222 protein-coding genes and 13 tRNA genes (2 of these 235 only partly in view) are annotated in these 230686 nt (G+C 32.3%); 170 read left to right on the forward strand and 65 right to left on the reverse strand.

Features of this window, described 5'->3' with window-relative positions:
- Both xseA and serC read left to right on the forward strand, forming a co-directional pair.
- Positions 1–756: the 3' portion of an exodeoxyribonuclease VII large subunit gene (gene xseA / locus CCORG_RS01000; protein WP_025802567.1), read on the forward strand. Its footprint begins 411 nt before the window's first position; the window shows 756 of its 1167 coding nt (coding positions 412–1167); its start codon lies off the left edge, out of view; its stop codon occupies positions 754–756.
- Position 757: 1 nt separating this feature from the next.
- The gene (serC, locus tag CCORG_RS01005) at positions 758–1840 is read left to right on the forward strand and encodes a 3-phosphoserine/phosphohydroxythreonine transaminase (RefSeq protein WP_025802569.1); all 1083 of its coding nucleotides are present in this window, start codon (positions 758–760) and stop codon (positions 1838–1840) included.
- A gap of 120 nt (positions 1841–1960) precedes the next feature.
- Here the strand turns inward: serC and CCORG_RS01010 are convergent, their stop codons facing one another.
- From CCORG_RS01010 to CCORG_RS01040, 7 genes are all read right to left on the reverse strand, one after another.
- Entirely contained in the window at positions 1961–2443 is a 483-nt protein-coding gene (locus CCORG_RS01010; RefSeq protein ID WP_025802571.1) for a YbaK/prolyl-tRNA synthetase associated domain-containing protein, read from the reverse strand.
- Positions 2424–3440 (reverse strand): beta-ketoacyl-ACP synthase III, encoded by a 1017-nt coding sequence (locus tag CCORG_RS01015; protein ID WP_025802573.1) that lies wholly within the window; start codon positions 3438–3440, stop codon positions 2424–2426. The genes CCORG_RS01010 and CCORG_RS01015 overlap by 20 nt, the downstream gene beginning before the upstream one ends.
- On the reverse strand, positions 3437–4432 hold the full coding sequence (plsX, locus tag CCORG_RS01020) for a phosphate acyltransferase PlsX (RefSeq protein WP_025802575.1): 996 nt from the start codon (positions 4430–4432) through the stop codon (positions 3437–3439). Before plsX ends, CCORG_RS01015 begins: the two co-directional genes overlap by 4 nt.
- Positions 4432–4578: a 50S ribosomal protein L32 gene (gene rpmF, locus CCORG_RS01025; RefSeq protein ID WP_025802577.1), complete on the reverse strand. Its 147-nt coding sequence runs from the start codon at positions 4576–4578 to the stop codon at positions 4432–4434. The genes plsX and rpmF overlap by 1 nt, the downstream gene beginning before the upstream one ends.
- Before the next feature lie 11 nt (positions 4579–4589).
- Entirely contained in the window at positions 4590–4937 is a 348-nt protein-coding gene (locus CCORG_RS01030) for a DUF177 domain-containing protein (RefSeq protein ID WP_025802579.1), read from the reverse strand.
- Entirely contained in the window at positions 4931–5344 is a 414-nt protein-coding gene (gene ndk / locus CCORG_RS01035) for a nucleoside-diphosphate kinase (protein WP_025802581.1), read from the reverse strand. The genes CCORG_RS01030 and ndk overlap by 7 nt, the downstream gene beginning before the upstream one ends.
- Positions 5345–5454: 110 nt before the next feature.
- Entirely contained in the window at positions 5455–5739 is a 285-nt protein-coding gene (locus CCORG_RS01040; protein WP_025802583.1) for a DUF362 domain-containing protein, read from the reverse strand.
- A gap of 182 nt (positions 5740–5921) precedes the next feature.
- Between CCORG_RS01040 and CCORG_RS01045 the strand changes: the two genes are divergently transcribed.
- The 9 genes from CCORG_RS01045 to luxS all read left to right on the forward strand — a co-directional run bounded on the left by CCORG_RS01045 (position 5922) and on the right by luxS (position 14566).
- The gene (locus tag CCORG_RS01045) at positions 5922–6518 is read left to right on the forward strand and encodes a peroxiredoxin (protein WP_025802585.1); all 597 of its coding nucleotides are present in this window, start codon (positions 5922–5924) and stop codon (positions 6516–6518) included.
- A gap of 129 nt (positions 6519–6647) precedes the next feature.
- Positions 6648–7262 carry a J domain-containing protein gene (locus CCORG_RS01050; RefSeq protein WP_172658537.1) on the forward strand — a complete coding sequence of 205 codons (615 nt, stop codon included), beginning with the start codon at positions 6648–6650 and terminating at the stop codon, positions 7260–7262.
- 25 nt (positions 7263–7287) lie between these two features.
- Complete coding sequence (locus CCORG_RS01055; protein WP_025802588.1) at positions 7288–9564, forward strand: ATP-binding protein; 2277 nt, start codon at positions 7288–7290, stop codon at positions 9562–9564.
- A 40-nt stretch (positions 9565–9604) separates the two neighbouring features.
- Positions 9605–10219: a glycerol-3-phosphate 1-O-acyltransferase PlsY gene (gene plsY, locus CCORG_RS01060; RefSeq protein ID WP_025802590.1), complete on the forward strand. Its 615-nt coding sequence runs from the start codon at positions 9605–9607 to the stop codon at positions 10217–10219.
- Positions 10220–10537 (forward strand): dihydroneopterin aldolase, encoded by a 318-nt coding sequence (locus CCORG_RS01065; RefSeq protein ID WP_025802592.1) that lies wholly within the window; start codon positions 10220–10222, stop codon positions 10535–10537.
- Positions 10538–10615: 78 nt separating this feature from the next.
- Positions 10616–11287: a homeostatic response regulator transcription factor HsrA gene (gene hsrA, locus CCORG_RS01070; RefSeq protein WP_025802594.1), complete on the forward strand. Its 672-nt coding sequence runs from the start codon at positions 10616–10618 to the stop codon at positions 11285–11287.
- Between the two features lie 72 nt (positions 11288–11359).
- Positions 11360–12625, forward strand: a complete 1266-nt coding sequence (locus tag CCORG_RS01075; RefSeq protein ID WP_025802596.1) for a sensor histidine kinase — start codon at positions 11360–11362, stop codon at positions 12623–12625.
- A complete protein-coding gene (locus CCORG_RS01080) occupies positions 12610–14055 on the forward strand; it encodes a Ppx/GppA phosphatase family protein (RefSeq protein WP_025802598.1) in 1446 nt (481 codons plus the stop codon). Before CCORG_RS01075 ends, CCORG_RS01080 begins: the two co-directional genes overlap by 16 nt.
- A 16-nt stretch (positions 14056–14071) precedes the next feature.
- The gene (gene luxS, locus CCORG_RS01085; RefSeq protein ID WP_025802600.1) at positions 14072–14566 is read left to right on the forward strand and encodes an S-ribosylhomocysteine lyase; all 495 of its coding nucleotides are present in this window, start codon (positions 14072–14074) and stop codon (positions 14564–14566) included.
- A gap of 52 nt (positions 14567–14618) precedes the next feature.
- On the opposite strand, the gene CCORG_RS01090 is transcribed toward luxS, so the two are convergent.
- Positions 14619–15020: a hypothetical protein gene (locus tag CCORG_RS01090; protein ID WP_025802602.1), complete on the reverse strand. Its 402-nt coding sequence runs from the start codon at positions 15018–15020 to the stop codon at positions 14619–14621.
- A 55-nt stretch (positions 15021–15075) separates the two neighbouring features.
- Between CCORG_RS01090 and dut the strand changes: the two genes are divergently transcribed.
- The 3 genes from dut to CCORG_RS01105 all read left to right on the forward strand — a co-directional run bounded on the left by dut (position 15076) and on the right by CCORG_RS01105 (position 17296).
- Positions 15076–15765: a dUTPase gene (dut, locus tag CCORG_RS01095; RefSeq protein ID WP_025802604.1), complete on the forward strand. Its 690-nt coding sequence runs from the start codon at positions 15076–15078 to the stop codon at positions 15763–15765.
- Positions 15762–16514, forward strand: a complete 753-nt coding sequence (locus CCORG_RS01100) for an EI24 domain-containing protein (RefSeq protein WP_025802606.1) — start codon at positions 15762–15764, stop codon at positions 16512–16514. The genes dut and CCORG_RS01100 overlap by 4 nt, the downstream gene beginning before the upstream one ends.
- 134 nt (positions 16515–16648) lie before the next feature.
- A complete protein-coding gene (locus tag CCORG_RS01105) occupies positions 16649–17296 on the forward strand; it encodes a ferritin family protein (protein ID WP_025802608.1) in 648 nt (215 codons plus the stop codon).
- A gap of 106 nt (positions 17297–17402) precedes the next feature.
- Here CCORG_RS01105 and CCORG_RS01110 read toward each other — a convergent pair whose 3' ends face one another.
- Complete coding sequence (locus tag CCORG_RS01110) at positions 17403–17807, reverse strand: acyl-CoA thioesterase (RefSeq protein WP_025802610.1); 405 nt, start codon at positions 17805–17807, stop codon at positions 17403–17405.
- A 103-nt stretch (positions 17808–17910) separates the two neighbouring features.
- On the opposite strand from CCORG_RS01110, the gene ciaB reads away from it, so the two are divergent.
- Entirely contained in the window at positions 17911–19707 is a 1797-nt protein-coding gene (gene ciaB / locus CCORG_RS01115; RefSeq protein WP_025802612.1) for an invasion protein CiaB, read from the forward strand.
- Here the strand turns inward: ciaB and CCORG_RS01120 are convergent.
- On the reverse strand, positions 19691–20218 hold the full coding sequence (locus CCORG_RS01120) for a hypothetical protein (protein ID WP_025802614.1): 528 nt from the start codon (positions 20216–20218) through the stop codon (positions 19691–19693). The genes ciaB and CCORG_RS01120 overlap by 17 nt on opposite strands.
- 192 nt (positions 20219–20410) lie before the next feature.
- Here CCORG_RS01120 and CCORG_RS01125 point away from each other — a divergent pair, with 192 nt between their 5' ends.
- The 4 genes from CCORG_RS01125 to CCORG_RS01140 all read left to right on the forward strand — a co-directional run bounded on the left by CCORG_RS01125 (position 20411) and on the right by CCORG_RS01140 (position 25510).
- Entirely contained in the window at positions 20411–23869 is a 3459-nt protein-coding gene (locus CCORG_RS01125) for an acyl-[ACP]--phospholipid O-acyltransferase (protein WP_025802616.1), read from the forward strand.
- A gap of 186 nt (positions 23870–24055) precedes the next feature.
- Positions 24056–24493: a Panacea domain-containing protein gene (locus CCORG_RS01130; RefSeq protein WP_025802618.1), complete on the forward strand. Its 438-nt coding sequence runs from the start codon at positions 24056–24058 to the stop codon at positions 24491–24493.
- 4 nt (positions 24494–24497) lie between these two features.
- Complete coding sequence (locus CCORG_RS01135; RefSeq protein WP_152534253.1) at positions 24498–24854, forward strand: hypothetical protein; 357 nt, start codon at positions 24498–24500, stop codon at positions 24852–24854.
- A gap of 65 nt (positions 24855–24919) precedes the next feature.
- A complete protein-coding gene (locus CCORG_RS01140; RefSeq protein ID WP_025802624.1) occupies positions 24920–25510 on the forward strand; it encodes a hypothetical protein in 591 nt (196 codons plus the stop codon).
- Here CCORG_RS01140 and brnQ read toward each other — a convergent pair.
- Together brnQ and htpX are read right to left on the reverse strand one after the other, a co-directional pair.
- Complete coding sequence (brnQ, locus tag CCORG_RS01145; RefSeq protein ID WP_025802626.1) at positions 25500–26819, reverse strand: branched-chain amino acid transport system II carrier protein; 1320 nt, start codon at positions 26817–26819, stop codon at positions 25500–25502. The genes CCORG_RS01140 and brnQ overlap by 11 nt on opposite strands.
- Before the next feature lie 133 nt (positions 26820–26952).
- Positions 26953–27795: a zinc metalloprotease HtpX gene (gene htpX, locus CCORG_RS01150; protein ID WP_025802628.1), complete on the reverse strand. Its 843-nt coding sequence runs from the start codon at positions 27793–27795 to the stop codon at positions 26953–26955.
- Between the two features lie 105 nt (positions 27796–27900).
- On the opposite strand from htpX, the gene CCORG_RS01155 reads away from it, so the two are divergent.
- Complete coding sequence (locus CCORG_RS01155) at positions 27901–28377, forward strand: pyridoxamine 5'-phosphate oxidase family protein (RefSeq protein WP_034971388.1); 477 nt, start codon at positions 27901–27903, stop codon at positions 28375–28377.
- Positions 28378–28385: 8 nt separating this feature from the next.
- Here the strand turns inward: CCORG_RS01155 and CCORG_RS01160 are convergent.
- The 3 genes from CCORG_RS01160 to mraY all read right to left on the reverse strand — a co-directional run bounded on the left by CCORG_RS01160 (position 28386) and on the right by mraY (position 30803).
- Positions 28386–28461 (reverse strand) — tRNA-Phe (locus CCORG_RS01160).
- A gap of 75 nt (positions 28462–28536) precedes the next feature.
- A complete protein-coding gene (murD, locus tag CCORG_RS01165) occupies positions 28537–29730 on the reverse strand; it encodes a UDP-N-acetylmuramoyl-L-alanine--D-glutamate ligase (protein WP_025802630.1) in 1194 nt (397 codons plus the stop codon).
- A gap of 8 nt (positions 29731–29738) precedes the next feature.
- Positions 29739–30803 (reverse strand): phospho-N-acetylmuramoyl-pentapeptide-transferase, encoded by a 1065-nt coding sequence (gene mraY, locus CCORG_RS01170; RefSeq protein WP_025802632.1) that lies wholly within the window; start codon positions 30801–30803, stop codon positions 29739–29741.
- 77 nt (positions 30804–30880) lie between these two features.
- On the opposite strand from mraY, the gene gpmI reads away from it, so the two are divergent.
- From gpmI to CCORG_RS01220, 10 genes are all read left to right on the forward strand, one after another.
- Positions 30881–32359: a 2,3-bisphosphoglycerate-independent phosphoglycerate mutase gene (gene gpmI / locus CCORG_RS01175; protein WP_025802634.1), complete on the forward strand. Its 1479-nt coding sequence runs from the start codon at positions 30881–30883 to the stop codon at positions 32357–32359.
- 44 nt (positions 32360–32403) lie between these two features.
- On the forward strand, positions 32404–34023 hold the full coding sequence (gene dndC, locus CCORG_RS01180; protein ID WP_025802636.1) for a DNA phosphorothioation system sulfurtransferase DndC: 1620 nt from the start codon (positions 32404–32406) through the stop codon (positions 34021–34023).
- Positions 34007–34681 carry an AAA family ATPase gene (locus CCORG_RS01185; RefSeq protein ID WP_025802638.1) on the forward strand — a complete coding sequence of 225 codons (675 nt, stop codon included), beginning with the start codon at positions 34007–34009 and terminating at the stop codon, positions 34679–34681. The genes dndC and CCORG_RS01185 overlap by 17 nt, the downstream gene beginning before the upstream one ends.
- A 44-nt stretch (positions 34682–34725) precedes the next feature.
- Complete coding sequence (locus CCORG_RS01190; protein WP_025802640.1) at positions 34726–36030, forward strand: hypothetical protein; 1305 nt, start codon at positions 34726–34728, stop codon at positions 36028–36030.
- The gene (locus CCORG_RS01195) at positions 36020–37513 is read left to right on the forward strand and encodes an FtsK/SpoIIIE domain-containing protein (RefSeq protein WP_025802642.1); all 1494 of its coding nucleotides are present in this window, start codon (positions 36020–36022) and stop codon (positions 37511–37513) included. Before CCORG_RS01190 ends, CCORG_RS01195 begins: the two co-directional genes overlap by 11 nt.
- Positions 37514–37575: 62 nt before the next feature.
- The gene (gene fabG / locus CCORG_RS01200) at positions 37576–38319 is read left to right on the forward strand and encodes a 3-oxoacyl-ACP reductase FabG (protein ID WP_025802645.1); all 744 of its coding nucleotides are present in this window, start codon (positions 37576–37578) and stop codon (positions 38317–38319) included.
- 112 nt (positions 38320–38431) lie between these two features.
- On the forward strand, positions 38432–38665 hold the full coding sequence (gene acpP, locus CCORG_RS01205) for an acyl carrier protein (RefSeq protein WP_025802646.1): 234 nt from the start codon (positions 38432–38434) through the stop codon (positions 38663–38665).
- A gap of 19 nt (positions 38666–38684) precedes the next feature.
- Positions 38685–39899 (forward strand): beta-ketoacyl-ACP synthase II, encoded by a 1215-nt coding sequence (locus tag CCORG_RS01210; protein WP_025802648.1) that lies wholly within the window; start codon positions 38685–38687, stop codon positions 39897–39899.
- A gap of 3 nt (positions 39900–39902) precedes the next feature.
- Complete coding sequence (gene accA / locus CCORG_RS01215; protein WP_025802649.1) at positions 39903–40841, forward strand: acetyl-CoA carboxylase carboxyl transferase subunit alpha; 939 nt, start codon at positions 39903–39905, stop codon at positions 40839–40841.
- A 116-nt stretch (positions 40842–40957) separates the two neighbouring features.
- Positions 40958–41329, forward strand: a complete 372-nt coding sequence (locus CCORG_RS01220; RefSeq protein ID WP_025802650.1) for a c-type cytochrome — start codon at positions 40958–40960, stop codon at positions 41327–41329.
- A 198-nt stretch (positions 41330–41527) separates the two neighbouring features.
- On the opposite strand, the gene ccoS is transcribed toward CCORG_RS01220, so the two are convergent.
- A complete protein-coding gene (ccoS, locus tag CCORG_RS01225) occupies positions 41528–41755 on the reverse strand; it encodes a cbb3-type cytochrome oxidase assembly protein CcoS (protein ID WP_025802651.1) in 228 nt (75 codons plus the stop codon).
- Positions 41752–44094 (reverse strand): heavy metal translocating P-type ATPase, encoded by a 2343-nt coding sequence (locus CCORG_RS01230; protein ID WP_025802652.1) that lies wholly within the window; start codon positions 44092–44094, stop codon positions 41752–41754. The genes ccoS and CCORG_RS01230 overlap by 4 nt, the downstream gene beginning before the upstream one ends.
- A 98-nt stretch (positions 44095–44192) precedes the next feature.
- Between CCORG_RS01230 and CCORG_RS01235 the strand changes: the two genes are divergently transcribed.
- From CCORG_RS01235 to CCORG_RS01250, 4 genes are all read left to right on the forward strand, one after another.
- A complete protein-coding gene (locus CCORG_RS01235; protein WP_025802653.1) occupies positions 44193–44564 on the forward strand; it encodes a hypothetical protein in 372 nt (123 codons plus the stop codon).
- Between the two features lie 84 nt (positions 44565–44648).
- Positions 44649–45944, forward strand: a complete 1296-nt coding sequence (gene rho, locus CCORG_RS01240; RefSeq protein ID WP_025802654.1) for a transcription termination factor Rho — start codon at positions 44649–44651, stop codon at positions 45942–45944.
- Positions 45945–45946: 2 nt separating this feature from the next.
- Positions 45947–46579: an SIMPL domain-containing protein gene (locus CCORG_RS01245; RefSeq protein WP_025802656.1), complete on the forward strand. Its 633-nt coding sequence runs from the start codon at positions 45947–45949 to the stop codon at positions 46577–46579.
- Positions 46572–48206, forward strand: coding sequence for a DNA polymerase III subunit gamma/tau (locus tag CCORG_RS01250; protein WP_025802658.1), 1635 nt, complete (start codon positions 46572–46574; stop codon positions 48204–48206). Before CCORG_RS01245 ends, CCORG_RS01250 begins: the two co-directional genes overlap by 8 nt.
- A 49-nt stretch (positions 48207–48255) precedes the next feature.
- Here the strand turns inward: CCORG_RS01250 and putP are convergent, their stop codons facing one another.
- A complete protein-coding gene (putP, locus tag CCORG_RS01255) occupies positions 48256–49743 on the reverse strand; it encodes a sodium/proline symporter PutP (protein WP_025802659.1) in 1488 nt (495 codons plus the stop codon).
- A gap of 1 nt (position 49744) precedes the next feature.
- Complete coding sequence (nusA, locus tag CCORG_RS01260) at positions 49745–50845, reverse strand: transcription termination factor NusA (protein WP_025802660.1); 1101 nt, start codon at positions 50843–50845, stop codon at positions 49745–49747.
- A 153-nt stretch (positions 50846–50998) separates the two neighbouring features.
- Between nusA and CCORG_RS01265 the strand changes: the two genes are divergently transcribed.
- The 4 genes from CCORG_RS01265 (at position 50999) to CCORG_RS01280 (ending at position 56171) form a co-directional block, all read left to right on the forward strand.
- Entirely contained in the window at positions 50999–51241 is a 243-nt protein-coding gene (locus tag CCORG_RS01265) for an HP0268 family nuclease (protein ID WP_025802662.1), read from the forward strand.
- A complete protein-coding gene (gene miaB / locus CCORG_RS01270) occupies positions 51238–52545 on the forward strand; it encodes a tRNA (N6-isopentenyl adenosine(37)-C2)-methylthiotransferase MiaB (protein ID WP_034971389.1) in 1308 nt (435 codons plus the stop codon). Before CCORG_RS01265 ends, miaB begins: the two co-directional genes overlap by 4 nt.
- 42 nt (positions 52546–52587) lie before the next feature.
- Entirely contained in the window at positions 52588–53190 is a 603-nt protein-coding gene (locus tag CCORG_RS01275; protein ID WP_342355562.1) for a lysophospholipid acyltransferase family protein, read from the forward strand.
- 272 nt (positions 53191–53462) lie between these two features.
- Positions 53463–56171 (forward strand): TonB-dependent receptor domain-containing protein, encoded by a 2709-nt coding sequence (locus CCORG_RS01280; RefSeq protein WP_025802666.1) that lies wholly within the window; start codon positions 53463–53465, stop codon positions 56169–56171.
- 52 nt (positions 56172–56223) lie between these two features.
- Here CCORG_RS01280 and CCORG_RS01285 read toward each other — a convergent pair whose 3' ends face one another.
- Positions 56224–56904 (reverse strand): nitrous oxide reductase accessory protein NosL, encoded by a 681-nt coding sequence (locus CCORG_RS01285; RefSeq protein ID WP_025802667.1) that lies wholly within the window; start codon positions 56902–56904, stop codon positions 56224–56226.
- Positions 56905–57061: 157 nt separating this feature from the next.
- Between CCORG_RS01285 and CCORG_RS01290 the strand changes: the two genes are divergently transcribed.
- Positions 57062–57829, forward strand: a complete 768-nt coding sequence (locus tag CCORG_RS01290) for a hypothetical protein (RefSeq protein ID WP_025802668.1) — start codon at positions 57062–57064, stop codon at positions 57827–57829.
- Here CCORG_RS01290 and tilS read toward each other — a convergent pair.
- The 3 genes from tilS to panC are packed head-to-tail and all read right to left on the reverse strand — an operon-like array spanning position 57826 to position 60907.
- Positions 57826–58788 (reverse strand): tRNA lysidine(34) synthetase TilS, encoded by a 963-nt coding sequence (tilS, locus tag CCORG_RS01295; RefSeq protein WP_025802670.1) that lies wholly within the window; start codon positions 58786–58788, stop codon positions 57826–57828. The genes CCORG_RS01290 and tilS overlap by 4 nt on opposite strands.
- Complete coding sequence (gene rimO / locus CCORG_RS01300; protein WP_025802671.1) at positions 58781–60082, reverse strand: 30S ribosomal protein S12 methylthiotransferase RimO; 1302 nt, start codon at positions 60080–60082, stop codon at positions 58781–58783. Before rimO ends, tilS begins: the two co-directional genes overlap by 8 nt.
- 3 nt (positions 60083–60085) lie before the next feature.
- Complete coding sequence (gene panC / locus CCORG_RS01305) at positions 60086–60907, reverse strand: pantoate--beta-alanine ligase (protein ID WP_025802673.1); 822 nt, start codon at positions 60905–60907, stop codon at positions 60086–60088.
- 122 nt (positions 60908–61029) lie between these two features.
- Here panC and nhaA (CCORG_RS01310) point away from each other — a divergent pair, with 122 nt between their 5' ends.
- From nhaA (CCORG_RS01310) to CCORG_RS01325, 4 genes are read left to right on the forward strand one after another with little or no spacing between them, the layout of a single operon-like run.
- Positions 61030–62292 (forward strand): Na+/H+ antiporter NhaA, encoded by a 1263-nt coding sequence (nhaA, locus tag CCORG_RS01310; protein ID WP_025802676.1) that lies wholly within the window; start codon positions 61030–61032, stop codon positions 62290–62292.
- Positions 62285–63379, forward strand: coding sequence for a peptide chain release factor 2 (gene prfB / locus CCORG_RS01315; RefSeq protein ID WP_025802677.1), 1095 nt, complete (start codon positions 62285–62287; stop codon positions 63377–63379). The genes nhaA (CCORG_RS01310) and prfB overlap by 8 nt, the downstream gene beginning before the upstream one ends.
- Before the next feature lie 18 nt (positions 63380–63397).
- Positions 63398–63721 carry a hypothetical protein gene (locus tag CCORG_RS01320; protein ID WP_025802679.1) on the forward strand — a complete coding sequence of 108 codons (324 nt, stop codon included), beginning with the start codon at positions 63398–63400 and terminating at the stop codon, positions 63719–63721.
- A gap of 9 nt (positions 63722–63730) precedes the next feature.
- Positions 63731–64144: an SEL1-like repeat protein gene (locus CCORG_RS01325; RefSeq protein ID WP_025802681.1), complete on the forward strand. Its 414-nt coding sequence runs from the start codon at positions 63731–63733 to the stop codon at positions 64142–64144.
- Positions 64145–64153: 9 nt separating this feature from the next.
- On the opposite strand, the gene CCORG_RS01330 is transcribed toward CCORG_RS01325, so the two are convergent.
- The 8 genes from CCORG_RS01330 to gatC are packed head-to-tail and all read right to left on the reverse strand — an operon-like array spanning position 64154 to position 71077.
- A complete protein-coding gene (locus CCORG_RS01330; RefSeq protein WP_025802683.1) occupies positions 64154–64948 on the reverse strand; it encodes a shikimate dehydrogenase in 795 nt (264 codons plus the stop codon).
- Positions 64948–65823 carry a hypothetical protein gene (locus CCORG_RS01335; RefSeq protein ID WP_025802685.1) on the reverse strand — a complete coding sequence of 292 codons (876 nt, stop codon included), beginning with the start codon at positions 65821–65823 and terminating at the stop codon, positions 64948–64950. Before CCORG_RS01335 ends, CCORG_RS01330 begins: the two co-directional genes overlap by 1 nt.
- Before the next feature lie 22 nt (positions 65824–65845).
- A complete protein-coding gene (locus CCORG_RS01340; protein ID WP_025802686.1) occupies positions 65846–67090 on the reverse strand; it encodes a serine hydroxymethyltransferase in 1245 nt (414 codons plus the stop codon).
- A gap of 2 nt (positions 67091–67092) precedes the next feature.
- The gene (gene lysS / locus CCORG_RS01345; protein ID WP_025802687.1) at positions 67093–68598 is read right to left on the reverse strand and encodes a lysine--tRNA ligase; all 1506 of its coding nucleotides are present in this window, start codon (positions 68596–68598) and stop codon (positions 67093–67095) included.
- Entirely contained in the window at positions 68599–69060 is a 462-nt protein-coding gene (locus tag CCORG_RS01350; RefSeq protein ID WP_025802690.1) for a Fur family transcriptional regulator, read from the reverse strand.
- Positions 69050–69700: a CvpA family protein gene (locus CCORG_RS01355; RefSeq protein ID WP_025802691.1), complete on the reverse strand. Its 651-nt coding sequence runs from the start codon at positions 69698–69700 to the stop codon at positions 69050–69052. The genes CCORG_RS01350 and CCORG_RS01355 overlap by 11 nt, the downstream gene beginning before the upstream one ends.
- Before the next feature lie 3 nt (positions 69701–69703).
- Positions 69704–70780, reverse strand: coding sequence for a type IV pilus twitching motility protein PilT (locus CCORG_RS01360; protein ID WP_025802693.1), 1077 nt, complete (start codon positions 70778–70780; stop codon positions 69704–69706).
- A 9-nt stretch (positions 70781–70789) separates the two neighbouring features.
- Positions 70790–71077 (reverse strand): Asp-tRNA(Asn)/Glu-tRNA(Gln) amidotransferase subunit GatC, encoded by a 288-nt coding sequence (gene gatC, locus CCORG_RS01365; protein WP_025802694.1) that lies wholly within the window; start codon positions 71075–71077, stop codon positions 70790–70792.
- A 118-nt stretch (positions 71078–71195) separates the two neighbouring features.
- Here gatC and CCORG_RS01370 point away from each other — a divergent pair, with 118 nt between their 5' ends.
- The 5 genes from CCORG_RS01370 to hisG are packed head-to-tail and all read left to right on the forward strand — an operon-like array spanning position 71196 to position 74305.
- Positions 71196–71765, forward strand: a complete 570-nt coding sequence (locus CCORG_RS01370; RefSeq protein WP_025802696.1) for a hypothetical protein — start codon at positions 71196–71198, stop codon at positions 71763–71765.
- Complete coding sequence (locus tag CCORG_RS01375; protein ID WP_025802698.1) at positions 71762–72775, forward strand: hypothetical protein; 1014 nt, start codon at positions 71762–71764, stop codon at positions 72773–72775. The genes CCORG_RS01370 and CCORG_RS01375 overlap by 4 nt, the downstream gene beginning before the upstream one ends.
- Before the next feature lie 2 nt (positions 72776–72777).
- Positions 72778–73092 carry a hypothetical protein gene (locus CCORG_RS01380; RefSeq protein WP_025802700.1) on the forward strand — a complete coding sequence of 105 codons (315 nt, stop codon included), beginning with the start codon at positions 72778–72780 and terminating at the stop codon, positions 73090–73092.
- Positions 73080–73697 (forward strand): type III pantothenate kinase, encoded by a 618-nt coding sequence (locus tag CCORG_RS01385; protein ID WP_025802702.1) that lies wholly within the window; start codon positions 73080–73082, stop codon positions 73695–73697. Before CCORG_RS01380 ends, CCORG_RS01385 begins: the two co-directional genes overlap by 13 nt.
- Complete coding sequence (hisG, locus tag CCORG_RS01390) at positions 73691–74305, forward strand: ATP phosphoribosyltransferase (RefSeq protein ID WP_025802704.1); 615 nt, start codon at positions 73691–73693, stop codon at positions 74303–74305. The genes CCORG_RS01385 and hisG overlap by 7 nt, the downstream gene beginning before the upstream one ends.
- Here the strand turns inward: hisG and CCORG_RS01395 are convergent.
- Together CCORG_RS01395 and nadD are read right to left on the reverse strand one after the other, a co-directional pair.
- Positions 74302–75192 (reverse strand): LysR family transcriptional regulator, encoded by an 891-nt coding sequence (locus tag CCORG_RS01395; protein ID WP_025802705.1) that lies wholly within the window; start codon positions 75190–75192, stop codon positions 74302–74304. The two genes, hisG and CCORG_RS01395, sit on opposite strands and share 4 nt — an antisense overlap.
- An 18-nt stretch (positions 75193–75210) precedes the next feature.
- Positions 75211–76068 (reverse strand): nicotinate (nicotinamide) nucleotide adenylyltransferase, encoded by an 858-nt coding sequence (nadD, locus tag CCORG_RS01400; RefSeq protein WP_025802706.1) that lies wholly within the window; start codon positions 76066–76068, stop codon positions 75211–75213.
- Positions 76069–76130: 62 nt separating this feature from the next.
- On the opposite strand from nadD, the gene gap reads away from it, so the two are divergent.
- The 10 genes from gap to CCORG_RS01450 all read left to right on the forward strand — a co-directional run bounded on the left by gap (position 76131) and on the right by CCORG_RS01450 (position 85365).
- Positions 76131–77126 carry a type I glyceraldehyde-3-phosphate dehydrogenase gene (gap, locus tag CCORG_RS01405; protein WP_025802708.1) on the forward strand — a complete coding sequence of 332 codons (996 nt, stop codon included), beginning with the start codon at positions 76131–76133 and terminating at the stop codon, positions 77124–77126.
- Positions 77123–78334 (forward strand): phosphoglycerate kinase, encoded by a 1212-nt coding sequence (locus tag CCORG_RS01410; protein WP_025802710.1) that lies wholly within the window; start codon positions 77123–77125, stop codon positions 78332–78334. The genes gap and CCORG_RS01410 overlap by 4 nt, the downstream gene beginning before the upstream one ends.
- Positions 78331–79017, forward strand: coding sequence for a triose-phosphate isomerase (locus CCORG_RS01415; RefSeq protein ID WP_025802712.1), 687 nt, complete (start codon positions 78331–78333; stop codon positions 79015–79017). Before CCORG_RS01410 ends, CCORG_RS01415 begins: the two co-directional genes overlap by 4 nt.
- Positions 79014–79832 carry an enoyl-ACP reductase FabI gene (fabI, locus tag CCORG_RS01420; protein WP_025802715.1) on the forward strand — a complete coding sequence of 273 codons (819 nt, stop codon included), beginning with the start codon at positions 79014–79016 and terminating at the stop codon, positions 79830–79832. Before CCORG_RS01415 ends, fabI begins: the two co-directional genes overlap by 4 nt.
- Before the next feature lie 2 nt (positions 79833–79834).
- On the forward strand, positions 79835–80854 hold the full coding sequence (locus tag CCORG_RS01425; RefSeq protein ID WP_025802717.1) for an NADH:flavin oxidoreductase/NADH oxidase: 1020 nt from the start codon (positions 79835–79837) through the stop codon (positions 80852–80854).
- A 103-nt stretch (positions 80855–80957) separates the two neighbouring features.
- Positions 80958–82205, forward strand: coding sequence for an OmpP1/FadL family transporter (locus tag CCORG_RS01430; RefSeq protein WP_025802719.1), 1248 nt, complete (start codon positions 80958–80960; stop codon positions 82203–82205).
- Between the two features lie 43 nt (positions 82206–82248).
- Entirely contained in the window at positions 82249–83061 is an 813-nt protein-coding gene (locus CCORG_RS01435) for a 3'-5' exonuclease (protein ID WP_025802721.1), read from the forward strand.
- On the forward strand, positions 83051–83860 hold the full coding sequence (locus CCORG_RS01440) for a DNA ligase (protein WP_025802723.1): 810 nt from the start codon (positions 83051–83053) through the stop codon (positions 83858–83860). The genes CCORG_RS01435 and CCORG_RS01440 overlap by 11 nt, the downstream gene beginning before the upstream one ends.
- 66 nt (positions 83861–83926) lie before the next feature.
- Positions 83927–84919: a UDP-glucose 4-epimerase GalE gene (gene galE / locus CCORG_RS01445; RefSeq protein ID WP_025802725.1), complete on the forward strand. Its 993-nt coding sequence runs from the start codon at positions 83927–83929 to the stop codon at positions 84917–84919.
- Between the two features lie 2 nt (positions 84920–84921).
- A complete protein-coding gene (locus CCORG_RS01450) occupies positions 84922–85365 on the forward strand; it encodes an ecotin family protein (RefSeq protein WP_025802727.1) in 444 nt (147 codons plus the stop codon).
- On the opposite strand, the gene CCORG_RS01455 is transcribed toward CCORG_RS01450, so the two are convergent.
- The gene (locus tag CCORG_RS01455) at positions 85328–86845 is read right to left on the reverse strand and encodes an MATE family efflux transporter (protein WP_025802729.1); all 1518 of its coding nucleotides are present in this window, start codon (positions 86843–86845) and stop codon (positions 85328–85330) included. The two genes, CCORG_RS01450 and CCORG_RS01455, sit on opposite strands and share 38 nt — an antisense overlap.
- A gap of 62 nt (positions 86846–86907) precedes the next feature.
- Between CCORG_RS01455 and CCORG_RS01460 the strand changes: the two genes are divergently transcribed.
- The 23 genes from CCORG_RS01460 (at position 86908) to CCORG_RS01570 (ending at position 116514) form a co-directional block, all read left to right on the forward strand.
- Complete coding sequence (locus CCORG_RS01460) at positions 86908–87663, forward strand: glycosyltransferase family 25 protein (protein WP_025802731.1); 756 nt, start codon at positions 86908–86910, stop codon at positions 87661–87663.
- Positions 87660–88553 (forward strand): glycosyltransferase family 2 protein, encoded by an 894-nt coding sequence (locus CCORG_RS01465; RefSeq protein WP_025802733.1) that lies wholly within the window; start codon positions 87660–87662, stop codon positions 88551–88553. Before CCORG_RS01460 ends, CCORG_RS01465 begins: the two co-directional genes overlap by 4 nt.
- Positions 88550–89614 carry a glycosyltransferase family 4 protein gene (locus CCORG_RS01470; RefSeq protein WP_025802735.1) on the forward strand — a complete coding sequence of 355 codons (1065 nt, stop codon included), beginning with the start codon at positions 88550–88552 and terminating at the stop codon, positions 89612–89614. The genes CCORG_RS01465 and CCORG_RS01470 overlap by 4 nt, the downstream gene beginning before the upstream one ends.
- 3 nt (positions 89615–89617) lie before the next feature.
- Positions 89618–90586, forward strand: coding sequence for a glycosyltransferase family 2 protein (locus tag CCORG_RS01475; RefSeq protein WP_025802737.1), 969 nt, complete (start codon positions 89618–89620; stop codon positions 90584–90586).
- Entirely contained in the window at positions 90583–91695 is a 1113-nt protein-coding gene (locus CCORG_RS01480; RefSeq protein ID WP_025802739.1) for a glycosyltransferase, read from the forward strand. Before CCORG_RS01475 ends, CCORG_RS01480 begins: the two co-directional genes overlap by 4 nt.
- Before the next feature lie 75 nt (positions 91696–91770).
- Complete coding sequence (locus CCORG_RS01485; protein ID WP_025802741.1) at positions 91771–93864, forward strand: STT3 domain-containing protein; 2094 nt, start codon at positions 91771–91773, stop codon at positions 93862–93864.
- 9 nt (positions 93865–93873) lie between these two features.
- The gene (gene pglA / locus CCORG_RS01490; protein ID WP_025802743.1) at positions 93874–94992 is read left to right on the forward strand and encodes a N,N'-diacetylbacillosaminyl-diphospho-undecaprenol alpha-1,3-N-acetylgalactosaminyltransferase; all 1119 of its coding nucleotides are present in this window, start codon (positions 93874–93876) and stop codon (positions 94990–94992) included.
- On the forward strand, positions 94985–95590 hold the full coding sequence (gene pglC / locus CCORG_RS01495) for an undecaprenyl phosphate N,N'-diacetylbacillosamine 1-phosphate transferase (protein ID WP_025802745.1): 606 nt from the start codon (positions 94985–94987) through the stop codon (positions 95588–95590). Before pglA ends, pglC begins: the two co-directional genes overlap by 8 nt.
- A complete protein-coding gene (gene pglD, locus CCORG_RS01500; protein WP_025802747.1) occupies positions 95577–96170 on the forward strand; it encodes a UDP-N-acetylbacillosamine N-acetyltransferase in 594 nt (197 codons plus the stop codon). The genes pglC and pglD overlap by 14 nt, the downstream gene beginning before the upstream one ends.
- A gap of 23 nt (positions 96171–96193) precedes the next feature.
- Positions 96194–96400, forward strand: coding sequence for an alkylphosphonate utilization protein (locus CCORG_RS01505; RefSeq protein ID WP_025802748.1), 207 nt, complete (start codon positions 96194–96196; stop codon positions 96398–96400).
- 41 nt (positions 96401–96441) lie between these two features.
- Positions 96442–97542, forward strand: coding sequence for a UDP-N-acetylbacillosamine transaminase (gene pglE / locus CCORG_RS01510; RefSeq protein WP_025802749.1), 1101 nt, complete (start codon positions 96442–96444; stop codon positions 97540–97542).
- The gene (locus CCORG_RS01515; RefSeq protein ID WP_025802751.1) at positions 97539–99311 is read left to right on the forward strand and encodes a UDP-N-acetylglucosamine 4,6-dehydratase family protein; all 1773 of its coding nucleotides are present in this window, start codon (positions 97539–97541) and stop codon (positions 99309–99311) included. Before pglE ends, CCORG_RS01515 begins: the two co-directional genes overlap by 4 nt.
- Position 99312: 1 nt before the next feature.
- Positions 99313–100197: a PDC sensor domain-containing protein gene (locus tag CCORG_RS01520; protein WP_034971391.1), complete on the forward strand. Its 885-nt coding sequence runs from the start codon at positions 99313–99315 to the stop codon at positions 100195–100197.
- Between the two features lie 8 nt (positions 100198–100205).
- Positions 100206–100910 (forward strand): 1-(5-phosphoribosyl)-5-[(5-phosphoribosylamino)methylideneamino]imidazole-4-carboxamide isomerase, encoded by a 705-nt coding sequence (hisA, locus tag CCORG_RS01525; protein WP_025802753.1) that lies wholly within the window; start codon positions 100206–100208, stop codon positions 100908–100910.
- Positions 100911–100959: 49 nt separating this feature from the next.
- On the forward strand, positions 100960–101886 hold the full coding sequence (locus CCORG_RS01530) for a tetratricopeptide repeat protein (protein ID WP_025802755.1): 927 nt from the start codon (positions 100960–100962) through the stop codon (positions 101884–101886).
- Between the two features lie 175 nt (positions 101887–102061).
- Positions 102062–108325, forward strand: coding sequence for an autotransporter domain-containing protein (locus CCORG_RS01535; RefSeq protein WP_172658538.1), 6264 nt, complete (start codon positions 102062–102064; stop codon positions 108323–108325).
- Positions 108326–108494: 169 nt separating this feature from the next.
- Positions 108495–109325 carry a 50S ribosomal protein L11 methyltransferase gene (locus CCORG_RS01540; RefSeq protein WP_025803182.1) on the forward strand — a complete coding sequence of 277 codons (831 nt, stop codon included), beginning with the start codon at positions 108495–108497 and terminating at the stop codon, positions 109323–109325.
- 4 nt (positions 109326–109329) lie between these two features.
- Positions 109330–111273 (forward strand): ATP-dependent zinc metalloprotease FtsH, encoded by a 1944-nt coding sequence (gene ftsH, locus CCORG_RS01545; RefSeq protein ID WP_025803181.1) that lies wholly within the window; start codon positions 109330–109332, stop codon positions 111271–111273.
- Positions 111270–111980 carry a CDP-diacylglycerol--serine O-phosphatidyltransferase gene (pssA, locus tag CCORG_RS01550; RefSeq protein WP_025803180.1) on the forward strand — a complete coding sequence of 237 codons (711 nt, stop codon included), beginning with the start codon at positions 111270–111272 and terminating at the stop codon, positions 111978–111980. Before ftsH ends, pssA begins: the two co-directional genes overlap by 4 nt.
- A gap of 30 nt (positions 111981–112010) precedes the next feature.
- Entirely contained in the window at positions 112011–113525 is a 1515-nt protein-coding gene (locus tag CCORG_RS01555) for a 2-isopropylmalate synthase (protein WP_025803179.1), read from the forward strand.
- A gap of 94 nt (positions 113526–113619) precedes the next feature.
- Positions 113620–114852, forward strand: a complete 1233-nt coding sequence (locus CCORG_RS01560; RefSeq protein WP_025803178.1) for a glycerophosphodiester phosphodiesterase family protein — start codon at positions 113620–113622, stop codon at positions 114850–114852.
- A gap of 44 nt (positions 114853–114896) precedes the next feature.
- The gene (locus tag CCORG_RS01565) at positions 114897–115490 is read left to right on the forward strand and encodes an HAD family hydrolase (RefSeq protein ID WP_025803177.1); all 594 of its coding nucleotides are present in this window, start codon (positions 114897–114899) and stop codon (positions 115488–115490) included.
- A gap of 94 nt (positions 115491–115584) precedes the next feature.
- Complete coding sequence (locus tag CCORG_RS01570; RefSeq protein ID WP_081755081.1) at positions 115585–116514, forward strand: bile acid:sodium symporter family protein; 930 nt, start codon at positions 115585–115587, stop codon at positions 116512–116514.
- A gap of 35 nt (positions 116515–116549) precedes the next feature.
- On the opposite strand, the gene nhaA (CCORG_RS01575) is transcribed toward CCORG_RS01570, so the two are convergent.
- From nhaA (CCORG_RS01575) to trpS, 5 genes are all read right to left on the reverse strand, one after another.
- Positions 116550–117707 (reverse strand): Na+/H+ antiporter NhaA, encoded by a 1158-nt coding sequence (gene nhaA, locus CCORG_RS01575; protein ID WP_025803175.1) that lies wholly within the window; start codon positions 117705–117707, stop codon positions 116550–116552.
- A gap of 158 nt (positions 117708–117865) precedes the next feature.
- On the reverse strand, positions 117866–119104 hold the full coding sequence (serS, locus tag CCORG_RS01580) for a serine--tRNA ligase (RefSeq protein WP_025803174.1): 1239 nt from the start codon (positions 119102–119104) through the stop codon (positions 117866–117868).
- Position 119105: 1 nt separating this feature from the next.
- The gene (locus tag CCORG_RS01585) at positions 119106–119540 is read right to left on the reverse strand and encodes a copper resistance protein CopD (protein WP_025803173.1); all 435 of its coding nucleotides are present in this window, start codon (positions 119538–119540) and stop codon (positions 119106–119108) included.
- Between the two features lie 211 nt (positions 119541–119751).
- On the reverse strand, positions 119752–120684 hold the full coding sequence (locus CCORG_RS01590) for a hypothetical protein (RefSeq protein WP_161632381.1): 933 nt from the start codon (positions 120682–120684) through the stop codon (positions 119752–119754).
- A 42-nt stretch (positions 120685–120726) separates the two neighbouring features.
- Entirely contained in the window at positions 120727–121695 is a 969-nt protein-coding gene (gene trpS, locus CCORG_RS01595) for a tryptophan--tRNA ligase (RefSeq protein ID WP_025803171.1), read from the reverse strand.
- A gap of 179 nt (positions 121696–121874) precedes the next feature.
- Between trpS and CCORG_RS01600 the strand changes: the two genes are divergently transcribed.
- The 6 genes from CCORG_RS01600 to CCORG_RS01625 are packed head-to-tail and all read left to right on the forward strand — an operon-like array spanning position 121875 to position 126197.
- On the forward strand, positions 121875–122582 hold the full coding sequence (locus CCORG_RS01600; RefSeq protein ID WP_371827744.1) for an amino acid ABC transporter permease: 708 nt from the start codon (positions 121875–121877) through the stop codon (positions 122580–122582).
- Positions 122575–123303: an amino acid ABC transporter ATP-binding protein gene (locus CCORG_RS01605; RefSeq protein WP_025803169.1), complete on the forward strand. Its 729-nt coding sequence runs from the start codon at positions 122575–122577 to the stop codon at positions 123301–123303. The genes CCORG_RS01600 and CCORG_RS01605 overlap by 8 nt, the downstream gene beginning before the upstream one ends.
- Positions 123304–123348: 45 nt before the next feature.
- On the forward strand, positions 123349–124083 hold the full coding sequence (locus tag CCORG_RS01610) for a substrate-binding periplasmic protein (protein WP_025803168.1): 735 nt from the start codon (positions 123349–123351) through the stop codon (positions 124081–124083).
- Positions 124080–124811, forward strand: coding sequence for a basic amino acid ABC transporter substrate-binding protein (locus CCORG_RS01615; protein WP_025803167.1), 732 nt, complete (start codon positions 124080–124082; stop codon positions 124809–124811). Before CCORG_RS01610 ends, CCORG_RS01615 begins: the two co-directional genes overlap by 4 nt.
- Complete coding sequence (gene thiE / locus CCORG_RS01620; RefSeq protein ID WP_025803166.1) at positions 124808–125425, forward strand: thiamine phosphate synthase; 618 nt, start codon at positions 124808–124810, stop codon at positions 125423–125425. The genes CCORG_RS01615 and thiE overlap by 4 nt, the downstream gene beginning before the upstream one ends.
- Positions 125412–126197, forward strand: a complete 786-nt coding sequence (locus CCORG_RS01625; RefSeq protein ID WP_025803165.1) for an undecaprenyl-diphosphate phosphatase — start codon at positions 125412–125414, stop codon at positions 126195–126197. The genes thiE and CCORG_RS01625 overlap by 14 nt, the downstream gene beginning before the upstream one ends.
- A 122-nt stretch (positions 126198–126319) precedes the next feature.
- Here CCORG_RS01625 and CCORG_RS01630 read toward each other — a convergent pair whose 3' ends face one another.
- On the reverse strand, positions 126320–126640 hold the full coding sequence (locus CCORG_RS01630; RefSeq protein WP_025803164.1) for a hypothetical protein: 321 nt from the start codon (positions 126638–126640) through the stop codon (positions 126320–126322).
- Positions 126641–126678: 38 nt separating this feature from the next.
- Positions 126679–127935 (reverse strand): DUF2130 domain-containing protein, encoded by a 1257-nt coding sequence (locus CCORG_RS01635; RefSeq protein ID WP_025803163.1) that lies wholly within the window; start codon positions 127933–127935, stop codon positions 126679–126681.
- 108 nt (positions 127936–128043) lie between these two features.
- On the opposite strand from CCORG_RS01635, the gene CCORG_RS01640 reads away from it, so the two are divergent.
- Entirely contained in the window at positions 128044–128475 is a 432-nt protein-coding gene (locus CCORG_RS01640; protein ID WP_025803162.1) for a trehalose-6-phosphate synthase, read from the forward strand.
- Here the strand turns inward: CCORG_RS01640 and CCORG_RS01645 are convergent.
- Both CCORG_RS01645 and der read right to left on the reverse strand, forming a co-directional pair.
- The gene (locus CCORG_RS01645; protein ID WP_025803161.1) at positions 128453–128983 is read right to left on the reverse strand and encodes a shikimate kinase; all 531 of its coding nucleotides are present in this window, start codon (positions 128981–128983) and stop codon (positions 128453–128455) included. The genes CCORG_RS01640 and CCORG_RS01645 overlap by 23 nt on opposite strands.
- Positions 128967–130358: a ribosome biogenesis GTPase Der gene (gene der / locus CCORG_RS01650; protein ID WP_025803160.1), complete on the reverse strand. Its 1392-nt coding sequence runs from the start codon at positions 130356–130358 to the stop codon at positions 128967–128969. The genes CCORG_RS01645 and der overlap by 17 nt, the downstream gene beginning before the upstream one ends.
- A gap of 100 nt (positions 130359–130458) precedes the next feature.
- On the opposite strand from der, the gene CCORG_RS01655 reads away from it, so the two are divergent.
- From CCORG_RS01655 to CCORG_RS01685, 7 genes are all read left to right on the forward strand, one after another.
- The gene (locus CCORG_RS01655; RefSeq protein WP_025803159.1) at positions 130459–131364 is read left to right on the forward strand and encodes a DMT family transporter; all 906 of its coding nucleotides are present in this window, start codon (positions 130459–130461) and stop codon (positions 131362–131364) included.
- A 9-nt stretch (positions 131365–131373) separates the two neighbouring features.
- Positions 131374–132198, forward strand: a complete 825-nt coding sequence (kdsA, locus tag CCORG_RS01660) for a 3-deoxy-8-phosphooctulonate synthase (RefSeq protein ID WP_025803158.1) — start codon at positions 131374–131376, stop codon at positions 132196–132198.
- 152 nt (positions 132199–132350) lie between these two features.
- The gene (ribH, locus tag CCORG_RS01665) at positions 132351–132821 is read left to right on the forward strand and encodes a 6,7-dimethyl-8-ribityllumazine synthase (RefSeq protein WP_025803157.1); all 471 of its coding nucleotides are present in this window, start codon (positions 132351–132353) and stop codon (positions 132819–132821) included.
- Positions 132822–133220: a transcription antitermination factor NusB gene (gene nusB, locus CCORG_RS01670; protein ID WP_025803156.1), complete on the forward strand. Its 399-nt coding sequence runs from the start codon at positions 132822–132824 to the stop codon at positions 133218–133220.
- On the forward strand, positions 133217–133897 hold the full coding sequence (pyrF, locus tag CCORG_RS01675) for an orotidine-5'-phosphate decarboxylase (RefSeq protein ID WP_025803155.1): 681 nt from the start codon (positions 133217–133219) through the stop codon (positions 133895–133897). Before nusB ends, pyrF begins: the two co-directional genes overlap by 4 nt.
- Positions 133894–134652 (forward strand): hypothetical protein, encoded by a 759-nt coding sequence (locus CCORG_RS01680; protein ID WP_025803154.1) that lies wholly within the window; start codon positions 133894–133896, stop codon positions 134650–134652. The genes pyrF and CCORG_RS01680 overlap by 4 nt, the downstream gene beginning before the upstream one ends.
- A 62-nt stretch (positions 134653–134714) precedes the next feature.
- Positions 134715–134805, forward strand: a tRNA-Ser gene (locus tag CCORG_RS01685).
- Positions 134806–134873: 68 nt separating this feature from the next.
- On the opposite strand, the gene CCORG_RS01690 is transcribed toward CCORG_RS01685, so the two are convergent.
- From CCORG_RS01690 to CCORG_RS01730, 9 genes are all read right to left on the reverse strand, one after another.
- Complete coding sequence (locus tag CCORG_RS01690; RefSeq protein WP_025803153.1) at positions 134874–135752, reverse strand: tyrosine-type recombinase/integrase; 879 nt, start codon at positions 135750–135752, stop codon at positions 134874–134876.
- Position 135753: 1 nt separating this feature from the next.
- Positions 135754–137145 carry a replication endonuclease gene (locus CCORG_RS01695; protein WP_025803152.1) on the reverse strand — a complete coding sequence of 464 codons (1392 nt, stop codon included), beginning with the start codon at positions 137143–137145 and terminating at the stop codon, positions 135754–135756.
- 1 nt (position 137146) lies between these two features.
- Positions 137147–138373: a type II secretion system protein GspD gene (locus CCORG_RS01700; RefSeq protein ID WP_025803151.1), complete on the reverse strand. Its 1227-nt coding sequence runs from the start codon at positions 138371–138373 to the stop codon at positions 137147–137149.
- Positions 138333–139445, reverse strand: coding sequence for a zonular occludens toxin domain-containing protein (locus tag CCORG_RS01705; RefSeq protein WP_025803150.1), 1113 nt, complete (start codon positions 139443–139445; stop codon positions 138333–138335). Before CCORG_RS01705 ends, CCORG_RS01700 begins: the two co-directional genes overlap by 41 nt.
- 1 nt (position 139446) lies before the next feature.
- Positions 139447–139893: a hypothetical protein gene (locus CCORG_RS01710; protein WP_025803149.1), complete on the reverse strand. Its 447-nt coding sequence runs from the start codon at positions 139891–139893 to the stop codon at positions 139447–139449.
- Positions 139894–139904: 11 nt separating this feature from the next.
- Positions 139905–141545: a hypothetical protein gene (locus CCORG_RS01715; protein ID WP_025803148.1), complete on the reverse strand. Its 1641-nt coding sequence runs from the start codon at positions 141543–141545 to the stop codon at positions 139905–139907.
- Between the two features lie 447 nt (positions 141546–141992).
- Positions 141993–142226 carry a hypothetical protein gene (locus CCORG_RS01720; protein ID WP_025803147.1) on the reverse strand — a complete coding sequence of 78 codons (234 nt, stop codon included), beginning with the start codon at positions 142224–142226 and terminating at the stop codon, positions 141993–141995.
- Positions 142227–142301: 75 nt separating this feature from the next.
- A complete protein-coding gene (locus CCORG_RS01725) occupies positions 142302–142493 on the reverse strand; it encodes a hypothetical protein (protein ID WP_025803146.1) in 192 nt (63 codons plus the stop codon).
- A complete protein-coding gene (locus CCORG_RS01730) occupies positions 142490–142981 on the reverse strand; it encodes a hypothetical protein (protein ID WP_025803145.1) in 492 nt (163 codons plus the stop codon). Before CCORG_RS01730 ends, CCORG_RS01725 begins: the two co-directional genes overlap by 4 nt.
- A 343-nt stretch (positions 142982–143324) precedes the next feature.
- Between CCORG_RS01730 and CCORG_RS01735 the strand changes: the two genes are divergently transcribed.
- Together CCORG_RS01735 and CCORG_RS01740 are read left to right on the forward strand one after the other, a co-directional pair.
- Entirely contained in the window at positions 143325–143540 is a 216-nt protein-coding gene (locus CCORG_RS01735) for a helix-turn-helix domain-containing protein (RefSeq protein WP_081755080.1), read from the forward strand.
- A gap of 10 nt (positions 143541–143550) precedes the next feature.
- Positions 143551–144093, forward strand: coding sequence for a hypothetical protein (locus CCORG_RS01740; protein WP_025803143.1), 543 nt, complete (start codon positions 143551–143553; stop codon positions 144091–144093).
- Positions 144094–145441: 1348 nt separating this feature from the next.
- Here the strand turns inward: CCORG_RS01740 and CCORG_RS01745 are convergent.
- Both CCORG_RS01745 and CCORG_RS01750 read right to left on the reverse strand, forming a co-directional pair.
- Entirely contained in the window at positions 145442–146767 is a 1326-nt protein-coding gene (locus tag CCORG_RS01745; protein ID WP_025803142.1) for an OprD family outer membrane porin, read from the reverse strand.
- Positions 146768–146846: 79 nt separating this feature from the next.
- Positions 146847–147428: a transglycosylase SLT domain-containing protein gene (locus CCORG_RS01750; RefSeq protein WP_025803141.1), complete on the reverse strand. Its 582-nt coding sequence runs from the start codon at positions 147426–147428 to the stop codon at positions 146847–146849.
- A gap of 127 nt (positions 147429–147555) precedes the next feature.
- Here CCORG_RS01750 and CCORG_RS01755 point away from each other — a divergent pair.
- From CCORG_RS01755 to CCORG_RS01770, 4 genes are all read left to right on the forward strand, one after another.
- Positions 147556–147631, forward strand: a tRNA-Val gene (locus tag CCORG_RS01755).
- A 30-nt stretch (positions 147632–147661) separates the two neighbouring features.
- Positions 147662–147738, forward strand: a tRNA-Asp gene (locus tag CCORG_RS01760).
- A gap of 13 nt (positions 147739–147751) precedes the next feature.
- A tRNA-Lys gene (locus CCORG_RS01765) sits at positions 147752–147827 on the forward strand.
- 293 nt (positions 147828–148120) lie between these two features.
- Positions 148121–148197: transfer RNA gene (locus CCORG_RS01770), tRNA-Glu, on the forward strand.
- A gap of 57 nt (positions 148198–148254) precedes the next feature.
- Here the strand turns inward: CCORG_RS01770 and CCORG_RS01775 are convergent.
- A complete protein-coding gene (locus tag CCORG_RS01775; RefSeq protein WP_025803140.1) occupies positions 148255–149013 on the reverse strand; it encodes a thioredoxin domain-containing protein in 759 nt (252 codons plus the stop codon).
- Between the two features lie 110 nt (positions 149014–149123).
- Between CCORG_RS01775 and efp the strand changes: the two genes are divergently transcribed.
- A complete protein-coding gene (gene efp, locus CCORG_RS01780; RefSeq protein WP_025803139.1) occupies positions 149124–149690 on the forward strand; it encodes an elongation factor P in 567 nt (188 codons plus the stop codon).
- A gap of 62 nt (positions 149691–149752) precedes the next feature.
- Here the strand turns inward: efp and CCORG_RS01785 are convergent, their stop codons facing one another.
- Positions 149753–149980, reverse strand: a complete 228-nt coding sequence (locus CCORG_RS01785) for a SelT/SelW/SelH family (seleno)protein (RefSeq protein ID WP_265092846.1) — start codon at positions 149978–149980, stop codon at positions 149753–149755.
- Positions 149981–150063: 83 nt separating this feature from the next.
- Here CCORG_RS01785 and CCORG_RS01790 point away from each other — a divergent pair, with 83 nt between their 5' ends.
- The 4 genes from CCORG_RS01790 to CCORG_RS01805 all read left to right on the forward strand — a co-directional run bounded on the left by CCORG_RS01790 (position 150064) and on the right by CCORG_RS01805 (position 156013).
- A complete protein-coding gene (locus CCORG_RS01790) occupies positions 150064–150606 on the forward strand; it encodes a DJ-1 family glyoxalase III (RefSeq protein WP_025803138.1) in 543 nt (180 codons plus the stop codon).
- Positions 150607–151524, forward strand: a complete 918-nt coding sequence (locus CCORG_RS01795) for a DUF3137 domain-containing protein (RefSeq protein ID WP_025803137.1) — start codon at positions 150607–150609, stop codon at positions 151522–151524.
- 88 nt (positions 151525–151612) lie between these two features.
- Entirely contained in the window at positions 151613–155218 is a 3606-nt protein-coding gene (gene dnaE / locus CCORG_RS01800; RefSeq protein WP_025803136.1) for a DNA polymerase III subunit alpha, read from the forward strand.
- Between the two features lie 15 nt (positions 155219–155233).
- Positions 155234–156013 carry an inositol monophosphatase family protein gene (locus tag CCORG_RS01805; protein ID WP_025803135.1) on the forward strand — a complete coding sequence of 260 codons (780 nt, stop codon included), beginning with the start codon at positions 155234–155236 and terminating at the stop codon, positions 156011–156013.
- Here CCORG_RS01805 and CCORG_RS01810 read toward each other — a convergent pair.
- Positions 156008–156583: a DUF234 domain-containing protein gene (locus CCORG_RS01810; RefSeq protein WP_232088135.1), complete on the reverse strand. Its 576-nt coding sequence runs from the start codon at positions 156581–156583 to the stop codon at positions 156008–156010. The genes CCORG_RS01805 and CCORG_RS01810 overlap by 6 nt on opposite strands.
- A gap of 351 nt (positions 156584–156934) precedes the next feature.
- On the opposite strand from CCORG_RS01810, the gene CCORG_RS01815 reads away from it, so the two are divergent.
- From CCORG_RS01815 to CCORG_RS01840, 6 genes are all read left to right on the forward strand, one after another.
- Positions 156935–158254: an aminotransferase class V-fold PLP-dependent enzyme gene (locus CCORG_RS01815; protein WP_025803133.1), complete on the forward strand. Its 1320-nt coding sequence runs from the start codon at positions 156935–156937 to the stop codon at positions 158252–158254.
- Positions 158255–158422: 168 nt separating this feature from the next.
- Positions 158423–159706: a major outer membrane protein gene (locus CCORG_RS01820; RefSeq protein WP_025803132.1), complete on the forward strand. Its 1284-nt coding sequence runs from the start codon at positions 158423–158425 to the stop codon at positions 159704–159706.
- A 145-nt stretch (positions 159707–159851) separates the two neighbouring features.
- Positions 159852–160391: a c-type cytochrome gene (locus CCORG_RS01825; protein ID WP_025803131.1), complete on the forward strand. Its 540-nt coding sequence runs from the start codon at positions 159852–159854 to the stop codon at positions 160389–160391.
- Positions 160392–160600: 209 nt separating this feature from the next.
- On the forward strand, positions 160601–161107 hold the full coding sequence (gene petA, locus CCORG_RS01830) for a ubiquinol-cytochrome c reductase iron-sulfur subunit (RefSeq protein ID WP_025803130.1): 507 nt from the start codon (positions 160601–160603) through the stop codon (positions 161105–161107).
- Between the two features lie 11 nt (positions 161108–161118).
- A complete protein-coding gene (locus tag CCORG_RS01835) occupies positions 161119–162378 on the forward strand; it encodes a cytochrome b (RefSeq protein WP_025803129.1) in 1260 nt (419 codons plus the stop codon).
- A gap of 3 nt (positions 162379–162381) precedes the next feature.
- A complete protein-coding gene (locus tag CCORG_RS01840; RefSeq protein WP_025803128.1) occupies positions 162382–163425 on the forward strand; it encodes a c-type cytochrome in 1044 nt (347 codons plus the stop codon).
- A gap of 67 nt (positions 163426–163492) precedes the next feature.
- Here CCORG_RS01840 and mnmG read toward each other — a convergent pair whose 3' ends face one another.
- A complete protein-coding gene (gene mnmG / locus CCORG_RS01845; RefSeq protein ID WP_025803127.1) occupies positions 163493–165352 on the reverse strand; it encodes a tRNA uridine-5-carboxymethylaminomethyl(34) synthesis enzyme MnmG in 1860 nt (619 codons plus the stop codon).
- A 69-nt stretch (positions 165353–165421) separates the two neighbouring features.
- Here mnmG and bioB point away from each other — a divergent pair, with 69 nt between their 5' ends.
- From bioB to CCORG_RS01900, 11 genes are all read left to right on the forward strand, one after another.
- Positions 165422–166402 carry a biotin synthase BioB gene (gene bioB, locus CCORG_RS01850; RefSeq protein WP_232088134.1) on the forward strand — a complete coding sequence of 327 codons (981 nt, stop codon included), beginning with the start codon at positions 165422–165424 and terminating at the stop codon, positions 166400–166402.
- Positions 166395–167003, forward strand: a complete 609-nt coding sequence (locus CCORG_RS01855) for a riboflavin synthase (protein ID WP_025803125.1) — start codon at positions 166395–166397, stop codon at positions 167001–167003. Before bioB ends, CCORG_RS01855 begins: the two co-directional genes overlap by 8 nt.
- 8 nt (positions 167004–167011) lie before the next feature.
- Positions 167012–167668, forward strand: coding sequence for a peptidoglycan editing factor PgeF (pgeF, locus tag CCORG_RS01860; protein WP_025803124.1), 657 nt, complete (start codon positions 167012–167014; stop codon positions 167666–167668).
- Positions 167669–167820: 152 nt separating this feature from the next.
- Entirely contained in the window at positions 167821–168609 is a 789-nt protein-coding gene (gene rpsB / locus CCORG_RS01865; RefSeq protein ID WP_034971462.1) for a 30S ribosomal protein S2, read from the forward strand.
- Complete coding sequence (tsf, locus tag CCORG_RS01870; protein WP_025803122.1) at positions 168609–169655, forward strand: translation elongation factor Ts; 1047 nt, start codon at positions 168609–168611, stop codon at positions 169653–169655. The genes rpsB and tsf overlap by 1 nt, the downstream gene beginning before the upstream one ends.
- 2 nt (positions 169656–169657) lie before the next feature.
- Positions 169658–170299 (forward strand): ABC transporter ATP-binding protein, encoded by a 642-nt coding sequence (locus tag CCORG_RS01875; RefSeq protein WP_025803121.1) that lies wholly within the window; start codon positions 169658–169660, stop codon positions 170297–170299.
- A gap of 81 nt (positions 170300–170380) precedes the next feature.
- Positions 170381–171601, forward strand: coding sequence for a hypothetical protein (locus CCORG_RS01880; protein ID WP_025803120.1), 1221 nt, complete (start codon positions 170381–170383; stop codon positions 171599–171601).
- Position 171602: 1 nt separating this feature from the next.
- Positions 171603–172214 carry a guanylate kinase gene (gene gmk / locus CCORG_RS01885; RefSeq protein WP_025803119.1) on the forward strand — a complete coding sequence of 204 codons (612 nt, stop codon included), beginning with the start codon at positions 171603–171605 and terminating at the stop codon, positions 172212–172214.
- Between the two features lie 15 nt (positions 172215–172229).
- A complete protein-coding gene (locus CCORG_RS01890) occupies positions 172230–172448 on the forward strand; it encodes a Sec-independent protein translocase subunit TatA/TatB (RefSeq protein WP_025803118.1) in 219 nt (72 codons plus the stop codon).
- Between the two features lies 1 nt (position 172449).
- The gene (gene argS, locus CCORG_RS01895; RefSeq protein ID WP_025803117.1) at positions 172450–174039 is read left to right on the forward strand and encodes an arginine--tRNA ligase; all 1590 of its coding nucleotides are present in this window, start codon (positions 172450–172452) and stop codon (positions 174037–174039) included.
- A 2-nt stretch (positions 174040–174041) separates the two neighbouring features.
- Positions 174042–175358: a DUF4139 domain-containing protein gene (locus CCORG_RS01900; RefSeq protein ID WP_025803116.1), complete on the forward strand. Its 1317-nt coding sequence runs from the start codon at positions 174042–174044 to the stop codon at positions 175356–175358.
- 56 nt (positions 175359–175414) lie between these two features.
- On the opposite strand, the gene CCORG_RS01905 is transcribed toward CCORG_RS01900, so the two are convergent.
- From CCORG_RS01905 to ribA, 4 genes are read right to left on the reverse strand one after another with little or no spacing between them, the layout of a single operon-like run.
- Positions 175415–175792: a hypothetical protein gene (locus CCORG_RS01905; RefSeq protein WP_025803115.1), complete on the reverse strand. Its 378-nt coding sequence runs from the start codon at positions 175790–175792 to the stop codon at positions 175415–175417.
- Position 175793: 1 nt separating this feature from the next.
- Entirely contained in the window at positions 175794–176003 is a 210-nt protein-coding gene (locus CCORG_RS01910) for a hypothetical protein (RefSeq protein WP_025803114.1), read from the reverse strand.
- Positions 175996–176541 (reverse strand): 16S rRNA (guanine(527)-N(7))-methyltransferase RsmG, encoded by a 546-nt coding sequence (rsmG, locus tag CCORG_RS01915; RefSeq protein ID WP_025803113.1) that lies wholly within the window; start codon positions 176539–176541, stop codon positions 175996–175998. Before rsmG ends, CCORG_RS01910 begins: the two co-directional genes overlap by 8 nt.
- A complete protein-coding gene (ribA, locus tag CCORG_RS01920) occupies positions 176531–177103 on the reverse strand; it encodes a GTP cyclohydrolase II (RefSeq protein ID WP_025803112.1) in 573 nt (190 codons plus the stop codon). The genes rsmG and ribA overlap by 11 nt, the downstream gene beginning before the upstream one ends.
- Before the next feature lie 129 nt (positions 177104–177232).
- Between ribA and hemB the strand changes: the two genes are divergently transcribed.
- The 27 genes from hemB (at position 177233) to CCORG_RS02055 (ending at position 202118) form a co-directional block, all read left to right on the forward strand.
- Positions 177233–178204, forward strand: a complete 972-nt coding sequence (gene hemB / locus CCORG_RS01925) for a porphobilinogen synthase (RefSeq protein ID WP_025803111.1) — start codon at positions 177233–177235, stop codon at positions 178202–178204.
- Positions 178201–179130, forward strand: a complete 930-nt coding sequence (gene argF / locus CCORG_RS01930) for an ornithine carbamoyltransferase (protein WP_025803110.1) — start codon at positions 178201–178203, stop codon at positions 179128–179130. Before hemB ends, argF begins: the two co-directional genes overlap by 4 nt.
- On the forward strand, positions 179123–179593 hold the full coding sequence (locus CCORG_RS01935) for a DUF2603 domain-containing protein (protein WP_025803109.1): 471 nt from the start codon (positions 179123–179125) through the stop codon (positions 179591–179593). The genes argF and CCORG_RS01935 overlap by 8 nt, the downstream gene beginning before the upstream one ends.
- Positions 179590–180948 carry an oxygen-independent coproporphyrinogen III oxidase gene (gene hemN / locus CCORG_RS01940; protein ID WP_025803108.1) on the forward strand — a complete coding sequence of 453 codons (1359 nt, stop codon included), beginning with the start codon at positions 179590–179592 and terminating at the stop codon, positions 180946–180948. Before CCORG_RS01935 ends, hemN begins: the two co-directional genes overlap by 4 nt.
- Positions 180945–182213: a (Fe-S)-binding protein gene (locus CCORG_RS01945; RefSeq protein ID WP_025803107.1), complete on the forward strand. Its 1269-nt coding sequence runs from the start codon at positions 180945–180947 to the stop codon at positions 182211–182213. Before hemN ends, CCORG_RS01945 begins: the two co-directional genes overlap by 4 nt.
- Positions 182214–182296: 83 nt before the next feature.
- Complete coding sequence (locus CCORG_RS01950; protein ID WP_025803106.1) at positions 182297–183757, forward strand: aldehyde dehydrogenase family protein; 1461 nt, start codon at positions 182297–182299, stop codon at positions 183755–183757.
- A 131-nt stretch (positions 183758–183888) separates the two neighbouring features.
- A tRNA-Thr gene (locus CCORG_RS01955) sits at positions 183889–183964 on the forward strand.
- A 36-nt stretch (positions 183965–184000) separates the two neighbouring features.
- A tRNA-Tyr gene (locus CCORG_RS01960) sits at positions 184001–184085 on the forward strand.
- Positions 184086–184094: 9 nt separating this feature from the next.
- Positions 184095–184171: transfer RNA gene (locus CCORG_RS01965), tRNA-Gly, on the forward strand.
- Between the two features lie 133 nt (positions 184172–184304).
- A tRNA-Thr gene (locus CCORG_RS01970) sits at positions 184305–184379 on the forward strand.
- 65 nt (positions 184380–184444) lie between these two features.
- Positions 184445–185644 carry an elongation factor Tu gene (gene tuf / locus CCORG_RS01975; RefSeq protein WP_025803105.1) on the forward strand — a complete coding sequence of 400 codons (1200 nt, stop codon included), beginning with the start codon at positions 184445–184447 and terminating at the stop codon, positions 185642–185644.
- A 43-nt stretch (positions 185645–185687) separates the two neighbouring features.
- A complete protein-coding gene (rpmG, locus tag CCORG_RS01980) occupies positions 185688–185846 on the forward strand; it encodes a 50S ribosomal protein L33 (RefSeq protein WP_025803104.1) in 159 nt (52 codons plus the stop codon).
- Between the two features lie 5 nt (positions 185847–185851).
- A tRNA-Trp gene (locus CCORG_RS01985) sits at positions 185852–185927 on the forward strand.
- A 14-nt stretch (positions 185928–185941) separates the two neighbouring features.
- The gene (gene secE / locus CCORG_RS01990; RefSeq protein WP_025803103.1) at positions 185942–186121 is read left to right on the forward strand and encodes a preprotein translocase subunit SecE; all 180 of its coding nucleotides are present in this window, start codon (positions 185942–185944) and stop codon (positions 186119–186121) included.
- Between the two features lie 8 nt (positions 186122–186129).
- Positions 186130–186660: a transcription termination/antitermination protein NusG gene (gene nusG / locus CCORG_RS01995; protein WP_025803102.1), complete on the forward strand. Its 531-nt coding sequence runs from the start codon at positions 186130–186132 to the stop codon at positions 186658–186660.
- Positions 186661–186671: 11 nt separating this feature from the next.
- Positions 186672–187097 carry a 50S ribosomal protein L11 gene (gene rplK / locus CCORG_RS02000; protein ID WP_025803101.1) on the forward strand — a complete coding sequence of 142 codons (426 nt, stop codon included), beginning with the start codon at positions 186672–186674 and terminating at the stop codon, positions 187095–187097.
- A 52-nt stretch (positions 187098–187149) separates the two neighbouring features.
- Positions 187150–187848 carry a 50S ribosomal protein L1 gene (gene rplA / locus CCORG_RS02005; protein ID WP_025803100.1) on the forward strand — a complete coding sequence of 233 codons (699 nt, stop codon included), beginning with the start codon at positions 187150–187152 and terminating at the stop codon, positions 187846–187848.
- Between the two features lie 96 nt (positions 187849–187944).
- Entirely contained in the window at positions 187945–188424 is a 480-nt protein-coding gene (rplJ, locus tag CCORG_RS02010) for a 50S ribosomal protein L10 (RefSeq protein ID WP_025803099.1), read from the forward strand.
- 21 nt (positions 188425–188445) lie between these two features.
- Positions 188446–188820, forward strand: coding sequence for a 50S ribosomal protein L7/L12 (rplL, locus tag CCORG_RS02015; RefSeq protein WP_025803098.1), 375 nt, complete (start codon positions 188446–188448; stop codon positions 188818–188820).
- A gap of 101 nt (positions 188821–188921) precedes the next feature.
- A complete protein-coding gene (gene rpoB / locus CCORG_RS02020) occupies positions 188922–193058 on the forward strand; it encodes a DNA-directed RNA polymerase subunit beta (RefSeq protein ID WP_025803097.1) in 4137 nt (1378 codons plus the stop codon).
- Positions 193051–197565 carry a DNA-directed RNA polymerase subunit beta' gene (gene rpoC / locus CCORG_RS02025; RefSeq protein ID WP_025803096.1) on the forward strand — a complete coding sequence of 1505 codons (4515 nt, stop codon included), beginning with the start codon at positions 193051–193053 and terminating at the stop codon, positions 197563–197565. Before rpoB ends, rpoC begins: the two co-directional genes overlap by 8 nt.
- 72 nt (positions 197566–197637) lie before the next feature.
- Entirely contained in the window at positions 197638–198036 is a 399-nt protein-coding gene (locus CCORG_RS02030; protein ID WP_034971460.1) for a DoxX family protein, read from the forward strand.
- A 227-nt stretch (positions 198037–198263) separates the two neighbouring features.
- Positions 198264–198638 carry a 30S ribosomal protein S12 gene (gene rpsL / locus CCORG_RS02035; protein WP_025803094.1) on the forward strand — a complete coding sequence of 125 codons (375 nt, stop codon included), beginning with the start codon at positions 198264–198266 and terminating at the stop codon, positions 198636–198638.
- Between the two features lie 72 nt (positions 198639–198710).
- Positions 198711–199181 carry a 30S ribosomal protein S7 gene (rpsG, locus tag CCORG_RS02040; RefSeq protein WP_025803093.1) on the forward strand — a complete coding sequence of 157 codons (471 nt, stop codon included), beginning with the start codon at positions 198711–198713 and terminating at the stop codon, positions 199179–199181.
- 13 nt (positions 199182–199194) lie between these two features.
- Positions 199195–201270: an elongation factor G gene (gene fusA, locus CCORG_RS02045; RefSeq protein ID WP_025803092.1), complete on the forward strand. Its 2076-nt coding sequence runs from the start codon at positions 199195–199197 to the stop codon at positions 201268–201270.
- Between the two features lie 570 nt (positions 201271–201840).
- Positions 201841–201917 (forward strand) — tRNA-Arg (locus CCORG_RS02050).
- 124 nt (positions 201918–202041) lie between these two features.
- Positions 202042–202118, forward strand: a tRNA-Ile gene (locus CCORG_RS02055).
- Positions 202119–202703: 585 nt separating this feature from the next.
- Here the strand turns inward: CCORG_RS02055 and bamA are convergent.
- Entirely contained in the window at positions 202704–204947 is a 2244-nt protein-coding gene (bamA, locus tag CCORG_RS02060) for an outer membrane protein assembly factor BamA (RefSeq protein WP_025803091.1), read from the reverse strand.
- Positions 204948–205026: 79 nt separating this feature from the next.
- Between bamA and CCORG_RS02065 the strand changes: the two genes are divergently transcribed.
- The 20 genes from CCORG_RS02065 to CCORG_RS02160 all read left to right on the forward strand — a co-directional run bounded on the left by CCORG_RS02065 (position 205027) and on the right by CCORG_RS02160 (position 229125).
- Positions 205027–205857 (forward strand): prephenate dehydrogenase, encoded by an 831-nt coding sequence (locus CCORG_RS02065; protein ID WP_025803090.1) that lies wholly within the window; start codon positions 205027–205029, stop codon positions 205855–205857.
- A gap of 60 nt (positions 205858–205917) precedes the next feature.
- The gene (pgp6, locus tag CCORG_RS02070; RefSeq protein WP_025803089.1) at positions 205918–207294 is read left to right on the forward strand and encodes a peptidoglycan metallopeptidase Pgp6; all 1377 of its coding nucleotides are present in this window, start codon (positions 205918–205920) and stop codon (positions 207292–207294) included.
- A gap of 61 nt (positions 207295–207355) precedes the next feature.
- Positions 207356–208243, forward strand: coding sequence for a UDP-3-O-acyl-N-acetylglucosamine deacetylase (gene lpxC / locus CCORG_RS02075; RefSeq protein WP_025803088.1), 888 nt, complete (start codon positions 207356–207358; stop codon positions 208241–208243).
- Between the two features lie 108 nt (positions 208244–208351).
- Positions 208352–208699 carry a glycoprotease gene (locus tag CCORG_RS02080; RefSeq protein ID WP_051487264.1) on the forward strand — a complete coding sequence of 116 codons (348 nt, stop codon included), beginning with the start codon at positions 208352–208354 and terminating at the stop codon, positions 208697–208699.
- Positions 208699–209592: a homoserine kinase gene (gene thrB, locus CCORG_RS02085; RefSeq protein WP_025803086.1), complete on the forward strand. Its 894-nt coding sequence runs from the start codon at positions 208699–208701 to the stop codon at positions 209590–209592. The genes CCORG_RS02080 and thrB overlap by 1 nt, the downstream gene beginning before the upstream one ends.
- A 33-nt stretch (positions 209593–209625) precedes the next feature.
- On the forward strand, positions 209626–209853 hold the full coding sequence (locus tag CCORG_RS02090; RefSeq protein ID WP_051487261.1) for a DUF448 domain-containing protein: 228 nt from the start codon (positions 209626–209628) through the stop codon (positions 209851–209853).
- A complete protein-coding gene (gene infB, locus CCORG_RS02095) occupies positions 209834–212527 on the forward strand; it encodes a translation initiation factor IF-2 (protein ID WP_025803084.1) in 2694 nt (897 codons plus the stop codon). Before CCORG_RS02090 ends, infB begins: the two co-directional genes overlap by 20 nt.
- Positions 212528–212890 carry a 30S ribosome-binding factor RbfA gene (gene rbfA / locus CCORG_RS02100; protein ID WP_025803083.1) on the forward strand — a complete coding sequence of 121 codons (363 nt, stop codon included), beginning with the start codon at positions 212528–212530 and terminating at the stop codon, positions 212888–212890.
- On the forward strand, positions 212886–213302 hold the full coding sequence (gene rimP, locus CCORG_RS02105) for a ribosome maturation factor RimP (protein WP_025803082.1): 417 nt from the start codon (positions 212886–212888) through the stop codon (positions 213300–213302). Before rbfA ends, rimP begins: the two co-directional genes overlap by 5 nt.
- Entirely contained in the window at positions 213302–214081 is a 780-nt protein-coding gene (gene zupT / locus CCORG_RS02110; protein ID WP_025803081.1) for a zinc transporter ZupT, read from the forward strand. Before rimP ends, zupT begins: the two co-directional genes overlap by 1 nt.
- A gap of 211 nt (positions 214082–214292) precedes the next feature.
- The gene (nrfH, locus tag CCORG_RS02115; RefSeq protein WP_051487260.1) at positions 214293–214793 is read left to right on the forward strand and encodes a cytochrome c nitrite reductase small subunit; all 501 of its coding nucleotides are present in this window, start codon (positions 214293–214295) and stop codon (positions 214791–214793) included.
- A 21-nt stretch (positions 214794–214814) separates the two neighbouring features.
- The gene (locus CCORG_RS02120; protein WP_025803079.1) at positions 214815–216497 is read left to right on the forward strand and encodes an ammonia-forming cytochrome c nitrite reductase subunit c552; all 1683 of its coding nucleotides are present in this window, start codon (positions 214815–214817) and stop codon (positions 216495–216497) included.
- A 131-nt stretch (positions 216498–216628) separates the two neighbouring features.
- Entirely contained in the window at positions 216629–218476 is a 1848-nt protein-coding gene (locus CCORG_RS02125; protein WP_025803078.1) for an aryl-sulfate sulfotransferase, read from the forward strand.
- A 110-nt stretch (positions 218477–218586) separates the two neighbouring features.
- Positions 218587–220446, forward strand: a complete 1860-nt coding sequence (locus CCORG_RS02130) for an aryl-sulfate sulfotransferase (RefSeq protein ID WP_025803077.1) — start codon at positions 218587–218589, stop codon at positions 220444–220446.
- Between the two features lie 104 nt (positions 220447–220550).
- Entirely contained in the window at positions 220551–222371 is a 1821-nt protein-coding gene (locus tag CCORG_RS02135) for an aryl-sulfate sulfotransferase (RefSeq protein WP_025803076.1), read from the forward strand.
- Between the two features lie 104 nt (positions 222372–222475).
- A complete protein-coding gene (locus CCORG_RS02140; RefSeq protein WP_025803075.1) occupies positions 222476–224326 on the forward strand; it encodes an aryl-sulfate sulfotransferase in 1851 nt (616 codons plus the stop codon).
- 77 nt (positions 224327–224403) lie between these two features.
- Entirely contained in the window at positions 224404–225915 is a 1512-nt protein-coding gene (locus CCORG_RS02145) for a sensor histidine kinase (RefSeq protein WP_025803074.1), read from the forward strand.
- Positions 225912–226595, forward strand: a complete 684-nt coding sequence (locus CCORG_RS02150) for a response regulator transcription factor (protein WP_025803073.1) — start codon at positions 225912–225914, stop codon at positions 226593–226595. Before CCORG_RS02145 ends, CCORG_RS02150 begins: the two co-directional genes overlap by 4 nt.
- On the forward strand, positions 226588–227628 hold the full coding sequence (ribD, locus tag CCORG_RS02155) for a bifunctional diaminohydroxyphosphoribosylaminopyrimidine deaminase/5-amino-6-(5-phosphoribosylamino)uracil reductase RibD (RefSeq protein WP_025803072.1): 1041 nt from the start codon (positions 226588–226590) through the stop codon (positions 227626–227628). The genes CCORG_RS02150 and ribD overlap by 8 nt, the downstream gene beginning before the upstream one ends.
- A gap of 87 nt (positions 227629–227715) precedes the next feature.
- A complete protein-coding gene (locus tag CCORG_RS02160; protein WP_025803071.1) occupies positions 227716–229125 on the forward strand; it encodes an SLC13 family permease in 1410 nt (469 codons plus the stop codon).
- Positions 229126–229161: 36 nt separating this feature from the next.
- Here the strand turns inward: CCORG_RS02160 and CCORG_RS02165 are convergent, their stop codons facing one another.
- Together CCORG_RS02165 and CCORG_RS02170 are read right to left on the reverse strand one after the other, a co-directional pair.
- Positions 229162–230523: an L-serine ammonia-lyase gene (locus CCORG_RS02165; protein ID WP_034971458.1), complete on the reverse strand. Its 1362-nt coding sequence runs from the start codon at positions 230521–230523 to the stop codon at positions 229162–229164.
- A gap of 56 nt (positions 230524–230579) precedes the next feature.
- Positions 230580–230686, reverse strand: partial view of an NAD(P)/FAD-dependent oxidoreductase gene (locus CCORG_RS02170; protein ID WP_025803069.1) — the end only. The gene runs 1249 nt beyond the window's last position; only the last 107 of its 1356 coding nucleotides appear in the window; its start codon lies beyond the right edge, outside the window — the gene reads right to left on this strand; it ends in the stop codon at positions 230580–230582.

Raw genomic sequence — 230686 nt, forward strand, 5'->3', positions numbered from 1 at the left:
ACAAGTGCTACTTCAGCAGCTTTTGCTGATATTGTAAGGACGGCTCAAAGTAGAGGGTTTGGTTGTAAATTTTACTTGTATAACTCACTTATGCAAGGCGATAGTGCAGCTTACAGCGTGATTAATGCCTTAAAAAAAGCTGATACAAAAGGCTATGATGCTATTATTATAGCAAGGGGTGGTGGAAGCAGAGAAGATCTTTGGTGCTTTAATGATGAGGATTTAGCAAGGGCTATTTTTGCAGCAAAAACGCCAATTATTTCAGCCATAGGTCATGAGATAGATTTTAGTATATCAGACTTTGTTGCTGATCATAGAAGCCTTACGCCAACAGCGGCGATTGTTGATTTGCTACCTGATTCTATGCAGCTTATGCAATACCTTGACATGAAAGAAGCTGAGATTAGAAAAGTACTTGATTTAAAAATTTTAGAACGCAACAGTTTACTTAAAAATCTAAATTTAACGCTAAAAAGCAGAGCAGTAAATAGTAAAATAGAGATAAATTTAGCGAATTTAAGAAATTTTGAGTCTAAATTTAAGAATTTATTAGAGCATAAATTTAGTAAATTTGATCAAATTTTAAGGCTAAAAGGGGCGATTTTAGAAGAGAAAAAGAGCTATTATGAACTAACTAAAAATTTCGTCCAAATTCAAAAAGATAGTGTAAGTGTAAATTTAGCTAGTTTAAAAATAGGTGATAACATAACTATCTACTCACAAGATAGTAAAAAACAAGCAATTATAAAGGGGTAAAATGAGAGTTATAAATTTTAACGCAGGACCAAGTGGAATGCCACTAAGTGTATTAGAAAAGGCAAAAGATGAGTTTTTAAGCTATAAAGGTTTAGGATTATCAATAATTGAAATGTCACATAGAAGTGCTGAATTTGAAGCTATTGTAGAAAGTGCTACAAGTAAAGTTAGAAAGCTTTATGGTTTTGGAGATGAGTATGCTGTGCTATATCTTCAAGGTGGAGCGAGCTTGCAGTTTGCTCAAATTCCTATGAATCTAAGCACTGGCAAAGTTTGTGAGTATATAGATACTGATACATGGACAAATAAAGCCATAAAAGAGGCAAAAATTTTAGGGGCAAATGTCAAAGTAGTAGCAAGTAGTGAGTCTGAAAATTTTAACCATATTCCAGCTACGACACAAGATGATTTTAGCAAGGATGCTGATTATACTTATATATGTTCAAACAACACAATAAGAGGAACACAGTATAAAGAATTTCCTAAGAGTAAAAGCACTCTTGTTATAGATAGTTCAAGTGATCTTTTCTCAAGACCGATTGATATATCAAATGTTGGGGTTTTTTATGGTGGTGTGCAAAAAAATGCAGGTCCAGCTGGCGTTACTTTAGTGGTTATCAAAAAAGAGTTGGCTAACAGGGTTAATGAGAGTAAAGTTCCAAGTATTTTAAGATATACAACGCAAATCAAAGCAAACTCTATGAGCAACACACCAAATACATTTGGCATCTATATGTTTGATTTGATGCTTGATTGGGTTATTGAAAATGGCGGTCTTTTAGGCATGCAAAATAAAAATATCCAAAAAGCTAAGCTTTTATACTCTGCTATTGATGAGATGAGTGAGTTTTATAAAGGACACGCTAAAGTTGATAGTAGATCTTTGATGAATGTGACTTTTAACCTTGCTAGTGCTGATCTTGAAAGTAAATTTGCCAATGAAGCTAAAGAAGCAGGCATGATAGGGCTAAAAGGTCATAGAAGTGTAGGCGGAATAAGAGCGTCTATTTACAATGCTGTAAGCTTAGATGATGTTAAGACTTTAGTAGAGTATATGAGAGAATTTGCTAGGAAAAATGGTTAAATTTAGATAGCTTAACATTAAAATAACTTGAATAAATTTTAATTTTTATAAATTTATTCAAGTTGTTAAAAATACCTATTGCTAAAAAATTTATAGAATTTACTCCATTTTACAGTAAGTTTAGCAAGAAAAATCTACTAAATTTGGCTTAACAATTCTGAGATAATCTTTTGAATTTAGTACTATAGAGTGGTCAAGTAGTCCAGCATTAAAAGCTATTTCATCAAATTTATCAAAGATTTTAGGATCTGCTATTAGCTCAAGAGAGCTATTAAAACTAAATGGAGGAACTGAACCAATCTCGCAATCTGTTAGCTTTAAAACCTCACTAGGGCTTACAAGGCTAACTTTTTTAGCACCATAATGCACGGCGATTTTAGATAGATCTGCTTTTAAATCAGCAGACAAGATAGCTAAAACATATCTTTTTTCTATGCCGCCTTTTGCTATACAAACCAAAGCCTTTGCACCTTGACCAATGATAGTGCCACGCATTTTAGCAACTTCCTCGCTAGTTTTAGCTGGGGCGTGTTTTAGGACTTTAAATTTGGCATTTTCTTTTGTTAAAAGCTCGCAAATTTGGTTAAAAATTCTCTCTGACATTATAAATTTCACCACCAAATTTAAGCAAAGCAGACCCCCAAGTAAATCCACCACCAAACGCATCAAGCAAAACCAAATCACCTTTTTTAAGTTTAGAATTTTCATAAGCAAAATTTAGAGCCATAGGTATAGAAGCACTTGATGTGTTGCCGTATCTGTCTACTGTAACTACGCATTTATCATCATTTAGCTCAAGTCTTTGCTGAACAGCTTTGATGATGCGTAAATTCGCTTGATGAGGTGCAAAAAGATCTATATTTGAAGCTTGAATTTGGTTTTTTTCTAAGATATTTAAAACATCATTAGTTAGCGTTTGCACAGCTACTCTAAAGACTTCATTTCCTTTCATATGGATAAATTGAAGCTCATTTTCTAGCATCTCTTTACTAGCTGGATTTATGGATCCACATCCTGGAGTTATGAGCAAGTCGCCTTTGCTACCATCGCTTGCTGTGTGGGTGTCGATGATGAAATTTTCATCCTTGCTTTGTGATATTACAGCTGCTCCAGCACCATCGCCAAATAAAACACAAGTCGTTCTATCTTTCCAATTTGTGATGGCACTTAGTTTTTCAGCACCTATGATTAGGACATTTTTTTTAATACCGCTTTCTACAAGAGCTTTTGCCATTTCTAAAGCATAAACAAAGCCCGTACAAGCTGCACTTATATCAAAAGCTGTAATGTTTAAAAGTCCTAGTTTACGAGCAATCTGAGTTGCAGTTGATGGCATACAAAGATAATCAGGAGAGATTGTTGCGCAAATTATAGCATCTATTTGACAAGGGCTTAAATTTGCTCTTTTAATGGCAACTTTTGCAGCTTCGTAGCCTAAATCACTAGTGCTTTCATCCTTTTGGGCAATGTGACGCTGTTTGATGCCAGTTCGTTTTACTATCCACTCATCGCTAGTTTCCACCATTTTTTCTAAATCATAGTTTGTTAGGATACTTTTTGGAGCGTAGGCTGCGATTGAAATAAGAGATGCTTTTATCACTTTAGATTTCCACTTTGTTCTTTTAGTCTGTTTTCAATAATATTTTCAATATTTGAGTTTGCAAATTTTAAAGCTTGAAAAATAGCGTTTTTTATAGCTTTTGGTGAGCTTTTGCCATGGCTTATGATAACGCAGTCCTTTACGCCAAGAAGCGGTGCTCCGCCGTACTCATCATAATCAACATATTTTTTTACATTATCAAATGCACCCTTCATTAGCAAAGCTCCAAATTTTGCTAGTAAAGAGTTTTTAACTTCATTTTTTATAAATTTACTCATAGCACTTGTTGCACCTTCTGCTGTTTTTAAGATGATATTTCCTATAAAGCCATCACAAACTACAACATCAAATTCACCACTAAAAATATCACTTCCTTCGGCATTTCCTTTAAAAGCATCTAAATTTCTAAGTAATTCTCTAGCTTCTTTTGTAACTTCATCGCCTTTTGAGTCCTCTTCACCATTTGAGACAATGCCCAATCTAGGGTTTTTTAACCCCATTATCTCTTTAGCGTAAGCTACACCCATTATGCCAAATTCATATAAATTTCTAGCTTTACAGTCCACATTTGCTCCAACATCAAGGACTAAAACTCTGCTTTTATTTACAGTTGGCATTAAGGTTGCTATAGCTGGGCGATTTACTCCTGGAATTCTACCTACTCTAAGTGTGGCAAGGCTCATAGTAGCTCCACTATGCCCAGCTGAAACTACCGCGTGGCACTCTTTATCTCTTACAAGTTCTACAGCTTTGTAGATACTAGTTTCTTTTCTTTTTAGAGCATCTGTTGCATGATCACTCATTTCTAAGATTTCACTAGACTCTACAAAACTAACTCTATTTAGTAAATTTGTAGGTATTAAAGGCTTTATTTGACTACCGATAAGCGTAACGACAAAATCATCTCTTGCTTCAAGAGCTTTTATAACTCCTTCTACTATGGGTGCTGGACCAAAATCCCCACCCATAGCATCTACAGCGACTTTAATCATTAGTATTCGCCAGTTGTTTGATTTGCACGGTGCGGCATTTTCCAACTACCATCTTTATCTTTAACAGGTGTTGGAAGGGTAACTTTATAGTGAGTTCTTCTCTTTGCTGCACGAGTTTTACTAACTCTTCTTTTTGGAACTGCCATTTTATACTCCTTTATAAATTTTCACAATTTTTACAGTAAAAGTATCCAGCTTTAAGGCTTTCAACTTCGCTGTGTAGAATTTCATCAATTATAATTGATCCAAAAAATTCCATAACATCTAAATTTTCTGTTTTACAAGCACCATCGCTTAGTAAAAGATCAACGCTCTCATTGACCAAAATCTCCATATCATCACCACATCTATCACAAATATGTGGCAAAACTCCTGAAATTTGACCTTTGCATTTAACTAAATTCAGCGATTTTCTAGATAAATTTCCACTAAATTTAAGTGAGTCCTTTGTTATTTCAAAGGGAAAAACATCTCCTTTTACTCTATCAAATGGTATGCTTAGCAAATTTCTCTACTTGCAAAGAAAAACGCTATTTCATTAGCTGCATTTTCTAAACTGTCACTTCCGTGAACTGCATTTGCATCAATACTCTCAGCAAAATCAGCTCTAATAGTACCTTTTGCAGCCTCTTTTGGGTTTGTTGCACCCATTAACTCACGGTTTTTAGCTACAGCATCTTCACCTTCTAAAACCATAACAACAACTGGACCACTTGTCATAAAATCAACTAGTTCGCCATAAAATGGTCTATCTTTGTGAACAGCATAAAATGCACCAGCATCGCATTTACTAAGTTTTAGTTTTTTAGCCGCTGCAACTCTTAGTCCGTTTGTCTCAAATCTATCTATGATCTTTCCAATCACACCTTTTTTTACAGCATCAGGCTTTATAATAGAAAGCGTTCTTTGCATAAAATCTCCTTTGATAATGATAAAATTCTGAAATTTGTAAGCTATAACTATATCGTAATAAATGTTAAGATAAGTTTAAAAGCTCAAATTTTTTTGAGCTTTTAAAAAAATTAGTCAGCAACAGCTACTGTGCCATCTCTCTCATCTGTACCAATCTCTTCTCTAAATGGTTGTCCATCAACCACATCACTCCACACTATACACTCATCTGTTGGACAGGCGTCCGCACAGGCTGGAGAGTCATTATGACCAACACACTCTACACATTTATCAGGATATACATAGTATATATCTTCGCCATTTGGGTTGTCACTATCATCAACAATCGCTTCAACTGGACATTCATCTATACATGACCCACATGAAATACAGGTATCAGTTATTAATACTGCCATTATAAACTCCTTAAAATTTTAAATTATTTGAAATGATATCATACCAGTAATTAATAAAAACTAAATTTATAAGTTACAAAATTTCCTAAAATTTATAGTTGATAATAGCAATCAAATTAAAAAATTATTAACTAAGCGGAGCTATAATCTCGCAAACAATAAAAATTATTAAGGAGAATTACATGTTAGTAACAAAAAAAGCACCTGATTTCACAGCTACGGCGGTTTTGGGTAATAACCAAATAGTAGAGGATTTTAATCTTTATAAAAACCTAGGACCAAAAGGAGCGGTGGTATTTTTCTATCCAAAAGATTTTACATTTGTATGTCCAACTGAGATTATCGCTTTTGATCATAGATATCAAGACTTTAAAGATAGAGGCATTGAAGTTATTGGAATTAGTACAGATAATGAGTTTTCTCACCTTGCTTGGAAAAACACTCCAGTTAATAAAGGTGGTATCGGTCAAGTTAAATACCCACTAGTTGCAGATCTTACAAAAGAGATATCAAGAAATTTTGATGTATTATACGCTAATGCGGTAGCTTTAAGAGGATCATTCTTGCTAGATGCTGATGGAACTATAAGACATATGGTACTAAATGATGATGCGCTTGGTAGAAACATTGATGAGATGATAAGAATGGTTGATACAATGATTTTCACAAATGAAAACGGTGTTGTTTGTCCAGCAGGCTGGAATAAAAACGATGAAGGTATGAAAGCTAATCCAGAAGGCGTTGCTGATTATCTAGGTAAAAATTCAGACAAACTTTAATATTTTAGGGGCTAAATTTAGCCCCCTTTATTTCTTATAAAAATAAATTTCAAAACTAAAATCCCTAATTTAAAAATTTCATATCTATAGTAAAATACAGCTAAATTTTTGTATAATACACAAATTCTAATGGAGCAGCAAAGAAAGTTTATGAAAGAATTTATAAAAGATAGTGCTTTTAAAATTTACAACACCCCATCTTACATGGTGAGTTTATATATGTTTATAGGGGTTGTTTTTTTGATAAAAGTTACAGATGGGTTTTTTTGTAAATTTCTATATTTATTAGCCGCGATATTTCTTATGCTATTTTTTATCTCTTTTGCTGGCTTTGTTTATAGAGAATTTAACAGACTTTATGAGAGAATTTCAATGTATTTTGTAGTAAGATATCAAAGAAATTTGTATAAAAAGTACCAAATTTCCCTACAAGATGCACAAATTCAAAAAGAGCAAAAAGAGTTTTGGCAAGATAGATATATGCGTGAAGAGTATGAGAAAAAGTATTGGCAAAAGCTTTTTTTTAGTAAGAAAAACAAAGAGGGCTTTGATAGTTTGACAAAAAAAGAGCTAAAAACCATATATAAAAAAGCTGTAAATTTATGCCATCCTGATAAAGCTAAAAAGAAAGATGAAGCAAATGAGGTTTTTATAGAACTTCAAAGCGCATACGAATCAAGAGATAGTTCAAGGGTTATTTCTATATATATAAATTTGCTTGTGGATAGATATAAATTAGATTAAATTTACTAAAATAAAAGGATGAAAGGTGAGTATACAAGAGAGTTTGAAGTATTTTTTCTTAGGTATTAAGCAAAGTGATGAGCCATATCTTTATAAAAATAAAGATCTAACAACTCATGGAGTCATCATCGGTATGACAGGAAGTGGTAAAACTGGACTTGGAATCACTCTTATTGAGGAAGCAAGTCTTGATAATATACCATCAATTATTATCGATCCAAAGGGCGATATGACAAACCTTGCTCTTGCTTTTCCTGATATGAAAGCAGATGATTTTTTACCTTATATGGATGAGAGTGAAGCACAAAATAAAGGATTTAGCACTAAAGAATTAGCCATTAAAACTAGTAGTAGTTGGAAAAACGGCATTGAAAATTCATTTCAAAGCCTAGAAAGGGTTAAAGCCTATAAAGATAGCGCTGATGTTAGAATTTATACCCCAAAAAGTAGTGCTGGACTAGGCGTTAGCTTGCTAAGCGATTTTATAGCTCCTGTAGGGCTAAATAGTGAGGATTTAAACAGCTACATTTCAGCCATTACAAGTTCGATTTTATCTTTACTAAATGTCGATAGCGAGAATTTAGCCGCTCCTGAAGTTGTGCTTTTACAGCAAATTTTCTTAGAGAATTTCTTAGCTAATAAAACAGTAACAATAGCTGATCTTATCCACCAAATAGCCACTCCGCCATTTGAAAAAATAGGAGTTTTTGATGTTGAGACATTTTATCCACAAACTAAAAGAATGGCACTAGCTATGAAACTAAACTCGCTTTTTGCAAGTCCAAATTTTAAGATGTGGTGTCAAGGAGAAAGACTTGATATTTCAAATATGCTTTTTGATGAAAATGGCAAAGCAAGGTGCAATGTTTTTACGATTTCACATTTAAATGATGATGAAAGAATGTTTTTTGTAACGCTTTTGTTAAATGAGATTATACGCTGGATGAGAACTACTCAAGGAACTAGCAGTCTTAGAGCTATAGTTTATATGGATGAGATATTTGGATATTTTCCTCCAACTTCAAATCCACCTAGCAAAACCCCGATGCTTACACTTTTAAAACAGGCTAGAGCTTATGGTGTTGGGCTTGTTTTAAGCACGCAAAATCCAGTAGATTTAGATTATAAAGGGCTTTCAAATATCGGTACTTGGTTTATCGGTAGACTCCAAACCGCTCAAGATAAAGAAAGAGTCATAAGCGGACTAACTGGAATTAGTGGCAGTGCTATGCAAAAAGATGAAATTTTAAAGCTTTTATCAAATTTAGAAAAGCGTAAATTTCTAGTTAAAAACATAAATGAAGATGGCTTAGAAGTTATTGGCACAAGATTTGCACTTAGTTATTTAAAAGGTCCTTTAAGTAGTGAGCAAATTTCAGATCTTATGGTGGATAAAAAAAAGAGCATAAAAACAAATGTTACGACTGATATTTCTGGGTTAAAACCAGTAATATCTTCAGATATTAGTGAAGTTTATAGCTACACAGGGGATTTAAATTTATCACCATATCTTCTTGGAACTGCAAAGGTTAAATTTAGCCATAATGATTTAGTCGTAGAAAAAGATATAAATTTACTATATCCACTTGCTGGAGTAAATGAAGTAAACTGGAGCGATGCAGAAAAAACAGATGTCGCTTTTAGCAGTATAAAAAAAGATGACTCAAAATACATAAACCCGCCAAGCTTTATCACAAGTAGCAGGAATTTTAACGAATTTGAAAAGAGTTTAAAAGAGTATATTTTTAGAAATGTTAAACTTAAGCTTTTTACTGCTTTAGGCATTACTTCAAATTTTGGCGAAGAAAAAAGTGAGTTTTTGTTAAGACTTCATGATAAATGCAATGAAATTTTAGAAGCTAAAACTGATAAAGTAGAAGAGAAATTTAAAAAAGAAAAGCTAAAACTAGAAGATAAACTTAAAAAAGCACAAGTTAGAGTTGATAGAGAAACTGCTGATGTTAAATCAAGAGGGCTTGATGCGGTTATTAATATAGGAAGTGCGATTTTAGGGGCTTTTCTTGGAAGTAAAACAGTAAGCAAAACAAATATGGGCAAGGTTGCAACTAGTGCAAAAAGCGCTGGAAGAGTGCTTGATGCTAGAAAAGATGTAGAATTTGCCAAAGAGGCACTTTATAGCGTAGAAGCTGAGATTGAAGATTTGGTTGCTAAAAATCAAAAAGAGCTTGAAGAGCTAAAAGAAATTTATAACATTAAAAATTTAGAGATAAAAACAAAGGAAATTTCAGCCAAAAAAAGCGATATATTTAATGAAAAAGTCTATCTTTTATGGAAAAGTTAGGCTAAATTTGGTATCATCACGGCTTTAATAAAGGATAAAAATGAGTATAAATTTGATAATGTATATTTTAGCTTATATTATAGGAAGCATTCCTTGTGGGTTAATGATTGCTAAATTTGTAGGCGGGGTTGATATTAGAAAAGAAGGTAGTGGAAGTATCGGTGCTACAAATGTATTTAGAGTTTTGAATTCTCACGGCGTTAAAAATGCTAAAAAAATTGGTACTTTAACTATCTTGCTTGATGCTTTCAAGGGCTTTATACCGATAATGATCGCTAAATTCGCAGGATTTGATATAAATGTGCTTTGGACAATGGGCGTTTTAGCTGTTATTGGGCACTGTTTTTCAGTTTTTCTTAAATTTGAAGGCGGAAAGGGAGTTGCTACAAGTTTTGGAGTATTTGCTGCTTTTCTTCCACTTGAGACGATCATTTCAGTTGCTATTTGGTTTGGAGTTGGAAAATTTATAAAAATTTCAAGTATAGCCTCACTTAGTGGAATAGTAGCTTTTGTGATAATAAGCTTTATATTTCACTATAATATTCCAGGTATAAATACCCACGCTCCGATTTTTGTAGTAGCATTTATTGTTTTTTACAAGCACATTCCAAACATCAAACGACTTATCTTTAAAGAAGAGACAAAAGTTATATAAATGATAAATGTCTTAATAGAAAAGCTTGAGTTTGAGTGTATTATTGGGCTTTTGGATTTTGAAAGAACAAAAGAGCAAAAAATTCAAATTTCAGCTAAATTTAGAGCAGATGAATTCATAGATTATGCAGAGGTTTGTAGCTTTATAAAAGATAAATTTAAACAAGAGAAATTTATGAAAATAGAGGATGCTTTAGCATTTTTTGAGATGGAATTCAAGGCTAGATTTAGCACACTAAAGTTTTTTTATATGAAAGTCTTAAAGCCACAAATCCTTGCTCCAGCGATAGTTGGAGCTGAAATTTCAAAGAATTATTAAAAATATTTTAAAAAAACTTGAATTTATCCTTAAAGTTTGATATAATCTTAAGTAAATTTTTAGCTTAAAGGAATAATAATGCGCATTTTGATAGTTGAAGACGAAGTTACACTAAATAGGACTATTAAAGAAGGGCTTGAAGAATTTGGATATCAAGCTGACCCAGCTGAGAGCTTTAGTGATGCTGAGTATTATATCGGTATAAGAAATTATGATCTTGTTTTAGCTGACTGGATGCTGCCTGATGGAGATGGAATAGATCTTATAAATATCGTTAAACAAAAAAGCCCAAGAACTTCTGTTGTCATAATATCTGCAAAAGATGATAAAGATAGCGAGATTAAGGCTTTAAGAGCTGGAGCGTGTGATTACATTAAAAAGCCTTTTGATTTTGATGTTTTAGTTGCTAGGATAGAAGCAAGGCTTAGATTTGGTGGAACAAATGTTATACAAGTTGAAGATCTTATTATAGATCCAGATGAAGAAAAAATCATCTATAGAGAAAAAGAAGTAGAACTAAAAGGAAAACCTTTTGAAGTTTTAACTCACCTTGCAAGACATAGAGATCAAATAGTTAGTAAAGAACAGCTTTTAGATGCTATTTGGGAAGAACCAGAACTTGTAACTCCAAATGTTATTGAGGTTGCTATAAATCAAATTCGCCAAAAAATGGATAAACCACTAAACATCTCTACAATCGAGACTGTAAGAAGACGCGGATATAGATTTTGCTTTCCAAAAGATAAATAATAAAGAGCAAATCTAGTGCCAAATAGGAGTCTTAGGGCTAAATTTATACTCCAGCTGATTTGCAGTAGTGCGATGCTAATACTGATATTTTCTGGGATGCTTTATCAATATATAAAGATAAATATCTTTGAAAATGTAGTTCAGGTTTTAAATTCCGAAGCCAAAAGACTCACTAAAGAGTCAAAACTGCCATCAAATTATTCAATTAGCACGCTTGGTCACAACCAGATATTTATAGATACTTATCCAAATACTAGGAGTATTAAAGCTCCAAAATATACTAAAAAAGTGAGTAAAAACAGCAGTACATTAACCCTTGAGTATCCATTTGATAGTAAGGTTATAGCACTTACAACTGACACTACATTTTATAGCAATATCATAAAGCAGATTCTAACTGATATTATCATTATAAATACTACGATGATATTTTTGATACTATTTTTTGCTATGTTTTTATCTCGTTCGCTTCTAATACCTGTAAAAACCATCACAAAAAATCTTTCAAATCTTAATGAAACAGTCCTAAAGCCACTTGATGAGAGTGAGATTCCGCTTGAATTTCGCCCACTTTCAAAAGGTATAAATCGTCTAATAAATAGAATAGAAACATTTGTTAGTTATCAAAAAGAGCTTTTTATTGGCATCGCACATGAGCTTAAAACCCCACTTGCTGTTATGAAAACCAAAAACGAAGTCACTCTTTTAAAGCCACGCGATAATGAAAAATACATAAATACCCTTAAAAGCAACAACGCTTCAATTGATAGTATGAATAAAATGATAGGTTCTATTTTAGAGGTTGGAAGGCAAGAAGGTGCTCATTTTGAAAATGCTGAAAATAAAGAGATGATATCTTTTGTAGAAGAGCTTTTTAAGGGCTTTAGAGTTCTAGCAAAAGCTGAGAAAAAAGATATCATTTTAAAGCAAAACAAAGAAATACTATACCTTCAAATTCGTCCAAATTTACTCATCCATATACTTCAAAATTTTGTTCAAAATGCTGTTAAATTTTCACCTGAAAATTCTACTATACTTATACAAACTAGAGTTACAGCAGATGAGTATTTTAGGATAGATGTCGTTGATGAAGGGTGTGGGATAGATGAATCAAGAGATCTTTTTGCCCCTTTTAGAAGATATGGAGATAAAAGCGGGGCTGGTCTTGGACTATTTTTAGCTAAAGGAGCAGCAGAAGCTATGAATGCTGAAATTTATATAAGAAATAGAAATGATAAAAAAGGTGCTATTGCCACGCTTAGAATTCCTATTTCAGAAGCAAGTAGAAGATTAAATAAAGAAAAATCAGAAAGAGAAGAAGAGTGTCAAAACGAGTAGCAGTTATAGATCTTGGGTCAAATTCCGCTAGAATGGTTATTTTTGAGCGAACAAGTAGGCTAGGATTTTACATTTTAGGCGAACATAAAATGAGAGTTAGGCTTGGTGAAGGGGCTTACGAAAAAGGTGGAGTTATCCAAGAAGAGGCGATGGAAAAGTGCTTTTTAGCTTTTGCTGAGTTTAAAAAACTAATATCAAGATATAAAGTTAGCAAAGTTTTAGCAGTTGGAACTTCAGCTTTAAGAGATGCTAAAAATAGAAGTGAGTTTATCAAAAAAGTAAGAACATTAGGGATAAATTTACGCGTCATTTCAGGCGATGAAGAGGCATATTTAGGCGGTTTTGCAGCTTCAAATTTGTTGCCAAAATTTAGTAAAGCAGTAGCTATAGATATCGGTGGTGGATCTACTGAGTTGGCTTTGATTGAAGATGGAAGAGTTATTGATACAAGATCGCTAAATTTAGGAACCGTTAGGCTAAAAGAGCTATTTTATGATAAGAGAAATTTAAAAGGACTTGATGAGTTTATCAAGGCTAGTTTAGATGAAATTCCTTCAAATTTTAGTTGCGAAAATATCATTGCCATTGGTGGTTCACTTAGAGCCATAAGTAATGCTATTATGGAGATTGAAAGCTATCCTTTAAATTTAGTTCATGGTTTTAAATATGAGTGGGATGAACAAAAAGAGCTATTAAGTGAAATTTCAACTTCAGACGCTCTTGATCTTAATAAATTCGCTATCAAAAAAGATCGTTATGATACCATAAGAGGTGGGGCTTATATCTTTAAAAGTGTGGTAAATTTAATCGGTGCAAAGCATATCACAACAAGTGGAGTTGGAGTTAGAGAGGGCGTTTTTTTAACAAATTTAATCGGTAGAAATGCTAAATTTCCAGCTGGTTTTAATCCAAGTCTAAGAAGCTTAAGAGATAGATTTGAGATGGATTTTAGGCCAAATATAGCTAAATTTGCAAAAGATATATTTGAAGTTTTAAAGCCACTACACGAACTTAGTGATGAGTTTATAAAACCTTTAGTAACAGCAGCAAAAATTTACGATATAGGCTTAAGAGTTAGCTTTTACTCAAAACATAGCCACTCAAGTTATCTTGTATTAAACAGCCTAAATTACGGCTTTACTCATGAAGAAAAGGCTTTGATGGCTATCATAATAAAACAAAATGGTAAAAAAAGCGTTGTATCTGAGTTTTATGATTATAAAATGCTTCTTCCTAGTGAAGATAAGATTGTTTGGCTTGGTTTTATTTTAAAGCTTGCAAAGAGTCTTGATTGCGGTGATAGAAAAGATGTTAGTTTTAATTTTGCAAATTTAACACTTGAAATTTTTGGTCTAAAAGATGCTATTTTTGTAAAAGATAGTGTTAAAAAAATAAGCAAACCTGCTGTTTTTGCTATAACATTTAACTAAATTTGAAAGGAATAAAATGCCACTACTTGATAGTTTTAGAGTTGATCATACAAAGATGAAAGCCCCAGGAGTTAGGCTTGCTAAGACGATGAAAACCCCAAAAGGTGACACTATAACTGTTTTTGATCTTAGATTTTGTACGCCAAATAAAGATATAATGAGCGAAAAAGGCACTCACACTTTAGAGCATCTTTTTGCTGGTTTTATGAGAGATCATTTAAACTCAAATAGCTGTGAGATTATAGATATATCGCCGATGGGCTGTAGGACTGGCTTTTATATGAGCGTGATTGGAAGTCCTGAAATCTCACTAGTTATAGATGCATGGCAAAGATCTATGAGAGATGTTTTAGAAGTAAAAAGTGAAGGTGATATACCAGAGCTTAATGTTTATCAATGCGGAACTTATAAAATGCATAGCCTTGATGAAGCTAAACAAATCGCTCAAAATGTGCTTGATAATGGCATAAATGCGATAGATAATGAATCTATAAAGCTATCTTTTAAGTAAAATTTCAGTTTGAACAAAATTAGCTTTTTATCTAAAAGTTAATTTTGTTTTACTATCTTTGCCAAATTTCTTTATGGCCAAATTTCAGGCTATTGTCTGTAAATTTTGCCCATGAGATTAAAACTGTAAAAATTTCTCCTTTATGAAGCAGAGCAAAAGGAAATTTCTTATAATAAAGCTTTTTTTCCTTTAAATTTGCTCTTTTTAACACCCCTAAAAATTGAAGTCCTTTTATGGCTTTTATTTTTTTAGTATCAACAAAGATTGTTCCGCTAACGCTCTTTTCTAGTCCAAATTTTATATGTTTTGAAGAGCTACTTCCTGCTATTATAAGGGCTGAATTTAAAGAGTCATAAGCATAAAATGAATTTGCACAATATGGCAAATTTTCAGCTATTACGCAAATGGTTAAGATTTCGTTTTCCATGATGAATTTATCAAAATTTTCTCTCATTTTTTAAAACCTTACAAAAATTTGTTATAATCATACCTAAAATTTAAGGAAAACTATGACAGATTTAGAAAAATTAGAAGATATGTTTATGCTCCAACAACGCCTAAATGATGAGACAAATGGTAAAAAATGGGAAGATGGCATCGCACAAAATGGTAAATTAATAAGCTGGAAAAGGTGCATTTATATGGAGTGTGCTGAGCTTTTAGATAGCTTTGCTTGGAAGCATTGGAAAAATGTAAACTCACCTACAAATGCCCAAAATGTTGCAGTTGAGATAGTTGACATTTGGCATTTTATCTTAAGCCTTGTACTAGAAAAAGCCTATCCAAACTACACTATTAGCGATGTTGTAAAAGATGTTGCTTCTGTTAGTGGTTTTGGGGATTTTTGTTCTGATGCTTACGATATGAGCGAGTATAATATCTATGAAATAATGAATGATATTGAGATCATAATCCATGAAACAAGTGGCTTTAACTACCAAATTCACGAGCTTTTGACTCATTATTTTAGACTTGCTCTTAAGTGTGGTGTAAATTTGCATAAGCTTTATGAAATTTATATCGCTAAAAATGTACTTAATAAATTTCGTCAAGACAACGGCTATCAAGATGGCTCATATCAAAAAATCTGGGGCAAAAAAGAGGATAACGAAGTTATGAGTGAGATCTTAAAAGATAGCTCACTAAATGCTAATGAAATTTATAAAGCCTTAGAAAAAGAGTATTTAAAATTTAGATGAGTATAAAACTCTCTTTTAAGGATTTTTTAACACCAAAATTTCTTGGGCTTTCATTTTTGCCTTTTATTATATCAGCAGTTTTGCTTGCTGTTTTTATGATATATGGCGGTTTAGAGCTTTTTGATGCGTTAAAAATAGGGGCAAAAAGTGGGGATTTTAGCTTTTTAGATGAAGAAAAATTTCCACTTATTGCTAAATTTTTAACTTTTAGCATTACAAAGTGGATAATATCAGCTCTTTTTTACTTTGCTGGAACTTTTTTGGTTATAATCTTATCTTTAGTAATCGCTGCTATTGTGATTGGGTTTTTAACTCCAGTTGTGACAAAAGATATAAACTTAAAGTACTATAAACTAAACAAAAAAGATGAGCCAAATTTTATAAGAGTAAGTATTCTTATGCTAAAAGAGCTTGGAATTTTTATACTTTTGCTTTTGATCGCTCTTCCTTTTTTATTTGTGCCACTTGTTAATATTTTTGTTATTCACATTCCATTTTTTTATATGTATTATAAATTTATGCTTATCGATGTTAGTTCAAATGCCCTAAATAAAGAGCGTTTTGAGAGATTTTATGCTAAAGGTGGCGGATATGATTTTATCTTTTTGTGCTTTTTGTTTTATCTTGTTTCGCTCATACCACTTCTTGGAATTTTCTTACAAATTCTTTTTGTTATAAATCTCTCACACAATGTCTATCAAAAAGAGCAAAATTTTAGAGCTAAATATCAACTCTTAGATGAAATTTAGCTAAAAATCTATAAAAATTAGAAGTTAAATTTAAAAAACCTACAATTTTGATAGTCGTTATTAATAATTTTTATTATTGACAAAAATATTTTAATATGCTAAAATTACGTGATTTTGATAATGAAAGGTTGAAAATGAGACAATATGAAACTTATAAATGCCCAAAATGCGGTAATGAAGTAGAAGTTCAAAAAGTTGGCGGTGGCGAGCTTGTTTGCTGTGGCGAAAAGATGGAGTGTATAACAAAAGATCTAACTGAAGTAAACCTTATGAAGGCTTTTGCTGGTGAGTCAATGGCTAGAAATAAGTATGAATTTTATGGAGATTACGCAGAAAAAGCTGGCTATAGAGTTATAGCTGATCACTTCAGAGAAGCTGCTAAAAATGAGAGAAAACACGCTAAAATGGAATTTGAAGCATATAAAGAAAAGATTGGTGTTGATCTAAAAGATATCGGTGCAAACCTGCTTGATGCAGCAGCTGGAGAGAGATATGAACATGAGATAATGTATCCAGACTTTTCTCAAGTTGCAAAAGAAGAGGGGCATAAAGAGATAGCTTCTATGTTTAAAAGAATCGGTGGAGTTGAGGTTGAACACGAAAGAGAGTATCTTGAGTTAAAACAGTTTCTTGATGATGAGAAATTCTTTAAAGATGAGGGTGAGGAAGTCTGGGTCTGTGGAGTTTGTGGCCATGTTCACAGAGGTAAAACCGCACCAAAAGTATGTCCAGTTTGTGATCATCCACAAGAGCATTTCAGAAGAGAATTTTTACTAGCGTAAATTTAAGGGGTTAAATTTAGCCCCTTTTTAGCTTGAATTTTAGAAATTTATTAATTACATAATTTATCGTAAAATATACAAATTTATAATTTTATACTAGGGGTGATTAAAGTCCTTTTATTCTTTTAAGCTCTGGGTCTATAGCTTTTTTATTGCCCGCTCTATCAACACTTACATAAACAACAGTTGCACTTGTTACATGCAGGCAAACTACTGTATTATCGCTAGTAAAACGCTCCACTACTACATTTACTTTAGTTGTTATTGATGTATTTCCAACTGCTACTATTTTTGCATAGCAACTTACTGTATCGCCTATAAAAACAGGCTCTTTAAAGATAACTTCTTTCATCGATATCGTTACAACTCTTTCAGGGGCAACTTCTCTAGCGGCCATAGCTCCAGCTTGGTCTATTCTAGATAAAATCCAACCACCAAAGATATTTCCAGCTGGATTTGTATCAGCTGGCATTGCTACAACTTTTATTCTTAAATCACTCTGTTGTATCATATTTTTCCTTTATTTTATATCTTATAAATTCTATCAAACAAATTTTAACACTATTAAAATTATTACGCTAAAATAATCTATTAGTAAGTTTAAAAGGTTGTAGATGAATAATGATTACAGTAAATTTTTAGAATTTGTAGAAGAAAATAGACAAAAGCTTAATGCTTTATATAAAGATTTAGATAATGATTATGTTAAAAAAGGGCTTCAAATTTGTGACTTTAAAGGCTCAAAAAGTGAGAAAATGGCGGTTTTAAGACGCATAGTTGACTTAAAAACAGACCCACTTTTAATAGAGCTTAAAAAGAAAAATCTAAGTAAGGAAAAAAGCATAGAAATTCGTGATAAGATGTTTAAATATACGGCTTTAATTCATGAAAATATGCATAGAAATTTAGTAAATAAAGCTATGGATTTTAAAGTGTTAAGTAGCTTTAATCTAGCACTCATAAATGGCATACATAAAATAGGGCTTATTTTTAACAAACTTCAACCCCTTTGGCAGCAAAGAGTTATTGATGAAAACTCATTTAAATTTAAAGCTATGAAAAATCCATATAAATTTATAAAAGATAATGCCTTATATCAAAAAACAAGCCGTGGTGAGATTTCTGATAGATGCTATGGGGTGGTAAAATTTATAAATGACAAAGAGGCTGTTTTAGAGCCTTACGCAGTAGCTTTTCCTGAGTTTGCAAAAGAGCTTGAAAGAGCTTTTGATGAGCTTTTAGATGAGCTTAAAATTTATGGTGTAAGTCAAGAAGAGCTTTCTTATATTAGGTATTTGGAGAATTTAAAATACGCTATTTTAGAAACAAATCCTGATAGAGTAATAGATGCTTGGAGAGATGCTGAAATGGCTTGGATGGATACAAAAGGTGATATCCAAATAGGTCATCTGCTTGAGTATTATGAAGACGCTTACACTCATGTAGTTGCCTTAGAATGGGATGTTAGGCTTAAAGAAAATGGCGATTTTGATGATTTAGACTTTAAAAAAGATGTTAAAAAAAGCTTTGGAAAAGTTTATGAAAATATCGGGGCAAATAACTCGTTTATGCGTTCTATGGTTAATTCTAATATTGATAAAACTCAGCTTTATATTTCAACTCCAGCACTTTATTATGGAGCTGATTTAGAAGGTCTTTTTAGTGCTCAAGTTGTTCCAAATGATGAGTTTGTAAGTGCAAATAGTGGGAAAAAAATATTTGCTTTTGTAAAGCATGTTTATGAAGCGGCCAAATCAAGACCATATATGAAAATAGCAAGTGAGATTTTTGAAAAAAACTACTTGGACTATGGACGAGATATCTTAAACAATAAGCCTGAAATCTGGAGAAAAGTTTATGAGATAAGCACAATTGGTCATGAATTTGGTCATCTTTGGTTTATAGATGATAGCACAGAAAATTCTATGAACAAAAGCGGTGTTTTTAAATTTATAGAGGAGTATAAAGCAACAACTGGCGGGTTAATAAATTTCTTTTATAACGAAAAAGCTGAACTTAAAAAGCCAGTATTTGATGAGCTTATCCGTAGAAGTGTAGGGCTTATTGCTTGGCAAGAAGTAGAACATGTTAGGGCGTATTATTGCGAAGGACTTATACATTTAACTTTGCTTTTTGAAAGTGGGGCGTTAAATTTTAATGGTAAAAAACTAATAGTAAATTTAGACGCTTATCCTAAATTTAAAGATTTAACGATAAAAAACTATGAGAATTTAGCAACTCATTATACAAAAAAGCTAGATGCGGCTATATTTTTGGATAAATTTGCTGTTTTTGAAGGTGATGTTTACTTGCCAAAGGATAAAAAAGTGCGAGAATTTGTTGAGTATTATCACGCACTTTATAAGGAAATTGGCAATGAGATTGATGAAGATGCTACGAATTTAGCTTGATTTTTTCTATATCACCGTATCTGAAGTGCTCTTTGATTTTGCCCATAAGTGCGGTGGTTTCTTCATTTATTGGCAAAACTATATGATGACCTTCTTTAAAGGCGATGAAGTAGTTATCTTCGCTTTTAATTACTCTATTAACCGAGTCAAGCTGGAAAATCTCACTTGGCTTTGGCTTTTCTTTGTTATAAAATTTAATCACTCCATCATCTATCTCAAAATTCATCAAAACACTAGAATTTTCTATATTTTTTGCGATTTTAAGATGCTTTAAAAGCAAACGATTATAAAATTTAGGATAAAAAATAAGCCATAAAATAGAAGCAACTATGGCTGTAATAGTAAGAATTGGCACTGTTTTAGCAATACCATCGATGATAATACCAACAAGTAGAAATTCAAAAGGTATAGCATAAGTGCTAATTAGTTTTTGTTTTTTTGCCTTTTTACTGTGAAGTAGCATAAAGGTGTTTAGGTTAATGACATCTTTATCTGTGATGGTAACTCTCATTTTTTTCCTTTTTAAAATTTGGGTATTGTAGCGAAATTTATAAATTTTAGCAAAGTAGCATTTTTTAAGTAAAAATTAGATAAAATGCTAGATTTAAGTAAAATTAAAAGGTTGATTGTGGATTATGATTTTAAATTTGATATGTTGAATTTAACCTTTATTATGGACTTTTCAGCCTTAAAAAGGGAATAAATGAAAGAGCTTTTTAAACTGAGGGGTTTTTTAGTTTTTACTACGATAGTTTTGTTAAATGCCAGCATAGATTTAGGTCATAAGATTACCATACAAAACACACTTGTTAAAAGCTTTACGGGGGATACTTTAGTAACTCTTACAGCTTTAGTAAATTTGCTGATTTTGCTGCCATATGTAGCCTGTTTTTCACTAAGTGGCTTTATAAATGATAAATTCTCACGAACTTTAGTCTCAAGATATGCTGCAGCAAGTGAGATAATCTTTACTGCTTTTATAACAATAGCTTATTTTAACGGCTGGTTTTATTTTGCTTTTGCTATGACAATACTTCTAGCTATACAAAGTGCTATTTACTCTCCTGCTAAATACTCACTCATAAAACAGATCGTAGGTGAGAAAAACCTAGGTCCAGCAAATGGCGTCATAGAAGCGGTTACGATTATTGCCATACTTGCATCATCACTAGTTTTTTCTATCGTGTTTGAAAATTTTGCCGTTGTTTCAGATAATCCTGGTGAAATAATGAAATCAGTTTGGTTTATAGGTCTTATTCTTTTTATAACTTCTTCAACTGAGACATTTTTAGCTTACAGACTTCCTTATTTTAAACCAACTAACAAAGAGGCTAAATTTAAGCCTGTAAAATACATAACCTTTGGCTATTTGCGTGAAAATTTAAGCCTTATTTTTAAAGATAAAAACATCTGGCTTGCTGTTTTGGGACTTTCTATTTTCTGGGCTCTTTCTCAGCTTATAATCGCAGTTTTTCCAGCTCATTATAAATTTATGAGCACAGATGATAATGTTATAATCATACAGCTAATTCTAGCTATAAGTGCCTTAGGGCTTGTGTTTGGGTCTGTATTTGCAGGGCATTGTTCTAAAAACCACATAGAACTTGGTCTTGTGCCACTTGGAGCAGCTTTGCTCTTTGCGTCTTTATTTATGTTTGCAAACGCTCATAGCTTATTAATGCTTGTAGTTTGTTCTATATCTTTTGGGTTTGCTGGGGGAATTTTTATAGTTCCACTTAATGCAAATATTCAGCTTTTTTCAAAAGATGATCACATGGGTAGGACAATTGCAGCAAGCAACTTTATCCAAAACATCTTCATGGTTGGATTTTTAGTTATTGCTATATTTTTCTCAACTATAAAAATGAGCACAACGAATATCTTTCTTTTGGCTAGTTTTACTGCACTATTAGTGGCAGTTATAGCGTTTTATGTTCTAAAAAACATCTCAGTTAGGATAATAGTTTTACCATTCTTTAAGCTTTTTTACACAATTCGTTCACATGGATTAGAAAACATACCAAAAAGTGGTTCGGCTTTGCTTTTAGGAAATCACATAACATGGATTGATTGGCTTTTTATACAGATGGTGGTTAAAAGACCGATTAAATTTGTGATGCATGTTAGGTTTTATGAAGGGCTAGGTGTTAAGTGGCTTTTGAAATTTTTTGGTGCTATTCCAATAGGTGGAAGTTCAAGTAGAAGTGCTTTTGAGACGATAAGTGAAGAGCTAAAAAACGGTAGTTTAGTATGTCTTTTTCCAGAAGGGCATATGACAAGAAATTCTAGAATGTATGATTTTCAAAAAGGTTTTGAAGTAGCAATAAACGGCACAAATGCGCCGATTATTCCTTTTCATATGAAAGGTTTTTGGGGTTCATTTTGGTCTTTGGCAAACAAAGACTTTAAAAAAAGGACAAAAAAACAGAGATTTAGAAGAATTTTAGCTATATCATTTGGTGAAATGATGCCATCAGGATCTAATGCTTTAGAGGTAAAAGAGGCTGTTAAAAAGCAAAGTTTTTACTCCTGGGATCTTTATTTAAAAGAGCAAAAGCCACCACATTTGCAGTTTTTAGATAGTGTAAGAAGAAATTTATTTAAAGTAAATATTGTAAATTTTGATGGTAAAGAAGTTAGAGGATTTGCATTTTTAACTGCTGTGCTTATGTTTATAAAAAAGCTTGATATGAAAGGTGAAAATATAGGAATTTTGCTTCCTCCAAGTGTTGCTTGTAGTGCTTTGAATTTAGCCATTTTTTCTCAGAAAAAAAGAGCAGTAAATCTTAACTATACAATGGGCGATGCTATGCTTGAAAAGTGCGTAAATAAAGCTAAGATTAAAGTTATATTTTCATCAAGGAAATTTATAGAAAAGCTAGAAAACAGAGGTCTTATTATAAATGAAAATGTTAAGTCTAGGATTTATTACCTTGAAGATTTAGCAGATATAGTCTCTAAATTTGATAAAATTTCAACTGCCTTAACTGCTATTTTTATGCCAAAATTTCTTATAAATGCACTATATTTTGATAGTGTTAAACTAAATGATGATGCACTTATTTTATTTAGTAGTGGAAGTGAGGGTGAGCCAAAAGGTATAGTTTTAACTCATAAAAATTTAGTTGCAAACACAAAGCAAATTGCTGATCTTTTAGCATCACCAAAAAATGAGGTAATGTTCGCAAGTCTTCCTGTTTTTCATACTTTTGGACTAACTGTAACTATGCTTTATCCTTTAGTAGAAGGTATTAAAAGCGTTTGTGTGGCAGATCCAACTGATGCTTATACGGTTGGAAAGATGGCGTGTAAATATAAAGCTACGATAATGTTTGGAACCTCAACTTTTTATAGGTTATATATAAAACAAAGAAAACTTGCTCCAGCTATGTTTGATACGTTAAGGTACGCTGTGGCTGGTGGCGAGAAGCTAAATTCGGATGTAAAAAAGGAATTTAGGCTTAAATTTGGTATAAGTTTACTTGAAGGATATGGTACGACTGAGACCGGACCTGTGATAAGTGTGAATTTACCAAATGAGATTGATGAAGGAACATTTAAAGAGAGAATTTTCGAGCGTCCAAATAGTGTTGGAATAGCTTTAGCTGGGACTATTGTAAAAATAGTAGATAAAGAATTTAACGAACTTGATTTGGGTGAAAGTGGACTTATCTTAGTAGCTGGTCATCAGGTTATGAAGGGGTATTATGAGAGTGATAAGGAGTGGAGAGTTAAAATAGATGGATTTACTTACTATAATACCGGCGATATCGGCTATGTTGATGAAAGAGGCTTTATTTTTATAACTGATAGGCTCTCACGCTTTGCTAAAGTAGGTGGTGAGATGATAAGTTTAGCAGCAGTTGAAGAGAGTTTAAGAGATAGTTTTAGCGAAGATGAGATGATAGCGGCAACTAACCTTGATGATGATAAAAAGGGTGAAAAAATCATACTTTTATATGTTGGAAAGAAGAAAAAAGAAGAGCTTTATGAGATAGTAAATGGTTCATCTTTAGCTCCGATTGCTAGACCAAGTGAGGTTATTAAAGTTCGTTCAATTCCGGTTTTAGGTACAGGAAAGGTTGACCTAAAAGGGCTTAAGAATTTAGCTAAGAAAAAACTCGAAGGCGGAATTGACTGGAAATTTTGGGAGAAAGATTAGGGTAGTATTGGGATTAAGTTTGCTGAAAAGTTTTTGTTAATACATTTAATATGATTATTTTATATGTAAACTTAAATTCCGCATTATCATAAAAGTCAATAAAAATTTTTAATTTTTATTGACTTTTATACTTAATTGTATTAGAATGAAAATCACAATAAAAATTATGTGTAAAGGGGGTATAGAATGAAAGCATTGTATGTGGCTAAATATATTTTAGCTAAATGTACTAATGATGGTCACCCTATTAGTAATTTGCAGCTTCAAAAAATACTCTATTATATACAGTATGAATTTTTAACTAAATATGATGAACCGCTTTTTGAAGATGATTTTGAAGCTTGGAAATTTGGTCCAGTAATACCATCTATTTATTATAAATATTGTGCTGGTGGTTCTTTAAAAATTATAAGTAATGATAATGCTGATGAAGATTTTAATGATTTATATTTAAATCAAAAATATGTAATTGACGAAATTGTAGAGAAACAAAGAATAAAATATCCTTGGAATTTGGTAAATGAAGTTCATAAAAAAAATAAGGCTTGGGATAAGGTGTTTTCTCAAGGTGCTGGATCGGGAAAAATAATACAGCAAAAAGACATAAAAGAGAATGGATTTTAAAGATTTGCAAGATAAACATAAAATTATAGATGAAGTTTTATGCTCTCTTTCTAGCTTAAAGCAGATTGATGATAAAAAGATGTTTTATAAGATAAAAGGAAATATAAAAAAGCTTGAAAAAATATATCATTCTGGTTTTAGACATCAATATTCTGAAATTTTTAAAATTTTATCAAGAATAAATGATGATAGCAAGAAAGAGCTCAGCGTAGATCAGTTAAGTGAAACTATATGCGTTTTATTTGAGTTTGCAAAAAAAGGTGTAATGTTCATGATATTAGTTGGAAGTTGTGTAGCCAAACACCTGCAATCCTCTACAATAATAGAGAATATTATAAAGAGTATTGTGATTATTATATAAATTTCATACCAAAGCTGGCAAAGCTATATGATCATATTAATTTGGATATAGCCAGAATTAACTATATGAAAGCTATCAGGGAAGAAATAAAAGAAGAGTTAAAAGATACTAGTCGTAAAATAGATAAAAACATAAATAAAGCTAAAGATGAGGTTAATAACTCAGCTAACAATGCTCTTAAAAAGGCAGAAGATGCGTTTTATAAAGCACAAGAGTCTACGAAAGATTATGTAACAATCCTTGGTATATTTGCAGCCATAGTTGTTACTTTTACCGGTGCTTTTTCAATCAATAAAGATTTATTTGCAAATATTAGTAATATTTCGTCTATAAAGATCCTATTGTTTGTCTTAACAAATGGTTGTCTAACTTTCAATATTCTAGTTTGTCTTTATAATTTTATATTAAAAATAAATATTAAAAAAGATCAAGAATTATTAAAGACAAATAAGATAAATTTTTATTTAGTGATTGCCATAATGGCAAATTTAATGGTGCTTCTAGTTGATGAAGATTATATAAATACAGACTCTTTAAATTTTATTGTATATACGATAGTGCTCGTAGTTATACTTTTTTTAATATATAGTCTGTATTCATTGTTTAAAAACATAAAACAAATTTTGGTAAAACTATACCTAAAATTTATCTCTTAGTCGAAGCTCTTATTGAGCCAATAACTGCACAAACTACAGCTGGTATAACCCACTCAAACCCGCCATCATAAAATGGTAAGTATGTTTTGAAAAGCTCAGTAACTATAGGAAAATTAATATCAAACTGAGTATCAAAAGTTCTTACAAGACTTATTACAAAAACCACTCCAACAGTTAAAACATATGTAAATCTATCACCATTTACAATATCATCAAGTAGTGATAAAACTATCAAGCAAAGTGCTATTGGGTAGATTATGAAAAGAAATGGTACAGCGTAGCTAATAATCGCACTAAGACCTAAATTTGCTACTATAGAAGCAAAAACAGATACTATAATAATCCATGTTTTATATGGAATTTTTGTTATAGATACAAAATACTCACTTATTGCACAAGTTAGTCCAACTGTTGTTGTAAGGCAGGCTAAAAATACACTTACTCCTAGTATAACAATGCCAAACCTACCAAAAAGAGCATTTGTAGCTGCTGAAAGAATTGTAGCTCCATTTGGATTTACCTCTGATATAAGTCCAGAAGCACCTATACTTGCACCCACATAAGATAGTGCGATATATATTGTCATTAGGATAAACCCAGCTACAAATCCTGATAAAATAGTATACTTTACGATACTTTTTTCATCATTTACGCCTAGTTTTCTAAATGTAATAAGCACAACCAGCCCAAAGTTAAGAGCAGCTAACGCATCCATTGTTTGATATCCTTCAACTACACCTTTTGACACTGCGTGATTTGCCCATTCACCACTTGCAGCTGCAAACTCACCTGTATGCATAGGATTTATTATGGCAGCCAAAACCAAAACCACAATAAGAAGCAAAAGCAAAGGCGTTAAAAACTTACCTAGCATATCAACCATTTTTGTTGAGTTTATAGATAGTGCCCAGTTTATGATAAAATACACTACTGAGTATATAAAAAGTGGTAAAAAACTAGTAAATTCTCCAAGAAAAGGCTTAATGGCAAGCTCATAAGGCATATTTGCAGCTCTTGGCATAGCAAAAAGTGGACCAATTATCAAAAGCATGGCAATTATAAAAACAAGAGCAAATTTGTATGAAACCCTGCTTGCTAGGTTTTGAAGACCATTTGATTTAGCAACAGCTGCTATACCAAGTATAGGAAAAAGCACAGCCGTAAGGCAAAAGGCAATAATAGCAACGCTGGTATTAACACCAGCTTGAAATCCAAGAGATGGTGGGAATATAAAGTTTCCTGCGCCAAAAAACATTGAAAAAAGTGTTAAGCTTACGATTATGAAGCTTTTAAAACTTATATTTTGCATAAGACCTCTTTGAAATAAATTTATGTATATTATTAGATATAAGCTAAATGCTGTATTAAAATTAGACAAATTCAGTAAAATTCAGTAAATTTGTTACTTTTTTACTAAATTTGTCTTAAATTTAGGCTCTTTTCTATCTAAGTTCAATATCAATTTGTTTAAGTGCTGCTATTCTGTCTTCAGTTTTTGGGTGAGTTCTAAAAAGATTAGCTAAATTTGACTTTACGCCACTAAAAGGATTTACAATAAACATATGTGAAGTTTCAGGCTGTGCGCCAGAAAGCACTCTGCCACTCCTTGCGTAGTTTTCTAGTTTGGTAAGTGCTGAAGCTAGAGCTAGTGGGTTTTTTGTTATCATTGCTGCTCCTTTATCAGCTCCGTATTCGCGGCTTCTTGAAATGCTCATTTGTATAATCGTTGCAACTATTGGCATTATTATTGCTAGGGCTATTATTAGTATAGGATTTCTGTTTTGGTTATTATTTGAAACTGCACCAAATTGAGCGAAATTTCCAAGTATTGATATCGCTCCTGCAAATGCTGAAGCAATAGAGCCTGTAAGGATGTCATAGTGTTTTACATGGCTAAGTTCGTGAGCCAAAACGCCTTCAATCTCTTCATCATTTAAGATGTCTAAAAGTCCAGTAGTTGCAGCAACAACGGCATTGTTTGGGTTTCTACCTGTTGCAAAAGCGTTTGGAACATTTTCATTTATTATGCACACTTTTGGCATAGGAAGACCAGCTTTATTTGCTAGTTTTTCTACTACTTGATAAATTCTAGTATCGCTTCCTACTGGCTTTGCTCCGTAGTGCTTAAGGACGATTTTATCACTAAAAAAATAACTAAAAAAGTTTATACCACAGGCTAGTAAAAAAGCTATTATCATTCCAGTCTTGCCACCTAAAACGCCGCCAACAAAGACAAAAAGAAGCATTAAGCCAACCATTAAAGCTGTCGTTTTAAAAATTTCCATTTTAAATCCTTTATGGTTAAAATTTTTACTATTATATAATAAATTTAGTTAAAAATTTATTTTAAGACTTTTTATATATAATTTTATATTTTTATAGGAGAGATTATGTTAAAAGAATCTAAAAATTTACAAAATGAGCTAATAGAATTCATAGACTCACAAAAAAGTGTGATAATATCAAGTTTTGATGATTTTTGCTTGTCTTCATATGCTCCATTTATTAGGCTTAAAGATAGTATATTTGTGATCATATCAAGCATTGCAAGGCACTATCAGGCTATAAATAAAAACAAAGAACTAGTAAGTGTGATGTTTATTGAAGATGAGAGCATGGTTAAAAGCATTTTTGCTAGATTTAGGGCGAGTTTTAGTGTGGAAGTTGGTTTAAAAGATGAACTTAGAGATGAGATTTTTTCTAAATTTGAAGAAAAATTCAAAGATGAAGTAGCACTAAAGATGATAAAAGATCTTAAAGATTTTCATATTATAGAATTTAAACTTAAAAATGGTCGTTTTGTTAAAGGATTTGGTAGGGCTTATGATTTAGATGGGTTAAATGTAACAAATTCTGTAAAAGGGTAAAATTTAAATGGTGGTTAGAGGCAGAATCGAACTGCCGACACGCAGATTTTCAGTCTGCTGCTCTACCGACTGAGCTATCCAACCACCGTAAAAGCGAAATGAAATTATATAGCTTTTTTACTTAAAGTTTGATTAAAATTTATTTTTTCATCTTTATAATTAAATTTTAAGCACACACTCCTTAAATTTATCACCCCTTTGTGCATATGAGCTAAACTGATCTAAACTCGCACACGCAGGACTCAAAAGAGCAACTTCCCCCAGTTTTAAGCTCTTTGAAATTTCATTAACTGCATTTTCTAAAATATCACTTTTATAAGCTTTATAGCCAAATTTATTGCTTAAAGTCATAATCTTATCAACACTAGAGCCAATAGCATAAATTTCAAGATTAAGATTTTTAAAGTTTTCAAATAGTGGCGTTAAATCCACGCCTTTATCATCACCGCCAAGTATTAGATAAATTTTTTTATCTTTATATCTATCGACGGCTTTTAAACAAGCATCTAAATTTGTAGCTTTTGTATCATTTACCCAAAGTCTACTGAATTTATCATGAAATTCTTCAACACGGTTTTTATCTATTTCAAAGCTATTTAAAAGCTCAAAATTTGCCACTCCAGTAGCAAATTTAGAAACGCATAGAGCCATTAAAGCATCTTCTAAAAACGGCACTTTAAATTTCACATCTTTTATATCTACGTCACAAATTTCAGCTAAATCGCTATCATTTTCATAACCGAAAATTTTAGCTTTTGTTGGAGTATTAGCATAAATTTTAGGTATTATTGCTACGCTACTTTGATCCATCATGCTAAGTGGTTTAAGCTTTGTTTTAACATACTCATCCATGCTTCCATGCCAACTTAGATGATCAGGAGTTATAGGAAGTAAGGCATAAATTTTAGGAGCGCTAAATTTAGTGTAGTGGATAGTAAAAGAGCTTGTCTCAAGTATCCAAAATTTTGCCGTTTTATCTAGCTTTGCCAAAGGCGTTCCTACATTTCCACCCATAGCGCCACCAAATTTACGAAGTAAAAGCTCTGTCATTTGTGTGGTTGTAGTCTTGCCGTTTGTTCCGCTTATCCAAATTTTAACTGGCGAAGTATCTTTAAAATAGTCATACTCACTTATTAAATTTCTAGCTTTTTTAACCAAAGTATGATCTTTAGGAAATCCAGGACTTGGAATTTCTAAGTTGCTTTTTAAAGGATCAAATTCACTAACTGGCTTTAATAAATTTCCAAATTCATCTTTTGAAATTTCACTAAATTTATCATCAAAAATTTCCCACTCGCCACTACTTGCCAAAGCTTTTGTAGTTACACCATATCCAAATAAAGATTTTGCCATTTTAACTCCTATCTTAGTTTTAGTGATGCTAAAGCTATCACATTTGCAATGAGAGCTATCATCCAAAAGCGTATGATGATTTTATTTTCTACCCAGCCTTTTAACTCAAAGTGATGATGAAGTGGTGCCATTAAAAAAACACGCTTTTTAAAGACCTTAAAGCTTCCTACTTGAAGTATCACGCTTAAAGTTTCTGCTACGAAAATAAAGCCTATTAATATAAGTAAAAATTCATTTTTACTTATCACACCACAATACCCCATAAAAGCCCCAAGAGTTAAGCTTCCGCTATCTCCCATAAAAACCTCTGCTGGATGACAGTTATACCATAAAAACCCTAAAAGCGCACCTATTAATGCCGCACATATAACAACAACTTCTCCAGCACCACTAACTTTTGGTAAGAATAGATATTCGCTAAATACCGCATGTCCGCTTAAATATATAAAAATTCCAAGCGTTACAAAAGCAAATACTGATGGTATGGTAGCCAGCCCATCAAGCCCGTCTGTTAAATTCACAGCATTTGAACTAGCTATGATAACTATCGCCCAGAAAAACAGAATAAAAAATTTCATATCAAAAAGCGGGTATTTATAAAAAGGTATATAGAGTTTTGTATCTAAATTTGTAAGAGTTAAAAGATATATTGATATGACAAAAGATAGCACTACCTGAAGTCTTAGTTTTGCTTTTGGACTAAGACCAGAGTGATTTTTTTTACCAGCAACTTTAGAATAATCATCAATGTATCCAATCAAACAAAAGCCTATCAAGGTTATCAAAGCTCCAATTACATAAGGGTTTGTAAGCTTTGCAAACAAAAGTGTGGATATGACAGTGCTAGCAGTAAAGACAATACCACCCATAGTTGGAGTGTGAATTTTGGCTAGATGGCTTTTAGGGGCTAGTTCGTATATCGGCTGACTTGCGTTTTTAAGTTTTGCCCAAGTTATAAATTTTGGCATCAAATATACAGATAAAACAAAGCCTATAAAAAACGCTCCACCACTTCTAGCTGTGATATAGCTAAAAATATTAACACTAAAAATCTCATAAAACAAATAAAACATTAAATTTAACCTTTAACAAATAAAAAGGGAAATTCTACTATAATGTTGCTTATATTTATATTTCAAAGGGTAAATTTGTGAAAAAAAAGATAGTTTTAGTAATAACAGATGGTATCGGATACAATCCAAATAACGAGTTTAACGCCTTTGCAGTGGCCAAAAAACCAACTTATGAGTGGCTTTTTAAAAATACTCCAAATTCACTTCTTAAAACTTCAGGTTTAGCTGTTGGTCTACCTAAAGGGCAAATGGGAAATTCAGAAGTAGGACATATGACGATAGGTTCTGGGCGGGTTTTATATCAAAGTTTAGTTAAGATTGATAAAGCAGTTCAAAATGGAGAACTTGCTAAAAATAGTGCTTTAGTTAATCTTTTAAATAGCGTAAAAAGGGTTCATGTCATAGGGCTTTATAGCGATGGTGGTGTCCACTCACATAAAACTCACTTTGATGAAATTTGTAAAATTTCGCTTGATTTTGGAAAAGAGGTCTTTGCTCATTTAATAACTGATGGGCGAGATGTAAGCCCTACAAGTGGTCTTGAGTTCGTTAAAGAATTTGAAAATTTTGCCACTAAAAATAGCATAAATTTAGCCACGATATCTGGAAGATTTTACGCGATGGATAGAGATAAAAGGTGGGATAGAGTTAAAACTGCTTATGACGCTATGGCAAAAAATGAGAATTTATTAAATTTAACTCCAAGTAAGTATATTGAAAATTCTTACGATGATGGCGTTACAGATGAGTTTATAAAACCGGCTAGTTTTTTAAAATTTGATGGTATAAAAGCCCAGGACGGCGTAGTTTTTATAAATTTTAGAAATGATAGAGCTAGAGAAATTTGTGATGCTTTAGGCACTCTAAATTTTAGCGAATTTCAAAGGGATGAAATTTGTGAAAAATTAATCACAATGACAAAATATGATGATAAATTTGATTTTCCTGTGATGTTTGAAAATGACGATATTAAGGACACTTTAGCTGAGGTTATCTCAAAAGCAGGTCTTACACAGCTTCACACAGCTGAGACTGAAAAATACGCACATGTGACATTTTTCTTAAATGGCGGAAAAGAAGAGCCTTATTTAAATGAAACAAGAGTGCTAATTCCTAGCCCAAAAGTTAAAACTTACGATGAAAAGCCTGAAATGAGTGCTTATGAGGTTTGTGATGCGGTTATAAAAGGCATGGAATTTGGGCATGATTTTATCGTTGTAAATTTTGCAAATGGCGATATGGTCGGTCATACTGGAAATTTTGAAGCTAGCATTAAGGCTGTTGAAGCAGTTGATGAGTGTTTGGGGCGGATTTTAAAGGTCGCAAAAGATAAAAACTACTCCTATATGCAAATCTCAGATCATGGAAATTGCGAAGCTATGAAAGCACCAAATGGCGATATTTTAACAAATCACTCAACTTTTGATGTTTTTTGCTTTGTTATGTCTGATGGCGTAACTAAGATAAAAGATGGCGGACTTAGCAATGTTGCACCAACTCTACTAAAAATAATGAATTTAGAAATTCCTAAACAAATGGATGAAGCGTTGTTTTAACTTAAATTTAGATTAATCTAAAACCAAATAAAAGAGTAGAGAAAATGAGTAGACCAATAGAGATAGATGAGTTAAAATTAGGTAAATTTTCTTTAATAGACATAAGACCTAAACAGTCATATTTTACTAGCCATATTGCAAATTCTATAAATTTAAGTCAAGCAAATTCAATAGTAGAATTTATAAAAAATAATCCAAACAAAGAATACGTGCTATGTTGTTTTACATCAACAAATGCTAAAAAAATGGCCATAAATATTGAAAAATATTTGCCAGATAATAATATTTATTATTTAAATGCAAATTTATTAGAAGCAAAAGAGTATGGTTTAGAAATTATTGAGTCAAAAACGTCGTTTTTGAATAAACTCATAGCTACAAAAAATAATATCTATGAAAAATATATCTCTAACAAAAAGGCTTGGATAGTTGCATTTAGTGGTGGAAAGGATAGCACATGTGTTCTTCAGCTACTTTATGAGATTATGATTAGTATGCCAAAAGAAAAGTTAAACCCAACTTATGCGATAATTTCTAATACTCTAGTTGAAGCACCTGTTGTAGATAAATACATAAAAATGTTAGTAAAAGCTATTAATGACGATGCAAAAAGAAGAGATATTTTATTTGAAGTAAAAATAGTTGAGCCAGCTCAAAAAGATCAGTTTTGGGTAAATTTAATAGGCAAAGGGTATCCAAGCCCTACAATAACTTTTAGATGGTGTACTGAAAGACTTAAAATAAATCCTACAAAAAAGGTTGTTGATGAAATAGTTAAAAAACATGGCAGTGCTATTTTAATGTTGGGTGTTAGAAAAAGTGAAAGTCAAAATAGAAAGCAAAGTATAGAAAAAAGAATTCTAAGTGAAGATGGGTTTAGTAAACACGATTACTATCAAAATACACTAATTTATAATCCAATAGTTGACTGGACATTAGATGATGTTTGGAGTTACTTGACTACCTTTAACCCTCCTTCATGGAAGATACCACATAATATCTTGTTTGATTTATACACAAAAGCAAGTGGAGATGAGTGTCAATTTATAATCGATAAGAATCAAAGTAGTTGTGGGGGGAGTCGTTTTGGGTGTTGGGTTTGCACATTAGTAAATGAGGATAAGTCCATGCAAGGTTTTATATCAAGTGGCAAAGAAAATTTAAAGCCCTTGAACGAATTTAGGAATTTTATAAAAAAAGCAAGAGAAAATCCTAAATTTAGAAGTGATTTTAATAGACATGGAGAATTTAGACCAGGACCATTTACAAGCTTTGCAAGAAAGCTTATACTAAAAAAGCTTTTAGAGTGTGAAAAAGAATTTAAAGATAAAGGCGGAATAAATTTAATAAGTGACGAACAACTTAGTTTGATAGCAGATGAGTGGAATAAAGACTTTGACTCATTAAATTCATGTATAAAATTAGCAAAGGAGTATGGGCGTATGCAAGAGTATGAAGATATACAAGATGTTAAAATCATTAATGAAGATATTTTGGATGAGTTGGAAAATGAAAACAAGGATATAATAAAATCTATTGTAAAAGAAGGAATATACATATCAAATCGCGGTCTTGTTACAAAAAAAGAACTTTTTGATGTTATTAAAAAAAATATTGATAACGCAACTATGAAGATAGGGGATGAAGATGGTTTTTTACAATAAAATTACAATTTCTAATCTTTTTGCATATAAAGAAAAACAGAGTATAAATTTCGATAAATACAATAATAAAAATTTATATCTTATTTATGGAAATAATGGCTATGGAAAAACTAGTTTTATTAGAGCTCTAAAAATTTTATTTTTAGGAACTGGCTTAAATGATGATAGTAAAATAGTTCCTGATAGTATTAAAAATTTCACTGGAACTATAACCTCAAGGCAACTTGTTTTAGGTGATAATAAAAATTGGCTTGGAATTTTAAATAAAAATGCCGTTGATGAAAATTTGAAAGATTATTTTGTAGAAATTAATCTTACTCAAAATGAAAAAAGTATACTTATCAGAAGAAGCTGGCAAGTTGAGCCATTAAAAGAAAATTTAGTTTATAAAGTAGATAATTTAGAATTTTATGATGATGAAGCACAGGAGAGAATAGACCAGATTTTACCATCAATGTTTGTTGAGTTTTTTATGTTTGATGGTGAAGAAATAGAGAAAATGGCTGAAAAAATTAGTTCTAGCTTAAAAGAAAAAATTCAAAATATATTAAACATAACGCCTATAAATCATCTAATCAGAGAAGCAAAAAAAGTAAGAAATGAGTATTTTGATAGAAGCATTAGCAACGAGGAAGAAAAAATAAATTCCACGCTTTAAAAAATGATTTAGAAATTCTATTAAAAAACCAAGAAATAAATGATTTGAGATTATCACAAGCAAAACTAAAGCTAAATGAATTAGATTCTGAAATTTTGCAAAAAAATGCTATTAGAGATAGTCATATAAAAACTAGTGGGAAAGAAGAAGCTAATCTTTTAAATGAAAAAGAAAATACACTTGACAATATAGAAAAGTCGAAAGAAAATTTAATTAAAATTTTGCCAGAGGTTTTATTTCTAGGGTTAGATGAGTTTTTTACAGATTTAAAGCTTTTCTTTGGAGAAATCTTAAGCAGTCAAAATATTACAGATATGAATAACCTTAATTTAATTAAAAACCCATTAAGTGAGAATTTAGCAGATAAACTATCTTTAAAATATAAAAATATCAACAAATATGAATTAAGAGATGAAATTTTAAAAATAATAAATGAAATAGCCGGTGAGAATTTGGATTTTGGTCCATTTAATGGGCTTTTAGATTCTCAAATTTTAAAAATTATAGATTATGGTAAACAGGATGCATTAAATTTATCAGATTTAATAGTTAATATAAAAAATGGTCTTTTAACTTTAGAAGAAGTAGATTTTAATCTTCAAGATATATTAACAGATAGTGATATTAAGGCAGAAATTCAAAAACTTGATGATGATATAGCTGTTCTTAATGCAAAGTATAGAGAGGCCGATATGGAGTATGATAAATTTAAAAATTTAGAGATAAAATATAAAGAAGATTTAGAAATAACTCAAATTGAAATCAAAAATTTAGAAAATTCAGTAGCCAAAAATTTACGTCTTGAAAAACAGGTTCAAATATCAGAAAATATTATAAAAGGACTAGAGGAATATAAAAATAGATCTATTTCAAAGCTTCTTATGGACTTAAAAGATAGAGTTTTAAGAAATTATAAAAAATTAATAGATGATGATAATGTTGAAAGTATTGATATAACTATTGATTTTGAATTAAGTTTAAAAGATAGAAATGGCAATAACATAGCTATTAAAAATCAGAGCGCAGGACAAAAACAAGTTACTGCTATTAGTATATTTTGGGCATTATCTGAATTAAGTGGTAGAGTTTTGCCTTTAGTTATTGATACTCCATTGAGTAGAATGGATAATATAAATACTAAAAATATTATTACAAACTACTACTTAAAAGCTTCAAATCAAGTTATTATACTTCCTCACTCAACTAAGGAATTTGGTTTAAATGAGTATAAAATTTCTAAAGAAAAAATAGCACAAAGCTTTAGAATAGATAATGACAACACTAGGAGACATGCTCAATTTGGCATAAAAAATATTGGTGAGATTTTAGGAGAAGAATATGGCGAGTAGAGTTTTTACAACAGGGCTGGAAGAAAATTTTATAAATACGATTATTAAAGGGCTTAAATTTAGCAAGGGGGAAATTCCTAAATATATAGTTCTTAGACTTGCTATATCAAAGTCTTTTAGATTAGATTACAAGCCACTAAATGATCCAATCTGGGCAGATAAAGTTTTAAAAGATACTGTTTTTGAAAAAGGGGGAGAGTATAATCTTATTCAAGTAACCGGCATTGGTAAAGATATAAAGGATTATGATATGCTTTTAAGGGTAATGTTTTCATATAGACACAAAAGTGAACACATTGATTTTACTGATGAGAGTATGTTTGTAAATGCATTAACTAAATATATTCATAGAGGACTTTTTGAAATACACAATACTTACAAAGCGTCTGATAACTTTTATCAATGGTTGGTAGATGATTTTGGGCTTTCAAATAGTAAATTCTTAAAAACAGAAAGCAAAAAAGACCTTTTAGAAAACTACCTTTTAAACAATAATATAGAGTATAAACTGCTCGATGTTATAAATTCAATAAGACATACCATTTACCATTTAAAACTTAATAGTGAAAAAGATTATCAAATATTAAACAAAAAAATTCAATACATGAAAGATTTATTTGGGTTATACGGAGAAGCTTCTATGCAAAGTATAACTGGAAAAAGTTTAGAATATTATATTCATTTACCAAAACAGGAGTGGGATAAATTTGACGAAAAGGATTTTACTAACGATATATACAAATATAATTTTGATTTTTATATGCCTGCCTATTTGGGTAGAAATTTAAATAATGAGCCATTTTATTTTGATTTATCAAAAGCTCCTCATCTTTTTATAGGTGGAACAACAGGAAGTGGAAAAACAAGCTTAATGGATGTTGTAATAAATTCTATTAATATGTTAAATAAAAATACAGAATTTATATTTATTGATCCAAAAGGAACAGAGTTTATAAAATATGAAAAACTATATAATTTAAGTGAAATTTCAAATCAAAAAATCATAACAGATATGAGTAGTGTAGATGAGATTTTAAGTGAGATTATTTTAGAAATGGAAAATAGAAATACACTTATGAAAAAAGAAGGTGTTAATAATAATAAAAAGCTAAAAACTCCTTTTAAAAGACTTGTTGTAGTTGTTGATGAGATGGCAGATTTGTTTGCAAATTTTAAAGATGTCCAAAAGAAATTTGAGATTTTAGCACAAAAATCAAGAAGTTCGGATATATTCTTAATCCTAGCTACACAAACGCCAAATTCAGATATATTCTCACAAACCTTAAGGGCAAACATACCATCACGCATAGGGCTTAAAACAACAACTTCTGGACAATCAAAAGTCATATTGGATGAAACTGGGGCTGAGAATTTATTAGGAAGTGGAGATTTATATGTAAAATTGCCACATTTAGGAGAGAAAGTAAGGATTATATCGCCATATTTAAATGACGAAGCAATATCAAAATTAATAATAACTTAAAAAAATAAATTTACACTTTTGTAATAAAATATTAAAATAAATTTTAATTTAAGGAAAAAGATATGAAATTTAGTGGTAAAAATGTTTTAGTTACAGGCGGTAGCCGTGGAATTGGTGCTGAAATTTGTAAAGTTTTAGCTAGTAAAGGATTAAAAGTTTGGATAAATTATAGATCAAAACCAGAAATTGCGGATGCACTTTGTGAAGAGATTAAGTCTAACGGCGGTAGCGGTGCGGTTGTGAAATTTGATGCAACAAATGAAGAAGATTTTATAAATGCTATAAAAACCATAATTGATTGTGATGGTGAGTTAAGTTACTTGGTAAATAACGCAGGAATTACAAATGATAAATTAGCAATTCGTATGAAACTTGATGATTTTACAAATGTTATAAATGCAAATTTAACTTCTGCTTTTATAGGAAGTAGGGAAGCTTTAAAAGTAATGAGTAAAAAACGCTTTGGCTCAGTTGTAAATATCGCTTCAATTGTTGGCGAAATGGGAAATGCTGGACAAGTTAATTACTCAGCTAGTAAAGGTGGAATGATAGCGATGAGCAAAAGCTTTGCAAAAGAAGGTGCTAGTAGAGGTGTTAGATTTAACTGCGTAACGCCTGGATTTATCGCTACTGATATGACAGAAGTTTTAAGCGATGAAGTTAAAGAGAGCTATATAAACGCTATTCCACTTAAAAAACTAGGTGAGCCAAGTGATATCGCAAATGCAGTTGCTTTTTTACTAAGTGATGGTGCTGGATATATCACAGGAGAAGTTTTAAAAGTAAATGGCGGATTATATATGTAAATTTGCTTTTTGGTAAAATTTCTAAATTTATGATATAATTTTGCTTTGTTTTAACTTAAACAAAAGCATAAATATTGTAAAATATTACACAATTTATTTAAGGAGTGCTGAAATGGCAGTATTTGAAAAAGTTAGAGATGTAGTTGTTGAGCAGTTAAGTGTTAGTCCAGATGCAGTTAAGCTAGACTCGAAGATTATTGAGGATTTAGGAGCTGATTCACTTGATGTCGTTGAGCTTATTATGGCTTTAGAAGAGGAATTTGATGTTGAAATTCCAGATAGCGATGCAGAAAAACTTATCAGTATAAATGATGTTGTAACATATATTGAGAATTTAGAAAAATAAGCCCAACTAAGGAGAAATTTTGAAAAGAGTTGTGGTAACAGGTTTAGGTATGATAAACGCCCTTGGGCTTTGTAAAGATAGCTCTTTTGAGGCCATTTGTGCGGGTAAAACAGGTGTTAAAAACATAGAGTCTTTTGACGCTAGTGAACTCTCTGTTAAGATAGCTGCTGAGATAGTTGGTTTTGACCCAGCAGAAGTTATCGAAGATGCTAAAGAGATAAAAAAGATGGATAGATTTATCCAGCTAGGGTTAAAGGCTGCTGATGAGGCGATGAAAGACGCAAATTTTAAGGAATTTGATCCTGATGATTTTGGTGTGAGTTCAGCTTCAGGTATCGGTGGACTTCCAAATATTGAAAAGAACTCCATAACTTGTTACACAAAAGGACCTAGAAGAATCTCTCCTTTTTTTATACCGTCATCATTAGTTAATATGCTAGGTGGTATAGTCTCTATCTATCACTCTTTAAAAGGCCCAAATTTATCAAGCGTTACAGCTTGTGCGGCTTCTACTCATGCAATTTGTGAAGCAGCTAAGACGATAATGATATCAGAAGCTAGCAAGATGCTAGTTGTTGGAGCTGAGAGTGCGATTTGTGAAATTGGTATAGGTGGTTTTGCTGCTATGAAGGCTCTTTCTGATAGAAATGATGACCCATCAACAGCTTCACGCCCTTTTGATAAGGGTAGGAATGGCTTCGTTATGGGCGAAGGTGCTGCTGCACTTGTTTTAGAAGAGTATGAAAGTGCAAAAGCAAGAGGAGCTAAGATATATGCTGAACTTGTAGGATTTGGAGAGAGTGGTGATGCTTATCATATAACTTCACCAACTCAAGATGGTCCTATTAGAGCGATGAAAAACGCACTTAAGATGGCAGGAAATCCAAAGATTGATTATATAAACGCTCATGGAACATCTACTCCTGTAAATGACAGGAATGAAACAGCTGCTTTAAAAGAGGTCTTTGGTAAAGATGTCCCTGCTGTTAGTTCAACAAAAGGTCAGATTGGTCACTGCTTAGGTGCTGCAGGAGCAAGCGAAGCTGTAATATCACTTATGGCAATGGATCGTGGTATTATACCACCAACTATAAATCAAATAGAGTCTGATGAGGAATGCGACTTAGACTATGTACCAAATATCGCCAGAAAAGCAGACTTGAATGTGGTGATGAGTAACTCATTTGGATTTGGCGGGACAAACGGTTCTGTTATATTTAAAAAGGTGGATTAAAAAATGGCAAGTTATTTGGATTTTGAAAAGGGAATTAAACAGATAGATGAAGAGATCACAAGTGCTAAGATAAAAGGTGATGATGATGCTGTTGAGACTTTGGAAAAAAACCTAGAAAAAGAGGTTGCTAGAACATATAAAAACCTTTCAGAGTACCAAAGACTTCAGCTTGCTAGACATCCAGATAGACCTTACTCGCTTGATTATATTAAAACTCTTTTAAGGGATTCTTACGAAATTCATGGTGATAGAGCTTTTAGCGACGATCAAGCAATAGTGTGCTATATAGGTTATATGGCTGATAAAAAAGTCGTTGTTATTGGTCAAGAAAAGGGTCGAGGAACTAAAAACAAGATAAAAAGAAATTTTGGTATGCCAAACCCAGAGGGGTATAGAAAAGCTTTAAGGGTTGCAAAATTAGCTGAAAAATTTGAACTTCCTATTCTGTTTTTAATAGATACTCCAGGTGCTTATCCTGGCATAGAAGCTGAAGAGCGTGGTCAAAGTGAAGCAATAGCTAGAAATTTATATGAGCTTTCAAAGATAAAAACGCCTATAGTATCTGTAGTTATTGGTGAAGGTGGAAGCGGTGGAGCTTTGGCTATTGGCGTTGGTGATAAGTTAGCAATGATGCAAAATTCTATCTTTTCTGTAATATCGCCTGAAGGTTGTGCTGCAATTTTGTGGAACGACCCAGCAAAAAGCGAACTTGCTACAAAAGCACTTAAAATAACAGCAAATGAGTTAAAAGAACATAAGTTGATTGATGATGTGATTGAAGAGCCTAAAATGGGAGCTCACAGAGATAAAGAAGGTGCTATAAAAAGGGTTGGTGAGTATTTTTTAGCTGAGCTAGATAAATTAGAAAAACTTAGTACCGAGGAGCTTTTGGATAAAAGACTTGACAAGATACTAAGTGTGGGGGCTTTTAAGGAAAAATAGCTACTTTTAGTAGATAAAGTATTTATATAAAATTTAAAATGTAAGCATATAATTTTACTTGATTGTAAGTTTTACTCTTTATAGGAGTGCTTACTTAAATATGAAAGGATTTAAAAATGAAAAAAAGTTTATTAGTATCATTAGCACTTGCAGCTTGTGTAACACTTGGTTTTGCTGAGGATAATGCTACAGAAGCAAACGCAACAGCTGAAGTTGCATCAGCTGATTTTTCAGGAGATGTAGAAAAAGGTGCAGTTGTATTTAAAAAATGTGTTGCCTGTCATGGTGCAAAAGCTGAGAAATCATATCTAAATAAGATTCCAGTACTTACAACTCTTGATCCAAATGGAATGGTTGAGAATATGAAAAAATATAAGGCTGGTGAGCTTAATCTATTTAAAATGGGTGCAGTTATGAAAGGTCAAATGGCTAGTCTATCTGAAGAAGATATGCAAAATGTTGTTGCTTATATAATGACTTTAAAATAACTCTTATAGCAGTGGCTCTTTGTGAGCCACTTTAAAATTAAATTTTTTATATATTTATTTTATTACTATCTTAAATTTTAAAAATTAAACTGTTTTGTAAATTTCTAATCTTAAGCTTGTGTAAATTTAATAATTATCATCTGTATGTTGTATTAATTATTTAAAATTTTAGCAACACGGCTAGTTTTTATATGTAAATTAGTCTGGCAACTCATATCTATCACTCTTTTTGCTTTTAGCTTGTTTTCGTTTCTCTTCCATTTTGATAGCATCATTTAGTGCTTCTTCGCTGTCAAATTTAGTTCCATCTAAAAATTTAGAGTAGTCTTCAAACTGACCGCTTTTTATCCCCCAAAGAAGTGCTACTAAAAGTAGCACCCCAACCGTAAGAGATACTAAAATCATCAAAGCCAAAATTCCACTCATTTAAATTTCCTCCTTATTTTTAGGCTATTTAGGACTACAATTATTGAACTTAAACTCATAGAAATAGCCGCTATCATCGGTAGCATTAGCCCAGCCATGGCTATTGGAATTGTAATAGCATTATAAAAAAACGATATTAAAAGATTTTCTTTAACCACTCTCATTGATTTTTTAGATATTAAAATACTCTCTTTTAGGCTTTGTAAATCATCCTTTAAAAGCACAACATCGCTTTTTTCGATGCTTATATTTGCGCCACTTCCCATCGCTATACCAACATTTGCAAGTGATAAGGCACTTGCATCATTTATCCCATCTCCTACCATTATCACCCCTTTTAAATCTTCTATAAATTCAGCCTTTTGTAGCGGGCTAAAATTTGATCTAAAGTTTTTTATACCTAAATTTATAGCCACTTTTTTTACAACATTTTCACTATCACCACTTAAAAGATAGATATTAAATCCTAGCTTTTTAAGCTCTTTTATTACACTATTTGCTTCATCTTTTATCTCATCTTCTAGATAAAAACTTGCTAAAATTTCACCATCAAAGCTAAAATGATAGCTAGTCGTTTCGCTTTGATTATTAGGCTTACCAACAAATTTAGCACTTCCAGCTTTTATGTTTTTACCTTGAAATTTAGCACTCACACCTTTTCCTAAAATTTCATTAAATTCATCAAAACTGATATCATTTGCTTTAAAATTTAAGCTTTTTAAAACAGCTACACTTACAGGATGGTTGGATTTTTTAAGTAAATTTACTAATAAATTTAGATCGCATTTTGGCGAAATTTCACTTTTTTTAACCTTTAAATTTCCTTTTGTTAAGGTTCCAGTTTTATCAAATACAACATTTTTGCAACTGTTTATCTCTTCTAAAAACCTAGCTTCTTTAAAAACAATGCCTTTTTTAAGCCCCACTCCAAGCCCAACAAGAGTTGCCACAGGCGTTGCAAGTCCTAAAGCACAAGGACACGCAACTATCAAAACACTAACTGCTATAACCATTGAGCGTTCAAAATTTCCAGTTATTAAAAACCACAAAGTAAAACTAATAGCGCCAAGAACTAAGATAACACTTGAAAAAATAGCTGAAATTTTAGTTGTTAAATTCTCAAGTTTTGGCTTTTTAAGTGGTGCATTTTCTAGTAAATTTATGATTTTGTTTAAAAATGAGCTTTTAAAATTTGTACTAGCAACGCACTCTATGCTGCCATTTATACACACAGCACCACTTGTTATTTCATCTCCTGCTTGTTTAAAAACAGGCATACTCTCCCCAGTTAAGCTTGAGTAATCAAAACTAGCTTGACCGCTTTTTACAACTGCATCAACTAAAATTTTATCGCCACTATTTATTAAGACAGTATCACCTTTTTTTACTAAATTTGCACTGATACTTTCAAAATTTTCCCCGTTTTTTACTTTAACATCACTAATTATAAAATTTGAAAGCCTATCAAGTGAGTCATTAGCTCTTTTTTTACTGATAAACTCAGCGTATCTTCCAGCAAATACAAATGTTATAAGCATAACAACAGATTCAAAGTAAACTTCACCACTTCTACTAAGCATCGCATACACTGAGTAAAGATAAGTTGTAAGTGTTCCAACTACGATTAAAAGATCCATATTTGGCACTTTTGTTTTAAGCGAAGTTTTTGCGCCTTTAAAAAAACTAGCACCGGTATAAAAAAGCACAGGAGTGGCTAATAAAAACTCAGTAAAATGAAGTATATCTTTGATATCTCTTGACATTCCACTAAAATATCCGCCATATAAAGCAACAGCTATCCACATAATGTTCATTGTGACAAAAACACCAACTAAAAGTCTTGAGTAATACTCTCTTCTTTTTGCGTTATAGCGTTCATTGGCACGATTTGCATCATATGGTATAGCTTTATATCCTATAGCCATAATGGTATTGAAAATTTCAGGTAGTTTTATTTGTGAATCATCCCAGATAATACTTGCTTTATTAGTTGAAGCGTTAATGTTTACATCTAAAATTCCATCTTTATTAATCAAAACCTTCTCATTTAGCCACACACAAGCTGTGCAGTGAATGCCATCAATAATGATATGAATTTCACTAAAACCATCTTTTGTAGTTTGAACATAGTTTTCATATATTGTTTTTGCTTCTTTTAAAGCCTTAGTCTCTCCAACAGGCGTTAATGATATATCCCCACGCCTATCATAAAACTCACTAAATCCAGCACTATTTAAGAGATAAAATACCTGCTTACAGCCATTACAACAAAATTTATTGCCATTTGCATCGCTTTGTAAATTTTCAAATTCTAAGTTACAGTGTGAGCACTTTTCCATTACATTTTACTTTCAAATTTAACTTTTGTAAATTTTACTACAACACTACTAAAAACAAGATGAAATTTATGCTAAAATAGCAAGAAAAAGGATAAAATTTGCTTTTAATAGCTGGTTTTTTAGTGTGTGAAATTTTAGGAATTTATCTAAATAGAGGTGATAATTTTGGTGAAATTTTAAACTCTTATACAAAAAGATGGCAAAAAAGTAAAGTGCTATTTTTTGCCACGGAGTTTAGTTTTATTTATCTAAATTTTATAGTTTTTGGGCTAAATTTAACTAACTTTTTAACTATAAGCTTATATCTTTTATACGCAACAGATCTCTTTTATAGAGTCTATCTTTGTGATAAATTTAGTAAAAATGAGTTAAATTATGAGATGAAATTTATGCTAAATATAAGTATTTCAGTTAAATCTCGCCTTTTAATCTCAATATCAATGGCTATAGCTTTATCTATGGCACTTTAAGATAAAAATAAGCCAAATTTGATTAAAATGTCAGATAAACTTTCAGAAATATTTCAGAAATTTCCAAAATTTTAAAGAGGTTAGATGGAAAATAAAAAACAACATAGCAGAACTCACATTCCTGTAGATGGACATAAGATTGAAGAATTAAGAGCATTAGAAACTGATGATTTAGTAGCTATAGCCGATGAAATGGGTATAGAAAATCCAAGCAGTTTTCGCCGTCAAGAGCTAGTTTTTGAGATTTTAAAGACTCAAACAAAAAACGGTGGATTTATACTTTTTACAGGAATTTTAGAGATAACAAACGAGGGATATGGCTTTTTAAGGGGGCTTGACTCAAGTATAACCGACTCTATAAATGATGCTTATGTGAGCCTTTCTCAAATTCGTAAATTTGCTTTAAGAGTTGGCGATATAGTCACAGGCCAGGTTAGAGAACCAAAAGATCAAGAAAAGTACTACGCACTTTTAAAAATAGAAGCTATTAACTATAAAACCATAGAAGAAGCAAGAGCAAGACCTCTTTTTGATAACTTAACACCGCTTTTTCCAGTTGAACAGCTTAAACTTGAGTATGATCCTATGAAATTAACAGGAAGGGTTCTTGATCTTTTTACTCCGATAGGAAAAGGTCAAAGAGGACTTATCGTAGCTCCACCAAAAAGTGGTAAAACCGAACTCATGAAGGAGTTGGCTCACGGAATTGCGAGAAATCATCCAGAAGTTGAGCTTATGGTGTTACTTGTTGATGAGAGACCAGAAGAGGTTACTGATATGCAGCGCTGTGTAAAAGGTGAGGTTTTTAGTTCTACTTTTGATGAGCCGGCGATTAATCATGTAAGAGTTGCAGAACTTGTTATAGAAAAGGCTAAACGTTCTGTTGAGATGAAAAAAGATGTTGTGATTTTACTTGATAGTATAACTCGTCTTGCAAGAGCTTATAATACAGTAACACCAAGTAGTGGCAAGGTTTTAAGTGGTGGTGTTGATGCAAACGCTCTTCATAAACCAAAAAGATTTTTTGGTGCAGCAAGAAATATCGAAGAAGGTGGAAGCTTGACAATCGTAGCAACTGCTTTAATTGATACTGGATCAAGAATGGATGAGGTTATATTTGAAGAGTTTAAAGGTACTGGAAATAGTGAAATTTTACTTGATCGCGATATTAGTGAAAAAAGAATTTACCCAGCTATAAATATCATAAGAAGTAGCACTAGAAAAGAAGAGCTTTTACAATCTCCTGATATCTTACAAAAAGTTTGGGCACTTCGTTCAGCAATAGGAACTATGGATGGGGTTGAAGCACTTAAATTTTTATACTCTAAAATGCTTAAAACAAAAAATAATGAAGAGTTTTTATCTATAATGAATGAGTAGATATGAAAAAATTTATAGTTTTTTTTATCTTTTTTAGCTCTCTTCTTGGAACTGAAGTTACTGTTTACGCAGAAGATGAGATAACTCTTGCTCCTGATAGTATGGTAGTAAATTTACAAATTTCCTCAACTGCTAATACTTTAAGTGATGCAAAAGCTAAAAACGATGAGATGTCATCTAAGCTATATAACTACTTAGCTGATAATAATATCTCAAAAGATAGCACAAGAGTTGTTAGTACAAATTTATACACAGATGATAATTATGACAGTAATGGAACAATAGTTGCTAAAAGTTATAGAGCAACTAAATTTATAGCCATAAATTTAGCAAAAAATAGCGATGAAATTTTAAATAACATTATAGATATGGGTGTAAGTTACGCAGATATTGGATATAAAAATAGTGAAATTTCAGCCTATAAACAAAAAAGCTTAGAAAATGCTCTAAATTTAGCCATTATAAAAGCTAAAAAATTAGCAAAAAGTATAAATAAAGATGTTTCTAGCATTGTTAAAATAGAAGAAATTCCAGCTGAAAATCTCTTTTATGGTGCAAAATCAAGTGGCATAGATAACCCAGTTATCTTAGTTAAATCAAAAGTAAAATTAAAGGTTTTGCTAAAAGATGAGTGAAGTTTTAGCCCTTAAATATCGCCCTAAAAATTTTAGCGAACTAATCGGTCAAGAAAGCGTATCTAAAAGTCTTAGCTACGCTCTTGATAGTGGAAGAATAGGTCATGCTTATCTTTTTAGCGGGTTAAGGGGAAGTGGAAAAACATCAAGTGCTAGGATTTTAGCTAAGGCTTTGCTTTGTGAAAAAGGCGTAAGTAGCAAACCTTGCGAAGTTTGTGATAGCTGTAAGATGGCAAATGCTGGAACTCACTTTGATATCATTGAGATGGACGCTGCTAGCAGGCGTAAGATTGACGACATAAGAGAGTTAATCGAGCGAACTCACTCGGCACCAGCTCTTGGTAAATTTAAAGTGTTTATAATTGATGAGGTTCATATGCTCACAAAAGAGGCGGCAAATGCCTTTTTAAAGACCCTAGAAGAGCCTTTAGAACATGTCAAATTTATACTTGCTACAACTGATCCTTTAAAGCTTCCAGCGACAATCTTATCAAGAACGCAACACTTTAGATTTAAAGCAATATCTCCAAATTTAGTGGTATCTCACCTTAAAAATATCCTAAATTTAGAAGGTATAAATTTTGAAGATGAAGCTTTAAATTTAATAGCAAGAAGCGGTTCAGGCTCTCTTAGAGATAGTATAACACTGCTTGATCAAGCCATAAATTTCACAGGTGGAGAAGTAAGAGCTGATAGAGTAGCTGATATGCTAGGACTTCTTGATCCAGCAAGGATAGATGAAATTTTAAGCATTGTTGTAAATCAAGATAGAGACGCTTTGATTGATATCTTAAAAGAGCTTGAAGCTTACGATGCACAAACGATAATTGAACAACTCATAACAAATCTAAGAGATAAATTTTTAGCTAAAAATCCAAAATTTAGCACTCTTATGTATGAGAGGTTTTTTAGGATACTAAGCGAGGCTAAATCGATGCTTGGAAGCGATGATAGCTTTACTTTGGCTATGACTTTATTTATGATGATGGAAGCTCTTAATTTAAAAGAGATAGATGCTGAGATTTTAGAGATACAAAAAGCCAGTGTAAAAACTCATGAAATTTCGCCTAAGCCACAATCAATTAAAAATAGTTTAAACTCACCAGATCAAAGAGATTTTGAGCAAACTTTAAAGCCTGAAAAACCAGCCCCAAATGAAGATTATGAAAGATATATAAGAGCTTTGTATGATAGAAACTACGATCTTGGGGAGTGTTTTAAAGAAGCAATAGAATTTGTTAAATTTGAAAACAACACTCTTTTTGTAATCTCTCACGCCAAAGGCAAAAACCGTGAAATTTTAAGAAAATCATCAAGAGCAATTATGGCGGTTTTAAGAGCTACTTTTGGAGATGATGCTAATATAAATATCTCTCAGCCAAAAGATGATGCAACTAAGAATTTAGAAAAAACAGAGCCAAAACAAAATTTTGATATCTCTAGTGACTTAAAAAATTTAAAAGATATCAAAAACTCTCTTGTTAAAGATGATAAAAGTGACATAAAAGCTAAAAATAGTGAAATTTTAAATGAGTTAAAAAGCACAAACACATACACTATAAATGAAGATGAAAAAAAGCTAAAAGAGCTTAATAGATTATTTGGTGAGCCAAAAATTGAGAGCTAAAAGCCACTTATAGTTGTGAGTTTTTAAACCCACAACTATAAATTTAGCCTTAAATTCTTTTTTTCATATACTCAAACTCTTTTAAGACCCGTCTTGAGCGAGCAAGACTTTGTTTATCGTGCATTGAGTTTACTAAATTTACTAGCCAAATAGCAAGACTTGATAGCAAAAATCCAGGAAGTAGCTCATAAATATAACTACTTAGCCCAAAAACTATCCATAATATAACCGTAAGACCGCCAACTATCATACCAACTATAGCTGACATTGCTGTAGTTTTGCTTGAATAAAGCGAAAACAGAAGCACAGGACCAAAACTAGCACCAAACCCAGCCCACGCATATCCAACAACTTTTAAAACTGTATCATCAAGAATAAAAGCAACTAAAGTTGAAACCATAGCTATAACTATTACAAAAATTCTACTAAACATGGTTTTTTCCTTTTCGCTTAGATCTTTTTTGAAAAACTCAAATAAAAAGTCTTTTGTTGCAGAACTTGCCGATACTAAAAGCTGACTTGAGATAGTACTCATTATGGCTGCTAAAACAGCTGAGATGATAACGCCTATGATAAAAGGATGAAAGAGTGTATCGCCTAGCTTTAAAAATACAGTCTCAGGGTCATTTAAAGGCGATCCTTGTTGATTAAAATACACAAAGCCAATTAGCCCACTAAAGCAAGCGCACATTAGCCCTAAAACCATCCACAAAATTCCTATCCTTCTAGCTTCTTTTAGTTCATTAGCATCTCTTATAGCCATAAATCTTACGATGATATGAGGCTGTCCAAAATACCCAAGCCCCCAAGCTAAAAGCCCTAAAGTTCCAAAAAAAGTTTGCCCTTCAAAAAGGCTTAAGTGGTTAGTTTTAAGCTCATTATCGTATCTGTTAATCTCACTAAATATTGATCCATCAATTTGAAAATATGCAACAAGAGGTATTAAAATGAGTATACAAAGCATCAAAAGCCCTTGAAAAACATCAGTTTGACACACTGCTTTAAACCCGCCAAAAAATGTATAAAAAACCACAACCAATAGCGTAAATATCGCCCCATAAGCAAAATTTAGTCCAAAAAAGCTCTCAAAAGTTTTACCACCTGCTATTATTCCGCTGCTTACATAAAGAGTGAAGAAAAAGACTATGATAGTTGCTGATATAAGGCGTAAAATTTTTGTCCTATCTCGAAAGCGATTTTCTAAAAAATCAGGAATTGTAGAGCTATTTTTAGAAACTTCTGTATAAATTCTTAGGCGTTTTGCTAAAAATTTATAATTTGCCCACGCTCCGATACTTAAACCTATAGCTATCCAAGCTTCTGAAATTCCACTTAGATAAATAGCCCCTGGAAGTCCAAGCAGCATCCATCCGCTCATATCTGAAGCACCTGCTGAAAGAGCAGTCATGAAAGGACCTAGCCTTCTGTTATCAAGCAAATACTCATCAACACTTGCTTCTTTTTTGAAATTTCGTTTACCTATATAGATAAGAATAGCAAAATAAAGTGCAATTGCTAAATATGTATAAAAGCTCATCTTACTCACCAAACAGGGCTTTTAAGCTCTCAAGTCCACCGCTGTTTTTAGTTTCGTTTGTTAAACCAGTTTCAATAAGTTCAATCTCAAAGCCTGTTAACATCGAAGCTAGGCGGATATTGATTCCATCTTTACCAATGGCTTTGCTTTTTTGTTCAGGATTTATGTGAATGATAGCTTTATTGTCTTCTATTTTGACTGAATTTATGATCGCTGGGGCTATCGCTCTTGAAACCATAAGAGTTGGTTCTGCTGAAAATTCTATAGCGTCTATATTTTCACCACAAAGCTCTTTACTAACTGCATTTATCCTAACTCCTTTTACTCCAACGGTTGAGCCGATGGGATCAATATTTGGCGAGATTGAACTAAGAGCGACTTTAGCTCTTCTTCCTGGAATTCTTGCACATGCTCTAATTATCACGCTTTTATCAGCAATCTCAGGAACACTTGCCTCAAGAAGTGCTTCTAAAAATTTAGGTGTTGTTCTAGAAATTTCTATTTTTATATTGTTTCTATTATCAATATATACTCTTTTTATAACAGCTTTTACCATTTGACCAACTTTAAATTTCTCATTTTTTATACGGTTTTTTCGTGGCATATAAGCTCTTAAATCATCAAATTCTATAAAAGTAGTCTCATCATTATCTATATGAACAACGCTTCCAAATACTATATTTCCAACTTGACTTGTGTATTTTTCAAAAATTTTCTCTTCTAATAGACGCTGTATATGGTAGTTAAGCTCCTTAGCAAGGGCTAAAGATGCAGTCCTTCCAAAGCTTTCTATATCTAAAGCATAACTTAAAGCATCTCCTACTTCAGCACCACTGTCTAGTTTTTTTGCATCTTTTATAGATATAAATTTAGCACTATCTTCTCCATCAAGCCTTTCATCATCATTTTTAACGATTAAAGTTTTTTGAAAAAGCAAAATTTTCTTACTCTCTTCATCGTATATGGCTTCATAATCATGCTCATCGCCATAAATTCTCTTAGCAGTTTGTACAAATGCTGTTTTAACACGCTCTTTTACATCTTCTATTGGCAAGCCTTTTTCATTTGCCATAGACTCAATAATATCACTAATTCTTTCCACTATTTTCCTTTTTTGCTAACATTAATAAAACCTTTGGAGATTAAATTTGAAGTTTTTGATTATACAATAAATTCCCTTTTGTTAACTTTAATCCAAATTTTAACTCATTTTAGATATAATCACAAATTTAAAAAAGAGCACAAGGGGTAAAATATGGAGTTAAAGATAGCAAGAAAAGAACTAAACAGCGCTCCTAAGGGCATAAGTTTAGAAAATATTGAGAGTGAAGTTAAAAAAAGCGGACAAAAAATTTATTACTTTGATAGAGAGAATTCCCACAAAGATTTAATCGCTTTGATTGAGCACTTTGAAACAAAAGGAATGAGTGCTTATTTAAGAACTGTAAAATACGGTCTTGATGAGAGTGAGTATATGTATGAGGTTCATATACTTTGAAAGAAAATTTAAAAGAGAAACTTCTTTATATACAAACTCTTGGCTGTGCGATGAATGTTCGTGACTCAGAACATATCATCGCCGAGCTTAAAGATGAAAACTATAAATTAACTGATGATATTACCCAAGCTGATCTTATACTTATAAATACTTGCTCGGTTAGAGAAAAACCAGTTCATAAACTTTTTAGTGAGATAGGAGGCTTTGAGAAAAATAAAAAAGTCGGTGCTAAGATAGGCGTTTTGGGATGTACTGCAAGCCACCTTGGAAAAGATATAATAAAAAGAGCACCATATGTTGATTTTGTGCTTGGTGCAAGAAATACTTCAAAGATAAAACAGGCTTTAAAAACTACAAAATTTGTAAGTACAGATATAAATTACGATGATAGCGAGTATGCTTTTAAAGAGTTTAGAAGTTCGCCATATAAGGCATTTGTAAATATCACAATAGGGTGCGATAAGAAGTGTACTTACTGTATAGTTCCACAAACTAGAGGCGATGAGATTTCAATTCCTCTAAATTTAATCCTTGCTGAGGTTGAAAAAGCAGCAAAAAACGGCGCAAAAGAGATATTTTTACTAGGTCAAAATGTAAACAACTATGGTAGAAGATTTTCAAATTCTCATGAAAAAGTCGATTTTAGTGATTTGTTAAATAGAGTAAGTGGAATTTCAGGCGTTGAAAGGATCCGCTTTACAAGCCCACATCCACTCCATATGGATGATAAATTTCTTGATACATTTGTAAATAACCCTAAAATTTGCAAATCAATGCATATGCCTTTACAAAGTGGATCTAGTGAAATTTTAAAAGCGATGAAGAGAGGCTATACAAAAGAGTGGTTTTTAGATAGGGCTTTAAAACTTAGAAAACTTTGCCCCGAAGTTAGCATAAGTACTGATATAATTGTCGCTTATCCAGGCGAGAGCGATGAGGATTTTGCCGATACGATGGATGTGATAGAACAGGTTAAATTTGAACAAATTTTCTCTTTTAAATTTAGTCCACGCCCACTTACTTTTGCTGCGAATTTAGAGATGATTGATGATGAAATAGCAAGCAAACGCCTAACAACTTTACAAAACCGTCATAATGAAATCCTAGATGAGATAATGAGTGCTCAAATGGGCAAAACTCACAGCGTTTATTTTGAAGAGCTAAGAGCTGATGGAATGGTAGGTGGCAGAAGTTTTTCAAATTTTAGTGTGATGGTAAAAGGAAGTGAAGAGCTTTTAGGAACTACAAGAGATGTCATCATAACTCAACCAAAAAGAATGGCTTTAATTGGAGAGCTTGTTTAAATGAGCTTTTCAAAAAAAGCTAAATTTTTTATAGCCGAGTGGGTGATATTTTTTCTTATTTGGCTTATTTATCTAACTTGTAAGAAAACTTTTACATCTACAAAACTTCCACAAAAACCATGCGTTGTTGTTTTTTGGCATGGACGCTTAGCGATGATGAGTTTTGCGTATAGGCGTTACTGGGGCAAGGACTATGAGTATAAAAAGCAAGGAAAAGTTATCATCTCTGATCACAAAGATGGCGAAATCATAACTAGAGTAATAAGTCATTTTGGTATCGGTGCCATTCGTGGTTCAAGCCGTAAAAATGCCGCAAGAGCGCTTATATCAGCTTTTAGAGAGGTGGACGGGGGAACTGATGTTATCATTACTCCAGATGGTCCAAAAGGTCCACTTCATAGCGTAGCAGACGGAGCTGTCATAATAGCACAAAAAAAAGATCTTGAAATTTATGCACTAAACTATGAAGCTAGTAAATTTTGGAAATTTAAAAGTTGGGATGAGATGATACTTCCAAAACCTTTTTCAACTATAAATTTTAGCCTTTCAAAGCCTTTTAGCGTTGCAAATTTAACTCTTGAAGAAGGAAAAACTAAAATTCAACAAGAGCTATTTAAAGCAAGAGAACAAGATAGTAAATTTTAAAAATAGATTATTGGAAAATAAAACTAAAATAATTTGACAAGATTTAGATGATATTTTTATAAATTCATACTTGATTATAATTACAAGCTTATATTGCTAAGCAAAAACAAATAAATTCTTAAAATTAAAATATTCATATAGTAATAATTATCTAGATATTTTGTAGGCATTTTATTTTATAATGCCAAAGTTTTTAATATTATTTTTATCTAGAAAGTGATACAATTTCAGTTTTTATTTTAATAATTATACTCAATATTAAAAGGAGAGCAATGAAACCCATTATAAAGCTTAGTTTAGTGGCTGTTTGTTTTGGTTGTTTGAGTGCTGAAACTATTGTTTTAGACACCATAGATGTAGAAGACAAAGAATTGAAAGCTGAAAAGAAGGTATATCAAGAACCAAAAGCAGTAAGTGCAAGAGATGATATAGCAACTTCAACTCAAAATTTAGATACTATTTTAAGGACTATTCCAGGAACATTCACAAATCAAGATAAATCTACTGGAACAATAGCTCCAAATATCCGTGGTTCACAAGGGTTGGGCCGAGTTAATACAATGATAGATGGAGTAACTCAGACATTTTATTCATCAGGTGTTGATGATGGTAAAAGTGGTTCAACTTCGCAATTTGGTGCAACAATAGATCCAAATTTTATAGCAGGAGTTGATGTAGAAAGAGGAACTTTTGGTGGTAAAAGTGGTATAAACTCACTTATGGGCTCAGCAAATTTTAGAACTCTTGGCATCAATGATGTTATAAAGGGTGATAAAAATTTTGGCTTTTTAGGCAAATATCAAACAGGAGATAATGCTTATAAAAACAATTATATGGGAACATTTGCTGGTAGGACATATTTTGATGATGGCTCATATATGGGAGTTTTAATAGGTCATAGTAATAGAAAAATTTCGCAAAATTATAAAATTGGTGGTGGGATTAGGATAGACCAAATCAACGATATGGAATTTGAAAATTTACATAAGCAACACATGAAATCCTACATGGATGTTTATAAACCAAGTGCTAAAAAAGGCGATATTGTTGGTTATAAGGAGGGGCTAGTTCCAGATCCTAATTGTCCATTTGGAGAAGTGTGTTCTCCTATTAAAGTTAAAGTTCCAGTTAGAGGAGATGGTCCAAAGGATGAGTATCTAAAAGAAGCAGAAAAAATATGGAAAGAGACTTCAGATCAGTATATACGCACTCCATTTGATCCAAATAAGTTAAAGCAAGATATTAAAAGCTATATGGCTAAATTTGAATACGCAGATGAGCATAATTTTTTAACACTATCTTTTAGAAATTTAGAAAATAAAATTTGGTCTAGAAAAATTGAAGCAAATAACTATCAGATAAATTATAATCTAAACAATGATGAAAATATAGATTTAAATGTGCTTTTAAACTATAATGAAACAAAACAAAAATATAGTGATATTGCCTCAATTTCAGGTAAAGAGCTAATAAGTGGCTTAGAGACTAAAAATAAGTCATTAACTTTCGATATAAGCAATACCTTTAAAAGCGATTTTAGTGATATTTCATCAATATCAACAATAATTGGTTTAAACAATCTTAAAAATTCATACTCTAAAAGTCGTCATCCTTACGAACTTGTATGGTTTAATGAATATAAAACTTTACTAAAAGAAGAAAAAGATCCAGTTAAAAGAAAAAAGCTACTTGACGATATGCTAAGTGGAAATTTCTGGGGCTATCCACCAGATCATATGTCAACAGGTGGGATATATAGAAAATTTGATGATTGGCCTTCAAATGATGGTTATAGGGCAAACACTTTTCAACCTGATGGAAAACAGAGATTTTTTACAATTTATGGGGATAATTATTTAAGATACAGCATTTTTGATCTAAATTTAAACGCAAATTTGGTGAAATATGATTATAAGGGTCAGTATTTTGATAGAGTTAAAAAAAGTCTTTATGACGATTATGAAGAAAATGAATTTTTAATGGATGATTATGGTGATAAAAAAGCATTTAACTATTCAGCTACGCTAACGGCAAATTTACATGAGCTTTTTACTCCATTTGTTTCTTATTCTAAAAGTGAAAGATTTCCAAATTTACAAGAGCTTTATTTTTCACAAAGGACAATTGCAGGAGTTAGTAATAATCTAGATAATGAGATTGCCAAAACTCTACAAGTTGGTTTTAATAGTTTTAAAGAAAATTTACTTTTTGATAGTGATATTTTTGGATTTAAAGCTGTGTATTATAATACAAAAATAGATAATTATATACATAATGTTTTAAAACCACCATATACAGATCATAGTGGATATGGCAAGGAAACAACTACCATAAATTTTCAAAATTACGATAAAGAAGTAAGAAAAGAAGGGGTTGAGCTAGAGTTAAGCTATGATATGGGAGCATTTTTCATAAATTTAGCTTATGCTAGACAAAGAACAACTCAGCCAACTTCAGCTTCTGATGCTAGTGCTGGGCTTTTTCCAGCTCCTAGCAAACCTGACTACTACTCAATGGGTCATGGAATTAGTAAAGTTACGCAACTTCCAAAAGATTATGGATATTTAGATACAGGCATAAGACTTCTTAATGAAAAATTAGTTATAGGAAGTAGGATGAAATATTTTGGAGAAAGCAAAAGGGCTTTATATAGTGTAGGAGATAACAAACCTTTGCATGATCCAAGATACGATGGCGAACAGCCAGAAAATAAAAAGCATCAAAAATATGTTCGCTGGACTGAAGTTATAGAAAAACAACCACTAATTTTTGATTTTTATGTAAGTTATGAACCAATTGAAAATTTAATTATAAAAGCAGAACTTCAAAATGCTTTTGATAAACAATACATTGATCCACTTGATTCAAATAACGACGCAGCTTCTCAAAGAAGTTACTCTATCTTAAATGGCGAAAATAACGCTTTAAGCAATTACGCAAAAGGAAGAACTGCTGTTTTAAGCTTTGAATATCGCTATTAAAATGTAAAATCTCTCCAAATTGGAGAGATTTATCAAACAAAAAGATATTAAATCATCTCATCTTTAAATAGTGAGAAAGCTGTGAAAGTTCGTGCATATTAAGTTCACCACAAGGTTTGTTTTCAAGCAAATAAGCCTTAGCTTCTCCTGAAGTTTTAAATTTTTTGTCTATCTTTGCACATCTTTCAATATATATTTTTTCACCTTTTTTAGCTGCCATTGACTGTCTTTTTTCAATAAGCTTTAAATCATCGGCTATATCTGCTTTTGTCTTTTCTAAAAGCGTCTCATAAGTTAAAACTTCTCCGCCAAAATCCTTAGCAAAATTTTCAGCTGCATCTTTGGAATTAAAACCATACGAGCTTACAGTTGACATCGTTGCTGGTTTGTTTGAGCCATAAACATAATAAGCTAATGAAGCATCTATAAATTTCAAAGTATTAGTATCTACAACTTTAGGATTTTCCGGCTTAAGATTTTCACTTTCTTCAACCATACAGTGAAATGAGCAGTACTGATGAGTCTTATTATTAATTTCTGCTGCGTGGTTTGTTTTGTAAAACTGTCCTAAATGCATACCACAAACAGAACAAAACATCTTAGCAGGACCATTTGTTAAAAGCGTAGGATTTTCTACAGCTCTAAAGTCTATATCACTTGCAAAAAGTGATGAGTTACTACTAACAACTGCTAAAAAAATTCCACTTGTTTTAATGAATTTTCTTCTGTTCATAATTCTCCTTTATTTTAAAGATATTTAAATCTTATACATTTACTAAATTTCAAATATATTATCAAAAATATATTAAATTTATGTGAATTTTTATAATGTTTTGTATTTTAAGTATAAATTTGTTAAAATGGCGAGAAATTCTTGCTTAGGGTAAAAGATGGGCTTTTTAAAACGAAATAATAGACTTTTTTATACGATTTTATTAGATAGTGACATATGTAAGATATATTTTAGGCTAGTAAGTCCTAAAAGAACTGTGATTAAAGAAGGTTTGGAAACTATTGAGATAGAAAATGCTAAGGTCGGTATCCAAAACTACATGGCAAACAACGGTATTTGTAAGAATAAAGACTATATATGTGTACTTCAAACATCTTATAAACAAGGTCTTACTAATGTAATGGTTGATGGTTTTTATACCCAATACATTGATGAAAATATCTACTCTTATGCCAATTTAGATGATATAAAAAATTTAAAAGATAATTTGGGTTTTAAAATAGATGAGTTTATAAGTCCATTTAAAGTGCTATATTTTTTAATGAAAAATCAAGAATTTAAAGGTGCATCGCTTTTTGTGCTTAAATTTAGTAGCACTGCTGTTTTTATGGTGGCAGATGAAAGCACAATCTATTTTGCAAAGATGATAAATTTAACTGATAGATTTATTGAGATAATACAAAATGATTCAGCTGTAGCAATAGATGATAGTGATGAGCTGTTTTATAGAGTAATAAGTGAGTTTGTTAAGGAGTATTATAGTGAGCATGAAACATTTATAAACTCTATTTTTATCTATGATATCGGAAGTTTAGGACCTGAGACTGGGTATTATATATTTACAAGAATTTTTATAAAAACCCATATTGTGCCTATAAATTTAATGGACTTTATAAATAAAATTAATATTAAAGAGAACTATTAGCAGATTTCTAATAGATCTTTTCTTGTGTAGATGTAGCCTCTAATAAGTGGTGGGATTTTTTTAATCCTACATTTTTCTTTAAATTTCTTATCCATTACGGGAGTTTTATATGGAGCGATAAATACCCTATCATCTGTGTAGCCAATTGCCACTTTTCCGCTTATAACAGAGTCTTTCATTGCTTGTAAACGCTGCTTTTGACTCATCACAACACCTAAAGTTTTTAAAGCTTTATCTACTAAATTTATAGCGTTTGGGTTATTTTTGATGATAAAAAACTCACTATCACTATAAATTTCACCATTTAGTAAAATTTCTCTATCTTTAGCTAAAAATTCAAAGCTCTTTTTAAGACCTGAGCTAAATTTAGCTACAAATTCATCACTAAAATTTACTCTTATAAAATTTCTTTCAAAGTTTGTATCTAAATTTGAACTATCAATAAAGTACTTTATATTGTTTGAATTTAAAAAATCCAAAAGCTCATTTCGGCTAGTGTTTATAAGTGGGCGAACTATAGTGTAGCTGTTTTTTTGCTCAACTGCGTCCATGCTTATGAGATTTGCTAAGCCTGAGCCTTTGCTAAGACGCATCAAAAACCACTCAAATTTATCATTTAGTTGATGAGCTGTAATGAGATTTGTATAGCCAAATTTAGAACAAATTTCATAAAAAAACTCATATCTTATCTCTCTTGCGATTTTTTCAAAATTTGAAGAATCAAGGCTAAATTTGACCTGTTTTACATAAATTTGTTTGTTAAATTTAAAAGCTAAATTTCTAGCTGAAGTCTCTTCGATACTGCTTTCTTTTCTAGTGTTGTAATTTACAAATGCTAGGTCAAATTTAAGAGCGTTTTTTTCAAGTAGATAAAAAAGAGCTGTGCTATCAACCCCGTGTGAAAACGCTAATAAATTCTTAGCGTTTTTTAGTTTTTTAACGGCAATCTCATCAAGCAAGAATTTCGCCTATTAGTTTATTTTCAGCCAAATCAGTAATCTTACAGCGATAAATTTTGCCAACTTCAAGATCCTTTATATCGCTATCATTTATCAAAATTTCGCCATCAATGTCTCTATCCCAAATGAGTGCTTTTGCTGAGTAAAACATCTCACCTTCGCTACTTAACCCATCTAAATTTACTAAAATTTCTTTTCCAATCATAGAATTTAGGTTTTCTTTTAGATTTTGATTTGTGATTTTTTCAACTAAATTTAGCCTTTTTGCGATAGTTTTTGGTAGAATTTGTTCCATTTCATAAGATGGTGTATCTTCTTCTTTTGAGTAGGCAAAGACTGAAACCCTATCAAATTTAAACTCTTTTAAAAATTCACAAAGTTCTAAAAATTCATCTTCGCCCTCTCCAGGATGACCTACGATAAATCCGCTCCTTAAAAAGGAATTTTTTGCATTTCTCATAAGTTCCAAAAGAGCCATTATTCTGCTTTTATCTGCCCCACGACGCATTATTTTAAGCATATTATCATTTATGTGCTGTATTGGCATGTCAAAGTAGTTTAAAAAAACCTTTGAAGAGATGATTTTTTCAATCAAAGCATCACTTGTGGTTGTTGGATAAAGATATAAAATTCTAGCAAATTTAACGCCGTCAATTTTTTCAATCTCATTAATTAAATTTATAAGCCCGTCCTTGATACCAAAATCCCTTAAATAACTTGAGCTATCTTGAGAGATAAAACTAAAATCATAAAATCCTTGTTTTACAAGGTTTTCTACTTCAAAGACTATGCTTTTTAAATCTCTACTTTTTAACCTTCCTTTAAAGGTTGGAATAGCGCAAAATGAACACCTTTGGTTACAGCCTTCAGAGAGCTTGATATAAGCGTGATAGTTTGAGCCAGTTATAACTCTTTTTTCATCTTTTTGAAGGTAGGTTTGTGGGCTAAAGAGATTTTGTTTTTTTAATATCATCTCATCGATTTTATCATAATCTCCAACACCGCTAAATATATCAACTTCAGGAAGTTCTTTTATCATCTCATCTTTATATCTTTGTGTAAGACATCCAGTTACTACAAGCAAGGCGTTGTCTTTTTTTTGCTGGGCAAGTTCAAGTATAGCGTTGATACTCTCAGTTTTTGCAGCATCTATAAACCCACAAGTATTTACTATCATTACATCAGCCTTGCTTGGATCATCGGTTAAATCATAAGCTTTAAGCCTACCAAGCATTATCTCGCTATCAACTAAGTTTTTATTACATCCAAGGCTTCTAAGGTATAAATTTGGCATATTTTAAACCCAAAGATTATCTATTAGTCTAGTTTGGCCAACATTTGCTGCTACAAGGATAAAAGTGTTATCTAGTTCTATCTTATCAAGTGGCTCAAAGCGGCGATTTGTAATTGCTACATAGTCTATTTCTAATGGCTCAAGGATTGAAAGCATCTGCGTTTTTATTGAGTTTGTACTAAGTTCGCCTTTTTTTATCATAGCTCCAGCTTTAGCTAAAGATTGTGAAATTTTAAGAGCGTATAGTTTATCTTCTTCGCTTAAATAAGCATTTCTTGAACTTATTGCTAGACCGTCACTTTCTCTAATGATATCACAAGGTACAATCTCAATATCCATGAAAAAAGTTCTTACCATATTTTCTACAATAGCAAGTTGTTGGGTATCTTTTTTGCCAAAATATGCTTTTGTAGGTTTTACTATATTAAAAAGCTTATTTAAAACCCTTAAAACACCATCAAAATGCCCTGGGCGAGTTTTACCTTCTAGTATGGTAGCTAGTTTTTCAGGTGCTTTTATTAAAGGTTCGTTTTTATCATAAATTTCTTCAGGCTTTGGCATAAAAAGAGCATCAACTTCACAAATTCTTGCTATTCTTATATCTCTTTCGTCATTTCTTGGGTATTTATCTAAATCCTCATTTTCGCCAAACTGAGTTGGATTTAGAAAAACAGAAGCCACAACTATCTCATTTTCGCTTCTAGCTTTTTTAAATAAGCTTATATGACCATCGTGTAAAGCCCCCATTGTAGGGACAAAGCCTATAGTTTTGTTTTTATCTTTTAAAAAATCTTTTAATTCTTTTGGAGAGTGAAAAATTTCCATAATTATCCTACTTTTGTTAAATTTTGGCGATTATAACTTAAATTTGTTAAATTTATCTTTATATGAAATTTTAGATTAAACTTATTTTGATAAAATATATGATTAAAATTTTAAGGGAATTTATGGAGAAAATAAGAAAACTATTTAAAAGTGATGCAATTGGCGGAATTTTAATTATTATGGCGTGTTTTTTAGCGTTAATATTTAAAAATAGTCCATTGATAGACTTCTATGATAGTTTTGTTAATTTCAAAATGGGCATGATGTTTGGTGAGTATAGCTTAAGCTTAACTATACATCACTGGGCAAATGACGGACTTATGGCTCTGTTTTTTTTCTATATTGGTTTAGAAGTTAAAAGAGAGATTTTAGTTGGAGAGTTAAGTTCGCCTTCAAGAGTTGCTCTTCCTATTATTGGTGGTCTTGGTGGTATAATTTTTCCAGCATTAGCTTTTATTTTGATAACTTGGGGAGATAGCTTTTCTATGCTTGGATGGGCTATTCCTACAGTGAGCGACACTGCCTTAGCAGTTGGTGTGCTTTTGCTTTTAGGTTCTAAAATTCCACCATCAATTAGAATCTTTCTTCTTCTTTTAGCGATAATTGATGATATTGCTGTAGTTATTATAATTGCTGTTTTTTATTCAGGAGATGTGAATTTTCATCTTTTGGGTATAGCAGGAGGTTTGGCTTTTATAATGCTTATTTTAAATTTACTTAAAGTAAATAAAAAGATTTTTTATATAATACCTGCTGTTTTAATGTGGTTTTGCTTTTTAAAGTCAGGAGTTCATGCAACTTTGGCTGGAATTTTAGCTGCAGTTTTTATACCTCTTCACCCTATTAAAGGCTACTCAATGGCAAGAGATTTAGAGTATAAACTTCATGATATAATAACCTTTTTTGTAATGCCTATATTTGCGTTTTCAAATGCTGGAATTTTAATAACTCCTGAAGCGATATCTCATCTAAGCCATCCTGTTTCGGTAGCAATTATGGTTGGGCTTTTACTTTCAAAACCACTTGGAATTTTTATTGCTTCATTTGCGACTATAAAATTTGGAATTTCAAAGCTTCCAGTTGGGGCTAACTACATACAGTTTTTTGGGCTTTGCGTTTTAACTGGAATTGGTATGAGTATGAGTTTGTTTATCTGTGAAATTGCATATAAAGGGACAAATATCTTCTACTCAGCAGAAAAACTTGCTATATTAATAGCATCGTTTGTGGCTGCTGTTGTAGGGTTTGTGATTATGAAAGTTGGAATAAAATATCAAGCTGAGAGACTTGTTTCGGTTGATAATAGTGCAGATGACAAAGAGAAGATGGAAGAAGCAAAAATGGCTATTGAACAAGAAAAACTAAAGGAAATAGATATTGGATAGTTATGAATATACTGAACTTTTAAAAGAGCTTGATAAAAAGGTGGAAAATATCGCTCTAATCATAAAACCTGCCCAAATAAAGTCTCGTCTTGAAGAGATAGAAAAGATAGGTCTTGATCCTGATTTTTGGAGAGATATTGATAAAGCTAGTCAGATAAATAAAGAAAAGACAAAGCTTAGTGGAATTTATTCTAAATTTATAAAAGCAAGATCAGCTGTTGATGATGCTAAGGATATGTACGAGCTAGCTTTAAGTGAAGATGATAGGGAAGTGATAGAGTCTTTGTTTAATGATGCTCCAAATTTAGAAAAGAGCATTAAAAATTTAGAAGTTGCCATGCTTTTAAGTGGTGAAAATGACTCTAAAAACGCAATTATCACAATCCATCCTGGAGCTGGTGGAACAGAAAGCAATGACTGGGCTAGTATGCTTTATAGGATGTATTTGAGATTTTGCGAAAGAGAAAACTATAAAGTTGAAGTTTTAGACTTTCAAGAAGGCGATGAGGCTGGGCTTAAAGATGTAAGCTTTATCGTAAAAGGCGAAAATGCTTATGGGTATTTAAAGGCTGAAAATGGCATTCATAGGCTTGTTAGAGTAAGTCCGTTTGATAGTGCTGGCAGGCGTCATACTAGTTTTACTTCTGTTATGGTAAGTCCTGAAATAGATGATGATATCGTAATAGATCTTGATGAAAAAGATCTTCGTTTTGACTACTATAGAGCAAGTGGAGCAGGTGGGCAGCATGTTAATAAAACAGAGAGTGCTGTTAGAATCACCCACTTACCTACAAATATTGTCGTGCAGTGCCAAAATGATAGAAGTCAGCATAAAAATAAAGCTACAGCGATAAAAATGCTAAAATCAAGGCTTTATGAACTAGAGATGATGAAGCAAAATGAAGCCATTAATAGTCTAGAAAAAAGCGATATTGGTTGGGGACATCAGGTAAGAAGCTATGTTCTTTTTCCTTATCAGCAAGTAAAAGATACAAGATCTGGCATAGGGTATTCTCAGGTTGATGATATATTGGATGGGGATTTAAAAAGAATAATAGAAGATGTATTGGTTGCGAAAGCTAATTAAATTTTTAAAGGAGAAAAAATGAATAAAGATGGGATTTTGGTTTCACTAGGATATGGTGTAAATGAGAGCACAACTGCTCAACTTGAGGGAATTTTAAATGAGTGCGATTTAACTGATACTGAGCTTGAAAAAATTGTTTTGTTAAATGATAATGTTAAAAAATTTGAGGGCTTTGTGGCGATGTCAAATTCAAATCACTACTTTAAGGTTAAAACTGAAAGCACTAATCCTGAGATGATAAAAGCCGTAAGAGAGACAATTTATGAGTGGGCGGATAGATATAAATTTAGTATAGAAAAAGTTGATGGAAAAGAGACTTACTATATAGTTGGTAAAAATTAAGGAGAGACTATGAAAAAAGCGATTTGTTTTACTTTTATTGCTGCTTTGATAGCAGGATGTGCAACTACAAAAAGCAGTAGTAGACCCGGCGTATCAAATGATAGAATTCAAGAGCAAGTTATACTTGTAGAGAGTGTAAATTCTACTTTAGATCTAAATGCTTTAAATAGAATGGATACAGCTGATGCTTATAAAACAGCAAATTCATACTATAAAAATGGCGATTATGTAAATGCAATTACTGCTTATGATTTTACTTGTGCTAAATTTCAGTACATTCCTGCTTGCGTAAGACTTGCAAGTATGTTTGAAAAAGGCCAAGGAATAACTGCAAATAGATTAATAGCACTTGATATATATGAAAGATCTTGCTATGGTGGGCATGATGAAAGTTGTAATGATGCTAAAAGGCTTAGAAAGTAAATTTAGGGGTTATTGTGCCCCTAAATTTACTGCTTTATTCATAAAAGTATAAATTTTATCTTTATTAAGAGTTCCGCCATAAAATATATCAAGTGCAAAAACTGCTTGCCAAACTAGCATATCTTTACCATTTTTTGTCTGCAAATTCATATTCTTTGCTAAATTTAGAAAATTTGTAGATTTGTTGTATATAGCGTCAAATGCATACTGGCTGTTTTTTAAAGTAGGCTCTAAAAGCTCAACAGGCATAGGAAATTCATTTTTTACTAGCCCAGCAGATGTTGTATTAACTACCAGATCATAGCCTTTTGGAACAAATTCATTCCAAGTCTTGAAGTTGTAATCTAAGAAATTTTGCCTTCTTTTTTCGCTTCTGTTGACAATTGAAGTAGAGATATTTTTGGTATTTAATGCATATGCTATAGCCCTAGCAGTGCCACCAGCTCCTAAGATAAGGGCTGATTTTATCTTACCAAACTCATCTATGGCTTGTAAAAATCCTATAGCATCGGTGTTATAGCCAATTAGTTTGTTACTATCTTTTACTATAGTGTTTACAGAGCCAATCTTGCTGGCGTGAGTCTCTAATTCATCGCAAATTTTAAAAGCTTCTTCTTTAAATGGCACAGTGATATTTGCTCCACTTAAATTTAGTTTTAAAAATTTAGACTTCAAATTTTTCTCATCTTCAAGTAAAACCCTGCCATAAAACGCCTCCAAATCAAGTCCGGCTATGGCTAAGTTATGAAGTCGTGGGGAGATAGAGTGCGCTATAGGATTACCAAAAACAGCAAACTTCTTCACTATTTTACCCTGTATAAAAAGGCATCTTTATTTACGGTTGCTCTAATATTTGACATCTCATTTTGAAGCTCACTGCCCTTATATGGACCAACCAAAACTTTAGTAAATTCTCTGCCATTAACTGTCTCTTTATAGAGTCTGTAGCTGTATCCTGCGTTAATTAACTTAAGTAAAGCTGGATCGTCATTTTTAAATTCAGTAGTTGCGATAACTTGAATATAGCTACCGTTTGGAACATTACCACTTATATGAGTACCTTTTTTAATAGGTTTTGAGCTCTCTTGTTTTGGAGTTTCTTTTTTTGCTGGTTGCTCTTTAGTGGTTTTTTTAATCTCTGTTTGACTAACTTCTTGCTTTTTAGTGTCTGTTTTTGTTACTTCTTTTGCTTTAGCTGGTTCTTGTTTTGGAGTTTCTACTTTTTTAGCTGGTTGAGCTTTTGTTTTATCAGCAGTTACTACAACAACCTCTTTTTTAGGTTCTAGTTGCTTAACTTGAGTATTTTCTACAGCTTCTTGTTTGGTCTCAACAACTACAGGTTTTACATCTTCTTTTTTAGGCTCTTGAGCCACTTTTATCTCAACGACTTTAGGTTCAACCTTGGTTGGAGTAGATTTTATCTCCACGACAGTTTTTTCTTCAGTGGTTTTTGTTTGATCAGTGGACTTTTCTGGTGTAAATATTGCATCTTCGCTTGGCATTACAAGTGGCTCATTTGTTGCTGTATCGCCACTATTTATAAATTTCATAGTTAAAAGTATAATCAGAAAAAGTACCACCAAGATAGCAATACCGGTTAAAATCTTTTTGATATTATTTGATCTTGCTGTATCTGGATCTAATAAGATGCTATCGTCTATATTAAATTTATCACTCATAAAATCTCCTTAAATTTTTGCCTTAATACATAGCCTTATTGTAGATTACAAATTTACTTGCAAGCTCTTTTAGCTCTTCTTTGATTTTTGCGTGAAGGTCTTTATTATTTATATCATCTAGTACGTCAGCTATTTTATTTGCGATAAACTCAAACTCAGCTTCTTTCATCCCTCTTGCTGTTAGTGCAGGGCTTCCTAGTCTTACACCACTTGTTACAAAAGGACTTCTTTTTTCATTTGGAACTGTGTTTTTATTAGCTGTGATTCCTGCTTCTTCAAGTGCGGCTGATGCGTCTTTTCCGCTATAGTCTTTATTTGATAGATCCATTAAAACAAGGTGATTATCAGTTCCACCACTTACTAAATCATAGCCTCTACTTATCAAAACTTCTCCTAGTTTTTTAGCATTTGCTTTTACTTGCTTTGCATAAACTTTCCACTCATCGCTTAAATTATGCTTAAATCCAACTGCCTTTGCGGCGATTACATGCATTAAAGGACCACCTTGAATTCCTGGAAAAATTGATGAGTTGATTTTTTTAGCTATTTCTTCATCATTTGTCATGATGATTCCACCTCTTGGACCACGAAGTGTTTTATGAGTGGTTGAGCTAACTACATGGCAGTGTGGAAACGGACTAGGATGCTCTCCTGCTACAACAAGACCAGCTATATGAGCAACATCTGCAAACAAATACGCACCAACTGAATCAGCAATCTCTCTAAATTTGGCAAAATCAATCTCTCTTGCATATGCACTTGCACCACAAACTATGAGTTTTGGCTGGACTGTTTTAGCTATTTCTAAAACTTTATCATAGTTTATTCTTCCATCTGATTCAACGCCGTAAAAAAAGCTATCGTAGTTTTTTCCACTACTTGAAACTTTTGCACCATGAGTTAAGTGTCCGCCATGGCTTAAATCCATACCTAAAATTCTATCGCCTGGATTTATTAAAGCTCCATAAACGCCTTGATTTGCTTGACTTCCTGAGTTTGGTTGAACATTTGCAAAGTTGCAATTAAAAAGCTTTTTACATCTTTCAATTGCTATTTCTTCGATGCCATCTACAAATTCACATCCGCCGTAATATCTTTTATGAGGATAACCTTCTGCGTATTTATTTGTTAAAATTGATCCCATAACTTCCATAACTTCTGGGTATGTGAAGTTTTCACTTGCGATCATTTCTAAATAATCGCACTGCCTTTTTAACTCTTTGTTTGTTAAATCAAAAATTTCTTTATCAAAATTTTCTAAACTCATTTTTACTCCTTGTTTTCATCATTTTGTTTAAGTGGTCTCATCGCTGGAAATAAAATAACATCGCGAATTGATTTTTTATTTGTTAAAAGCATGACTAATCTATCAATGCCAAGTCCCCAGCCAACAGTTGGAGGCATCGCATATCCAAGTGCTTTTACATAGTCTTCATCCATCTCGTGTGCTTCATCATCTCCTGCGTTTTTAGCGTCAATTTGACCTTTAAATCTCTCATATTGATCAAGTGGATCATTTAGCTCATTAAAGGCATTTGCAAGTTCGTTTCCTGCGATAAATAGCTCAAATCTCTCAGCGATATTTGGATTTTCATCGCTTCTTCTTGAAAGCGGGCTAATTGAAAGTGGAAAATCAACTATAAAAGTTGGATTAATTAGCTTTTTTTCAACATAATTATCAAAAAGTTCAGCTTGTAAATGTCCTATATCTAAATTTGCATTTGCCTCAAAGCCATCATTTTTTAATTTTTCTAAAATTTTATCTTTATCATTTATAATATCTTTTGAAATTTCACCAATTTCAACTAAAGCATCTAAATATTTTACTCTTGCAAATGGCTTTGAAAAGTCTATTTTTAGCTCATCATACTCTAAAATTTCAGGTAAATTTAGCTCTTTTAGTAAAACCTTAAAAAGTTCTTCTGTTAAATCCATCGCTTCATTATACTCATGCCACGCCCAGTAAAACTCAATGGCTGTAAATTCAGGATTATGAGTTAAATCCATTCCTTCATTTCTAAAATTTCTATTTATCTCAAAAACAGCTTCCATTCCGCCAACAATTAGTCTTTTTAGATAAAGTTCAGGTGCGATTCTTAAAAAGCGATTTACATCAAGAGCGTTATGATAAGTTATAAAAGGCTTTGCATTTGCCCCGCCTGCAATTGGGTGCATCATCGGAGTTTCAACTTCCATAAAGCCTTTATTTTCAAAAAAATGCCTAATTATAGAGATGATTTTTGATCTTTTTTTGAAGTCATTTCTAACTTCTGGATTCATTATCATATCAAGATATCTTTGGCGGTAACGCATCTCAATATCTACAAGTCCATGAAATTTCTCAGGTAGTTGAGAAATAGCTTTTGAAGCAAGAGTTAAATTTGTAACATGCATGGAAAACTCCCCAGTTTTTGTTACAAAAGGATAGCCTTTTACTAAAACTATATCTCCAACTTCAAGATTTTTTTTAAAATTTGCGTATAAATCTTCGCCGATGCTATCACGAGAATAATAAATTTGGACATTTCCACTTTCATCTTCGATGTTTGCAAAGGTTGATTTTCCAGCAACTCTTTTAAGCTTTAATCTTCCTGAAATCGTTACTTCATCGCTAACTCTTTTTTCTTCTAAATCCTTAACATACTCAAATTTATCTCTAAATTCTTTAATGCTCATATCTCTTTTTAGAAAATGTGGATATGGATTTATGCCTAAATTTCTAAGTTCGTTAGCTTTTTCTATCCTTTGGAGTTCTAATTGATTATCAAATACCACTTATTTTTCTCCTTTTTTACAATCATTACAAGTTCCATATAGTTGCATAAGATGTCCTGTTAGCGTAAAACCATAATGTTTTGCTATGTCAATTTGTCTTTGTTCAACACACTCATCTTCAAATTCTACTATTTTGCCACAATGTTTACATATGATATGATCGTGATGAGGTTTGTTGGCAAGTTCAAATTTTTTACCCTGAATTCCAAATGATATAGAAGTAACCATTCCTGATTCTTCTAATAAATTTAGAGTTCTGTAAACAGTAGCGATACCTATGTTTAACTCAGGATAAGTCTCTTTTATCTCCATATAAAGCTCTTCAGGAGTGAAGTGATGATCGTTGTTATAAAGTGTTTTTAAAACACACTCTCTTTGGACTGTAAATTTAAGAGCATTGTCTTTTAAAATCTTCTTAAATTTATCTAGCAATGCATCAAATTCTAAATTTTCAATTTTCATTTTTAAATCCATCAGTTGATATGTTTAAATCAAGAGTTTGATTATTATCTTGAGTTACTTCGCTTTTTTCATATACTACATTTACGCTATTTTTCTCTTCATTAGATCTTTTTTGCGTAGTAGGAATGATATCTTCTTTTCTCATCCCCATAAGTTTCGTTCCAACATTTACAAGATATGGATATGTGATGCTGTTTTCAAAGTATGGTCTTGCTTGATCGTTTAAAAAAGCAGATGATCTAATAAATACAGCTAAAACTGCAAATATTAAGAAAATCTTTGCCCCACCAAACACAAATCCACCAATCCTATCTATAAGACTTAGTCCGCTAAGTCCAAGAAGTTTTGTTAAAAGCTCACCAAGTATCAATGCCGCAAACCAAATTCCAAAAAGAGCTACAATAAAACCAACCACGCTTTGGGTTCCAGTTTCGCTCATTACGCCAATTTTTCCAAGGTCGTATATATTTGTACTTATCCAAGCACCAACTTCAGCTTTATATCTAATGGCTAAAACAAAACCACCTATTATCCCTATAATACCAAAAATTTCTCTTATAAGACCGCTTGATAAACCCTTAAGCCCGAATACAAAAACAAGCCCTATAATTATGAGATCTAACCAGTTTAAAGCTTCCATATCTTAATCTCCTATAATTTTAATAAGCTCTTGTAAGCTTGTAGAGTACCTTCTAGCATCATCTTTTGTGATGAGATTAGCCTGAATAGCTTTAACTAGAGCCTGAGTTTGAGTTACCATTCCGGTTTGCTGTTGGTTTAGTTGCATTTGAGAGTAGATTTGGTGGTTTTTATCCTCTCTAATAAGGTTTGAAATAGCGCTATTGTTTATCAAAATTTCATGAATTGCTAAACGCCCGCCACCAATTCTAGGAAGTAGTGATTGAGATATGATGGCTGATAAAGAAACAGAGAGCATATTTCTAATCATAGCTTGCTCACCACCTTCAAAACTATCTATAATACGGCTAATTGTCTGCATTGCTGAGTTTGTATGAAGTGTTCCAAAAACTAAGTGTCCAGTTTCAGCTGCTGTTATAGCAATTGAGATAGTTTCCTTATCTCTCATCTCACCTATTAGTATGATATCTGGATCTTCACGAAGTGCGTATTTTAAGGCATTTGCATATGAGTGAGTATCAGTTCCTATATTTCTATGTGAAAAAAGGGCTTTTTTATTTGTGTGGACAAATTCCACAGGATCTTCAACTGTTATAATGTGCTTTCTTTCGTTCTCATTTATCTCGTTTAAAAGTGATGCAAGTGTGGTTGATTTACCAGATCCAGTTGGTCCAGTAACTAAGATAAGACCTTTTTCTCTTTTTACTAAATCTTTAAAAATTTGAGGACCTTTTAAATCGTCAATTGATGGAATATTTATCGGAATTGTTCTAAAAGCAGCAGCTAAATCACCATTCATCGTGTAGTAGTAGTTACCTCTGTAACGCCCGATATTTGGAATCTCTAAAGCAAAGTCAAGCTCTTTGTTCTCTTCAAGTTCGCTCTTTTGAGCATCACTTATGACTGCGTAGCACATTGTTTCTATATCTTCACCAGTAAGTGGCTCCATATCTATTGGGCGAAGTTTCCCATCTATTCTGATTTGTGGAGCACTTCTGCTTACGATATGTAAGTCACTTGCTTTGTGCTGAACCATAACCTTAAGTAGCGTATGAATATCTGGTAGTTTTTTATTTTCCATTTTTCAACCTTAATCTAAAATTTTAGGCACCACAAAAAAACCATCTTTAGCATCTGGTGCATTTTTAAATACTATATCTATAATCTCTTGATTGCCACTATTTGGAACATCATCTCTTAGCGGTGTAAAATTTGAGCTACTACCTATTTTTTCATCTTTTAAGTTAAGCTCATCTAAGATATTTACAAACTCAAGTATGCTTTGTAGCTCCTTTTTAGTACTATCTCTTCTGTCATCGTCTATTTTTATGGCACTTAACTTTTCAAGTTTTTTTAGTAAATTATCATCTATCAGCACTACTTTATCCTCTCTAATAACAAAAATCTTTTTATTATATCACAAATTAGCTTACAATTAGGCGTTATTTAAAAGATTTTATGCTACAATTACGCTCAAATTCAGATAAAGGAAAATTTTGGCTATAAAAGATAATGTAAAAGAGTTAAAAAAAGTAGCAGACTCTGAAGAGCAATTTTTAGAAAGCATTATAAAAAGTGAGTTTTTTGTTAAGAAGTATAAAAAGCCTATAATAACAGTAGTTATCATAGCTATTTTGATACCGCTTGCTTTGGCAACTTCAAATTTTATAAAAGATAGAAAATTTAAAGCAGCAAACGAAGCTTACGCAGAGCTTATTACAGATCCAAACAATCAAAAAGCAAAAGAGAAGCTAAAAAGTTCTAGCAAAAACCTATATACTATTTATGAGTTTAGAACGGCTCTTGATACTAACGATAGTGCTAAACTTGATCAGCTTTCAAATTTAGATGGAATTGATCCTGTTTTAAAAGATCTTATAAATTTTAGTGCTAAAAAAGATAGTGGGGAGATAATGGATAGCTATGCTGTTTTTATGAAGGGATATGGCTATTTAAAAGATGGCAAGATTGAAGAGGCAAATCAAGAATTTGTTAAAATTGCGCCAAATTCTCCACTTGGTGATATAGCTAGAAATTTAAGACATTATAATGGAGCAAAACAGTGAGAAATTTAACTATATTGACAGCTTTTATCTTAGCTTTTGTTTTTACGGGTTGTTCTACAAAAAGAGAGTATTTCCACCCACAAGAAAATGAAGCAGTAGCTGATCTAAACTATCAAGGAAAACTAAATAGTAAAATAGCGTATGCTACAGTAAATGGCGCTACTTTAAAAAATGGAACAATTATCACAAAAAGTGGCATAATAAATGGCGTAAAGCTAGATAAAAATGAGAAATTTTTAGGAATTTTTGATAATAAAATTCTATCTTCAAACATAAGTGGAAATTTTAAAATTCGTGATATGAGTGGAAATGTTTTGCTTGATAAAGATTTCTCATCTCAGGTTGTATCAGCTAGCCTAAAAGGAAGCGATCTTGCTGTCATAAGAGCTGATAATGCTATGTTTTTATTAGATATAAGTAATAATAGCGTAAAATTTGCTGATAAATTAGATAGAGTTTATACGCTTGATTCAAGAACGGCATCTCCATTATTTTTAGGAAATGATGCTTTGATGTTTCCTAGCTTAAATGGTCAACTTCTCTTAATCCACACTCCAACTGGCGGACTAGCTTTAGATACATATATAAGTTCTGAGCCGTTTTTTAATAATGTAATTTTCCTAGAAAATAAAGGACCAAACATCTATGCTGCTACAAACACGGGAGTTCTTTTAAATACTCCAAATGGTAACAAAAGAGTTATTGATACGATAAAAGATATATTTTTATATCAAGATAGATTGTATCTATTTAGTAAAGATGGCACAGCAAAGGTTTATGATTTAGCGTTAAATAAACTAAATGAAGAGAAATTTAGATTTGCTCAGTTTTCAAATATCATTGCAAAAGGTAATAAATTATATATTTTTGAAAGACAAGGTTACATGATAGTAACTGATTTAAATCTTAAAAATAGACAAATTTTTGAACTTGATGGCGATATAGATGAGACAAATTTTGCTAGTGAGAATGTCTTTTATCACGGTGATGAGTATATAGAGATAAGATAGCAATGGAAGAGCTTTTGCTTTCACAAAATATAATTCTTAAGAAAAGTACTACAATTAACCTTGCTAAATTTAGCAAGGTTAGATCTTATAAGTGTCTTGTCGGATCTGATTTGGATTCAAACAATACAATAATTTTTTTTAGAGATGCAAAGAGTAGGTTTTTAAAAAAAGACTTTGAAATTTTAGAGAATTTAGCAAATTTAGTTGCAAAAGATGAGGGAAAAATCATAAAAAAAAGATATCTTTTTTTAAACTCTCAGATTTGCTCTAGAGCTTTAGACTTAGCTAAAAGTAAGGGCTGGAAATGCTACTTTTAGATGTTGGCAACCACAGTGCTAAAATTTGGCATGATGGCTTAATTTCAAGTAAAAGTATTGATGAACTTAACTCTTTTTTGCCAAAAGAGAAGGCTTACTATATCAGTGTAAATTCTAACTTTAAACCAAATAGTAATAAATTTATAGATATTAGTGATTTTTTTGAGTTTGATACTATATATAAGGGTTTGGGCGTTGATAGAATCGCAGGATGCTATATAATTAAAAACGGAATTGTAGTTGATGCAGGAAGTGCGATAACTGTTGATATAATGATAGACTTTGTTCATCAAGGTGGCTTTATAGTGCCTGGGATAGCAGCACAGCTTAAAGCAAATGAAGAAATTTCAAAAGTTCTTAAAGTGGCGATTAATTCGCAAGTAAGTCTTGAAGCTTTGCCACAAAAAACAGTCGATGCTGTAAGTTTTGGAATAATTGCACCTTTAGTATTCCTCATAAAAGATATGAGTAAAAATAAAAATATCTACTTAACAGGTGGAGATGGAAGCTTTTTTTCTAAATTTTTTGATAATGCGATTTTTGATAAAAATTTAGTCTTTAGAGGAATGCTTAAAGCTTTAGAAGAAAGAGGTATAAAATGCTAACTGTTGCTTTGCCAAAGGGCAGAATTGCTGATGGAACGCTAGAAGTTTTTAAGGCTATTTATGGTGATGATTTTGAGTTTGAAGATAGAAAACTTATTTTAGAAAAAAAAGGCTTTAAATTTCTAGCAGTTAGAAATCAAGATATACCAACTTATGTGAGTAATGGTGCAGCTGACATAGGCGTAGTTGGTCTTGATGTATTAGAAGAGCATAAAAGTGATGTTTTAAGGCTTTTAGATCTTGGTTTTGGAAAGTGTAGAGTATGTGTTGGAGTTAAAAACGAATTTACGCTTGATTACGATATGCCAGGTATTAAAGTTGCAACTAAAATGCCAAATATAACAAAAGAATTTTTTGCAAGTAAAGCAACTCCAGTAACGATTATAAAGCTTTATGGATCAATTGAGTTAGCTCCACTAATCGGTCTAGCTGATGCGATTGTTGATAATGTTGAAACTGGAACTACAATGAAACAAAACGGTCTAAAAGTAGCTGAAACGATAATGCAAAGCTCAGCTTATTTAATATCAAATAAAAATAGTTTTATAACAAAAAGGGCTGAAATTTTAGCATTAACTAGCAAAATTTCAGCGCATTTAAATAGTTAGATTTCAGTAAGTTTGGCGTGAGTCTCTCTTATCTCTTTTTCAATTTTTGAGATAATGTTTAAAAAAGTCTCACTGTCATCTTTATCTTTTGAGTATACTAAGTAGATATTTCTTAGGAATTTTTTACCCTTTACTTTTACTTCAAAAAGGCTCTTTCCAAGTTCATTTTTTACTGCAAATCTAGGTAAACAAGTAAAATAACTACTGTCTTCTAAGCATCTTTTTATCGCTTCAGTTGTAGGTAGTTCTAAAATAGTATTTAGCGATATATCGCCTGGTAAATTTGCATAAAAAGAATCCCTAGTACCACTTCCGCTCTCTCTCATTACCCACTCTTCTTTTGTAAGATCATTTATGCTATAGGTTTTATCGCTAAGATTTTTGTTTCCAGTTACTACAATTATCTCATCTTTACAGATTAAAACTGACTTTACATCAGAATTTTCAAGATCGCCTTCTATAAGACCTATGTCTATTTTATTATTTACAACCTCATCTAGAATTTGAGTTGTATTTCCCATAGATACACTTAAATTTATCTTGTCATTTTTTTCTAAAATACCACTTAAAATATAAGGAGATAGATATGTTCCAACATTTTGACTTGACATCAAAGATAGCTCATACATGCTCTCATTTTGCATATTTCTTTCTATTTCTAAAACTCTATTATAAATTGGTTTGATTGATTTATAAAAAGCTTTTCCTCTTTCGTTTATAGACAGACTTTTGCCCCTTCTATCAAAAAGATCTCCGCCCAAAGAGTTTTCTAAATTTTTGATAGATATTGACATTGCTGATTGTGAAATTCCAAAAAATTTAGAACACTCACTTATCTGCTTTAGCTCACATACCTTTAAAAAATACTCAATCTGTTTTAGTGTCATAAATCCTCCTTTTAAAAACTATCTTTCAAATTTAAGTTTTTCTAAAAACTCTTCTATATCGTATTTTGTTCTATAAGCCTCACTCATTAGATGAATGATAACATCACCCAAATCAATAACCGTCCACTCATCGCTACTTTCTATATGCAAAATTTTCTCTTTTATCTCAGCAAGAGCATTTTTTATATCATCACTTAGTGAAAGTCCATGTTTTCCTGTTAGCGTTGTAGCAATTATAACACTTTTAGCGATGTAGTCTTTGCCTTCCATATCGATAACTTCGATATTTTCAGCCTTTTTATTCTCTAAAATATCAGTAATTATTTTAATCTTTGACATTTTTGTCCTTTTATAAAAATCCAAAACTTCACTTTGCAGCGGTTTTGGTATATATTTTAAATTTAGATTATTTCTAAATTTTGTAGATGAAATATTAGCATTTATATTTAATTTTTTCAAGTCCTTAGGTATAAACTCACCATCTCTTGAGGCTACTACAAATTCCACTAAACTCTCAAGTTCAGGGTAGTTTTGCCACTTTTTTAAATCCTTTAAATTATCAGCACCAATTATCAAATAAACTGTATTTGGCTTATAAATTTCTTTTAAGTATCTTACAGTTTCTATTGTAGCAACTGGACGGTTTTGTCTGATTTCGTAATCACAAATTTCAACTTTGTCTAAATTTTCAAAAAGTTTTTTTAGCCATTTAAGCCTTAAATTTGGTGGTGCAAAAAAGCCACTTTTAAAAGGATTTATATAAGTAGGTATGATAAAAAGCTTATCAATATCTAAAGAAGTAAGTGAAATTTCCACGATTTTAGTGTGTCCTAGGTGCGGTGGATCAAAACTTCCACCAAAAAGTGCGATATTCATTTTAATATTTCTTAACCTTATTTTTAGTAAAATACAAGTCATTATATCTAAAAAGGATTTGTATGGCACTTAAAATAGCTATAAATGGATTTGGGCGTATCGGCAGATGCGTAGCTAGAATCATCTTAAATAGAGATGATGTAGAACTTGTAGCGATAAATGACACAGCAAAAAGAGAGATAACAAGATATTTGCTTAAATATGACAGCGTTCATGGCGAGTTTAAAAAAGATGTTTTAGTTGTAGGTGATGATATAAGTGTTGATGGAAAAGTCATAAAAATGTCTTCAACAAGAGAGCCTAGCGAGATTGATTTTAATGGCGCAGATGTGGTTTTAGAGTGTACTGGGGCATTTTTAACTAAAGAGTCTTGTAAACCATATCTAGATAAAGGATTAAATTTAGTCGTAATGAGTGCTCCAGCTAAAGATGATACGCCAACATTTGTAATGGGCGTAAATCATGAGCTTTACAGTGGCGAAAAAATCATCTCAAATGCAAGTTGTACTACAAATGGACTAGCTCCAGTTGCAAAAGTTCTTGATGATAAATTTGGCATCGTAAGTGGACTAATGACTACAACTCATGCCTACACAGCTTCTCAGCCACTTCTTGATACAAAAAGTAAAGACTTTAGAAAAAGTAGAGCAGCAGCTACAAACATCATCCCAACTACTACAGGAGCAGCAAAGGCTATAGGCTTAGTGCTTCCAAATTTAAAAGGTAAGCTTAATGGACTGGCTTTAAGAGTGCCAGTGGCTGATGTTTCGATGGTGGATTTAACAGCGGTTTTAGCTAAAAAAGTAACTACTGAAGAGATTAATAGTGCCTTTAAAGATTACGCTAAGAAAAATCCAGAAATTTTACTTTTTGATGAGGATTTTAGGGTTTCAAGCGATTTTATTACTAGTTCATACTCAAGCGTTGTAGCAAGCGATATGACTCAGATTGTTGATGGAAATTTAGTTAAAGTTCTAGCATGGTATGATAATGAGTGGGGCTATAGTTCAAGGCTTGTTGATTTGGCTGTTTATGCGGCTAAAAAGGGTCTAAAATGACAGAAAATTTACTTTTTATAAAAGATATAAATTTTAAAAAAGGCTCAAAAGTTTTTATAAGATGTGATTTTAATACCCCAATGGATGAGTTTCAAAATATAACTGATGATAGAAGGATCCGCTCAGCTCTTGCAACGATAAAATACTGCTTAGATGAGGGGTGTTCTGTTATTTTAACTAGCCATTTAGGTCGCCCAAAAAATGGCTATGAAGAGAAATTTAGCCTAGAGCCAATAGCAAAAAGGCTCTCAAGACTTCTAAATAAAGATGTTATTTTTGTAAAAGATATCATCGGAGAAATGGCTAAAAAGGCAGTTAGTGAGCTAAAAACAGGTGAAATTTTACTACTTGAAAATCTTAGATTTGAAAAAGGTGAAACCAAAAATGATGAAAATTTTGCCAAAGAGTTGGCAAATTTTGCTGATTATTATATAAATGATGCTTTTGGAGTTTGTCATAGAGCCCACGCTTCAGTTCATGCTATTACTAAATTTTTTGATGATGAGCATAAATGCGCTGGATTTTTGCTAAAAAAAGAGATTGAATTTGCTTCAAATTTGATTAAGCATCCAGCTAGGCCTTTTGTTGCTGTTGTTGGCGGAAGTAAAGTAAGTGGCAAACTTCAAGCTTTAAAAAACCTACTACCAAAGGTTGATAAGCTTATAATTGGCGGTGGAATGGCGTTTACTTTTATAAAAGCTTTAGGTTATGAGATAGGAAACTCGCTTTTAGAAGAGGATTTGATAGATGAAGCACTAAAAGTTTTAGAAAAAGGTAAAGAGTTGGGCGTTAAAATTTACTTGCCAGTTGATGCTATTGTTGCGCCATATCTATCAAATGATACTGTGATGAAATACGTTCCTATTCAAGAGATGCCAAAAGATTGGATGGGACTTGATATCGGACCAGCTAGCGTAACGCTTTTTAAAGAAGCGCTTGACTCAGCTCAGACTATTTGGTGGAATGGACCGATGGGTGTTTTTGAGATAGATAAGTTTTCAAGAGGAAGCTTTAGAATGAGTCACTTTATAGCAGAAAGCCCAGCTACTACGGTTATTGGCGGTGGCGATACAGCTGATGTGGTAGCAAGAGCTGGAGATAAAGATGAGGTTACTTTTATATCAACTGGTGGTGGAGCAAGTCTTGAGCTGATTGAAGGTAAAGAACTACCTGGTGTAAAAGTGCTTATAAGAGAGGAAAAAAATTGAAAATTTATGCAAATTTAAAGTGCAATCACAGCAGAAAAAGCTTTGAAAACTACGCTGAAATTTTAGATCAAGATTTAAAAAGCTCTTTTAATACTCACGAAATAGTTGTTTTTCCACCAAGTTCAGCATTTAGTGAGCTAAAATTTAGCTTTAGGCAAGGAGCTCAAAATTTTTATCCTACTTTAAATGGAAATTTCACAGGCGAAATAGGCCTAGAAATGCTAGAAGAATTTGATATCAAAGATGTCATCATCGGTCATAGCGAAAGACGAATTTTAGGCGAAAATGATGAGTTTTTAAAACATAAATTTGATTTTGCTAAAGAAAAGGGCTTAAACATCATCTTTTGTATCGGAGAAAGTGATGTGGTCTATATGAATGGCAGTTCAAAGGAGTTTTTAAAATCTCAACTAAAAGAACTTGACTTAGAGTATAAAAACTTAACCATTGCTTATGAGCCAATCTGGGCAATAGGTAGTGGGAAAAGTGCAAGTCCTGAGTATATTGATGAAATTTTAGATTTTTTAAGGACTCTTTCATCTGCACCGCTTTTATATGGTGGGAGCGTGAATTTGGGAAATATCGCTGAAATTTCAAGCATTAAAAACTGTAACGGAGTTTTGGTAGGAAGTGCTAGTTTTGAAGTGGAAAATTTTATAAAACTTATTAGGGAGATAGAGTGATTTTAGAAGGAAAAAAGGGTTTAATTGTTGGAGTTGCAAATAAGATGTCAATAGCTTATGGCATCGCAAAAGCGTGTAAAGACCAGGGTGCTAGCATGGCTTTTACATATTTAAATGATGCACTTAAAAAAAGAGTTGAACCACTTGCGACTGAACTTGGAAGTGATAAAATTTATAAGTTAGATGTAAATAGCAATGAAGACTTAGAAAATTTAACTAAAAATTTAAATAGTGATTTTGGAAAAATTGATTTTGTCCTTCACGCAGTAGCTTTTGCACCAAAAGAGGCTTTAGAGGGTGAATTTATAGATACAACAAAAGAGGCTTTTGATGTTGCGATGGGCACATCTGTTTACTCACTTATTTCGCTTACAAAAGCGGTTTTACCTGTGATGAATGATGGCGGGGCGATACTAACTCTTACATATTTAGGTGGTCCAAAATTTGTACCTCATTATAATGTTATGGGCGTTGCAAAAGCTGCACTAGAAAGCTCAGTAAGATATCTTGCAAGAGATCTCGGTAGTAGAAATATTAGAGTAAATGCTATTTCAGCTGGACCGATTAAGACTTTAGCGGCAAGTGGAATTGGTGATTTTAGAATGATACTTAAGTGGAATGAAGCAAATTCTCCACTTAAAAGAAATGTCACAACTGATGATGTTGGTAAAAGTGGAGCGTACTTGCTTAGTGATATGTCAAGTGGTGTAACAGGGGAGATTCACTATGTAGATGGTGGATATAACATCATGGGAATGGGTGATATAACTACAGATGATGAAGGTAAGACCATTTTAGCGTGGGATAAGGAGTAAAAATGTCAAAGTTACTTAAACCTATAAAGCTTGGAAATTTAGAGATTAAAAACCGTATCGTAATGCCTCCGATGTGTACATATATGGCAAAAGAAAGTGGTAAGGTTAGAAGTTTTCACCGCTATCACTATGTATCAAGGGCTATTGGCGGGGTTGGATTTATCATAGTCGAAGCTACAGCAGTTGAAGAGCGAGGCAGGATAAGTAACTTTGATCTTGGGCTTTGGGATGATAATCAAATTAAATCTCACACAAAACTTACAAAAGACATTCATAAATTTGGTGCCAAAGTAGCTCTCCAGCTTGCACATTCTGGAAGAAAGTGTGAGTGCGTAAACTGTAAAAGCGTAGCACCAAGTCCTATAAGGTTTTCTCAAAGCTATAACAAACCAAAAGAGTTAAGTTTAAAAGAGATAGCAAATGTTAGAGAAAATTTCTTAAAAGCAGCAAAAAGAGCAGTTCTTGCAGGCTATGATATGGTTGAAATTCACGCAGCTCATGGATATTTGCTTCATGAATTTTTAAGTCCATTAACAAATGAACGAAAAGATGAGTATGGTAGTAGTTTTGAAAACCGTGTAAGATTGCTTTGTGAGATAATGGATGATTTTTCAAAATCAGATATCTCATTTGGCGTAAGAATCAGTGCTGATGAGTGGGAAAATGGCGGATTTGGTATAGAAGATAGTAAGAATTTAGCTAAAATTTTAGAAAGTTTAGGGGCTAAATACATCCACGTAAGTGCTGGTGGAAATCACCCAAAGCCAGCTCTTATGCCAGATATAGAGCCACTTTATCAAGCAAACTATGCAAAAGAGATAAAAAGTGTGGTTAATGTTCCTGTTATTGCTGTAGGGCTTATTACGACGATAGATGAGGGAGAAAAGCTGCTAAATGAGAAGTATTGTGATATGGTAGCGTATGGAAGAGAGCTACTTAGAAATCCAAATTTAGCTCTTTATGCTCAAGCAAAATCTAGCAGCAGCGATGATATTTTCAGTGCTTATAAAAGGGCTTTTTAAAAAGTCCTTAAAATTTCAATAATTTTTTAAATTTCAGCTAATTATAAGTAAAATCATAGATAAATTTATATATAATAAAACCTTTTGCTTTTAAGGATAATATATGAAATTTATAAAACTAATACTACCTCTAGCTTTTGCTTCATCTGTTTTTGCTGGGGGCTATAAAATTCCAGAACAAAGTAGCGATTCTATGGCTTTAGCAGCGAGTAATATCGCTAAGAGTTTTGGTGCAGACGCGGCTTACTATAACCCTGCAAACATGGTCTTTTTAGATGATAAAAGCCATATAAATATTAACACTTTTTATATTCATCTAGGAGAAACTAAATTTAACAATCACTCAAAAAAATTAGGAACATCTGATACTAAATCTAAAGATTATGATGTTGTTGGAGCTTCAACTTACTATGTATCTCCATTTTTTGCCAATAATTTTAGATTTGGTCTATCTTTTAACATTCCAGCAGGACTTGCGATGGAGTGGGATGATAGCTATCCAGCAAGTGTAGCAGAGAAATTTGAACTTAAAATTTATGAACTTGCTCCAAGTTTAGCCTATCAAGTGCTTGATAACTTAAGCGTTGCAGCAGGTGTTAGAGTGGTTTATACTGATGGTGTTATAAAAAATAGAGTAAACACAACACCTTATAAGATGAGCCGTGAAGTAAAGGGTGATTCTTTTGATTTTGGTTATAACTTAGCTTTAGCTTATAAGCCAACTAAAAATTTATCTTTAGCTGCAACTTATAGATCAAAAGTTGACATAAATGTCAAAGGAGATACAAATCTAAATGAGAACTTTTTAGGTAAAAATTTTAGTAAATCTATTGGCACAAATATCTCTATTCCACTTCCTGCATCTTTAAATTTAGCACTTGCTTATGAAATGGATAAAGTAACACTTATGTTTGCTTTTGAAAGAACTTATTGGTCATCATTTAAAGAGCTTGATTTTAACTACAATGAGCCAATTTTAAATCCAATCACTAAAAAAATAATTGATGATGCACATGAGAAAAAATGGAAAGATAGCAACACTTACCGTTTTGGTATGGCTTATCAAGCTAGTGATAAACTTCGCTTAATGGCTGGTTTTGGCATAGATGAAAATATCGCTGCTGATAAATTTACAAGCTTTGAACTACCAAATACTAAAGCTTATATCTACTCAGTTGGTGCAAATTACGCTATTAATAGCGATTTAGAGGTTGGATTTGGATATTTGTATCAAGATAGACAAAAACGAAATGCAAATGTTCAAAAATCAAATTTCATAGGCAATGTAGAGGGTGAATTTGACCCAGGCGATGCACAGCTAGTTAGTCTATCACTTAAGTATAAATTTTAGTTTGGTTTGATAAAATCCTTTAATAAACTTAAAGGATTTTAAAATGAGTAGATATAGAGCTATATTTGATTGTGAAACTATCCCAGATAGCGATAGTTTAAGGATAACTTATGGTTTTGACGGTAGTGATGAGGATGTAGCAAATTTAGCTTTTAGTGCTCAAAAAGAAAAAACTGGAAGCGAGTTTTTACCTGTAAATTTCCATAAAGTTGTAGCTATTAGCATGGTTTTAGCTGATGAATTTGGTAAGTTTATAAGGGTTGATAGCATAAAAGGCGGTAGTGAAGAAGAGATAATTAGAAATTTCATTAAATTTATAGATAAACACAATCCACTTTTAGTGAGTTTTAATGGTCGTGGTTTTGATATTCCAATGATTATGATTAGAGCAATGAGATACAACATTACAGCTTTTTCATACTTTGAGGTTAAAAACCCAATGCTTAATAAAGATAAATGGGATAATTACCGCGTTCGTTATAGCTCAAATTTTCATCTTGACTTGCTTGATTTTATTAGTGAACACAAATCAGTTTTTGGTTTTAATCTCGACTCGCTTTGTAAAACCCTAAATTTACCCGGCAAATACGACACAAAAGGCGATCAAGTTACTAGACTTTTTTATGCAGGTTGTAAAGATATCATAGATGAATACTGCCAAAGCGACACGCTAAATACATACTGGCTTTTTTTAAAATATGAAATTTTAAGAGGAAATTTAACTATTGAAGATTACGCTAGTTTTTTAGCAGGAATGAGAGATTATTTAGAAAAAGAAAAGCCACAAATGTCGTATACGCCAGTTTTTCATCAACATATACAAAAAGAACTTGAAAGGCTAGGATATGAAATTTAAAGCTCTGTTTTTGCCTCTTTTTCTAATCATTTTTGCTAGCGCTCAAGTTATGCTTCTTAGCGAATACAAAGATGAAAATTTAAGTGGCTGGTATATCAGCGAAAAGCTTGATGGAGTTCGTGGTGTATGGGATGGCAAAGAGTTAAAAAGTAGAAGTGGTTATAAATTTAGCTATCCAGATGAGTTTATAAAGTGTTTTCCAAATTTTGCTCTTGATGGTGAGCTTTATACGAAAAGAGGAGAATTTGATAAAATTTCAAGCATAACTTCAAATATGAGTGAACATCAAGGTTGGGGTGAGATCAAATTTCACATATTTGACATTCCTGAAGCAAATATTAGTTTTGATGAAAAATATGCCAAAATGAAAGAGTTAGATAAAAATTGTAAAAATATCATAGCCATAAAACAGATTGCTGCTAAAGATAATGAAGAGGTTTTTAAGCTTTTAGATGAGGTTGTAAATAGCGGTGGCGAAGGGCTTGTAGCAAGATCTCCTAGTCTTATTTACGAAAATGCTAGATCATCAAAAATTTTAAAGATTAAGAAATTTAAAGACGGCGAGTGTGAAGTTATTAGGATAAATGAAGGTAGTGGCAAATATAAAGGGCTTATGGGTTCTATTTCCTGCCGTGACACAAAAAGTGGTGTTATTTTTAAAATCGGCACAGGTTTTAGCGATGAGATAAGGAAAAATCCCCCTAAAATAGGGCAAATCATAACATATAAATATCAAAACTTAACCAAAAACAACAAGCCAAGATTTCCTGTATTTTTACGATATAGAGATGAGTTATAACTTAGATTTGATATAATTTCAAGGGTTAAATATTAAAAATAAATTGATACTTTAAAAAGGAGATATATGAAAATTTTAGTAACTGGCGGAGCAGGCTATATAGGAAGTCATGTTGTAAAAGCGCTTTTAGAGAGCAAAAAGCATGAAATAGTTGTTATAGATAACCTTTGTAAGGGTTCAAAAAAAGCGATTGATGCTTTAAAAACTGTAGGTGAATTTGAATTTATTGATATGAGCTTAGAAGATGTTTTAAGACTTGAAGAGCTTTTTAAAACTCATAAATTTGAAGCGATTATCCACTTTGCAGCATTTATTGAGGTTTTTGAAAGCACTGTTAAGCCACTAAAATACTATCTAAACAACACAAGCAATGCTATAAATTTAATCACTCTAGCTAATAAATACGGCGTTAAAAATTTTGTCTTTAGCTCTACAGCTGCAACTTATGGTGAGCCTGATACAGCCCAAGTTAGCGAAACAAGCCCGCAAAATCCAATAAACGCATATGGTAGAAGCAAACTTATGACTGAGTGGGTTTTAAAAGATGTTGCTTTGGCAAATAAAAATTTCAGATACGCTATTTTAAGGTACTTTAATGTCGCAGGAGCAAGTAGCGATGGACTTTTAGGGCAAAACTATCCAAACGCTACTCACTTAATCAAAGTCGCAACCCAAACCATCTCAGGTAGGAGAGACAAGATGAGCATATTTGGCGATGATTATGATACCAAAGATGGCACATGTATTAGGGATTATATCCACATAGAAGACTTAGCGGATGCCCATATTTACGCACTTGATTATATAAAAGAAAATGATAGCGAGATATTTAATGTTGGATATGGCAAAGGATACAGCGTAAAAGAAGTAATAGATGCTGCAAAAGAAGTTGGCGGTGATTTCAGGGTAGAAATTTCAGATAGAAGAGATGGCGATCCAGCCTGTTTGATAGCAAATTCAGATAAACTTAGAAAGCTTACTGGCTGGAGCCCAAAAAGAGATGATATAAAACTTATCATCAGTTCAGCCCTTAAATGGGAAGAAAATATAAAGGAGTAAAAATGAGATCTGTTTTAGGAATTTTAGTTATGGCAAGTTTGGCATTTGGTTTTGATACTTCTATTTTTCCAAAAGCACAAGATGGCTTTAGGCAACATATCATAAATTTAGAACCAAAGCAAAGTGAGAAAGATTACGAAGTTGTAGTTGAATTTGGTAGGGTTTTAAGTGTGGATTGTAACGTGCACTCATATAGTGGTGGAATACTTAAAGATAAAGTTTTAGATGGATATGGCTATAATTATTATGAATTTAGTGATAATAATAGCACTTTATATAAAACCTTGATGCTTTGTCCAGATGAGGCGTTAAAAGATGAGTTTGTAATGTTTGGTGATAGTATAAAAACTCATTATAATAGTAAAATTCCTCTTATCATATACGCACCAAAAGATATCAATATAAGAGTTAAAATTTATGCTCTTGAGAGTGAAAAGATCTTATAATATATAAAAGCAAAGCTCTAAAGTTTTTATTTGGTAACAAAACGGTAAAACAAACTGTTGTTGTTACCAAAAAATACAATATCCCAACTTTGAAAAACTCTAAATAGTTTGAAATTTCATAGTTTAGTTTGCTTATGATAAAAGATGAAATTCCTAATATTATAAAGCAGTTCATCCAAGATATCGTGTAGTCTTTAGCTACTGTATATATATTTTTTTCAAAGCAGACTCTATATGCAAGTATAGGTTTTGCTACTAAGACGATGGCAAAATTTGCTACTAAAGTACCGATTAAAATTCCAACTAGGCCGTATTTAAAAACAAGCATTAAAGATATAACTAAATTTATTAGAGCTTCACTTATAGGAAGTTTTATATCACTAAAAAAGCCATTTGCTTCTTTAAATATATCTATGCTTATTCTAAAGATAGATATAAAAAAGTTAGCCATTATAAGAAGTATTGTTAAATTTGATAGATATATCTCATCTCCAAGCCAAATCTTAACAAAATCATCTATTATAAAGTATAGTGGAACAAAAATAGCACAAGCAATAGCTATAAAAAGATAGTTTATTTTGCTAAAAAGAGCGTAAATTTCACTTTTATTATTTAGGGCTATAAATCTTCCAACTTTTGGTGTGAGTATTGACCTTATCATTAAAACAACCGATAATATCGTACCTGTTATCATTATAAAACTTCCATAAATACCAGCTAGTTTTATAGATACAAACATAGATATAAGTATAATATCTGTATTTACAAGTATAATATAACTTAATTTGTGCCATATAAGGTATTTAAGGTTTTTAAAAATTTGCATATCTTTTTTATCTGTTTTTTCTATATGAAAACGCGATTTTATAAATTTAGTATAGTAAATTTGCGATATTATCACAGATATGAAATTTGAAGCGATAAAAAGAGCAAATGATCTGAATTTAATAATAGCAATAAGCTGTAAAATAGATACGATTAGTAGTGATATGTTAGAAATAATTATGACAAAATTATACTCGCCATTTGCACTTATTAAGGTTATTTTGTAAGCATAGAGATAAGTTAGCAAATTTGAAGCTACAAAAAGCCCCCAATATAGATAAATTTCACTAGTTATAGTTATATCTTTTAGGATAAATGGCATAAAAAGAGCTACTATTAAAGAGAGTAAAAATATAGCTATTACTATTATTTTATAAGCAAAAGTTATCGTATTAACGGCGATATTTAGTCTAATGCTATCTTTTTTTACGATAGGATCATACAAAGCATAAGCAGCAGCTGAGTAAATTCCTAGTTCTGCTATGTTTATATATGAGACTAAATTTAGCATAATTTTCATAATTCCTAAATTTTCAAGTCCTAAATTTATTAAAAATTCTCTATTTATTATAAATTTCATAATGCCTATGATTATGAAAAATATAATATTTAGAGTCATTCCTATATATACACTTTTTAAGATTTTTGCTTTCACTGTTTATATTATCCTTTAAAGTATAGTATAATAGCAAAAAATTTATAAATTACAGGTTTGATATGAGTGATAAAATTTATCTAGTTTCACTTAAAAATGATGATATTAGAAGAAAAACTTTAAAAGAGCGATTTAAAAGATATGATGAGTTTATAATTTTAGAAGCAGTAGATGGAAGGCAGATGTCATTAAAAGATTACTACAGCACGCTAACAAATTCATATAAAGCACATAGAAGAATCCTTAGTCCAGGAGAGATAGGGTGTGCTAGAAGTCATTTAAATATATATGCTGATTTTTTAAATACTAAAGATGAGATTTGCCTTATTTTAGAAGATGATATTGTTGGTGATGATAAAAGCATACAAAAAGCTTTTGAAATTTATGATAAATTGCCGTCTAATTCACTTCTTCTTTGTGAAGGGCAGTTTTGTAACTCATTAAGAAGTAGTATTTTGGTTAAAAAAATAGATAATAATTTATATAAAGTTAGCAATCTATCAAAGAGATTTATAACTGGAACTTGTGCTTATATGGTAGATAAAAACATAGCTAAAGCATTAAAAAATTCTCAAGATAAGGCTCTTAATTTAGCAGATAGATGGGATGAGTTTGGAAATTTTGATATTTATATAAGTGATATTTTTATTCATCCAAACTCTAGGAATGATAGCAGCATAGAAAAAGAAAGAAATTTAAAGAAAATAGAGCATAAGGCAAACATTAAAGACTACATAAATACATTTTTTTATATTTTTAAATCCAGAATTAAAGTATATATATTTGGTTATAAAAAGATAGTAGAGTGCATGAAATGAATCCTTTAGTAAGCATAATAGTTCCTGTTTATAATAATGAAAAATATCTTAAAAAATGCGTGGATTCACTACTTTTACAAACATATAAAAACATAGAAATCATTCTTATAAATGATGGCTCAGTTGATAAAAGTAGAGAAATTTGTGATGAATTTAGTAAATTTGACAATAGAGTAAAAGTCATACATCAGCAAAATTTAGGAGTTGGAGCAGCTAGAAATGCTGGACTTGAAGCGATGAGTGGAGAGTTTTTTTGCTTTGTTGATAGTGATGATAGCGTTAAAAGTGATTATGTAAAATATATGGTGGAAAATATAAAAAATAACGGAATTGTAATAATTCCAATTTATAAAAATTTAACAAATGAGTATGAATTAAACAGCAAAGATGCTCTAAGAAAGCTTATATATGATGGTGGAGAAATTTATGGTTGGGCGCCATGGGGCAAGCTTTTTAGGAGAGAATTTTTAGGTGATATTAGGTTTTTTACCAATCACCCAGTTGGGCAAGATTTTACATTTGTATATAAAATGATACTAGCCTCAAAAAGCGTTAAATTTGCTTTAAAACCTTGCTATATTTATAACAATACAAGTACTACTTCAGTAAGCAATCAAAATTTCTCAGCCAAACATGATAAACTTTTATTAACTTGTGATGAATTTATAGAGTTTACTAAAGAAAATTATCCTGGTTTGCTCATTGATAGCTATTATTATAAAGCCTACTCTTTGGTGCTTTTAATCAAAAGAAGTTATCCTAAAAAAGAGTATCAAAAAAAGTATAAAAATATGCTTTTTAGGCTTTTGCCAAAGGTTTTTATAAATAAAAATATAAGCTTAAAAGCAAAATTTTGGTTTGTTAAAATTCTTTTAAAGGCTAAAATTTGAGAGTTTTATTTGTGATATCAACCATTGGTAGAGGCGGGGCTGAGCGCGTTATGAGCGTTTTATCAAATGAGTTATCAAAAAGCATTGATGTTAGTATTTTAAAATTTGATGATAGTAAGCCTTTTTATGAAATTTCAAACAAAGTTAAGGTTTTTAGCCTAAAAAGTAGCGTTGGCGATCAAGGTATAGCTGGGAATTTTAAAAAAAGATTTGGCAAGGTATTTAAAATTCGCAAATTTATAAAAAACAATAAATTTGACGCTATTATTCCGTTTTTAGATACTACAAATATCTTAGTTTTGCTTGCAAATTTAGGCTTAAAAAACAGAGTCATAGCTTCAGAGCATAACAACTATAAATTTTTATCAAGCCCATTTTTAAGGATATTAAGAAGGGTAGTTTATCCTTTAGCAGATGGTTTAACGATGCTAACTAAATTTGACTGGGATTATTATAAATTTGTAAAAAATAGAGCAATTTTACCAAATCCAATGTTTGAATTTAAAAAGAGTAGTTTTAGTAAGGAAAATCTCATCTTAAGTGCTGGTAGGCTCATACCACATAAAGGTTTTGATGCGTTTTTACGCTCGATTTCTTTGGCTGATAAAGAGCTTTTAAACGGTTGGCAAGTCATTATCGCTGGAGATGGAGAAGAAAGAGCAAATTTAGAAAAAATGGCTAAAGATTTAGGTCTTGATGTGTGTTTTGTTGGATTTGTTAAAGATATACAAAACTACTACACAAGAGCTAAAATAGTTGCTGTAAATAGCAGGAAAGAGGGCTTTTGTAATATTTTGATGGAAAGTATTTATTTTGAGTGTGCTAGAATTTCAACTGATTGTATAGCAGGACCAAGTGAGCTTATAAATGACGGCGTGGACGGCTTTTTATGCAAGGTAGATGATGAAAAAGAATTTTCTAAAAAGTTAGAAATTTTACTAAAAGATGAGAATTTAAGATATAAATTTACTCAAAATGCAAATTTAAGAAAAGATGAGTTTAAAGTGGAAAATATAACTAAAAAATGGCTTGATTTTATAGAAATTTGCATAAAAGGATAGAGTTTGAAAAAGCCATTAATTAGCGTAATAGTTCCTGTTTATAATGTAGAAAAATACCTAAATGAGTGCTTAGAAAGCATTGTAAATCAAACTTATGAAAATTTAGAAATTATTTTAGTTGATGATGGAAGTAGTGATAGTTCAGGCAAAATTTGTGATGAGTTTGCCTTAAAAGATAGCCGAATAAAAGTAATCCATAAAAAAAATGGCGGTTTATCAAGTGCTAGAAATTCTGGCATAGACATCGCAAACGGGGAGTATTTAAGCTTTATAGATAGTGATGATATGGTTGATAAAAATTTTATACTAACGCTTTTTGGTTTAATACAAAAAAGTTCTTTAAAACTATCTTCCGTGGGCTTTAAAGCCTTTTATAAAAATTTAGATGAATTGCCAGATAAAAGTTATGAAAAAATCATTAGCGATGAAGAGTATTTTAAAAATATATTTATAGGAAATGATGATTTTAGATGTGCATCTTGTAAATTTCTTTTTCATAAAAGTTTGTTTGAAAATTTAAGGTTTCCAGTTGGCGAGCTTTATGAAGATGTGGCTATTTTTGGAGAGATTATGGTTGGAGCCAAAAAGGTCATAATGAGCGATGAAAGGCTCTATTTTTACCGAATGAGAGATGGTTCTATAGTTCATAGTTTTTCGCCTAGGCATTTTGATTTTTTAAAACAAGCTGAAATTTTAGTAAGCATAGCTGCTAATAAATATCCACATTTAACCCCTATCACAAAATACTATCTAAGTAGCGTTAGAATGGCGATAAGCTTTGATATTTTAAAGTCAAATAGTTTAGAATTTGATAGCTTTTTAAAAAAGAGTAGTAAATTTATAAGAGAAAATTTCACTTCTGTTTTTAGAACTAAAAGCTTAAATAAAAAAACTAAAATTTTGGTTTTGATTTTGGGTCTAAGTAGTTCTTTATTTAAGCTAATATATAGAATTTTTGGTGGTAAAAAGTGAAAAAATTAAGCGTTTTTATCTACTCGATGGCTGGCGGTGGAGCTGAAAGAGTCGTTTCAAATTTGCTTCCTAACCTAGCAAATGAGTATGAAATTTATCTTGTTTTAATGAGAGATAAGATTGATTATAAGCTGCCAGATGGCATAAAGGTTTTTTTTATAGAAAATTCAGCCCCTTTTGAAAATGGCATAAAAAAACTTCTAAAACTGCCATTTTTAGCTATAAAATACAAAAAACTTTGTGAAAATTTAGGCATTAAAAATCACTTCGTTTGGATGGTAAGACCTTGTTTTGTAGCTGCTATAGCTAGAATTTTAGGCTTAAGTGGAAAGTTTGTTTTTAATGAGTGCTCTACCCCTTCAGTTCTTTATAAAGATAGTAGTTTTAAATCAAAAATAAGCAAATTTCTTATCAAAAAGCTTTATAAAAAAGCTGACTTTATCTTGCCAAATTCAAAAGAGGCTTATGATGATTTAGCATGTAATTTTGGGATTAAAAAAGATAAAATGAGCATTTTATACAACGCTGTTGACATTAATTTTATAGAGCAAAAATCCTTAGAAAATATAGAATTTAATGGCAAATTTTTCCTAAGTGTTGGTAGGCTTGATGAGAATAAAAACCACGAAACGCTCATCCGCTCTTACGCTCTTATAAAAGAGCCAAAGTTAGACCTTATTATTCTAGGAACTGGTGTTTTAAAGGATTATTTACAAAATTTAATAAATAAGCTAAATTTGGCTAAAAAAGTTCATCTTTTGGGTTTTGATGCAAATCCTTATAAGTACATGTCAAAGTGTGAAGCTTTTGTTTTTACTTCAAAGGTTGAGGGTTTTTCAAATGTTTTAATAGAAGCTTTAGCGTGTGGGGCATTTGTTATAAGTAGTGATCACAAAAGCGGGGCTAGAGAGCTTTTAGGTAGCCATGAGTGGGGGATTTTGGTTCCAGTTAGCGATATAAAATCCACAGCAGCTGCTATGCAAAAAGTAATAAATGAGCCAAATTTGGTACTAGATTACAAAGCGAAGGCAAAAGATAGAGCAAAATTTTTTGATAAAGATAGAATTTCTAAAGAGCTTATTGAAAACTTAAACGAGATATATGTATAAAACTTATGCCAAATTTATAAGGTTTTTATAAAAAATGGTTAAAATATAGCACGAAAATTTTAAAATAGGGTTTAAATGATAGATATTGATTTAAATAAACGAAGATGGGTTATTGTTTTTATATTCATCACTTTTATGTTTGGGGTTATTTCTAGGCTTTATTGGATTGATTGGGCGAGTGATTATCCTGAGATGATTCATGATGGTCAAGTTATGATAAATACAAACGACGGATACGCTTTTGCTGAGGGTGCAAGGGACATTATCGCTGGTTTTCACCAACCAAATGATTTAAGTTATGTAAATCACACAATGTCTAAATTTACAGCTTTTATTTACCATATAGTGCCTTTTAGTTTTGAAACTATTATTTTATATATGAGTGTATTTTTTAGTTCACTTCTTGTTGTTCCGGTTTTGCTTATAGCTAGGGAATTTAGGGTTAGTGGAGCTGGAATAGTAGCAGCAGCAAGTTCTGTTGTAGCGGTTAGTTACTATAACAGGACGATGGCAGGATATTATGATACTGATATGTTAAATATCGTTCTTCCTTGCTTTGTGCTTTGGGGACTTATAAGAATAACGGTTAGGCAAGATAGATTTTCTATAATAATAGCTCCTATTTTTGGGCTTTTTTATCACTGGTGGTATCCATCTAGCTTTACATTAATTGGTGCTATGGCGGGAATGTTTTTGTTATATACGCTTGTTTTTGAAAGAAAAAGCTTACAAAATTATCAAGCTTTGCTTCTTTTAATAGTTGCTGTAACAAATCTCTCAGCTACTTTTAGATTAATATCAATTATCGCTTTATATCTGCTTTTTATGAAAAAAGAAGATATTAAAGTATTAGCAGCAGTTGGAGCTTTGGTGCTTTTTGTTTTTATTTTAAAAGGTGGCTTAAACCCTATTTGGTTTATGCTTAAATTTTATGTAGTAAGAGATACAACAGAAGCCTTGTCTTCGTCATTTCACTTTTTTAGTGTAAATCAAACCATTCAAGAATCAGGTGCTATGGATTGGGATTATTTTATGACTAGGATTAGTTCTCATCCATTTTTCTTTATTTTAGGAGCTATTGGTTATTTGCTTTTTTGTTTTAAACATAGAGCATTTCTTATATCTCTTCCTATACTTGCTCTTGGTATTTTATCTATTAGATCAGGGCTTAGATTTACTATATATGCAGTTCCTATAATGGCTTTAGGGCTTGGTTTTTTGGTAAATTTCTTACTTGATTTTTTTAAGGTTAAAGGAGCTTTAAAGCTTAGTGGAATTATCGCTTTAACAGTTGTAGCTGTTTTTCCTGCTCTTAAACATATAAAAAACTATACAAGTCCAACTGTATTTTTTAACGCTGAAACTCAAGTGTTAGAGCGTCTTAAAAGCATTTCTGATAGAGAAGATTATGTAGTTGCTTGGTGGGATTATGGATACCCGATTCGCTACTACGCTGATGTTAAAACCCTAATAGATGGTGGAAAACATCTTGGAAATCATAATTTTCCAGTTAGTTTTGCTCTAACAAAAGATCTTGTAAGTTCGGCAAATATGAGCAGATTAGCAGTTGAATATACAGAAAAAGCCTTTAATGATAAAAATATTAGCTCACCTTTTAAGGCTATGATGAAAGATTATGGCTTTGATGATCCAAATCTTTTTTTAACCAGTTTATCTTTAAAAGATTTTACTCTTCCACAAAAAACTAGAGATATTTATTACTATTTACCAGCTAGAATGATAGGAATTTACTCAGTTGTTTGGTATTTTTCAAACATTGATTTAACAACAGGCAAGGGATATGATCAGCCGTTTTTTGCTTCTGCTAGGTTTGTTCAGGTTAATAACAGTGGTCTAGTTTTGGATAATGGCATGACCTTATCAACTGATATGAAAAACATCATCTATGGTTCACAAAGCATTCCTATTAGGGGTTTTTATGAGACAAGATATGATGAGAGTGGAAAATTTAGCGTTAGCGAGATAATTGCTGATAAGGATGGAATTTTAAATGTTATAATTTTAAGTGATGGAACATTTATAATCACAGACAACAAGGCCTTTAACTCAGCTTATGTACAGCTTTTTATGCTAGAACGCTACGATAGTGAAATTTATGAATTAGTCATATCTACGCCATTAGCAAAAGTCTATAAGCTAAAAATTTAAGGATATATAGTGGCTAGGATAGGTTTTTTATCTCATAGCGATATGAGCCTTTATTATTTTCGTAAGCCCATAATGAAAGAGCTTAAAAATTTGGGTCATGAAATCTTTGCTATATCTCCTAAGGGGGAGTTTTCTAAACTACTAGAAGATGAGTTTAATGTCATAAATTATGAGATAAAAGCTGGATCAATCAATCCTTTTAGAGTTATTAGTGATTTTAACTCCTTAAAAGATGCCTTAAGAGATCTAAATTTAGATATGCTTCAAACAGCAGCTCATAAAAGCAACACCTTTGGAACATTTGCGGCTAAAAGCGTAGGGATTAAAAACGTTATAAATTTAGTAGAAGGACTAGGAAGTTTTTATGTGGAAGATAATTTTAAGAGTTTAGCCATTAGATTTATCTTAAATAGACTAAATAAAAAAGCCTTTAGATTAAGTGATAAAACTATCTTTGTAAATGATAGCGACCCAGATTATATGATAAAAAAAGGAATTATCAAAGAAAACAAAGTTGTTCGTATAAAAAGCGTAGGCGTTGATGCAAGTTATTTTGATCCAGAAAGTGCTACTCCTTATCCTTTTAATACAGATAAAAAAGTAGTTATGATGATAGGACGCGCTTTATGGCATAAAGGAATAAGAGAATTTTACCAAGCGGCTGAAATTTTAAAAGATAGAAAAGATGTGCTTTTTGTCTTTGTTGGAGATGTGTATGAAGGCAATAAAAGCAGCGCTGGTAGCGACTTTTTGCTAGGTAAAAATGTCCTTTGGATACGCTGGAGTGATAAGATAAAAGAGCTTTTAAAAGCATCGTATCTTTACGCTTTGCCAAGCTATAAAGAGGGTTTTCCTAGAACTGTTTTAGAAGCTATGAGTATGGCAAAACCTTGCGTTGTTAGTGATGTTAGTGGGTGTAATGAAGCGATAAAAGATGGCTTTAATGGCCTACTTTGTAAACCCATGGACTCAAAAGATTTAGCCACAAAGATAGCGATGCTTTTAAATGATGATGAGATGGCGTTGGAATTTGGAAGAAACGGTAGAAATTTAGTTATAAAAAATTATAACCAGCCTATTATTACTAAAAAATATTTAGAAGTTTATAAGGAATTTATAGATGTATAAGGCGTTTTTAAAAAGATTAATTGATATTTTAGCAAGTTTAATTTTAATTATTTTAACCTTGCCTTTGATGATAATAATCTATTTTTTAATCAAATTTAAAATCTCAAAAAGCCCGATTTTTAGGCAAATTCGCCCAGGACTTAATGAAAAACTTTTTACTATTTATAAATTTAAAACGATGAGTGATGAGGTTGATGAAAATGGAAATTTATTAAGCGATGAGTTAAGGCTAGATAAATTTGGAGCAAAAATTAGAAGCCTAAGCCTTGATGAGTTGCCACAGCTTTTTAATGTGCTAAAAGGAGATATGAGTTTTATAGGACCGCGTCCGCTTTTAACTGAGTATTTACCACTTTATAATGAAACCCAAAAACTTCGCCATAATGTTCGTCCAGGCATAACTGGACTTGCACAAGTTAATGGAAGAAACGCTATTTCGTGGAGTAAAAAATTTGAGTATGATTCGTATTACGCTAAAAATTTAAGCTTTTGTTTAGATCTGAAAATCGCATTTTTAACTATAAAAAAAGTGATAATTAAAGAAGGAATTAATAAAGATGGAATGGCTACAACAGAGAAATTCAATGGCACAAACTAAAAGCATTTATATTTATGGAAGTGGTGGTCATGGCAAGGTTGTAGCTGAGATTGCAAAGCTATGTGGATATAAAAACATTATTTTTTTAGATGATAAAAACGGGCTTAAATTTAGTGAGAATTTAGATAAATTTGATATGATAATCGCCATTGGAGATAATAAAACTAGGGCAAATTTACAAGAAAAAGCACAAAATTTTGGCTTTAATGTAGTTAGTTTAATCCACCCAAACGCTATTATTTCAAACTCAGCCGTGATTAAAAAAGGCGTTGTAATAATGGCAGCAGCGGTTGTAAATGCGAACGCTATAATTGAAAATGGAGCGATTATCAACACAAACGCAGTTGTTGAGCATGACTGCGTAGTTGGAGAGTTTTCGCATCTTAGCCCAAATGTTTCAGTTGCAGGTGGCGTAAAAGTTGGAGAATTTTCTCATTTAGGAATAGGAAGCTCAGTGATACAAAACATTAAAATTGGTAAAAACTCAATCATTGGAGCAGGGGCTGTGGTGATAAAAGATATACCACAAAACAGCGTCGCAGTTGGCGTTCCAGCAAGAGTTATAAAGCAAAATTTATAAATATTTCAAATAAAGGAGAAAAAATGGCAGTTGATGTAAATGGAGTAGAACTTCAAAGTGGAGATAGTATAGTTGTGATTAAGGATTTAAAGCTAAAAGGGTCTAAAAATAGCGTAAAACAAGGCACAAAAGCAAAAATTCGCTTAACTAAAAATGATAATGAAGTTGAGTGTAAGCTTGATAAACTTGGAACTGTTATTTTAAAAACCGAATTTATAAGAAAAGCTTAAATTTTTTGAAGTAAAATAACGCTTTTATTTTAAGGAAAAATATGGCACGAGTATTTTTAAGTCCGCCAAATATGGGTGGAAATGAGTTAGAATATATAAAAAAAGTTTTTGAAAGCAACTACATAGCACCACTTGGTGAGTATGTGGATAAATTTGAAAATAGTGTAAAAAATTTCTGTAAGGTAAATTCGGCACTTGCACTAAACTCAGGCACAGCGGCAATCCACCTAGCTTTAAAAAGCCTTGGAGTAAAAGATGGCGATGTTGTTCTTGGTTCAACTTTTACTTTTATGGCTTCGCTAAATCCGGTATTTTACGAAAGATGCGAGGCTATTTTAATTGATAGCGATGAGAGCTGGAATTTAAGCCCAAAACTTTTAAAAAAAGCCATAAATTTAGCACCTAAAAAGCCATTTGCTTTAATCGTAACTCATCTTTACGGTCAATCTGCTAAGATGGATGAAATTTTAGAAATTTGCCAAAATGAGGGTATTAAGGTCATTGAAGATGCAGCTGAAGCACTTGGCGGATTTTACAAGGACAATGCCCTTGGAACGCTAGGACATGCTGGAGCGTTAAGCTTTAATGGAAATAAAATCATCACAACAAGTGGCGGTGGAATGCTAGTTTCAAACGATGAAAACTTAGTTAAAAAAGCTAGATTTTTAAGCACTCAAGCAAGAGAGCCACTTTTGCATTACGAACACAAAACTTATGGATACAACTACCGCTTAAGCAATGTTTTAGGTGCCATTGGCGTGGGACAAATGGAAGTTTTAGATAAAAGAGTTGCTAAAAAACGAGAAGTTTTTGAAAAATATAAGCAAAATTTATCAAATTTGAGCGTTGAATTTATGCCTGAAATTCCAAACTCAAAGGGAAATAGATGGCTTACAACTTTGCTTTTTAAAGAAAAAAATGCTCATCTAAAAGTTATTGAAGCCTTAAATAAAGCTGATATTGAAAGCAGACCTTTGTGGAAGCCTATGCATTTACAGCCTGTTTTTAAAGGAACTTTAAGCGTGGTTGATGGCACAAGTGAGGATTTTTTTAGTAGGGGAATTTGCCTTCCAAGTGGTAGTGATATAAGCGATAACGATATAGATAGAGTTTGTGAGATTATAAAAAGTAATATAATATGATTAAATTTCTAGAGCCAACTAAATTTAAAAGATTTCTATTTTTTATATTTTTTGATGTTTTTATATCTATATTTTCAACTACATCGGCATTTTTCTTAAGATTTAATGGCGATATACCAAATGAGTTTTATAAAGGGCTTTTATTATGTGCGTTTAGCATGGCTATTTTAAGGGTTTTCTTTCTGTGGATAGCTAAAATTTATATGGTTCCGTGGAGATTTTTTGGGCTATATGAAGGGCGTAAAATTTTCAATGCTCACATATTTGCGATGTTTTCATTTATGGTTATATATTTTTTACTTGATGATGTTTTTAACCCCTTTCCAAGAAGCGTTATTATAATCGACTCAGCCCTTTGCTATATCCTTATAAGCGGGCTAAGAATTTCTAAAAGAATGATGTATAGCTCAAAAAGCGAAAACAACGAGCCTTGCATTGTTATTGGCGCAACAAATAAAGCTCTTCATGTTTTAAAAGGCATGAAAGAGGGCTATATCAACTACTACGCAGTTGGTGTTTATGACGCAAGAAAAGAAAAAGTTGGCACAACTTGTGAAAATTTTGTAGTTGAAGATAAGAGTCAAATTTCAAAAGATATAAAAAAACACAGTGTAAAAACTGCAATCATAGCTTTAAAGCTAAACCAAACTGAGCTAAATTCTTTACATGATGAGCTTATGAGTTATGGCATTGTAAATGTTAAGATTTTTTCGCTTATAGAAGGTGGAGAGATACGAAATATCACAGTTGAAGATCTCTTAGCAAGAAAGCCAAAAGATCTTGACAAAGAAGTAGTTAGAAATTTTATAAAAGATAAAGTTGTCTTAGTAACTGGAGCGGGTGGGACAATAGGAAGTGAAATTTGCAAACAATGCCTTGAATATGGTGCTAAAAAGCTTGTAATGGTTGATCATAGCGAGTTTAATCTATACCAAATAAATGAAGCTACAAATTCAGATATTAGAAATGAACTAAAGCTTGTAAATATTGTTTATAGAGATGATTTAGAAGAAATTTTTAGCAAATTTAGACCAGATGTTGTAGTTCACGCAGCAGCTTATAAGCATGTTCCAATGTGTGAGTTTAACCCTAAAATGGCTGTTGTAAACAACATAATAGGCACAAAAAATGTAATTGATTTAAGCGTAGAGTACGAAGTAAAAAAAGTAGTTTTAATCTCCACTGATAAAGCCGTTCGCCCTACAAATGTAATGGGTGCAACAAAAAGAGTGTGTGAGCTTTACGCATTAAATTCAAACGAAATATCTAAGGCGGAGATAGTTGCTGTTAGATTTGGTAATGTTTTAGGAAGTAGCGGTAGTGTGATACCAAAATTTAAAAAACAGATCAAAGAAGATAAAAATTTAACCGTAACTCACCCTGATATTGTTAGGTATTTTATGCTAGTTAGCGAAGCGTGTCAGCTCGTACTTCAAGCTGCAAGTATCGCAAAAGGCGGTGAGCTTTTTGTTTTAGATATGGGAGAGCAGGTAAAAATCGCTGATTTAGCTAAAAAAATGATAAGCTTAGCTGGAAAAGAGGGCGAGTTAAGTGTTGAGTTTGTTGGTCTTAGACCAGGAGAAAAGCTATATGAAGAACTACTTATTGATGAGAGTGATAAAAGAACTAGGTATGAGTCTATTTTTGTAACTAGTAGTGCAAAATATGATCTAAATTTACTAAATTCTCAGATAGAAGATTTAGTAAAAAGTGATGATATAGTTAGAAATTTAAAGGCTATAGTGCCAGAATTTAACCACAAGGATTAAAGTGATTATAAAAGAACTTGAAGAATTTAGAGTAAATCGTCAAAAGATAAGAGCATATCTATGCTATATCTTTACTAGAAATTTTCCCAACTATCTTGAAGATATTAGTTTAGAAATTTTAGAACTTGGGTTTGAAAAAATTTCTCATGAGCTTTTAAGATACGATGCGTTTTATATATTAGATAAAAATGGCTATCAAATAAAAAGCAAAAGCAAACTAAAAGGCTCTGATATGGGCGATGGGCTAAATAGAAGCCTTAGATCCTACTACTATAACGCAGTAAGAGAGAAAAGATGCTATCTTAGTGAGCCATATCCATCTTCTTTAAATGGTGAGCTTTGTGTAACTATCTCAATGCCGATATATGATATAAATAAAGAGCTTTTATATGTCGTTTGTGCTGATATAGGCTTGGTTGATATATTAAGACTTCTTGGTAAAAACTCTATGTTTAGCTGGTTTGGTAGACTTTCAAGATTTAGTTATGCCACTTTAGCTTTATCGCTTTTTTGCGTTGCTATAATTCTTTTTTATCTAGGCATTAAAAGTCTTATATTTAATAGCTTGCATCTCATAAACGCCACTCAAATGTTTGAATCAACCATTCTTCTAACGCTATCTTTGGCTATTTTAGATCTAGTTAAGGCGTTCTTTGAAGAAGAGGTTTTGGGCGTTAGTAATAACAAAGAAAAAGGCTTGTCAAAAACAATGGTCAAATTTATAGCTTCAATCATCATTGCTTTAGCGATTGAGTCTTTGATGTTAGTATTTAAATTTGCTATGACTTCGCCGAGTGAGATAATATACGCAGTTTATCTCATCGTTGCCGTTTCTATTTTGATAGTTGGGCTTAGTTTTTATATCTATATGAGTAGAAAAGTTTAGGAGTTTAAATGGAAATTTTACCAGCGATTGATTTAAAAGATGGCAAAGCTGTTAGGCTTTTAAAAGGCGATATGAATACAGCTAAAATTTACAGCAGCGCCCCTTGGGAAGTAGCAAAAGAATTTGAAGATATGGGAGCAAAGTGGCTTCATATTGTGGATTTGGATGGGGCTTTTAGCGGTAAACCTGAAAATTTTAAAGTCATAGAAAAAATTGTGAGTTTTACAAATTTAAAAGTTGAAGTAGGTGGCGGGATACGAGATGAAGTAAGAATAAAAGATTATCAAAATTTAGGAGTTGATCGCTTCATTTTAGGCTCAATAGCTCTAAAAGATCCAAAATTTGTAAAGCAAATGGCAAAAAATTACTGTATTGGCGTAGGAATTGATGCTAAAGATGGATTTGTGGCAGTTCAAGGTTGGGGCGAGATTTCAACTATAAAAGCTACTGATTTAGCTAAAATTTATGCTGATGCAAATGTAGATGCGATAATTTGTACTGATATCTCAAAAGATGGCACTCTAAGTGGTGTAAATGTAGAATTTACTAATGATATTGCCAAAGCAAGTGGGATAAAAACTATCGCTAGTGGCGGAGTTGCATCATTAGATGATATTAAAAAGCTAAAAAACGAGCCTGAAATTTATGGTTGTATCGTAGGAAAGGCGTATTATGAAGGAAAAATCAACCTAAAAGAGGCTTTTAAAATTTAATAAATTTCTAAAAAATTAAATATTATCTATTTTATATTAGGGGAGTGCTTTGAATAGAGTTATTTTTGTGTTACTACTTATTGTTTTGAGTGGTTTTATTGTTGTTATTTATATAGACATTAATGATAAGGATATTTTTAGCGATAAGCTAAAGTGTTATTTAGGAAATTCTAGCTCTTGCTTTGATCTTGGGGTTGACTTTTTAGTAAAAGATGAAGATATGAATCTTGCAGTTGTTTTTTTTGAAAAAGGCTGTGCTAAAAAACATGCCCAGTCTTGTAATAATCTTGGAGTTCTATATCAGCAGGAGTATCTAAAAGATATTGATAAAGCACAAAAATTTCTTGATAGGGCTTGCGCTTTGGATTATACACCTTCTTGCAATGCACTTGCTTCTATATATCAAGGCGGTACAGAGGTCAAACAGGATTTAAAAAGGGCTTTTGGGTATTATAAAATTTCTTGCGATAAAAACGATTCGTTGGGTTGTAACTCTGTAGGTCTTTTTTATCAAAGCGGACAGGGTGTAAAAGAAGATATGGTTAAAGCTTTTGAGTTTTATGCAAAATCATGCGACCTGGATAATAACACAGGGTGTAACAACTTAGCTATTTTCTATCAAAATGGTTTAGGCGGAGTAAAAAAAGATCTAAAAAAAGCTTCAGAATTTTATTTATCAGCTTGCAAAGCTGGAAATATTACATCTTGCAATAACCTTGGTTTTATGTATCAAAATGGTTTAGGTGTTGTGCAAAATTTAGAGTTAGCAACTAAGTACTATGGATATGCTTGTGCCCAAGGAGAGTCAACAGCTTGCCTTAATCTAGGTGTTTTAACACAAAGTGCGGCGCAGACTATAAATGATTTAGAAATTGCACTAAATTTATTTCAAAAATCATGTGATTTGGGAGATAATACAGGTTGTGGACTTTTGGCTGATATGATTAATATAATAAATAACGGAATATCTAAATAAATAAAATTATGTTCCAAATAAAAGTTTAAGAGTTAAAAAGGTTTTCCCTTTTAACTCTTAAAAATTCTAACTATAGTTAAAAAACATACTTAATATATATAAAAACCATCAAATTAATTGTCTTTTAAAGATAAAACTAATACAATTTGTCATATGTTATTTTAAAGGATAATTAATGAAAAAATTATTTACCTCCTTTGCAATGTTGATACTTCTCATTGGATCTTGTTATGCTGAAATTTCTGAAATAACAAAAAAATCTTATGAGCTTATCAATATTGATAAAGTTAGAGATGATGTAAATCCTATAACCAATAAGCAAAGATGGGATGGAAGCGGAGTAACTGTTGGCATAGTTGACTCTAGTATTAATTCTTTACACCCAAGTCTTGATGGATCAAATTTAGGGCAAGAGGGCTATAGGTTTCCATATGAGCTTACAGATCATGGGACGCATGTGGCTGGTCTTTTGCTTGGTAAAAAGTTTGCTGATGACGAACCTTATGGTATAGCTCATAATGCTAAGTTTTATAATTATGCCTTTTTAGGTGAGAATAATAAAAATCTTCCAAATGCTAAGATATATGGTTTTTTCAAAAACAAAAAAGATGTTAAGATTATAAATAATAGCTGGGGTGCTTCAAGCTTCCCTCTAATAAATGGGTATTTTAGACAGTCTCGAGTTGGTAATTTTATAAGTTATGATGAAATAGACTCAAAGAAAGGTTTTAATACTCCGATCAGTTTGAATGATTTTTCAAGTAGAATACAAGGAAATTATGCTAATCAACTTGTAGCTTTATCTAAAGAAAATGGTGTTTTAAATGTTTTTGCTAATGGTAATCAAGGAAATATTTCTCCTGCAACTGCTACAGTTGTTCCTAGCTATGATGAAAATATAAGATCTTGGCTTGCCGTTGGAAATATAAATCCATTAAACACCATAAAAAAAGATGATGGAAGTATAGAAATCACAAATAATTATAAAGTTAGATGGAATATTGATTCTGTATATTATAAAGAAGGAGTTGATGGTTCTATGCTATCATCTAATCTGTTTGTAGGAAGTGCTGCAAATTATGGAATCATGGCTCCTGGCTTTGAGATAGAAGCAGCAAATGCAGCATATCTTTATCGTAATGCATTTAACGGCAGGATGAAATATATTCCAATGACTGGCACTTCAATGGCTTCACCAATTGTTTCAGGAGCTGCTGCTTTGGTTCAGCAAAAATATCCTTTTTTAAATGGTGCACAGGTTGCTGATGTTTTGCTAACAACTGCAAATGATAATGTTAAACTTCCAAAACTTTTTCTAAAACAATCAGATAGTTTTACTGGTTATTATGTAATATATACCGACCCATCATTCGTACCTAGGTTGGCAAATAAGGAAATTGATATAAATCAAGTAAAAGATGATTTGTTGGCAATAGGTGTAGATGATTATGAGGCAAATAGAATATTAAGAAATCCATATACAGATAATTTAGAAACATCTATACTTGCCTTATCTAAAGAAGAAATCATCGGTCAAGGAATTTTAGATGTTGAAAAAGCACTTAAAGGTTTAGCTAGACTTGATGCAAACCGTTTAAATAATAAAGATATTTATGTTTATGACTCAACAAAAAAAGAATTTAAAAATCTTTTTAATAATAATATTAAAAACAACACCTTGAAAGGCAACAAAGTTGCACTTTATACTATAGATACAGGTACTGATAGTGCTTTAGTAAGAGAATTTTCTAATGATATAGACCAAAGACTTTGGAAAGATAGTTTGCATTTAGATGGAGCTTTAAATTCTCCAAAGGATGATATGAAATTTATTAGCCAAGTAGGTCTTAAAAAGCAGGGATTAGGCACGCTTATCTTATCTGGTAAAAACACTTATAAAGGTGCCACTATAGCTGAAGGTGGAACTTTAAGCATTGCTAATCAAATAGCAGGTGATGGGTATGCTATAAACGGAGCTACTTTAAAGTTAGACGGGTCTAATGTAGATAATTTAGAAAATGGCACAGTAAAAATAGGCGGAAATGTATATATTAAAAACAAAAATTCTATCTTGGAAATTCTAAATAAAGCTAATATTTCTGGTTTTGTGGAGACTGCAGATAATGGTAAAATTGGCATAAGAAGCACCTCAAATTTAAAAACATCATCTTTAATAGTTGATAATTCATCTCTTGAAGCTATAAAAGATAGCTCAGAAATAGACCCTAGAAAATTACATGAAAGTAGAGTTATAAATATTGATAGTCTAAACCAAAAAGGAAATTTTGCCATTAATGGCGTTACTATCGATGTATCAAACAGTATATACACTAGTTCTGCTCGCCCGGCTCCTGTAAAATTTAATATCAATAACTCAAAGTTAAGAATAGGCGGAAATGGTATTTTTAAAGGGTATAACGAAAATGATACTCTTGCTATCTCTGGTGATGCTATATTTGATACGACTAAAGATACATCATTTGCAAGTAAAGCTAAAATCTTAGGAGATGGTAAATTTATAAAACAAGGAGTTGGCAATCTAGTTTTAAATAGTAATAAAAACTGGATTGGCGGAACTGAAATTCACTCTGGAAATTTAGTTTTAAAAGGAGATTTTAAGCTAAATGATGGTGAAAAACTTGGTATTGGTATTATAAATGACACTAAGTATTCAAAATTAATAGCTGATAATGTTAATATAACAAATGGAATACTTCAGATAATAACCCCAGCTACTAATGATGTATCTTTGTACAATAAAAATTTTAATCCAGGCACGGGTAATACTGGAAAAACTATAAGAGAGATAATTAAATCTGAACTTAGTAATAGAGTTGGGGAATTTAAAGAAATAGATAGAAGTAAAGTTGATTCTAAATATATAGTAAAGGCTGATTATAGCAGTAATGATGCTGTCCATTTAAATATATTTGATACAGCTACTTACGCAGATCCTGCAAATCCAGATCCTGCAAATCCAGATCCTGCAAATCCAGATCCTGCAAATCCAGATCCTGCAAATCCAGATCCTGCAAATCCAGATCCTGCAAATCCAGATCCTGCAAATCCAGATCCTGCAAATCCAGATCCTGCAAATCCAGATCCTGCAAATCCAGATCCTGCAAATCCAGATCCTGCAAATCCAGATCCTGCAAATCCAGATCCTGCAAATCCAGATCCTGCAAATCCAGATCCTGCAAATCCAGATCCTGCAAATCCAGATCCTGCAAATCCAGATCCTGCAAATCCAGATCCTGCAAATCCAGATCCTGCAAATCCAGATCCTGCAAATCCAGATCCTGCAAATCCAGATCCTGCAAATCCAGATCCTGCAAATCCAGATCCTGCAAATCCAGATCCTGCAAATCCAGATCCTGCAAATCCAGATCCTGCAAATCCAGATCCTGCAAATCCAGATCCTGCAAATCCAGATCCTGCAAATCCAGATCCTGCAAATCCAGATCCTGCAAATCCAGATCCTGCAAATCCAGATCCTGCAAATCCAGATCCTGCAAATCCAGTTGATAACAATACTCATTTTATTGTTAAAAATGATGCTACTAGGAAATTAAAAGAGGTTAAAAAAGGTCAAACATTAAATCTTGTTGATAGTTATACTCCTTTGACAGATGATTTAAAAAGTAACCTAGAAGATAGTGTAAATGGCGATATTGTAACTGGTATTGTAAAAGGTGATAAAGATAAAGACACTATTCTCATAGTTGATGAAGGTAAAGTTTTAGAGTCTAGATCAACAGATGAGAAAAAAACAACTTTTGTTGTAGGCAATAAAGCCTCCATGATAGTTAAAGATTCGGCTAGTTTGGATTTTGATAAATTATATGTAGAAAAAGGACAAACTGATGTTGCTATCATAAGTGGTAAATCAAAAATCGATGAGTTAGAAAACCACGGAAGAGTGGCTATAGGTGGAGAAGGTACTGAAGTTGAGTTTAAAAATATAAATAGCAGCGATACGTTTAGGGTTGACAATAACGCAAAAGCTAATTCTTCTAATGCAAAATTAGCTAAGCTAGAAGTAAATAATGGTGCTAATTTTATAGCTAAATTGGTAGAAGTTTCAGTAAGTGCTGGAGTTAATATAGGTTCACTGTTTAAAAGTGATGACATAAAGTCAAAAGGTGATTTTATTGTTCAAGATAACTCAAATGTTGATATTAAAAATAGTGCAAATTTCAAGAATTTATCCATAACTAAAAACAGCACTGTATCATCTAAGACTACAGATATATCTGGAAATTTAAACCTAGATTCATCTATTCTTAAGACAGATGTTCTTAATAGTAACGGTAATTTTATAGCTCAAAATTCTGCTAAAGTTGATACAAAACAAGCAAATTTTAATGGGGATACTATTATAGATAATTCAAATTTAAACACAGAGGAGTTTAAATTTGTCAGTAAAGATAAAGAAAATGGCAAAAAGACAAAACTATATATTCAAAACTCTGCTAAAGTAACTGCTACATCTTTAGATACAGCAACCATTATAGGTGAAGCTCAAATTTCAGGCAACAAAGCTCCAAGTGGTTCTATAGCTGATCCTAAAGACACCATATTCGATAGTAAGCACTTAGTTCTAGGTGATGGTAAATCTAATACAAATATATTATCTGATAGTTCTTTTATAAAAACAGCAAGACTAGAGTTAAATGGTGCAAATCTATCTTTACAAAATGCTTCAATATTTGAAATAGCAACCAACGATACAGAGATTAATAAAAAAGCATTTGATAGTAAAAGGGAGTCTAAGTTAAACATATATAACTCTACTTTAAAGATTTCTGGTTCAAAAGATCTTATCTTAAACCCAAACAACATAGATGTATCAAGCGCTATATTTGATATAAATAATAAAACTACAGTAGCTGATACTGCAACTATAACAGGAAAAGATCTGATTAAGACAGGAAGTGGAGAACTAGCATTAACTAGTAAATCTAAAAAATGGAGCGGTACAGATGTTAGGGTTGGAACTCTTAAATTTAGTGGAGATTTGGCTTTAAATAATGATGGTAAAGATTATTTAAGAGTAGCAAATTTATCGGTAGTAAAAGTTGATGGTAGAGCTACGCTTAATAATAATAAACTTATCATTGGTATAGATGAGACAGTAGATGGTGTAGTAAGAACTGGGGTTTTAAAAGCCAATGAAGTAGATGTTAATGGTGCTATGTTGTTTGTAGAGGCTCCTGTTAGAGAAACTATTATTAAATCAAATGAAATATCAGGATATTTGGATGCTGGTAAGATTACTGGTAAATTTATGAAGTTAGATACAAATATGGCATTGTTTAATCTTGACTTTAAAAATGGAAATCAAGGAGTTTTATCTGTGTTGGCAAATCCTACGATGCTTAAGCATGCCAAAGATAACTCTTTAACATCCTTACTATCTCTAGCTTCAGCTATTGATGATACAATCACTAAAGATAATACTTTAATGATGATTACAAAAGGTGGTCAAAAAGATGCTTTGCTTGATATGCAACCGCTTCTTTCTGGTCAAGCTATAAAGGTAATAGCTGATGCATCAGCTCAAGTTAAAGAAAGTATCCTGCAAAGAGATACCGATATAAAAGTTAATAGTGGTGTGGAAAATAGTTATAGGGTTTGGGCTAAAATGTCTGGTTCTAAAAGCAAACAAGATAGTTTATCTAGCGGAGTATTAGGATATGATGCAGACCATTTCCAAACTATAGTTGGAATAGATGGAGATATTGGAGATAATGCTTTATTTGGAATTGCATTTGCTCACACAAGAAGCGATGCAGATAGTAAATTAAGAGGTCATAAGTTAGATAGTGATCTTTACCAAATTTATGCATATAGTGATATATACTTTAGCCAGAAGTTAAAGCTTAATTTATTGGCAAGTATAGGTAGAGCTGAGAATGAAGGTGAAAGAAATATTGGTTTTGCAAATGAAACTCTTAAGTCAAAATATAATAGCAATGTTTATCAAGTAGGTGCAGGACTTGAATATATAGTTGCTATGTCAACTCAAGCAGCTATTATGCCTTATTTGAGAGCTGATTATACTCGTATAGAAAATGAGAGTTATCAAGAAAAAGGAAGTAAATCTTTAGCTTTAAATATTCATAAACAAGATTATGAGTCGCTTATGGTTGAAGCTGGACTTAGAGCTATATATAGACCAAACAAATATTTCAGTATGTATGCTAGAGCTGGTGTTGGTATGGAACTAATGGATGATGATACAACTATACATGGTATACTTCGTGGATCAAAATTTGCTCAAAGATCTGAGATTGATAATGACTTTGCTATACTTATGTCCTTAGGTCTTATATACTCTCCATCAGATAGATTTAACCTAAGCCTAGGGTATAATACAGACTTTAGAAAAGGCTATATGAATAATGCAATTATGTTAGGAGCTGAGTACAAGTTTTAACTAAATTGTTTATAGAATATGTAAAAGCTAGATTTTTAGATTTAGCTTTTACGCTCTTTGTATAAAAATATATCTATTTACACAAATTTGCTAAAATCATCTTTACAAACTAAGCTTGTTTAAAACTTAGTTTTTGTAGAATAACAAAATTCTGTTTTTAAGGTAAGATTTGAAGGATTTTTTTTACGAGTTAGAAGTTAGCAGCGAAAATGCTCTGGAACTCTTTAGTGATTTTGTCTTTGAATTTGGTGTTATAGGAGTGGAATTTAAAGACAAAAGCTTTATAGTTAGAGACGAAGATAGTTTAGAAAATTTAGAATTTGCTCTTATTAATTATCAAAAAGAACTTAAAAAAGCTCTAAATTTGGACATTGATCTAAAGCTAAATTCTACAAAACAAAAAAATATCGATTGGATTACTAAATACAAAGAAGGCGTAAATCCAATAGAAATTTCTGAGTTTTATATCTATCCTAGCTGGTGCGAGCCAAAACAAGGGCTAAAAAACATTATCATCGATCCAGCACTAGCTTTTGGAAGTGGGCATCACGAAAGTACAAATATGTGTTTAAATCTCATCTCAAAGTATAAAAATGGCTATAAAACTGCCCTTGATGTGGGATGTGGGAGTGGGATTTTAAGTATTGCTTTAGCTAAAAGTGGGCTTAAAGTTAGTTCGTGTGATACGGATGAGCAGGCTATAGAAGCAACAAAACAAAACGCTTCTAAAAATAAAATGTCTTTAGATGAAATTTGGACTGGAAGTATCTCAAATTTAGATAAAACTTATGATTTGGTAGTTGCAAATATCATAGCTGATGTGATTTTGATACTTAAAAAAGATCTGATAAATGCACTAAATTTAGGTGGAATTTTAATTTTATCAGGAATTTTAAACAGCTATAAAGATAGAATCAAAAACGAATTTAAAGAGCTAAGATGCTTAGAAATTTTGGAAAAAAACGAATGGATAAGCTTCGTATTTAAAAAAGAAAGGTAAGAATTTGAACAATAACTTTAATAATAAAAACAACCAAAATAACGGTCAAAACAACAACAATAATAATAACTTTTTTAATCAAAATCCAATTATTACATTTTTAATTTTTGCGGTTTTGATGATAGCTATTTTTAGGGCAATGTCGCCAGATAGTGGAATAATGGGCAGTAGCGGTGCAAATAGACAAATTGCTTATTCTGAGTTTAAAAGCTTAATAGAAAACAAGCAAATTTCAAAGGTGATGATAGGTCAAACTCAAATTAAAGGCGAGGGAAATGGCGAGGTTTATACTGCTAACCGCGTTCAAGATCCAAATTTAACCGTTATGCTTGACTCTCAAGGAATTCCCTACTCAGCATATAATGAGAGAAATCCGCTTATGGATATGATTTTTAGTTGGGTGATTCCTATTTTTATATTCTTTGCAATCTGGATGTTTTTAGTAAGTAGAATGCAAAAAAGCGTTGGCGGTGGAATTTTAGGTGTAGGAAGTTCTAAAAAGCTTGTAAATTCAGAAAAACCAAATGTGAAATTTGATGATGTTGCTGGTGTTGAAGAGGCAAAAGAAGAGGTTCAAGAGATTGTGGATTATCTAAAAAATCCAGAAAAATATCTCCGTTTAGGAGCTAAAATTCCAAAAGGAATCTTACTAGTTGGACCTCCAGGAACTGGTAAAACCTTGCTTGCTAGAGCTGTCGCAGGAGAAGCTGATGTTCCGTTTTTTAGCATTTCAGCATCAAGTTTTATAGAGATGTTTGTTGGAGTTGGCGCAAGTAGGGTAAGAGATCTTTTTGAAAATGCTAAAAAAGAAGCACCGTCAATTGTTTTTATAGATGAAATTGATGCCATTGGAAAGAGTAGATCAAGTAGTCCAATGGGTGGAAATGACGAAAGAGAACAAACCTTAAATCAGCTTTTAAGCGAAATGGACGGTTTTGATGCTGATAAAAGCCCAGTTATTGTTATGGCTGCCACAAACCGTCCTGAAATTTTAGATGCTGCACTTTTAAGACCTGGTAGATTTGATAGACAAGTTTTAGTTGATAAGCCCGACTTTAAAGGCAGAATGGATATCTTAAAAATTCATATGAAAGATGTTAAATTTGCTGATGATATTGATATTGAAGAGATTGCTCGCCTTACAACAGGTCTTGCTGGAGCAGATCTTGAAAATGTGGTAAATGAAGCTGCTCTTTTAGCAGGAAGAGAGTCAAAAAAGGCTGTAACTCAAGCTGATATGGTAGAAGCGGTTGAAAGAAGTATCGCTGGACTTGAGAAAAAATCGCGTCGTGTTAATCCAAAGGAAAAACGCATCGTTGCTTATCATGAGTGCGGACATGCATTAATCGCAGAAGTTACAAAAGGAGCTAAAAAAGTTACAAAAGTCTCTATCATACCTAGAGGATTAGCAGCTCTTGGCTATACACTTAACACTCCTGAAGAGAATAAATTTCTTATGCAAAAGCATGAACTTATAGCTGAAGTTGATGTGCTTTTAGGTGGTCGTGGGGCTGAAATGGTATTTATGGAAGATATCTCTACTGGAGCTAGCAATGACTTAGAGCGTGCAACGGATATCTTAAAAGCTATGATTTCAATGTATGGTATGAGTGATATAGCTGGACTTATGGTTTTAGAAAAGCAAAGGAACAACTTCTTAGCGGGTCAAACTATAAAAGACTATAGTGAAGATATGGCACAAAAGGTAGATGAAGCAGTTAGGCTTAAGCTAAAAGAGAGAATTGATGAGGTTGTAAAGACAATAACTGAGTATAAACCAGCTATTGAAAGTATGGTGGCAGCTTTATACAAAGAAGAGACTATAACTGGTGAGCAAGTTAGAGAAATTATTGCAAATTTTGAAAAAGAAGCTGGACTTCAAAGTAGGCTTGTTTCTGAAACGACTGAAGAAAATGAAGATATAGAAAAGGCAAAGCATAAGGTATGAAAAAACCTGATAATATAGCTTATGTTTTACCAAATTTGTTCACAGCATCAAGCTGTTTTTTTGGGATATTAAGCGTAATAGCATCTATTAATGACAACTTTGAAAAAGCTATAATTTATATATTTATATCTATGGTTTTAGATGGTCTTGATGGTAGGGTTGCAAGATTAACTCATACCACATCTGAGTTTGGCGTAGAGTTTGACTCACTTTGCGATTTGGTAGCTTTTGGCGTTGCACCTGCTATGCTTTTTTATTGTACAATGGGGGCTGAGTACGGTAGGTTTGGCATTTTGGCAAGTGCTTTATTTGTAGTTTTTGGAGCTATAAGGCTTGCAAGATTTAATGTCACAACTATGCTAAATGAGCCAAATGTCTTTATCGGTCTTCCTATTCCTCTTGCTGCTGTTACGGTAGCTTCTTGGATATCCCTTCATATAAAATTTGACTTTGGAGTTGGTGGGCTTTACACTACCATTATGGTAGGGCTTTCACTTCTTATGGTGAGCAATATCCGCTATCCAAGCTTTAAAAAGATAAATTTTGATAAGACAAAATTTAGAAAAGCTTTTGTTATAGCTATTTTGGTTTTAGCAGTCTTATATCTAAAGCCATCTGAATTTTTAGCTTTTGCTACGCTATGCTATATAGTTTATGGAATTTCCAGAACTATTTTTAAGCTCTATGTTAAGAAAAAGAGTATATAATCAATAAAATTTATTATTTAGGAAAAAATTATGGATAAAAATAGAATCATTGTTTTTGATACAACACTAAGAGATGGCGAACAAAGCCCAGGAGCATCTATGAATACTGAAGAGAAAATCCGCCTTGCTTTACAGCTTGAAAAACTTGGTGTTGATGTTATAGAAAGTGGTTTTGCAGCGGCTAGTAAAGGGGATTTTGAAGCTGTAAATATGATAGCAAAAGAGGCAACTACAATAAATGTATGTTCTCTTGCTAGAGCGGTTGAAAAAGATATCAAAGCAGCAGCAGATGCTATAAATCCAGCTAAGAATAAAAGAATTCATACCTTTATTGCTACAAGTCCAATTCACATGGAATTTAAACTTAAAAAAACACCCGATGAAGTGATAAAATCTGCTATAAATGCAGTAAGCTATGCAAAAAGCTTAGTTGATGATGTTGAGTTTAGTTGTGAAGATGCTGGAAGAAGTGATATAGGCTTTTTAAAAGAGATTGTTGATGCAGCAATCAGTGCTGGAGCAAGAACTATAAATTTACCTGATACTGTTGGATACAGACTTCCAAGCGAAATGTATGAGATGTTTAAGGCTATGAGCGAATTTGTAAATGGTAGAGCCATACTTTCAGCTCATAATCACGATGATTTAGGTTTAGGTGTAGCAAATACTATGGCTTGTATAGAGGGTGGAGCAAGGCAAGTAGAAGTTACTATAAATGGCTTAGGTGAGCGTGCTGGAAATACCGCCCTAGAAGAGATTGTGATGATTTTAAAAACAAGAGCTGACAAATATGCACCACTTTATACCGGTATAAATTTTAAAGAAATTTACCCAAGTTCAAGACTTGTATCAAGTATCACAAGCATTGAACCACAGCCAAACAAAGCCATAGTTGGAAAAAATGCCTTTGCTCATGAGAGTGGTATACATCAAGATGGAGTGCTAAAGCATCCTGAAACTTATGAGATTATTAAAGCTAGCGATGTTGGATTTAAGCAAGATAGTGGGCTTATTTTAGGTAAACATAGTGGTAGAGCTGCATTTAAAGATAAACTTAAGAATTTAGGTTATGAAGTAAACGAAGATGAGCTAAATGCTTTATTTGTTAAATTTAAAGATTTGGCTGATAAGAAAAAAGATATTTATGATGAAGATATTAGAGCTTTGGTTACAAATGAGATTACAAAGGTAGAGAAATTTTATGAAATTATCACACTATCAACTAGCTCTTGTAACAAAGGTCACTCTGGAGCAGTCATTACTATCAAGCATGGCGAAAATGAACAAAGCGATGCATCTATTGGAAATGGCTCAGTTGATGCGATATTTAAAGCTATTGATAGAATTTCAGGTATCAAAGGAGAGCTTAAGGACTATCAAGTAAGAGCTGTTAGTAAGGGCAAAGATGCTTTAGCTAGAGTTGATGTTAAAGTTAAATTTGCTGATATGACGACGATAGGACATGGACTTGATGTTGATACGATGCTTTCAAGTGCCAAAGCTTATGTAGGAGCACTTAATAGCTATCTAAATATGACAAAATAGCTCAAAGCTACAAAATTTTGTTTTGTAGCTTTTTGTTATATAAAAGTTTCCTAGACTCTATATACTTTGGTTAAATTTAACTAAAGGAGAGTCTATGAGAAAAGTTATCTTGGGTTTTGTGGTTATTACTTCATCACTTTTAGCTAGTGATTTAAGCCAAATAAATAAAAAAGTTGAGATTGGCATAAGACCATTTTATCTAGTAAATGCTATGAAAGATAGCCCTTTAAAAAGTGAGTTAAAAGAGTGCTTAAATAAAAAAGAGTTTGTAAAAAGTGACTTTGTCATCGGTCATAGGGGCTCGCCACTAGCATTTCCAGAACATACAAAAGAAAGCTACATCGCAGCAGCTAAAATGGGAGCTGGAGTTTTAGAATGCGATGTGGCTTTTACAAAAGATAAAGAGTTAGTTTGCAGACACTCTCAGTGCGACCTTCATACAACGACAAATATTTTAAAAACAGATTTAGCAAAAAAATGCACTCAAAATTTCAAACCTGCCAAATTTGATGAAAACGCAAAACTAATAGAAAAAGCAAGTGCAAAGTGCTGCACAAGTGATATAACTTTAGCTGAGTTTAAAAGCTTAAAAGGTAAAATGGATGCCTCAAATCCAAATGCTACAAATTTAGACGAGTACATAAACGCAACTCCTTCGTGGAGAACAGATCTTTTCTCGCAAGACGCTACGCTTTTAAGCCACAAAGAAAGCATTGAGCTTTTTAAAAATCTTGGAGTGAAAATGACTCCTGAGTTAAAATCTCCAGAAGTTAAAATGCCTTTTGATGGGGACTATACGCAAGAAAAATACGCACAACAACTCCTTGATGAGTATGAGGAAGTAGGAATTGATCCAAAAAATGTATATCCACAATCATTTAATTTAAGTGATGTTAAATACTGGGTTAGCAAAGGTGGAGAATACGGCAAGCAAGGTGTTTATCTAACAGAGTTAAACGAACCTGATACGATGAAAAAGTATGAAGATGAAGTTTTAGAAATCAAAAAAAGTGGCATTAAATACGTCGCACCTGCACTTTTTATGCTAGTTAGCTTAGATGAAAATAAAAAGCTAATTGCGTCAAATTATGCAAAAATGCTAAAAGATTTTAATATAATTTCTTGGAGTTTAGAGCGTTCTGCTCCTCTTAAAAACGGCGGAGGTTGGTATTATACAGGGCTTGATGAGTGGATTTATGGTGATGGAAATATCTATGAGTTAGTTGATGTTTTAGCTCAAGATGTTGGCATAATGGCACTTTTTTCAGACTGGCCTGCGACAGTTACATTTTATGCAAATTGTAAAAATACAAATAAAGAAAAATAAACTTTTGATACCTAAATAAATTTAGGTATCATCTTAGGATGGATATGATATTTTTTGATTATGATGGTGTGCTTGTTGATAGCTTAAATTTATGTATAAGTTCTTGTAAATTTGCTGCTAAAAAGCTAAATTTTAAAGGCAATTTTCCCGAGAATCCATATCTAAATTTAAACCCAGTAACCTATCACGAAGTAGCAAGAAGGCTAAATTTAGATGGTAATGAGTTTGATAGATTAGCGACTAGCTATGTAAATAAAAATTTGAATAGCTTAAAGCTCTTTAAAGGAGCTAAAGAAACATTAGAAATTTTAAGTAAAAAGCACACTCTTTTTGTCATTAGTTCTACAAAAAAAGAAGTCGTTCAAAATTCTTTAAAAAACAAAGGAATTTTAAATTACTTTAAAGAAATTTATGGTGGAACTGATATTTCAAAACAAAAGCGTCTTGAAATTTATGCCACTAAAAATTCCATTATGATAGGTGATAGCATAAGTGATATGAATGCTGCAAAAGGTGCTGGCGTTTACGCTATAGGGGCACTTTGGGGTTGGCAGAGTGCTGATATGCTAAAAGACGGGGATGTTTTGGTTAAAGACTACGCTGAGTTATTGGAGGCTATAAGGGCTTTTTATAACTAAGCTAAAATTCCAAATCCTAAATTTAATGATTTTAAGCTAAAACAAAATAAAAATAGGTAAAATCATCTTTTAAATTTTTAATCAAAGGATGATTATGCTTAAAAGTATTAGCAATATTGCTGGAAAATATATTGCTGTTTGGGTACTTATAGCTACGATATTTTCTCTATTTTTGCCTGAAGTTGGAAGTAAATTAGTAAGTACATCGTGGGTTAGCTATATTTTAGGTGTTATAATGTTTGGAATGGGTTTAACGGTTAGAACGAGTGACTTTAAGGAGCTTTTGATTCGTCCAAAACTCGTTATAATCGGCATTATATCGCAGTTTGCTATTATGCCACTCATTGCTTTTATTTTGGTTAAGGCATTTAATTTACCTCTTGCTTTAGCAATTGGCGTGGTTTTAGTTGGAACCTGTCCTGGTGGAACTAGTTCAAATGTTATAACTTACCTTAGTAAAGGCGATGTTGCTTTATCTGTTGCTATAACAAGCTGTACAACGCTTTTAGCACCATTTATGACACCATTTCTTACTCATTTAATTATAGGGCAAAGCATAGATGTAGATGTTTTGGGTATGTTTTTAGGAATTGTAAAAGTCGTGATAATACCAATACTTGCAGGAATTTTGTTTCATAAATTTGTTCCTAAAGTCACTGAATTTCTGCAAGATATCTTACCTTTTATATCTACAGCTGGTATCGTAGCTATTGTCATAGCTGTAGTTAGTAAAAGTGCTGGGGCTATTATTGCAAATTTAGGTGTTATAGTTATTGTTGTTATATGTCATAATTTATTTGGTTATTTGCTTGGATTTTTTGTTGGCAAAGCAGTTACTAAAGAGATTTCTAAGGTTAAAACGCTTTCAATTGAAGTTGGTATGCAAAACTCAGGACTTGCGAGTGCTTTAGCTGTTGCGCACTTTAGTGCTTATCCATTAGCTGCTGTTCCAGGGGCGTTATTTAGTGTATGGCACAATATATCAGGTGGAATTTTAGCTTCTATCTATGCTAGAATGAAGTAAATTTTAGGGGTAGTTTTACCCCTTTTTATATAAATTTAATCCAATTTCTTACCTAAAAATCTTGCTGAAAGATATCCGCTAACTCCAGATATAAGCGATCCAAGTAGTATAGCCAATCTATCAGCATAACCAAATTCATCACTTCCACCATAAGCAAGATTGTTTATAAAAAGACTCATTGTAAAGCCTATCCCGCATATCATCCCCATAGCATAAATTTGAGTCCAGTTTGAGTTTTTAGGCAAATTTGCTAAATTTAGTTTAACAATAATAAAGCTAAATAAAAATATACCTATTTGTTTTCCTAAAAATAGCCCAAGTATTATTCCAAGTGATACAGAGCCAAAAAGCTGATCTGCTCCTATGCCTTTTAGGCTAACTCCTGCATTTACAAAAGCAAAAAGCGGTAAAATGATGAAATTTACAGGAGTATGTAGGGCGTGTTCCATGCTTTTAAGCATAGAATTTTTACCTTTTAAAGGTATACAAAATGCAACTATAACTCCAGCAATGGTTGCATGAATGCCTGAGTTTAAAACAAAAAACCAAAGCAGCACTCCAAGAACTATGTATGGAGCTTTTTTATTAATATTTGCTTTGTTTATTAGAAAAAGAGCTATCGCTATAATAAAACTTAGTCCTAAAAATAGCAAATTTAAATCATCAGAGTAAAAAATAGCAATGATTAGTATAGCACACAAATCATCAACAATAGCTATAGTTAAGATAAAAAGCTTTAAACTTGATGGCACTTTATCGCCAAGTAAAGCTAGTACGCCAACTGCAAATGCAATATCAGTAGCAGTAGGTATTGCCCAGCCTTTCATAGCAAATTCATTTCCACTATTTATAGCTACAAATATAATAGCAGGCATTAAAACTCCGCCTATAGCAGCTGCTATAGGAAGTGTAACTTGAGAAATATCTTTTAGCTGACCAATCATCATCTCTCTTTTTAACTCAAGCCCTATAAGAAAAAAGAAAAGCACCATAAGAGCATCATTTACCCAAAAATGAACGCTTCCTTCTATTTTATAATCTGGAAATGGTAGAAATTTATAGTGAGTAAAGGAGTTATAAAAATCACTTAAAAAATTAATATTTTGAAATAAGATAGCTAAAAAAGCAGCTAAAATAAGCAAAATACCAATTGCGGATTCCGAGTGCAGTAAGTTTTTGATTTTATTTATCATATAAACCTTTCATGTTAGATATATAAAAGGTTATAAAAAGAGTATAAATTTGACAATAGTAACTGAGAAATAAAGTTAAATTTAAGCTTTATGTTACAAATTTACACTATTTAAGATTTAAAAAATTTATCAATTTAGGGGTTATACCCCTAAATTTTTCACATATATTTTTCTAAAACTTTTGGAATTTTTATAGAACCATTGCTTTGTTGGAAATTTTCCATTATTGCTATTAAGGTTCTTCCAACTGCTAAAGATGAGCCATTTAGCGTGTGAGCTAGGATATTTTTTTTGCCATCTTTGTAGCGAATTTTGGCTCTTCTAGCTTGAAAATCACGACAATTTGAGATAGAACTAATCTCGCGGTAGCAATTCTGCGAAGGAAGCCAAACTTCTAGATCAATCGTCTTTGCTGCACTAAAGCCTAAATCCCCACTACAAAGTAGCATATGGCGGTGTGGAAGTTCAAGGCTAGTTAGTAAGTCACTCGCACAACTTACCATCTCATCAAAAACTTTATCGCTTTCATCAGCTTTTGTAATTGATACTAGCTCAACTTTTTCAAACTGATGCTGTCTAATCATCCCCCTAGTATCACGCCCAGCACTTCCAGCCTCGCGTCTAAAACAGTGGCTATAACAAGTCATTTTAAGTGGCAGATCAGTTAAAATTTCATCGTTATATAAATTTGTAACAGGAACTTCACTAGTTGGTATGAGGTAAAGCTCATCTTCATTTATTTTATATAAATCTTCTTCAAATTTTGGAAGCTGACCAGTGCCATAAAGAATCTCAGGCTTTACAACAAAAGGCACATTTACAAGCTCAAATCCCCTTGAAATGTTAAAATCAATCATATAATTAACCAAAGCCCTATTTAGCTTCGCACCAAGCCCTTTTATAGCTGTAAATCTACTTCCACTAAGCTTAACTCCACGCTCAAAATCAAGCCAGCCAAGGCTTTCGCCAAGTTCATAGTGTGGTTTTGGCTCAAAGTCAAATTTAGGAATCTCAAGCACTTTTTTAAGCTGGGCATTATCATTTTCATCTTCGCCAAAAGGAACATCATCATCGATTATATTTGGAATGTGAGATGCTTTTTGATTTAAACTCTCATCAAGCAAATTTACCTTTTCTTGAAGAGTTTGAACGCACTGTTTATTTAAGTCAAGTTCTTTTTTAAGTTCGCTAATATCCTCACCATTTCGTGCTTTTATGCCAACTTCTTTGCTTTTTGAGTTTTGTATGGCCTGAAGATTTTCAAGTTCAAGTTTAGTGCTTTTTAGTTCATTATAAAGATCTAAAAGCTCTTTTAAAGCTTTTGAATCCACCTTTTTGGCAATGAGTTTTTTATTAAACTCATCAAAATTTGTATCTATTAGTTTTAAATTTATCATATTATCCTACATAAATAAATGATTTAGCTATTATAATTATAATAATTGAGGCTATTAAAGCGTGTGGATGAATGTTTCCTAATGGACTTGGTTTTTTAAGTATGATTTTAAAGATTTTATTTATTAAAATCATAGCAAAGATGATAAATCCAAGCAGAACTTTAAGCATAAAAAGCTTTTGCCCGCCAGTTTCAAAGTAGCCTATATCGCTATTTACCCATCTAGTCATCATCATTCCGCCTGTCAAAATGATAACAAAAACAACCCAAGGCATTATCTTGCCAGCAACGCTTTCGTTTGCTTTTCTAGCTTCTTGCCCATTTGGAAGTTTTTTCATAACCAACGGCATAATAACAACATCAAAAAACAGATATCCCACAAAAACAACAGCACAGAATAAGTGCACAACTAAAGCATAAGGATAAATTGCATCCATTTTTTCTCCTAAAAATTTTCTAATCTCAAGATGATATCAAAATAGTCCTAAATTTTTAATAATAAAGCTTTAAAAACTAAAATACTAATTAAATTTATGAGCTAAATTTATTATTAAAGATAAATAAAAAATATTTTAAAAATTTGTTTTATTATGGATTTTTTATTTTGAGTTTATCCAACAATTTTTACTTTTATTTGTGTCATAAATTTTACCATCCATAATATTCTCCTAAATTTAAATTTTCTTGATCGCAAAATTCCTTAATGCCTATTTTGATTTTGTCATTTATAAAGCCATTTTTGAACAATAATTCCAAAATTTTCTCATCTTTTGTTGTAACGAAAAATATGATAATATCTAAAATTTCATCAAATTTAAAATCATCAATCTTATAGTTAGAAAAGGCAGATATAAAGTATTTTTCATATTTATCTCTTAAATTTAAATACTCATCTTCTTTTATATAGTCATACAGCTTATCAAATTCTTTGTTTTTAAAATATTCATTTACTTTTATTCCCATATCAAGAAAGATAATATATGATAGAGCCTTTTCTGGATTAACTCTTTTTTTGGAAAAATAATCAAAAATTTTAAATTTGGCATCATCCTTATTATCATACACAATGATAAAAGCTGGCAAATAAATGGGGTCATCATCTGATATTATTGCTGTATTATTTAAATCAAGTCCATATTTTTCAAAGATTCTAAGTAGATTGATTTTATTTTGAAAATCTGTATTGGATTTTAGAATTTGAGCAGGATATGAAAATTTAAAGACCTCTCCTTGGTTTTCAACTTTAATGTATTCGTTTGGATTTGCTCCATTTAATAAAAGCAAATTTAAGATATTTTTGTTTTCTATATTATTTATATTTTTTTCAATAAAACTTAAAGTAGCTACATAAAGGGGCGACAAAATGTTGTTTGTATTAAAATTTACAAGATTTGGATTTTTATTAAGCATAGCCTTGACTTTATAATAGTCATCAGCTACTATTGCCTCGCATAACTCATCAACTTGCCTTATTAAATTTTCCTCTTGTATTACAATATTTTGCTTTATCTCATCAGAAAAGCTGAAATTTAGCATTATTGACATAAATAGCATTGATTTAAAAATTTGTTTTATTAGCACCATAAAACCTCTTAATACCTAGCTAAATTTTAAGAACAAATTTTAATAAATTCCTACAATTTCTCGGACTTTTTCCATTTTTTTAGCAGCTATAGTAGATGCCTTTTTTGCCCCGATACTTAAAATTTCATCGACTTTATCTTTATTGTTTAAGTAGTACTCAAATTTTTCCCTAGCGTCCTTAAAATACTCGCTCACAAGCTCATTTAAATATGCCTTAAAATGCCCATATCCTTCGCCGCCTTTTTCATATCTTTTTTGAAGTTCTTTTTGACCATCATCATCTAAAAAAAGTTTAGCGATATTATAAACATTACAGTTTTGCCACTCTTTTGGGCTTTCTAAAGGCGTACTATCAGTTACTATTTTGCCAGTTTGTTTTTTTAGAGTTTTTGCATCAGCAAAAATATCAATGGTATTTCCGTAACTTTTACTCATCTTTGCACCATCAGTTCCTGGAACAGTTGCGATATTTTCATCGACCCTAGCTTCTGGAAGTGTGAAAATTTCACCATGAGAGTTGTTAAATTTAAGTGCGATATCACGGGCTATTTCGACATGTTGGATTTGGTCTTTACCAACTGGTACTAAATTTGAGTCATATAGCAAAATATCAGCTGCCATTAAAACTGGATAACTAAACAGATCATGTTTTGTGTCAAAGCCTTTTGCAACTTTATCTTTATAGGCATGAGCTCTTTCAAGTAGGCCCATCGGCGTATATGAACTTAAAATCCAATATAACTCAAGCACTTCTTTTACTGCACTTTGTACCCAAAATGTGCTTTTTTGTGGGTCTATGCCTAAGGCTAAAAATGCACACGCCGCTTCAAAGGTGTTATTAGCCAAAAGGTGTGCATCTTTTGCTGAAGTTAGTGCGTGATAGTTTGCTATAAACATAAACATATCGCTACTGCCTTCATTTTGTAAATCAATCATTGGCTTAATGCTTGCGAAATAATTTCCTAAATGTAACTTTCCTGATGGTTGAAGCCCTGTTAGAATTCTCATAATCATCCTTAAATTTAAATTCCAAAATTTTAACTAAGTATGCTTAAATTTGGTTTATTTATAAATTTAAGTTCTTAAGGGGCTTAATTTATGGCTAAAATTCATAAAAATCCTAAAATTTAAGCGAAAAAATATCAAAATTTCAGTATTCTTATAAATCTAAATTTTAAGGCAGTATGTTGAAGGAAAAGATTTTTAAATTTCTATTTTTTATAGCTATTGTGGTTGTGGCGGTTTATTATACATTTCCAAGAGATCTTAGCGATGCTCAGCAAATGGCGTATTTTACAAGCTATCTAACTACCATAAAGCTTACAACAGGCGGTATCATCATCGGTATTGTGCTTGGATTTATATTAGCTTTTACAAGATCTTTAAACATAAAGCCGCTAAATTTTATAATTGATGAGTATGTTGATATAATCCGAGGAACGCCGATACTTATTCAGCTTATGGTTTTTGTTTTTGTTATATTTGCTACTTGGCAAAACAGCCTATATGCAGCTATTATCACGCTTGGATTAAATAGCTCAGCTTATGTTGCTGAGATAATTAGATCAGGTATAAATAGCGTCGATAAAGGGCAAATGGAAGCAAGTAGAGCGATGGGGCTAACTTATTTTCAAGCTATGAAAGAAGTTGTTTTTCCACAAGCCATAAAAAACATCCTTCCAGCACTTGCAAATGAGTTTATAAGCCTTTTTAAAGAGACTTCAGTTGTTGGAATGGTTGGAATTTTTGATTTAACGATGTTTTCTAAAAGCCTTCAAGCGACCACTTTTTCAGCCCAGCCGATACTTTTTGCTGCTGTGATTTACTATGTGAGCGTGAAATTTTTCACATATCTTGCTAAAAAACTAGAAAAGAGATTAAATAGAAATGATTGATGTTAAAGATTTAAGAAAAAGTTATGGCGATGTTTTAGTTCTTGATGGAATCACCACTCATATAAATAGAGGCGATGTTGTAGCAATCATAGGTCCAAGCGGCGGTGGAAAATCCACATTTTTAAGGTGCTTAAACCGCTTAGAAGAACCAGATAGTGGTGAAATTTACATAAAAGATAAAAACATCTTAGATAAAAACGCAGATATCAATAAAATTCGCCAAAAAGTAAGTATGGTTTTTCAGCATTTTAATCTCTTTGCTAATAAAACCGTTCTTGAAAATTTAACCCTAGCTCCAGTTAAAACAGGACTTTACTCTTATGAAGAAGCAAGAAGTATTGCTCTAGCACTTTTAGATAAAGTTGGTCTTGGAGAGAAATTTAACTCATATCCGCATAAACTAAGTGGCGGTCAAAAGCAACGAGTTGCAATCGCTAGAAGCTTAGCTATGAATCCAAATGTAATACTTTTTGATGAGCCAACTTCAGCACTTGATCCTGAGATGGTTGGAGAAGTTTTATCTATCATGAAAGATGTTGCAAAAGCAGGTATTACGATGCTTGTAGTAACTCATGAGATGGGCTTTGCTAAAAATGTAGCAAATAGAGTGCTTTTTATGGAAAGTGGCAATATTAGAGTAGATGCAAATCCAAATGAGTTTTTTACAAACCCTAGCAATGAAAGATTGAAAGATTTTTTAAATAAAGTATTAAATCATTAGAGATTTTTTGATACAATTTCTTTAAAATTTTTCACTGGAGGTCATATGCTAGGTCGTGCTTTTGGTTTGGTTGTGTTTGCTATGATTTTAGTGGCAAACGCAAAGGTTTTAAAAGTTGGCACTCAGGTAAATTACGAGCCTTTTGCTTATGTGGGTGTAAATTTTAAACTCATGGGATTTGAGCCAGATCTTTTAGAAGAGATCTCAAAAAAGGCTGGTTTTGAGTATGAGTTTGTTACTATGGAGTATGATGAGCTAATACCTGCTTTAGTAAACAACAAAATAGATATAATAGCTTCATCTATGAGTATAACTAGCCAAAGAATGGACAAGGTAAATTTTACAAACCCTTACTATAACTCAAGTACGGCTTATGTTAAACTTAAAAGTAGGGATGATATAGGCACAAAAGATGACCTAGCTGGTAAAAATATAGGAGTTATGGAAGGTAGAGAACAAGAGATTTTGGCTAGTAAAATACCAAACGCAAAGGTAAAACCTGTTAAAAATGGCTATTCTGGTATTATGCTTTTAGAAAGTGGAAGCGTTGATGTTTTGATGCTTGATGAGGCAGTTGGAGATCATTATGCTAGAAAAAGTGTAAACAAAGAGGTTTTTTTGGTTGAAGAGTATGTAAGTTTGGGATTTGCTTTTGCAGTAAGTAAAGACGGTGATCCTGAGCTAATAAATTCTTTAAATATGGCCCTTGATGAGCTTATGCTTGATGGGACTTATGATGAACTTTTGAAAAAATACAACTTAATAAAGGGAAAGATATGAAAAAATTTGCTAAATTTTTAGTGGCAGCTTGTGTTTTAGTTGGAGCAAATGCTCTTAGTGCTGAGGTTATCAAAGTAGGAACAAATGCGAATTTTCCGCCATTTGAGTATCTTGATGAGAACAACACCATAACAGGTTTTGATATAGAATTAGTAGATGTTTTAAGTAAAAAAGTAGGCTTTGATTATGAAATAGTAAATATGGGCTTTGACGGGCTAATACCAGCTCTTAAAAGCGGAAAAATAGATATGGTTGCATCTGGAATGAGCGCAACTGAAGCTAGAAAAAAAGCAGCTGATTTTACAGACTCATACTTTGTAACTGAAAATGTTTTTATAAAAAGAGCTAGTGATGATAGTATCAAAACAAAAGATGATATTAAAGCAAAAAGTGTTGGAACTCAGCTTGGAACTGTTCAAGAAATAGCAATAAGAGAGCTAAAAGGTATAAAGCCTGTTACAATGGAAGATCCTATAACAGTTATTTTGGCACTTAAAAATGGCAAAATTGACGCTGCTGTATTTGATACATCTGTAGCTTATGGATATATCAAAGAAAACCCTGAATTAGTAGAATTTCATAAAGAACCAGACGGAAGTGAGGGATTTTCATTTGCGTTTAATAAGGGTAAAAAAACCGAGCTAGTATCTAAGATAAATGACGCTTTAAGAGAGCTAAAAGAAGATGGCACTTTTGATAAGCTTTTAGATAAATACAACCTTAAATGAGTGAAATTTACGCTTTAACTGATGACTTTTATACACCAAATTTAGAAGACTGTGTTAAAACTATCCTAGACTGCGGCATTAAAATGGTGCAGTTTAGGAGTAAAAAAGATAGTATCAATGAAAAAGAGATCATAAATTTAGTAAAAATTTGTGATGGCTATGGTGCAAATTTAATAGTAAATGATAGCATTGCTTTAGCTAAAAGAGTTGGTGCTCATGGCGTTCACATTGGGCGTGGTGATGGTGAAGTAAAAGAGGCTAGAGAAATTTTAGGAGCTGATAAAATAGTAGGCGTTAGTTGTTATGGTAGCTTAGATTTAGCTTTAAAAGCTAGTGATGATGGAGCAAGTTACGCAGCTTTTGGAGCAGCATTTCCAACAAAAACAAAAAAAGATGCTAAAGTTTTCAAACTTAGGAAATTTAAAGAATTTAAAGATATTCTAAGTATAAAAACTTGCATTATTGGTGGTATAAATGCTTCAAATTTAGAGCAGATTTTGGCTTTAAGACCTGATTACATAGCTTTAGTAAGTGCAGTTTATACACCAAATTCCATAAGTGAAAATTTAAGAAATTTACAAAAAATTATAAGGGATTTTTATGGGCATTATTGAAGCGATAATTCTGGGCATAGTTGAGGGGTTAACTGAGTTTTTGCCAGTTAGTTCTACTGGACATCTTATCTTAGCATCAGATGTTTTAGGGCTTGATTTAGAAGGCTCAGATCTGCTTAAATGCTTTATAGTTGCTATACAGCTTGGCTCGATTTTAGCGATTGTTTTTTTGTTTTTTGATAGACTTAGGCAGGATTTAACTCTTTGGATAAAGCTTATGGTTGGGTTTGTGCCAACAGCAGTTATTGGGCTTTTGCTGTATAAAAGTATAAAGTCTTTATTTAATCCAGAAGTGGTTGCTTATATGCTTATAATTTGGGGTATTATTTTTATTGTAGTTGAGCTAATGCGTAAAAAATACCCACCATATAAAAAAGAGGTAGCAAATATAGATGATATAAGCTTTAAGCAAGCATTTATCGTTGGACTTTCTCAGTGTTTAGCAATGGTACCTGGAACATCAAGAAGTGGCGCAACTATCATCACAGGTTTACTTAGTGGGTTAAGTAGAAAAGTCGCTGCTGAGTTTAGTTTTTTACTAGCAATACCAACAATGTTTAGTGCAACATTTTTTGATATATATAAAAATTTAGATGAATTTGCTCTAAATTTAGAGTATGTGTGGCTGTTTTTAGTAGGTGGAGTAGTTGCGTTTGTAGTAGCTATTGTTGCGGTTAAATTTTTCCTTAAATTTGTAAGTAGATTTGACTATATACCTTTTGGAATTTATAGAATAATAGTTGGATTTATCTTTTTAATCTTTATATTTTAAAATTTTAAGTAGATAAAAAAATAGGACTCAACTTAAAAGTTAAGTCCTATTTAAGAAAGGAAGTTCTAATTATTGTTTTTACATTTTGAATTATACTTCCAAGTGGTAAACACTCAGTAATCCTAGAAGTTTACAGCCTCTGTTTTTGCTGGTTTTATAAGCAAAGTTTTACCACCCACTGAGCTAGCAGGTCTGATATATATGGTATTTTGACCTACAAAATTTGCTATAACTTGATCGCCACTTCTAAAATTTTCATACGAAACTGCGTTAAATTCTTTGTCACTTATCTTAATGATATAACTATTTTCATCCACTTTTTCTATAACTGTTGCTTGACTAAATTTCTCGGTTGGTTTTTGGATATTAGTTGATGGAGTTGGGTTATTAGCACATCCTACCAAAAAAGCTCCTAAAAAAAGCGTAAAAACTAAATTTTTCATATCAATCCTTTTAAAATTTTGTCATAATTATATCACAACTACTCATCATATGGAAGTTCTAAAATTTCAATGCCTTCAATAGCGTCATTTCCTGCTATAGCCCTTATTGAAGCATGCATTGAAATAGCATTAGTTTGAGCAATTTCAATCTGTTTTTGCCTCTCTTTCCAAACTCTTTCCATAGATCTTCTTTCTCTGTCTAAATTTGCTTGTAAATTTACAAAACTAGATATTATGCTCTCAACTTGCATCTTAAATTCATTTGAAGTTAGATAGTTATAAAGCATTCCCATTTTACTTGTGGCATTTTGGCTACGCTTACTTGCAAAAGCTATATTTATCACGCTTTCTCTCATCACTTCACAAAGGCTTTTAAATTCTGCAAACGAACATACCCACACGCCATCAATTATTCCAAGTCTATCCATATCTTTTGGCATAGTTTCAGTGACCAAAATACCAGCATCCGCACCAGCTTCTATCATATCAGCTTTAAATTTAGCTATCCACTCACTACTAAAAGATTTAGTTCGCTTACTCTCATATAAAATCCTAGCACAACTTGGAAGATTTGGAGCATTTACTATTTGAAGGCAATCAGCACCTTTAAAGCCTTTTTTAACCTCTGAAATTTCATCATATATAAATTTCTCTTTTAGATAATCTTCAATACTAAGTTCCATAACTTCACCACGAAGCTGTTGTGAAGTGACATCTGAGCGGCGTTTTAACTCATCGATTTGCTTTATAAGAGACTCATTTTTTTCTATTAGTTCTCTTTGTTTTAGTTCATTTTTTGACTCTAGTTCTTTAAATCTTATCTCATTTTGTTCTAGTAAATTTGCTTTAAGACGCTCTTTTTCTTCGTTTAATCTTTTTGAAATTTCAAGTTCACTTTTAGCCTTAAATTCAGCCTCCATCTCAGAAAATTTCCGTTTAAGTGCCTCAAATTCAGCACTTTGTTTGTTAAATTCTGCGATTTTTGCTGATTTTTCATTTAGTTCTTTTGTTAAGGTCTCAAATTTAAGCAGATTTTCATCTTTAAATTTTGCTTCTAGCTCTTTTACTAAAATATCTTTTTCTTTTTTAAGAGCTTCATCGGTTGCATTTTTTAGCTTTTGACTAAAATTTAGCTCTTTTTGTTTAAGCTCATTTACAGCTTTTAGATACTCTGCTCTTTTTTCATTTAGTTTTTGGTCAAATTCTTGCTGAAATTTACGCTTGATACCTTCTGATATACTTTTGGCTATATCGATAATCTCACCACAATTTGGACATTTTATACTTTCTTTCATACATGCCTTTCTGTTTTAATCTCTTAAATTTATAAGATTTTACTTGATTAAGGTTAATGCATTAGTACGATAAATTTTGTATAATAAAATAAAATTTTAAGGCTAGGGATGTATTTTTGCTTTTTGGTTATTCATATCTTTTGTGCGATAACTTTTGTTGGATATCTATTTTTTGATGTTTGTATTTTGCCTTTTGCTAAAAAAAGCATAGATGAAAAGATTTTAGTAGATGTTAAAAAGGCCTATACAAAAGGAAGTGCGGCTGTATTTGGCACTGCTTTTTTACTGCTTTTAATTAGCGGGGTATATCTTGGAAGTCATTATATCGGCTTTGATAAGGGCTTTTTTAGTTCAAATTTTCAAACTCTTTTGTCGCTAAAAATTATAACTCTATTTTTACTGATAATTATCACTTTTATCTCAGTTTTTTATGTTAGATTTCTTAAAAAACCAGACCCATTTGGCAAGTACTCTCACTTAATCGGGCTGATTTTGTGTTTTATTATAGTTTTTCTAGCTAAAGCGATGTGGTATTTTTAAGATTTTTTACGATCTCTTTTGCTATTTGTTTTGGCGTTTTATTTTCAACATTTATAGTGATATCAGCTTTTTTAGCATATAGCAAATCACGCTGACTGTGGAGTTCTTTGGCTTTTTCTAAATTTTTAAGAAGTGGGCGTTTGGCTATTTTTTTAGTGGCATTTGGGCTAGCCTTTATGCGGTTAATAATATAATCAAAATCGCCTTTTAAATATACAATCTCTCCAAGTTTTTCTAAATTTTTAGTTTTATAAAAGCCCCCACCTGTTGAAATTATGGCATTGTTTACATTTTTTAGTAAAAATTTAGCCAAATCAGACTCCATTTTTCTAAACTCATCTTCGCCTTTGGTTTTAAAAATCTCAGAAATTTTCATATTCGCAAGGCTTTCTATCATATCATCACAATCAATAGCAAATTTGCCAGTTAGCTTATATAAAGCCCTTGCCACGGTGCCTTTACCAACTCCCATAAAGCCTATTAGAACGATATTATTCCTCTTTTTCATCACCATCCTTTTGTTTTTTCTTATCTCTTGCGACGATTACAATTGGCGTACCTTCAAGTTCAAAGCTGCTTCTAATTTTATTTATCAAATACCTTTTGTAGCTAAAGTGAAGTGACTTTGGACGATTCATTATAAGGGCTATTTTAGGAGGTTTAGTGTCAAACTGAACAGAGTAGTAAATTTTAACTAATTTACCTTTTTCGTGTGGAAGCGGGTGAGTAATAGTTGCTTCATTTATAACTTCATTTAATTGTGAAGTTTTTATTTTTTTAGTGAAATTTTCATAAACTTTTAGTATTAAAGGGTAAATTTTATGTACTCTTTTGCCATCGAGAGCTGATACGCTAATAATTGGTGCATAACTTAGGAATTTAAATTTATCTCTTATTTGTCGTGAGATTTCATCAAATTCTTTTTCACCTTTGTTTTCCCATTTATTAAGGATGATTATCATCGCTGGTTCAAATTTAGAAGCAATTCCTGCTACTTTCTCATCAAGTTCACTAAGTGGTTGTGAGCTATCAAGCACAAGCAAGGAAACATCGGTATTTTCTAGAACTTTTTGGGTGCGATTTAGTGCAAATTTTTCAATGCCTTCTATCTTTGATCTTCTTCTTATTCCAGCAGTATCTACAAACTCAAAAACTCTATTTTCATATACAAAACTTTCATTTACAGGATCAATTGTAGTGCCTTCTACGCTACTTACAACGCTTCTTTCATCTTTTACTAAAGCATTTAAAAGGCTACTTTTACCAACATTTACTCGCCCTATAATTCCTACTTTTATCGGTTCATTTTGGTTAATTTCATCATCTAAAATTTCGCCATTTTCATCAAAATTTGCTAAAAAATCATCCAAACTCTCTTCTGTGTCAGCCTTTAAACTCTCCTTTATATAAGGATAGATAAAATCTTTTATCTCATCGATGCCAGTGTTGTGACTAACTGAAATTTCAAAAACATTGCTGGCTCCAAATTCTATAAATTCATAAGCTCTTGTTTGATCTTTTTTGCTGTCTATTTTATTGATAACAAGTGCTGTTGGTTTTTGAAGTCCTAAAAGTGAGTAAAAAATTTCTCTATCTTCATCTTGAGGCATAAATTTACCATCAACCATAAAAAGTACAATATCAGCTTCTTTTGCCTCACTTAGAGTTTTATCTCTAACTTTTTTAAAAATCTCAGAACTATCATCAAGCCCACCACTATCAATAAGAACGCACTCTTTATCATAAATTTCACAAATTTCTTTATTTGTATCACGAGTTGTTCCAGCTATATCGCTAGTAATGGCTATACGCCTACCAACTAAGCGGTTAAAAAGTGAACTTTTGCCAACATTTGGGCGACCTATTAGTATAACTTTTGTCAAATTTCTATCCTTGAGTAAAATGCTAATTATACTATTTGTTACCCTAAATTTCCTTGAAATTAAGTAATTTTATACTATAATCTCGTTTAGGAGAGAAATTTTGAATATTAAAAAATTTATAAGACACAATATCGGTGCTTACTATATGACTGTAGCATCACTATTTTTTGCTATTACTGGAGCTTGTGCTAAGGCTGTAAGTGCTGGTGGGATGAGCTCGGTTGAAGTTTCGTTTTTTAGAAATGTTGTAGGTCTTGGCATAGTTGTTTTTGGAATTTACAAGTATGGCACAAATAACAAAGGCGGTCAGCCTGTAATGCTCTTTTTAAGGGGCTTTATCGGTACCATTTCAATGCTTGCATTTTTTTATAACATCGCTACTATCGGTCTTGCTGAAGCTTTTACATTTGCAAAAACAGCTCCTATGTTTTTAGCGTTTTTTGGCGTGATATTTTTTGGTGAAAAGATCGGTTTTAAAGCGTGGTTTGGTATATTTTTAGGATTTTTTGGAATTTTACTTATCATGCAGCCAAATTTGGGCTTTAAAATAAGTCACGCGATGGGATTAATAAATGGTGTTTTAGCAGCTTTTGCATACCTTAGCGTTCATGAACTTAGAAAATCATATGATACCAAAACTATCGTGCTATCTTTTATGCTATCAGGAACATTGATACCGGTATTTTGTATGGTTGTAGCTGAGTTTGTAAACACTCCAGCGTTTTTTGACTTTATGTTTGCTAAATTTATAATGCCAAGTGGAATTTCGTGGCTTTGGATAGTTTTAATGGGCGTTAGCGGTCTTGTTTTTCAAAGCTACATGACAAAAGCATATGCCGCTTCAAAACACGCTGGAACGGTTGCTGCCATAGGTTATACAGATATAATATTTTCTATGATAATAGGCTTTTTTATGGGTGATAATTTACCAAATTTATTAGCATTTTTGGGTATAATCATAGTAATTATAAGTGGCGTTATAGTTGCCACACAAAACAAAAAATAAGGAATTTTGATGAATAAAATGGTTTTAATAGCAGGACCATGCGTGATTGAAAGTAGGGATTTAATTTTTAAAGTTGCTGAAAAACTCGTTAAATTTAACGAAGATAAAAGGGTTGATTTTTATTTTAAAAGTAGTTTTGACAAGGCAAATAGAACAAGTATAAAGAGTTTTCGTGGTCCTGGACTTGAAGAAGGGCTTAAAATTTTAGATGAAGTAAAGCGTGAGTTTGGTATGAAAATTTTAACTGATATTCACGAAAGCTCTCAGGCAAAACCAGCTAGCGAAGTAGCTGATATTTTACAAATTCCAGCTTTTTTATGCCGTCAAACTGATCTCTTAGTCGCTGCTGCAAAAACAAAAGCGATAGTAAATATCAAAAAAGGGCAATTCTTAGCTCCAGATCAGATGAAACATAGCGTTAAAAAGGTGCTTGAAACTCGTGGCGTAACTAGTGAAAACAGTAAAGAAGGTGGCTACGAAATAGCAAAGAAAAACGGCGTTTGGCTTTGTGAAAGAGGTAGCACCTTTGGATATGGAAATTTAGTTGTAGATATGCGAAGTTTGCCGATAATGCGTGAGTTTGCTCCTGTTATATTTGACGCGACGCACTCTGTGCAGATGCCTGGAGGGCTTGATGGTAAAAGTGGTGGGGATGCTAAATTTGTACCATTCTTAGCAAGAGCAGCCGCAGCTGTGGGTGTGGATGGATTTTTTTATGAAACGCATATAAATCCTTGTGAAGCACTTTGTGATGGACCAAATATGTTAAATTTAAACGAACTTGAAAAGGTTGTAGAAGATACTTTTAAAATCAAAAATGCTTTAGATATATAAGTCTTACTTATTAAATTTCTGCCATTTTATTTATAAATTCCTATATAGTGGGATTTAGTTATAAAAAGAGCTATATAAATTTAAAAGCTCTCTTTAATCTAAATATGAATATTTATTTGCTATAATGAAAATTTTAATTTTGGGAGCAAAAAATGAAAATATTAGAAGGAAATTTATCACTTAATGGAAGTGAAAAAATTGCGATTATAAACTCAAGGTTTAATCATATAATAACTGATAGACTAGTCGAAGGTGCAAAAGATGCATTTTTAAGGCATGGTGGAAATGAAGAGAATTTAACTCTTATCCTTGTGCCAGGAGCATTTGAAATTCCTATGGCTTTAAAAAAAGCTTTAGAAAGTGGTAAATTCGATGCAGTTTGTTGCGTTGGGGCGGTGATAAGAGGTTCAACGCCACATTTTGATTATGTAAGTGCTGAGACAACAAAAGGCATCGCAAATGTGAGTTTAAACTACCTAAAACCTGTAACTTTTGGAGTTTTAACAACTGATACGATCGAACAAGCAATTGAAAGAGCTGGAAGCAAGGCTGGAAACAAAGGCTTTGAAGCTATGACTGGGCTAGTTGAGCTTATAAATTTGTATAAAAATTTAGGAGAGTAAATGGCTACAAGACATCAGGTAAGACAGGCAGTTGTTTCACTGCTTTATGCAAAAGAGATGGGAAATGATACAGATGAGTTTAGAGATGAGTTTTTAGAAGAGCATAAGATAAGAAATAAGCAAAGAGAATTTACAAAATCACTTTTTAAAGGCGTTGTTAATAACATAAAAAGCCTTGATGAAAGCCTTGATGCTCACCTTGATGAGTATAAAGTTAAAGAACTTGGCGTGGTTGAAAGAGCGATTTTAAGGCTAGGAGCGTATGAAATTTTACACACCCAGATTGATACTCCTATTGTTATAAATGAAGGAATCGAACTTGCCAAAGAGATGGCAAGTGATACAAGCCCTAAGTTTATAAATGCTGTTTTAGACGCAGTTGGAAAAGAGAGCAAATGAAACTTTGTGTAGCCCTTGACATGGAAACTAAAAAGCAAAATTTAGACCTTGCTATGAAGCTTAAAGGTCTTGATATTTGGCTAAAAGTAGGACTTAGAAGCTATCTTAGAGATGGAGCTTGTTTTGTAAAATCTTTAAAAAATATGGGTTTTAAGGTTTTTTTAGATCTTAAAATTTATGATATTCCAAACACTATGGCTGATGCGTGTGAAGTTTGTGCAGATTTAGGCGTTGATATGATAAATTTGCACGCAAGTAGCGGTAAAAAAGCTATGGTAGCTGTGATGGAAAGGCTTTCTAGGCTTAACTCTAAACCACTTGTTTTAAGTGTTTCAGCTTTAACGAGCTTTAGCGATGATGAATTTAGTGAAATTTATGGCATGAGCATAAACTCAGCTGTAAGAAATATGGCTATTTTTACTCAAAACGCAGGGCTTGATGGCATGGTTTGTTCAGTTTTTGAAAGTGCTATGATAAAGGATGTTGCGGGTGAAAATTTTATCACTTTAACACCTGGAATTCGCCCGTTTGGTAAAAGCAGTGATGATCAAGTAAGAGTAGCAAATTTAGAGATGGCAAAGTCTCAAAAAAGTGATTTTATCGTAGTTGGAAGACCTATTTATGAGGCAAAAGACCCACTTAAAGCTACTTTTGAAATTTTAAAAGGCATTGAGTGAGAGTGATTTTAGCTCTTGCTTTGGCTTTAAATTTTATTTTCTCTAGCGAAGTAGAGGCTATTTTTGAGATAAGTTTTGGCATTTTTGGTAAGGTTGGCGAAGCAAAAACTAGACTTATAAAATACGATAACAACAGCACTTACGAGCTATTTATGGACGCTAAGGCAATTGGGGCTATAGATAAGCTAAGTGGACAAAGGCGTGAGTATTTTTATAGCACAGGCGAAATTTATAGAGATTTTTTATTGCCACAGAAATTTGTCCATAAAGTAGAAAGAGATAAAAAGGGTAAAAGAACTCTTAAATATAAAATTTTTAACTTTAATCAAAGAAAAAAGCAAATCCACTTTACTAAATTTAAAGGAGATACTAATGCTGGAGTATCAAAAAGTGATGATGAAATTTTGTCTTATTATGCACAAAACGATCTTTTAACGCTTTTCTTTAACTTCTCAAAAATAAAGCCAAACAATCTTAATAGCTTTGCTTTAATAGCAGCTGGGGCAAACGATAAAGATGGCAGGGTTGATATTTTTATCCCAGATGGCAAACAAAAACAAAAGCTTCAAAAGTCGCTAAATACGCAGTTTCAGCCATATATAGCTTACATAAATCAAGATATTTTTTCTAGTAGCAAAGGTGAGCTTCACTTAAGCATTAATGAAAAAGGATATGCAAATAGAGCGATTTTAAAAGATGTGCTTTTGTTTGGCGATATAGTTGCAAAAATGGTGTCTGTAAAAGAAAAGCCTTAAATTTATTAATTTTAAGGCTTTTCTTAGCTTTATAAAGATATAATTACTTTTCTATTTTTAAAGGACAGATGGGTGAGTGGCTGAAACCACACCCCTGCTAAGGGTGCAAGTCTTAATCGGGCTTCGAGGGTTCAAATCCCTCTCTGTCCGCCACTAGATACCATTTTAAGGACATTTGAAGGAATTTTTTAACAAGACTTATCCGCCCCCTGCCTAGGCATTTAATATAAATCCATTTTTCTATTAAACTCTTTTAAGTTTGAATTAAGGTAATTTACATAAACATCATAAATCATCTTTGGGCTAGAATGCCCCATTAAACTAGCAAGTTTTACAGGGGTAACATATCCATTTTTTAGCATAGCGGTAGCGTAAGTGTGACGCATATTATAAGGCTTTCTATATTTGATACCTAGATTTTTAAGAATTTCAGTCCAAAAACCTAAAAATATATAACTATCCCGATAAGGCTTTTTATATTGAGTCTCTAAAAGATAAATTTGATTTTTTTGAGTAGTGAGTTTTTTTATAAGCAAGGGTTCTAAGACTTCTAAAATAGGTACTTTTCTAATACTTTTTAATGTTTTAGGTGAGCTTTCGCCAAATCTTGAACGAGTAGAATTTACACTTATGATCTTGTTTTTAATATCGACTTCATCAATTTTTAAAGATAAAATTTCACCAGTTCTAAGACCAGTATAAAACCCAATATGAACAAACAATTGAAAATTAAAATTATACTTTTTAGAATATTGTAAAATTTCACAAACTTCATCATCGATAAAAGGCTCTATTCTAGGGGTTATATGATGGGGTGTTTTAATATGAATAACTGGATTTTTAGATATAACTTCATCTTCTAGGGCAAGATTAAAAATCATATTAAGACTATTTAAATAGTGTTTTTTGCTTTTGCCTGAAACATCGTCAATAGATGATAGCCAAAGCTTTAAATTTGATGGCTTAATCTCTTTTATATCCATATCATTAAAAACATTAAGGCGATTTTTAACAATACCTTTATTTTTTTCATAGGTTGAATTTTTCCAATCTTTACGACCTAGTTTTAAGTATAAATTTGAATAATAAGAAAAATCCATTTTAAAAATCCAACTCCATAATCATTTTTTCTTGTTGAAAATATTCTTTTAAATTTTCCATATTTTCATCTGTGATCTTATGTCTTTCATCTATACCAACCAAACGACCAAAACCACGATATAAAAGATAGTTTTCTAAAATAGCAAGTTGGACAACGGATTTATCTCCATGATATACTTGAGTATAATATTCAAAAAGTTCTAAATCACTCATTTCACTATAAGTTTTTTGCGTCCAAGAAACTAAAAAATTAGATTTAACTTCTTCATCTGTTTTTATAGATGATTTTATAATAGGAACAAGTGATTTTACTTTAGCCTGTTCGCCATTGATTCCTACTTTCTTATCAGGAAAAACAACCTTGACATTTTCATTGCGTTTATAAGCTACATAATGAATAGTTTCATAAAAACCATTTACACTAACGACGATAGCATCTATTTTGTAATCATTCCATAGCATTTTTTCACAATTTGACATTTTAAAAGGATCTGCTATTAAATCACAACTTATATAGCCATCATTGTATAAATTTGTCATTTCTTCAAGGTCTTGAAAAAATTCTCTTCCTTTTATTTTTCTATAAAGGTACATGGGAATAACTGTTCTACTCGTTGAAAAACGCCTTATTTCATAATAAATATACCAATATGTTATATCGCTTAACTCTCCACTTATTCCATTTTTAAAAGTCTTTAAAACATATTTTAATAAATAAGCAACAACTCCGCCAATATCTCCGTTAAACTCTGTTTTTATATCTGTTTTTGTTTTAAAATATTTTTTAGCAATTTTTAAAAATCTTTCTTTAAATTTACTAGGGATAAATAAAACAATATGAGCGTGTGTACTTCCATCTAAAAAAGGCTCATAAGTTCTTAAATAAATCATTCTTTCATTGAATTCTTTTTTTATATCTTTAAAAATTTGTTGTTGTAAAAATTTACGCCAAACATCGCTTAAATAATCTCTACTTTCTTTTATAAAATTAGCACTTCCGCAAAATTTAGGATTATCAACAAGCTTATAAGTATTTTTAGATTTTAGTTTTATTTGTTTAAGTGGCTTTAGATAACTAGGTGGAGTAAGAGTCATAAATACAGGAGTATCAAAACCTTTTTTACTAGCAATATCACGCATTGTTTTTATTCTGTTATATAGTTCAGCGTGATATTTCTTAGGTTGAATATTTGCACCCATAGAAACATCAAATAAACTTACTTCTTTTATACCGTCAATTTCAATAAAACTGTTTTTTAAATAATTAATACTTTCTTCTAATCTTTGATCTACAATCTTTTTAATTTCTGATGTTATTGTATATGGAAAATTAAAATTTTTATACTTAGAGTTAAAAAGATAAATTTTACCTTCTTTTTTATATGCATTCATTTTATATCGCCTCTATTGTTATAGTTAAAACATTTGCCGTTTCTTTTGTAAACTCAAAGCTAAAAAGATATTTTAAAAGCCAAATATCTTTTAATACAGGAACACCACTTCTGTACTTAAATTTATTCTCTTGATTAATACCACTAAGAACTAAAACATCACCTTTATTAAGTGTATAATTGCTTTTTAGCTCTTTTTTCTTTGTGGTTGGAGTTAGGGAGTTTTGATCTACTAGGCTATCAAATACTAAATTTAAATCAAAATCTATATAATCGTCAAAGATAATAGGCTTAATTGTAAGCTTTAAGCCTACATCTCTATACTCGTAAGAGTTTTGAGAGCTTGTACCTGATTGTGTATATTGTGAATTGGTAACCAAATAAGGAATATTTTCAACAACACTAAAATAAACGCTAGTATTTGATTTAGCTGTTAAAAATGGAGAGCTTTTTATTTTGCTTATGTTATTTGTGTCTAAGAAATTTAACACTCCATAGAATTTATCTTTTTTAGATCTGATGACATTTGTAGATAAATTATAAGGAGCTGATATCAAATTTACAAAAAAACCTAAATCACCTTTATCAACAATACTTAGTAAACTATTAAGTTCAGTACCTAAATTTCTAGCATTATTTAAATCAGTTTCAAGAATGGTAACTTTAAAAGTTACTTGATCTAGCTTTTTATCGTCAAAACTATTTATTGCTTCTAAGACCTGAGAATATAAGTCATCATCTGCTAAAAATGATACAGCGTTATCCTTTGCAATATAAGTACAATTTTTATCTACATTTTCTAAAATTTGACTAACTTCTAAATAAGAGTTATTTTTTAATTTTACATATCTAATTTTTTCTTTTGTGATCTCATTTTCTAAATAAGATCTAAAACCAACAGAATTACCACCATTTATATAATCTTCAAAATCTATATAATCTTTTTCTTCTTTTGCTTGATAAGGACTATATACAAAGTAAAAACCTTTTTTAGAAGTTAAGAGCTTTAAGCCTTTAAGCTCTAGCATTTTTCTAAACACTTCTAAACTTGGAGTGGGTTCATTTTCATTAGTATAAAAATAAAAACTATTTAGTTCAATATCGCCACTAATTAAAATACGTGTATTGTTATGAGTAGCAACAGCGTCAGCAAAATTATAAAGATTAATTTCGTGCTGTTTAGCAAGACTAAAAGTCAACAAAGCTAGAATTAAAACTATTTTTTTCATCGGATACTCCTTGTAAATTTGTTTTTAGAAAATCAAAAACTGGATTTTCAAAAACATAGATATAAATTTGCATATCTTTAAAGCTTGATACTTCTTTTGCATAAACAGGATTAGAATCAATAACTATATTGCTTACAATGTCATAAGGTAAAAATTCCTTTTCACCTTTTAAGTTGCAATACCCTTTTATGCAATAGAATTGATATGTAAATTTATATCTATTTTTATATGGCTGATCTGTAATATTTACAGAGTTTAAAAATTCATTATTTGAAATTTCTGTTTTTTCATCTATTTTTATAGCATTATCTTTAGGAGCATCTTTTAGAATTATGTTACTTATGAAAAATTTAAATGCTATGAATAAAACAATAAAAATTAAAATACCAATAAGGATAAAACGCCTAATAAATGATTTTTGTGAAGTTTTATCGCCGCTATGATATAGGGCAAATACTTCAGGAAGTATAGGTATATGGATACCTTTTCTATTGACTAAATCTTTATCAAAAAGCTTATAGGATGAAAATTGCTGATACCTAAATTTATTTTTAAAAAGCCTTAGTTGAGCTGGAATTGCTTTATAAAAATACTCTGCTATTGATTTATATCCAGTTGCTATTAAACTAAAATCTTGTGTTATTAAAATTATGTCTTGATAAAGATGTCTATGGTATGTTAACCACCATTTAAGGACTTCATCTTCCTTATCGTTTAAGAAATTGTGTGCTTCATCAAGGACGATTAAAACCTGATATAAATCTAATTCTTTGGCTTTTTCTATAAGTAGGGCGTCATCTTTTCCGTCAGTACTTTTATAAACTTCATAAAGCTGATTTAATTTAAAATTAAAATCTGTATTATCAAAGGGTATAAAGTTGTCTTTTAACTCAAATTTAAACTGATTTATGTTCGTGTATAAAAACTCATATTTGCTTTTTTTGGCTTCTTGTTTTTTAAAATTTAAAAAACCTTTTTTCTTTGGAGATTCTAAAAATTCTTTATAAATTTGATAAACTGCAAAGTAGCTTTTACCACTTCCTGGAATGCCTGTTATATATGAAATAGCCATTTTAAATAGTTGTAATCACTAAAGATAATATTGATTTTCTAAAAGACAATAAAGCTTTTGTACCAACAAAATAAGCAAAAGATATAAAAACACTAGAAACAACAAGCTTAAAGATATTTAATGAATCATTTAAAGCTTGAAAAAATAAAGAAGCTCCTAACATATCCCTTACCATATTTGCAATTTCTGAATTTGTATTTTTAAAAGTTAAATAATCCAAAAACTGATCTATAAAACCGTAAACATCAAGTAAAATTTTTATAATTGCACCATAATATAAAACAAGAAATACAAACAAAATACCATTTATAAAAATGATAGCCATAAAAGAAGGAAGCTTTAAAAGAAACCAAACAATTTTATCTTTAAAAAACTTTATAATAAAAGCAACCGCTGTACCAATTCCTGATATGATTGCAGGTAATGCACCAACTAAAGGTAAAGCCATTTTATATCTCCTTAAAACAATTTAAATAATGCAAAAATAGTAAATCTTAAAAATGTATAAAAAAATATGATAAAAAAAACTATATAAGTTACACTGTTAATTTTACATATAAATTCACACGGATCTATCTCAACACTGATAGTTTTAAAACCTAAATTTAAGGGCTTAGAATAAAGGCAAGAGCAAGTTTTATAGCTGTTTATACTTCCACCAAGTGGCTTTTTAAGTTTATCTACTGCATTATCAATACTTCTTTTAATATCAACAACTTGTTCTTTTACTTCTTTAATTGTTTTTTCTAAACCCTCTTTTATAGTGTCGTAAGCTTCTTTGATTTTTTTTAAAAGTCCTTTAGATTCTTCTATATCTGATTTTAAATCACCCTTATCAAAATCTTTATAATCATCACTATCTAATAAATCATCTAACCTATCTTTTATCTTTTCTATATTCTCACTCTCTTTTTCTAAAAGCTCATTAGTTTTATTAATAGAATTAACAATGTCACTATCATCAAAGTTATTAGAAGAACCACCACCATTACCACCAGAATGATTTGTACCTGAATCACCATCATCAGGACTATCGCTATCACCTTTATTATTTCCATCACCTGGAACAGGTGGATTATTAGGATCAGATGGCTTATCTGGATTATCTGGGTTTGGTTTAGGCTTTGGTTTAGGATTTATATCGATTGTGCCATCATCAGGTTTAGGCTCAGCTGGATTATCATTGATATCTTCATCAGGTTTTTTAGATGGATCAGATGGCTCATCTGGATTATCTGGTTTATCAGGCTTATCATTATCTTTAGGTGGTTCTTCTGTTTTATTATCATCAGATGGTGGAATTGTAGGCTTACAATTAGGTGCAGGAATTGAATTTATACTGTTATATGTTTCAGGAATATCATCAGTACACATTATAGGTTTAAAATATGCCCAAACCTTACCATTTTCATCAGCTTTATATGCTATAGGTGTGCTTTGTTTATAGACATTATCAATGCTACAACTAAAGGAGTTTTGACAGTTATTTATAGCTTGTTCTAAGTGCGGCGAACAAGGATTATCATTTCCAAATTTACACACACAATCAGCTAAATCTTGAAATGTATAATTACCGCTTTGTATCTTATCAACATTACATTTAGGTTCACATTTATTTGTTTTTGGATTGAATACTTCACCATTTTTAGGACAAGTGACTTTTTTAAATATTTGATATTTATAACTAGAAATATTTAATGTTAATCTTTGCTTATCGTATTGAGAATTTTCATAATGAACACCACAACGATATTTATATGAAGAATAAGGACCTGGCGCAAATATACAAGTAATAGGAGTGGAGCAGGATTTTGAATATAGATAAATAGTATCGCCATTATCTAAAATTTTATAACCTTCATTAGGACCATCTTCATTATAAATATCGGTAGAACTTTGTGATGCTAACTTTTTATAGACATTACCATTTAATGAGTAATAATCATCTCCAATAGATGTTAATGCGATACTACCAGCTGAAAAATCTATTTTTATATCATTATTAGTTGCAATATTTTTTTTACGAACTTCACAAATATTAGCATAAGTTAAAGTTGTAAGAGATAATAAGATTATTAAGAATTTGAGTAGGGTTTTCATTAAAATAAATTCCTTAGGATACTAAAAAACATTTTTACCACTTCCTAATAAAAAGTATTAAAACTAAAAATAAAGGAAGTATCCCAACATTGAAATAAAAAAATAAAGAGAAAAAATAATCAAAGCTTTTAACACCAGTTAAATTTAAAACTGAAAAATCCATTTTTTATCTCCTTATTATTTTATTTGACTTATAAAAAGCATAAGTGTAAAAGTAAGAATGAAACCGCAAAGAATTCCGCTTATAGACATCATTTCGTTATATTTTGAAGCGGTTAAGCCTATTGTTTGTAAAATCTGTATAGAGTTCATTTTTAAACTACCTTTGGAATAGATCTATAACGCTATTTATTATTTTTATGCCAAACAAAGCAACAATAATAATGCCTATGTAGCTATTTGTGAATAATATAAGCTTTGCTAGATCTATTCCCATAATGGTGCCTATTATCTACTAAATAAGAAAATAACTCTTTTTACTGCCCAAAATGCACCTAGAGCCGTAAGGATAATACCTACAGCAGCCATATACGGAGCTATGTCAATTTTTCCAGTCATTACACCAGTTGAAGGATCTACTGTTATATCAGCAAGTGCACTAGTTGCACCTACTAAACCAGCAGTAGCAATTAAACCGACTTTAGCTTTACCTGATTTGAAAAAATCTGTTAATTTTTTCATATCATACTCCTTTGTTGAATTTGAGTTTAAAATAAACTCTATCAAGCCCACTTTTTATAGTAGGCTTTGTAGAATTTATATATTTCTTAGATCTATTATGTATCTGACTTCTCCATTTGTTCTATTTGTGTAAACTATGGCAAAGCTGTTTATTTTCCTTACTTTTGTTGTATAACCATCCATAGCGTTTAATAAAACACTTAAATTATCAGTATCAATTAATAAAGGTTTTCTAACTGATCCGCTTTTATAAATTACTTCTTTCATTTCGTAGCCTTTGGTTTTTCAAAATCACTTATAAAAGCATTTAAATCAAAGCTTTCATCAATATTTACCTGTGAACTATTTTTAACAAGATTTCTTATATTGTTTTTAAAGTCAAATACTGGCATTTCTTCACCAACTGGGAGAGTGATGAATTTTTTACCTACAAAGTTGTCATTAAAGAATTTTTTTAATTTATCAACATTGATTTTTAGAGTGGTTAGATATTCCATTGAAAATTTTACATATAAGGTTTTTAAAGTTGCATTATCTTGATTTATTTCGCCATCTTCATTTATGCTTTGATATGAAGTTTTATAACTTGCTACAAGCTGAAACCAGAAGCTTTTTTTACCTTCTTCATCTATTGAATAACTTGAATTTGCTTGAATTGGTAGAAATGATATGTATGAAAATCTTTTATATTGATTTTCAAAACTAAAAGCTAGATTGTTGTTTTTTTCAATATAACTTAAAACTATATTTGACATTAGGACACTCCTTAAATTTTATTTTTGGATATTTTTAGATTTTGATTAGAGTAGGGCGGAGTATCCTAACCACCCCACTAAATAGTTTTTTGACTTATTTAGGTCAATACCTGTTAAGGTATGCATATCTTAACGCCGACTTATACCCTAAACATCTTTATTTTGTTGCGGTGCGGTAGTTAAGCGATAAATTTGCTTAAATTTGTTAAAATTGAGTTGATAAATAAACAAAATTTAAGCGGTTAATTAGTAAATGTGTAATTATTATACATTTACTAAAAAGAATAATAACAATTAATAGCTTAAAAAATGTTTAATATTTAAACGAAAAAGAATAAATTTAATGAAAAGTGTAAAAATGACTAGACAAGAATTAGCAGAATTATTAAACATTAGCAGAGGCACACTTAATAACTGGGAAAAGGAAAAACCAGAACTTATTAGGCTAATTAATCAAGGACTTGCATTAGATGAACAAATAGAAGAAACTAAAAAGTATCTTGAAAAGTTAGAAAACATTAAACAAAGAGCATTAACTTCTAAAAAAATAAATTTGTAAAGGTATCCAAATGAAAAAAGTATCCATAATTTTATTATTAGCTATTGTATTAAACGCACAAGATTACTCTCTAGATGTTGGTAAAGCTCTATCTGATGGAATGAAGCAAGGAATTAAAGGGCTAGGTAAAGCAATAATGGACAAAACAGAAAGAAATAAAGATACAGATCAAATAAAAGATAATTTTCAAGAAAAATATAATAAATTTGATAATTTAAAAATCGAAGGAGAATGGACTTTAAAAATGGATAAAGTTGTAACAAGCTTTTTAAATTCAGCGGGGAATAAATGGGATATAAAATTAAAAGATGATAATTCTGTTTATTTAGGAAATAGATTAGATAATAGAAAATGGAGTTTTAAAAATGATATTTTAGAGTTTAAAACAGAAGGATTTCAGCCTTTTAACTTTAAAGAAAAAATTAAATTTATAAAGTATGTGGGGAATTTTTGCTATAAAGTTTTATATAATGATAATAAAGCTTCTATGTGTAAAACAAAAGGCAAAATATTAAAAGATGGAAGCAAGGCTATAAAAATAGAAATACATTAGATTTTTTTAACCAACATTAGTATATAAAGACACAAGAGCGGTGCTTTAGTTCGTGCGTTCGCAAGCTCACGCACTCACAACACGCACCGCACCGCAGCCTTGAAATTTAAGTATAAATTTTAGAAATTTTTAAAATATTAGTTTAAATTTTGATTTGATTTTTAAGCTTAATTTTATTTTTGGGTGGGGTTTGGTTCTTTCTTTGGGCGTTCCCCTTCGCTTCGCTTGGGTCGGGCTTTTCGCTCATATCTTTTTGCAAGCAAAAAGGATAACCGCTACAATCCCTAACGCGGGGGTAATTGTAGTTTTAAATTTGCCCTATGATGTGACTTTGAAAATTTTAAAAGTCTAAAACATTTTTAAAAGTAAACTTTTAAAAATGCTTCAGAAACTACCTTTTAAAATTTTCAGTTTTTTTTCGCTTGTTTTGCTTAAATTTTATCCAACGGCTCGCATTTGTCAAGGGTCAAGATGAACGGCGACTTTTTATATTTTAGATTTTGTAAAGTCGCCGCCCTTGACAAATGCTCCCCTTATGGAAAAATCCGCAGCTGCAACAAACAAAAAAGAACACTCGCCACACATAGGGCTTTTAAGGATAGTTAAAGAGTTCAAATCCCTCTCTGTCCGCCACGAGATACCATTTTATGGGTATTTGAAGGCATTTTTTAACAAGACTTTTCCGCCCCCTGCCTAGGCGTTTAATATAAATCCATTTTTCTATTAAAATCTTTTAAGTTAGAATTAAGATAATTTACATAAACATCATAAATCATTTTAGTGGTTGAATGCCCTAAAAGCTTAGCAAGCTCAATAAAGGTAGTTAAATTTTGATAAAGCATATTAGTTGCGTAAGTATGAGGCATATTATAAAGCCTACGATATTTTAAATTCTTGCAGCGTGAGTGGCTATTTAAATTTTAAAGTTTTTTGGTATATTTTAAAGGGTATTTAGGTAATTTAAAAGCTAAAAATAATAAAATGAAAAACTCAATGTAAATATGAAAGCATTTTAGCAAAAAGGCAAATCAATACACTCTTATGTGAAATAGGTTTTATAAAAAGCTGTAATATAAAATTTATATAGAATTTTGGGGATTAGAAGAAAATCAAAAATATGCTAAGAGAAAGGCTGAAAAAATTGAAATTTACAAAAGAGAGAATTTTAAATTAATAGAAATTGACAACAACACAATAAATAACATAGATGACATCTTACCAAAAGAGCTTTTAAAATTTGGGGTTAGATTTTAAATTTTGTTTGATTAATAGAACTTCTTTAGTCAATAACCACACTCCTGTTTATAGCAATCACTATTTAAAATACTTTTAAATTCTCATCTACCTTTTAAATCGAAAATTTATATCCAAATTTAAGCCAAAGCTCATCTGTATCTATATCTGTTTTTGACCCACTTATCATATTTGTTCTTTCTTCTTCAAGACTTACATATATTAAGCTCGCACTAAGTCCTTTTAAGAATGGCAAGTTGTAATTAAGAGCTAAAGAGTATCCATCAAATTCTCTTTTTAAATTTGGTGCTAATGTTCCAGCTCTTTTATTTACTGGGTCGTGATTTGTAAATGAGTACTGGGCTATAGCTTTTAAGCCCTTGGCTCCTAGATTTGAGAAATTATATGCTAAGCCAAATTTATACGAATCCATTCCAGCAAGAGCTGTATACATAAATGGCCCTCTAATTGGCAAAGATGTATAGCTATTAGAGCCTAGCCCAGCACCCATTATAACGCTATCATTGCTGCTCACTGTTGTAGCTGCGGCATAGATATCAAAGCCATTTAAATCATAAACTCCAGCCATTGCTCCAAGCATCCAACCGTCATAATTTAGATCTTTTATTGCTCCACTTGTCTTGCTTCCTCTAAAATTTAGGTCAAATTTGAGTTTTGCATCTTTTAAAGGAATAGCGTAGCTAGCCTCTGTGTAGTACATATTTATGTCGCCATGTTTGGTAGGTACTCTAGGAATTTCAAGCTCTACGCCGTTTAAAAACGCATATTGAACCGATAGAGTTAGATTTTGTATACTTTTATTTTCTAAACCTGCCCAGATAAGCCCACTAAATTTATGTGAAAAATCAGTGGCTCCGCCTATTGTGATTCTTCTTTTAAATTTTGGCTCGCTTCCCATCTCTTCGTTCATTGTTGCACTCGTTCTACCGCTAAATCTATCAGCATATCCAGCATAAAGTGTGGTTGTATTAAAGTATTTGCTATTTATAGTTACGCCGCTAAATGATTCTTTAAAAATTCTTGATCCATTTACACCAACAAGCGGTGTGTTTATGTACTGATTTCCTATTTTTATATCAGTTTTTGAAAAGTTATACCCAAGGTACAGTTCTGAAGGAACAAATCCTTTTGTGTTTTGTTCTCTGTGATACATCGCTTTTGAATCTTCATTTCCAATCGGCGCAAAGGCTATCTGACCAGTCGTTCCAAGATAAAAGCCGTAAAATTTATCTGTTTTATAGCCAAGTTCAATGGCAAAATTTGTAATGTTTTCGTTTTTATAAGGGCTTGAATCATCGCTCTTATCCCAGTACCAAGCTTTTATTTCGCCACTAAATTTGCCATTTGTAAATGCATCAGCTAAGTTATCTGCAGCATTTGCACTAAGCATTAAAGCTAAAATAAGACTAAATTTTCTCATAATATATCCTTTTGGGAATTCAGTCTTTAATTATGCTATTAATATTATTAAATTTAACTTAATATTGTAGAATTTATAACTATCCACCAAATTCTTTTTGATAATGCTCGTAAAAACGCCTATAATATGGATTTGATCCACGATTTCTCATGCCATAGTTGTAACACTCTATTGTGTTTTGAAGGTTTTTATTTTTTGCATTAAAGCACTTTCTTAGCACTCCAACGCATTTTGTTAGATTATAAGTTGGATTAAAAATTCTATCTATTTCGTGATTTTCAAAATTTACGCTGTTTAGCTGCCCAAGCCCAGCATCCACGCTAAAACCGCTTTTTATAAGCTGTCTTAGAACAGCTATAGCATAACGCTCATCTTTTGGCGACATTGAGACAACCCAGCGATTTTTGTTTAGACTATAAGGGCTAATTTTTATATGTATATTTTTATTTTCTAATTTTTTGTAGTATTTTGCATTTTCTTCATTTGTTAAAAAAGACATAGAATAAGGGTTGAAATTACTCTCAATCTTAACTATAGTGTATAAAATTCTAGGAGATACGCCATTATTTGTGGCTACATCTCTTATGGCGTTTAATATATCTTTGTGACTATACCCAAAAATACAGACCACACTCATAAGCAAAATAGCCAAAATTCTCATAAAATTCCTCAAAATTTTTGGGTGATTATAGCTTAAATTCAACTTTTTTGTGAATTTAGTTCAAGCTTAGTAAATTTAAGCTAATTTTAATCTTTGTAATTGTATAATTTCATTTCGTTTTTGAAAAGGTCGCTTAGCTCAGTTGGTAGAGCGCCACCCTTACAAGGTGGATGTCATAAGTTCGAGTCTTATAGCGACCACCACTTACTTCTTTATGTAAGATTTATTTAGGTGCAGCGGTAGTTCAGATGGTTAGAATGCCGCCCTGTCACGGCGGAGGTCGCGGGTTCGAGCCCCGTCCGCTGCGCCATTTTTAATAAGGTGTCTTGCTAGCTCAGTCGGTAGAGCATCTCCCTTTTAAGGAGGGGGCCGTTGGTTCGAATCCAACGCAGGACACCATTAAAAGAATCTTTAAACTCACACATATTTACCTAAAATCCATAAATAATGAACCTTAAAACAATTTTTTATATTTTTAGCTAAATAAATATATTTGACCCTTTTATGAAAAAAGCATACACAGTTTTAGATTTAGCTTTTAAAATTTAATAAATCCATTTTTTTAAGCTATTTACAGCATTTACTTTAAAATATAAAATTATAAAAGCTACTACAAGTACTAAAACATAGAGCTAAATTTCAAAAATTTAAGTTTTATATGGGTTAAAAATGGTATAATACTCAGATTTAAAGACCCTTTCGTCTAGTTGGCCCAGGACGCTACATTCTCTGTGTAGAAACGGCGGTTCAAATCCTCCAAGGGTCGCCAATATTTACTACTTGTAGTAAGTAAGATTTACTCAAAAGGCACTAAATTTAGCACCTTTTAAAATTTCTCTTCAACCGTAAAAGTAAATGGAACCCCTTTTATAACACCTTTTGAAAAGAGCTTTTTAGCATCATCAAGCACTAAATCACGCTCTTCCTCGGTTACTGCGTTATCATCAACAGTTGCATTTTTATCGTAGTATTTTGAGATAAGTTTTATCATTGCTTTTTGATCACTTGAGTTAATATCTTTTGACTCATTAAGCATTAAAGCAGATTTCGTATATGCACTTTTGCCATGAACTGGGGCAAATATTATCTTAACATTTGCATTTCTTAGCCATTTTACCATTTTATCCATCTCATCTCTACAGTATGGGCATTCTGGATCAGTTACCATATAAGTCGTAAATTTATTATCTGGATTAAATGACTGGATGCTTATAAATCTACTTTTTGGTATTGTTTTAATGATTTCATGGACGACTTTTTCCTGTTCGGCTTTTGTGTTGGCTTTTGCTATTTTCATTCTTTCATCTATTAATTTTTTATCATCAGCATTGTTTAAAACATAAAAATCAGACAGAGCCATAAAGCCTTTTCCATTGCTAGTTGCAAGTGCTGAGATGACATTACCATCTATTTTTGCTATGACGAAATTTAAATTTTCTACACCTTGCAATCTATCAAGAGTTATAATTTCAACTTTTTCAACATTTTCAAAGTTATCCTTTATGGATTGCTCAAAATTTGTGCTGAAATTTTCAGAACCAAAAAGCATCAAAGCCAAACCAAATGATAGTAGAACTTTTTTCATTTCACATCCTTTCAAGTTTTTATAATTATAACAGTTTTTAAGCTTAAAGACTACTAAATTTGAGCTAAATTTCGCTATAATGTTAATTTATTAAATTTCAAGGAGAATTTATGGCTTACTCAATGGGTGATTTAAAAAAAGGCTTAAAAATAGAAATAGAAGGAATTCCATATAAAATAGTTGAATACCAACATGTAAAACCAGGCAAAGGTCCAGCTTTTGTTAGGGTTAAAATCAAATCTTTTATGGATGGTAAAGTTTTAGAAAAAACTTTTCACGCAGGCGATAAGTGTGATGAGCCACGCTTAGAAGAGCGTCAAATGCAGTATCTTTACGATGATGGTGAGTATTGTCAGTTTATGGATACTGAAAATTATGAGCAAGTTGCGATATCTGATGAGGATGTTGGGGATACTAAAAAATGGATGCTTGATGGCATGATGGTTGATGTGCTATTTCACAACGGTACACCAATAGGTCTTGAAGTTCCACAAGTTGTTGAACTAAAAATCGTCGAAACAGCTCCAAATTTCCGTGGTGATACACAAGGAAGTAACAAAAAGCCAGCTACACTTGAAACTGGAGCTGTTGTTCAAATACCTTTTCATGTGCTTGAAGGAGAAGTTATAAGAGTTGATACAGTTCGCGGTGAATACATAGAAAGAGCAAATAAATAGTTTAAATTACATAACTAAAAATCTAAATAAGCTAGGTTAAATTTGACCTAGCTTTGCTACTTTTAGTTTTTGATTAGCTTTAAAATTTCACCATCTTCTGGAAATCTTGGTCTAGGTAGATCGTTTTTTGAAAAAATCACTTTGCCATCAACTTCAACTATAAAATCCCCGCCACTTCCTTTCTCAAGCTCAAACTCAGCATTTTTAAAGTTATTTTCTATCTCTTCTTTCACACGGAAAGCTTTTGGTCTGTAGCTTCAAGCAGTGCAGTAAGTAATTTTTACTTGCATCTTAAGTCCTTTTTTTGAGATCATGAAATGATATCAAAATGTTATAAATTTTGCTATAATAAACGAAAAATAAAGGAGATATTATGAAAAAAGTTGCTGTAATGTTTGCTGATGGATTTGAAGAGATAGAAGCGGTTAGTGTGGTTGATATTTTAAGGCGAGCTGGTGTGGAAGTAAAAATGGTAGGTCTAAACAAAAAAAGTGTAAAAGGTGCTCACGGAATTGAGATGACAGCTCAGATGGTTTTAGATGATTTAGAGGTAAATGATTTTGATATGATAGTCTTACCTGGTGGGCTTCCAGGGGCTGAGTATTTAGCAAAAAGTGATAAGCTTTTAGAGGTTTTAAAAGAATTTGATAAAAATTCTAAATTTATAGCTGCTATATGCGCTGCTCCTTGGGCATTAGGCGAGGCTAAAGTGCTAAAAGATAGCTACACTTGCTATCCGGGCTTTAAATCAAAAGTTAATCACGAAGGCTATACAAATTCTACTAATGTAGTAGTTGATAAAAATATCATCACTTCAAGAGGACCTGCAACCGCGATGGAATTTGCTCTAAATTTAGTAAAAGTTCTATATGGCGAGTCAAAATTTAAAGAGATAAAAGAGGGGCTTTTGTTTTAAATGAGCTATTTAAACCTTCTAAATTTAGAAAAAAAGCGTAAATTTATACTGAAATTTTTAATTATTTACACTGCAGTTTTTACTATTTTTTTCATGTTTATTATAGGTTTTATATGGGATAAATTCTCAAATAGCTATCTTTATGAGTATAATGAGCTTAAGATTTTAATTGTGCTTATTATCGCTATATCTTTAAGGGGCTTTTATAAATTCTCAGTTGCATACTTTGATGAGCATTTTAGGGAGTTTAAAAGCGAGTATAAAGACGCTGTTTTAGAGCCCCTTTTTAAGAGATTAAATTTCAAATACTCTAAATTTGGGCATGTTCACGCACTTGACATTATGCATAGTGGGCTTTTGGATGGTTTTGACACTCAAGATGGCAATGACTTTGTAAGAGGAAGTGTTGGGGATGTGAGATTTAGCTTTAGCGATATAACTCTTAGTCGTATAAAATATAGCCTTTTTAAGGATATAATGCTTGGATATCTATTTTCAAGAACAAAAAAACCTAAATTTATGGGACTTTTTTATACAGCTGATTTTAATAAAAGCATAAAAACTCCTATAAAAATAACTTCAAAACCAAAGCTTTTTAGGACTAAAATTTTAATGGATAACTATGATTTTAACGAGCTTTTCAATGTGTATTGTAGCGATATGGTATTTGCAAACTACATCTTAACGCCTGTTTTTATGGAAAGGCTCTTAACGCTTGAGAAATTTGCAAAAGGTGGCATTAAGATTAGTTTTGATAGAAATAAAATTTTTATAGTTTTAAACAAAGGAAAAGATAGCTTTGAGCCAAATCTTTTGAAAAGTGTAAAAAATAGAGATAATTTTGTAGCCATAAGGCATGAAATTTTTGCAGTTTTATCTATCATAAAAAATCTTAACTTAAATGAAAAAATTTGGTAATACATACATATCTAAAATCAAATCACTTTAAAGATATTTACAAATTTCACATATAATACAGTAAAAATATAAGATAAAAGAGTCAATAATGAGCGAATTTACACACTTACATTTACATACTGAGTACTCTCTTTTAGACGGTGCAAATAAGATAAAAGAGCTTGCAAGTATCCTAAAAGAACGCGGCACAAAATCAGTTGCCATAACAGATCATGGAAATATGTTTGGAGCGATTGATTTTTATAAAACCATGACAAAAAATGGCATAAAGCCACTTATAGGAATGGAAGCTTATATCCATAATAACGATGATCTTAGCGATAAAAGTAGCAAAGCAAGATATCACTTAATACTTATTGCCAAAAACGAAACAGGCTATAAAAATCTTATGTATTTAAGTTCTATGGCGTATTTAGAGGGTTTTTATTATAACCCAAGAATAAATAAAAAACTTCTTAGAGAACACAGTGAAGGGCTTATTTGCTCATCAGCTTGCCTTCAAGGAGAGGTTAATTTCCATTTAAATTTAAGCAAAAGAAATATAGAAAGAGGCGCAAAAGGCTATAAAAGGGCAAAAGAAGTCGCTCTTGAGTATAAAGATATTTTTGGTGATGATTTCTATCTTGAGATAATGCGTCATGGAATTGCTGATCAGTTTAGTATAGATAAGCAAATTTTACAAATTTCAAAAGAAACAGGCATTAAAGTTATAGCAAGCAACGATGCTCACTATCCATACAAAGATAGAGCTGAGGCTCATGAGGTTTTTATGTGTATTGCTATGGCTAAAAACCTTGATGATCCTAATCGCTTAAAGCACTCAATGAAAGAGCTTTATGTAAAAACAGATGAAGAGATGAGACGAATTTTTGCCGATGTTCCTGAAGTTATAGAAAATACAGCTGAAATTGTAGATAAATGTAATTTAGAGTTAAAACTAGGCGATCCAACTCCACCAAATTTTAAATTTGCTAGAGAGTATGCAAAAAAATACTCTGTAAATTTACCTTGTCCTGATGATGAGTACAGTACTGAAAATGATGACTTTTTATGTAAATTTCTATCTGAATATGGCCTTGAAAAAAGACTTGAATTTATAGATGCATCAAAGCACGATGATTATAAAAAAAGACTTAATAAAGAAGTAGAAATCATAAAAAATATGGGCTTTTCAGGATACATGCTAATAGTTCATGACTTTATTGCGTGGGCAAAAGAACAAGGCATTCCAGTTGGTCCTGGAAGAGGTTCAGCAGCAGGAAGTTTAGTAGCGTACGCACTTAAAATCACTGATATTGACCCGCTTCCATACAACCTTCTTTTTGAGCGTTTTTTAAACCCAGATAGAAAGAGTATGCCTGATATCGATGTGGATTTTTGTCAGTATAGAAGAGGTGAAGTGATAGACTATGTTATTGAAAAATACGGTCATTACAATGTCGCACAAGTTGCAACTTTTGGTAAGCTTTTGGCAAAAGGCGTTATAAGAGATGTAGCAAGAGTTTGTGGTATGCCATATGCTCAAGCTGACAAAATGGCAAAACTCATACCTGATAAACTAGGCATTACTCTTGAAGCGAGGGGCATAGAAGGAGAAGATAACTATAAGCCAGGTGCCTTTGAGCTTGAACCAAAGATAGGTGAGCTTATTGAAGAAGATGCTTCTGCTAAGAGGGTTTGGGACTTTTCGCTTGATTTAGAAGGTCTTAATAGAAATGCAGGAATGCACGCAGCTGGAGTTGTGATAAGCAATGAAGAGCTTTGGAACAAAACTCCACTTTTTAGACAGACAAATAATAGTGATGGACATATCATCACGCAGTATACTAAGGACTATTTAGAAGATGTAGATCTTATAAAATTTGACTTTTTAGGACTTAAAACCTTAACAGTTGTTGATAGTGCTGTAAAGCTTGTCAAACGCAGATATAACAAAGATATCATATGGGAAAATATCAATGTAAACGAACCAGAAGTCTATAAAACTATAAGTAGTGGTCAAACTCTAGGGATTTTTCAGATAGAAAGTGGCGGTATGCAAAAACTAGCTACTGAGTTAAAGCCTGATAATTTTGAAGATATTATCGCTATGATAGCACTTTACCGTCCAGGACCAATGGATCTTATTCCTGATTTTTGTGCTAGAAAACATGGCGAGGCTAAGATAGAGTACATTATGCCTGAGATTAAGGATATCTTAGAGCCAACATATGGAGTCATTGTCTATCAAGAACAAGTTATGCAAATAGTCCAAAAAATAGGCGGCTTTAGCCTTGGTGAAGCTGATTTAGTAAGAAGGGCTATGGGTAAGAAAAAAGCCGATGAACTCAATAGAATGAAAGCTCAGTATCTAGAGGGTGCAAAAAATTTAGGCTATGATACTAAAAAAGCTGATGAGCTTTTTGAGCTAATTATGAAATTTGCAAACTATGGATTTAATAAATCTCACGCTGCAGCTTATACAATGATAACTTTTCAAACTGCATATCTTAAGACATTTTATCCAGCTGAATTTATGGCTGCTCTTCTTACAAGTGAAGAGAATAATATGGATAAAGTTTCAAAGTATATTGATGAGATAAAACGCCTTAATATAGAGATTTTAGCACCATCAATCAACTCATCTTTTAGAGAATTTAGCGTTGTGGAAAATGATGGAAAAGATGCGATTATTTATGGTATGGGAGCTATTAAAGGCGTTGGACTTGGAGCGATAGAAAACATCATAAAAGAGCGTGAAAATGGAGAATTTAAGAGCTTAAATGACTTTGTTTCAAGGATTGATAGTTTTAAGGTAAACAGACGAGTTGTAGAGTCACTTATCAAATCAGGTGCATTGGATTGCCTAAATTTAACCCGCCTTGCACTTTTTCAAAATATAGACAACATAACAGATGCTTGTAAGGATATGGCAAGGATGAAAAGTTCTTTAGAAAATTCACTATTTAGTGATTTTGAAGAAGATGTTGGAGTTGAGGTTAAATTTATTAAAAATGATAAAGAGTATAAAAACAAAGAGCTTTTAAAGCTAGAAAAAGAGTGTCTTGGAATTTACATATCAGGTCATCCGCTTGATGAGTATAGATCTCAGATACAAAGTGTTAAACACACGCTAAGTGGAGAGTTTGAAGACCTTGAAAAAGATATCACTGAGACTACTTTGGTTGGTAAGATTGAAGAGCTTGAGATTAAAATAACAAGGCGTGGATCTAAGATGGGAATTCTTACTATTTTAGATATGCATGGAACTTTTGAAATGGTGGTTTTTGATAAAAATTTAGCCGCTATTGAGAATTTAAGTAGCGAAGATAGAGAAAAACCATACGCTTTTAGAGCTAGAATAGAAAAAGATGATAATCAGTTTAAGATAAGTATGCTTGAACTTTTTAGCCTAGAAGATGCAAAAAATGCAAATTTTACCGATAAGGGTTATAATAGTAGAAAAAATAGCTTTGCAAAAAATCAACCCAAAAAGCGAATCGCCCAAGAGTTTGAATTTCTTATAAATTTAGAAGAGTTAACAAGTGCTAAGATAAATGAAATTTATGATAGAGCTTTTAGGGAAAACAACTCCACAAACACAAAACGCCTTATACTAAAGGTAGAAGCTTTTGGCAAGGTTTTTGTATATGCTACAAATTTCTATGTGAGTGATAATTTTGGCGATACTATACAAGAAATTTTAGCAGCTTAAATTTAAGGCTAAAGTATGAATGAGTTTTTAAATAGTGTTAGAAAAGATTTAGGAAAATTATTAGATGAAGTTTGTAATTTTCAGTTAAATTCTAAAAATTTCAAGGTTGAAACTAAAAGTAGTATGGTTGATTATGTAACAGATATTGATAAAAAAAGCGATGAGATGATAATAGATTTTATTAAAACTAATTATCCAACTCATCAAATTTTAACAGAAGAACACGGCATAATCGGTGAAAAAAGCCAGTGGTGCTGGGTAGTTGATCCAATAGATGGAACTACAAATTTCATACACTCTTATCCATTACACTGTATAAGCGTAGGACTTAAATTTGAAAATGAAACTGTTTTAGGTATGGTAGCACTTCCTGTTTTAAACACCAAATTTCACGCTATAAAGGGTGGTGGAGCTTTTAAGGATAGTGATAAAATTTATGTCTCAAAGCAAAATATTTTAGAAAAATCACTCATCTCAACTGGTTTTCCATACAGTAGAGCCACTCACAATCCAAATTTGGTATATTTTAACAAGATAATAAATAAAATCGCAGGCATTAGAAGAAGCGGTAGTGCTGCGATTGATCTATGTTTTACAGCTGCTGGTTATACGGATGCTTATTTTGAGTTTGGTATAAATGAGTGGGATTACTGTGCTGGAAAACTCATACTTGAAGAAGCTGGTGGCAAATCTTACAAAAAAGAATTTAACACTAAATTTGGTAAAGATGAGATGTTTATTTTTACAAACTCATGCATTGATGATGAGTTAAAAAAAACTCTTTTTAACTCATAAAAGCCTAGCAAAATCATCTAAATCAAAAAGCTTTAAATCATCTCTTTTTAAATTTAAAAGCTCATTACTATATCCACTTTTTGAAAAAAGAAAGGTAAATTTTGGCTTTATGCCGATTTTTGCCGCTTTTAAATCTAGTAAATTTAGAGCATTTTTACACACTTTTCTATCTCTAAATTTAACCTCACCTATAATTCCACCAAGGCTATGGCTAAACATATCAACTTCAAATTCTTTTGTCCAGTAGCTGTAAAGCTCTAAATTTGGGCTATTTAGATAAATTTTAGCTAGTTTTATGCTTAAATTTTCAAAAGGAAGTGATGCGTAGTTTTCAAAGTCAGCTTTTATGATGCTTAAAACTTCATCAAATTTACCCTCTTTTAAAAGTGCTAAATTTGGCTCTACAAACCTAAACCAAAACCGCATAAAGTTACTTTTAAACTGGACTTTATCGTGGATTAAATACCTTCTTAACTCTTTGGGAAGTTTGTGGTTTTTAAACTGTGGAGTTGGCTTTTCTTCGCGACTTTTTTCTAGTCTTAGATATCTTTGGCTTAAAAGATAATCCATAGTTTTTCTAGACTCAGCCCTACTTAAAACCTTACTTGGAGCAAATTTTTTTCTATCACTTCTTGCTAATTTTATAAGTGCTAGACGAGCGTTTTTATCAAGATAGATATGGCTTGAAATTTCTTTAAATTTTCTAAGAATTTTTACTTCTATAGCGTCAAAAATAGTCTCATAGTATGGAAGAATTTCAAAACTATCAAATACAAAATAATACTCTAGTTTTTTTAAAACTATCGCTAAACTCCTAATTTTTTGGGCATTATATCATAAAAAAGATAAGTTAGCTTTAAGAATAAAATCTCAAATATAAACTTTTTTAGGTATAATCCAACAAAAACTTAGGAAAAATATATGACTTTTGAAGAGGCAAAAAACCAAATTATCTTAAAAGAAGGCGTTAAGTATTTTGATTTTACCGCATCAGGACTCGCTTTTAAGCCAATTGAAGATGAAATTTTAAGAATTTTACAAACCTACTCAAACACTCACTCAGAAGCTAGTGAACTAGCTAGGATTACAAGTGATTATTACGATAGAGCAAAAGCTGGACTAAAAAGCCTGCTAGAAGTAGATGCAAGTAAATTCTACCTTTTACCTTGTGGATACGGTGCAACTTCAGCTATAAAGAAATTTCAAGAGTTAATGGGAATTTATATACCGCCAAAAACTAGAGAAATTTTAAACATTGATAAAAAAACTCTTAAAAATTTACCACTTGTTATAGTATCGCCATTTGAACACCACTCAAATGAGATAAGCTATAGAGCCGGACTTTGTGAAGTTTTAAGGCTTCCTATGGATGAAAACGGGCTTTTTAATTACGATGCTTTAGCTAAAACTCTAAATGAGAATAAAAACCGTAAAATCATAATCTCCATAAGCGTTGCTTCAAATATCACAGGTGTTATGGTTGATTATAAAAGAGTCTATCTTATGGCAAAAGCATATAAAGCTATACTTGCTCTTGATGCAACAGCAGCAATTCCATATATGAATATCGACTCAGGCTTTTATGACGCGCTATTTGCTAGTTCTCACAAGCTTTTAGGTGGCGTTGGTGGAAGTGGAATTTTAGTTATTAAAAAATCTCTTTGTGATATGGACGAGCCTACATTTTCAGGTGGTGGTTCAGTTGAGTATGTAAGTAGAAGTGAGGTTGTATACCGGCTGGATAAGGAGCGTTTAGAAGAGAGTGGCACACCTGGAATTACTCAGTTAATTAGAGCATATCTAGCATTTAAGCTAAGAAATGATATCGGTCTTAAAGCTATAGAAGAAAAAGAGACCAAACTAAAAGAGTACTTTTTAGAAAAGATTTTAAATCTTGATGATATTAAGCTTTTTGCAAAATCCGTCCCACTTGATAAAAAGCTTGGAATATTCTCTTTTAATGTTAAAGGCTTTAATCCATACGACTTTAGTGCTTATATAAGTCAAAAGTATATGATAGAAACTAGAGCAGGGTGCTCTTGTGCTGGACCATATGCTCATGATTTAATGGGTAAAGATGACGGGCTTGATTATATAAATGGTATGAAACCAGCCTTTATAAGAGTAAGCCTACACTATACTCATGACAAAGATGATATAGACTATTTAATGAGTGCCATGAAAGCAACTATTAAAAAAAGAGCTCAGTTTAAGCATTCTCACTCAGCATGGCGTTGCTAACACTGGTAAAATTTAACTATAGTGATAAAAAAGTGATAAATTTCTTAGTTTTAGCAAACAAACGGTAACAATTTGTATACGATAGGGTAAATTTAAGACTTTTTTAAGCTAAACTTTTGAATTTTTATGTTACCATTATGCCAACACTAATTTTTAAAGGAGTTCTAAATGAAACTAGTTAAACTAAGTTTAGTTGCGGCTATGGCTGCTGGCGTTTTCGCTACTACTGCTTCTGCAGCACCACTTGATGAAATGATCAAAGATATCGATGTAAGCGGTTACGCAAGATTAAGATATACAAACGATTCTGTAAAAAAGAATAGAGATTCAGGTGATGATGGAAAAAGTACATGGAATTTTAAAGGTGAGTTAAACCTAAAAAGTAAAATTGATGATAACTTCTTTGCTGTAGTTGGTATTAGATATGATAATAGTGATGATGGTCAACACTTGAGTACTTCTTCTTACAAAGATGATGATAACTTCAAACTACATAGAGCATATTTTGGATATAACTATGGTGGTACAACTATCCAAGTTGGTAGACAAGATGTTGGTGCATTCTTTACAGCTGATATGTATGGTGACGGTATTAAGATCTTAAATTCTGATATCGAAGGCTTAACTCTTGCGGCTTTATGGATGGACTCTCTAGAAGAAGATGGTGATATTGGTTCTATAGGAGCTGATGGAGGTGTTTTAGTAGCAGATAGATTAGCTGCAAATCCAAGTTGGGTTGCACCAAATCTAGCAGAGCCATCTCTACTTGAAATAGATGCAGTTGCAGCTTTAACTGGTAAAAGAGTAACTGACCATAACCTATATGGTGTAGCAGCTATCGGTTCATATGACCCAGTAAGCTTCCAAATTTGGTATGCTGTTTTAGAAGATGTTACAGATCTATTTGCTGTAGAACTAGCTACTAACTTTGATGTTACAGCTGACTTCAATCTTGGCTTAAAAGGTCAATACGGATTTTCTGATTTTGATGGTGATCTCAAAAAAGGTAACCTAATTTCTGATGGACAAATTTGGGCAGTTGAAGCATCTACAAATGTTCAAGGTCTTGATATATCAGCTGGTTATGTTGATTTCTCAGCTGATGATGATAAGACAGTTTCACTTGTAGCATTTGAAGATAATGGTCAATACATTAAACCAGGTGAAGAGCTATTTGATTATACACTATTTAGAGGTGAGAATAGCTACTGGTTTGTAACAGCAGGATTTACTTTCCCAGATACAGGATTTAGAATCGGTGCTGATTACCTAGATGGTGAGACAACATGGTATGGAAAAGACTATGATGCACAAGAAATCGTAGCTAGACTTGAGTACGCTCACAGCAAAAAGCTAAAATTTAAAGCTTGGTACTCATGGATGGAAGAAGATGCAGTAGCTGATGGTTATGAAAAAGATAGAGTTAGATTTGAGGCTAAATACTCATTCTAATTTTTTTAACTAAAACTTTAAGGCTGGCATTTGCCAGCCTTTTTTTATGCCTAAATTTCAGTTAAAAATCAAATCAAATCTCTCAAATTTAACTTAATATGATATAATCAAACTGTTCACGAAATAGAAATATAAAAGGTTATATATGAAAAAAATTTTACTATCACTTACACTTCTTTCAGCAGTTATTGCTAATGATACTTATGTTGTTGAAGCTAAAGGTGAGTTTGAAAAAGAGTTAGCTGAGAAATACTCTAAAGAAGGTGGGACAGAAGTAAATATCAATAAAAGTGATAGTGCTAAATCCCAAACAAATAACCATAAAGAAACTAAAACTTTAAACTTTGCAAAAGAGCAAGGTGAAAAGCTATATACTAAAAACTGTCTTGAGTGCCATGGTGAAATGGGTACCAAAAGAAGCTACGCAACTGCTAAAAAACTCTCTAAAATGTCTCCTGAAGATATCTATGTTTCATTTAGGGCATATGTAAGCGATCCTAGCTACGGCAGTTCGGTAGGACAAATCACTATGACACCTGTTGCAAGCCGTATTACTGATATAGAACTTGGTTATATTATAGCTTATCTTAAAAATGATACGACTTATGCTTGGGGTTCATCAAAACCAAAACAAAATACAAATATTTCTAGAAACCCAACTTCTCAGGGAACTTATCTTAAATAAGCCTTTGGGCTTATTTAATTATAATTTTACTTTTTATAACAAAATAAAATTAGTAAAAGTATACTCATTTATACTGATTTATTATTTTTTATATCCTGTTACATTTTTGTTAATAATTTTTAAAAGTTTAACTTTAAGTCAAAAAATTATATTAATTTAATAAATAATATGTTAAAATGTGAGCCATTATTACCGTAGAAAGGATGAAAATGTCTAGTGAAAAAACAAATAGACGAGATTTTATAGGTCTTAGTTTTGGTGCAGTCGCTGCAGTTGGCGGTCTGTTTGGACTAGGGGCTATGAAAAAAACTTGGGATCCACTTCCTAGCGTTGTTGCAGCTGGTTTTACAACCGTTGACCTAAGTAAGGTCGTAGAAGGTGAGCTCTATCAGGTTGAGTGGCGAAAGAAGCCTATATTTATACTTAAAAAATCAAGTGAGATGAAAGCAGACGATAAACGAGATGTTGTAGTTGATGGTGTAAGATATACAGTTTGCATAGGTCTTTGTACTCATCTTGGCTGTATTCCAAGCTATAAGGCAAATGCACATCAGTTTGTCTGTGCTTGTCATGGAGGTATATTTGATATAAGTGGAAATGCTACATTTGGTCCACCACCACGAGCTCTTGATATACCACCATTTAAGATTGATGGCACTACACTTGTTCTTGGTGAAACTGGTCCTGAGTATGAAAAACTCATGGCTAATGCATAAGGAGGCAGATGATGGCACATATTAAAAAAGCTACAAGCTTAGGCGATTGGTTTGAGCAAAGATTAGCTGTAAAAAAGGTTTGGAATGTTTTAGCAGGTGAGTATTGGATACCTAAAAATATAAGCTTTTTATGGGCTATGGGTGTTATACTTTTAACTCTTTTTATTCTGCTTTTGGTTAGTGGACTGATGCTAATGTGTTACTATAAGCCAGATGCACTTTTAGCATTTGATAGTGTTAATAAAACTATAATGCAAGAAGTTGAGTATGGTTGGCTTTGGCGAAATATCCACGCAGTCGCTGCATCTGTAACATTTCTTATAATATATATACACACTTTAACAGGAATTTATTACCGCTCATATAAAAACGGTAGAGAGATGATATGGTTAAGTGGAATACTGCTTATGGTTTTATACTCTGCTGAGGCATTTAGTGGATATATGCTACCTTGGGGGCAAATGAGTTATTGGGCAGCTCAAGTTATTACTCAATTATTTGGTGGAATTCCATTTATTGGAGATGCTGTTGTTGAGTGGATTAGGGGGGATTATGCAGTAAGTGACCCAACTCTTACAAGATTTTTTATGCTTCATGTATGTCTTTTACCACTTCTAATTATAGTTGCTATTGTTTTACACTTTTATACATTAAGAGTACCGCATGTTAACAACCTAACAGGCGAAGAGATAGATTTTGATTTAGAGGGTGAAAAGTATCTACAAGGTGATACTAAGGGTAGTAAAGTTATACCATTTTGGCCAGGATTTTTGGCTAAGGATTTCTACTATGTAGCTATTTTTATGGTATTTTTCTTCTATTTAGTTGGTTTTAATTATAACTTTGCTATGGATCCTATTAACTTCGATCCAGCAAATAGCCTAAAAACTCCAGCACATATCTATCCTGAGTGGTACTTTTTGTGGGAGTATGAAATTTTAAGGGGCTTTTTCTTTGATGTTGGACCTTTAAAAGCTGCTGATATTGGTTTAATTGGCTTTGCGTTTTCACTTGTTTCACTAGCATTTATACCATGGCTTGATAGAAATAATGTCGTAGCTCCAGCTCATGAAAGCAAGGGCTTTTTTATATGGTTTTGGGTATTAGTTGTCAATATGATACTTTTAAGTATATTTGGAAAGCTACCTGTGGATGGAACTGTTCTAGGTATATCTAATACTTACATAGGCTTTGTTTTAACGATGATATATATGCTTGAAATTTTAGTTGTCTTGCCTGCTGTAACGATAGCTGAAAGAAAAAGGAGGTAAGAGATGAAAGAGTTAAAAACACTATTAATAGTTATATTTTTTACACTATTTTTATACTGGGGAATCGAGCCTTTTGCTCACTCTAAATTAAATCCACCTGTTGAGCCAGCTAATTATGACTTTGCAGCTGAAGATATAGCTTTAGCTAAAACAAATTTAGAAAAAGCAAACGCAAATTTAGAAAAAGCTAAAAAAGTTGGTTTAGATGACATGGTTAAAAACGCTCAAAACGAAGTAGAGATTGCTAAAACAAGTCTAGATAGATATAGTAGTTTTTGGAGTGATATAAACGCTATTGATTTAAAAGCAGGAGATGCTACAAATGGCGAACTAGCTTTTCAAGCTTCTTGTATGGGCTGTCATAGTTTAAAAGCAGGTGGTTATGAGCCTTTAGTAAGCGAGGCTGAAGGAAGTGAAATGTATGGTGTAAATCCACCAGATCTTAGTTCGGCTGGAAAAATTTATGATGATAAATTTTTAGCTGCACTTATAAAAAACCCAGTTATGGCTTTAAAAGTTGATCATAAATTTGACTTTGAGTATGCAGGTGAAGCAATACATCCTATGACGCCATTTTATGGTGCAGGCACCAAAGATGATCTAAATGCTGAAATAGCTGATATAGTAGCATATCTTAAAGCAGTTGCTCCTAAAGAAGAGCTTAGTACAAAAGCTGTATTTATGGATGCTTGTAGTAGATGCCATGATGTTAAGTATGATGAAGTTTATGTCGGTGGAAATAGAGAAAAACTTAATGAATATATGGGCATGACACCACCAGATTTATCTATGTATATCCGCTCAAGAAGCAATGAGTATCTGCATAACTTTATAAACGATACTCAAAAAATGCTAGTAGGTACTTCTATGCCACGAGTTGGTCTTACAAAAGAGGCTGAAGATAAGGTTATAGCTTATATGGAAAGTGTTGGCGATAGCAAAAAAGATGAAAGAGAAAAAATTTCTATCTATGTAATGATTTACTTTGTTATTTTGGCTGTTTTTGCAGGGCTTTGGAAAAGAAAAATCTGGAGTAAACTTCACTAAAATTTAGGGGCTAGTCCCCTAAATTTTACACTAAATTCACTATTAAATTTAAATTTTAAAATATAACTTATCTTTTTTCTGCCATTTTTATATATATATGAAGTATATCAATAGCAGCTGGTGTAACGCCACTTATCTCACTAGCTTCAAAAAGCGTTGGTGGATTAAATTTCTCAAGCTTTTCTACTACTTCATTGCTAAGTCCTGATACTTTACGGAAGTTAAAATTTAATGGAATTTTTACACTAAGCATATCTTTCATCTTTTCAACTTCTGCTAACTCTTGCTTTATATAAAAGTAGTATTTGGCTACAACTAAAATCTCTTCTAAACTCTCATCATCTAAATTTTTAAAAATTTCATCAAGTTTTCTAAGTTTATCTTTATTAAAACTTTTTCTTGCCACTATTTTTTGAAGAGTAACAATATTTGTTATTGGCTCTTCACCTAAATTTTTAAGCATATCATTTGTCTCATTTGAAGGCGTTACTGTTTTGGTGGTTAAAAATTCTATACCTTTTTTTAAGTTTTCTTTTATACTCTTTGAGTACTCATAAATCTCTTTTTCTAAAAGACCAAGTTTATATCCATACTCAGCTAGTCTTAAGTGAGCGTTATCTTCTCTTAAAAGCAATCTATACTCAGCTCTACTTGTAAACATTCTATACGGCTCTTTTGTTCCTTTTGTAACTAAATCATCAATCATTACGCCGATATAACCCTCATCTCGCCTTAAAACAAAAGGATCTTTATCATCAAGACTTAAAACAGCATTTATACTAGCCATAAGTCCTTGAGCAGCTGCTTCTTCATATCCAGTTGTGCCATTTATCTGCCCAGCTAAATAAAGCCCATGAACTTTTTTAGTCTCTAAAGTGTGCTTTAATTCAGTAGGTTCTACATAATCATACTCCACAGCATATCCATGGCGAACTATTTTAGCATTTTCAAAACCTTTGATGGTTTTAAGCATCTCTTGCTGGACTTCAAAAGGAAGGCTTGATGAAAGACCATTTATGTAGTATTCAGTTGCCTCTTTTGTCTGTGGTTCGATAAATAGATGATGCCTTTCTCTATCACTAAAGCGATTTACTTTATCCTCAATGCTAGGACAATACCTTGGACCAACTCCTTCTATTTGACCTGTAAAAATAGGTGCTCTATCAAAATTTGCTCTTATGATATCGTGAGTTTTTTCGTTTGTATACGCTATAAAGCAAGGAATTTGAGGTGGGTTAAACTCTTTAGTTCTTAGACTAAAAGGCTTTGGAATTTCATCATCTCCTTGAGTTTCTAAAACGCTAAAATTTATACTAGAACCTAGCACTCTAGGGCAAGTTCCAGTTTTCAGCCTACCTACATTTAGCCCTAGACTTTTTAAAGATTTAGATAAACTTTTACTACTTAACTCACCAACTCTTCCTGCTTCTAGAGTTTTTGTTCCAACATGAATTAAACCATTTAAAAAAGTTCCTGTTGTAATTATTAATTTTGTAGTTTTATACTCACTATCAAGATGAGTTTTCACGCCTACTACTTTACCATTTTGGGTTAGAATTTCAGTTGCTATCTCTTGAGTGACATCTAAATTTGGGGTATTTAAAAGCAAATTTCTAGCATAAATTCTATACTTATCCATATCTATTTGGGCTCTTGTTCCTCTTACTGCTGGGCCACGACTTGCATTTAAAACGCCAAATTGAATGCCACACTCATCAGTTATTACGCCCATTGCACCACCAAGAGCGTCTATCTCTTTTACAAGGTGGCCTTTTGCAAGACCACCGATGGCAGGATTACAGCTTGTTGCGCCAATTTGCTCAGCAAGTATGGTTATAAGTAGGGTTTTTTTACCCATTTTAGCAGCTGCTAAACTAGCTTCAACACCTGCATGTCCGCCACCTACAACTATTACATCATATGTCATAAATTTTTTCCTTAGTTTTTACCTTAAATTTTATAAAATTTGCTATTATAGCACTTTTAAGGAGCTATTTTGGTTAATATTATAAAAGATAAAGTTTTAAATGGATATAAAATCACAAAAGATGAAGCACTAAATTTAGCAAAAGAGTCAAATTTAGATGAGCTTTTAAGTGCAGCCGATGAGATAAGAAGTAAATTTTGTGGCTGTAAATTTAACCTTTGTTCTATCATAAATGTTAAATCTGGCAGGTGTTCACAAGATTGTAGCTATTGTGCACAATCAGCTCATTTTAGCACAGGGTGTGATGAGTACGATATAAAACAAAAAGATGAAGTTTTAAAATTTGCTAAACAAAATGAGTTGGAAAATACTCATCGTTTCTCACTTGTAGCAAGTGGGCGTGGGCTAAAATCACAAAGTAAAGATTTGGTAAAATATACTGAAATCTACCATGGTTTAAAAGAGGGTACAAACCTTCATCTTTGTGGATCATTTGGGCTAATGGATGAAGATGCTTTGGTAAAACTAAAAAACTTAGGCGTTCAAACCTACCATCACAACCTTGAAACATCACGCAAACACTACCCTAAAATATGCACTACCCACACATATGATGATCGTATAAATACTATTAAAAATGCTAAAAAAGCTGGACTTGATGTTTGTAGTGGTGGCATTTTTGGGCTTGGAGAGAGCCTTGAAGATAGAGTTGATATGGCGATTGATTTAAGGGATTTAGGAGTAACTTCTGTGCCGATAAATATCCTAACTCCTATAAAAGGAACGCCTTTAGAAAATTCAAAACCACTTGAGCATGAAGAAATTCTTAGAAGCATAGCAATTTATCGTTTTATTTTACCCGATGTTTATCTGCGTTTTGCAGGTGGTAGAAATTTTCTTACTAAAAGCGAGATAAAAAAAGCACTCCATGGTGGTATAAACTCACTTCTTACTGGAAATTTTTTAACCACAGCAGGGGACTGTATAGCTAGTGATAAGGTTTTGGCAAAAGAGGCTGGATTTGACTTGTCAAAGGGAGCAGATGTTTAACGGTCTAGTAAGGGAAATCGGTAAAATTTTAAAATATGATGGTTCAAATTTAGAAATTTCATCAAATTTAAAGCCAAATTTAGGCGATAGTATAGCAGTAAATGGAGCGTGTCTTAGCGTGGTTAAAGTAACAAGTCATGGTTTTGTTGTTGAACTAAGCGATGAAAGCAGGGATAAACTTGTTCCTTTTAATGTTGGATCAAAAGTGCATTTAGAAGATGCTTTAAAGTTAGGCGATAAGATAGATGGTCATTTGGTGCAAGGGCATGTGGATTTTATAGGTAGTATTAGTAAAATTATGCCACTAAAAACAGGTACAAATTTCTATATCAAACTTCCAAGCGCTGCGATGAAATACATGGCAAATAAAGGAAGTGTTGCTGTTAATGGTGTAAGCCTAACAATAAGTGAAATTTTAAAAGATGAGATAAAAATAAGCATAATTCCAATAACCTTAAAAGATACGCTATTTGGGGATTTTAAAGTAGGAGATAAGGTAAATATAGAAAGCGATATGTTTGCAAGATATGTTGAGCGAATTTTAAATTTCAAAAAAGATTTAAGCTGGGCTGATGTGGATAGAATTTCATCTTTATATTAGGATATTTAGTGATAAAATTTGGTTTTACAAATAGATTTGGCGGGGTTTCAGCTGGGGCTTATGAGAGCTTAAATTTAGGTGAACATGTTGGCGATGATTTAGAAAAAGTAAGGCAAAATAGAGATATCTTAAGGCAAAATTTAGGCGTTAAAAAGTTAGTGTTTATGGAGCAAATTCATAGTGATAAAGTAGAAATTTTTAAAGATGAAAATTTACCCCCATGTGATGGAATAATTACAAATTTAAAAGATGTAGCAATTTGTGTTATGGTGGCTGATTGTATGCCTATTTTAGTGGCTGGTAAAAATTCAGTTGCAGCAGTTCATGCAGGAAGGGCTGGCATAACTAAAAAAATTCTAACGAAAACTTTAAATTTAATGGCTAAAGAATTTAGTGAATTTGAGTTTGAAATTTATGTTGGACCATTTATACAAGGAAGTTGTTATGAAGTTAATGGTCTTGACTTAGGCGAGTTTAATATCTACAAAAATGGTAAAAATTTTGATATGAAAAAAGCCCTAGAAGCTGAGATAAAAGCTCTTAAAAACTATAAATTTAATAAAATAGAAATTTCAAACACCTGCACTCATTGCAATAGTGAGTATTTCTCATACAGAAGAGATGGCACAACAGGTCGTTTTTGTGGATATATCTATATCTCTTAAAATTTAGCATTATAAAAATTTTCTTAAATTTAGCTAGAATTTATATAAAATTTGGTAAAATCACAGCTCATTTCACACACGCCTATCCTTTTAGTTGCTAAAATTTAGCTAAAGGCGTGGAGGAATCAAACTAATTTATAGGAGAACCAATAATGGTTACAATGAGAGATTTACTAGAGTGTGGCGTTCACTTTGGACACCAAACAAGACGCTGGAATCCTAAGATGAAAAAATTCATCTTTGGTGAGAGAAAAGGTATCTATATCATAGATTTACAAAAAACTATCCGCTATTTTAGAGCAACTTACAATGTTGTAAGAGATGCAGCAGCAGAGGGTAAAACTATCCTTTTTGTTGGTACTAAAAAACAAGCTGGAGCAGCTATTAAAGAAGCAGCACAGAGTTGTGGTATGCCTTATGTTAACCACAGATGGCTAGGTGGTATGCTTACAAATTTTGGAACTATTAAACAATCAATCAGAAAGCTTGAAGTTATCGAAAAAATGGAAGAAGATGGCTCAATTGACCTACTTACAAAAAAAGAGGCTTTAATGCTTAGAAGAAAAAAAGATAAACTTATAGCTTATCTTGGCGGAATTCGCGATATGAAAAATCTACCAGATATGATGTTTATCATAGATGTTGTTAAGGAAAAAATCGCAGTTGCTGAGGCAAATCGTCTAAGAATTCCTATCGTAGCTCCACTTGATACAAACTGTGATCCAGATAAAGTAACATACGCAATCCCAGGAAATGACGATGCTATAAGAAGTATTCAACTTTTCTGCAACGAGATGGCAGCAGCTGTTAATGAAGGTAAAGCCCTAAGAGATGAAGATGCTATAGCAGAAAATCAAGAGGTAACTCAAGCTGAAAAAGATGAAATTTTAGATGAAGCAATGAACGAAGATGATATTAATTTTGATGAGGATAAAGAGTAATGGATATAACAGCAGGAATGGTTAAGGAGCTTAGAGAGTCCACAGGTGCTGGTATGATGGACTGCAAAAAAGCTTTAGTTGAAACAGATGGAGATATGCAAAAAGCTGTTGATCTTTTAAGAGAAAAAGGTCTTGGAAAAGCTGCTAAAAAAGCTGATAGATTAGCAACTGAAGGTCTTACAGGAATTATAGTAGAAGATCAAAAAGCAACTTTAGTTGAGATAAATTCTGAAACAGATTTCGTTGCTAAAAATGATAAATTTATAAATTTAGTTGATAGTACAGTTAAGCACATCCATGAAAACAACATAAAAACTAATGATGAGCTAAATAGTAGCACGATTAATGGAACTAAATTTGAAGACTATCTTAAGTCAGAGATTGCTACAATTGGTGAAAATTTAGTTGTTAGACGTTTTGCTACAGTTGAAGGTGAAGTAGTAAATGGTTATATTCACTCAAATGGTAGAGTTGCGGTTGCTATAGCTGCAAAAACTGGTGGAGCTGACAAAGAAAAAGTTAGTGAGCTTTTAAGAAACCTTGCTATGCACGCAGCTGCTATGAAACCAAGTGTTATTAGCTATGAAGAACTAGATCTTGATTTTGTTGAAAAAGAGTTAATCGCGCTAAAAGGCGAACTAGAAAAGGAAAACGAAGAGTTAACTAGACTTGGTAAACCACTAAATCATATACCTAAATTTGCCAGCAGACTTCAACTAACAGATGATGTTATAGCTCAGGCTAAAAAAGATATAGAAGATGAGCTTAAAAGCGAAGGTAAACCAGAGAAAATCTGGGCAAATATCATACCTGGAAAGTTAGCAAGATTTGAAGCTGATAATACAGTTTTAGACCAAAGACTTACTCTTTTAGGACAGTTTTATGTAATGGATGATAAAAAAACTGTTGAGCAAGTTATTAAAGAAAAGAGCAAAGAACTAGGTGGTAATATCGAAATAACTAGCTATGTAAGATTTGAAGTTGGTGAAGGTTTAGAGAAAAAACAAGAAGATTTTGCTGCAGAAGTTGCAGCTCAAATGGCATAAATATGACACTTTTAAAGGGCGAAAATTTAGCTAAAAGCTTTGATTATTTGCTCTTTGAAAATTTAAATTTTGAGATAAAAGAGGGCGAAAGCTCAGCCGTTCTTGGCGTGAGTGGATGTGGAAAAAGCACGCTTTTGCACATCCTTAGCTCTCTTTTAAAGCCAGATTTTGGTGAAGTAATATACAATAATAAATCCCTTTATAAATTAAAAAATGACGATCTTATTAAAATTCGCCGCCATGATTTTGGAATAATCTTTCAAGCTCACTATCTTTTTAAGGGCTTTAATGCTTTTGAAAATGTAGAACTTGGAGCACTTTTAGGCGGACAAAAGATAGATGATGAAATTTTAAAAAAACTTGATATAAAAGATGTTATTCATCAAAAAGTTGGCGATTTAAGTGGCGGACAACAGCAAAGAGTTAGTATCGCAAGAGTACTAAGCAAAAAACCGCGCATAATATTTGCCGATGAGCCAACTGGAAATCTAGATAGCACAACAGCAAATGAAGTTATGGAGATTTTTTTTGATTACATAAAAGAAAACAGAGCAGGACTTGTTTTAGTAACTCATGATGAAAATTTAGCTAAAAAGTGCTCTAATAGATTTTTACTTCAAGATAAAAAACTCAATATTTTATAAAAACCATTAAAATATATCAAAAACTAAGCTATTAATAAACAAAATTATCATAAAATAGTAAAAAATTTTTAGGAGAAAGCAATGAAGGTTTATTTAGATAGCAACAATCCAGCGATTCAGTCTATAGTGGGAATTTGCTGCGAGAGAACAAACTGTGATTTGGTTGAGAGTAGAGATGAGGCCAATATTATTATAAAAGATTGTGAAGAGGTAAGCGATATTGAGAATTTACCAAATATCTTAAATTTAGTTTCTAAAAATTTCAGTGATGCTCAGGCCCAAAACCTCATTGTAAAACCATTTTTACCTACAGAGATGATTAAGATTATAAAAAATATAAAAAAAACCAAATCTCAAAATAGTGAAATAACAGCAATTAGCGATATTATAAATGAGATAGACTTAATGGACGAAAATTTAGAGGAGATAGATATGGAAGGCAAAAGACAAACGGAGCTTGATAAAGAGCTTTTAAGAAAAAAGTTTTTAAATAACGCTGGACTTGATAGCTTAAGTGATGAGCTAGATAAAGAGATTGATAGCGTTATTGAGAGTTTAGATGATGATACTCCGCTTGATATTTTAGCAAAAGAGCTAGACAAAGAGATTGATGATATTCTTGATTCAAATGTTGATGATGAAGATTTGAGTTATATAAATTTTGAAGATGACAAAGAAGAGTCAAGTATTGATGGCTTAAACATTGATGATTTTTCCAAAGAAGATGATGAAGAGTTAAACATCGATGATTTGGATATTGATGATTTAGATATGCTACTTAATGATTTAAGTGATGATGAAAAAGATGATCAAATAGAAGAGAATTTAAATTCTAAAGAAAATGACTTATCAATAGAGGATAATCTAGAGGATGAAGAGATTAATTTATCATTAGATGATGGTTTGGACTACGCGAGAAATGATTTAGAAGATGATATGGGTGATACATTAGATGGTATGGAAGATAGCTTAGAAGATGATGATTATTTTATAGACCAAAACCTAGAAGATAGTATCCTGGCTAGCTTAAAAGCAGATAGCAGTAAAGAAGAGCTAAAAGATGAATTTAGTGATATAAATCCTGTAAAGCCTGTAGAGTTTGATAGTGAATCATTCAAAGAAGAGTTAAAAAACGATCTTCTTAAAGATATTAAAAGTGATGATGTTAAAGATAGTATTGAAGATGAGATTAGTGAAGTTATAACTTCAGGTATAGAAAATTCTCTTAGAAACAGTAGGTTAAAAGAGATTTTAGAAGGTATGACTATAAAAATAAAAGTGACTTTTAAGGATAACAATTAAAGTGTCAAAGGGTCAAATTTTAGTCATTTCTGGACCTAGCGGAAGCGGTAAGTCATCACTTATAGATAGGCTTATTAAAGATCATAACAATATCTACTTTTCAGTCTCATCAACCACAAGAGAGATAAGAGAAGGTGAAGAAGAGGGTATAAACTATCACTACATAAGTAAAGATAAATTTGAAGAGGGCATTGAAAAAGGTGAATTTTTAGAGTGGGCAATAGTTCATAAAAACTACTATGGAACTTCACTTGTGCCTGTCCAAAAAGCCCTTCAGGAGGGAAAAACAGCTATATTTGATATAGATGTTCAAGGCTTTAAAATAGTAAAAGAGAAATTTAAAAACGCTATTGTTTCTATTTTTATTACTACAAAAAGTAGGAGTGAGCTTAAAACTCGCTTAGAATTAAGAGGAACTGATTCTAAAGATGATATAGAAAGGCGGATTTTAAATGCAGCTGGAGAGATGGAACATATTAAAGAGTATGATTATTTGATTATAAATGATGATTTTGATGAGTCATACGCTGCTTTTGAGTCTATCTTTAAATCAGTCGAGTATAAAACTATAAATTTAAATTTGCGTGGTATTATTGATGATTGGATTAACTAAATTTAAGGAGAAAACATGGGTGCAATGAGCATGGGGCATTGGTTGATAGTTTTGGTTATTATTGTTTTGCTTTTTGGATCAAAGAAAATTCCAGAACTTGCACAAGGCCTTGGCAAAGGGATTAAGACTTTTAAAAAAGAGATGGATGATATTGACGAAGAAGAGAGTAAAAAAAGCGTAACAGAAGAGAAAAAAGTAGAGTCTACAGAAACTAAAGATAGTGAAAAAGTTTAATTTGAAAACTACAGTTATTAAAGAGATTAACAAAGTCTTAGACATAGACTTTGTCCTAGAAAAACCAAAAGATAGTTCGCTTGGACACTACGCTACTCCAGTTGCTTTTACTCTTGCAAAAGAGCTTAAAAAAGCTCCAAAATTAATAGCCCAGGATTTTGTTGGTAAATTTGAAAATAGCGATATTTTTAGTGTTAGTGCGGTAAATGGATATCTAAATTTTACTCTTAAGGGCAAATTTTTAGATGATGTTGCAACTACTGCTTTAAAAAATCCTTTAGATTTTGCAAAAAGCTCTAAAAAGGATGAGAGTATTTTACTTGAGTATGTTAGTGCAAATCCAACAGGTCCACTTCATATAGGTCATGTAAGAGGTGCTGTTTATGGGGATACTTTAGCTAGAGTTGGTAGGCATTTGGGCGTAGATATTACAACTGAGTATTATATAAATGATGCTGGAAATCAGATTGACCTTTTAGGAATTTCTATTTTACTTCGTGGAAGAGATAATATCTTAGGTCAAAGTGTTGAGTATCCAGAGCAGTTTTACAAAGGCGAGTATATAGATGACTTGGCAAAAGATTCGTATGAGGAATTTGGCGCTGAGATTTTTTCTAAAGATGAAAACGCTACAAAGCTTAGCAGTTGGGGAAAAGATAAGATGCTAAAGCTAATTAAGCAAAATTTAGCAGATGCGAATATTAATATCCAAAACTGGGTTAGCGAAAAAAGTCTTTATGATAAAAAAGATAAAACTGTCAAAAAGCTTAAAAAGTGTGGTGGAATTTACGAACAAGACGGCAAAATTTGGCTTAGATCAAGCGATATGGGTGATGAAAAAGACCGCGTTGTTATCAGAGAAGATGGTCGTCCGACCTATCTTGCAGGTGATATTATTTACCACAATGATAAATTTGAAAGAGGTTTTGATAGATATATAAATATCTGGGGAGCTGATCATCATGGGTATATTGCTAGAGTAAAGGCAAGTATACATTTTTTAGGTTATGATGAAAGCCGCTTAGAGGTTATTTTAGCTCAAATGGTAAATTTATTAAAAAATGGCCAAGCTTATAAGATGAGCAAAAGAGCTGGAAATTTTATCTTGATGAGTGATGTGGTCCAAGAAATCGGAAGTGATGCTTTAAGGTTTATTTTTATTAGCAAAAAGTGTGACACACCACTTGAATTTGATGTAGATGAGCTTAAAAAAGATGATAGTTCAAATCCGATTTTTTATATAAACTACGCTCATGCAAGAATTAATCAACTTTTTAAAAAAGCTAGTAAAAAACCAGAAGATGTTATAGATGCTGATATCTCAAATTTAGGAAGTGATGCTTTAAATTTGCTTTTTGAAGCTCTTATTTTAGATGAAATTTTAGAAGATGCTTTTTATAGCAGACAGCTTCAAAAAATTCCTGACTATCTTAAAAGCTTAGCAGCTAGTTTTCATAAATTTTATAATGAAAACAGAGTTGTAGGAAGCGATAATGAAGACTCACTCCTTAAGGTTATGGCAGTTGTTGGGCTTAGTATAAAAACAGCTCTATCTCTTATGGGAATAAAAGCAAAAGAAATTATGGAGTAAAAGTGAGAAAAATCGCTCTTTTAGCACTTATTGCTAGTTTTGCTCTAGCTAATGGTATAGATATTTATACAAACAAAGTTATAGTTGAAAAAACTAGTAAAGATGGCAAATTTAGCCTACCTTTTGAACTTGAGATGAATCAAATAGAAATAAGTGCAAATTGCGATATAAATACAGCCTATTTTACAAATTTTAGAAAACTAGAAGATGAGAATGCTAAAAAAATAGAGACATTAACTAACCGCCTTAAAGCTCTTAAAGATAGTTATGAAGTTATTAAGGCCTCAAAAGTTGATAATATTGCTACTTTAAGTGATGCTCTTAGTGAGAATTTAAATGAACAAACAAGCATCTCTTCACAACTTTCTCTTTTAAATACTTTAACAAGTAGTGTAAGTTTAGAAAAAGATTTAGTTGTAGATGCTCCTTGTAAAGGTATTACCATACGATATCCAGACTATAATGTCAGGCTTGATAGCAAAAATATCATAATCTTCAAAGATGGCAAGCTTCAAATAAAACAAAACGCAACCATTTCAAATTTAGACTCAAATTTAACATCTACAAAGGTTAGATTTTTTCCTTATGCTACAAATTTAGATCAAGCCCCAGCTATTTTTACTCCTATTTACCTTCAAAAAGAGCCTCCAGCTCAAATTCAAGATGCTCCTGCTACGATGATGAAAATGGCTTCTGCTATAGAAAGTAACAGTGCTCCTTTAGCTAAAGCTAGTGAACAAACACTTCATACATTTAATTTTTGGCAGATAGATAATATGAATTTAGTTGCCAAAAAGGATAATCTAATAAATCTAAATACTCAAGAAGTGAATGCAACTTTGTCAAATTTCATTGATGGATACGGCACAAATAGAGCATATTTCAGTATAAAATTTACTCCTAAATTTGATATACAATCTGCAAAGAGTGATTACTACTTTGATGATAAATTTATCCACTCAAACTACTCAGGTAAGGTATTAAAAGGAACAGAAAATAAAATTTATTTTGGTATAAATAACTTTATAGAGATTAAAAAACAAATAAGCGATATTAAAACCGATGAATCGTTATTTGGTGGCAAAGAGACCACGAAAAATAGCTGGCTTTATGAGATTAAAAACAGTAGCGATCAAAATCAAAGCATAACATTTGTAGAAAGAGTGCCAGTTAGCACCCATGAAGATATCAAGGTTGTAAAACTTGGCGATATAGAAGAGTCTCCTAGCAAAGATGGAAAGGTTGAGATAAATTTTACACTTATGCCAAATGAAACAAAGAGTTTTAAATTTGGATATGCCGTTACTAAGCCAAAGTGATAAAACGCTATTTTTAATTAAAAAGCCTACACGTTGAAACTTACTAAACCAAAGTGTTAAGGCACTATAGCGGCTCTGTGAATAACAGCATCCACACCTAAATTCAGAGCTATATTTAAGTCATTGTCAAAGTTATCTACGATAGTTGCTATTTTACTATCAAATAGATAATACTCTGCGTACTTCATAGCTTCTTGTATTAAAAATGAGTTTTCGTTACTTATGACTATAAATTTCGCCCCCAAAGCATTTGCTAAAACTACCTCATTTTGGCTATTTGCATAAACGCTAAATGTTTTATTTGTATCTAAGGCAGCTTTTATAAGCTCTTCGCTAAATTTAAAGATAACATTATCAAAATTTACCAAATTTTGTACATCGCTTACTTCTTTAAATTTATTAAATTTTATTAGTTCATGCCCTATTATTTGCATTTTATCTCCTTTTTATACACTCACTACAGATATATCCACTTGTGCTGATTGTAGCATCTTTTATATCAACCATTGTGCCACATTTTGTGCATTCAACTAGATCAGTTATTCCTTTTTGTTCTTTTATGTCTTTTTTACTTCTTGTAAATTTTGGAAGTATTAAAAAATATACCAAAGCCACTATGACTATAATTGCTATGATTTTACCCATTTTTAACTCCTTTTAGGATTACGAAATTTCTATTGCCACTACTATAAATTTTAGCTTTTAAATTTTCAAGCTCACTTTCAACACTACTTCCTTTATAGAGTAAAAACTGAGTATTTTCATCATAAAACCCATCTGAAATTTCTAATATTTTTTTAGTTTTCATTACAGCTCTTGAGGTTATAAGATCAGCTCTAAATTTAGTAGAATTTTCTAGTTTTTCACTATGGATTGTGACATTTTTAAGCCCTAAATTTAGCTTTACATATGTTAAAAAACTAGATCTTTTAAAGTTTGGCTCAAACAGATGCCACTGGCACTCATCTAAAACAAATGACAAAAAAAGTCCAGGAAATCCAGCCCCACTTCCTATATCAATAGCCACTTTTGGTAAGCCTTCTATAAATTTAGCCCCGCTAAAGCTATCTTCAATCGCCCAGTCTAGATTTTCATGCTTTGTAAGGTCATGAACAGCGTTAAATTTAGCCAAAATTTCCTTATAAGCTAAAATTTGAGTTTTAAATTTATCACTATACGACATCTAAAATATGCCCCATTCGCTCTTTTTTGGTTTTTAAATACTTTATGTTGTATTTATTTGGTTTGATTTGTATTGGAATTCTACGAACTATTTCTACACATTTTAGGCTTTTAAGTTTATCTGGGTTGTTTGTTAGTAGGTTTATTTTTGTGATCCCAAAGTGCTTAAGAATAAAATCAACTATCTCATAAGTTCGCTCATCAGCTTTAAATCCTAGCTGGTGGTTTGCCTCTATAGTATCAAGTCCTTTATCTTGTAATGCATAAGCATTTATTTTGTTTAAAAGCCCGATATTTCGCCCTTCTTGTCTTAGATATATTACCATTCCGCCATTTTTTGAGATGTATTCTAAACTTGCGTGAAGTTGTTCGCCACAGTCACACTTTAAGCTTGAAAATGTATCGCCTGTAATACACTCTGAGTGAATTCTAGTATTTAGTATCTCACCGAACGGCTCTTTAAATATCACCATATGCTCTTTAAAATTCTCTTTAAAAACTTTCACCTTAAATTCTCCCCAATATGAAGGAAGATTTGCTGTTTGTGAAATTTTAATATCCATTTTACACCTTAAATTTTTTGAAGCATTATAGCTAAATTTAGGCTTAGTTTATTAATAAAGGCAAAATTTTATTAAGAATTTAAAAGAGTTATGATAAAATCAAAAATTATATATCATAAAGGATAAATCATGTTTAGAAGATATAGAAGACTTAGAAAAAACTCAAATATTAGAGATTTAGTTAGGCAGACAAGTTTAAGTGTAGATGATTTTATATACCCACTTTTTGCAGTTGAAGGAACAGGCGTTAAAAAAGACACTCCATCAATGCCTGGCGTTTATCAGCTCAGTATTGATGAAATTTTAAAAGAGTGTGAGGAGATAGTTGGTTTAGGAATAAAATCAGTCCTTCTTTTTGGAATTCCTGATGTAAAAGATAGCATAGGAAGTGATGCATTAAGCGAAGATGGTATAATCGCTAAGACAACAAGAGCTATAAAAGAGAAATTTCCAAACCTTTATGTTATAACTGATCTATGCTTTTGTGAGTATACAGATCATGGTCATTGTGGAATTTTGTGTGGAGATACAGTTGATAATGATGCAACATTAGAAATTTCAGCCAAACAAGCTTTGATTCACGCAAAAGCTGGAGCAGATATGATAGCACCAAGTGGTATGATGGATGGTATTATTGAGACTTTAAGAACTGCTTTGGATGAAAACGGATATAAAGATCTTCCTATAATGGCTTACTCTACCAAATTTGCTTCAGCTTATTATGGACCATTTAGAGATGTTGCGGAGAGTTCTCCTAGTTTTGGTGATAGAAAAACATATCAAATGGACCCAGCAAATCGTCGTGAAGCCATAATGGAAAGCTTAGAAGATGAGGCACAAGGGGCTGATATTTTAATGGTAAAACCAGCTTTAGCTTATCTTGATATCATTCGCGATTTAAGGCAAAATTCGCTTTTACCAATTTGTGCGTACAATGTAAGTGGAGAGTATGCTTTGCTTAAGGCTGGAGAAAAAGCAGGCATTATAGATTATCAAAGAGTTATGGCTGAAACACTTATAAGCATCAAAAGAGCAGGTGCTGATCTTATCATCACATACCACGCAAAAGAGATGGCTAAAATTTTAAAAGGTAAAAATTGAGACATTTTCTAACACTAAAAGACTACACAAAAGATGAAATTTTAGAAATTTTAGATCTTGCTGATGAGATAAAAGCCCAGACTAAAAAGGGCGATTTAAAGCTGTATTTAAAAGATAAAACATTAGCTATGATATTTGAAAAAAGCTCAACTAGAACTAGAGTTAGCTTTGAAGTTGGAATTTCTCAGCTTGGCGGAAAAGCTCTATTTTTAAGTAGTCGTGATATTCAGCTTGGTCGTGGAGAGCCTGTAAAAGATACAGCTAGAGTTTTAGGAAGAATGGTTGATATGATAATGGCTAGAGTCTATAAACAAAGCGATTTAGAAGAGCTTGCTAAATTTAGTGGAATTCCTGTTATAAATGGGCTAAGCGATGATTTTCATCCAGTTCAACTGATGGCTGATCTTATGACTATGAGAGAATTTGGCAAGGATATAAATAGTCTAAAAGTAGCTTATATAGGCGATGGAAATAATATGGCAAATTCATATATTCTAGCTGCTAGTAAGTTAGGGTTTGAGTTAAGAATTGCTACCCCAAAAGGTTATGAGCCTTGTGATAGTGTTTTAAATTTGGCTTTTGATTTTGCTAAAGAAAGTGGAGCTAAAATTTTACTTTCTAATACCCCACAAACTGCTATAAATGAAGCTGATGTCGTAGTAACTGATACCTGGATATCTATGGGGCAAGAAGAGGAAAAAATTAAAAGAGTAAAAGATTTTAATGGCTTTACTATTGATAGAGTTTTAATGAGTTTAGCTAAAAGCGATGCGATTTTTTTACACTGTTTGCCTGCTTATAGAGGTTATGAGGTAAGTGAAGAGCTATTTGAAGCTCATGCAGATGAGATATTTAGCGAAGCAGAAAACCGCTTACATGCACAAAAAGCTGTCATGGTATGGCTATATAGGAGAAAAGATGAGTGAAGATAAAAGATGTATTGATGAAAAAATAGATGAAATTCACGAAATTTTAGGCGATGATAAAAACGAAAAGACTATCTTTGAGATAGTTGATAGCGATGATAAAAAGATGCTAACTTTAAAAAGTGGTTCATGGAATAGTAGCGAACCGTGGTTTGGAGTCGATGGTGATCAGAATTTACATACCATGGTTTCTATAAAATCTCTTACTAAATTTATAGAGTCTTATAGAAATTTAGCTAGAGAGAATTTTGATTTAAGGCTTGAAAGAAGCATAGCCCAACATTTGCCAATAGATTTTGGCGATGTTTGGACTGTTTGCATGGATGAGATAAGGCGTATAGCTTTAGAAAATCCAAAAAGCACCACGCTAAATATCGACCTAAATGAGATAGTTAGCAAGGTTAAACAAGACCATCCAAATTTATTTATTGATTTAGAAAGAGTTAGGAGAGGAAATTTATGAAGATAGACTTTGATGCATACGCAAAATACTCAAAACCAGGACCAAGGTACACAAGCTATCCAACGGCTTTGGAATTTAGTGAGAATTTTAGTTATGATGAGTATATTAACGAGTTAAAAAACCAAGATAAACAAAGACCACTATCTTTATATTTTCACTTACCATTTTGCCGCTCAGCATGCTATTTTTGTGGCTGTAATGTCATCTATACTAGCAAGCAAGAAAAGCTTGATAGATATATTGATTACTTAGAAAAAGAGCTTGAAATTTTAAGTAAAATTTTAGACACAAATAGAGTTGTAACTCAGCTTCATTTTGGTGGTGGAACTCCAACTTTTTATAGTGATGCTCAGCTTGATAAAATTATAAAAAACATAAAATCTCATTTTAAAAATTTTAGTAACGATGCTGAGATAAGTTGTGAGATAGACCCTAGATTTTTAACTGATAAGCAACTTGATATTTTAGTAGGACACGGGTTTAATAGAGTTAGTTTTGGAGTTCAAGACTTTAATGAAAAGGTTCAAAAAGCAATTCACAGAATTCAACCCTTTGAAATAACTAAAAATGCCGTTGATATGGCAAGAAATAGGGGAATTTACTCTATAAATATGGACCTTATTTATGGACTTCCATTTCAAACGGTTGAGAGCTTTAAAGAGACTTTAAAACAAGCTTTAACGCTTGATGTTGACAGATTTGCCATATTTAACTACGCACATGTTCCGTGGATTAAAAAATCAATGAGAAAGATAGATGAAGACACTCTTCCAGAGCCAAAATTCAAGCTTGAAATTTTAAAATATACTCATGATTATCTTACATCAAATGGATATAAGATGATAGGCATGGATCACTACGCAAAACCTGAAGATGAGCTTTTTAAGGCTTTAGAAGATGGCAGTTTGCATAGAAATTTCCAAGGATATACAACTAAAGGCGGGGCGGATTTAATAGGAGTTGGCATTACAAGTATAGGTGAAGGAGTTAGCCACTACGCTCAAAACTATAAAGATATGGATAGATATGAAAAGGCTATTGATAGTGGAATTTTACCTTACTTTAAAGGCATAAAGCTAAATGATGAAGATATTTTAAGAAAAGAAGTTATTATGAGTTTGATGAGTAACTTTTACTTAAATATAGAAAAGATCGAATCAAAATTTGGTATAAATTTCAAAGAGCATTTCCATGATAGTTTAGAAAAGCTTAAAGATTTAAGTGAGTTTTTAGAAGTTGGTGATAAGGAGATAAAAGTTACTCCAACAGGAACGCTACTTATTAGAAATATAGCTATGTGCTTTGATGAGTACATGGTAAATGATGGAAGTAAGAGGTTTTCAAAAACAGTATGAGTATTGTAAACATAACAGATGCTTGTGTAAAGTGTGGTAAGTGTATTCCAGTTTGTACGATTCATAACATAAACCGAGATGAAACTACTAGTCCAAGGGGCTTTTTAGATCTTTTAAGTGCGTATCAAAATGGTGATTTAGAACTTGATAAGCAGGCAAAAGAGATATTTGAAAGCTGCTTTTTATGTACAAATTGCGTTGATGTTTGCCCCTCATCTATTGGAACTGATACAGCTATTGAGATGGTAAGAAGCGATATAGCTGATAAATATGGCATTTCGTGGTATAAAAAAGTGGTGTTTTGGTTTTTAAGCCATAGAAAAATCATGGACTTAACAGCTAAATTTGGCTATGTTTTTCAAAGCTGTGGACTTAAGGTAAATAAAGAGAAATTTTCAAATTCTATGAGAATGAGATTTAACCTTCCTTTAGTTAAGATGATAGATAAAACAAGACTCTTGCCAACTTTTGGTAAAAAGAGCTTTTTAAATTCTTATCCTGAATTTATAGATAATGGTGGCGAAAAAACTATAGGAATTTTTATAGGATGTATGGGAAATTACTTTTATACAGGCATTGGCGAAGGGCTACTTAAAATTTGTAAAACCTTAAAAATAAATGCTCATCTTATGAAAAAACAAGCCTGTTGTGGTGCTGCTATGTATTTTACAGGAGATACTAAAACAACTAAGAAAAATGCCAAATTTAATATAGAGTATTTTGAAGAAATACTAAAAACTGTAGATGCTATTATCATTCCAGAAGCGACCTGTTCTGGCATGATAAGGGTTGATTATGAGCATCTTTTCCATGATGAAGAAGAGTGGAAAAATAGAGCAATTGCTATTAGTTCTAAGGTTTTTTTAGCTACAGAGTATTTTGATAAATTTACAAATTTAGCTGAAATTTTAGCTACAAAAAATAGCTCAGATCTAAGCATAACCTGTCATGATCCTTGCCATGCTAGAAAGATGCAAGGCGTTTATAAGGAACCAAGACATCTACTAGCTCAAAATTTCAGCATTACCGAGATGAGTAATCCAAATCAATGCTGTGGGTTTGGCGGAGTAACTATGCAGACAAACCGCTACTATTTAAGCAAAGCAAGTGGCAAGCAAAAAGTTCCTATGATAGAAAAAACAGGTGCTAAATTTGTAAGTGCTGAGTGTAGTGCATGTAGAATGCAGCTAAATAACGCTTTACATATCGATAAAAGTGATAAAAGGTGCGTTAATCCTATTGAGCTAATCGCATCTGTTTTATAGTATTTGATAATAATTATTAAAAACCAAAACTTTTGTTAATTCTCTTTTGTTAAAATTTAAAAAATTAAAACAAAGGAGACAATATGTCAAATTTACTGTCAAAGTATAATCTTTTTATAGACGGCGAGTTTGTTAAGTCAAGTGGTAGTGATACTTTAGATACATTTAACCCAGCAACAGGCGAAAAGCTAGCTACTATAACTGATGCAACAAAAGAAGATGTTGATTTAGCAGTAAAAGCTGCAAGAAAAGCGTTTAATAGCTTTAGACACACAACAGTTAAAGAGCGTTCAGAGTTGCTTTTAAAAATTGCTGACATAATTGATGAAAACAAGGAATTTTTAGCAAAAGTTGAAACTATGGATAATGGTAAACCGATCCGCGAAACTCTAAATGTAGATATTCCTTATGCAAGTGAGCATTTTAGATATTTTGCTGGAGTTATACAAGGCGAAGAAGGTGCAGCAAATATCTTAAATGGTGAGCTTATGGCTATTATTTTAAAAGAGCCAATCGGTGTTGTAGGGCAAATCGTTCCGTGGAATTTTCCATTTCTTATGACAGCGTGGAAACTTGCTCCACTAATCGCAGCTGGCGATACTAGCGTATTTAAACCATCATCAGATACTAGTTTAAGTGTTTTAGAGTTAATGAGACTTATTAAAGATATTCTTCCAAAAGGCGTTATAAATGTTATAACAGGTAGAGGTAGTAAATCAGGTGAGTTTATAACCCAACACCCTGGCCTTGATAAATTAGCATTTACTGGATCAACTGAAGTAGGAAGAGGAATAGCTATCGCAGCTGCTAAAAGAATCATTCCAAGCACACTTGAATTAGGTGGAAAGAGCGCAAATATCATCTATGCTGATGCTGATTTTGAAAAAGCTCTTGATGGCGTTCAGATGGGAATTTTATTTAACCAAGGACAAGTTTGTTGTGCTGGAAGTAGGATTTTTGTTGAAGAGAGTATTTATGATGAATTTGTCAAAAAAGCTATTGAGAAATTTAAAAATTTAAAAGTAGGCGATCCACTTGATCAAAATACCCAAATGGGATCTCAGATCAATAAAAAACAAGCCGATAAAATTCTAGAATACATTGAAATAGGTAGAAAAGAGGGTGCTAAAGTTGCAGTTGGTGGCAAAAGAGCAGCAGCTGGAGAAAATTTCATAGAACCAACTCTTTTAGTAGATGTTACAAATGATATGAGAGTTGCTCAAGAAGAAATTTTTGGACCAGTTGGTGTTGTGATTAAATTTAAAGATCAAGATGAGCTTATTAAAATGGTAAATGATAGCGAGTATGGCTTAGGTGGTGGTATATTTACAAAAGATATCACAAAAGCACTAAATACAGCAAGAGCTATGGAAACTGGAAGAGTTTGGATAAATTGCTATAACCAAATTCCAGCTGGACTTCCTTTTGGTGGGTATAAAAACTCAGGAATTGGTAGAGAAACACATAAAATGATACTTGATCACTACACTCAAACTAAAAGTATTGCCATAGATCTAACTGGAAAAACATCAGGTTTATACTAAAATTTAGCCCCAAAATATGGGGCTTTTTATCTTAAATTTCTAAAATTTAGCTAAAAATAGAAAAAAACTATAAAATCTCTTGACATAAAAAAACTTTTCAGATATAATTCACACTTATCAAATTTACGGATGCTGGTGTAGCTCAGTTGGTAGAGCTACTGCCTTGTAAGCAGTAGGTCGGCGGTTCAAGTCCGTTCACCAGCTCCATTTTGTTTTAAAAACAGTGTTTGACCAGATATATTAGGTGAGATACTCAAGTGGCCAACGAGGGCAGACTGTAAATCTGCTGGCTTCGCCTTCCGTGGTTCGAATCCACGTCTCACCACCATTTGTTTATGCGGGAGTAGCTCAGTTGGCTAGAGCATCAGCCTTCCAAGCTGAGGGTCGCGAGTTCGAGCCTCGTTTCCCGCTCCATTTATTTTGGAATTTAAATGAAAACTGGGAGCTGTAATACAAATTTTAATAATTTTATACAGTTACTAGCCATAAATTCCATTTTGTTGTTTGTGTTGTGATATAATGTTGCACTACTTTGCCATGAGTTTACGCTCATATGGCTCAGAGGTAGAGCACTTCCTTGGTAAGGAAGAGGTCGTGGGTTCAAGTCCCACTATGAGCTCCATCAAATTAGAGCAAGCAAGAGCACAAACCAGTTAAAGTAAGATATCATTTAATATGGAGGAAAAGATGGCTAAGGAAAAATTTACCAGAAGTAAGCCACACGTTAACATTGGTACTATTGGTCACGTTGACCATGGTAAGACAACTTTGACAGCTGCTATTTCAGCGGTTCTTTCAAGAAAAGGTCTAGCTGAGCTTAAAGATTATGATAATATCGATAATGCTCCAGAAGAAAAAGATAGAGGTATTACTATCGCTACTTCTCACATTGAGTACGAAACAGCTAATAGACACTATGCTCACGTTGATTGTCCAGGGCACGCTGACTATGTTAAAAACATGATTACAGGTGCTGCTCAAATGGATGGTGCTATATTAGTTGTTAGTGCTGCTGATGGCCCAATGCCACAAACAAGAGAGCACATTCTACTATCACGCCAAGTTGGTGTTCCATATATCGTTGTTTTCCTAAACAAAGCAGATATGGTTGATGATGAAGAGCTTTTAGAGCTAGTTGAAATGGAAGTTAGAGAACTTCTAAATGAGTATGATTTTCCAGGTGATGATACTCCTATAACAGTTGGTTCTGCACTTCAAGCACTAGAAGAGGCAAAAGCTGGCACAGATGGTCCTTGGTCAGAGAAGATTATGGCTCTTATGGATACAGTTGATAGCTATATTCCAACTCCACAAAGAGATACAGATAAACCACTTCTAATGCCTATTGAAGACGTTTTCTCAATTTCAGGTCGTGGAACTGTTGTAACTGGTAGAATTGAAAAAGGTGTTGTAAAAGTAGGTGATACTATTGAAATCGTAGGTATCAAACCAACTCAAACAACAACAGTTACTGGTGTTGAGATGTTTAGAAAAGAAATGGATCAAGGTGAGGCAGGTGATAACTGCGGTATTCTTCTAAGAGGTACTAAAAAAGAGGATGTTGAAAGAGGTATGGTTTTATGTAAACCAGGCTCAATTACTCCACACTCTACATTTGAAGGTGAAGTATATATCCTAACAAAAGAAGAAGGTGGTAGACATACACCATTTTTCAACAACTATAGACCACAATTTTATGTAAGAACAACAGATGTTACTGGCTCAATCACGCTTCCTGAAGGAACTGAAATGGTTATGCCAGGTGATAATATTAAAATCACAGTTGAGCTTATTCACCCAATCGCTCTTGAGCAAGGTACAAGATTTGCTATCCGTGAAGGTGGTAAAACTGTAGGTTCAGGTGTTGTGTCTAAGGTTATAAAATAATATATTTATGGGGTGATTTCACCCCAAATTTTAAGGATTAATTATGAGAATTAAAGTAGGTTTAAAATGTAGTGAGAGTGGTGATATCAACTATAGCACATATAAAAATAGTAAAAACACTACTGAAAAGTTAGAGCTTAAAAAATACTGCCCAAGACTTAGAAAACATACTATTCATAAAGAAGTCAAGCTAAAAGGCTAAATTTTAGGGCAATAGCTCCAATGGTAGAGCGCCGGATTCCAAATCCGATTGTTGGGGGTTCGAGTCCCTCTTGCCCTGCCACTAAAGGTTAGAATATGAACAAATTAAAAGAGTATATATCAGATTCAAAAATAGAGCTTAATAAGGTTATATTTCCAACTGCAGATGAGATTAGAAAAGCTTTTATAGCAGTTGTTATTGTTGTTACTGTTGTGGCACTTTTCTTAGCTTTAGTTGATGTGATTATGTCTTCTACATTATCATCAATCATATAAGGTATTGTATGGCACATAAATGGTATGCAATTCAGACTTATGCTGGTTCAGAGATGAGTGTAAAGGTTGCTATTGAAAATTTAGCACAAAGTCAAGGTTTAGAGGATAAAATCGATCAAGTTATAGTTCCAACAGAAGATGTCATAGAGATAAAAAATGGTAAGCAAACTATAAAAGAAAGAAGCCTTTATCCTGGATATTGCTTTGCAAACCTTGATCTTGATACGGCTCTTTGGCATAAAATTCAAAGACTGCCTAAAGTAAGTAGATTTATTGGTGAATCTAAAAAGCCAAGTCCACTTAGAGAAGCTGATGTTGAGCTTATTTTAGAAAAGGTTAATAAAAGAGAGGCTCCAAAACCTAAAATTTCATTTGAAGAGGGTGAAGTTGTTAGAGTTATTGATGGTCCTTTTGCAAATTTTAATGGTACAGTTGAAGAGTATGATATGATACATGGAAAACTAAGATTAAATGTCTCTATTTTTGGTAGAAGTACCCCTGTTGAAATTTTGTATTCACAAGTTGAAAAAATCGTTTAAGGAGATAGTTTATGGCTAAAAAAGTTACAGGTCAAATTAAATTACAAATAGCTGCTGCAAAAGCAAATCCAAGCCCTCCTGTTGGTCCAGCACTTGGTCAACAAGGTGTTAATATTATGGAATTTTGTAAAGCATTTAATGAAAAAACTAAAGACATGGCAGGTTTTAATATCCCTGTTGTTATTACAGTTTATGCTGATAAAAGTTTTACATTTGTGACAAAACAACCGCCAGCTACAGATTTGATTAAAAAAGCTGCTGGAATAAATAAAGGTTCAGATAATCCTTTAAAGAATAAAGTCGCTAAACTTACTAAAGCTCAAGTTTTAGAGATAGTTGATAAAAAAATTGCTGATATGAATACTAAAGACAAAGAGCAGGCTGCTAAGATTATAGCAGGATCAGCTAGATCCATGGGTATTACAGTAGTTGACTAAAAAACCCTCACCACTGGGTTAAAAGTGGAAGCAAACTTATGCGGAGAAATTTATGAAAAAAACTAAAAGATTTGAAGAATTACTAAAAAAATTTGATAATACAAAAGTTCACTCATTAAAAGAGGGTGTTGATACAGTTAAAACTTTAGCATCTGCTAAATTTGATGAGACAGTTGAGATCGCTTTAAAGTTAAATGTTGATCCTAGATATGCTGATCAAATGGTAAGAGGTTCAGTTGTCCTTCCTGCTGGTACAGGTAAAGTTGTAAGAGTTGCAGTTATTGCAAAAGATGCTAAGGCTGATGAGGCTAAAACAGCTGCTGCTGATATTGTTGGAGATGATGATCTAATAGAGCAAATTCAAGCAGGAAATATCAATTTTGATGTTTTAATAGCTACTCCTAATTTAATGGGCTTAGTGGGAAAAGTTGGTAGAATTCTTGGACCAAAAGGTCTTATGCCAAACCCAAAAACAGGTACTGTAACTATGGATATTAAACAAGCTGTTGAAAATGCAAAAGGCGGTCAAGTTAATTTTAGAGTTGATAAACAAGGCAATATCCATGCAGGAATTGGTAAAGTAAGCTTTACAAAAGAGCAACTTATGGACAACCTAAGCACTTTTATAAAAGCTATAAACAAGCATAAACCTGCATCTGCAAAAGGCAGATATGTTAAAAATGCAACACTATCTTTAACAATGAGTCCTTCTGTATCACTAGATACGCAAGAAATTATTGATTTAAGATAATTAAAGAATTTTATCTTTGATTGGAGATAGTCGAGGCGAAAGCTTAATTGGGATTTTCCCTCTCTGCTTGAAATCACCGGTCGGAAAGGAGTAGATATGACAAGAGAAGAAAAAGTAGCTTTAGTATCAAGCTTAACTGATGGCTTTAAAGAAGCTGATGGTGTTATTGTTAGTGAATTTAAGGGTCTAACTGTTTCTAAACTAGAAGAACTTAGAGCATCTGCAAAAGATTTAGATGTAAAGGTTCAAGTTATTAAAAATACACTTGCTAACATTGCACTTAAAAATGCAGGTAAAGACGGTATAGAGCTAAAAGATACAAGTATTTTCATCTGGGGCGACCAACTAAATTCATCAAAAGTTGCAGCAAAATTTGCTGAGAAAAATGATAAATTTATCATCAAGGCTGCTCATATTGATGGTGAAGTTTGTAGTACAGATAAGGTTATTGCGCTATCAAAACTTCCTGGAAGAGAAGAGCTTATTGCTATGCTTTTACAGGTTTGGAATGCACCGGTTCAAAATTTTACAATCGGCTTAAATGCGCTTAAAGAGAAAAAAGAACAATCAGCATAAATAAATTATAGGAGATAATAAATGGCAATTACAAAAGAAGATGTTTTAGAGTATATCTCTAATCTTACAGTTTTAGAGTTAAGTGAACTTGTAAAAGAGTTTGAAGAGAAATTTGGCGTAAGTGCAGCTCCAGTTATGGTAGCAGGTGCAGCTGGTGCAGGTGCGGTAGAAGCAGCAGATGAGAAAACTGAATTTGATCTTGTTTTAGTTGATGCAGGTGATAAGAAAATCAATGTTATTAAAGTTGTTAGAGCTCTTACAGGTCTTGGTCTTAAGGATGCAAAAGATGCAGTTGAGGGAACTCCAACAACACTTAAAGAAGGCATTAGCAAAGAAGATGCCGAAGCAGCTAAGAAAGAGCTTGAAGAAGCTGGAGCTAAAGTCGAGCTTAAATAGTTTGATTATAAAACTTAAAGGAGAGTCTAAATTTGACTCTCTAAATTTTGTGTGTTTATCACACCAACCTACTTTCAAAAATTTTGCCACGAGGTAGATAGATGTTAAATTCCCTATATTCAGGAAACCGCCTAAGAATTGATTTTTCTAAGGTTAAAAAAGAGATAGAAATTCCAAATTTATTACAATTACAAAAGAAGAGTTTTGATAGTTTTTTATACCCAAATAGCTCTGATATGAGTGGTATAGAAAGAGTACTAAAGTCAATCTTTCCAATTCATGATCCGCAAAATAGACTAAGCTTAGAATATGCAGGATATGAAATTTTAAAACCTAAATACTCAGTTAGAGAGTGTATGGAGCGCGGTCTTACATACTCAGTTAGTTTAAAAATGAAGATTCGCTTAATACTATATGATAAAGATGAAAAAACAGGCGATAAAGTTGGCGTTAAGGATGCAAAAGAGCAAGAAATTTTTATAAGAGATATTCCTTTAATGACCGATAGAGTCTCATTTATAATAAATGGTGTTGAAAGAGTTGTGGTTAATCAACTACATAGAAGCCCTGGTGTAATATTTAAAGAAGAAGAAAGCCCAACTGTAGCAAATAAAAGAATCTACACAGCTCAAATTATACCAGATAGAGGTAGTTGGCTTTATTTTGAGTATGACGCAAAAGATGTTTTGTACGTTAGAATAAATAAACGCCGTAAAATGCCTATAACTATACTATTTAGAGCACTTGGTTATACAAAACAAGATATTATTAAACTGTTCTATCCTATAAAAACTCTACATATCGAAAATGGTAAATTTCTTACTAAATTTCTGCCAGATGAGTATAGCTCAAGACTTGAATATGATATAAAAGATCCAAAGGGAAATGTTGTTCATCAAGCAGGAAAAAGACTATCTAAGAAAAAAGCAGTAAGACTTATTGAAGATGGGCTTGATTATGTTGAGTATCCAGTTGAGCTGTTAGCAGAAAGGTATATCGCTAATCCTGTGTTTAATGCAGAAAGCGGTGAAATTTTATACGATATTTTATCTGCTTTAGATGAGACAAAAATAGCTGAAATTTTAAAAACTCAAAAGACCATAACTATAGCAAACGACCTCGCAAAAGGCGTTGATAATAGTATTATTAATGCCTTTTTGCAAGACACAGAATCACTTAAAATTTTAGCTCAAACTGAAGGTGTTGATGATGAAAATGATCTTGCAGCTATTAGAATTTATAAAGTTATGAGACCAGGTGAGCCAGTTGTAAAAGAAGCAGCTAGAGATTTTGTAAGAGATCTTTTCTTTAATCCTGAAAGATATGATTTAACAAAAGTTGGTCGTATGAAGATGAACCATAAGTTGGGTCTTAATGCTCCTGAGTATGTTACAGTTTTAACAAGTGAGGATATTATTAAAACAGCTAAATATCTCATCGGTGTTAAAAATGGTGAAGGTTTTATTGATGATAGGGATCACCTTGGAAATAGAAGAATTAGATCAATTGGTGAGCTTTTAGCAAATGAAACTCATAACGGCTTAGTTAGAATGCAAAAAACAATTAGGGATAAATTTACAACACTAAGTAGTAGTATTGATGAGCTTATGCCATATGATTTAATAAACGCTAAGACCATAACAACAGCATTATTAGAATTTTATACAGGTGGACAGTTAAGCCAGTTTATGGATCAAACAAACCCACTAAGTGAAGTTACACATAAAAGAAGACTTTCGGCTCTTGGTGAGGGTGGTTTGGTTAAAGAAAGAGCTGGTTTTGAAGTTCGTGACGTTCATCCAACTCACTACGGCAGAATTTGTCCTATTGAAACTCCAGAAGGTCAAAATATAGGTCTTATTAATACCTTAGCAACTTATGCTAAAGTAAATGATTTAGGATTTGTAGAAGCTCCTTATAAAAAGGTAGTTGAAGGTAAAGTTGTTGATGAGGTGGTTTATCTAACAGCCACTCAAGAAGAAGGACTTGTAATTGCAGCAGCTTCAGCTAGACTTAATGAAGATGGAAGTTTTAAAGATGAAATTTTAGAAGCTAGAAAAAATGGTGAAACAATTCTAGTCAAAAAAGATGAAGTAGACCTAATAGACCTTTGTTCTGGTATGGTTACAGGAGTTGCAGCTTCATTAATCCCATTTCTTGAACATGATGATGCAAACAGAGCGTTAATGGGTTCAAACATGCAACGCCAAGCAGTTCCACTTCTAAAAGCCACAGCGCCTATTGTTGGAACAGGTATGGAAGCAACTATCGCTAGAGACTCATGGCTTGCTATAAAAGCAAAAAGAGCTGGTGTTATAGAAAAGGTTGATAGTAAAAATATATTTATATTAGGTGAAGATGAAAAAGGTCCTTTTATAGACCACTACCTAATGGAGAAAAATTTAAGAACAAACCAAAATACAATGTTTTCCCAGCACCCTATAGTTAAAAAAGGAGATAAGGTAGCTCAAGGTCAAATTATAGCTGATGGTTCAAGTATGGAACAAGGCGAGCTTGCAATCGGTAAAAACGCTCTTATTGCATTTATGCCATGGCATGGTTACAACTATGAAGATGCAGTTGTAATGAGCGAGAAGATGATTAGAAATGATGAGTATACAAGTGTTCATATCTATGAAAAAGAGATTGATGCTAGAGAGCTAAAAGATGGTGTTGAAGAGATAACAAAAGACATTCCAAATGTAAAAGAAGAAGATTTGCTTCATCTTGATGAGAGCGGTATTGTAAAGATTGGAACTAAGATAAAAGCTGGTATGATTTTGGTTGGCAAAGTCACACCAAAAGGTGAGGTTAAACCAACTCCAGAAGAAAGACTCTTAAGAGCTATATTTGGTGAAAAAGCAGGTCATGTTGTAAATAAATCACTATATGCTACTTCATCTATGGAAGGTGTTGTAGTAGATGTTAAAATTTTTACAAAAAAAGGGTATGAAAAAGATAGCAGAACCATTGAATCATATGAAAGTGAAAAGATAAATTTAGAAAAAGAGCATCACGACAGACTTTTAATGCTTGATAGAGAAGAGACTTTAAAAGTTACTTCACTTTTATCTGTTAAAAAATTAGTAAAAGATGGACATTTAGGTAAAAGTGAGTATAAAAAAGGTGATATCGTTACAAAAGAAGATCTTGAAAATTCTAACCGTTTTGCACTAAATAACTTTATAAATTCTTATGATAGCAAAACTATAGCTGAGTATGATGATATAAAAAACCACTTCCAAAATGAAAAAAGAAAGCTTAAAGACGAACATGATGAGAAGCTTGAAATTTTAGAAAAAGATGATATTTTGCCAAGTGGCGTTGTTAAGCTTGTTAAGGTTTATATCGCAACCAAAAGAAAACTTAAGGTTGGTGATAAGATGGCAGGACGACATGGAAATAAAGGTATAGTTTCAACTATAGTTCCAGAAGTTGATATGCCATATCTTCCAAGTGGAAAAAGAGTTGATATAGTTTTAAATCCACTAGGCGTTCCAAGTCGTATGAATATTGGTCAAATAATGGAGAGCCACTTAGGACTTGTTGGTGTAAAGCTAGGAGATGAGATAGAAAGACTTCTAGAAGAAAAACAGGGTGAATGGCTTGAGAATTTAAGAAATAAAATGATATCAATAGCTGACACAGCAAATCTTATGGATGCCAAAGCCGAACTTGATAATATGGATAATGAAACTTTACTTAAATACGCAAGAGACTGGAGTAGGGGAGTTAAATTTGCAGTTCCTGTTTTTGAAGGAATTGTACCTGAGGATTTCACTAAACTATTTGAATTAGCAAGTATAGATCCAGATGGAAAGACAGATTTATATGATGGCAGAACTGGTGAGAAATTTAAAGAAAGAGTAAATGTAGGTTGTATGTATTATCTTAAACTTCACCACTTAGTCGATGAAAAAGTTCACGCAAGAAGTACTGGACCATATAGCTTAGTTACACAACAACCTGTTGGCGGTAAGGCACTAAGCGGTGGGCAAAGATTTGGAGAGATGGAAGTTTGGGCATTAGAGGCGTATGGAGCAGCTTACACTCTAAGAGAGATGCTTACAATAAAATCAGACGATGTTGATGGCAGACTTGCAGCTTACAAAGCACTAATACGAGGTGAAAATGTACCAAGTGCAGGCGTTCCAGAGACATTTTTCGTGCTAACTAAAGAGCTTAAATCTTTAGCACTTGATATAGATATATTTAAAAAGGTAGAGGGCGATGAGTGATTTTGAATTAGAAAAGATTGAAGTTACAGAAAACGAAAGACCGCATGATTTTGATGCAGTACAGATAAAACTTGCTAGTCCTGATGAGATAAGGTCTTGGAGTCATGGTGAGGTTAAAAAGCCTGAAACCATAAACTACCGTACATTAAAACCAGAAAGAGATGGTCTATTTTGTGCTAAAATTTTTGGACCAGTAAGGGATTATGAGTGTCTTTGTGGTAAATATAAAAAGATGCGTTTTAAAGGTCATAAGTGCGAAAAATGCGGTGTTGAGATAACAACTTCTAAAGTTAGAAGAACTAGAATGGGTCATATTGAGCTAGTAACTCCAGTTGCTCATATCTGGTATGTAAATTCACTTCCAAGTAGAATCGCAACTCTACTTGGCATAAAGATGAAAGATTTAGAGCGCGTACTTTACTATGAAGCTTACATTGTAGATAAAGAAGGCGAGGCGTTTTATGATAGTGAAAACACTAAAAAGGTAGTAAAATATGATGTTTTAAATGAAGAGACTTATCAAAGACTTGAAAAACTATATTTTAATACCGGCTTTAGTGCAAAAATGGGTGGAGAAGTTATAAGAGATCTTCTTGCTGAGCTTGATTTGGTTGAAATTCTAGTTCAGTTAAAAGAGGAGATGGAAGCTACTAATTCAGAAGCTAAAAAGAAAAATATAATCAAAAGGCTTAAAGTTGTAGAAAGCTTTGTATCTTCTGGTAATCGTCCAGAGTGGATGATGATAACAGCTCTTCCTGTTCTTCCAGCAGATCTTAGGCCACTTGTAAATTTAGACGGTGGTAAATTTGCAGTTAGTGATGTAAATGACCTTTATAGAAGAGTTATTAATAGAAACTCAAGACTTAAAAGACTTATGGAACTTGATGCACCTGAGATTATTATCAGAAATGAAAAAAGAATGCTTCAAGAATCTGTTGATGCTTTGTTTGATAATGGTAGACGTGCAAACGCAGTTAAAGGTGCAAACAAACGTCCACTTAAATCATTAAGTGAAATTATTAAAGGCAAACAAGGTCGCTTTAGACAAAATCTTCTTGGTAAAAGAGTTGATTTTTCTGGTCGTTCTGTTATAGTTATAGGTCCAAAACTAAGAATGGATCAATGTGGTCTTCCAAAAACAATGGCCTTAGAGCTATTTAAACCACATCTTATTGCTAGACTTCAAGAAAAAGGTTACGCTACAACAGTTAAGCAAGCTAAAAAGATGATAGATGATAAGGTAAATGAAGTTTGGGAGTGTTTGGAAGAGGTTGTTAAAAACTACCCAGTTATGCTAAACCGTGCCCCTACGCTTCACAAAATGTCCATTCAAGCCTTTCACCCAGTTTTGGTTGAAGGCAAAGCTATAAAGCTTCATCCGCTTGTTTGTGCTGCATTTAACGCTGACTTTGACGGCGATCAAATGGCTGTTCATGTTCCTTTATCAAATGAGTCAATCGCAGAGTGTAAAATTTTAATGCTTAGTTCGATGAATATTCTTCTTCCAGCAAGCGGTAAGGCAGTATCTGTTCCAAGCCAAGATATGGTTTTAGGAATTTACTACCTAAGCTTAGAAAAAGAAGGCGCAAAAGGAGCAAATAAAATTTATGCAAATGTTGATGAAGTTATGGTATCAGTTGATTCTGGATATCTTGATATTCATGCAAAGATTAAGACTATGGTTGATGGAAGTACGATATTTACAACAGCAGGTAGGCTTATCATCAAGTCAATTGTTCCTGATTTTATAGAAGAGAGTATGTGGAACAGGATATTAAAGAAAAAAGATATTGCAAATTTAGTTGATGAAGTTTATAAAAAAGGCGGTCTAGAAAGAACTGCTAAATTCCTAGATGATCTTAAAAATTTAGGGTTTGATTCTGCTACAAAAGCTGGAATTTCAATTGCAATGTCTGATATTATTACTCCTGATTCAAAGAGTAAATATATAAATGATGCAAAAGATGAGGTTAAAAGTATCCAAAGTCAATACGGTGCGGGACTTTTAACAGATAATGAAAGGTATAATAAAATAGTTAGCGTTTGGACAGATACTAACAAAAAAATAGCAAACGAGATGATGAAATCAGTAAAATCTGATAAAGGCGGCTTTAACTCTATTTATATGATGGCTGATTCTGGAGCTAGAGGTAGTGCAGCTCAAATCCGCCAACTTGCTGGTATGAGAGGACTTATGGCAAAGCCTGATGGAAGTATTATTGAAACACCAATTATCTCAAACTTTAGAGAAGGACTTAATGTTTTAGAGTACTTTATATCAACTCACGGTGCTAGAAAAGGTCTTGCTGATACTGCTTTAAAAACAGCAAATGCTGGATATTTAACAAGAAAGCTAATTGATGTTGGTCAAAATGTTAAAGTAACTGAAGAAGATTGTGGAACCCATGAAGGTATTGAGATTACTGAGATTACTGCAAATGGCGAATTAGTAGAGAGTTTGGAAGATAGAATTTTAGGAAGAGTTTTAAGTGATGATATTATTGATCCTATAACAAATGAAATTTTATTTACCGCAGGAACTTTGATAGACGAAGAAAAAGCTAAATTTATATCAGATAGTGGAATAAAATCAGTAAATATTAGAACTCCTATAACTTGTAAAGCCAAAAAGGGCGTTTGTGCAAAATGTTATGGTATTAACCTTGGTGAGGGTAAACTTGTAAAACCGGGTGAAGCAGTAGGAATTATTGCTGCTCAATCAATTGGCGAGCCAGGAACTCAGCTAACTCTTAGAACTTTCCACGCTGGTGGTACAGCTTCAGCAGAACAACAAGATTATCAAGTTGTTGCTAGAAAAGAGGGCTTTGTAAGGTATTATAATATCAATACCTATTTAAATAACGGCAAACATATAGTTTCAAACAGAAGAAATGCCGCTATTTTGATGGTTGAACCAAAGATAAAAGCACCATTTGATGGAGTTTTAGGTATTGAAGTATCTCATGAAGATATATTTTTAACCGTTAAGGGATCAAAAGATGAGGCTAAATTTACCATAAGAAAGAAAAATGTTGCTGTTGCAACTGAGCTTGCTGGTGTTTCTGGTAAGATAGAGGGTAAATTTTACTTGCCATTTGAAAGTGGAGCTAAAGTAAAAGAAGATGAGACTATAGCTGAGGTTATTAAGGAAGGTTGGAATATTCCTACTCGTATACCTTATGCAAGTGAGATAAAAATAGCAGATGGTGAACCAGTTGGTCAGATTATCAAATCAGGAGCAAAGGGAACTCTTAAATTTTTCATCTTAAAAGGTGATGCTTTACAAAGAGTTAAAACTATCAAAAAAGGTGATGAGGTAGTAGAAAGAGGACTTTTTGTTGTTGTTGCTGATGAGCTTGGAAGAGAGGCTACAAGGTATTATATACCAAGAAAATCTATCATAGAATTTAATGACAATGCTAAGATCAAAGCAGGAGATGTTATAGCTAGACCAGCTAAGGATGAAAATACCGTAATAGCTGAGTGGGATCCATACGCTACTCCAGTTATTGCTGAGAGCGCTGGTATTGTTAGTTTTGAAGATATAGAGCCTGGTTATACTGTGGCTGAACAGTATGATGATTTGACTGGAACAAGCAGACTCGTTGTTAATGAATACTTGCCACAAGGTGTTAAGCCAACTATCATAGTTGCAACTAATAGTGGGGAGCTTTTAAAATATCAAATGGAGCCAAAAAGTGTTATTCATGTTAGTGATGGAGATGAGGTAAAACTTGCTGATATACTAGCTAAAACTCCAAAAGCAGTAGCTAAATCTCAAGATATTACTGGAGGTCTTCCACGCGTTAGTGAACTTTTCGAAGCTAGAAAACCAAAAAATTCAGCCGTTATTGCTGAGATAGATGGTGTGGTAAGATTTGATAAACCACTTCGTTCAAAAGAGAGAATTGTCATAGACTCTCCAGATGGAAGTAGTGCAGAGTATTTAATAGATAAAAACCTTCAAATTCAAGTTCATGCTGGAGAGTTTGTTCACGCTGGTGAAAAACTAACAGATGGCGTTGTAAGTAGTCACGAAGTTTTAAGGGTTTTAGGTGAAAAAGCACTTCATTATTATTTGATAAGTGAAATTCAGCAAGTTTATCGTGGTCAAGGTGTTGCCATAAGTGATAAGCACATTGAGATTATTGTTTCTCAAATGCTTAGACAGGTTAGAATTTTAGATAGTGGAAATACAACTTTTATAGTGGGTGATCTAATTAGCAGACGAAAATTTAGAGAAGAAAACGAAAGAATTATCAGTATGGGTGGTGAGCCTGCGATTGCTGAGCCAATACTTCTTGGCGTTACAAGAGCAGCTATTGGAAGTGATAGTTTTATCTCAGCTGCATCATTCCAAGAGACAACAAAAGTTCTAACAGAGTCAAGTATAGCAGGTAAATTTGACCATCTTGAAGATCTTAAAGAAAATGTCATCTTAGGTAGAATGATTCCTGTTGGAACAGGTCTTTATAAAAATCATAAGATTAAGATCAAATCTAACTAAATTTAGGGGGAATTTACCCCCTAACTTATAAATTTATACATCAATGTTTTAAATATATTATAAGGATAAGATATGTCAAAATACATCCATTACCCAAATTTAGGACTTTTATTTTTAAGAATTTTTTTAGGTGTAAATGTTTTAATGCACGGAATTTCTAAAATTACAGGTGGAATTAGTGGTGTTAAAGGTATGCTAGCAGCAAAAGGAATTCCTGAGTTTATCGGATATGGTGTTTATGTTGGAGAAGTGGCAGCACCAGTTATGATAATTTTAGGAATTTTTACTAGACTTGGCTCTTTGATCCTTCTAGGAACTTGTGCGGTGATACTTTATGTTGCTCATGCTGATAAGCTTTTTAGTATTACTTCTTATGGTGGCTTAGCTCCTGAGATAGTATATTTATATATAGGCTCAGCGATATGTTTGCTGCTAAATGGTGGTGGAAAATTTGTTGTAAGAGCTGATTAAATTTTAAAAATTTATCTTAATTTATAACAATATTTTTAAATTTAAGCTCTATTTGTAAATATTACTTATAGAGCTGCTTTAAATTTAACAAAACTAAAATTGTATTACTTTAAAATTTAAAAGACTCAAATCTCATTAATCTATAAAATTTCATGCATTAACAAAACTCTAAGCTAAACTTAGATATAATTCAGTCTTTTTAATAAATTTAGTTGAAAGGAATTATTGTGCCTACAATAAATCAGTTAATTAGAAAAGAGCGCAAAAAAGTGATTTATAAATCAAAATCACCAGCTCTTAAGAATTGTCCGCAAAGACGCGGAGTTTGTACTCGTGTGTATACAACTACACCTAAAAAACCAAACTCAGCTCTTAGAAAAGTTGCCAAAGTAAGGCTAACAAGTGGTATAGAAGTTATTAGCTATATCGGTGGTGAAGGTCATAACCTACAAGAACACAGCATTGTTTTAGTTCGTGGCGGTAGGGTTAAGGACTTACCAGGTGTTAAGTATCATATCGTTCGTGGAGCACTTGATACAGCTGGCGTTGCAAAAAGAACTGTTTCAAGATCTAAATACGGTGCTAAACGCCCTAAGAAATAGTCTGGCTATACAGACTAAACTCGCTAGATTTAGTTTAGTTTGAGTAAAATTTAATAAATTTGAAGGAATAAAATGAGAAGAAGAAGAGCACCCGTTAGGGAGGTAATGCCAGATCCAATATATGGCAATAAAGTAGTTACTAAATTTATTAATGCATTAATGTATGATGGTAAGAAAAACACCGCATCAAAACTAATGTATGGAGCACTTGATTTAATAGATAGCAAAGATAGCGAGCAAAAGGGTATAGATGTTTTTAATGATGCTATTGAAAATATCAAACCTATCCTTGAGGTTAAATCACGCCGTGTTGGTGGTGCTACATATCAAGTTCCAGTTGAAGTTAGACCAGTTAGACAACAAGCACTAGCTATTAGATGGATTATCACTTTTGCTAGGAAAAGAAGTGAAAGAACTATGGTAGAAAGACTTGCATATGAACTAATGGACGCTGCAAATTCAAAAGGTGCTTCATTTAAGAAGAAAGAAGATACCTACAAAATGGCAGAGGCAAATAAAGCTTTTGCTCATTATCGTTGGTAAAAAGGAGAAAAAAATGGCTAGAAAAACACCTTTACATATGGTTAGAAACATCGGTATTGCAGCTCACATTGATGCTGGTAAAACAACTACAAGTGAGAGAATTCTTTTCTTTACAGGAATTAGCCATAAAATCGGTGAAACTCACGAAGGAACTGCAACAATGGACTGGATGGAGCAAGAAAAAGAAAGAGGTATTACTATTACCTCTGCTGCAACAACTTGCTTTTGGAAAGATCACCAAATCAACCTTATAGACACCCCAGGCCACGTTGACTTTACTATTGAAGTTGAGCGTTCTATGCGTGTTTTAGATGGTGCTGTTGCAGTATTTTGTTCGGTTGGTGGAGTTCAGCCACAGTCTGAGACAGTATGGAGACAAGCAAATAAATACCATGTTCCAAGAATTGTTTTTGTTAACAAAATGGACAGAGTTGGTGCAAATTTTTATAGTGTTGAAGCTCAAATAAAAGACAGATTAAAAGCAAACCCAGTTCCACTTCAAATTCCAATAGGTGCTGAGGATAATTTCAAAGGCGTTGTTGATTTGGTAACAATGAAAGCATTTGTTTGGGAAGATGAAAAAACTCCAACTGACTATGTTGTTAAAGATATTCCTGCTGAATTAGTAGACAAAGCTAAAGAGTATCGTGAAAAAATGGTAGAAGCAGTTGCAGAGCAAGATGATACTTTGATGGAAAAATATTTTGGTGGTGAAGAGCTAAGTGTTGATGAGATAAAAGAGGGTATCAAAAAAGGTTGTTTAGGTCTTAAAATAATTCCAATGCTATGTGGAACTGCTTTTAAAAATAAAGGCGTTCAACCCCTACTTGATGCCGTAGTTGATTATTTACCAGCTCCAGATGAAGTTCCTGATATAAAAGGTGAGTATGAAGATGGAACTGAAGTTAAAGTTGAATCAACAGATGATGGCGAATTTGCAGCACTAGCATTTAAAATTATGACTGACCCTTTTGTTGGACAGTTAACTTTTGTTAGAGTTTACCGTGGAATTTTAGAAAGTGGTAGTTATGTTTATAACACCGTAAAAGGTAAAAAAGAAAGAATCGGTAGAATCTTAAGAATGCACTCAAATAAAAGAGAGGACATTAAAGAACTTTATGCCGGTGAAATCGGTGCTGTAGTTGGTTTAAAAGATACTTTAACAGGTGATACTTTAGCAAGTGAAAAGGATCAAGTAATACTTGAGAGAATGGAATTTCCTGATCCAGTTATTAGTGTTGCAGTTGAACCAAAAACTAAAGCAGATCAAGAGAAAATGGGTATTGCGCTTCAAAAGCTAGCTCAAGAAGATCCAAGCTTTAGAGTTACAACTGATGAAGAGAGTGGTCAAACAATTATCTCAGGAATGGGTGAGCTCCACTTAGAAGTTATTGTTGATAGAATGCTTAGAGAATTTAAAGTTGATGCTGAGATTGGTAAACCTCAAGTTGCTTACCGTGAGACTATTAGACAAACTGTTGAACAAGAGTATAAATATGCTAAACAATCAGGCGGGCGTGGTCAGTATGGTCATGTATACTTGCGTTTAGAGCCACTTGAGCCGGGTACTGGATATGAGTTTATAAATGAGATTAAAGGTGGAGCTATTCCAAAAGAGTATATTCCAGCGGTTGACAAGGGTTGTCAAGAAGCAATGCAAGGTGGTGTTTTAGCTGGATATCCAGTTGAGGATGTTAGAGTTACTGTTTATGATGGTAGTTATCATGATGTTGACTCATCAGAGATGGCATTTAAATTAGCTGCTTCAATGGGCTTTAAAGAGGGTGCTAGAAAGGCTGGTGCAGTTATACTTGAGCCAATTATGAAAGTTGAAGTTGAAACTCCAGAGGATTACATGGGTGATGTTATTGGAGATATCAACAAAAGAAGAGGTCAGGTAAATAATATGGGTGACCGTGGTGGAAATAAGATAATTGATGCGTTTTGTCCACTTTCAGAGATGTTTGGTTACTCAACTGATCTTAGAAGCCAAACTCAAGGTCGAGCAACTTACTCTATGGAGTTTGATCACTATGATGAGGTTCCAAGAAATGTTGCTGATGAGATTATTAAACAAAGAAATGGCTAGAATTTAAGGTGGAAATCCACCTTAAATTTAAAAATCATATTTTAAATTATTCCTTATTTATAATCACTTTAAGATCTTAAACTTTTTTATTAAATATAACTCATATTTTAATAAAGCAAATAATATGAAAAATACCACTCTTGTACTGCTTTTATATCTATTTTTAGGTGTTGACTCTAAAATCAACACTAAATTTATACAGCACTTAAAAGTATTGCTACTAGTGTAAGCAATAACTTAGATGTTTTTAGAAATCTCATGTAAGAAACTTAAGATATAAATATATAAATAAATAGTTAATTTGGAATTGCTATAGTAATATAGGTACTCTATAAAATTATTTTTAATGTAAGAGGGGCAATTATTGATAAATGTCAATTTTAAAGCAAAACTACTTTTAATTTATTTGAAAATAATATGATAAACTCAAATATTTAAGAATAAAAACTAATATTATAAGATAAGTGATGGTATTTTCATATAAAATAAGCTAAATAATTCAACTTCTTTACTAAATTCTAAAATTTCAATAAATTTTAATTTCAAAAACGATATAATTACAGGTTTAAAGTCCTCATAGCTCAGCAGGATAGAGCGCAAAATTCCTAATTTTGAGGCCAGAGGTTCGAATCCTCTTGGGGACGCCACTTGAAGTGGCTATGTTTGCTTCTAAATTTTTAAGTTTTAAACTTTAAAATTTAGTTCTAAATTTAGATATTTTAGCTATATTTAAGCAAACAATAAGTATAATTACATCTTTAATTCACAAGTGGGTTCATAGCTCAGTTGGTTAGAGCATCCGGCTCATAACCGGATGGTCCTAGGTTCGAGTCCTAGTGAACCCACCACATACAATCCTTAAGACTCCAAATCAATCTTTTTTATATAAATCAACCCCTAAAAATAGGGATTTTAAGATTACTTTAAGCCAAATTGATTTGAAATAATGTGCATCAATATTATAAAAAAGAATACCTAAAAGGCTACCTAATCAGCTAGAAGTAAGTCTAACATTCGAGGTAAATTTTACTGATAAATAAAAAAGCGTTATTGATGAAAAGATTATATTTGTAAGAGGCAAAAGTTCTAAATTTACCATTATATACAATAAATTATAATGTAAAAATATAATTAAAGAAGTTAAAGGCTGCTAAAGCTACTTTAATACTTGATTATAATAATTTTTATGCGTTTAATGATGTTGGGCATAATCTAGGCAAAGCTAATAATTGATATTTGAAAAAATAGATAATTTAACTTAGATAAAAACAGTTACAAGTTTAAACTCAAAATTTTAAAATTTGATATGATTAAAAATAAGCAAATTCTGATATATAAAATAAGTGTAAATAGTGTTGCTGTTAAATTCTAAATAAACATAAAAGGATTTCTCTAAAATTTATTAGAGAAATCCTTAATATAACTAAGCAAAATTAAAATCTTGCTCCGATAGTAAATTCTATATTGTTTGTTTTATCATACTCTTCATCATTTAGTGGATTAACCCAGAAAAGTTGTAGTGGTCCAATAGGCGTAGTCCACTCGATTCCAGCACCAACGCTATATCTTGTAACTTCATCAAAGCTATCATCACCGATAGTTCCCCAGTCAAAAAACGTTACAAATCTCATATTTATACGCTCTATTAGTGGTAAGCTTATCTCAAATGAATTATTAAAGCTCTTATTGCCACCAATCTCTATATATTTGCACCCTCTACCTTCAAGGCAAATTTGCTGTTGTGGAATGCTTCTGCCATCATAGCCTCTAATGCTCTTCATGCCACCAAGAAAGAATTTTTTATTTACAGGAAGCTCGCTATCATCAAAGAAGTAACCGATGTTGGACTTGTATCTAAATATTGCATCATATCCTATATAATCCCTTAATCCAAAATACCAATTAAAGCTTCCCATACCTTTAAGATACTCCATATCTCCACCGAGTCCAGCATATTCTAGTGCAAGAGAAGCTGAAATACCACTTCGTGGAATATAATAATCATCAGTATTATCAAATCTAATACTAGGAATTAATGAACTTCTTATATTTTTGCCATTTTGATAACCAGCAGCCTTATAAAACTCATCAAGACCTTCTATTTTAGAACTTTCAATATCATATGTTAGGTATGCTGATGTATATCTATTTAGCTTTCTACCAGCTGTTATGCTAAAGCCATAAGCAGTCTCTTCATAATCATCCCACTCCCAATCTCTTGCATAAATTTGCCCACTTAAACTATACTCTGAGTTAAAAACTCTAGGGTTTGTTAAGCCAATAGCTCCACTTAAATCATCATCGCTTTTTTCTATGCTTACATGTCCGCCAATGCCACTACCAAATATATTTTTCTCAGACAAGCTTGCACTTAGTAAAAGTCCATCATCGCTTCCATACCCTATACCACCAGTTATACTTCCTGTTGGAGCTTCGGTTACTTTTACATTTAAATCTATCTCGTTTTGACTAACTCTAGTTTCTTCTATCTCTACATTTTCAAAATACCCAGTTCTTCTAAGAGCATTTCTTGAATCAACTAGGTCGGTTCTATTGTAAAGTTGACCCTCAGTTAAATACATCTCTCTTCTTACTACCGAATCAGCTGTTTTTTCATTTCCAGAAATTGTCACCTTTCTTACATATATCTCTTTATATGGTATAACAACATAGTTTATATCTACAGTGTGGTTTTCATAGTCTTGTGATAGATGTGGTTCAACTTCTGCGTAAGCATAACCCATATCAGCTACATGATTTGATAGTTTTGTTATATCTCTTTTTAAAAAATCTGAGTTAAATCTATCTCCACTATCTAACTTAAGTTTTTTTATAAGTTTTTCTTTATCTAAATTTAAAAAATCAGGGGCTTCTATAGATATATCTTTAACTCTATATCTTTCACCTTCTTCTATGTAGTATGTAAGCTCAGCTCTATAGTTTTTCATATCTGCATTTAGGTAAGGCAAAGATACATTAGCATCAAGATAGCCCTTTTTTAAGTACTCATTTTTTATCCTATCTGGGTCTTTTGGAAGGTCAATAGTTTTTAATTTTCCATCATTAAATCCCCACATCCAACCAAGTACTTCTCTTTGTTTGTTTGCTACGGCTGGCTGTATGTCGCCATAGTCTAGCTTTTTAGCTCCTATCATGTTGACTTTATCTATTATTATATTTTCGCCCCTATTTACAATGGTTGTTAGGTGAAGTGAGCTGCCATCACTATTAAGTGGTTCTTCATCTACTTCTACAACTGTATCAAAATACCCTTTTACTTCATAGTATTGTCTAGCTCTTTCTCTAGCTCTATTTAAGGCAACTTTATCATATCCTTGACCAGGTCTTAAACCGATAATTTGTTCCATGGCTTTTCTGTCGTTTGTAACAACGCCTTCAATGTCAAGCTTTGCAATTATTGGCTTTTCTTTTACATGAATTACAACATTACCGCCACTATAATCAATATAAATATCATCAAAATATCCCTGATCAAACAGCCTTTTAATAGCTGCATCTGTATTTGCACCAGTAATTTCATCACCTATTCTAAGACCGCTCATTTCTTGCGCAACTAGTGGGGAAAGTTGATTTAAACCTTCAAATCTTATAGACTCAATGCGGGCTGCAAATAAAAAATTTGCACAAACCAGTAAAAAAACTAAACTTTTTTTCATTAACTAACCTAAAATTTTAAAATAATTTCGTATAATACCATAAAAAAACTATAAATTAGATAATTGTATAAGGAAATTTATGAAAATAGGCATTATTGGGCTTGGACTTATTGGTGGCTCGCTTGGGTTATGTTTAAAAGATATGAAATTAGTTGATAGAGTATATGGATATGATTTAAGCAAAGAAAATGAAAAAGAAGCTTTAAATTTGGGACTTATTAATCAAATTTTACCATTTGATGAGCTAAAAGAAATTTGTGATATTATTTTTCTTGCTATACCTGTTAAAGCAATTATCTCAACTCTTAAAAATTTAGAAGATGTAAAAGAGTCAACCACTATAATTGATCTAGGAAGTACAAAATCTGAGATTATACAAAATTGTCCAGATAAAATTCGCCCAAATTTAGTGGCAGCTCACCCTATGGCAGGAACTGAAAACTCAGGTCCAAAAGCGGCTTTTAAGACACTATTAAAAGATGCTGTTGTGGTTATTTGTGATGAAGATAAAAGTAGTGGTTTTCATTTAAAAAGAGCAGTTGAACTTTTATCATATGCTGGCATGAGAATAATTTTTATGGACTCTAAGAAACACGATCATCATGTGGCTTTAATCTCTCACTTGCCCCATGTTGTTAGCTACTCACTTGTAAATAGCGTTTTAAAAGAGGAAAATAAAAGAAATATCATAAATCTCTCAGGTGGAAGTTTTTCGGATATAAGTCGTATAGCAAAGAGCTCACCCGAGATGTGGGTGGATGTTTTTAGACAAAATAGAGATAATGTGTTAAATTCTATAGAATCATTTAAAAAAGAGCTTGAAAATTGCGAGAGTATGATCAAAGACAAAAGATGGAATGATCTTAAAGAGTGGCTTTATGAAGCTAGGGTAATAAGAGATTTTTTATAGATGTTGACTGAGTGTTTAACACTATAAGTTAGAATTATTCAAAAATATTAAGGTGTAAATTTGAGAAGACGAAGTAGTCAAAGTGGCGGTTTTAAAGGTTTTTTTGGATTTTTTATTCTACTTTTAGTAGCGGGCTGTGTTTTTTATGTATACTCATCTAAAACTTTTGAGAGAAATTCACCAACTTCAAATTTAGGTGATAGTATTTTTTGGAATTTAAAAACTCCTATACCATTAATTATTGAAGATGATAGTGGAATTAAAAGTATAAAAATTACATTAAGCGATGGAAAACAAAACATAGTTTTAGCTGATCAAAAATTTAATATCATGCAACCAAAGCTCGCTCTTGAGATAACTCTTCCGCAAGGCTCACTTTTAGATAGAAATTCTAACTATTCGCTCTCTTTAGAAGTTGGTGATGCAAGTAGGTGGAATTTCTTTCAAGGAAACAGGCTAAAGCAAGATGTAAATATTATTGTAGATACAAAACGCCCTGAAGTTTATGCAATCAATCAGTCATATAAGATTACAAAAGGCGGTGCAGCAGTTGTGGTATTTAGAGCTAGTGATGAGATGCTTAAAGATGTTTATATCCAAACAAATTTTGGTAAACGCTTTGAAGTTGTTCCATTTCATGCTAAAGATTACTACGCAGCACTTGTAGCTTGGCCAGTTGGAGAAGATAATTTTAGAGCTGATATAGTGGCTACTGATATGGCAGGAAATGAGACAAAAACTCGTATAAGGTATTACTTGCAAGATAAAAAATATAAAATTTCAAATATCGAACTAACTGATGATTTTATAGATGGCAAAATAACTGATCTTACAAATCACTACGCTAAAAATCCAGATGATTTAGAAGGCGTTGAAAAGTTTAAATTTGTAAATGAAACCTTAAGGCAAAGTAGCCCAGTAGGAACTCATGCTGTAAAAATTCATGAAAATCAACTTGATGAGTTCTTTTTAAAAAAATTTTATCCTCTTAAAAATGCAGCAGCAGTTGCGAGTTTTGGTGATCACCGTTTTTATGAAAAAAATGGCAAAGACGTAAGCCAAAGCTGGCATTTAGGGCTTGATCTTGCAAGTATAGCTGGGGCTGATATAGTTAGTTCTAACCCAGGAACTGTTGTATTTGCTGGAGATAGTGGCATATACGGCCTAAGTGTTGTTTTGTATCATGGTTTTGGTCTTTATACGCTTTATTCTCACTGTAGTACTACTTTAGTAAGTGTTGGCGATAAGGTAGCAGCTGGAGATATTATAGCCCATACTGGTAAAACTGGTCTAGCTTTTGGAGATCATCTTCACTTTGGCGTGATAATTCAAGGAGTCGAGGTAAGACCTGAGGAGTGGATGGATAGTAAGTGGATGCAAGATAACATATATCAAATACTTGATAACTCAAGTAAGGTTATAGACAATAAAAAGTAATTTTTTTGTTTACTGAAATTTAGATATAATTTTGGAAGTAAAGAAATTTTAAGGATAAGAATTGAAACAAACAACTATCGCTAAAAGAGTAGAAGGGGTTGGTATAGGGCTTCACAAAGGTGAGCCGATAAATATCATTCTTGAGCCATTAGATGCTAATCTTGGCATAGTTTTTTATAGAAAAGATGTCGGGGTTAGTATAAAAGCTGAACCAAAAAGCGTTATAAATACACAAATGGCAACAGTTATTGGAAATGATAAAGGCGTTTATGTATCTACGATAGAGCATCTTATGAGTGCTATATCAAGCTATGGGATTGATAATATTAGAATTATCCTAGATGCAAATGAAGCTCCTGTAATGGATGGAAGCTCAGTAAGCTTTTGTATGATGCTTGATGAAGCTGGTATTAAAGAGCTTGATGCACCTAAAAAGATTATAGTTATAAAAGATGAAGTTGAGATTAGAGAGGGTAAAAAATTTGTAAAAATTAGCCCATCAAATAGCCCAAAATTTGACTATACTATTAAATTTGATCATCCACTTATTGGTACGCAAAGGTATGTGTTTGAGTTTTCTAAGAAAAAGTATATTGAAGAGATCTCAAAAGCTAGGACTTTTGGATTTTTAAAAGATGTTCAGATGTTAAGGGCTAATAATCTTGCGCTTGGTGGCAGCTTAGAAAATGCTGTTGTTATGGATGATTTTAGTATTTTAAATCCAGAAGGTTTAAGATATAAAGATGAGTTTGTAAGGCATAAAATTTTAGATGCTATTGGTGATTTATCGCTTATGGGAATGCCTATTCTTGGAGATTATACATCATTTGCTGGAAGTCATAAACTAAACCATGAGTTAACTCTTGCTATTTTGGCTGATGCTAAAAACTTTGAAGTTGTTGAGCTAAATAGATCGGCTTTAAAAGAGTACGCAAAAGCTTTTGCTTAAGGAATTAATATAAAAAAAATTGATATTTTAGTGATATCTCTTAGCTCTACTTTGGTTGTTGGGATATATACAGGTGGCATTTTAGAAAAAAAGATCTCACCAGATAATATGGCTAGTGAAGCTTTGATTGAAATCTTTGATAATATTTTAGATAGTTATGAAATTTCACGCATTATCTATACAAATGGACCTGGTAGTTTTATGGGCATAAAGGTATCTTATACCATACTTAAAACAATATCTATAGTAAAAGATATTAAATTTTATGCAGTTAGTGGTTTTGAGTTAAATGGTGGTGGTCCTATAAAAGCAAATAAAACCATGAGCTTTGTTTTAAATAATGGTGAAATTTTACTTAAAAAAGCACTGCCAGTAGAATTTAAGCTACCTACAAATTTAAATACTTTAAATTTAGAAAATGATACACTTCCAAACTACATTTTAGGAGCGGTTTAGTGCGAATTTTAATACCAGCTACCAGTGCAAATCTTGGACCTGGGTTTGACTCTCTTGGGCTTAGTTTGGGACTGTTTAACGAAGTAAGTATTACAAAACAGTCTATTTTAAGCATATCTGTAAAAGGTGAAGGAGAAAATAGAGCAAATGTTAAGAAAAATAATACATTTGTTAATATTTTTAATGATGTTTTTTTATCCTTAACAGGTGAAAATGAAAATTTTAAATTTGCTTTTGATAATAAAATACCATTTTCAAGAGGTCTTGGTAGTAGCTCTTCGGTCGTTGTAGGTGCTATAGCAGCAGCTTATCATATGGCGGGATTTAGGGTTGAAAAACAGCTTGTTTTAAATAGGGCTTTAACATATGAAAATCACCCTGATAATATAACGCCCGCTGTTTTTGGTGGATTTACAGCCAGCATTGTAGTTAAAAACGAAGTTCATACACAAAAAGCAGAAATTCTAGACTCTATCAAAGCTGTAGTTGTTATACCAGATAAACCTATGTCAACAAATGAATCAAGAAGCAAACTTCCTAAAAAAATAAGCCTTAAAGATGCAGTATCAAATCTATCTTGTTCATCTTTTTTATCAGCATGTTTTATGAATAAGGATTATGATAATTTAAAATACGCAGCTTATGATAGAATTCATGAGTATCTAAGGATGAAAACTTTACCTGAGCTTTTTAAAGTTAGAGATGTAGCTTACGAAAATGGAGCACTTATGAGTACGCTTTCTGGGAGTGGGTCGTCATTTTTGAATATCGCTTATCGTGATAGTTCTTCAAAATTAGCTAGAACATTAGCTCTGAAATTTCCAAATTTTAGGATTTTAGAGCTTGAATTTGATAATAATGGCTTTAAAATAGAGCCTAAAAGCAAAAAATAAAGAAAAAATGGTATAATGACGCGTTATAAACCAATGAGAACTTGCATAGTTTGCAGGGCTAAATTTGCTCAATGTGATCTTTTTAGATTTCACTATAAGGAGCAAAAGCTACTTTGTGGTGGAGGTAGAAGCTTTTATATTTGCAAAAAGTGCAGTACAACAGAAGATAAAATTTTAAATAAAAGCATATCTAAATATATTAAAAATTTTAGTTTAGATGAGTTAAAGGAGAGCGTTTTATATGGCGGAAGTTCAGATTAGTGATATAGCACTAGAGCTAGGTTATGATAACAAAGAGATCATTAAAAAAGCCCATGAAATGGGGCTTAAAAAGGTAAAAGCTGCAAATAGTAAAGTAAGTGTTGATGATGCTGAAGCTATCTATAACTATATTCAAACAGGCGAATTGCCAAAGAAAAAAAAGACTACAAGGGCTAAGAAAAATGTTGTGGTTGATGAAGATATTGATATAGTTGAGCCTAAAAAAGAGGAACTTGAAGCTAAAAAACCGGTAAAAAAAGCAAAGCCTGATGTTAAAAAACCATCTAAAGAGCCTGCTGTGGAAGTAGAAAAAACAGAACCAGCAAAACAAGATGTTAAAAAAGAAAAGATTGTAGAAGCTAAAAAATCTACTCCTACTGAGAGTGAAAATTTAAAGCCAAAAGAGCCTACAAAAGTTGAAGACAAAATTCCAGGCGTTACAAAAATCAAAAAAGAAAGCGTTGCATCTTCACTTGGCAAAAGAAAAGGTATAGTTATTCTTAAAAAGAAAAAAGAAGATAAAGAGTCAAATACTTCAGTTAAAAAACCTTCTACAAAGTTAAATGTAGGGCTTGATACGCTTTTTTCAAATGCTGAAACATCACTAAATAAAAAGAAAAAAGAGAAGCAAAAAATACATCAAACTCCTAAAAGAGAAGGGGTTAAAAAGGTTGAACTTCTTGATGATAGAGGTATGGCAGATATAAATTTTGAAGATGACAATGAAGTAGTTTTACCCGATCTTACTGTTAAGCCTATCCAAGTAGAAGAAAGAAAAGAGACCAAAAAACAGCAAATTTATAAAAATTCTCAAGCAAGTTATACAAATCAAGATAACGCTCCTAGAAGTATAAGTAGAGGTTCTAGAAAAAAACATAAAAAAACTGTTAAAGTTGAGAATAATCAAGAGATTAAAAGTTTAGATATCCCAAAAGAGATTAGGGTTTATGAATTTGCTGATAAACTTGGTAAATCTCCAAGTGAGATTATCTCAAAGCTATTTATACTAGGGCTTATGGTTACTAAAAATGATTTCCTTGATGAAGATGCGATGGAAATTTTGGCTAGTGAGTTTGATATTGAGATAAATATCATTGATGAAGCAGAAGAATTTGACTATGTAAGTGCTTATAATCAAACAGATGATGATGAGAAAGATTTAAAACAAAGAGCTCCAGTTGTGACTATAATGGGACATGTTGATCATGGTAAGACAAGCCTTCTTGATTATATAAGAAATTCTCGTGTTGCTACTGGCGAAGCTGGCGGTATTACACAACATGTTGGTGCTTATATGGTAACTAAAAACAATAGAGCTATCACTTTTATTGATACTCCAGGTCACGAAGCATTTACTGCTATGCGTGAAAGGGGTGCTCAAGTAACAGATATTGTTATTATAATTGTAGCAGCTGATGATGGTGTAAAGCCTCAAACAAAAGAAGCTGTTGCTCATGCAAAAGCGGCTGGTGTTCCTATAATAATTGCTATCAATAAAATGGATAAGCCTACTGCAAATCCAGATAAGGTTAAAACAGGTCTTTCTGAGCTTGATATTATGCCAGTTGATTGGGGTGGCTCATATGAGTTTGTTCCTATTTCAGCTAAAACTGGAATGGGCGTTGATGATCTTTTAGAGATAGTCTTGCTTCAAGCCGATCTTTTAGAGCTAAAAGCAAACCCAAATAGAAGTGCAAAAGCTACAGTTATAGAAAGCTCACTTCAAAAAGGAGTTGGAACTGTTGCTACTATTATAGTGGAAAATGGAACTTTAAGAGTTGGCGATAATGTAGTGGTTGGCTCAAGTTATGGCAGAGTTAGAGCTATAACTGATGATAGTGGTAAAGCTCTTAAAGATTTAAAGCCTGGTGAGTGTGGCGTTATAATAGGACTAAATGAAGTTCCAGAATCAGGCGAGACGCTTGTTTGCGTTGAGAACGAGAAGGTAGCTAGAGAGTATGCAAAGAAAATTTATGATCATAATAGAGCTCTTGAGTTATCTCGTTCGACAAAAGTTAGTCTTGAAGAACTTGGTGCAAAAATCGCAGAAGGTGAGCTAAAAACTCTTCCTGTTATTGTAAAAGCTGATGTTGGTGGAAGTTTAGAGGCTATTAAAGCTAGTCTTGAAAAACTTAGAAATGATGAGGTTAAAGTTGATATTATCCACAGTGGTGTTGGTGGTATTACTCAAAACGATATAAGTTTAGCAAGTGCTAGTGAAAACTGTGTGATTTTAGGATTTAACATACGCCCAACAGGTGATGTAAAAGAGAGCGCAAAACAAAAAGGCGTAACAATTAAAACTTATAATGTCATCTACTCGATGCTTGATGATGTAAAAGCTGTGCTTGGCGGACTGATGAGTCCTATAATTAGTGAAGAAGAGATTGGTCAAGCTGAAATTCGTCAAGTTATAAATGTTCCAAAAGTTGGTCAAATTGCTGGATGTATGGTTACTGATGGCAAGATTGTTCGTGGAGCAAAGATTAGAGTTATTCGTGAAGGTATTATTAAATTTGAAGGCGAGATAAGCTCTCTTAAACGCTTCAAAGATGACGCAAAAGAGGTAGCAAAAGGTTTTGAGTGTGGTGTTGGAATTGTTGGATATGATGATATGCAAGTTGGGGATTTTATTGAGAGCTTTATAGAAAAAGAGCAAAAGGTTGTCTTGTAGATGAGCGATAACATCAAGCTTTTAAGAACACAAAGCATTTTAAAAGAGATTATTCCTGAAGCACTTTCTCAGCTTAATGACCCGCTTTTAAGGGGGCTTTGTGTTGTAGATGTTGAGTGCAAAAGAGGCAAATATGATGCTTTTATCTATCTTGATAAGATGGGTCTTAGTGAGTTAGAACAAGCTGAAATTTTAAATAAATTAAAAAAAGTAAATGGCTACCTACAGAGCTATTGTCGTGAAGCTGAAGGGTGGTTTAGAGCACCAAAATTTCACTTTAAATTTGATGATACTTTAGAGCGTCAAAATCAAATGGATGCCTTGTTTGATAAAATCTCAAAGGAGCTTAAAAAAGATGATTGATTTACAAGCTTTAGCTAAAGAGTGTGGTTTGGATTTTTATGATAGTGAGATAGTAAATGAAAACAACAAAACCATATATAGAATTTATATTACAAAAAACGGTGGTGTGACTCTTGATGATTGTGAGAAATTTAGCCGCCTTTTAAGTCCTATTTTAGATGTTACTCCTCCAGTAAATGGTGATTACACACTAGAAGTTAGTAGTCCTGGGCTTGAGCGAAATTTAAAAAAAGAAGAGCATTTTATAAGTAGCATTGGTGAAAAAATTATAGTTACACTAAATTCAAAAGAGAAATTTGAAGGTGAAATTTTAAGTTTTGAAGATGAAATTTTAACTATTAAAACCCAAAGCGAAAATTTAAAAATAAAATTTAGTGATATTAAAAAAGCTAGAACATTCATAGAGTGGTAATGGATGCTTTTGTTTTTGCTCTTTTAATAACAACTCTAGCAGGATTAAGTACGGGCATTGGTGGACTTATAGCTGTCCTTGTTAAGCAAACTAATAAAAATTTTCTTACATTTAGCTTAGGTTTTTCAGCAGGAGTTATGATCTATGTCTCATTTGTTGAAATTTTGCCAAACAGTGTTGAAATAGCAACTAATACAAATAGTGTATATGGCAAAGCGTTTGCTACTTTTGCATTTTTTATTGGTATAGCTATAATTGCAGTTATTGACAAGCTTATCCCAGAAAGTAGCAATCCGCACGAATTTAGTGCCTCTTTAGATGAAAAAAGATCACTTATGAGAACTGGAATTTTTACCGCCATTGCCATTGCTATACATAACTTTCCAGAAGGACTTGCTACTTTTATCGCGTCTTATTCAGACCCTAAATTAGCTCTTCCCATAGCTTTTGCTATAGCACTTCATAATATACCAGAAGGAATTGGCGTAGCAGCCCCGATTTATAAAGCCACAAACGATAAAAAAAGAGCACTCATTTACTCTACAACTTCAGGTTTTGCTGAACCAGTTGGTGGAGTTATTGGATTTTTGGTTTTAGCGCCATTTTTAAATGAATTTATCCTTGCTATGGTTTTAAGTATAGCAGCTGGAATTATGGTATTTATATCAATTGATGAGCTTTTACCTGCTGCTAGAGCATATGGCAGACACCATGTAAGTATAGCTGGTTTCATAGCTGGTATGCTTATTATGGCTATATCTCTTTTAATCATCAATTGATACAAATCAATAAATCTAACACTAACTTATTGTATACTAAAAAGAATGATTTTAATATCCTAAATTTAGGTATTTAACTCAAGGGCAGTTATTGTTAAAATAGTAAAAATTTAAACCTAGTTTAAAATATTATCTGATATAATTTTTGCCCAAGTTACTTTTTTTAAATTAAATTTTTATAAAAGTAAACAAATTTGATAAGGAGGATCTTTTGAGTAAAATCATAGATAAGATCAAAAAGTACCCCTCTACTTTTGCAGCTTTACTGCTTATTGTAAGCTTTGGAGTTGTAATAGGTCATGGACTTTTTACCTTTGTGTATGCAAAAGGGTTTTCATATATGAGTGACGATCCTTTAGCCTGTAAAAACTGTCATGTTATGAATCAAGTCTATGAGAACTGGATGAAAGGTGGACACCAACAGGTTGCCACCTGTAATGATTGTCATGTTCCTCATGATTTTATTGGTAAATGGATGATGAAAGCTGAAAGTGGACTTCATCATGGATATGCAGTTACTTTCAAGGAAAATCCAGTATCTTTTACAGCTACACCAAAAAGTAAAAAAATAGTTCAAGACAACTGTATTCGTTGTCATGGAGATTATGCTGCTTTCTCAGTAGATGCTACCCAAAAAGCCGGTAGTTCTATAAGCGAGCCACTATCATGTATCTCTTGCCATAGGCAAGCTGGACATGCACATAACTTTTAAATTTGATAAGGAGATATAAGTATGAAGAATAAAGCTTTATACGTGGTTGCATTTTTAATTGCTGTTGTTTTAGGTGGTGCGATGTTTGCACTATTTGCCGATATTGGCGAAAAAAGAAGTGAAGAAAAGTCATACCCTATGATGCTTCATAAAGTAAGTGATACCAAGCCAGATGTTAGAGAGTGGGGTAAGAATTTTCCTGTTCAGTATGACTCTTTTATAGGTATGGAAACATTTAATATCGAAACTCCATTTGCTGGTTCAGTTCCATATAGTAAGCTTATTAGATGGCCAGCATCTACAGTTTTTTGGGATGGATATGCATTTTCTGTTGATTATAACCGCCCAAGACTTCACTTTTACTCTCAAATAGATCAAATAGAGACTATGAGAAACAATAAAGAGTATTTAAATTCTCATGGACTTCCTAATTTTAAAGGCCAACCAGGTGCCTGTGTAAATTGTCATACAGGTCACTTAACTGCGATAATGGTTGATGAAGATTATACTAAACTTCATGAAAATCCTGTAGAAGCATCAAAAGATCCTATGCCATTTTTTGATGTAAAAGGTAAGGATGGACAAAAAGAAAAAGCTGCGTGGACAAAGATGAACTCAATTCCTTACTTTGATGTTATGGAGATGGTTGCTAACAAACATGGCGAAGATCCATATGGTGGTTCTCATCTAGGAAGTAGCTGTGCTGATTGTCATCACCCTGATGATATGAGTTTAAGAGTTACAAGACCAGCTTTTGTAAATGCAATGGTTGCAAGAGGTTATGAAGCTGATGCAAAAAGTGGCTTAAAAGCTACAAGACAGGAGATGAGAAGCTATGTTTGTATGCAGTGCCATGTGGAGTATTACTTTGCTGGAAAAGACTCAACTTTAACATTTCCTTGGACAAAATGGCCAAAAGATGAGCCATTTAAGATAGAGATGTTTGATGAGTATTATGATGAGATGTATGAAAATGGAAAATTTCCACAAGATTATAAACACAAAACTACAGATGCGCCAATTGTTAAAATGCAACACTCAGAAGCTGAACTTAGCTCAACTGGAATTCATGCTAGAAGTGGTGTAGGGTGTGCCGATTGTCATATGCCTTATAAAAGAAGTGGAGCTCAAAAAGTTACAAGCCACCTTATAACTAGTCCATTTGCTGATATAACAGGAAGTTGTAAAACTTGCCATATGCAAAGTGAAGAGAAGTTAAAAGAGAGAATTGATTTTATTCAAAATCGCCATGCTTATAGCCTTAGAGAGTGTGAAAACGCACTTTTATCTCTCATTCAAGATATTACTACAGCTAGAGAAGAGCTTGCAAATCATCCTAATTTTGCTAGTTTAGAAGCTGATGCTAAAAAAGCAGCTATTAGTGAAGCATTAAAAGGCTCACTTTGGAATCAAAGAAGAGCTCATATGAGATGGGACTTTGCATTTAGTGAAAACAGCTATGGTTTCCATGGTCCAGATGAAGCTGCTAGAGTTATTGGTCAGTGTAAAGAGTATGCTAGAAAAGGTCAAGTTGAGTTAGCTAATGAGCTAAAAGCTTATGATATAGCTATAACTCTTACTCAGCAAGCAGATGAGGTTCAAGCACCTGAAAGAATCGAGCTTCATAAAGGTGATGTTGGTAGCGTGCCAAGTGATAGACTTCAAAAGATAGACCAAGACGTTAAAAACCTTAACTTCTTTTAATTAAAGTCGCCCCTAAACTGGGGCGATACTCATATATAAATTCTTAAATTTAATTTAAATTTTAATCCATAGTAAGAACTTAGTAAGAACAATTTTATATAATTCAATTTGAAATATATTAAGGAGAAAGTATGAAAAAAATTCTTAGTTCAGCACTTGTTGCTGGTATGTTACTTACAGTTAGCACTACGGCTTCTTTTGCTATCGGCGGTGCAAGTGGACCAAAGATTGATTATGCAGTTCAAGGCAAGCTTGGAGAGTTGGTTGTAAATCCTTATGATGTAGCACCTCTTACAGCAGTTATTAAAAATGGCGGATACAATATCAAAAACGCAACTGTTAGAATCGTTCCAAAAGAGAACGGTCAAGAGATAAAATATAAAGTTGCTGATGGTGAGCTAAAAACTCATGGTGGAATTCCTGTTTTTGGTCTGTATCCTGATTATGTAAATAAAGTTGAAGTTGAGTATACAAAGAGCTACAAAGGCAAAGATGAAACCCTTAAAGAGACTTATGAAATTTACACAGCACCAGTTTTCCTAGATGTTTCTGGTCATAAAGGACAAAAAGGTGTACTGTTTGATGATATTGAAGTTGTAACTCCTGCAATTGATAAATTTAAAGATAGACTATATTTTGTAAATAACTTTCAAAATAAAACTGGAAAAGGTACAAAAGTTGTATGGAACAACCCAATGGGCGGAGCATTAGAGTGGAACTATAACCCACAAATTTTTATCCTAGATACAAAAGGCGAAGTTAGATGGTATCTAGACCCAGCTAAAATTTATAACTTAAAATCAGCTTTTAATGCTGGTGTTATGATGGGCTTTAAACAAAATGAAGATGGCGATTTAACTTGGGGATATGGTCAAAGATACGCTAAATATGACATCATGGGTAGAGAAATTTGGAATAGAGAACTTCCAGCTGGATATGTTGATTTTTCTCACTCACTTGATGATAGTCCAAATGGAAACTATTTCTTAAGAGTTGCAAATGCAAATTTAAAAAGACTTGATGGTAAAAATGTAAGAACTGTTAGAGATGTGATCGTTGAGGTTGATAAAAACGGACAAGTTGTGGATGATTGGAGACTTTATGAAATTTTAGATCCTTATAGAGATAATGTCTTAAAAGTTCTTGATCAAGGTGCAGTTTGTTTAAATATTGATGCAAGTCAAACAGGTCATACTTTAAGTGAAGAAGATTTAGCTAAGATGGATGATAATAATAACTTTGGTGATATCGTTGGAAGCGGACCTGGTAGAAACTGGGCTCATGTTAACTCAGTAGATCATGACGCAGAAGATGATAGCATCATCATCTCAAGCCGCCATCAAAATGCAATTATCAAAATCGGTAGAGATAAAAAAGTTAAATGGATTTTAGGAAATCCAGTTGGTTGGAAAGATGAGTTTAAATCAAAACTTCTAACTCCAGTTGATAGCAAAGGAAATAAAATTTCTTGCGGTGCTGATGGTGCAAAATGCCCTGGTTATGAAAATGACAAAGGCGGATTTGATTATACTTGGACACAACACACAGCATTTAAAATCGATGAAAAAAGTAAAGGCGATATCATCTATGTAAGTGCGTTTGATAATGGTGATAGCCGTGGTATGGAACAACCTGCTCTTCCAACAATGAAATACTCACGCGCTGTTGTTTACAAAATCGATCAAAAGAAAATGACAGTTGAGCAGGTTTGGGAATACGGCAAAGATAGAGGATTTGACTGGTATAGCTCAGTTACAAGCTTAACAGAGTATCAAGCTGATAAAGACTCTATTATGACTTATTCAGCTGTTGCCGGAATGCAGTTTGATATAGCAACTGGAGCACCAACAGGTCTTCCAAGTCCACATATTAACGAATTTGAGTGGGGTTCAACAACTCCTGGCATAGAGATTAAAATGACAAATGCAATGGGCTATCAAGCGTGGCCATTTAGCATTGAAAAGGCTCTTTCAAAATAACACTAAAGCCCTAAAATTTAGGGCTTTTTAAATTTAGACCAAAGTTTCAAATTTAAACTAAATTTAAAGATGAAATTTTAATCTAAATTTATTTTTTTAAGGAGAAAACTTTGAAAAAGATTTTAAGTTCAGCTTTGGTTGCTGGTTTATTACTTTCAGTTGGCGTAACAAATGCTCTTGCTATGGGTGGTCCAAGTGGTGCAAAAGTTGACTGGGAAATTCAAGGCAAAATAGGAAGCATTAAGATAAATCCTTACAACCTAGCCCCACTAACAGCTGTTATAATGGATGGTGGGTATAATCTAAGCGATATCGAAGTTACTATCGTTCCAAAAGAAAATGGTCAAACCATAAAATACAAAGTTGGTGAAAAAAGAGCAAAAACTTATGGTGGAATTCCGATTTTTGGTCTTTATCCAAACTACCTAAATACCGTAAAAGTAAGCTATACAAAAGAAAGCTTTGGCAAAAAAGAAAGCGTTAAAGATGAAGAGTATAAAATCGTAACAGGTGGAGTAAATTTACAACCATCTGGATATACAACCCAAAGAGGCGTTCCGTTTGAAAAAGTAAATGTTTTAAAAGTAGATGATGAGTTTAAAAATAGACTTTATTTGGTAAATAATGCCCCTGGAAAAAGCCTAGGAAAAAGCTCAAATTCAGTTTGGAATAACCCAGCTGGTGGAGCGATGGAGTGGGATGAAGAATCAAGTGCGTTTATAGTTGATACAAAAGGCGAGATTAGATGGTTTTTTGACAACGCAAAACTTATGGACTGGCATAATATCTATAACCGAGGACTTATGATGGGATTTCATCAAAATGATGATGGCTCACTAACTTGGGGCTTTGGTCAAAGATATGTAAAATATGACTTAATGGGAAAAGAGAGCTTCAACCGCCAACTTCCACTTGGATACATCGACTTTTCACACGCGATGGATGATATGCAAAATGGAAATTATCTCTTAAGAGTAGCTTCAGCTAATACTTTACGCCCTGATGGTAAAAATGTTCGCACCGTTAGAGATGTTATCGTTGAGGTAAATCAAGATGGTGATGTGATCGATGAGTGGAAACTTTTTGAAATTTTAGATCCATATAGAAGCGATGTTATTAAAGCACTTGATCAAGGTGCAGTTTGTTTAAACATCGATGCAAGTATGGCTGGAAAAACTTTAAGTGATGAAGATCTAGCAAAAATGGATGCTAGCGATAATTTTGGCGATATCGCAGGAACTGGTATTGGTAGAAACTGGGCTCATGTAAATTCAGTTGATTATGACCCAACAGATGATAGTATTATCATTTCAAGCCGTCACCAAAGTGCGATTATAAAAATCGGACGCGATAAAAAAGTAAAATGGATAATTGGAGCACACAAAGGCTGGAATGATAAATTTAAAGATAAACTTCTTCAACCAGTTGATAACAAAGGAAATAAAATCGTTTGCGAAGATGGATATTCAAAATGCCCTGGCTATGAGAATGAAAAAGGTGGATTTGACTGGACTTGGACACAACATACTGCTTGGAGAATTGATGAAAAATCAGACAAAAGATATGTTTATGTAACAGCTTTTGATAACGGCGATGCAAGAGGTATCGAACAACCTGCTTTACCAACTATGAAATACTCACGCGCTGTAATTTACAAAGTCGATCAAGAAAAAATGACAGTTGAGCAAATTTGGGAATATGGCAAAAACAGAGGAAATGAGTGGTATAGCCCAGTTACAAGCTTAACAGAGTATCACGGCGATACAGATAGTATCGTTGTTTATTCAGCAACTGCTGGAATGAGCTTTGATCTAAATGCTGGAGTAAGCGTTGGGGAGCCTAAGCCTGAGATTGATGAGTTTAAATGGGGAGCAAGCGAGCCATCAGTTCAAATTCAATTTATCGGCTCAGATGCAGGATATCAAGCAATGCCAATTAGTCTTGAAAAAGCATTTGGTAAAACAAAATAACATTAAAGCCCTAAATTTAGGGCTTTTTTTAAATTTATATAAAAATCCTTAAATTTAAAGAGTTTTTATCTAAATTTAATCAAATTTAACAAAAAGGAGAGTATATGAAAAAAGTTTTTAGTTCAGTTTTAGTCGCTGGAATGCTACTTAGCGTTGGAGTGACAACTTCTTTTGCTATTGGTGGAGCAAGTGGTCCAGTTAGCTATAAACCCGCTGGAAAACTTGGTGCTATTTTTATGAATCCTTACAAAGTTGCCCCACTGACTGCTGTTATACTAAATGGCGGATATGATGTTACAGATGTAAGCGTTACAGTAAAAGGTAAGCCAAATGGCGGAATTGATATAAGCTATAATCCATCAAATAACGCAGTTAGATTACATGGTGGAATTCCAATTTGGGGACTTTATCCTGAGTATCAAAACGAAGTAGAAGTAAGCTATAAAAGAGATGGCGAAGCTATAAAAGAAACTTATAAAATTTATGGACCAGCTGTTTATATGCCAGGACCCGGAAATAATCAATTTGGCACACTTCCAAAAGCAGAAGTTGTAAAAATGGATGATAAATTTAAAGATAGATTATATTTGATGAATCACATTATAAGAGCCTCAACTCCAAATTCAGGTCAAGCAGTTTGGAATCATCCAGTTGGCGGTGCGATGGAGTGGGATAATGAACCATATAATTGGATCATAGATGCAAATGGTGATATTAGGTGGTATATGAAAGCTGATGAGATAAGAGATCCTGAAAATATCTATAAAAAAGGTAATATTATGGGATTTTCTCAAACTGATGATGGGGCACTACTTTTTGCAATGGGACAAAGATATATGAAATATGACCTTATGGGAAGAGAGATATTTGATAGAAGGCTTCCGCTATCATATATAGATTTCTCACACCACATAGAACAAACTCCAAAAGGCACATATCTAATAAGAGTTGCATCAGCTGATGAAAAAAGAAAAGATGGCAAAAATGTAAGAAGCGTTAGAGATGTTATAGTTGAACTTGATGAAAGCGGAAGAGTTGTTGATGAGTGGAAAATTTATGATATTTTAGATCCATATAGAGATAATAACATTTTAGCAATGGATCAAGGTGCAGTTTGTTTAAATGTTGATGCCACGCTCGCAGGTCAAACGCTAGACAAAGAAGACCTTGAAGATGATTCTATGCCATTTGGCGATGTTGCAGGAGTTGGAGTTGGTAGAAACTGGGCTCATATAAACTCTGTAAATTATGACGCAACTGATGATAGTATAATACTATCAGTTAGACATCAAGGTGCAGCTGTTAAGGTTGGAAGAGATAAAAAAGTTAAGTGGATTTTAGGCTCACACGAGGGTTGGAGTGATAAATTTAAACCATATCTATTAAAGCCAATTGATGAAAATGGAAAAGAGATTATTTGTGAAGCAGATGGATCAAAATGCCCAGGATATCTAAATGAAAAGGGTGGATTTGACTGGACTTGGACTCAACACACTGCTTATGTAGTGCCAGAAAAATCAAAACCAGGACTTCTTAGAGTAACTATCTTTGACAATGGCGATAGCCGTGGTATGGAACAACCTGCACTTCCAAATATGAAGTACTCAAGGGCTGTTGAGTATGAGGTTGATGAAAAAAATATGACTGTAAAACAGGTCTGGGAGTATGGTAAAGATAGAGGATTTGATTGGTATAGTCCGATAACTTCAGTTGTTGAGTATCAACCAGATAGAAATACAATGTTTATCTACTCAGCAACAGCTGGACTTGGTAAATTTCTAATTGGAGAGGGCGAAACTGAGCCTATTTTAAACGAAATAGAAGATGAAACTCAAAATGTAAAGGTTGAAATTCGCCTAAAAGGTCTTGGTGGAACTATCGGATATAGAGCACTTCCAATAGATATCAAAAAAGCCTTTAATTAGTCTTTAAAGCCCTAAATTTAGGGCTTTAAATTTAGACCAAAGTTTCAAATTTAAACCAAATTTTAAATTGAAATTTTACTCTAAATTTAACAAAAGGAGAAAACATGAAAAAAATTCTTAGTTCAGTTTTAGTTGCTAGTATGCTTTTATCAGTTGGCGTTAGTACTTCATTAGCAGCTGGTGGTGCAAGTGGTCCAAAAAGCTATAACGCAGTTGGCAAAATCGGTGCAGTTATAATGAACCCTTACGGCGTTGCCCCGCTAACTGCTATTATAAATGACGGCGGATACGCTATAAAAAATGCAAAAGTCACAGTTAAAGGAAAAGGTGAAAAAGGCATCGATATAAGCTATGATGTTAGTGATTTAAATGTCTTACAACACGGCGGAATTCCAGTGTTTGGGCTTTATCCTGATTTTGTAAATACAGTTGAAGTAAGCTACAAAAGAGAAAATCCAGTCGCAGGTGGAATCAATAGCGAAGATATAAAAGAGACTTATCAAATTTATGCTCCACCAGTTGTAACTTATGGCTCAGGAACAGCTCAAAAAATGGCCCTACCAAAAGCAGAAGTTGTAGTTCCAGCTAGTAAAAATGTAAAAAATAATCTTTATTTGATGAATCATCTAAGCTCAACTATGCCAAACGCTTCTCAAGTTGTTTGGAATTTACCAGCTGGTGGAGCTTTGGAGTGGGATTATGAAAGCTATGTTTGGATGATAGATACAAATGGCGACATTAGATGGCAACTTGATGTTAGTAAATTTAGAGATCCTTATGATATCCGCAAAAAAGGAAATTTAATGGGCTTTGACCAGACAAAAGATGGAAACATCATGTGGGGTCAAGGACAAACTTATAAAAAATATGATCTTATGGGTAGAAAAATCTTTGATAGAATGCTTCCAAGAAGTTATATCGACTTTTCTCACCACCTAGAAGAGACAGTTAAAGGCACTTATCTTTTAAGAGTTGCAAACTCAGACTTAAAAAGACGAGATGGTAAAAATGTAAGAACTGTTAGAGATGTGATTGTTGAACTTGACAAAGAGGGAAATGTGCTTGACCAGTGGGATTTAAGTGCGATTTTAGATCCATATAGAGATAATAACATTTTAGCTATGGATCAAGGTGCAGTTTGTTTAAATATAGACGCTGATAAAGCTGGAAAAACTCTATCAAAAGAAGATCTTGAAGATGATTCTATGCCATTTGGAGATGTTGCAGGAGTTGGTGCTGGTAGAAACTGGGCACATGTAAATAGCGTAAATTACGATCCACATGATGATAGTATTATAATTTCAAGCCGTCACCAAAGTGCAGTTATAAAAATCACACGAGATAAAAAAGTTAAGTGGATTTTAGGCTCACCTGAGGGCTGGAGTGAAGAGTTTCATAAATATCTTTTAAAGCCAGTTGATAAAAATGGCAAAGAGATCGTTTGCGAGGCTGAGGGTTCAAAATGTCCAGGATATTTAAGCGATAAAGGTGGCTTTGACTGGTCATGGACACAGCACACCGCTTATGTTATCCCTGAAAAGTCAAAAGATCATCTCCGTCATGTAAGCACATTTGATAACGGAGATAGCCGTGGTATGGAACAACCTGCTCTTGTTACTATGAAATACAGCCGTGCGGTTGAGTATGTTGTAGATGAGAAAAATATGACCGTGCAGCAAATTTGGGAGTTTGGAAAAGAAAGAGGGCTTGACTGGTATAGTCCAATTACTTCTGTAACTGAGTATATGCCAAAAACTGATACTATGATGGTTTATTCAGCAACTGCTGGAATGGGCGATTTAGTCGCATTTAGAGCTGGAACAGCACAGCTTACCCCGTATCTTCACGAGTTTAAATACGGTACAAAAGAGCCTGAACTTGAGATAAAAATGGTTGGTGGAAATATCATCGGATATAGAGCTTTAGTAATTGACTATAAAGACTCTTTTAAATAATATCAATAGGGGCAAATTTCGCCCCTTTACTAAAAGATTTACAAATTTTGCTAAAATGCTTATAAAAAAGGCAAAATTTGAAAAATTTCTTAAAAACTATCTTTTTTACCATTAAAAATCTTAAGATAAATAAACTGTTATTTGCATTTACCATATTTTTAGCATTTACTGGGATATTTAGTTACTTTCATATAAAGTCTGAAATTTCAAAAATTGGTTCTGAATTTGGCGAAAGCCTAAGCAAAGAGATTGTTTTTAGTATGAATGAGTGGCTAGATACGAGAACTGAATTTATAAAAACTATATCTAGTTCTTTTAAGAATTTATCAAAAGATGAGCTAATAGGTATAGAAATCGATAAAAGTAGAGTATTTTTTCAGCACTATCAATTTATATTAGATGATAAAAGTGCAATATTTGACGGCAAATATTATGATCTTAATAATTCATTAAATCCAGCTAAAATTTCAACTTGCAAAGAGCATGAAATTTTAAAAAAAACAACAATTGATATATGCCATACCATAGGACAAAATCGCCAGTTTTGTGGTGTTGTAGAAGCTAATGCTCTTTTTCCAAGCATAAGAAAGCAAATTCATGCATTTGTAGAAAATGCTTATCTTTTTGATGAAGATGGAGAGATACTTGCTATGTTAAATTCAGCAAATAAAATACCAAATTTAAACGACCCACGCCTTACAAAAGTTGAAAAAATAGGAAACTGGGGAACGGCTATAGAGGTTAGTAATCAAAAAATATTAGAAAAAACTCTAAAAATTTTACTAAATAACTCACTTATTTTACTTCTACTTTTTTCAGCACTTTCAATTACTTCTGGACTTATATTTTCTTTTATAAATAGTACTTTTTTAAAAAAGCAAAAAGAGTACGAGGTTTTACTATCTCACAAGCTAAAAGTTTCTGAAACTGGTGAGCTTTTATCTGCTATTTCTCATCAGTTAAGACAGCCAATAAATTCATCTTTACTTATGCTAACTTCTATTGTAAAACTCAAAAAAGATGGAAAACTTAGCGAAGATGAACTGATAAATAATATAAATTTATGCATAAGATCAACAAAAATGATGGATGAGACGATCCAAAATTTTAGAAATTTTTATAAATTTAGTGATGATATTGTTGAGTTTGAACTAAACTCATCTATAAAAAATCTACTCTCGCTTTTACATATTGAATTTAGTAGAAAAAATGTCTCGGTTCAGGTTGAAAATTTTGAGATATGGTTAAAAACTAGTCAAAGCTATCTTTGGCAAGTACTTTTAGTTCTTCTTCAAAACTCAAAAGATGCTCTATCTTTTAAGAGAGGTTTAAAAACTATAACCGTTAAAGCTAAAAATTTAGACGATATTGTTAAAATTTCAGTTATAGATAATGGAATTGGTATAGAACAAGATATGATAAAAGGAATTTTTAATAAACAAAAAGTAAGCACAAAAATACACGGTAGTGGTATTGGGTTAAATTTGGCTAAGATGATAGTTGTAAAAAAGTTAGGTGGCGATATCATACTTAAAAGTAACAAAAATCCTACAATATTTGAACTTACTATTAAAAAGGAGATTGTGTGAATGCTTTGCTTAAAGATATCTCAGTTTTAGTTGTTGAAGATGATGAACTTACTGGAGTTGCTATTTTAACTGGGCTTAAGGAGTATTGTAAAGAGGTTTTCTTAGCAAAAGATGGACTTCAAGGCTTTGAAATGTTTAAGCTTCATAAAATAGATGTTATAGTTACTGATATACATATGCCAAATTTAAACGGTCTTGATATGATAGAAGAGATTTTAAAACTAAAACCAGAGCAAAATTTTATCGTAGTATCATCTTATGATAGTGATGAAAATTTACTTAAAAGCTTTAAAAAAGGTGCTATTTCATTTATAAAAAAGCCCATTTCTATGGACTATCTTCATCACTCTATCGTAAAAAGCGTAGTTAGCAAAACTCAAAAGATACTAAATTTAAGTAAAGATGTCAAAGCCGATATGCTAAGCCAGAGAGTTTTTAAAGGTGAAAAAGAGGTATATCTCTCAAGGCTTGAAAGTTCTATTTTTTGGCTACTTTGTTACAATATCAACAACCTTGTAAGCTATGATATGATAGAAGAGTATGTTTATAGTGGTGATAGCGTTAATATTGGTCAAATTCACACAGCAATTGCCAGGATAAAATCAAAGCTCAAAGGAATAGACATATCAAATATCCAAAGCATGGGATATAAGCTAAATTTAAAGGCCGGTAATGAGTGATGAGTTTTATATGGATTTAGCCATAAAAGAGGCATGGAAATGGCAAATTTTAACATACCCAAATCCAGCAGTTGGGTGCGTTATAACTGATAAATTTGGCAAAATTTTAAGTATACAAGCTCATAAAAAAGCAGGCTTTGCTCATGCTGAGTTAAATGCTATTTTAACTGCTCTTTTAAATTTTAGTGAGTTTAAAACTAAATTTGAGATGAAATTTGAAAATAGAGTTTTTTTAGCTAGTGAAATTTATGACTTTATCTTAAACAACCATAACTATCTTTTAGAAAATGCCACAGCTTATGTTACGCTTGAGCCTTGTTCTCACATTGGGAAAACCCCACCTTGTGCAAATTTACTCAAAGAGCTTAAATTTAAAAGAGTTGTTATAAGTATAAAAGATAGTAGCGATATCGCTGGTGGTGGGGCTGAAATTTTACAAAAAGCTGGAGTAGAAGTTAAATTTGGTGTTTTAAAAGATAAAGGAGATGAGCTTATAGAGCCATTTTTAGCGTGGCAAAATGGAAATTTTAGCTTTTTAAAACTAGGAAGTAGCATAAATGGCATTTTAAAAGGCGGACTTATCACAAATAAAGCTTCAAGAAAAAAGGTTCATGAGATTAGGGAAGTTTTAGATCTTTTAGTGATTGGCGGAAATACAGTTAGAGTTGATAGACCTAGGATTGATACAAGACTAGCCAGTGGTAAAAACCCGCCAGATGTTCTTATATACTCAAAAGAGCGTAGTTTTGATACAAAAATTCCACTTTTTAGTGTAAAAAATCGTGAAGTTATGATAACTAGCGATATCAATCAAGCTCTTAAAAGACGCCTTGTTATGTTTGAAGGTGGAGATGGCATGATAAAGAATTTACCAAATTTTGTAACCCATTTACTCATATTTTTTTCGCCAAATTTAGGTGTTTTAGATAATTTTAAAGTAAATTTAGATTTAAAACTTTTGAATTTAGGTACTATTGATGGGAATTTTTATGGATGGTTTAAAAGGAGTGATACAAATTGTAACTTATTTTAGTTAAAAATATTAAATGCAGTACTTTTTAAAGATAAAAGAGTTTTTCTCTGTTATACTTACCTTATTAAATCAAATTAAGGAGTATTTATGGAAGAAAAAGCTATAAATGGTTTTCAAGCAGGAACCATAAAAGGGCTTATTATAACAGCAATAGCTGCTGTGATAGCCATTATAATTGCAAATATCTTACCATATGATGTCAATGTCAACAAAGCTTTAGCACTTCTATTTTTTATAGCAGTCCTGTGGCTGAGTGAAGCTATTCATATAACAATCACAGCACTACTTGTGCCTGTTCTTGCTGTATTGTTTGGTATAGGTTCAGGAAGTGTTGCTGAGGGAACTTATAAAGCAATAAGCGTTGGTTCAGCTCTTGCTCACTTTGCAAACTCAACCATTTTTCTTTTCTTTGGTGGTTTTGCACTTGCAACTGCACTACACATCCAAAAGCTAGATACAAAAATAGCTATGAAGCTTATCTCTTTATCTGGAAATAAGCTAGGTTACGCAGCTATTTTGATATGTCTTGCAACAGCACTTTTGTCTATGTGGGTTTCTAATACCGCAACAGCAGCTATGATGCTTCCACTTGCTATTGGAATTTTAGGTGGAAAAGGAGAAGAAAAAGACCATGGAACAACAGTTTTCTTGCTTTTAGGTATTGCATACTCTGCAAGTATCGGCGGACTTGGTACGATTGTTGGATCACCACCAAATGCTATAGTTTCAGCTGAATTAAAATATGGATTTTTTGACTGGATGAAGATAGGAATTCCGATGTTTTTAATCCTTTGGCCTTTGATGATGATAACTCTATATTTTATGTTTAAGCCAAATTTGACTAAAGTCGTAGATATAGATGCAAGTGTTAATATTCCATGGACACTAAGTAGGATTGTAACTATTATTGTTTTTGCTACTATTGCTCTACTTTGGATATTTTCACCACAAATTAAAGCAGCAACAGGTCTTGCTTTAAATGATGGTCTTATAGCTGTAGTGGCGGCAATTTTAGTTGTAATACTAGGGCTTTGTAGTTGGAATCAAGTAGCAGAAAATACTGAGTGGGGGATTTTAATGCTATTTGGCGGTGGACTTTGTTTGAGTGCTATACTTAAAGATTCTGGTGCTTCACTTGTTATTGGTCAAACTGTTGCTTCTGTATTTGGCACTTCACACCCACTTGTAATTATCTTTGTTGTTACGATATTTATCATTATCTTAACTGAATTTACAAGTAATACTGCTTCAGCTGCACTTTTAGTTCCTGTTTTTGCAGGTGTTGCTGAGCAAATGGGTATGCCAAAAGAGGTTTTGGTTATGGTAATAGGTGTTGGTGCAAGTTGTGCATTTATGATGCCAGTTGCAACTCCACCAAATGCTATAGTTTTTGGCACAGGACTCTTCCCACAAAGAGATATGCTTAGAGCAGGTGGAGTTTTAAATATAGTGTGTATACTTGTTATTGCACTATTTGGATATTTTGTACTTCTATAAATTTAAAAAAGGGGCCTAATGCCCCTTTTACCCTTTTTAACAACTTACTATTTTAGCTAAGCCTGCAAGTGAAGTCTCTTTATATCTTGAGTCCATATCTTTTCCTGTTTTATACATTGTAAGTATAACTTCATCAAGTGTTACAAGGGCACTATAAGAGCTTTCCATTGCTAATTTGACAGCTGATATTGCTTTTATGGCTCCAAGTGTGTTTCTTTCTATACAAGGAATTTGAACAAGACCACGAACAGGATCGCAAGTTAGCCCTAAGTGGTGCTCCATAGCTATCTCAGCTGCGATTAAAATTTGTTCAGTTGTACCGCCACTTACTGCAGCCATGCCAGCTGCTGCCATAGATGAAGCAACGCCTACTTCAGCTTGACAACCAGCTTCTGCACCGCTAATGGAGGCGTTTTCTTTATACAAATACCCTATAGCACAGCAAGTTAAAAGATAGTTTAAAATTTGATCTTTACCCATATAAAAGCGGTGATTTTGGATATATAGCATAACGGCTGGAACTACTCCACATGCACCATTTGTAGGAGCAGTTACAACTCTAGCTCCACTTGCATTTTCTTCAGCTACAGCTCTTGCATACATTGATATAAAATCAATCGCTGCTAGTGGGTCTTTCTCGTGGATTCTTCTGTTTTCTTTAAGGCGTTTATAAATTTGAGGGGCTAGTCGCTTTACATTTAACCCACCAGGAAGTATAAGATCAGTTGCGCTTATGCCATTTTCATAACATTTAACCATAGTTTCATAAATTTCTAAGATATAGTTTATAACATACTCTTTGCTTCCGTGATACTCTACCTCTCTTAAAAGTGCTATTTGTGAAATGCTTTTGTTGTGAATTTGACATAACTCTTTTAGTTTTAAAGCACTTTTAAAATCAAATTTAAGCTTTTTATCTGTGGATTTAAAATTTCTGTTTTTAAGTTCATCTTCACTATAAACATACCCACCCCCAGTTGAGTAAAAGGTCTCTTTTTTAACAAGTTTACCGTCTTTAAAAGCCTCTAGTGTAAAGCCATTTTCATGAAGTAAGAGCATTGAGTTGTTAAAAATGATATCTTTTGTAGGATCAAATTTGATAGCTTTAGTTCCGCCTAAATTTAGGGTATTTTTCTCATTTGCTAAATTTAAAATTTCAAGCTTTTTAGATTTGGTTAGATTTTTTGCAGTCACGCCACTAAGACCTATCATGATAGCAACATCGCTCATATGCCCTTTGCCTGTTAATGACAAAGAGCCATAAAGAGTAGCTTTTACTCTATCAATATCTAAATTTTCAACTAACTTTGTAAATTTTAAAGCTCCACTTATTGGACCTATAGTATGAGATGAGCTAGGTCCAACGCCGATTTTTAGTATAGAAAGGATAGAGTCCATAAAAATCCCAAATTTAAAATTTGATCTATTTTATAATTTTATCTCTTGATAAATACTTAAGCTCTTGCTTTTAGCATTCCATAAAAATACATAGGTTTTAAAAGATATGCTTTTACTAACCACCATATCCATCTTTCCTTTGCTGGATCAAGAAAAGGAAGTG

It is taken from the genome of Campylobacter corcagiensis, assembly GCF_013201645.1.
Taxonomy (GTDB): Bacteria; Campylobacterota; Campylobacteria; order Campylobacterales; family Campylobacteraceae; genus Campylobacter_B; species Campylobacter_B corcagiensis.

Excerpts from the sequence above, each read along its gene's own strand:
- serC (WP_025802569.1), top strand. The coding sequence starts at position 758 with ATGAGAGTTATAAATTTTAACGCAGGACCAAGTGGAATGCCACTAAGT.
- CCORG_RS01010 (WP_025802571.1), bottom strand. The coding sequence starts at position 2,443 with ATGTCAGAGAGAATTTTTAACCAAATTTGCGAGCTTTTAACAAAAGAA.
- plsX (WP_025802575.1), bottom strand. The coding sequence starts at position 4,432 with ATGATTAAAGTCGCTGTAGATGCTATGGGTGGGGATTTTGGTCCAGCA.
- rpmF (WP_025802577.1), bottom strand. The coding sequence starts at position 4,578 with ATGGCAGTTCCAAAAAGAAGAGTTAGTAAAACTCGTGCAGCAAAGAGA.
- ndk (WP_025802581.1), bottom strand. The coding sequence starts at position 5,344 with ATGCAAAGAACGCTTTCTATTATAAAGCCTGATGCTGTAAAAAAAGGT.
- CCORG_RS01040 (WP_025802583.1), bottom strand. The coding sequence starts at position 5,739 with ATGGCAGTATTAATAACTGATACCTGTATTTCATGTGGGTCATGTATA.
- CCORG_RS01045 (WP_025802585.1), top strand. The coding sequence starts at position 5,922 with ATGTTAGTAACAAAAAAAGCACCTGATTTCACAGCTACGGCGGTTTTG.
- CCORG_RS01050 (WP_172658537.1), top strand. The coding sequence starts at position 6,648 with ATGGAGCAGCAAAGAAAGTTTATGAAAGAATTTATAAAAGATAGTGCT.
- plsY (WP_025802590.1), top strand. The coding sequence starts at position 9,605 with ATGAGTATAAATTTGATAATGTATATTTTAGCTTATATTATAGGAAGC.
- CCORG_RS01065 (WP_025802592.1), top strand. The coding sequence starts at position 10,220 with ATGATAAATGTCTTAATAGAAAAGCTTGAGTTTGAGTGTATTATTGGG.
- hsrA (WP_025802594.1), top strand. The coding sequence starts at position 10,616 with ATGCGCATTTTGATAGTTGAAGACGAAGTTACACTAAATAGGACTATT.
- CCORG_RS01075 (WP_025802596.1), top strand. The coding sequence starts at position 11,360 with ATGCTAATACTGATATTTTCTGGGATGCTTTATCAATATATAAAGATA.
- luxS (WP_025802600.1), top strand. The coding sequence starts at position 14,072 with ATGCCACTACTTGATAGTTTTAGAGTTGATCATACAAAGATGAAAGCC.
- CCORG_RS01090 (WP_025802602.1), bottom strand. The coding sequence starts at position 15,020 with ATGAGAGAAAATTTTGATAAATTCATCATGGAAAACGAAATCTTAACC.
- dut (WP_025802604.1), top strand. The coding sequence starts at position 15,076 with ATGACAGATTTAGAAAAATTAGAAGATATGTTTATGCTCCAACAACGC.
- CCORG_RS01100 (WP_025802606.1), top strand. The coding sequence starts at position 15,762 with ATGAGTATAAAACTCTCTTTTAAGGATTTTTTAACACCAAAATTTCTT.
- CCORG_RS01105 (WP_025802608.1), top strand. The coding sequence starts at position 16,649 with ATGAGACAATATGAAACTTATAAATGCCCAAAATGCGGTAATGAAGTA.
- CCORG_RS01110 (WP_025802610.1), bottom strand. The coding sequence starts at position 17,807 with ATGATACAACAGAGTGATTTAAGAATAAAAGTTGTAGCAATGCCAGCT.
- ciaB (WP_025802612.1), top strand. The coding sequence starts at position 17,911 with ATGAATAATGATTACAGTAAATTTTTAGAATTTGTAGAAGAAAATAGA.
- CCORG_RS01120 (WP_025802614.1), bottom strand. The coding sequence starts at position 20,218 with ATGAGAGTTACCATCACAGATAAAGATGTCATTAACCTAAACACCTTT.
- CCORG_RS01125 (WP_025802616.1), top strand. The coding sequence starts at position 20,411 with ATGAAAGAGCTTTTTAAACTGAGGGGTTTTTTAGTTTTTACTACGATA.
- CCORG_RS01130 (WP_025802618.1), top strand. The coding sequence starts at position 24,056 with ATGAAAGCATTGTATGTGGCTAAATATATTTTAGCTAAATGTACTAAT.
- CCORG_RS01140 (WP_025802624.1), top strand. The coding sequence starts at position 24,920 with ATGAAAGCTATCAGGGAAGAAATAAAAGAAGAGTTAAAAGATACTAGT.
- brnQ (WP_025802626.1), bottom strand. The coding sequence starts at position 26,819 with ATGCAAAATATAAGTTTTAAAAGCTTCATAATCGTAAGCTTAACACTT.
- htpX (WP_025802628.1), bottom strand. The coding sequence starts at position 27,795 with ATGGAAATTTTTAAAACGACAGCTTTAATGGTTGGCTTAATGCTTCTT.
- CCORG_RS01155 (WP_034971388.1), top strand. The coding sequence starts at position 27,901 with ATGTTAAAAGAATCTAAAAATTTACAAAATGAGCTAATAGAATTCATA.
- murD (WP_025802630.1), bottom strand. The coding sequence starts at position 29,730 with ATGGCAAAATCTTTATTTGGATATGGTGTAACTACAAAAGCTTTGGCA.
- mraY (WP_025802632.1), bottom strand. The coding sequence starts at position 30,803 with ATGTTTTATTTGTTTTATGAGATTTTTAGTGTTAATATTTTTAGCTAT.
- dndC (WP_025802636.1), top strand. The coding sequence starts at position 32,404 with ATGAGTAGACCAATAGAGATAGATGAGTTAAAATTAGGTAAATTTTCT.
- CCORG_RS01185 (WP_025802638.1), top strand. The coding sequence starts at position 34,007 with ATGGTTTTTTACAATAAAATTACAATTTCTAATCTTTTTGCATATAAA.
- CCORG_RS01195 (WP_025802642.1), top strand. The coding sequence starts at position 36,020 with ATGGCGAGTAGAGTTTTTACAACAGGGCTGGAAGAAAATTTTATAAAT.
- fabG (WP_025802645.1), top strand. The coding sequence starts at position 37,576 with ATGAAATTTAGTGGTAAAAATGTTTTAGTTACAGGCGGTAGCCGTGGA.
- acpP (WP_025802646.1), top strand. The coding sequence starts at position 38,432 with ATGGCAGTATTTGAAAAAGTTAGAGATGTAGTTGTTGAGCAGTTAAGT.
- accA (WP_025802649.1), top strand. The coding sequence starts at position 39,903 with ATGGCAAGTTATTTGGATTTTGAAAAGGGAATTAAACAGATAGATGAA.
- CCORG_RS01220 (WP_025802650.1), top strand. The coding sequence starts at position 40,958 with ATGAAAAAAAGTTTATTAGTATCATTAGCACTTGCAGCTTGTGTAACA.
- ccoS (WP_025802651.1), bottom strand. The coding sequence starts at position 41,755 with ATGAGTGGAATTTTGGCTTTGATGATTTTAGTATCTCTTACGGTTGGG.
- CCORG_RS01230 (WP_025802652.1), bottom strand. The coding sequence starts at position 44,094 with ATGGAAAAGTGCTCACACTGTAACTTAGAATTTGAAAATTTACAAAGC.
- rho (WP_025802654.1), top strand. The coding sequence starts at position 44,649 with ATGGAAAATAAAAAACAACATAGCAGAACTCACATTCCTGTAGATGGA.
- CCORG_RS01245 (WP_025802656.1), top strand. The coding sequence starts at position 45,947 with ATGAAAAAATTTATAGTTTTTTTTATCTTTTTTAGCTCTCTTCTTGGA.
- CCORG_RS01250 (WP_025802658.1), top strand. The coding sequence starts at position 46,572 with ATGAGTGAAGTTTTAGCCCTTAAATATCGCCCTAAAAATTTTAGCGAA.
- putP (WP_025802659.1), bottom strand. The coding sequence starts at position 49,743 with ATGAGCTTTTATACATATTTAGCAATTGCACTTTATTTTGCTATTCTT.
- CCORG_RS01265 (WP_025802662.1), top strand. The coding sequence starts at position 50,999 with ATGGAGTTAAAGATAGCAAGAAAAGAACTAAACAGCGCTCCTAAGGGC.
- CCORG_RS01280 (WP_025802666.1), top strand. The coding sequence starts at position 53,463 with ATGAAACCCATTATAAAGCTTAGTTTAGTGGCTGTTTGTTTTGGTTGT.
- CCORG_RS01285 (WP_025802667.1), bottom strand. The coding sequence starts at position 56,904 with ATGAACAGAAGAAAATTCATTAAAACAAGTGGAATTTTTTTAGCAGTT.
- CCORG_RS01290 (WP_025802668.1), top strand. The coding sequence starts at position 57,062 with ATGGGCTTTTTAAAACGAAATAATAGACTTTTTTATACGATTTTATTA.
- rimO (WP_025802671.1), bottom strand. The coding sequence starts at position 60,082 with ATGCCAAATTTATACCTTAGAAGCCTTGGATGTAATAAAAACTTAGTT.
- panC (WP_025802673.1), bottom strand. The coding sequence starts at position 60,907 with ATGGAAATTTTTCACTCTCCAAAAGAATTAAAAGATTTTTTAAAAGAT.
- nhaA (WP_025802676.1), top strand. The coding sequence starts at position 61,030 with ATGGAGAAAATAAGAAAACTATTTAAAAGTGATGCAATTGGCGGAATT.
- CCORG_RS01320 (WP_025802679.1), top strand. The coding sequence starts at position 63,398 with ATGAATAAAGATGGGATTTTGGTTTCACTAGGATATGGTGTAAATGAG.
- CCORG_RS01325 (WP_025802681.1), top strand. The coding sequence starts at position 63,731 with ATGAAAAAAGCGATTTGTTTTACTTTTATTGCTGCTTTGATAGCAGGA.
- CCORG_RS01335 (WP_025802685.1), bottom strand. The coding sequence starts at position 65,823 with ATGAGTGATAAATTTAATATAGACGATAGCATCTTATTAGATCCAGAT.
- CCORG_RS01340 (WP_025802686.1), bottom strand. The coding sequence starts at position 67,090 with ATGAGTTTAGAAAATTTTGATAAAGAAATTTTTGATTTAACAAACAAA.
- CCORG_RS01350 (WP_025802690.1), bottom strand. The coding sequence starts at position 69,060 with ATGAAAATTGAAAATTTAGAATTTGATGCATTGCTAGATAAATTTAAG.
- CCORG_RS01355 (WP_025802691.1), bottom strand. The coding sequence starts at position 69,700 with ATGGAAGCTTTAAACTGGTTAGATCTCATAATTATAGGGCTTGTTTTT.
- CCORG_RS01360 (WP_025802693.1), bottom strand. The coding sequence starts at position 70,780 with ATGGAAAATAAAAAACTACCAGATATTCATACGCTACTTAAGGTTATG.
- CCORG_RS01380 (WP_025802700.1), top strand. The coding sequence starts at position 72,778 with ATGGAAGAGCTTTTGCTTTCACAAAATATAATTCTTAAGAAAAGTACT.
- CCORG_RS01385 (WP_025802702.1), top strand. The coding sequence starts at position 73,080 with ATGCTACTTTTAGATGTTGGCAACCACAGTGCTAAAATTTGGCATGAT.
- hisG (WP_025802704.1), top strand. The coding sequence starts at position 73,691 with ATGCTAACTGTTGCTTTGCCAAAGGGCAGAATTGCTGATGGAACGCTA.
- CCORG_RS01395 (WP_025802705.1), bottom strand. The coding sequence starts at position 75,192 with ATGACACTAAAACAGATTGAGTATTTTTTAAAGGTATGTGAGCTAAAG.
- nadD (WP_025802706.1), bottom strand. The coding sequence starts at position 76,068 with ATGAATATCGCACTTTTTGGTGGAAGTTTTGATCCACCGCACCTAGGA.
- gap (WP_025802708.1), top strand. The coding sequence starts at position 76,131 with ATGGCACTTAAAATAGCTATAAATGGATTTGGGCGTATCGGCAGATGC.
- CCORG_RS01410 (WP_025802710.1), top strand. The coding sequence starts at position 77,123 with ATGACAGAAAATTTACTTTTTATAAAAGATATAAATTTTAAAAAAGGC.
- CCORG_RS01425 (WP_025802717.1), top strand. The coding sequence starts at position 79,835 with ATGTCAAAGTTACTTAAACCTATAAAGCTTGGAAATTTAGAGATTAAA.
- CCORG_RS01430 (WP_025802719.1), top strand. The coding sequence starts at position 80,958 with ATGAAATTTATAAAACTAATACTACCTCTAGCTTTTGCTTCATCTGTT.
- CCORG_RS01435 (WP_025802721.1), top strand. The coding sequence starts at position 82,249 with ATGAGTAGATATAGAGCTATATTTGATTGTGAAACTATCCCAGATAGC.
- CCORG_RS01440 (WP_025802723.1), top strand. The coding sequence starts at position 83,051 with ATGAAATTTAAAGCTCTGTTTTTGCCTCTTTTTCTAATCATTTTTGCT.
- galE (WP_025802725.1), top strand. The coding sequence starts at position 83,927 with ATGAAAATTTTAGTAACTGGCGGAGCAGGCTATATAGGAAGTCATGTT.
- CCORG_RS01450 (WP_025802727.1), top strand. The coding sequence starts at position 84,922 with ATGAGATCTGTTTTAGGAATTTTAGTTATGGCAAGTTTGGCATTTGGT.
- CCORG_RS01460 (WP_025802731.1), top strand. The coding sequence starts at position 86,908 with ATGAGTGATAAAATTTATCTAGTTTCACTTAAAAATGATGATATTAGA.
- CCORG_RS01465 (WP_025802733.1), top strand. The coding sequence starts at position 87,660 with ATGAATCCTTTAGTAAGCATAATAGTTCCTGTTTATAATAATGAAAAA.
- CCORG_RS01485 (WP_025802741.1), top strand. The coding sequence starts at position 91,771 with ATGATAGATATTGATTTAAATAAACGAAGATGGGTTATTGTTTTTATA.
- pglC (WP_025802745.1), top strand. The coding sequence starts at position 94,985 with ATGTATAAGGCGTTTTTAAAAAGATTAATTGATATTTTAGCAAGTTTA.
- pglD (WP_025802747.1), top strand. The coding sequence starts at position 95,577 with ATGGCACAAACTAAAAGCATTTATATTTATGGAAGTGGTGGTCATGGC.
- CCORG_RS01505 (WP_025802748.1), top strand. The coding sequence starts at position 96,194 with ATGGCAGTTGATGTAAATGGAGTAGAACTTCAAAGTGGAGATAGTATA.
- pglE (WP_025802749.1), top strand. The coding sequence starts at position 96,442 with ATGGCACGAGTATTTTTAAGTCCGCCAAATATGGGTGGAAATGAGTTA.
- CCORG_RS01515 (WP_025802751.1), top strand. The coding sequence starts at position 97,539 with ATGATTAAATTTCTAGAGCCAACTAAATTTAAAAGATTTCTATTTTTT.
- hisA (WP_025802753.1), top strand. The coding sequence starts at position 100,206 with ATGGAAATTTTACCAGCGATTGATTTAAAAGATGGCAAAGCTGTTAGG.
- CCORG_RS01535 (WP_172658538.1), top strand. The coding sequence starts at position 102,062 with ATGAAAAAATTATTTACCTCCTTTGCAATGTTGATACTTCTCATTGGA.
- pssA (WP_025803180.1), top strand. The coding sequence starts at position 111,270 with ATGAAAAAACCTGATAATATAGCTTATGTTTTACCAAATTTGTTCACA.
- CCORG_RS01555 (WP_025803179.1), top strand. The coding sequence starts at position 112,011 with ATGGATAAAAATAGAATCATTGTTTTTGATACAACACTAAGAGATGGC.
- CCORG_RS01560 (WP_025803178.1), top strand. The coding sequence starts at position 113,620 with ATGAGAAAAGTTATCTTGGGTTTTGTGGTTATTACTTCATCACTTTTA.
- CCORG_RS01565 (WP_025803177.1), top strand. The coding sequence starts at position 114,897 with ATGATATTTTTTGATTATGATGGTGTGCTTGTTGATAGCTTAAATTTA.
- CCORG_RS01570 (WP_081755081.1), top strand. The coding sequence starts at position 115,585 with ATGCTTAAAAGTATTAGCAATATTGCTGGAAAATATATTGCTGTTTGG.
- nhaA (WP_025803175.1), bottom strand. The coding sequence starts at position 117,707 with ATGATAAATAAAATCAAAAACTTACTGCACTCGGAATCCGCAATTGGT.
- serS (WP_025803174.1), bottom strand. The coding sequence starts at position 119,104 with ATGATAAATTTAAAACTAATAGATACAAATTTTGATGAGTTTAATAAA.
- CCORG_RS01585 (WP_025803173.1), bottom strand. The coding sequence starts at position 119,540 with ATGGATGCAATTTATCCTTATGCTTTAGTTGTGCACTTATTCTGTGCT.
- trpS (WP_025803171.1), bottom strand. The coding sequence starts at position 121,695 with ATGAGAATTCTAACAGGGCTTCAACCATCAGGAAAGTTACATTTAGGA.
- CCORG_RS01605 (WP_025803169.1), top strand. The coding sequence starts at position 122,575 with ATGATTGATGTTAAAGATTTAAGAAAAAGTTATGGCGATGTTTTAGTT.
- CCORG_RS01610 (WP_025803168.1), top strand. The coding sequence starts at position 123,349 with ATGCTAGGTCGTGCTTTTGGTTTGGTTGTGTTTGCTATGATTTTAGTG.
- CCORG_RS01615 (WP_025803167.1), top strand. The coding sequence starts at position 124,080 with ATGAAAAAATTTGCTAAATTTTTAGTGGCAGCTTGTGTTTTAGTTGGA.
- thiE (WP_025803166.1), top strand. The coding sequence starts at position 124,808 with ATGAGTGAAATTTACGCTTTAACTGATGACTTTTATACACCAAATTTA.
- CCORG_RS01625 (WP_025803165.1), top strand. The coding sequence starts at position 125,412 with ATGGGCATTATTGAAGCGATAATTCTGGGCATAGTTGAGGGGTTAACT.
- CCORG_RS01630 (WP_025803164.1), bottom strand. The coding sequence starts at position 126,640 with ATGAAAAATTTAGTTTTTACGCTTTTTTTAGGAGCTTTTTTGGTAGGA.
- CCORG_RS01635 (WP_025803163.1), bottom strand. The coding sequence starts at position 127,935 with ATGAAAGAAAGTATAAAATGTCCAAATTGTGGTGAGATTATCGATATA.
- CCORG_RS01640 (WP_025803162.1), top strand. The coding sequence starts at position 128,044 with ATGTATTTTTGCTTTTTGGTTATTCATATCTTTTGTGCGATAACTTTT.
- CCORG_RS01645 (WP_025803161.1), bottom strand. The coding sequence starts at position 128,983 with ATGAAAAAGAGGAATAATATCGTTCTAATAGGCTTTATGGGAGTTGGT.
- kdsA (WP_025803158.1), top strand. The coding sequence starts at position 131,374 with ATGAATAAAATGGTTTTAATAGCAGGACCATGCGTGATTGAAAGTAGG.
- ribH (WP_025803157.1), top strand. The coding sequence starts at position 132,351 with ATGAAAATATTAGAAGGAAATTTATCACTTAATGGAAGTGAAAAAATT.
- nusB (WP_025803156.1), top strand. The coding sequence starts at position 132,822 with ATGGCTACAAGACATCAGGTAAGACAGGCAGTTGTTTCACTGCTTTAT.
- pyrF (WP_025803155.1), top strand. The coding sequence starts at position 133,217 with ATGAAACTTTGTGTAGCCCTTGACATGGAAACTAAAAAGCAAAATTTA.
- CCORG_RS01690 (WP_025803153.1), bottom strand. The coding sequence starts at position 135,752 with ATGGATTTTTCTTATTATTCAAATTTATACTTAAAACTAGGTCGTAAA.
- CCORG_RS01695 (WP_025803152.1), bottom strand. The coding sequence starts at position 137,145 with ATGAATGCATATAAAAAAGAAGGTAAAATTTATCTTTTTAACTCTAAG.
- CCORG_RS01700 (WP_025803151.1), bottom strand. The coding sequence starts at position 138,373 with ATGAAAAAAATAGTTTTAATTCTAGCTTTGTTGACTTTTAGTCTTGCT.
- CCORG_RS01705 (WP_025803150.1), bottom strand. The coding sequence starts at position 139,445 with ATGGCTATTTCATATATAACAGGCATTCCAGGAAGTGGTAAAAGCTAC.
- CCORG_RS01710 (WP_025803149.1), bottom strand. The coding sequence starts at position 139,893 with ATGGCTTTACCTTTAGTTGGTGCATTACCTGCAATCATATCAGGAATT.
- CCORG_RS01715 (WP_025803148.1), bottom strand. The coding sequence starts at position 141,545 with ATGAAAACCCTACTCAAATTCTTAATAATCTTATTATCTCTTACAACT.
- CCORG_RS01720 (WP_025803147.1), bottom strand. The coding sequence starts at position 142,226 with ATGAAAAAATTAACAGATTTTTTCAAATCAGGTAAAGCTAAAGTCGGT.
- CCORG_RS01725 (WP_025803146.1), bottom strand. The coding sequence starts at position 142,493 with ATGAAAGAAGTAATTTATAAAAGCGGATCAGTTAGAAAACCTTTATTA.
- CCORG_RS01730 (WP_025803145.1), bottom strand. The coding sequence starts at position 142,981 with ATGTCAAATATAGTTTTAAGTTATATTGAAAAAAACAACAATCTAGCT.
- CCORG_RS01735 (WP_081755080.1), top strand. The coding sequence starts at position 143,325 with ATGAAAAGTGTAAAAATGACTAGACAAGAATTAGCAGAATTATTAAAC.
- CCORG_RS01740 (WP_025803143.1), top strand. The coding sequence starts at position 143,551 with ATGAAAAAAGTATCCATAATTTTATTATTAGCTATTGTATTAAACGCA.
- CCORG_RS01745 (WP_025803142.1), bottom strand. The coding sequence starts at position 146,767 with ATGAGAAAATTTAGTCTTATTTTAGCTTTAATGCTTAGTGCAAATGCT.
- CCORG_RS01750 (WP_025803141.1), bottom strand. The coding sequence starts at position 147,428 with ATGAGAATTTTGGCTATTTTGCTTATGAGTGTGGTCTGTATTTTTGGG.
- CCORG_RS01775 (WP_025803140.1), bottom strand. The coding sequence starts at position 149,013 with ATGAAAAAAGTTCTACTATCATTTGGTTTGGCTTTGATGCTTTTTGGT.
- efp (WP_025803139.1), top strand. The coding sequence starts at position 149,124 with ATGGCTTACTCAATGGGTGATTTAAAAAAAGGCTTAAAAATAGAAATA.
- CCORG_RS01790 (WP_025803138.1), top strand. The coding sequence starts at position 150,064 with ATGAAAAAAGTTGCTGTAATGTTTGCTGATGGATTTGAAGAGATAGAA.
- CCORG_RS01795 (WP_025803137.1), top strand. The coding sequence starts at position 150,607 with ATGAGCTATTTAAACCTTCTAAATTTAGAAAAAAAGCGTAAATTTATA.
- dnaE (WP_025803136.1), top strand. The coding sequence starts at position 151,613 with ATGAGCGAATTTACACACTTACATTTACATACTGAGTACTCTCTTTTA.
- CCORG_RS01805 (WP_025803135.1), top strand. The coding sequence starts at position 155,234 with ATGAATGAGTTTTTAAATAGTGTTAGAAAAGATTTAGGAAAATTATTA.
- CCORG_RS01810 (WP_232088135.1), bottom strand. The coding sequence starts at position 156,583 with ATGGATTATCTTTTAAGCCAAAGATATCTAAGACTAGAAAAAAGTCGC.
- CCORG_RS01815 (WP_025803133.1), top strand. The coding sequence starts at position 156,935 with ATGACTTTTGAAGAGGCAAAAAACCAAATTATCTTAAAAGAAGGCGTT.
- CCORG_RS01820 (WP_025803132.1), top strand. The coding sequence starts at position 158,423 with ATGAAACTAGTTAAACTAAGTTTAGTTGCGGCTATGGCTGCTGGCGTT.
- CCORG_RS01825 (WP_025803131.1), top strand. The coding sequence starts at position 159,852 with ATGAAAAAAATTTTACTATCACTTACACTTCTTTCAGCAGTTATTGCT.
- petA (WP_025803130.1), top strand. The coding sequence starts at position 160,601 with ATGTCTAGTGAAAAAACAAATAGACGAGATTTTATAGGTCTTAGTTTT.
- CCORG_RS01835 (WP_025803129.1), top strand. The coding sequence starts at position 161,119 with ATGGCACATATTAAAAAAGCTACAAGCTTAGGCGATTGGTTTGAGCAA.
- CCORG_RS01840 (WP_025803128.1), top strand. The coding sequence starts at position 162,382 with ATGAAAGAGTTAAAAACACTATTAATAGTTATATTTTTTACACTATTT.
- mnmG (WP_025803127.1), bottom strand. The coding sequence starts at position 165,352 with ATGACATATGATGTAATAGTTGTAGGTGGCGGACATGCAGGTGTTGAA.
- CCORG_RS01855 (WP_025803125.1), top strand. The coding sequence starts at position 166,395 with ATGTTTAACGGTCTAGTAAGGGAAATCGGTAAAATTTTAAAATATGAT.
- rpsB (WP_034971462.1), top strand. The coding sequence starts at position 167,821 with ATGGTTACAATGAGAGATTTACTAGAGTGTGGCGTTCACTTTGGACAC.
- tsf (WP_025803122.1), top strand. The coding sequence starts at position 168,609 with ATGGATATAACAGCAGGAATGGTTAAGGAGCTTAGAGAGTCCACAGGT.
- CCORG_RS01875 (WP_025803121.1), top strand. The coding sequence starts at position 169,658 with ATGACACTTTTAAAGGGCGAAAATTTAGCTAAAAGCTTTGATTATTTG.
- CCORG_RS01880 (WP_025803120.1), top strand. The coding sequence starts at position 170,381 with ATGAAGGTTTATTTAGATAGCAACAATCCAGCGATTCAGTCTATAGTG.
- CCORG_RS01890 (WP_025803118.1), top strand. The coding sequence starts at position 172,230 with ATGGGTGCAATGAGCATGGGGCATTGGTTGATAGTTTTGGTTATTATT.
- CCORG_RS01905 (WP_025803115.1), bottom strand. The coding sequence starts at position 175,792 with ATGCAAATAATAGGGCATGAACTAATAAAATTTAATAAATTTAAAGAA.
- CCORG_RS01910 (WP_025803114.1), bottom strand. The coding sequence starts at position 176,003 with ATGGGTAAAATCATAGCAATTATAGTCATAGTGGCTTTGGTATATTTT.
- rsmG (WP_025803113.1), bottom strand. The coding sequence starts at position 176,541 with ATGTCGTATAGTGATAAATTTAAAACTCAAATTTTAGCTTATAAGGAA.
- ribA (WP_025803112.1), bottom strand. The coding sequence starts at position 177,103 with ATGGATATTAAAATTTCACAAACAGCAAATCTTCCTTCATATTGGGGA.
- hemB (WP_025803111.1), top strand. The coding sequence starts at position 177,233 with ATGTTTAGAAGATATAGAAGACTTAGAAAAAACTCAAATATTAGAGAT.
- CCORG_RS01935 (WP_025803109.1), top strand. The coding sequence starts at position 179,123 with ATGAGTGAAGATAAAAGATGTATTGATGAAAAAATAGATGAAATTCAC.
- hemN (WP_025803108.1), top strand. The coding sequence starts at position 179,590 with ATGAAGATAGACTTTGATGCATACGCAAAATACTCAAAACCAGGACCA.
- CCORG_RS01945 (WP_025803107.1), top strand. The coding sequence starts at position 180,945 with ATGAGTATTGTAAACATAACAGATGCTTGTGTAAAGTGTGGTAAGTGT.
- CCORG_RS01950 (WP_025803106.1), top strand. The coding sequence starts at position 182,297 with ATGTCAAATTTACTGTCAAAGTATAATCTTTTTATAGACGGCGAGTTT.
- tuf (WP_025803105.1), top strand. The coding sequence starts at position 184,445 with ATGGCTAAGGAAAAATTTACCAGAAGTAAGCCACACGTTAACATTGGT.
- rpmG (WP_025803104.1), top strand. The coding sequence starts at position 185,688 with ATGAGAATTAAAGTAGGTTTAAAATGTAGTGAGAGTGGTGATATCAAC.
- secE (WP_025803103.1), top strand. The coding sequence starts at position 185,942 with ATGAACAAATTAAAAGAGTATATATCAGATTCAAAAATAGAGCTTAAT.
- nusG (WP_025803102.1), top strand. The coding sequence starts at position 186,130 with ATGGCACATAAATGGTATGCAATTCAGACTTATGCTGGTTCAGAGATG.
- rplK (WP_025803101.1), top strand. The coding sequence starts at position 186,672 with ATGGCTAAAAAAGTTACAGGTCAAATTAAATTACAAATAGCTGCTGCA.
- rplA (WP_025803100.1), top strand. The coding sequence starts at position 187,150 with ATGAAAAAAACTAAAAGATTTGAAGAATTACTAAAAAAATTTGATAAT.
- rplJ (WP_025803099.1), top strand. The coding sequence starts at position 187,945 with ATGACAAGAGAAGAAAAAGTAGCTTTAGTATCAAGCTTAACTGATGGC.
- rplL (WP_025803098.1), top strand. The coding sequence starts at position 188,446 with ATGGCAATTACAAAAGAAGATGTTTTAGAGTATATCTCTAATCTTACA.
- rpoB (WP_025803097.1), top strand. The coding sequence starts at position 188,922 with ATGTTAAATTCCCTATATTCAGGAAACCGCCTAAGAATTGATTTTTCT.
- rpoC (WP_025803096.1), top strand. The coding sequence starts at position 193,051 with ATGAGTGATTTTGAATTAGAAAAGATTGAAGTTACAGAAAACGAAAGA.
- CCORG_RS02030 (WP_034971460.1), top strand. The coding sequence starts at position 197,638 with ATGTCAAAATACATCCATTACCCAAATTTAGGACTTTTATTTTTAAGA.
- rpsG (WP_025803093.1), top strand. The coding sequence starts at position 198,711 with ATGAGAAGAAGAAGAGCACCCGTTAGGGAGGTAATGCCAGATCCAATA.
- fusA (WP_025803092.1), top strand. The coding sequence starts at position 199,195 with ATGGCTAGAAAAACACCTTTACATATGGTTAGAAACATCGGTATTGCA.
- bamA (WP_025803091.1), bottom strand. The coding sequence starts at position 204,947 with ATGAAAAAAAGTTTAGTTTTTTTACTGGTTTGTGCAAATTTTTTATTT.
- CCORG_RS02065 (WP_025803090.1), top strand. The coding sequence starts at position 205,027 with ATGAAAATAGGCATTATTGGGCTTGGACTTATTGGTGGCTCGCTTGGG.
- CCORG_RS02080 (WP_051487264.1), top strand. The coding sequence starts at position 208,352 with ATGGCTAGTGAAGCTTTGATTGAAATCTTTGATAATATTTTAGATAGT.
- CCORG_RS02090 (WP_051487261.1), top strand. The coding sequence starts at position 209,626 with ATGAGAACTTGCATAGTTTGCAGGGCTAAATTTGCTCAATGTGATCTT.
- infB (WP_025803084.1), top strand. The coding sequence starts at position 209,834 with ATGGCGGAAGTTCAGATTAGTGATATAGCACTAGAGCTAGGTTATGAT.
- rbfA (WP_025803083.1), top strand. The coding sequence starts at position 212,528 with ATGAGCGATAACATCAAGCTTTTAAGAACACAAAGCATTTTAAAAGAG.
- zupT (WP_025803081.1), top strand. The coding sequence starts at position 213,302 with ATGGATGCTTTTGTTTTTGCTCTTTTAATAACAACTCTAGCAGGATTA.
- CCORG_RS02120 (WP_025803079.1), top strand. The coding sequence starts at position 214,815 with ATGAAGAATAAAGCTTTATACGTGGTTGCATTTTTAATTGCTGTTGTT.
- CCORG_RS02125 (WP_025803078.1), top strand. The coding sequence starts at position 216,629 with ATGAAAAAAATTCTTAGTTCAGCACTTGTTGCTGGTATGTTACTTACA.
- CCORG_RS02135 (WP_025803076.1), top strand. The coding sequence starts at position 220,551 with ATGAAAAAAGTTTTTAGTTCAGTTTTAGTCGCTGGAATGCTACTTAGC.
- CCORG_RS02140 (WP_025803075.1), top strand. The coding sequence starts at position 222,476 with ATGAAAAAAATTCTTAGTTCAGTTTTAGTTGCTAGTATGCTTTTATCA.
- ribD (WP_025803072.1), top strand. The coding sequence starts at position 226,588 with ATGAGTGATGAGTTTTATATGGATTTAGCCATAAAAGAGGCATGGAAA.
- CCORG_RS02160 (WP_025803071.1), top strand. The coding sequence starts at position 227,716 with ATGGAAGAAAAAGCTATAAATGGTTTTCAAGCAGGAACCATAAAAGGG.
- CCORG_RS02165 (WP_034971458.1), bottom strand. The coding sequence starts at position 230,523 with ATGGACTCTATCCTTTCTATACTAAAAATCGGCGTTGGACCTAGCTCA.